The sequence below is a fragment of the Lysinibacillus sp. GW247-5R2A genome (genome assembly GCF_059424475.1).
In genome coordinates, this window is sequence record NZ_JBWKZL010000009.1 from 307 (window position 1) to 223,814 (window position 223,508).

The 223,508-nt window shown below is 36.8% G+C and carries 213 protein-coding genes, 1 tRNA gene, 1 other RNA gene, 3 pseudogenes and 1 riboswitch; of the genes and pseudogenes, 157 read left to right on the forward strand and 61 right to left on the reverse strand.

The annotated features are described in order from the left end of the window. Positions 1–518, reverse strand: a pseudogene (locus AC07YC_RS14355) (collagen-like protein); the annotation flags it as partial. A gap of 164 nt (positions 519–682) precedes the next feature. After that, complete coding sequence (locus tag AC07YC_RS14360; protein ID WP_494919717.1) at positions 683–1,777, reverse strand: glycosyltransferase family 2 protein; 1,095 nt, start codon at positions 1,775–1,777, stop codon at positions 683–685. Positions 1,778–1,941: 164 nt separating this feature from the next. Here AC07YC_RS14360 and AC07YC_RS14365 point away from each other — a divergent pair, with 164 nt between their 5' ends. From AC07YC_RS14365 to AC07YC_RS14390, 6 genes are all read left to right on the forward strand, one after another. Further along, a complete protein-coding gene (locus AC07YC_RS14365; protein WP_225316110.1) occupies positions 1,942–2,913 on the forward strand; it encodes a YncE family protein in 972 nt (323 codons plus the stop codon). Continuing rightward, the gene (locus tag AC07YC_RS14370) at positions 2,910–3,593 is read left to right on the forward strand and encodes a response regulator transcription factor (RefSeq protein WP_036120294.1); all 684 of its coding nucleotides are present in this window, start codon (positions 2,910–2,912) and stop codon (positions 3,591–3,593) included. Before AC07YC_RS14365 ends, AC07YC_RS14370 begins: the two co-directional genes overlap by 4 nt. Beyond that, a complete protein-coding gene (locus AC07YC_RS14375) occupies positions 3,590–4,978 on the forward strand; it encodes a sensor histidine kinase (protein ID WP_494919718.1) in 1,389 nt (462 codons plus the stop codon). The genes AC07YC_RS14370 and AC07YC_RS14375 overlap by 4 nt, the downstream gene beginning before the upstream one ends. Before the next feature lie 3 nt (positions 4,979–4,981). Then, entirely contained in the window at positions 4,982–5,509 is a 528-nt protein-coding gene (locus AC07YC_RS14380) for a FixH family protein (protein WP_494919719.1), read from the forward strand. A gap of 121 nt (positions 5,510–5,630) precedes the next feature. Beyond that, entirely contained in the window at positions 5,631–6,203 is a 573-nt protein-coding gene (locus AC07YC_RS14385; RefSeq protein ID WP_008173298.1) for a TetR/AcrR family transcriptional regulator, read from the forward strand. A 132-nt stretch (positions 6,204–6,335) separates the two neighbouring features. Beyond that, positions 6,336–8,525 carry a YhgE/Pip family protein gene (locus tag AC07YC_RS14390; RefSeq protein WP_494919720.1) on the forward strand — a complete coding sequence of 730 codons (2,190 nt, stop codon included), beginning with the start codon at positions 6,336–6,338 and terminating at the stop codon, positions 8,523–8,525. Positions 8,526–8,723: 198 nt separating this feature from the next. Here the strand turns inward: AC07YC_RS14390 and yhfH are convergent, their stop codons facing one another. Further along, positions 8,724–8,849 (reverse strand): protein YhfH, encoded by a 126-nt coding sequence (gene yhfH / locus AC07YC_RS14395; protein ID WP_008173294.1) that lies wholly within the window; start codon positions 8,847–8,849, stop codon positions 8,724–8,726. A gap of 144 nt (positions 8,850–8,993) precedes the next feature. On the opposite strand from yhfH, the gene lplA reads away from it, so the two are divergent. From lplA to AC07YC_RS14470, 15 genes are all read left to right on the forward strand, one after another. Then, positions 8,994–9,986, forward strand: a complete 993-nt coding sequence (gene lplA, locus AC07YC_RS14400) for a lipoate--protein ligase (protein ID WP_494919721.1) — start codon at positions 8,994–8,996, stop codon at positions 9,984–9,986. A gap of 100 nt (positions 9,987–10,086) precedes the next feature. Next, a complete protein-coding gene (locus tag AC07YC_RS14405) occupies positions 10,087–10,791 on the forward strand; it encodes a response regulator transcription factor (RefSeq protein WP_008173292.1) in 705 nt (234 codons plus the stop codon). After that, positions 10,791–11,774 carry a sensor histidine kinase gene (locus AC07YC_RS14410; RefSeq protein WP_336637134.1) on the forward strand — a complete coding sequence of 328 codons (984 nt, stop codon included), beginning with the start codon at positions 10,791–10,793 and terminating at the stop codon, positions 11,772–11,774. Before AC07YC_RS14405 ends, AC07YC_RS14410 begins: the two co-directional genes overlap by 1 nt. 11 nt (positions 11,775–11,785) lie before the next feature. Then, on the forward strand, positions 11,786–12,211 hold the full coding sequence (locus AC07YC_RS14415; protein WP_494919722.1) for a hypothetical protein: 426 nt from the start codon (positions 11,786–11,788) through the stop codon (positions 12,209–12,211). Positions 12,212–12,223: 12 nt separating this feature from the next. Next, positions 12,224–13,000 carry an ABC transporter ATP-binding protein gene (locus AC07YC_RS14420; protein WP_144788976.1) on the forward strand — a complete coding sequence of 259 codons (777 nt, stop codon included), beginning with the start codon at positions 12,224–12,226 and terminating at the stop codon, positions 12,998–13,000. Further along, positions 12,972–14,906, forward strand: a complete 1,935-nt coding sequence (locus tag AC07YC_RS14425) for an FtsX-like permease family protein (RefSeq protein WP_494919723.1) — start codon at positions 12,972–12,974, stop codon at positions 14,904–14,906. Before AC07YC_RS14420 ends, AC07YC_RS14425 begins: the two co-directional genes overlap by 29 nt. Before the next feature lie 142 nt (positions 14,907–15,048). Beyond that, complete coding sequence (locus tag AC07YC_RS14430; RefSeq protein WP_494919724.1) at positions 15,049–16,596, forward strand: fatty acid--CoA ligase family protein; 1,548 nt, start codon at positions 15,049–15,051, stop codon at positions 16,594–16,596. A 255-nt stretch (positions 16,597–16,851) separates the two neighbouring features. Beyond that, entirely contained in the window at positions 16,852–17,496 is a 645-nt protein-coding gene (locus AC07YC_RS14435) for a VTT domain-containing protein (protein ID WP_225316111.1), read from the forward strand. Positions 17,497–17,666: 170 nt separating this feature from the next. Continuing rightward, complete coding sequence (locus tag AC07YC_RS14440; RefSeq protein ID WP_336637130.1) at positions 17,667–18,896, forward strand: EAL and HDOD domain-containing protein; 1,230 nt, start codon at positions 17,667–17,669, stop codon at positions 18,894–18,896. A 172-nt stretch (positions 18,897–19,068) separates the two neighbouring features. Further along, positions 19,069–19,911: a YitT family protein gene (locus tag AC07YC_RS14445; protein ID WP_036120271.1), complete on the forward strand. Its 843-nt coding sequence runs from the start codon at positions 19,069–19,071 to the stop codon at positions 19,909–19,911. Between the two features lie 51 nt (positions 19,912–19,962). Then, positions 19,963–20,280, forward strand: a complete 318-nt coding sequence (cccB, locus tag AC07YC_RS14450) for a cytochrome c551 (RefSeq protein ID WP_008173280.1) — start codon at positions 19,963–19,965, stop codon at positions 20,278–20,280. A gap of 122 nt (positions 20,281–20,402) precedes the next feature. Continuing rightward, positions 20,403–21,338, forward strand: coding sequence for an HPr(Ser) kinase/phosphatase (hprK, locus tag AC07YC_RS14455; RefSeq protein WP_025116542.1), 936 nt, complete (start codon positions 20,403–20,405; stop codon positions 21,336–21,338). A gap of 45 nt (positions 21,339–21,383) precedes the next feature. Continuing rightward, positions 21,384–22,205 carry a prolipoprotein diacylglyceryl transferase gene (lgt, locus tag AC07YC_RS14460; RefSeq protein WP_336637129.1) on the forward strand — a complete coding sequence of 274 codons (822 nt, stop codon included), beginning with the start codon at positions 21,384–21,386 and terminating at the stop codon, positions 22,203–22,205. Positions 22,206–22,218: 13 nt separating this feature from the next. After that, positions 22,219–22,860, forward strand: coding sequence for a pyrophosphatase PpaX (gene ppaX, locus AC07YC_RS14465; protein ID WP_036221132.1), 642 nt, complete (start codon positions 22,219–22,221; stop codon positions 22,858–22,860). Between the two features lie 5 nt (positions 22,861–22,865). After that, positions 22,866–23,408, forward strand: coding sequence for an acyltransferase (locus AC07YC_RS14470; protein WP_494919725.1), 543 nt, complete (start codon positions 22,866–22,868; stop codon positions 23,406–23,408). Between the two features lie 79 nt (positions 23,409–23,487). On the opposite strand, the gene AC07YC_RS14475 is transcribed toward AC07YC_RS14470, so the two are convergent. After that, positions 23,488–23,691: a hypothetical protein gene (locus AC07YC_RS14475; protein ID WP_494919726.1), complete on the reverse strand. Its 204-nt coding sequence runs from the start codon at positions 23,689–23,691 to the stop codon at positions 23,488–23,490. 526 nt (positions 23,692–24,217) lie between these two features. On the opposite strand from AC07YC_RS14475, the gene AC07YC_RS14480 reads away from it, so the two are divergent. From AC07YC_RS14480 to AC07YC_RS14545, 14 genes are all read left to right on the forward strand, one after another. Then, positions 24,218–25,390 (forward strand): ATP phosphoribosyltransferase regulatory subunit, encoded by a 1,173-nt coding sequence (locus AC07YC_RS14480; protein ID WP_494919727.1) that lies wholly within the window; start codon positions 24,218–24,220, stop codon positions 25,388–25,390. Next, positions 25,383–26,012: an ATP phosphoribosyltransferase gene (gene hisG, locus AC07YC_RS14485; protein WP_036120252.1), complete on the forward strand. Its 630-nt coding sequence runs from the start codon at positions 25,383–25,385 to the stop codon at positions 26,010–26,012. The genes AC07YC_RS14480 and hisG overlap by 8 nt, the downstream gene beginning before the upstream one ends. 47 nt (positions 26,013–26,059) lie before the next feature. Beyond that, positions 26,060–27,334, forward strand: coding sequence for a histidinol dehydrogenase (gene hisD / locus AC07YC_RS14490; protein WP_494919728.1), 1,275 nt, complete (start codon positions 26,060–26,062; stop codon positions 27,332–27,334). Positions 27,335–27,338: 4 nt separating this feature from the next. Then, a complete protein-coding gene (gene hisB, locus AC07YC_RS14495; RefSeq protein WP_426761543.1) occupies positions 27,339–27,938 on the forward strand; it encodes an imidazoleglycerol-phosphate dehydratase HisB in 600 nt (199 codons plus the stop codon). Next, a complete protein-coding gene (gene hisH, locus AC07YC_RS14500) occupies positions 27,935–28,567 on the forward strand; it encodes an imidazole glycerol phosphate synthase subunit HisH (protein WP_494919729.1) in 633 nt (210 codons plus the stop codon). The genes hisB and hisH overlap by 4 nt, the downstream gene beginning before the upstream one ends. After that, a complete protein-coding gene (hisF, locus tag AC07YC_RS14505) occupies positions 28,561–29,322 on the forward strand; it encodes an imidazole glycerol phosphate synthase subunit HisF (protein ID WP_494919730.1) in 762 nt (253 codons plus the stop codon). The genes hisH and hisF overlap by 7 nt, the downstream gene beginning before the upstream one ends. Continuing rightward, positions 29,319–29,936 (forward strand): bifunctional phosphoribosyl-AMP cyclohydrolase/phosphoribosyl-ATP diphosphatase HisIE, encoded by a 618-nt coding sequence (hisIE, locus tag AC07YC_RS14510; protein ID WP_494919731.1) that lies wholly within the window; start codon positions 29,319–29,321, stop codon positions 29,934–29,936. Before hisF ends, hisIE begins: the two co-directional genes overlap by 4 nt. 90 nt (positions 29,937–30,026) lie before the next feature. Then, on the forward strand, positions 30,027–31,550 hold the full coding sequence (locus AC07YC_RS14515) for a tetratricopeptide repeat protein (protein WP_494919732.1): 1,524 nt from the start codon (positions 30,027–30,029) through the stop codon (positions 31,548–31,550). A gap of 231 nt (positions 31,551–31,781) precedes the next feature. Next, positions 31,782–32,726 (forward strand): thioredoxin-disulfide reductase, encoded by a 945-nt coding sequence (gene trxB / locus AC07YC_RS14520; RefSeq protein WP_494919733.1) that lies wholly within the window; start codon positions 31,782–31,784, stop codon positions 32,724–32,726. A 328-nt stretch (positions 32,727–33,054) separates the two neighbouring features. Continuing rightward, on the forward strand, positions 33,055–33,522 hold the full coding sequence (locus tag AC07YC_RS14525; RefSeq protein ID WP_249660920.1) for an NUDIX domain-containing protein: 468 nt from the start codon (positions 33,055–33,057) through the stop codon (positions 33,520–33,522). 9 nt (positions 33,523–33,531) lie between these two features. Then, on the forward strand, positions 33,532–34,425 hold the full coding sequence (gene rapZ / locus AC07YC_RS14530; protein ID WP_494919734.1) for an RNase adapter RapZ: 894 nt from the start codon (positions 33,532–33,534) through the stop codon (positions 34,423–34,425). Positions 34,426–34,429: 4 nt separating this feature from the next. Continuing rightward, positions 34,430–35,398: a gluconeogenesis factor YvcK family protein gene (locus AC07YC_RS14535; RefSeq protein ID WP_494919735.1), complete on the forward strand. Its 969-nt coding sequence runs from the start codon at positions 34,430–34,432 to the stop codon at positions 35,396–35,398. A gap of 88 nt (positions 35,399–35,486) precedes the next feature. Further along, on the forward strand, positions 35,487–36,434 hold the full coding sequence (whiA, locus tag AC07YC_RS14540) for a DNA-binding protein WhiA (RefSeq protein WP_025116558.1): 948 nt from the start codon (positions 35,487–35,489) through the stop codon (positions 36,432–36,434). A 113-nt stretch (positions 36,435–36,547) separates the two neighbouring features. Then, complete coding sequence (locus AC07YC_RS14545; protein WP_004228023.1) at positions 36,548–36,805, forward strand: HPr family phosphocarrier protein; 258 nt, start codon at positions 36,548–36,550, stop codon at positions 36,803–36,805. 51 nt (positions 36,806–36,856) lie between these two features. Here the strand turns inward: AC07YC_RS14545 and clpP are convergent, their stop codons facing one another. Beyond that, positions 36,857–37,450: an ATP-dependent Clp endopeptidase proteolytic subunit ClpP gene (clpP, locus tag AC07YC_RS14550; protein ID WP_008173241.1), complete on the reverse strand. Its 594-nt coding sequence runs from the start codon at positions 37,448–37,450 to the stop codon at positions 36,857–36,859. A gap of 317 nt (positions 37,451–37,767) precedes the next feature. Here clpP and AC07YC_RS14555 point away from each other — a divergent pair. From AC07YC_RS14555 to AC07YC_RS14570, 4 genes are all read left to right on the forward strand, one after another. Continuing rightward, a tRNA-Arg gene (locus AC07YC_RS14555) sits at positions 37,768–37,842 on the forward strand. A 499-nt stretch (positions 37,843–38,341) separates the two neighbouring features. Then, complete coding sequence (locus AC07YC_RS14560; protein WP_336637117.1) at positions 38,342–39,136, forward strand: basic amino acid ABC transporter substrate-binding protein; 795 nt, start codon at positions 38,342–38,344, stop codon at positions 39,134–39,136. 80 nt (positions 39,137–39,216) lie between these two features. Beyond that, positions 39,217–39,921, forward strand: a complete 705-nt coding sequence (locus AC07YC_RS14565) for an amino acid ABC transporter permease (RefSeq protein WP_494919736.1) — start codon at positions 39,217–39,219, stop codon at positions 39,919–39,921. After that, positions 39,918–40,640, forward strand: coding sequence for an amino acid ABC transporter ATP-binding protein (locus tag AC07YC_RS14570; RefSeq protein ID WP_336637116.1), 723 nt, complete (start codon positions 39,918–39,920; stop codon positions 40,638–40,640). The genes AC07YC_RS14565 and AC07YC_RS14570 overlap by 4 nt, the downstream gene beginning before the upstream one ends. A 54-nt stretch (positions 40,641–40,694) precedes the next feature. Here the strand turns inward: AC07YC_RS14570 and AC07YC_RS14575 are convergent, their stop codons facing one another. Next, entirely contained in the window at positions 40,695–41,312 is a 618-nt protein-coding gene (locus AC07YC_RS14575; protein WP_008173231.1) for a spore coat protein, read from the reverse strand. A 132-nt stretch (positions 41,313–41,444) separates the two neighbouring features. On the opposite strand from AC07YC_RS14575, the gene AC07YC_RS14580 reads away from it, so the two are divergent. From AC07YC_RS14580 to AC07YC_RS14635, 12 genes are all read left to right on the forward strand, one after another. Next, the gene (locus AC07YC_RS14580; protein WP_036120214.1) at positions 41,445–42,026 is read left to right on the forward strand and encodes a LemA family protein; all 582 of its coding nucleotides are present in this window, start codon (positions 41,445–41,447) and stop codon (positions 42,024–42,026) included. 53 nt (positions 42,027–42,079) lie between these two features. Further along, positions 42,080–42,775 (forward strand): TPM domain-containing protein, encoded by a 696-nt coding sequence (locus tag AC07YC_RS14585; RefSeq protein WP_494919737.1) that lies wholly within the window; start codon positions 42,080–42,082, stop codon positions 42,773–42,775. A gap of 132 nt (positions 42,776–42,907) precedes the next feature. Then, the gene (locus AC07YC_RS14590) at positions 42,908–45,178 is read left to right on the forward strand and encodes a S9 family peptidase (protein ID WP_494919738.1); all 2,271 of its coding nucleotides are present in this window, start codon (positions 42,908–42,910) and stop codon (positions 45,176–45,178) included. Between the two features lie 161 nt (positions 45,179–45,339). Beyond that, positions 45,340–45,573 (forward strand): glutaredoxin family protein, encoded by a 234-nt coding sequence (locus AC07YC_RS14595; RefSeq protein WP_494919739.1) that lies wholly within the window; start codon positions 45,340–45,342, stop codon positions 45,571–45,573. 256 nt (positions 45,574–45,829) lie between these two features. Next, on the forward strand, positions 45,830–45,952 hold the full coding sequence (locus AC07YC_RS14600; RefSeq protein WP_255250346.1) for a hypothetical protein: 123 nt from the start codon (positions 45,830–45,832) through the stop codon (positions 45,950–45,952). Between the two features lie 174 nt (positions 45,953–46,126). Continuing rightward, positions 46,127–47,173, forward strand: a complete 1,047-nt coding sequence (locus AC07YC_RS14605; protein ID WP_494919740.1) for a sugar-binding transcriptional regulator — start codon at positions 46,127–46,129, stop codon at positions 47,171–47,173. Between the two features lie 128 nt (positions 47,174–47,301). Further along, on the forward strand, positions 47,302–48,318 hold the full coding sequence (gene gap, locus AC07YC_RS14610) for a type I glyceraldehyde-3-phosphate dehydrogenase (protein ID WP_008173218.1): 1,017 nt from the start codon (positions 47,302–47,304) through the stop codon (positions 48,316–48,318). Positions 48,319–48,828: 510 nt separating this feature from the next. Further along, positions 48,829–50,013 (forward strand): phosphoglycerate kinase, encoded by a 1,185-nt coding sequence (locus tag AC07YC_RS14615; protein ID WP_402796567.1) that lies wholly within the window; start codon positions 48,829–48,831, stop codon positions 50,011–50,013. A gap of 27 nt (positions 50,014–50,040) precedes the next feature. Further along, positions 50,041–50,802: a triose-phosphate isomerase gene (tpiA, locus tag AC07YC_RS14620; protein WP_036120195.1), complete on the forward strand. Its 762-nt coding sequence runs from the start codon at positions 50,041–50,043 to the stop codon at positions 50,800–50,802. Further along, positions 50,795–52,336 (forward strand): 2,3-bisphosphoglycerate-independent phosphoglycerate mutase, encoded by a 1,542-nt coding sequence (gene gpmI, locus AC07YC_RS14625; protein ID WP_494919741.1) that lies wholly within the window; start codon positions 50,795–50,797, stop codon positions 52,334–52,336. Before tpiA ends, gpmI begins: the two co-directional genes overlap by 8 nt. A 2-nt stretch (positions 52,337–52,338) precedes the next feature. Then, positions 52,339–53,631, forward strand: coding sequence for a phosphopyruvate hydratase (eno, locus tag AC07YC_RS14630; RefSeq protein ID WP_036120189.1), 1,293 nt, complete (start codon positions 52,339–52,341; stop codon positions 53,629–53,631). Positions 53,632–53,852: 221 nt separating this feature from the next. Beyond that, a complete protein-coding gene (locus AC07YC_RS14635) occupies positions 53,853–54,371 on the forward strand; it encodes a GNAT family N-acetyltransferase (RefSeq protein WP_494919835.1) in 519 nt (172 codons plus the stop codon). A gap of 63 nt (positions 54,372–54,434) precedes the next feature. On the opposite strand, the gene dltD is transcribed toward AC07YC_RS14635, so the two are convergent. The 7 genes from dltD to AC07YC_RS14670 form a co-directional block, all read right to left on the reverse strand. Further along, positions 54,435–55,610: a D-alanyl-lipoteichoic acid biosynthesis protein DltD gene (dltD, locus tag AC07YC_RS14640; RefSeq protein WP_494919742.1), complete on the reverse strand. Its 1,176-nt coding sequence runs from the start codon at positions 55,608–55,610 to the stop codon at positions 54,435–54,437. Further along, entirely contained in the window at positions 55,607–55,840 is a 234-nt protein-coding gene (gene dltC / locus AC07YC_RS14645) for a D-alanine--poly(phosphoribitol) ligase subunit 2 (RefSeq protein ID WP_012292252.1), read from the reverse strand. Before dltC ends, dltD begins: the two co-directional genes overlap by 4 nt. A 48-nt stretch (positions 55,841–55,888) precedes the next feature. After that, a complete protein-coding gene (dltB, locus tag AC07YC_RS14650; protein WP_494919743.1) occupies positions 55,889–57,052 on the reverse strand; it encodes a D-alanyl-lipoteichoic acid biosynthesis protein DltB in 1,164 nt (387 codons plus the stop codon). Continuing rightward, the gene (gene dltA, locus AC07YC_RS14655; RefSeq protein WP_494919744.1) at positions 57,049–58,524 is read right to left on the reverse strand and encodes a D-alanine--poly(phosphoribitol) ligase subunit DltA; all 1,476 of its coding nucleotides are present in this window, start codon (positions 58,522–58,524) and stop codon (positions 57,049–57,051) included. Before dltA ends, dltB begins: the two co-directional genes overlap by 4 nt. Before the next feature lie 17 nt (positions 58,525–58,541). Next, a complete protein-coding gene (locus AC07YC_RS14660) occupies positions 58,542–58,679 on the reverse strand; it encodes a teichoic acid D-Ala incorporation-associated protein DltX (protein WP_494919745.1) in 138 nt (45 codons plus the stop codon). Positions 58,680–58,959: 280 nt separating this feature from the next. Further along, positions 58,960–60,606: an alkaline phosphatase gene (locus tag AC07YC_RS14665; protein ID WP_494919746.1), complete on the reverse strand. Its 1,647-nt coding sequence runs from the start codon at positions 60,604–60,606 to the stop codon at positions 58,960–58,962. 183 nt (positions 60,607–60,789) lie between these two features. Next, the gene (locus AC07YC_RS14670; RefSeq protein ID WP_494919747.1) at positions 60,790–62,049 is read right to left on the reverse strand and encodes a transglutaminase domain-containing protein; all 1,260 of its coding nucleotides are present in this window, start codon (positions 62,047–62,049) and stop codon (positions 60,790–60,792) included. 208 nt (positions 62,050–62,257) lie between these two features. On the opposite strand from AC07YC_RS14670, the gene secG reads away from it, so the two are divergent. From secG to ssrA, 5 genes are all read left to right on the forward strand, one after another. Beyond that, positions 62,258–62,485 carry a preprotein translocase subunit SecG gene (secG, locus tag AC07YC_RS14675; protein WP_008173196.1) on the forward strand — a complete coding sequence of 76 codons (228 nt, stop codon included), beginning with the start codon at positions 62,258–62,260 and terminating at the stop codon, positions 62,483–62,485. A gap of 189 nt (positions 62,486–62,674) precedes the next feature. Further along, complete coding sequence (locus tag AC07YC_RS14680) at positions 62,675–63,421, forward strand: alpha/beta hydrolase (protein WP_494919748.1); 747 nt, start codon at positions 62,675–62,677, stop codon at positions 63,419–63,421. 39 nt (positions 63,422–63,460) lie between these two features. Continuing rightward, the gene (rnr, locus tag AC07YC_RS14685) at positions 63,461–65,929 is read left to right on the forward strand and encodes a ribonuclease R (RefSeq protein ID WP_494919749.1); all 2,469 of its coding nucleotides are present in this window, start codon (positions 63,461–63,463) and stop codon (positions 65,927–65,929) included. Positions 65,930–65,999: 70 nt separating this feature from the next. Then, a complete protein-coding gene (gene smpB / locus AC07YC_RS14690; RefSeq protein WP_025116583.1) occupies positions 66,000–66,467 on the forward strand; it encodes an SsrA-binding protein SmpB in 468 nt (155 codons plus the stop codon). 601 nt (positions 66,468–67,068) lie between these two features. Further along, positions 67,069–67,424: a transfer-messenger RNA gene (ssrA, locus tag AC07YC_RS14695) on the forward strand. A gap of 134 nt (positions 67,425–67,558) precedes the next feature. Here ssrA and AC07YC_RS14700 read toward each other — a convergent pair. The 4 genes from AC07YC_RS14700 to AC07YC_RS14715 form a co-directional block, all read right to left on the reverse strand. Continuing rightward, the gene (locus AC07YC_RS14700) at positions 67,559–68,725 is read right to left on the reverse strand and encodes a site-specific integrase (RefSeq protein ID WP_494919750.1); all 1,167 of its coding nucleotides are present in this window, start codon (positions 68,723–68,725) and stop codon (positions 67,559–67,561) included. 102 nt (positions 68,726–68,827) lie between these two features. After that, a complete protein-coding gene (locus AC07YC_RS14705) occupies positions 68,828–69,049 on the reverse strand; it encodes a helix-turn-helix domain-containing protein (protein WP_494919751.1) in 222 nt (73 codons plus the stop codon). A 4-nt stretch (positions 69,050–69,053) separates the two neighbouring features. After that, complete coding sequence (locus AC07YC_RS14710) at positions 69,054–70,574, reverse strand: DNA primase family protein (protein ID WP_494919752.1); 1,521 nt, start codon at positions 70,572–70,574, stop codon at positions 69,054–69,056. Beyond that, positions 70,564–71,121 (reverse strand): hypothetical protein, encoded by a 558-nt coding sequence (locus AC07YC_RS14715; RefSeq protein WP_494919753.1) that lies wholly within the window; start codon positions 71,119–71,121, stop codon positions 70,564–70,566. Before AC07YC_RS14715 ends, AC07YC_RS14710 begins: the two co-directional genes overlap by 11 nt. 156 nt (positions 71,122–71,277) lie before the next feature. On the opposite strand from AC07YC_RS14715, the gene AC07YC_RS14720 reads away from it, so the two are divergent. Beyond that, on the forward strand, positions 71,278–72,537 hold the full coding sequence (locus AC07YC_RS14720) for a hypothetical protein (RefSeq protein ID WP_494919754.1): 1,260 nt from the start codon (positions 71,278–71,280) through the stop codon (positions 72,535–72,537). On the opposite strand, the gene AC07YC_RS14725 is transcribed toward AC07YC_RS14720, so the two are convergent. From AC07YC_RS14725 to AC07YC_RS14735, 3 genes are all read right to left on the reverse strand, one after another. Beyond that, the gene (locus AC07YC_RS14725) at positions 72,534–72,989 is read right to left on the reverse strand and encodes a JAB domain-containing protein (protein WP_494919755.1); all 456 of its coding nucleotides are present in this window, start codon (positions 72,987–72,989) and stop codon (positions 72,534–72,536) included. The genes AC07YC_RS14720 and AC07YC_RS14725 overlap by 4 nt on opposite strands. A 245-nt stretch (positions 72,990–73,234) precedes the next feature. Then, positions 73,235–73,816 (reverse strand): lecithin retinol acyltransferase family protein, encoded by a 582-nt coding sequence (locus AC07YC_RS14730; RefSeq protein WP_494919756.1) that lies wholly within the window; start codon positions 73,814–73,816, stop codon positions 73,235–73,237. Positions 73,817–73,818: 2 nt separating this feature from the next. Further along, positions 73,819–74,841: a hypothetical protein gene (locus AC07YC_RS14735; protein WP_494919757.1), complete on the reverse strand. Its 1,023-nt coding sequence runs from the start codon at positions 74,839–74,841 to the stop codon at positions 73,819–73,821. A gap of 1,016 nt (positions 74,842–75,857) precedes the next feature. On the opposite strand from AC07YC_RS14735, the gene AC07YC_RS14740 reads away from it, so the two are divergent. Continuing rightward, complete coding sequence (locus tag AC07YC_RS14740; RefSeq protein ID WP_494919758.1) at positions 75,858–76,109, forward strand: hypothetical protein; 252 nt, start codon at positions 75,858–75,860, stop codon at positions 76,107–76,109. Positions 76,110–76,429: 320 nt separating this feature from the next. Continuing rightward, positions 76,430–80,164 (forward strand): PDDEXK-like endonuclease domain-containing protein, encoded by a 3,735-nt coding sequence (locus tag AC07YC_RS14745; protein ID WP_494919759.1) that lies wholly within the window; start codon positions 76,430–76,432, stop codon positions 80,162–80,164. 233 nt (positions 80,165–80,397) lie between these two features. Here AC07YC_RS14745 and AC07YC_RS14750 read toward each other — a convergent pair whose 3' ends face one another. Both AC07YC_RS14750 and AC07YC_RS14755 read right to left on the reverse strand, forming a co-directional pair. After that, on the reverse strand, positions 80,398–81,321 hold the full coding sequence (locus AC07YC_RS14750; protein ID WP_494919760.1) for a DUF5655 domain-containing protein: 924 nt from the start codon (positions 81,319–81,321) through the stop codon (positions 80,398–80,400). Between the two features lie 165 nt (positions 81,322–81,486). After that, positions 81,487–81,828: a helix-turn-helix domain-containing protein gene (locus AC07YC_RS14755; RefSeq protein WP_494919761.1), complete on the reverse strand. Its 342-nt coding sequence runs from the start codon at positions 81,826–81,828 to the stop codon at positions 81,487–81,489. Between the two features lie 202 nt (positions 81,829–82,030). Here AC07YC_RS14755 and AC07YC_RS14760 point away from each other — a divergent pair, with 202 nt between their 5' ends. From AC07YC_RS14760 to AC07YC_RS14810, 11 genes and pseudogenes are all read left to right on the forward strand, one after another. Further along, positions 82,031–82,438, forward strand: a complete 408-nt coding sequence (locus tag AC07YC_RS14760; protein ID WP_494919762.1) for a hypothetical protein — start codon at positions 82,031–82,033, stop codon at positions 82,436–82,438. A gap of 104 nt (positions 82,439–82,542) precedes the next feature. Continuing rightward, positions 82,543–84,237 carry a rhomboid family intramembrane serine protease gene (locus AC07YC_RS14765; protein WP_494919763.1) on the forward strand — a complete coding sequence of 565 codons (1,695 nt, stop codon included), beginning with the start codon at positions 82,543–82,545 and terminating at the stop codon, positions 84,235–84,237. A 223-nt stretch (positions 84,238–84,460) separates the two neighbouring features. After that, positions 84,461–85,849, forward strand: a complete 1,389-nt coding sequence (locus AC07YC_RS14770) for an MrcB family domain-containing protein (protein WP_494919764.1) — start codon at positions 84,461–84,463, stop codon at positions 85,847–85,849. Between the two features lie 56 nt (positions 85,850–85,905). Continuing rightward, positions 85,906–87,822, forward strand: a complete 1,917-nt coding sequence (locus AC07YC_RS14775; protein WP_494919765.1) for a DNA methyltransferase — start codon at positions 85,906–85,908, stop codon at positions 87,820–87,822. Beyond that, positions 87,819–90,383 carry a DEAD/DEAH box helicase family protein gene (locus AC07YC_RS14780; protein WP_494919766.1) on the forward strand — a complete coding sequence of 855 codons (2,565 nt, stop codon included), beginning with the start codon at positions 87,819–87,821 and terminating at the stop codon, positions 90,381–90,383. The genes AC07YC_RS14775 and AC07YC_RS14780 overlap by 4 nt, the downstream gene beginning before the upstream one ends. 69 nt (positions 90,384–90,452) lie before the next feature. Next, entirely contained in the window at positions 90,453–91,679 is a 1,227-nt protein-coding gene (locus AC07YC_RS14785; protein ID WP_494919767.1) for a hypothetical protein, read from the forward strand. A gap of 566 nt (positions 91,680–92,245) precedes the next feature. After that, positions 92,246–92,650 (forward strand): annotated as a pseudogene (locus tag AC07YC_RS14790) (recombinase family protein); the annotation flags it as partial. Between the two features lie 505 nt (positions 92,651–93,155). After that, positions 93,156–94,094, forward strand: a complete 939-nt coding sequence (locus tag AC07YC_RS14795) for a restriction endonuclease (protein WP_494919768.1) — start codon at positions 93,156–93,158, stop codon at positions 94,092–94,094. Positions 94,095–94,264: 170 nt separating this feature from the next. Continuing rightward, positions 94,265–95,440 carry a DUF3800 domain-containing protein gene (locus tag AC07YC_RS14800; RefSeq protein ID WP_494919769.1) on the forward strand — a complete coding sequence of 392 codons (1,176 nt, stop codon included), beginning with the start codon at positions 94,265–94,267 and terminating at the stop codon, positions 95,438–95,440. A 144-nt stretch (positions 95,441–95,584) separates the two neighbouring features. After that, positions 95,585–96,769 (forward strand): hypothetical protein, encoded by a 1,185-nt coding sequence (locus AC07YC_RS14805; protein ID WP_494919770.1) that lies wholly within the window; start codon positions 95,585–95,587, stop codon positions 96,767–96,769. After that, positions 96,769–97,842, forward strand: coding sequence for a hypothetical protein (locus AC07YC_RS14810; RefSeq protein ID WP_494919771.1), 1,074 nt, complete (start codon positions 96,769–96,771; stop codon positions 97,840–97,842). The genes AC07YC_RS14805 and AC07YC_RS14810 overlap by 1 nt, the downstream gene beginning before the upstream one ends. 733 nt (positions 97,843–98,575) lie before the next feature. On the opposite strand, the gene AC07YC_RS14815 is transcribed toward AC07YC_RS14810, so the two are convergent. Both AC07YC_RS14815 and AC07YC_RS14820 read right to left on the reverse strand, forming a co-directional pair. Continuing rightward, on the reverse strand, positions 98,576–99,154 hold the full coding sequence (locus AC07YC_RS14815; protein WP_494919772.1) for a hypothetical protein: 579 nt from the start codon (positions 99,152–99,154) through the stop codon (positions 98,576–98,578). A 606-nt stretch (positions 99,155–99,760) separates the two neighbouring features. Next, a complete protein-coding gene (locus AC07YC_RS14820; RefSeq protein ID WP_494919773.1) occupies positions 99,761–101,506 on the reverse strand; it encodes a methyl-accepting chemotaxis protein in 1,746 nt (581 codons plus the stop codon). A gap of 421 nt (positions 101,507–101,927) precedes the next feature. Between AC07YC_RS14820 and AC07YC_RS14825 the strand changes: the two genes are divergently transcribed. The 5 genes and pseudogenes from AC07YC_RS14825 (at position 101,928) to AC07YC_RS14845 (ending at position 105,311) form a co-directional block, all read left to right on the forward strand. After that, the gene (locus tag AC07YC_RS14825) at positions 101,928–102,077 is read left to right on the forward strand and encodes a hypothetical protein (protein ID WP_025116598.1); all 150 of its coding nucleotides are present in this window, start codon (positions 101,928–101,930) and stop codon (positions 102,075–102,077) included. 247 nt (positions 102,078–102,324) lie between these two features. Continuing rightward, positions 102,325–102,459 (forward strand): hypothetical protein, encoded by a 135-nt coding sequence (locus AC07YC_RS14830; protein WP_494919774.1) that lies wholly within the window; start codon positions 102,325–102,327, stop codon positions 102,457–102,459. A 139-nt stretch (positions 102,460–102,598) separates the two neighbouring features. Continuing rightward, positions 102,599–102,975, forward strand: a pseudogene (locus tag AC07YC_RS14835) (nucleotide pyrophosphohydrolase). Between the two features lie 160 nt (positions 102,976–103,135). Further along, positions 103,136–103,960: an HNH endonuclease gene (locus AC07YC_RS14840; protein WP_208705302.1), complete on the forward strand. Its 825-nt coding sequence runs from the start codon at positions 103,136–103,138 to the stop codon at positions 103,958–103,960. A gap of 409 nt (positions 103,961–104,369) precedes the next feature. After that, positions 104,370–105,311, forward strand: coding sequence for an alpha/beta fold hydrolase (locus AC07YC_RS14845; protein WP_494919775.1), 942 nt, complete (start codon positions 104,370–104,372; stop codon positions 105,309–105,311). A 76-nt stretch (positions 105,312–105,387) separates the two neighbouring features. Here the strand turns inward: AC07YC_RS14845 and deoC are convergent, their stop codons facing one another. Next, entirely contained in the window at positions 105,388–106,032 is a 645-nt protein-coding gene (deoC, locus tag AC07YC_RS14850) for a deoxyribose-phosphate aldolase (protein ID WP_494919776.1), read from the reverse strand. 299 nt (positions 106,033–106,331) lie between these two features. Here deoC and AC07YC_RS14855 point away from each other — a divergent pair, with 299 nt between their 5' ends. The 3 genes from AC07YC_RS14855 (at position 106,332) to AC07YC_RS14865 (ending at position 109,186) form a co-directional block, all read left to right on the forward strand. After that, the gene (locus tag AC07YC_RS14855; protein WP_261613532.1) at positions 106,332–106,565 is read left to right on the forward strand and encodes an amidase family protein; all 234 of its coding nucleotides are present in this window, start codon (positions 106,332–106,334) and stop codon (positions 106,563–106,565) included. Between the two features lie 152 nt (positions 106,566–106,717). Beyond that, a complete protein-coding gene (locus AC07YC_RS14860) occupies positions 106,718–107,974 on the forward strand; it encodes an MFS transporter (RefSeq protein ID WP_494919777.1) in 1,257 nt (418 codons plus the stop codon). A 300-nt stretch (positions 107,975–108,274) separates the two neighbouring features. Beyond that, the gene (locus AC07YC_RS14865) at positions 108,275–109,186 is read left to right on the forward strand and encodes a hypothetical protein (protein ID WP_494919778.1); all 912 of its coding nucleotides are present in this window, start codon (positions 108,275–108,277) and stop codon (positions 109,184–109,186) included. A 182-nt stretch (positions 109,187–109,368) separates the two neighbouring features. On the opposite strand, the gene AC07YC_RS14870 is transcribed toward AC07YC_RS14865, so the two are convergent. Together AC07YC_RS14870 and AC07YC_RS14875 are read right to left on the reverse strand one after the other, a co-directional pair. Continuing rightward, positions 109,369–109,809, reverse strand: a complete 441-nt coding sequence (locus AC07YC_RS14870) for a cell wall hydrolase (protein ID WP_025116607.1) — start codon at positions 109,807–109,809, stop codon at positions 109,369–109,371. 141 nt (positions 109,810–109,950) lie between these two features. Then, a complete protein-coding gene (locus AC07YC_RS14875) occupies positions 109,951–110,502 on the reverse strand; it encodes an ECF transporter S component (RefSeq protein WP_036120073.1) in 552 nt (183 codons plus the stop codon). A gap of 175 nt (positions 110,503–110,677) precedes the next feature. Here AC07YC_RS14875 and AC07YC_RS14880 point away from each other — a divergent pair, with 175 nt between their 5' ends. Both AC07YC_RS14880 and AC07YC_RS14885 read left to right on the forward strand, forming a co-directional pair. After that, positions 110,678–111,526: a pyridoxamine kinase gene (locus AC07YC_RS14880; RefSeq protein ID WP_494919779.1), complete on the forward strand. Its 849-nt coding sequence runs from the start codon at positions 110,678–110,680 to the stop codon at positions 111,524–111,526. 60 nt (positions 111,527–111,586) lie between these two features. After that, the gene (locus tag AC07YC_RS14885; protein WP_324729045.1) at positions 111,587–112,096 is read left to right on the forward strand and encodes a GNAT family N-acetyltransferase; all 510 of its coding nucleotides are present in this window, start codon (positions 111,587–111,589) and stop codon (positions 112,094–112,096) included. Positions 112,097–112,124: 28 nt separating this feature from the next. Here the strand turns inward: AC07YC_RS14885 and AC07YC_RS14890 are convergent, their stop codons facing one another. Continuing rightward, positions 112,125–112,388: a hypothetical protein gene (locus tag AC07YC_RS14890; protein ID WP_235213695.1), complete on the reverse strand. Its 264-nt coding sequence runs from the start codon at positions 112,386–112,388 to the stop codon at positions 112,125–112,127. Positions 112,389–112,495: 107 nt separating this feature from the next. Then, positions 112,496–112,651, reverse strand: a complete 156-nt coding sequence (locus AC07YC_RS14895; RefSeq protein ID WP_081936992.1) for a YvrJ family protein — start codon at positions 112,649–112,651, stop codon at positions 112,496–112,498. Positions 112,652–112,868: 217 nt separating this feature from the next. On the opposite strand from AC07YC_RS14895, the gene AC07YC_RS14900 reads away from it, so the two are divergent. Continuing rightward, positions 112,869–113,375 (forward strand): sigma-70 family RNA polymerase sigma factor, encoded by a 507-nt coding sequence (locus AC07YC_RS14900; protein ID WP_494919780.1) that lies wholly within the window; start codon positions 112,869–112,871, stop codon positions 113,373–113,375. A gap of 3 nt (positions 113,376–113,378) precedes the next feature. Further along, positions 113,379–113,576, forward strand: a complete 198-nt coding sequence (locus AC07YC_RS14905) for a hypothetical protein (protein WP_494919781.1) — start codon at positions 113,379–113,381, stop codon at positions 113,574–113,576. Between the two features lie 49 nt (positions 113,577–113,625). Here AC07YC_RS14905 and AC07YC_RS14910 read toward each other — a convergent pair whose 3' ends face one another. Then, complete coding sequence (locus AC07YC_RS14910; protein WP_494919782.1) at positions 113,626–114,525, reverse strand: 3-hydroxyacyl-CoA dehydrogenase; 900 nt, start codon at positions 114,523–114,525, stop codon at positions 113,626–113,628. 227 nt (positions 114,526–114,752) lie between these two features. Beyond that, on the reverse strand, positions 114,753–115,649 hold the full coding sequence (locus tag AC07YC_RS14915) for a multicopper oxidase domain-containing protein (RefSeq protein WP_494919783.1): 897 nt from the start codon (positions 115,647–115,649) through the stop codon (positions 114,753–114,755). Between the two features lie 334 nt (positions 115,650–115,983). Between AC07YC_RS14915 and AC07YC_RS14920 the strand changes: the two genes are divergently transcribed. Further along, positions 115,984–117,045, forward strand: coding sequence for an S-layer homology domain-containing protein (locus AC07YC_RS14920; protein WP_494919784.1), 1,062 nt, complete (start codon positions 115,984–115,986; stop codon positions 117,043–117,045). Positions 117,046–117,114: 69 nt separating this feature from the next. Here AC07YC_RS14920 and AC07YC_RS14925 read toward each other — a convergent pair whose 3' ends face one another. Continuing rightward, positions 117,115–117,801 carry a ZIP family metal transporter gene (locus AC07YC_RS14925; RefSeq protein WP_249660962.1) on the reverse strand — a complete coding sequence of 229 codons (687 nt, stop codon included), beginning with the start codon at positions 117,799–117,801 and terminating at the stop codon, positions 117,115–117,117. Positions 117,802–118,029: 228 nt separating this feature from the next. On the opposite strand from AC07YC_RS14925, the gene AC07YC_RS14930 reads away from it, so the two are divergent. Continuing rightward, positions 118,030–119,718, forward strand: a complete 1,689-nt coding sequence (locus AC07YC_RS14930) for an FAD-dependent oxidoreductase (RefSeq protein WP_494919785.1) — start codon at positions 118,030–118,032, stop codon at positions 119,716–119,718. Between the two features lie 142 nt (positions 119,719–119,860). Further along, complete coding sequence (locus AC07YC_RS14935; protein WP_494919786.1) at positions 119,861–121,474, forward strand: GNAT family N-acetyltransferase; 1,614 nt, start codon at positions 119,861–119,863, stop codon at positions 121,472–121,474. Between the two features lie 60 nt (positions 121,475–121,534). Here the strand turns inward: AC07YC_RS14935 and AC07YC_RS14940 are convergent, their stop codons facing one another. Further along, positions 121,535–122,215 (reverse strand): 3-ketosteroid-delta-1-dehydrogenase, encoded by a 681-nt coding sequence (locus tag AC07YC_RS14940; RefSeq protein WP_494919787.1) that lies wholly within the window; start codon positions 122,213–122,215, stop codon positions 121,535–121,537. 297 nt (positions 122,216–122,512) lie between these two features. Between AC07YC_RS14940 and AC07YC_RS14945 the strand changes: the two genes are divergently transcribed. The 8 genes from AC07YC_RS14945 to AC07YC_RS14980 all read left to right on the forward strand — a co-directional run bounded on the left by AC07YC_RS14945 (position 122,513) and on the right by AC07YC_RS14980 (position 130,495). Then, complete coding sequence (locus AC07YC_RS14945; RefSeq protein ID WP_494919788.1) at positions 122,513–122,962, forward strand: SACOL1771 family peroxiredoxin; 450 nt, start codon at positions 122,513–122,515, stop codon at positions 122,960–122,962. 141 nt (positions 122,963–123,103) lie between these two features. Beyond that, positions 123,104–123,739, forward strand: coding sequence for a sugar transferase (locus AC07YC_RS14950; RefSeq protein ID WP_494919789.1), 636 nt, complete (start codon positions 123,104–123,106; stop codon positions 123,737–123,739). A gap of 10 nt (positions 123,740–123,749) precedes the next feature. Further along, on the forward strand, positions 123,750–124,880 hold the full coding sequence (locus AC07YC_RS14955) for a glycosyltransferase family 4 protein (RefSeq protein WP_494919790.1): 1,131 nt from the start codon (positions 123,750–123,752) through the stop codon (positions 124,878–124,880). A gap of 1 nt (position 124,881) precedes the next feature. Beyond that, positions 124,882–126,555, forward strand: coding sequence for a GNAT family N-acetyltransferase (locus tag AC07YC_RS14960; RefSeq protein ID WP_494919791.1), 1,674 nt, complete (start codon positions 124,882–124,884; stop codon positions 126,553–126,555). Further along, positions 126,536–127,282 carry a GNAT family N-acetyltransferase gene (locus tag AC07YC_RS14965; RefSeq protein WP_494919792.1) on the forward strand — a complete coding sequence of 249 codons (747 nt, stop codon included), beginning with the start codon at positions 126,536–126,538 and terminating at the stop codon, positions 127,280–127,282. Before AC07YC_RS14960 ends, AC07YC_RS14965 begins: the two co-directional genes overlap by 20 nt. A 4-nt stretch (positions 127,283–127,286) precedes the next feature. Continuing rightward, a complete protein-coding gene (locus AC07YC_RS14970; RefSeq protein ID WP_036145557.1) occupies positions 127,287–128,279 on the forward strand; it encodes a polysaccharide deacetylase family protein in 993 nt (330 codons plus the stop codon). Between the two features lie 224 nt (positions 128,280–128,503). Continuing rightward, entirely contained in the window at positions 128,504–129,496 is a 993-nt protein-coding gene (locus AC07YC_RS14975; protein ID WP_494919793.1) for an agmatinase family protein, read from the forward strand. Between the two features lie 111 nt (positions 129,497–129,607). Further along, positions 129,608–130,495: a 5'-3' exonuclease gene (locus AC07YC_RS14980; protein ID WP_249660844.1), complete on the forward strand. Its 888-nt coding sequence runs from the start codon at positions 129,608–129,610 to the stop codon at positions 130,493–130,495. A 90-nt stretch (positions 130,496–130,585) separates the two neighbouring features. On the opposite strand, the gene AC07YC_RS14985 is transcribed toward AC07YC_RS14980, so the two are convergent. Both AC07YC_RS14985 and AC07YC_RS14990 read right to left on the reverse strand, forming a co-directional pair. Next, complete coding sequence (locus tag AC07YC_RS14985; RefSeq protein WP_494919794.1) at positions 130,586–131,089, reverse strand: C39 family peptidase; 504 nt, start codon at positions 131,087–131,089, stop codon at positions 130,586–130,588. Between the two features lie 59 nt (positions 131,090–131,148). Then, positions 131,149–131,493, reverse strand: a complete 345-nt coding sequence (locus tag AC07YC_RS14990; RefSeq protein ID WP_083244814.1) for a thioredoxin family protein — start codon at positions 131,491–131,493, stop codon at positions 131,149–131,151. 348 nt (positions 131,494–131,841) lie between these two features. Between AC07YC_RS14990 and AC07YC_RS14995 the strand changes: the two genes are divergently transcribed. The 15 genes from AC07YC_RS14995 (at position 131,842) to AC07YC_RS15065 (ending at position 150,228) form a co-directional block, all read left to right on the forward strand. Continuing rightward, positions 131,842–134,226, forward strand: a complete 2,385-nt coding sequence (locus tag AC07YC_RS14995) for a 3-hydroxyacyl-CoA dehydrogenase/enoyl-CoA hydratase family protein (RefSeq protein ID WP_494919795.1) — start codon at positions 131,842–131,844, stop codon at positions 134,224–134,226. A 48-nt stretch (positions 134,227–134,274) separates the two neighbouring features. After that, positions 134,275–135,447 carry an acetyl-CoA C-acetyltransferase gene (locus tag AC07YC_RS15000; protein WP_494919796.1) on the forward strand — a complete coding sequence of 391 codons (1,173 nt, stop codon included), beginning with the start codon at positions 134,275–134,277 and terminating at the stop codon, positions 135,445–135,447. A gap of 241 nt (positions 135,448–135,688) precedes the next feature. After that, positions 135,689–137,473 (forward strand): acyl-CoA dehydrogenase FadE, encoded by a 1,785-nt coding sequence (locus AC07YC_RS15005; protein ID WP_494919797.1) that lies wholly within the window; start codon positions 135,689–135,691, stop codon positions 137,471–137,473. 182 nt (positions 137,474–137,655) lie between these two features. After that, a complete protein-coding gene (locus tag AC07YC_RS15010; protein ID WP_494919798.1) occupies positions 137,656–138,012 on the forward strand; it encodes an arsenate reductase family protein in 357 nt (118 codons plus the stop codon). A gap of 81 nt (positions 138,013–138,093) precedes the next feature. Continuing rightward, positions 138,094–138,474, forward strand: coding sequence for a glycine cleavage system protein GcvH (gene gcvH, locus AC07YC_RS15015; RefSeq protein WP_494919799.1), 381 nt, complete (start codon positions 138,094–138,096; stop codon positions 138,472–138,474). 91 nt (positions 138,475–138,565) lie between these two features. After that, positions 138,566–138,907 carry a toprim domain-containing protein gene (locus AC07YC_RS15020; RefSeq protein ID WP_336636909.1) on the forward strand — a complete coding sequence of 114 codons (342 nt, stop codon included), beginning with the start codon at positions 138,566–138,568 and terminating at the stop codon, positions 138,905–138,907. Positions 138,908–138,922: 15 nt separating this feature from the next. Next, positions 138,923–139,234: a thioredoxin family protein gene (locus AC07YC_RS15025; protein WP_089986190.1), complete on the forward strand. Its 312-nt coding sequence runs from the start codon at positions 138,923–138,925 to the stop codon at positions 139,232–139,234. A gap of 56 nt (positions 139,235–139,290) precedes the next feature. Beyond that, positions 139,291–139,395: riboswitch (SAM riboswitch) on the forward strand. Positions 139,396–139,478: 83 nt separating this feature from the next. Next, on the forward strand, positions 139,479–140,507 hold the full coding sequence (locus tag AC07YC_RS15030; RefSeq protein WP_036120001.1) for a methionine ABC transporter ATP-binding protein: 1,029 nt from the start codon (positions 139,479–139,481) through the stop codon (positions 140,505–140,507). Beyond that, on the forward strand, positions 140,497–141,165 hold the full coding sequence (locus tag AC07YC_RS15035; RefSeq protein WP_494919800.1) for a methionine ABC transporter permease: 669 nt from the start codon (positions 140,497–140,499) through the stop codon (positions 141,163–141,165). The genes AC07YC_RS15030 and AC07YC_RS15035 overlap by 11 nt, the downstream gene beginning before the upstream one ends. Before the next feature lie 66 nt (positions 141,166–141,231). Next, complete coding sequence (locus tag AC07YC_RS15040) at positions 141,232–142,083, forward strand: MetQ/NlpA family ABC transporter substrate-binding protein (RefSeq protein WP_494919801.1); 852 nt, start codon at positions 141,232–141,234, stop codon at positions 142,081–142,083. A 672-nt stretch (positions 142,084–142,755) separates the two neighbouring features. Next, positions 142,756–144,081, forward strand: coding sequence for a nucleotide sugar dehydrogenase (locus AC07YC_RS15045; protein ID WP_494919802.1), 1,326 nt, complete (start codon positions 142,756–142,758; stop codon positions 144,079–144,081). A 16-nt stretch (positions 144,082–144,097) separates the two neighbouring features. Beyond that, positions 144,098–145,528 carry a polysaccharide deacetylase family protein gene (locus AC07YC_RS15050; protein WP_494919803.1) on the forward strand — a complete coding sequence of 477 codons (1,431 nt, stop codon included), beginning with the start codon at positions 144,098–144,100 and terminating at the stop codon, positions 145,526–145,528. Beyond that, positions 145,525–147,396, forward strand: a complete 1,872-nt coding sequence (locus tag AC07YC_RS15055) for a glycosyltransferase family 2 protein (protein WP_494919804.1) — start codon at positions 145,525–145,527, stop codon at positions 147,394–147,396. The genes AC07YC_RS15050 and AC07YC_RS15055 overlap by 4 nt, the downstream gene beginning before the upstream one ends. Beyond that, positions 147,393–149,144 carry a polysaccharide deacetylase family protein gene (locus AC07YC_RS15060; RefSeq protein ID WP_494919805.1) on the forward strand — a complete coding sequence of 584 codons (1,752 nt, stop codon included), beginning with the start codon at positions 147,393–147,395 and terminating at the stop codon, positions 149,142–149,144. Before AC07YC_RS15055 ends, AC07YC_RS15060 begins: the two co-directional genes overlap by 4 nt. Positions 149,145–149,166: 22 nt before the next feature. Then, positions 149,167–150,228 carry a glycosyl hydrolase family 18 protein gene (locus AC07YC_RS15065; protein WP_494919806.1) on the forward strand — a complete coding sequence of 354 codons (1,062 nt, stop codon included), beginning with the start codon at positions 149,167–149,169 and terminating at the stop codon, positions 150,226–150,228. Between the two features lie 102 nt (positions 150,229–150,330). Here the strand turns inward: AC07YC_RS15065 and gltC are convergent, their stop codons facing one another. Next, a complete protein-coding gene (gene gltC, locus AC07YC_RS15070; protein ID WP_336636917.1) occupies positions 150,331–151,233 on the reverse strand; it encodes a glutamate biosynthesis transcriptional regulator GltC in 903 nt (300 codons plus the stop codon). Between the two features lie 522 nt (positions 151,234–151,755). Between gltC and sufC the strand changes: the two genes are divergently transcribed. The 15 genes from sufC (at position 151,756) to AC07YC_RS15145 (ending at position 165,863) form a co-directional block, all read left to right on the forward strand. After that, positions 151,756–152,535: a Fe-S cluster assembly ATPase SufC gene (gene sufC, locus AC07YC_RS15075; RefSeq protein ID WP_402796381.1), complete on the forward strand. Its 780-nt coding sequence runs from the start codon at positions 151,756–151,758 to the stop codon at positions 152,533–152,535. A gap of 18 nt (positions 152,536–152,553) precedes the next feature. Then, entirely contained in the window at positions 152,554–153,861 is a 1,308-nt protein-coding gene (gene sufD, locus AC07YC_RS15080) for a Fe-S cluster assembly protein SufD (RefSeq protein ID WP_494919807.1), read from the forward strand. After that, positions 153,861–155,090, forward strand: a complete 1,230-nt coding sequence (locus tag AC07YC_RS15085) for a cysteine desulfurase (protein ID WP_036119980.1) — start codon at positions 153,861–153,863, stop codon at positions 155,088–155,090. The genes sufD and AC07YC_RS15085 overlap by 1 nt, the downstream gene beginning before the upstream one ends. Next, the gene (gene sufU / locus AC07YC_RS15090; RefSeq protein ID WP_008178033.1) at positions 155,080–155,505 is read left to right on the forward strand and encodes a Fe-S cluster assembly sulfur transfer protein SufU; all 426 of its coding nucleotides are present in this window, start codon (positions 155,080–155,082) and stop codon (positions 155,503–155,505) included. Before AC07YC_RS15085 ends, sufU begins: the two co-directional genes overlap by 11 nt. 99 nt (positions 155,506–155,604) lie before the next feature. Continuing rightward, the gene (gene sufB / locus AC07YC_RS15095) at positions 155,605–157,002 is read left to right on the forward strand and encodes a Fe-S cluster assembly protein SufB (protein ID WP_144788904.1); all 1,398 of its coding nucleotides are present in this window, start codon (positions 155,605–155,607) and stop codon (positions 157,000–157,002) included. Positions 157,003–157,390: 388 nt separating this feature from the next. Beyond that, positions 157,391–158,386 carry an ABC transporter substrate-binding protein gene (locus AC07YC_RS15100; protein WP_336636927.1) on the forward strand — a complete coding sequence of 332 codons (996 nt, stop codon included), beginning with the start codon at positions 157,391–157,393 and terminating at the stop codon, positions 158,384–158,386. 134 nt (positions 158,387–158,520) lie between these two features. Next, positions 158,521–159,378 carry a DUF72 domain-containing protein gene (locus AC07YC_RS15105; RefSeq protein ID WP_336636928.1) on the forward strand — a complete coding sequence of 286 codons (858 nt, stop codon included), beginning with the start codon at positions 158,521–158,523 and terminating at the stop codon, positions 159,376–159,378. Continuing rightward, complete coding sequence (locus AC07YC_RS15110) at positions 159,378–160,202, forward strand: sulfite exporter TauE/SafE family protein (protein ID WP_025116650.1); 825 nt, start codon at positions 159,378–159,380, stop codon at positions 160,200–160,202. Before AC07YC_RS15105 ends, AC07YC_RS15110 begins: the two co-directional genes overlap by 1 nt. 36 nt (positions 160,203–160,238) lie before the next feature. Continuing rightward, positions 160,239–161,603 carry a bifunctional metallophosphatase/5'-nucleotidase gene (locus AC07YC_RS15115; protein ID WP_494919808.1) on the forward strand — a complete coding sequence of 455 codons (1,365 nt, stop codon included), beginning with the start codon at positions 160,239–160,241 and terminating at the stop codon, positions 161,601–161,603. A 36-nt stretch (positions 161,604–161,639) separates the two neighbouring features. Then, on the forward strand, positions 161,640–162,749 hold the full coding sequence (locus AC07YC_RS15120; RefSeq protein ID WP_069482479.1) for an HD-GYP domain-containing protein: 1,110 nt from the start codon (positions 161,640–161,642) through the stop codon (positions 162,747–162,749). Between the two features lie 23 nt (positions 162,750–162,772). Further along, the gene (gene yunB / locus AC07YC_RS15125) at positions 162,773–163,570 is read left to right on the forward strand and encodes a sporulation protein YunB (protein ID WP_008178049.1); all 798 of its coding nucleotides are present in this window, start codon (positions 162,773–162,775) and stop codon (positions 163,568–163,570) included. 106 nt (positions 163,571–163,676) lie between these two features. Next, positions 163,677–164,594, forward strand: coding sequence for a lipoyl synthase (gene lipA / locus AC07YC_RS15130; protein ID WP_336636930.1), 918 nt, complete (start codon positions 163,677–163,679; stop codon positions 164,592–164,594). A 32-nt stretch (positions 164,595–164,626) separates the two neighbouring features. Continuing rightward, the gene (locus AC07YC_RS15135) at positions 164,627–164,977 is read left to right on the forward strand and encodes a YutD family protein (RefSeq protein ID WP_336636931.1); all 351 of its coding nucleotides are present in this window, start codon (positions 164,627–164,629) and stop codon (positions 164,975–164,977) included. A 113-nt stretch (positions 164,978–165,090) separates the two neighbouring features. Further along, complete coding sequence (locus tag AC07YC_RS15140; protein WP_494919809.1) at positions 165,091–165,618, forward strand: D-glycero-alpha-D-manno-heptose-1,7-bisphosphate 7-phosphatase; 528 nt, start codon at positions 165,091–165,093, stop codon at positions 165,616–165,618. Between the two features lie 62 nt (positions 165,619–165,680). Then, on the forward strand, positions 165,681–165,863 hold the full coding sequence (locus tag AC07YC_RS15145) for a hypothetical protein (RefSeq protein ID WP_170844129.1): 183 nt from the start codon (positions 165,681–165,683) through the stop codon (positions 165,861–165,863). A gap of 127 nt (positions 165,864–165,990) precedes the next feature. On the opposite strand, the gene AC07YC_RS15150 is transcribed toward AC07YC_RS15145, so the two are convergent. Further along, complete coding sequence (locus tag AC07YC_RS15150) at positions 165,991–166,257, reverse strand: DUF3055 domain-containing protein (RefSeq protein ID WP_008178058.1); 267 nt, start codon at positions 166,255–166,257, stop codon at positions 165,991–165,993. Positions 166,258–166,345: 88 nt separating this feature from the next. On the opposite strand from AC07YC_RS15150, the gene AC07YC_RS15155 reads away from it, so the two are divergent. Both AC07YC_RS15155 and AC07YC_RS15160 read left to right on the forward strand, forming a co-directional pair. Beyond that, the gene (locus AC07YC_RS15155) at positions 166,346–166,798 is read left to right on the forward strand and encodes a DUF86 domain-containing protein (protein ID WP_336636934.1); all 453 of its coding nucleotides are present in this window, start codon (positions 166,346–166,348) and stop codon (positions 166,796–166,798) included. Continuing rightward, the gene (locus AC07YC_RS15160; protein WP_494919810.1) at positions 166,795–167,547 is read left to right on the forward strand and encodes a TIGR01457 family HAD-type hydrolase; all 753 of its coding nucleotides are present in this window, start codon (positions 166,795–166,797) and stop codon (positions 167,545–167,547) included. Before AC07YC_RS15155 ends, AC07YC_RS15160 begins: the two co-directional genes overlap by 4 nt. Positions 167,548–167,627: 80 nt before the next feature. On the opposite strand, the gene AC07YC_RS15165 is transcribed toward AC07YC_RS15160, so the two are convergent. Continuing rightward, the gene (locus AC07YC_RS15165) at positions 167,628–167,864 is read right to left on the reverse strand and encodes a YuzB family protein (RefSeq protein WP_008178065.1); all 237 of its coding nucleotides are present in this window, start codon (positions 167,862–167,864) and stop codon (positions 167,628–167,630) included. 269 nt (positions 167,865–168,133) lie between these two features. On the opposite strand from AC07YC_RS15165, the gene AC07YC_RS15170 reads away from it, so the two are divergent. Beyond that, the gene (locus AC07YC_RS15170) at positions 168,134–169,198 is read left to right on the forward strand and encodes an NAD(P)/FAD-dependent oxidoreductase (protein WP_494919811.1); all 1,065 of its coding nucleotides are present in this window, start codon (positions 168,134–168,136) and stop codon (positions 169,196–169,198) included. Positions 169,199–169,244: 46 nt separating this feature from the next. On the opposite strand, the gene AC07YC_RS15175 is transcribed toward AC07YC_RS15170, so the two are convergent. After that, on the reverse strand, positions 169,245–169,580 hold the full coding sequence (locus tag AC07YC_RS15175; RefSeq protein WP_036119953.1) for a YuzD family protein: 336 nt from the start codon (positions 169,578–169,580) through the stop codon (positions 169,245–169,247). 84 nt (positions 169,581–169,664) lie between these two features. Between AC07YC_RS15175 and AC07YC_RS15180 the strand changes: the two genes are divergently transcribed. After that, positions 169,665–169,901: a NifU family protein gene (locus AC07YC_RS15180; protein ID WP_004228295.1), complete on the forward strand. Its 237-nt coding sequence runs from the start codon at positions 169,665–169,667 to the stop codon at positions 169,899–169,901. Between the two features lie 47 nt (positions 169,902–169,948). Here AC07YC_RS15180 and AC07YC_RS15185 read toward each other — a convergent pair whose 3' ends face one another. After that, on the reverse strand, positions 169,949–170,641 hold the full coding sequence (locus AC07YC_RS15185; protein ID WP_336636937.1) for a DUF2225 domain-containing protein: 693 nt from the start codon (positions 170,639–170,641) through the stop codon (positions 169,949–169,951). A 186-nt stretch (positions 170,642–170,827) separates the two neighbouring features. Here AC07YC_RS15185 and AC07YC_RS15190 point away from each other — a divergent pair, with 186 nt between their 5' ends. Continuing rightward, on the forward strand, positions 170,828–171,202 hold the full coding sequence (locus AC07YC_RS15190; protein WP_217581591.1) for a HesB/IscA family protein: 375 nt from the start codon (positions 170,828–170,830) through the stop codon (positions 171,200–171,202). A gap of 184 nt (positions 171,203–171,386) precedes the next feature. Here the strand turns inward: AC07YC_RS15190 and AC07YC_RS15195 are convergent, their stop codons facing one another. Further along, a complete protein-coding gene (locus AC07YC_RS15195; protein WP_336636938.1) occupies positions 171,387–171,908 on the reverse strand; it encodes a GNAT family N-acetyltransferase in 522 nt (173 codons plus the stop codon). A 160-nt stretch (positions 171,909–172,068) separates the two neighbouring features. Continuing rightward, positions 172,069–172,620 carry a hypothetical protein gene (locus AC07YC_RS15200; protein ID WP_494919812.1) on the reverse strand — a complete coding sequence of 184 codons (552 nt, stop codon included), beginning with the start codon at positions 172,618–172,620 and terminating at the stop codon, positions 172,069–172,071. 168 nt (positions 172,621–172,788) lie between these two features. Here AC07YC_RS15200 and AC07YC_RS15205 point away from each other — a divergent pair, with 168 nt between their 5' ends. From AC07YC_RS15205 to AC07YC_RS15225, 5 genes are all read left to right on the forward strand, one after another. Beyond that, the gene (locus AC07YC_RS15205) at positions 172,789–173,286 is read left to right on the forward strand and encodes an NUDIX hydrolase (RefSeq protein WP_494919813.1); all 498 of its coding nucleotides are present in this window, start codon (positions 172,789–172,791) and stop codon (positions 173,284–173,286) included. A 24-nt stretch (positions 173,287–173,310) separates the two neighbouring features. After that, positions 173,311–175,062 carry a LytS/YhcK type 5TM receptor domain-containing protein gene (locus AC07YC_RS15210; protein WP_336636968.1) on the forward strand — a complete coding sequence of 584 codons (1,752 nt, stop codon included), beginning with the start codon at positions 173,311–173,313 and terminating at the stop codon, positions 175,060–175,062. Positions 175,063–175,068: 6 nt separating this feature from the next. Next, positions 175,069–175,812: a LytR/AlgR family response regulator transcription factor gene (locus AC07YC_RS15215; protein ID WP_336636941.1), complete on the forward strand. Its 744-nt coding sequence runs from the start codon at positions 175,069–175,071 to the stop codon at positions 175,810–175,812. Positions 175,813–175,930: 118 nt separating this feature from the next. Further along, on the forward strand, positions 175,931–177,724 hold the full coding sequence (locus AC07YC_RS15220) for a carbon starvation CstA family protein (RefSeq protein WP_336636942.1): 1,794 nt from the start codon (positions 175,931–175,933) through the stop codon (positions 177,722–177,724). Positions 177,725–177,924: 200 nt separating this feature from the next. Next, positions 177,925–178,254: a YuiB family protein gene (locus AC07YC_RS15225; RefSeq protein WP_004228336.1), complete on the forward strand. Its 330-nt coding sequence runs from the start codon at positions 177,925–177,927 to the stop codon at positions 178,252–178,254. Positions 178,255–178,353: 99 nt separating this feature from the next. On the opposite strand, the gene AC07YC_RS15230 is transcribed toward AC07YC_RS15225, so the two are convergent. Further along, on the reverse strand, positions 178,354–178,836 hold the full coding sequence (locus AC07YC_RS15230; protein WP_029987084.1) for a divergent PAP2 family protein: 483 nt from the start codon (positions 178,834–178,836) through the stop codon (positions 178,354–178,356). A 123-nt stretch (positions 178,837–178,959) separates the two neighbouring features. On the opposite strand from AC07YC_RS15230, the gene AC07YC_RS15235 reads away from it, so the two are divergent. The 7 genes from AC07YC_RS15235 to cysI all read left to right on the forward strand — a co-directional run bounded on the left by AC07YC_RS15235 (position 178,960) and on the right by cysI (position 186,508). Continuing rightward, positions 178,960–180,468 carry a leucyl aminopeptidase gene (locus AC07YC_RS15235; RefSeq protein WP_494919814.1) on the forward strand — a complete coding sequence of 503 codons (1,509 nt, stop codon included), beginning with the start codon at positions 178,960–178,962 and terminating at the stop codon, positions 180,466–180,468. 134 nt (positions 180,469–180,602) lie between these two features. Then, the gene (locus tag AC07YC_RS15240; RefSeq protein ID WP_494919815.1) at positions 180,603–180,803 is read left to right on the forward strand and encodes a uroporphyrin-III methyltransferase; all 201 of its coding nucleotides are present in this window, start codon (positions 180,603–180,605) and stop codon (positions 180,801–180,803) included. Between the two features lie 394 nt (positions 180,804–181,197). Next, complete coding sequence (cobA, locus tag AC07YC_RS15245; RefSeq protein WP_494919816.1) at positions 181,198–181,971, forward strand: uroporphyrinogen-III C-methyltransferase; 774 nt, start codon at positions 181,198–181,200, stop codon at positions 181,969–181,971. Positions 181,972–181,983: 12 nt separating this feature from the next. Next, entirely contained in the window at positions 181,984–182,724 is a 741-nt protein-coding gene (locus AC07YC_RS15250) for a sirohydrochlorin chelatase (protein ID WP_494919817.1), read from the forward strand. Further along, positions 182,724–182,873: a YezD family protein gene (locus tag AC07YC_RS15255; RefSeq protein WP_008178096.1), complete on the forward strand. Its 150-nt coding sequence runs from the start codon at positions 182,724–182,726 to the stop codon at positions 182,871–182,873. Before AC07YC_RS15250 ends, AC07YC_RS15255 begins: the two co-directional genes overlap by 1 nt. A 46-nt stretch (positions 182,874–182,919) precedes the next feature. Beyond that, on the forward strand, positions 182,920–184,701 hold the full coding sequence (locus tag AC07YC_RS15260) for an assimilatory sulfite reductase (NADPH) flavoprotein subunit (RefSeq protein WP_494919818.1): 1,782 nt from the start codon (positions 182,920–182,922) through the stop codon (positions 184,699–184,701). Between the two features lie 88 nt (positions 184,702–184,789). Next, complete coding sequence (cysI, locus tag AC07YC_RS15265) at positions 184,790–186,508, forward strand: assimilatory sulfite reductase (NADPH) hemoprotein subunit (RefSeq protein WP_494919819.1); 1,719 nt, start codon at positions 184,790–184,792, stop codon at positions 186,506–186,508. Positions 186,509–186,550: 42 nt separating this feature from the next. Here cysI and AC07YC_RS15270 read toward each other — a convergent pair whose 3' ends face one another. From AC07YC_RS15270 to AC07YC_RS15285, 4 genes are read right to left on the reverse strand one after another with little or no spacing between them, the layout of a single operon-like run. Beyond that, positions 186,551–187,621: a sulfate/molybdate ABC transporter ATP-binding protein gene (locus tag AC07YC_RS15270; RefSeq protein ID WP_494919820.1), complete on the reverse strand. Its 1,071-nt coding sequence runs from the start codon at positions 187,619–187,621 to the stop codon at positions 186,551–186,553. A 15-nt stretch (positions 187,622–187,636) separates the two neighbouring features. Beyond that, entirely contained in the window at positions 187,637–188,509 is an 873-nt protein-coding gene (cysW, locus tag AC07YC_RS15275) for a sulfate ABC transporter permease subunit CysW (protein WP_036119907.1), read from the reverse strand. 10 nt (positions 188,510–188,519) lie between these two features. Continuing rightward, positions 188,520–189,353: a sulfate ABC transporter permease subunit CysT gene (gene cysT, locus AC07YC_RS15280; RefSeq protein WP_336636949.1), complete on the reverse strand. Its 834-nt coding sequence runs from the start codon at positions 189,351–189,353 to the stop codon at positions 188,520–188,522. A gap of 11 nt (positions 189,354–189,364) precedes the next feature. Beyond that, positions 189,365–190,408: a sulfate ABC transporter substrate-binding protein gene (locus AC07YC_RS15285; protein ID WP_494919821.1), complete on the reverse strand. Its 1,044-nt coding sequence runs from the start codon at positions 190,406–190,408 to the stop codon at positions 189,365–189,367. Between the two features lie 443 nt (positions 190,409–190,851). On the opposite strand from AC07YC_RS15285, the gene AC07YC_RS15290 reads away from it, so the two are divergent. From AC07YC_RS15290 to cysC, 4 genes are all read left to right on the forward strand, one after another. Beyond that, entirely contained in the window at positions 190,852–191,553 is a 702-nt protein-coding gene (locus AC07YC_RS15290; RefSeq protein ID WP_494919822.1) for a phosphoadenylyl-sulfate reductase, read from the forward strand. A gap of 12 nt (positions 191,554–191,565) precedes the next feature. Next, positions 191,566–192,630, forward strand: coding sequence for a sulfate permease (cysP, locus tag AC07YC_RS15295; RefSeq protein WP_336636952.1), 1,065 nt, complete (start codon positions 191,566–191,568; stop codon positions 192,628–192,630). A 90-nt stretch (positions 192,631–192,720) separates the two neighbouring features. Continuing rightward, entirely contained in the window at positions 192,721–193,860 is a 1,140-nt protein-coding gene (gene sat / locus AC07YC_RS15300; protein ID WP_494919823.1) for a sulfate adenylyltransferase, read from the forward strand. Further along, positions 193,857–194,450, forward strand: a complete 594-nt coding sequence (gene cysC, locus AC07YC_RS15305) for an adenylyl-sulfate kinase (protein WP_494919824.1) — start codon at positions 193,857–193,859, stop codon at positions 194,448–194,450. Before sat ends, cysC begins: the two co-directional genes overlap by 4 nt. A gap of 56 nt (positions 194,451–194,506) precedes the next feature. On the opposite strand, the gene mnhG is transcribed toward cysC, so the two are convergent. Genes mnhG through AC07YC_RS15340 form a run of 7 tightly spaced genes read right to left on the reverse strand, consistent with a single transcriptional unit; the run spans position 194,507 to position 200,262 of the window. After that, entirely contained in the window at positions 194,507–194,875 is a 369-nt protein-coding gene (mnhG, locus tag AC07YC_RS15310) for a monovalent cation/H(+) antiporter subunit G (RefSeq protein WP_258270525.1), read from the reverse strand. Continuing rightward, entirely contained in the window at positions 194,859–195,140 is a 282-nt protein-coding gene (locus AC07YC_RS15315; RefSeq protein ID WP_336636956.1) for a Na(+)/H(+) antiporter subunit F1, read from the reverse strand. The genes mnhG and AC07YC_RS15315 overlap by 17 nt, the downstream gene beginning before the upstream one ends. Continuing rightward, positions 195,137–195,616 carry a Na+/H+ antiporter subunit E gene (locus AC07YC_RS15320; RefSeq protein WP_336636957.1) on the reverse strand — a complete coding sequence of 160 codons (480 nt, stop codon included), beginning with the start codon at positions 195,614–195,616 and terminating at the stop codon, positions 195,137–195,139. Before AC07YC_RS15320 ends, AC07YC_RS15315 begins: the two co-directional genes overlap by 4 nt. A 4-nt stretch (positions 195,617–195,620) precedes the next feature. Further along, complete coding sequence (locus AC07YC_RS15325) at positions 195,621–197,108, reverse strand: Na+/H+ antiporter subunit D (RefSeq protein WP_494919825.1); 1,488 nt, start codon at positions 197,106–197,108, stop codon at positions 195,621–195,623. Then, entirely contained in the window at positions 197,101–197,442 is a 342-nt protein-coding gene (locus AC07YC_RS15330) for a Na(+)/H(+) antiporter subunit C (protein ID WP_008178124.1), read from the reverse strand. The genes AC07YC_RS15325 and AC07YC_RS15330 overlap by 8 nt, the downstream gene beginning before the upstream one ends. Continuing rightward, positions 197,442–197,864 (reverse strand): Na(+)/H(+) antiporter subunit B, encoded by a 423-nt coding sequence (locus AC07YC_RS15335; RefSeq protein WP_008178127.1) that lies wholly within the window; start codon positions 197,862–197,864, stop codon positions 197,442–197,444. Before AC07YC_RS15335 ends, AC07YC_RS15330 begins: the two co-directional genes overlap by 1 nt. Further along, entirely contained in the window at positions 197,851–200,262 is a 2,412-nt protein-coding gene (locus AC07YC_RS15340) for a Na+/H+ antiporter subunit A (protein ID WP_494919826.1), read from the reverse strand. Before AC07YC_RS15340 ends, AC07YC_RS15335 begins: the two co-directional genes overlap by 14 nt. Positions 200,263–200,416: 154 nt before the next feature. Here AC07YC_RS15340 and AC07YC_RS15345 point away from each other — a divergent pair, with 154 nt between their 5' ends. Further along, a complete protein-coding gene (locus tag AC07YC_RS15345) occupies positions 200,417–200,980 on the forward strand; it encodes a DUF5366 family protein (protein ID WP_008178131.1) in 564 nt (187 codons plus the stop codon). Positions 200,981–201,400: 420 nt separating this feature from the next. On the opposite strand, the gene AC07YC_RS15350 is transcribed toward AC07YC_RS15345, so the two are convergent. Then, positions 201,401–203,251 (reverse strand): transglycosylase domain-containing protein, encoded by a 1,851-nt coding sequence (locus AC07YC_RS15350; RefSeq protein ID WP_494919827.1) that lies wholly within the window; start codon positions 203,249–203,251, stop codon positions 201,401–201,403. Positions 203,252–203,488: 237 nt separating this feature from the next. Between AC07YC_RS15350 and AC07YC_RS15355 the strand changes: the two genes are divergently transcribed. Both AC07YC_RS15355 and AC07YC_RS15360 read left to right on the forward strand, forming a co-directional pair. Further along, the gene (locus AC07YC_RS15355; RefSeq protein WP_494919828.1) at positions 203,489–204,076 is read left to right on the forward strand and encodes a peptidylprolyl isomerase; all 588 of its coding nucleotides are present in this window, start codon (positions 203,489–203,491) and stop codon (positions 204,074–204,076) included. A gap of 22 nt (positions 204,077–204,098) precedes the next feature. After that, complete coding sequence (locus AC07YC_RS15360; RefSeq protein ID WP_008178137.1) at positions 204,099–204,311, forward strand: hypothetical protein; 213 nt, start codon at positions 204,099–204,101, stop codon at positions 204,309–204,311. Between the two features lie 40 nt (positions 204,312–204,351). On the opposite strand, the gene AC07YC_RS15365 is transcribed toward AC07YC_RS15360, so the two are convergent. Beyond that, positions 204,352–205,773 (reverse strand): hypothetical protein, encoded by a 1,422-nt coding sequence (locus AC07YC_RS15365; RefSeq protein ID WP_494919829.1) that lies wholly within the window; start codon positions 205,771–205,773, stop codon positions 204,352–204,354. Between the two features lie 110 nt (positions 205,774–205,883). Continuing rightward, complete coding sequence (locus tag AC07YC_RS15370) at positions 205,884–207,059, reverse strand: MalY/PatB family protein (protein WP_494919830.1); 1,176 nt, start codon at positions 207,057–207,059, stop codon at positions 205,884–205,886. Between the two features lie 72 nt (positions 207,060–207,131). On the opposite strand from AC07YC_RS15370, the gene AC07YC_RS15375 reads away from it, so the two are divergent. After that, positions 207,132–207,392, forward strand: a complete 261-nt coding sequence (locus tag AC07YC_RS15375; protein ID WP_008178143.1) for a DUF1871 family protein — start codon at positions 207,132–207,134, stop codon at positions 207,390–207,392. A gap of 83 nt (positions 207,393–207,475) precedes the next feature. Here the strand turns inward: AC07YC_RS15375 and AC07YC_RS15380 are convergent, their stop codons facing one another. Next, the gene (locus AC07YC_RS15380; protein ID WP_494919831.1) at positions 207,476–208,816 is read right to left on the reverse strand and encodes a sodium-dependent transporter; all 1,341 of its coding nucleotides are present in this window, start codon (positions 208,814–208,816) and stop codon (positions 207,476–207,478) included. Positions 208,817–209,038: 222 nt separating this feature from the next. Here AC07YC_RS15380 and AC07YC_RS15385 point away from each other — a divergent pair, with 222 nt between their 5' ends. The 3 genes from AC07YC_RS15385 to yugI all read left to right on the forward strand — a co-directional run bounded on the left by AC07YC_RS15385 (position 209,039) and on the right by yugI (position 211,679). Beyond that, positions 209,039–209,587, forward strand: coding sequence for an RNA polymerase sigma factor (locus AC07YC_RS15385; RefSeq protein WP_069482439.1), 549 nt, complete (start codon positions 209,039–209,041; stop codon positions 209,585–209,587). Then, positions 209,580–211,217, forward strand: coding sequence for a hypothetical protein (locus AC07YC_RS15390; RefSeq protein ID WP_494919832.1), 1,638 nt, complete (start codon positions 209,580–209,582; stop codon positions 211,215–211,217). The genes AC07YC_RS15385 and AC07YC_RS15390 overlap by 8 nt, the downstream gene beginning before the upstream one ends. Positions 211,218–211,301: 84 nt before the next feature. Next, the gene (yugI, locus tag AC07YC_RS15395; protein ID WP_008178152.1) at positions 211,302–211,679 is read left to right on the forward strand and encodes a S1 domain-containing post-transcriptional regulator GSP13; all 378 of its coding nucleotides are present in this window, start codon (positions 211,302–211,304) and stop codon (positions 211,677–211,679) included. A 43-nt stretch (positions 211,680–211,722) separates the two neighbouring features. Here yugI and AC07YC_RS15400 read toward each other — a convergent pair whose 3' ends face one another. After that, on the reverse strand, positions 211,723–213,030 hold the full coding sequence (locus tag AC07YC_RS15400) for a sigma-54-dependent Fis family transcriptional regulator (protein WP_008178156.1): 1,308 nt from the start codon (positions 213,028–213,030) through the stop codon (positions 211,723–211,725). 145 nt (positions 213,031–213,175) lie between these two features. Here AC07YC_RS15400 and pruA point away from each other — a divergent pair, with 145 nt between their 5' ends. From pruA to AC07YC_RS15425, 5 genes are all read left to right on the forward strand, one after another. After that, entirely contained in the window at positions 213,176–214,720 is a 1,545-nt protein-coding gene (pruA, locus tag AC07YC_RS15405; protein WP_036119850.1) for an L-glutamate gamma-semialdehyde dehydrogenase, read from the forward strand. A 243-nt stretch (positions 214,721–214,963) separates the two neighbouring features. Then, entirely contained in the window at positions 214,964–216,157 is a 1,194-nt protein-coding gene (locus AC07YC_RS15410; RefSeq protein ID WP_171366157.1) for an ornithine--oxo-acid transaminase, read from the forward strand. Positions 216,158–216,241: 84 nt separating this feature from the next. Next, on the forward strand, positions 216,242–217,486 hold the full coding sequence (locus tag AC07YC_RS15415; RefSeq protein WP_008178162.1) for a Glu/Leu/Phe/Val family dehydrogenase: 1,245 nt from the start codon (positions 216,242–216,244) through the stop codon (positions 217,484–217,486). A 219-nt stretch (positions 217,487–217,705) separates the two neighbouring features. Then, the gene (locus tag AC07YC_RS15420; RefSeq protein WP_494919833.1) at positions 217,706–218,869 is read left to right on the forward strand and encodes an iron-containing alcohol dehydrogenase; all 1,164 of its coding nucleotides are present in this window, start codon (positions 217,706–217,708) and stop codon (positions 218,867–218,869) included. Between the two features lie 355 nt (positions 218,870–219,224). After that, the gene (locus AC07YC_RS15425) at positions 219,225–219,956 is read left to right on the forward strand and encodes a hypothetical protein (RefSeq protein WP_494919834.1); all 732 of its coding nucleotides are present in this window, start codon (positions 219,225–219,227) and stop codon (positions 219,954–219,956) included. Positions 219,957–220,054: 98 nt separating this feature from the next. On the opposite strand, the gene AC07YC_RS15430 is transcribed toward AC07YC_RS15425, so the two are convergent. After that, positions 220,055–221,038 carry a cation diffusion facilitator family transporter gene (locus tag AC07YC_RS15430; RefSeq protein WP_336637356.1) on the reverse strand — a complete coding sequence of 328 codons (984 nt, stop codon included), beginning with the start codon at positions 221,036–221,038 and terminating at the stop codon, positions 220,055–220,057. A gap of 13 nt (positions 221,039–221,051) precedes the next feature. Beyond that, entirely contained in the window at positions 221,052–221,774 is a 723-nt protein-coding gene (locus tag AC07YC_RS15435) for an MgtC/SapB family protein (RefSeq protein WP_008178169.1), read from the reverse strand. A 659-nt stretch (positions 221,775–222,433) separates the two neighbouring features. On the opposite strand from AC07YC_RS15435, the gene AC07YC_RS15440 reads away from it, so the two are divergent. After that, complete coding sequence (locus AC07YC_RS15440) at positions 222,434–222,532, forward strand: putative holin-like toxin (RefSeq protein WP_220273102.1); 99 nt, start codon at positions 222,434–222,436, stop codon at positions 222,530–222,532. The last annotated feature ends 976 nt before the right edge of the window (positions 222,533–223,508 follow it).

A 223,508-nucleotide genomic window follows, 5' to 3' on the forward strand; every position in this document is an offset into this window, starting at 1 on the left:
GTAACACCAGTAGCGCCAGTAGCACCAGTAGTTCCGGTAACACCAGTAGCTCCGGTAACGCCAGTAGAGCCGGTAGCACCAGTAGAACCTGTAGAACCTGTGGTTCCAGTAACACCAGTAGCTCCGGTAACGCCAGTAGCACCGATAGTCCCAGTAGCCCCTGTAGCACCAGTAGCACCAGTAGTTCCGGTAACACCAGTAGCGCCAGTAGCACCAGTAGTTCCGGTAACACCAGTAGCTCCGGTAACGCCAGTAGAGCCGGTAGCACCGATAGCCCCAGTAGAACCTGTGGTTCCAGTAGCACCAGTAGTTCCGGTAACACCAGTAGCGCCAGTGACACCCGTAGTTCCAGTAGCCCCGGTAACACCAGTAGCGCCAGTAGCCCCTGTAATACCGCCAGTAGTTCCGGTAGGTTTTACAGGCCAAACTGGACAACTTGGAATAGGCCCAGTTCTACAACAACAAGGAAAAGAATTACATTTACTACATACTCGTTTTAGATAATTTCCAAAATGCAAAGTCTCACCTCCTCTCTCAAATATCGTATTCCGAGAGTTGATAGAGGAGGTAGACACATAACTATTTACTAATAGTAAATAGTAGGTTTGTTAATAATGCTTGAAGATTCATAATGTCCTACTAAATACTAATGGGTAATTTTTTGTCCTATTTATTCTAGCGATTAGAATGACTGGGAATCAGTCTGATTAGACCTTAAGGTTTGCTCGAAATACTTTTTATTGTGTAAAACCTTTGCGTCGTTTGGGATAAAGGAGCCGGCTAAATCATTGTGTGCGTTTGCGAGTTCGTATTGTTGAAGACGATCAAATAGAACACAAAGCTGTAGGTGAGGAAGCCAAGTTGTGAAGCTTTTATTTTGAAAAGGAGCGTTAGGATTTTGTTTAATGATAAGTGCTTGTTCGTACCAGAAAATAGCTTCATAATTCTTATATTGCTCCATGAAATGATAACCTAGTCGACAACAGGCCTCAGGGCGGGGTACATCGTATTCAAAGCTTCTTAGTATAGCACTAAAATTGTTTTCTGGATCATTTAAATTTGTATAGCAATCCGCTAATTTAAAGCAAGCACGAATATTATCTTCCACCCAGCCAAGCTTTGACGTTAAAAATAATTCGTAATAGTAAATGGCTTCTTCAAATTGACCATGATCTAGTAACTCATTAGCAAAATAAAATGTATCTCGTGGTGATAATGTTTCACCAGATTCAACTAATGTCTTATAAATCGTAATATTACGTGAATGATCATGAGTTAATGGTAGGTGACTAACCGCTATATCGCTATCGATTAATTCGCCACCTACTTCCAAATATTCGTGGACAGCACCAATCCATTGGAAGCTTTTTTCTTTCTTTACTAGTCGGTTTCTTCTTATTAAAGCATCAACATTTCCTTCACTATCGAAGCTAAGATTGTAATTCATTGAAACGGCATCAATAGTAGGGGAAAGAGAATTCTTTAACGCCTTAAATTTTTCTTGATCTTCTTCTAAAAAAACATCGTCTGCATCTAACCAAAGAATGTAATCCATCGTTGCTTGCTGAAAGGCATAGTTTCTGGCAGCGGCAAAATGATGGATCCATTCAAAATCAAAAATTCTATCTGTAAATTGAGCAACAATTTGTTTTGTACGATCTGTTGAACCAGTATCTACAATATTGATTTCATCTACTAAACCTTTAACAGATTCAAGACATCTTCCGATGACATCTTCTTCATTTTTCACAATCATACATAAGCTGATGGAAACCACATTTTATTCCTCCTTACCATTATCCTTGTAATATATGTATAGAAGGAGGTATTGGCTGGATGAATACAATTGAATTGTGAAATGTATTTTTATGGTTTGTCATAAATTTACCTTTCAAGTTTCACCCGAATTTCACAATTGTGAAGTATAGTAAAGGGGCAGAGGTGATAACGTTGAAAAAATGGGCATTCTTCATTTTTTCTTTACTACAAATAGTTTGGTTAGCGGGTTGTACTGAAAAATCGTATGAATCGATTGAGCGTGATCGAAATTTTATAGCTTCATTAAATATTCAAGAGCCATCATTGGACTTTATTGATGAAAATGGGCATGTATTAGCGAAGTGGTTATTTGATAGAGCTTACTCAGGAGCAACATTGCTAGGGGATGATCAAGTTCTCTTATACGGACACCAATTAAATACCATCGACGTCTATACACTATCTACTGGAGAAAAGCTCTATTCTCAAAAAGTAGAGGTTGGTACAACGAATGTGTATTATGATGACAATATCAAGCAATTTTTTATAACGAATAGTAAAACTAATACAGTGACAAGCTTTGATCATGAAGGAAACGTGCTGGCCTCCAAGCGGGTAGGTAATTATCCTATGTCAATGGCATCGTATAAGGATAAGCTGTATGTGATAAATTTCAAAGATACAAAATTATCTGTTTTAAATATGAAGGATTTACAAATTGAACAGGAGTGGCCGATACAAAAATCTTCACATGGAATAGCCATTGTAGACGAGACTCATGAACTTTGGATAGGTGGCCATGGAGAAGGAAGTAAGCCAAATAGTTCGGTTAAAAAATATGATTTGAGCAGTGGTCAATTGCATGGCGAAATAAACATGCCATTGATGCCAGTAGGGTTAAAAAAGACAAAGGATGCTGTACTTGTTGTCAGTCATGGTCATAATGAGTTATATGTTGCTGACTTTGATGGTCATATAAAATGGCAGCAGGAAGTAGGAGCAAACCCTTTTGTGGTCAATCAATTTAAAGACTATATTGTTGTCGCCGGCTATGACGATCACAAATTGCACTTTATAAAAGATGGCCAAAAGGAAAAAACAGTTGATGTCGGGAAAGGTGCTTTTCAGCTGTTAGTAAGGGAGGAAAAACAATGACAACTGTATTAATAGTTGATGATGAGCAAGATATGCGGAACCTAATAGAAATGATGCTCAATAACTCTGAAATTGAAACATTTACTGCTGCGAGTGGTACTGAGGCATACGATATAATTGTACGTGAGAAAATTGATTTAGTGCTGCTTGATGTAATGATGCCGCATGAGGATGGCTTTGTTGTGTGTCAAAGTATACGGGCTATGTCCAATGTTCCGATTATATTCCTGACAGCACGTGACGCCAATGATGACAAAGTGAAGGGTCTTACACTTGGTGGTGATGATTATATTGTTAAACCATTTACACATGATGAACTAGTCGCTAGAATTTACGCAGTATTAAGAAGAAGTGGTGCAAATATTGCAGAGCTACAGCAAAAATATGTTGTATTTGGTCCCATTAAAATAGATGAAATTGCACGTAAAGTATCGGTCGATGGAAAAAGTATCCCCCTTACTTTAAAAGAATTTGAACTACTCCATTTATTTATGAAAAATCCGGGAAATGCCTATACACGTGAGCAATTATTAGAGCGCATTTGGGATATTGATTATGTAGGTGGGACACGAACTGTCGACACTCATATAAAAACCTTACGCATCAAGCTTGGAAAGGAAGCGGCTGCACATATTCAAACGGTCTGGGGAGTCGGCTACCGCTTTGATCCTGGCGAATGAAAAAGATAGCCACACGTATTTGGTTGTTAATTTTTGCATTTTTAATTATTACTGTTGTTTTTATGTATGTCCTCACGAATTTTTTATACCAACGCTTATATGTACAAGATACCGAAGATACAATGGTTGAGGTTGGCCTAAAGCTACAGACAATGTATAACAATGGAAAGGTAACGGATGAATTTATTGCAGATATTGAACGTTTTAACGATTATTCAAATTTAAATATATTTGCCGTAAGAAATCCACGTGAATTAAGTGCCTGTGTTCCATTTGATATAGATTATGAAACATTAATTGGACCTGAAGAAAGACAGAAATTACTTTCTGGTAGTTATGTGCAAAAAATTGGCTATGAACCTCGTTTCGATCGACAGCTAATTTCTGTCGTCTTGCCCCTTGTCGATCAAAATAGATTAGAAGGAATTATTTACATTTATTTCCCTCTAGCCAAAATTAGTGAATTAGCTAATAGTGGGGTGATTCTGTTATTTATTAGTGCTTTCATTTTTTTAGTGGTTGTAAGCTACTTAATTTATAAAGGTATTCGGCATATTATGCGACCATTAAACGATTTGCAACTTGCGGTGGAACAGATGTCCTACGGGAATTATGAGACACGTGTACCTGTAAATTCACGAGATGAAATCGGCAAATTATCAAGCACCTTTAATAAAATGGCAGAGGCAATCCAGCAAGAGGATGAAGCACAAAAAACATTTTTAGCGACTGTTTCTCATGAGTTACGAACACCAATTAGCTATGTAAAGGGCTATAGTGAAGCAATGCAAAATGGCATTATCACAGAAAATCAAAAAGAAGAAACGATTCAGCTTATTGTTCGTGAGGCTAATCGAATGGAGAGGTTGACGAACGAATTACTTCAACTTGCCAGAACTGAAAATGAACAAACAGACATAGTAGTGTATCCAATTCCTTTGGGAGAGACTTTACGAGAGGTTCAAAAAATCTTAACACATCAAGCAGATAAAAAGAACATAACATTACATTTAGATGTGGATGATGCCTTAATTATTCAAGCGGATGAGGTAAAGCTTAAACAAATTTTCATAAATATTATTGAAAATGCTATTAATTACTCGTATGAAAATTCGAAGGTTGAAGTGGTGGCTCTTGAAAAGAATGGAAGTGCACAAATCACCATCAAAGATTATGGAATCGGCATCCCACAAGAGGATATATCACACGTAACAGAGCGATTCTACCGTGTTAACAAGGCGCGGAGTCGAGCAGATGGCGGTAGTGGACTAGGTTTATCGATTGTAGAGCAATTATTAAAACAGCTACAGGGAAGATTGGAAATAAAAAGTATTATTGAAAAAGGCACAATCGTTAAGATTACATTGCCATTAATGGAGGATTAAAAAATGAAAAAATGGTTATTTGCACTAATTGCGATTCCTGCCTTATTGGTAGGCTGTGGAGAAAAAAAAGAAGAGGCTTTACCGGAGCCAGAAGTTCCACAAATACCAGAAGTTGAAATTTTAACACCAAAAGAAGTACCACTTAATGAAACAATTGAGCTAGCGGCCCATGTTGAGCAGGGTGGTAAAAATGTTGATGACGCTGTAGTAGAGTTTGAGGTGTGGGAATCAGGGAAACGTGATGAAGGACAAATGATTGATGGAAAATTAGACAAAGATGGCGTATATAAAGCGACAACTACATTTGATCATGATGGGGTTTATTATATGTATGCGCATACAACAGCAAATGGTGTTCATAACATGCCTAAGCAAGAAATTCTTGCAGGAAGTCCCGATATGACACAAGTTTTGCCAGAAGATGAAAAGAGCAATAACAGTATGGATAATAACATGATGAACCATGATAATGGCACTTCTGACGATACTGATCAAACTGAAGAAAAAAAAGATGAAGAAAATCATCATTAAACACTTGCAATTTTTTAAAAATAGGAATATGATAATGACCAGATGACCGGAATGGTTTTCTGGTCATTTTTATGAAAGTGTACTTTTGATGTACATAACCTAACAAGAAAGGGTGTTACTAATGGATCGTAGGCAGGAAATTCTTGAAGCAGCTGCAAAATCTTTCACATTGTTTGGCTACAAAGCAACAACAATGGAGCAAGTGGCAAAGATAGCTAATGTTGGTAAAGGTACGATTTATACATTCTTTGCAAATAAAGAGATTTTATTTCAGGAAATCGCTATGTCACTAGTTCGAGAGATGAAGGGTGAAGCGGATGCAGTGTTGGATGCATCAGCAAGCTTTATGGATAATGCACATAATGCTTTAATGAAAATGCTACAGTTCCGTGAAAAACATCTTTTATTTGCGAAGTTAATAGAGGAAGAAAAAGAACTACGTACACCAGCTGTTAAACAGGTGCTTCTACGCATCGAGACAGAAATTTTATCGTATGTTGCAGAGTTAATTCAGCGACGTATTAATAAAGGTGAAATTAGAGATTGTGATGCAGAGCTGGTTAGTTACTTACTATTAAAGGCCTATCTTGCATTTGTTGTCGATTGGCATGAGTTACACGGTGATGTGATCCCTGAAGAGAAGATTCTTAATCTTTTCAAGGAGACAATCTTTCGAGGTTTAATTCTAACTTGATTCGATTTCGATATTCACTAAAGTGTCGAATCAAGTGTTCTTTTTGCAAAGGTTGAAGGGTTTATATTTTTTTTTGAACAAAAATGACTGAATGACGTTTTCGGTCAAATAGTTTAGGAGTGAGGATATTATATGATTAAAGCTGAGTGGCTGAAGATCTTTAAAACAAGAAAAATGCTTGTTTCCATCATTGCTGTATTATTTATTCCAGTAATGTATGCGGGTATGTTTTTATGGGCGTTTTGGGATCCTTATGCAGGGCTTCCTAATCTTCCAGTAGCTGTTGTTAATGAGGATACTGGTGCTGAGATGGATGACGTAAAATTAGACTTAGGGGATACCTTAGTTGATAAGTTGATAGATAGCGAGCAGTTTAACTTTATAGAGGTCTCAAAAGAAGAAGCCGAAAAAGGTTTAAATAGCCGTGATTATTATATGATTCTAGAAATTCCAACAAATTTCTCTGAGCATGCTACAACATTATTAGATGACAAACCATCAAAATTGGTTATGAACTACATTCCAAACGAAGGGCTAAACTTCCTTGGTGCACAAATTGGTGAGACTGCAATGGATCGTGTCCGTGCAGAAGTAAATTCACAAGTTTCAGCAACTTACGCTGAAAAATTATTTGATTCTATCGCAACACTCGGTGATGGCTTTACAGAAGCCGCTGATGGCTCTAATAAGCTTGATGAAGGTGCCCAAAAAGTTGCGAACGGTGCAAAAGATTTAAAAGGTTATCTTGAACAGCTAGCATCAAGTACAGTTGAACTATCAAATGGTACAGATAAATTAACAAAAGGTGCTGGAGATGCTGCAAAAGGTGCGAATGATTTATCTAGTGGTTTAGTTAAACTTCAAGATGGTACAGTACAATTACAACAAGGTGCACAGCAAGCTGCCAATGGTGCAACTAGCCTTGAGCAAGGATTATCACAATATACACAAGGTGTTGCTAAAGTTGGGGCAGGTTTAAACACTTTAAATGATAAACAGCAACAAATTAGTGCAGGTGCAGCTTCTATTGCTGAAAATGCAGGTGCATTAAATGGTGCAGCCAACCAATTAACTGCTGGTTCGGCTAAGGTAGAAGCAGGTATTACAGCGTTATCCAACCAGTTACAAACAATGATGGCTTCAATGTCAGAGGAACAAGCGGCGGCATTAAAGCAAACATTAGCAGAGCTACAAGCCGGTAGTGCTAGTGTACACAACGGTTTAACATCATTATCTACAGGTACAGAAAAATTACAAGCTGGTGCTAATCAAGTAAGCTCAGGTGCAGGTCAAATTGCAGCAGGGCAAGCGGAGGTGCTAGCAGGTGCTAATGCTCTAACAGCAAAAAGTAATGCTTTAGTGGAAGGTGCCAAAGGTCTACAAGCAGGTAATGCAACATTAGCTGCAAAATTAGGGGAACTAAATGCGGGTGTGAATACAGCTGTAACAGGCTCTAAAACATTGGCATCTGGTTTAAATGAATTAGCGAATGGTACAACGACTTTAAATCAAGGAACATCTACCCTTGCTTCAAAATCTGGTGAGCTAGCACAAGGTTCTGCAACACTTGCAGATGGTTCTACAGAACTTGCTGATGGTACGTCTACATTATCAGGCAAATTAGGTGAGGCAAGTGAAAAAGCAAATGAAGTAAAAGCTAATCAAGACACTTACGATATGGTAGGTAGTCCGGTTGAAGTTGAAAAAGAATCAGTCAACCATGTTCCTAACTATGGTACAGGTTTTGCACCATACTTTATTTCTCTAGGTTTATTCGTAGGTGCATTATTAATTTCAATTGTGTTCCCACTTGTTGAACCAGCTATTCGTCCAAAAAATGGTGCATCTTGGTTCACAAGTAAAGTGACTGTTTTAGCAGTCGTAGGTTTAGTGCAAACAGTACTAACAGTAGTTATCGTTAAATGGGGTCTAGGACTTGAAGTCAATAATATGGGCTACTTTATTTTAACAGCATTATTAACAAGCTATGTATTTTTAGCATTAATCCAGATGCTTGTTTCGATCTTTGGTGATCCAGGACGTTTCATGGCAATTGTTGTATTGATTTTACAATTAACAACAAGTGCAGGTACTTTCCCACTTGAATTAATTCCATCACCATTACAAGTATTTAACAAACTATTACCAATGACTTATACGGTTCAAGCATTTAAAACAAGCATTTCTACTGACGATATGTCATTCTTAATGCAAAACTATGGAGTTTTAGCTGGCTTCTTAGTAGCATTCTTAGCCATCACATTCGGTTACTTCATGCTACTGCATAACAAACGTTACTCTAAAATAGCTGAGGAAAACTAAAATAGTTGAAGCACTCACCAACTGAGGTGGGTGCTTCTTTTTGGTTTTAAACGCCAAAAAACAACAGCTGATATGAGCGTATCAGCTGTTGTTTTGTAAGTGTAAGAGATTTAATTAAAGGTTCATCAAAATATGATGAAGTTGTCATTATGACTACGTGTGGGGCACGTAAATGACAATTACAGAATAGGCAAATGCTTATAGGTGGTTACATTTTTCACAAGTGTTGCAGTAGCATTCACTTTGTTCTTCAATTTTTTCACCGCACTCTGTACATTGCTTAGCAGGCAAATTCTTGAAAAATTCAACTACGTTTTCTAACATTGTGGACTCCTCCTTTAAGTTCATCTGTACTATTACTGTTATGATATTTTCTAGTGTATTATAACAGATGCTTTTCGTCAACACAAAATGCCTAATTTGCGTTAAAATAAATATGGATATTGTGTGAAGGAGGAAACGTAAACTATGATTTTCGTTGATAATAAAGGGATCCATGATCCACGTGTTAACCTTGCTATTGAGGAGTATTTACTTAAAACAATGGATGTTGAAAAGGAGCCAGTGCTACTTTTTTATATTAACCAGCCATCCATCATTATCGGTAAAAATCAAAATACCATTGAAGAAATTAATACGGATTATGTAGAGGATAATGACATAATTGTTGTTCGCCGTTTGTCAGGTGGTGGAGCCGTGTACCATGATTTAGGGAATCTTAATTTCAGTTTTATTACAAACGATGATGGCGATAGCTTTATGAATTATAAAAAATTCACACAGCCAGTAGTAGATGCTTTGGCAAAAATGGGTGTGAATGCGGAGCTTTCAGGACGTAATGATATTCTTGCAGAGGGGCGTAAAGTTTCTGGAAATGCTCAGTTTTCTACACGAGGCCGTATGTTCAGTCATGGGACGTTGATGTTTGATACTGAAATAGATGCCGTTGTGTCAGCCTTGAAGGTCAAAAAGGACAAGATTGAGTCTAAAGGAATTAAATCTATTCGTTCCCGAGTAGCAAACATTTCGGAGTTTTTAAAAGAAAAGATGACGATTGAAGAATTCCGCCTTGAAATTTTAAAATCCATTTTCGATGGGGAAGCAAACATTCGTTATTATGAACTGACGGAACAAGATTGGGAAAATATTCATAAGCTTTCAGCAGAACGTTATCAAACATGGGAATGGAATTATGGTAAATCACCGCGCTTTAATATTCAAAAGACGCACCGTTTCCCAACAGGAGGCATTGATATTCGTCTTGAAGTTAATCATGGTATCATCGAAGAGGCGCATATTTTTGGAGATTTCTTTGGTGTAGGGGATATGACTGATATAGAACAACGCCTAGTTGGGACAAACCATGATAGAACGGCTATAGCAGAAGCATTAGCAGATATTGATATTCCTACATATTTTGGTGGAATTTCAACTGAGGACTTTTTACAATTAATTTATTAAGAAAAATTCGATTTCATGTAATGATTTAGCCTAAAGGTTCGCTGACAATTATGTCGTCGAACCTTTTTTTGATACAATATAGTTAGAAAGGAGTGTTGATATGGAAAAGCATCGAATATTCATAGTTGAAGATGATGTGAAGATTGCATCATTACTAGCGGAAACGCTTAGAAAATATCAATACGAAGTTGAAACCATTCAAGAATTTGATCATCTTATAGAAGAATTTACAGCATTTAATCCACATATGGTGCTGCTTGATATAAATTTACCTTCATATGATGGCTACTATTGGTGCCGTCAGCTACGTCAGCATACAACGTGTCCAATTATTTTTATTTCTGCTCGCTCAGGGGAAATGGACCAAATTTTTGCACTTGAAAATGGGGGCGATGATTTTATTACAAAGCCCTTTAATTATGAAATTGTCTTGGCTAAAATTCGTAGTCATTTGCGTCGTACATATGGTGAGTATGCTACAAGGCAAGAGGAGCGGACAATTAAGCAAGGACAGCTTATTCTTCATTTAGAGAGGATGGAGCTGCATAAAAATGAATTAGAAATCCCACTCCAGAAAAAAGAGTGTATTATTTTAGAATTGCTTATGGGGAATGCTCCGAAAGTAGTAACACGGGAGCAACTATTAGAGGAACTTTGGGATGATCAAGCATTTGTCGATGAAAATACGTTGAATGTTAATATGACTCGCGTCCGTAAAAAATTAGCGGATTATCAAATTGCATCAACTATTGAAACTGTGCGTGGCGCAGGCTATCGATTCATATTGAGTGCGGGTGAATTATAGTGGGCTGGAAATTATTTTTACGTGATTATGCATCATTTATTGTATTTCAGCTCCTATTAGTTGGCTTTATCATGGTGTTATATGGACTAGATGGATTCAGAAATATCGATACAGCTATATATTCCTTCTGTATCAGTCTTGTGCTGCTCTGTTCATTTTTACTTGTTCGCTATTTAATGCGGCAACGTTATTTGTTGAAAATATCCCAGCTACCAACAGCAATGGAGGATGTGTTACAAAAAAATGCCAAAACGCCAGAAGCAATGCAAACAGAGAAATATATGCATGAGCTATATCGACTCTATCAACATGAGCTGCATTCATTATACGCTAGTCAAAAACGTCATGATCAATTTATGAATCAGTGGGTGCATCAGATGAAAACACCTATATCTGTCATAGAGTTACTGCTGCAGGATGATCGTCCGCTGGATAAGAAAAATGTGCAGGAGGAAATTGATCGTTTACGTAGAGGCTTAGACATGGTGCTTGTAAATGCACGATTAGAAAACTTCGAAGATGATATGCAAGTAGAACAGGTTGCATTAAAGTCCATAGTGACTGCAACTGTTAATGAGAATAAACGTTTATTTATTACGAAAAGAGTATTCCCTGAAATTCATATTGAAGATGATCTTATTGTGGCGAGTGATTCGAAATGGCTTCGCTTCATTCTCGGTCAGTTTGTAACCAATGCAGTGAAATACACATTTGAAGCCAATAAAAAAATAGTCATTTCTGCTATTAAAAAGGATGATTATGTACAGCTAGCCATTTGCGATGAGGGGATCGGTATTCCAGCTTCTGACCTTTCACGTGTTACGAAGGCCTTTTTTACTGGTGAAAATGGGCGGAAAACAGGGGAGTCTACTGGGATGGGCCTTTATTTAGCCAAGGAAATTTGCGAGAAGCTTGGACATGAATTGGCTATTTCATCAGAGGTAGGAAAAGGGACGATTGTTACATTGACATTTACAAATTAGGGGGAGCTAGGATGACAGAAGTAAGCATTGAAGGCTGGCTATTAAATATCGATAAAGAGAAAACAAAGTCTCTTTTTATGACACATTTGCAAGAGGGCGATCAAGTAACTTATCAAAATTTCGTCATGGCAAATGAAGTGCTAAATGAACAACTACTGCATTTTTCAAATATCCTTGGGTTAAACTTACAACAACCAACATTATTAAATGGGTTTCCTGTTGATGGTCAACAGATTATGTATAGTGGACATTACACTGTATATGGTGAAATTCTCGAGGGAGAAATGGATGCCTGGGATGTCATTATAGGAGAGCATTGTTTTAGTTTAGTAGCGGAAGAGTCCGTTTTAGAATTAACAGAGCCCCATTTTCAAATCGGCTTTGAAGTTGTATTACAGTGGCTTTTACCGCAATCATTAGAATTAATGAAGAAATAAGGTGAATTTAGCATGCCTATATTACAAATTAAAGATGTGACAAAAGTTTATGAAGGCAAGGTCACACATCGTGCCTTAAATCAATTGAGCTTTGACGTGGAAGAAGGCGAGTTTTTAGCAGTTATGGGCCCTTCCGGAAGTGGTAAAACAACATTATTGAATATTATTTCTACTATTGATGAACCAACGAGTGGAGAGATAATTTTAGATGGCATGAATCCTCATAAGCTTAATGCAACGGAGCTAGCCTACTTTAGAAGAAGGCAGCTAGGCTTTGTCTTTCAGGACTTCAATCTTCTGCATATGCTAACAGTTGAGGAGAATATTGTGTTGCCGTTAACATTGGACCAGCAACCATTAGAGGTAATGGAGGAACGGCTGGCTAATATTGTCGATAAGTTAGATTTGACACCCTTCTTGCACAAGCGTCCAAATGAAATTTCGGGTGGACAAGCACAGAGAACAGCCATAGGTCGAGCACTTATTCATAATCCAAGTCTCATTTTAGCAGATGAGCCAACAGGTAATTTAGATTCGAATTCTTCACGGGATGTACTTGAACTTTTAACGAAAGTAAATAAAGATAAACGCACGACGATTGTGATGGTAACGCATGATCCAATTGCAGCAAGTTACTGTGATCGAGTGCTATTCATAAAAGATGGCGAATTTTTCAATGAAATTTATAAAGATGACCGTCGTCAAATGTTTTTCCAACGTATTTTAAATGTTTTGAGCTTACTAGGAGGAGGGCAAGTAGGTGACCTTTCGACAATTCGCTTACCGTAATGTCGTACGGAACAGCCGGATATATGGTGCCTTTTTCATGGCGAGCTTTTTTTCTGTGGCTGTATTTTTTATCTATTCAATGCTGATGTTTCATCCTGATATTGAACGCGGAATATTAGGAGAAGTATCACTTATTGGCATGGTGGGTGCTGAAATTGTACTCGTCCTTTTTACGTTATTCTTTTTATATTATTCTATGAGTGCCTTTTTAGAGGCTAGATCACATGAATTTGCGATGTTATTGCATCTAGGGATGGAAAAGCGTCAGATGAATAAACTTGTCTTTCTAGAGACAATGATTATTGGGGCAGGCTCCATCATTGTAGGAATTGTTTTTGGCTTTTCTTTTTCAAAATTCTTTTTCATGATTGTACGGGAAATTTTACATTTGGATGAGTTACCATTATATGTTTCCTGGCAGCCATTCCTACTGACAATTGGCGTATTCACAAGTGCCTTTGTCGTCATTTCTTTTATTAGTGTATATTTTACACGAGAGAGGAAATTACGGGATCTAATTAAAGGTAGTGATTATTTAAATAGTTTAACAACCTATTCCAAAATTCGGGCTATATACGGTATTACTTTAATTTTAGGGACTTATATTCTCGCGTTTGTTGTCGGACATACGTCTTTAATAGGACTAACGCTATTAATACCATTTTCAGCAACATTTGGTACTTATTATTTTTTCAGCGATTCTGTTCCGTGTTTTTTAGATTTAGCACGTGGTAAACGTAAATTTCATTGGCAACGCTATCGTCTGCTCTCACTAGCTGAGCAAACTCATATTATGATGGATAATGTGAAAATGTTTTTTGTCGTTACTATGGTTTCCACACTCGCATTTTTATCTGTAGGTGTATTAGCGACAATGTCTTCTTACACAACCCAATATGATCGTTTAAATCCATTGGGCTTAGTTTATAAGGGCGATATTGATAATCCTTTTGAGCGAGAGCATATAAATTCTTTGCGTCTGCAATTAGAAGAGAAGGGGTTATCCTATCAGCTGTCCCGCTTTGTTGTTGTTAAGCAAACATCTTCTTTCACGCAAAATGAAGTAGAGGTTTTTCGTGAGTCTGATATGAATGTCTTGCTATCTTCCTATAGTTATCCACTTCTAAATCTTGATTCCGGTGAAGCGGTATTTATTCCCTATTCAGAGGATTCACTAAAAAAATTAAAAAATAGAGTTGTGCATACAGTGCTTGAAGAAAATTCGATACCAATTACGATTGATAGTGTTTATCCTAAAATTGTGTTTCCTGGTTCAATTGTAAGCGTAAACTCGATTGTTATTAGTGATGAGGATTTTGCAAAGCTTATTCTTCCTATTTCTGAGGAAAATATTATTCAACCAAGCTATCATTTATTTACATTTGTTATTCCGCAGTGGATGGAAACGAAGGAAGTCGGTAAGGACATCGATTATTTAGAATCCAATTTATATTTTCTTAAAAAGGATAAATTCAGTCCATTCTACTTTGAAAATGCCGGATTAAATTATTCTTATATATTAGCTACCTACTCATTATTTACATTAGTGGGAGTTCTAGTAGCTACTGTATTCTTACTGGCTGCAGGAAGCTTTATCTATTTTAAATTGCATACATCACTAGAGAGAGAAAAGCGTAAATTTGATGTTTTAATGCGTATGGGCTTAACGGATATAGAGTTAAAGAAGCTTGTTAACCGCCATTTATTTCCTCAATTTTTCTTACCATGGGGCGTTGCTATGATGCACAGTGCCTTTGCGTTTCTAATGGTACAGGGCATTTTGAAGGATATCGCGAATATTTCGATTGTAAAAGAAGTATTCTTTGCTTTTGGCTTTTTTGTATTAATTCAGGTAGTGTATTTTTATTTAATTCGTTGGCGATACATTTCTCATATTCGTTCGTAATGTAATTGTGTAAAAGAGAAAAAAATGAATTATTTAACGTAATTTATGACATGAAATAAAAAGACTGATTGTTTTTTACATATATTTCTTATATAATATTACTGAATAACGATTCATTTTATACGATAAGGGGATGGTGTAATTGAATTTAGTTTCACGTGTTCGTCAACAGGCAACAGAACAGCCGGAAAAAGTTGCGTATCATTTTATGGGGAAAGATACGACATACGGAGAATTCGAGCAAACAGTTGGTCGTTTTGCAAAGGGGTTACAAGATTTAGGTGTTGAAAAAGGGGATCATGTGGCGTTTTTACTCGGCAATACACCACATTATTTAATTGCTTTGTATGCAACAATGCGTTTAGGGGCAACGGCAATCCCTGTTAACCCAATCTACACACCAGATGAAATTTCTTATATTTTGCATAATGGCGATGTAAAAGCAGTTATTGCGCTGGATCTTTTACTACCATTGGTGGAGAAAGGTGTACAAGCATTTCCGCAGGTAAAAGCATTTGTGGTTTGTGAAACAACGGCAGATATAGCAGAAAAAGTAGCAGCTTTATCACCAAGTGCTCAAGAAAAAACTCATTTATTTACACAAATTGTCGCCAATACTTCTCAATCTTTACTACCTGTTGAAGTGGCAGATGATGACAATGCTATTATTTTATATACTTCGGGTACTACTGGCACGCCAAAGGGAGCGATGCTTACGCATGAGAATGTTTATTCAAATGCGCGTGATGTTGCCCATTATTTAGGTATCCAAGAAAAGGATCGTGTTATTGCCACATTACCTGTATTCCATGTCTTTGCTTTAACAGTTGTTGTAAATGCGCCATTATTAAGTGGAGCAACAGTTTTACTAGCACCTAGATTTAGCCCTACAGAAATTTTTGCTTTAGCGCGAGAGCAAAAAGCAACAGTCTTTGCTGGGGTACCAACTATGTATAATTTCTTATATCAATTACCTGAGGGTAATCCTGAAGATTTCTCGACAATTCGTTTAGCTATTTCAGGAGGAGCATCTTTACCAGTTGCACTATTACATAATTTCGAGCAGAAATTTAATGTGCGTGTGTCAGAAGGATATGGCTTATCAGAGGCATCACCCGTGACGTGCTTTAATCCTTTGGATCGTGACCGTAAAGCTGGATCTATTGGTACATCGATTAGCAATGTGGAAAATAGAGTTGTCGATGTAAACGGTCAGGAAGTACCTGTTGGTGAGGTTGGGGAGTTAATAGTACGTGGCCCTAATGTAATGAAGGGGTATTATAAATTGCCAGAGGAAACGGCTATGACAATCCGTGATGGCTGGCTCTATACAGGCGATTTAGCAAGGGTGGATGACGAAGGCTATTTTTATATTGTCGATCGTAAAAAAGATATGATCATTGTAGGAGGCTTTAATGTCTATCCTAGAGAGGTAGAGGAAGTATTGTTTGCCCATAATAACATTGTAGAGGCAGCGGTAGTTGGATTCCCTGATCCTAACCTAGGAGAGGCAGTTCATGCATATGTGGTATTAAAAGAGGTGGCGGCCACTACGACGGAAGATCTTCTATCGTATTGTGGTAAGCATATGGTGAAATATAAGGTGCCTAAGGTCATTGAAATTATGGATGAATTACCTAAAAATACGACTGGGAAAATTCTTCGTCGTTCCTTAAAAGAAAAAGTATAAAACGAAAAAAGCTACTATTGAAAAATGGTAGCTCTTTTTTTGTGTACATTATTCGTATAATAGTAAAATCAGTTGAGGTAAGTTATCTGGAAGTGATAAAATCAAACTTGTGAAATCTTCTACATACTTTTCAACAGCTTGTCATATAGTGAGGAAGTAATGTAAAAAGACGTACAAAACTGGAACCCTTTGATGTAAGGCTACGTCAAAGCTTTTAGGTAAAAATACTATTGAAAGAGAGCATACAAAAACATGATAGAACTCATTCAGGAGTTAATAAGCTTTATTGTGCATATCGATGTGCATTTAGAAGAAATCATTCGTGATTTTGGCAATTGGAGTTATCTTATTTTATTTGCCATTGTTTTTGTAGAAACAGGCGTCGTTATTTTCCCATTCTTACCAGGTGATTCATTACTATTCGCAAGTGGTACATTGGCTGCTGCAATGGGAGCCTTTGATATGTGGATATTAATACCAGTATTTTTAGCAGCGGCCATTTTAGGTGATACAATGAATTATCATATTGGTCATAAAGTTGGAACGTCGATTCCTCCAAAGAGCCTTCTCGGAAGAGTTGTGAAAAAAGAACGTATGGAAGCAGCTGAAAAATTCTTCAATACACATGGTGGAAAAACAATTGTAATAGCTCGTTTTATGCCGTTTATTCGTACATTTATCCCATTCGTAGCGGGAGCAAGTAAAATGAATTATAGCTACTTCTTACTTTATAATATTTTAGGTGCTATTTTATGGGTATTCAGCTGTACATTACTTGGTTATTTCTTTGGTAATATTCCTATTATTAAAGATAACTTCTCAGTTGTGCTTATATTAATTATTTTTATCTCTGTCGTTCCAGCAGTAATTGGTGCGATAAAGGCCAAAGTTAGCAAATAATTTGGACAGTCCTAACGTGATGCCACATCACTGGGACTGTCTTTTTTAGGTAGAAAAAAGCACTAGTAAATCTATAATGGTGATGATAAATTATATTGAAGTATAAGCATCAGGTCGTAAAAAATGCTATACTATTAATTACTAGAATGTGGAGAAATGGGGGCAACGAAATGGAAGTATTTATTGGCAGGCAGCCTATTTTTAATCTTCACGAACAGGTCGTTGCGTATGAATTATTATATCGTGGCAAAAACGTTAATGCCTTTCCAATGGTTGATTCAGATGCAGCAACTATTGATGTACTGGTGAACTCATTTCTTTCAATTGGTTTTGAAGAAGTAACAAAAGGTAAGCCAGGTTTTGTTAATTTTACTGATAACTTATTAATGAGCTCCATTCATGAATTTTTAAACCCTTCACAAGTTGTCATTGAAATTTTAGAGGATGTTCCACTGACATCACAATTAGTGAAACGGGTGGTGGAGCTAAAAAAATATGGGTTTCAAATTGCATTAGATGATTTTATTATGGATGAACATGTTGAAATCTATGATGAATTATTTGAACAAGTTGATTATATAAAAGTAGATTTTCTAGCAACATCGATGGTTAAAAGAATGGAGATTGAACATAAAGTAAAAGGAAATTATCCACATATTCAATTGCTCGCTGAAAAAGTGGAGACTCGTCATCAATTTGAAGTGGCTAAATCTTCTGGATACGTCTTATTTCAAGGCTATTTCTTTGAACAACCTCAAATTATTAAAGCAACAGATATACCTGCAAATACGATTCAGTATATTCATATCATCTCATTGCTAAAAGAAGAAGAACCGAATATTCAATTATTAGCAGAAAATATCGAACGAGATATTTCTTTAACGTATAAATTATTACAAATGATCAATAATTCATCTAAGCGTTCAAAATCTAAAGTACGCTCCATTAAACAAGCAATTGTGTTATTAGGTATATCCAATTTACGAAAATGGATTTATCTATTAGCGATGCGAGAAATTGATATTGATGCTGATTCAGATCTTTTCAAAGAAGTGATGTGTATGTCCTTGTTTCGAGCAAAAGTTTGTGAGAAGTTAGCGAAGCTCTCCTACAAAAAGAATTTTTCGGAATATTTCCTTGTAGGTATGTTTTCTCTCATTGATACATTACTGCAAAGACCTATGAGTAGCATATTGCATCAGCTACCATTTTCAGAAGATATTACAACTACAATTTTAGGCCACGAAACAGAAATGACGCCTTTTCTAGAATTTAGTATCGCTCTAGGCCAATTAAATTGGGAGCGTTTAGAGGAGCTAGGTGCTCAATTAAATATCCCGCTCAATGATATGGATCTTCTATATTATGAGGCAATGGAATGGGCAGAAAAATCATTTTAAGTAAGTGCCAATATTTCATACAAAAAGCTATCTTACATTCGTATAAGATAGCTTATTTTTATCCTCCCCAATCGCTAATCTCTTCATCAAGATGAAGTTCTCAATGTGTAAAGTATTTGCTATAATCATCTCGTCTTAAAAAAATTCTGATAGTTGAAGTGGGCGTGGGGAAATGAAACATGATGTTCGGGAAAACATTGTGGACTATGTGTATGTTATTGTAGGAGCGGCAGTGATTGCTATTGGTTTTAATGTCTTCTTATTACCAAATCAGGTTGCCTCCGGAGGGGTAAGTGGAATTAGTACAATTTTGCATGGGTTATTTGGCTGGAATCCGGGTATTGTACAATATGCCTTTAATATTCCACTATTTATTGCTGGTGTTTTATTACTCGGCAAAAAATTTGGCATAAAATCATTTATTGGTACGATTACATTACCGTTTATTGTCTTGCTAACAAATAGCTGGGAGCCATGGACGGACAATCCTTTGCTTGGAGCTCTTTTTGGAGGAATTGTAGTGGGATTAGGAATAGGACTGGTCTTTAAAGGGAATGCTTCTACTGGTGGCACTGATTTACTAGCGCAAATCATTACGAAGTATACTGGATTAACGCTTGGTACAAGTGTACTGTTAATAGATGGAATCATAGCGATTAGTGCAGCAGTTGTTTTTGATTTAGAGAAAGGTTTGTATGCCCTAATTGGACTTTATGTAACAACCAAAACGATTGATATTATTCAGCTAGGTTTTAGCCAATCTAAAATGGTCTATATTATTACGTTGAAACAAGATGAAGTACGTGAAGCCATTTATGCAGAAGTCAATCGGGGTGTAACTAAGTTACAAGCATTTGGGGGCTATACAGGAGAGGCACGACCAGTTCTTATGGTTGTTGTTTATCAGACAGAATTCACAAAGCTGAAACAACTCATTAAAAGCGTTGACCCATCAGCGTTTGTCATCGTTTCGGATGCCTATGAGGTATTAGGAGAAGGTTTCAAACGTGCATAATTTTGGTATAATGGCGGCGTAAGGTATTATCGATTATGAGGAGGGGTACTAATGAAAAAAGCAATGTTAACATTAGTGTTCGGTTCAGCAATTTTCTTAGCAGCTTGTGGAGGCGGAGATAAAGAGGCAACTAACAATGAAGGTGCCACTGCTCCAGATGGAGAAGCTATCGCAATGAAATCATGTGTGACATGTCATGGTGGCGAGCTACAAGGTGCCAATGGACCAGCATTAAACGATGTAGGTTCTCGTTTATCGGAATCGGAAATTTTAGATATTATTAATAATGGTAAAGGTGGCATGCCTGGAGGAATTGTAAAAGGCGCAGATGCTGAAGCAGTTGCTAAATGGTTAGCTACTAAAAAATAATACTTCAAAAACTAGCGGACTGGAGAGCCGCTAGTTTTTTTTGTGAAGAGTAAATACATTTCTTTTATACATAGACATGCTAAAATAAGGAGAACCTTATCCATTGATTGGAGGCTTTTTCATTGGTCGTAGTATTAACGAGAGATGTTATGGAGAAATTTAAGTTAGAGTTATTAGCAGGTGAGGAAGGAATCGGCAGAACGATCGTGACAAGTGATATTTCAAGACCGGGACTTGAAATGGCAGGGTATTTTACACATTATCCAGCCAATCGAGTACAATTGCTTGGCAAAACAGAGCTGTCGTTTTTTGAAATGTTACCAACAGATATCAAGCTTGAGCGGATGCGCTTACTTTGTTCCCAGGATACACCTGCAATTATAATTTCTCGGGATTTAGAAGTACCTGAGGAGCTGATTCAAGCTTCCAACGAAAAGCATGTTCCAGTTTTTAAAACACATATGACAACAACCAAGTTTTCAAGTAGATTGACGAACTATTTAGAGGGTCGTTTAGCACCAATGACAGCTGCACATGGTGTCCTTGTTGATGTGTATGGCATTGGTATACTGATTATTGGTAAAAGTGGCGTAGGTAAAAGTGAAACAGCTCTTGAGCTTGTCAAAAAAGGTCACCGTTTAGTAGCCGACGATTGTGTCGAGATTCGACAAGAATCAGAAAATTTATTAATTGGTAGTCCACCTCCTCTTTTAGAGCATTTACTGGAAATACGAGGCATCGGCATTATTGATATTATGACCCTATTTGGTGCAAGTGCAGTCCGCCCGTATAAACGTATTACACTTATTATTGAGCTGGAAATTTGGGACCCTCAAAAAGTGTATGATCGATTAGGCTTAGAAGAAGAAAAGATGAAAATCATTGATACGGAATTGACGAAATTAACAATTCCTGTAAGACCAGGACGGAATGTATCTGTAATTATCGAAGTGGCAGCGATGAATTATCGATTGAAGAAAATGGGCGTAAATGCGGCTGAAGAATTTTCAAGACGTTTAGATGAAGTTATTTCGTCAAACGATGTATTAGATGATTAAAAGTTAACCGTGCTTTGGTAACAGATAGTTGGAGAGGAGCAAAAGATGGATTTATTACTTTTACAAATTAACCCGATTGCCTTTCACTTAGGGCCAATTCCAGTCCGTTGGTATGGATTGCTCATCGTATCGGGTATTATTTTAGCGTATGTGGTGGGCCAACGAGAGGCGGTAAAACGAGGATTGCCTGAAGATTTTTTGGCAGACTTATTATTGTGGGCAGTTCCGATTTCCATCATTTGTGCGCGCATTTATTATGTGTCAATGCGCTGGGATTACTATAGTGAAAATCCAGGTAAAATCATTGAGATATGGAATGGCGGTATTGCTATTCACGGTGCGTTAATTGGTGCATTTGTGACGGCTTACATATTTACTCGTATTAAAAATGTAAGCTTTTTACGAGTAGCGGATATTGCAGCGCCTAGTATTTTAATTGGACAAATTATCGGTCGCTGGGGCAACTTTATGAATCAAGAGGCTTATGGTGGTCCTGTATCAAAGGAATTTTTAGAAAATTTAATGTTACCAGATTGGATTATCAATCAAATGTATATTGAAGAATTGGGTACTTATGTACATCCTACGTTCTTGTATGAATCCGTGTGGAATCTAATTGGGCTCATTATCTTACTAGCATTACGTAAGGTAAATTTAAATCGTGGGGAAATTTTCTTCAGTTATTTAATTTGGTATTCTATTGGTCGTTTCTTCATTGAAGGAATGCGTACAGATAGTCTTTACCTAGTTGGCGATTTACGCTCAGCACAAATTGTATCTATTATAAGTATTGTAGTAGGTCTTGGGGCCATTATTTATCGTCGAATAAAGGTTAAACCAGCCATGAAATACTTAGATAATAAATAAGGGGATGTAACATATGGCTGTAAAGGCACTACTATTTGATTTTGATGGAACTTTACTGAATACAAATGAATTAATCATTCAAACATTTATGCATGTTTTAAATGAGAGATTTCCCGGGCAATTTTCGCCAAAAGATTGCTTGAAATTCATTGGTCCATCCCTCAAGCAGACATTTAATGACATTGCACCAGGTGAAGAGGAAGCTTTAATAGCCAAATATCGAGCTTGGAATTTAGAGCATCATGATGAGCTTGTTAGTCAATACCCTGATGTTGTTTCGACATTAGAGCAATTAAAAGCGCAAGGAATATTATTGGCGATTGTTTCGACAAAACGGAATGATACGATTGATCGTGGGCTATCTATCCTTGGAGCAACACACCTATTTGATGTGCGTATTGGAACAGATAATGTGAAAAATGTGAAACCTGATCCTGAACCAGTATTACTTGCATTGGAACGTCTAGGCGTCGACAAAGATGATGCCATTATGATTGGAGATAATTCGCATGATATAGAAGCCGGGCATCGTGCAGGAGTCAGAGCAGCGGGTGTCGCTTGGGCGATTAAAGGTGAGGCGTATTTGCAGCAGTATCAACCGGAATATATTTTGCATCATATGACGGATTTATTGGATATTGTGAAAGAGGGGTAAGGTAGATGGCGCGTAAAACAGAACGTTACCGTGTCGAAGGAGCGAATTCTCTTTGGAAAATCTACGATACGGTGTCCTTTTGGAAGGTGATGAAGTGTTTCATTATCATTCAAATTGGACGCTTCACACCATTTTTACGTGTGAAAAACTGGCTTTATCGAATATTTTTAAAAATGACCATTGGTGAAAAAACATCATTAGCCTTAATGGTTATGCCAGACACTATGTATCCTGAACGTATTTTTATTGGAAATAATACAGTGATTGGCTTTAATACGACCATTTTAGCCCATGAATATTTAATAGAGGAATATCGTTTAGGGGATGTCCATATTGGTCATGAAGTAATGGTTGGTGCGAATTCTACCATTTTACCTGGTGTGACAATTGGAGATGGCGCCATTGTTTCGGCCGCTACTCTTGTACATAAGGATGTGCCGGCTGGTTGCCTAGCAGGAGGAAACCCGATGCAAATTATTTATACAGCAGAGCAAATGGCAGAGCGGAAACGTCATGAAATAGTGCAATGGTGTACACCTAAAAAATAATAAACCTTCAATAAGTTCAAAAAGCTACTCCCAACAATTTTTGGGAGTAGCTTTTGTTTTTTTGTATTATGAAGCCGATTTATGCGTGTACAGCATCATATTCTGATTTGAATTCACAATTACTATGATCGCCTAAGCAAGTTGATTCAACGAAAGCTGATTTAATGGCAGTACCATCAATATCTTCGGTTGTATGCAATGTAATTTTATCACCAGGATAAAAATCTCCCTTACAAATACTAACGATCATTTGCTCACTAAGTTGTACGAATGGACATGCCATCATAAATCCCTCCAATGTGTATTATAACTGTTGTTTTATTTATTAATGCTATTCTATATTAAGAATTTTAAATTGTAAAAGTAAAAGTAGAATGAGAGTAATAATCATCGGAAATACTGATAGAATAGTATTTTTATTGATAATGAGATTGAGAATCATTTTAATTATACATCGCAATAAAATTATGTTGATATAATTTTATGTTGGGTCGTATTGAGAATAGGTGGTGGAATGGTCTATATTTCCGTCCACTCGAGAATCATTATCAATTTTTTACAGACAAGTTAACAGCGTCCATGATTTGTTTGTCACATTTTAGACACATTCTCATTCTCAATCTTTAAGTTTTGTAGATTTTCTTCAACTTGCACTTGCCTCTCTATATTATTCAAATGAAAAGTAAATTAAAGATTTAGATAATTAAGGGAAATTACGTTGACTGTTGAAAAGAATTAAGTTAGAATTCTTTCATAATCTAATTCTCTAATACTCTAGTGAATTAAAGTGAATGTGAGGAAGTGTTCAAATGTCGTCAATAAAAATGTTTGAAAAACCACTTGGAATGCGTGACACATTTCCACAGATCTTTGAAAAAGTTGAAGCAGTAAGACAGTCTGGCAAAGATTTCTTATGTAAAAGAGGATATGAGTTTATCAAAACACCAGCTGTTGAATATTTTGATACAGTCGGAAAAGCCTCCGCGATCGCTGATACTCATTTATTTAAACTTGTGGACAGTCAAGGAAATACATTAGTGCTACGACCGGATATGACGACCCCCATTGCTCGAGTGGCCACTTCAAAATTATTGAAAGAAATGATTCCTCAACGTTTAGCGTACTTCGCAAGTGTTTTTCGTGCACAAGAAGCAGAAGGTGGGAGACCAGCAGAGTTCGATCAAATGGGCATTGAATTAATAGGCGACCAATCCGTATTTGCTGATGCAGAAGTCATAGTGACAGCAATGGAGCTTTTGAAACACTTACAACTAGAAGCGTTTAAAGTGACGATTGGGCATGCAGGAATCCTAAACTGCATTTTACAAGATTACACAGAGAGTATTGAACAGCAAGCTACACTGAGAACTTTACTTGTCCAGCGAAATCATGTTGGATTTGAAGAAGCGGTAGAGTCATTTAATTTACCAAAGGCTAAAGCGGATGCTCTTCTCCAGTTTATTGAAGAAGCAATGGATGTGAAGGACATTCGTGATATTGAACAATATGTTCGCAAAAATGATGCATTAGAATATATGCAACAGCTTGCTCAGCTATTGGAGATGGCTGACCTAGCTGATTATGTTACGTTTGATTTTACACTTTCGAGTCATATGAGTTACTACACAGGTATGCTTTTTGAAATATTTGCCTTAGGCAGTGGTTTTCCATTAGGGAATGGTGGTCGTTACGATGGATTGTTAGAGGTGTTTGGATCAAAAGCTGGTGCGACAGGCTTTAGCATTCGTGTCGATCGTTTATTGGAAACATTAAATGGGCAATCAGAGGGGCAGCAAGAAACAACTGTTGTGCTGTTTGAGGAAGAACAATTTGAGGCAGCTTTATTACAGGTAAACACATTACGAGGAGCGGGGAAATTTGCTACCTTACAGTTGCGTAGTAGCCTAGTCGATGAAGAAGCCTTTTTAGCACACTTTACTGAAGTAGTTGTAGTTGGACAGGAGGAAGTTGGCAGTGAATGAATTAACAATTGCAATGCCAAAGGGGCGAATCTTTGAAGAAGCCTACCAAATGCTATTAGAGGCAGGATTTAATTTACCAGAAGAGGTAGAGATGTCGCGTAAATTAATGATTGAAATACCAGAAGAGAAAATTCGCTTTATTTTATCAAAGCCAATGGATGTGCCTGTTTACGTTGAACATGGTGTAGCGGATATCGGTATTGCAGGGAAGGATGTTTTGTTAGAGCAGCAGAGAGAGGTACATGAATTACTGGATTTAAAAATTAGTAATTGCTATATCGCATCAGCGGGTTTACCCCATACAGAGATGAATGAGATTGCTCCTAGAATTGCAACGAAATATCCGAATATTGCGATGAAATATTATAAAGGCATTGGGGAGCAAGTCGAAATCATTGAGCTGAATGGATCTATTGAATTAGCTCCTATGATTGGCTTAGCTGATCGAATTGTCGATATTGTTTCTACAGGACGCACATTAAAAGAGAACGGCCTAGTGGAATATGAATTTATTTCGGCTGTCTCATCTCGGTTAATTGCCAATCCAGTCAGTTATCGCATGAAGGGTGAACGCATTATTGACCTTGTAAGACGACTAAAGAAGTGTGTGAATGAACAATAAAGTAATCATATCTGGCTACATATGAGTAACTGAAGGGGTTTAATTGTATGAAAATAACAAAACTAGCAAAGGGTATTTCCTTAAAAAGACCACTTGAAGGAGGAAATGAGGAACAGTTAACAGTTGTAAGACAGGTGCTAGCAGATGTCAGGAAACAGGGGGACGTAGCGTTACGTGCCTATACAGAACGGTGGGACGGATATATGCCTGCAAGCTTGTGGGTCACAAAGGAAGAAATACAAGAAGCCGTAAATGACCTTGACCAACAACTCTATCAGGATTTGGCAGAAGCGGCCAAGAATATTCGCTTTTATCATGAACAACAGTCACGACACGGCTATCGCTTAGAGCTTGGAGACGGTTCTTGGCTAGGACAACGTGTAACAGCTCTAGATGCAGTAGGGTTATATGTTCCTGGCGGTACAGCAGCATACCCATCATCCGTGCTAATGAATGTGATTCCAGCACAGGTGGCTGGTGTGAAGCGAATCGTGATTGCTTCACCGGCAGGCCGCGATGGAAGAATACCAGCAGGTGTCCTAGTGGCGGCTCAGCTTTTAGGGATTGATGAAATCTATAAAATTGGTGGGGCACAAGCGATTGCTGCTCTTGCATATGGCACAGAGACCATCGCACCAGTCGATAAAATTACAGGCCCAGGGAATATTTATGTAGCCCTTGCTAAACGGGAGGTATTTGGAGAGGTTGCAATTGATATGATTGCGGGACCAAGCGAAATTGCAATATTAGCTGATGACACTGCATTTCCAGACGAAATTGCTGCAGATCTATTATCACAAGCAGAGCATGACCCTTTAGCTTGTGCTATTCTCGTCACGACCTCAGAGGAATTGGCCAAAAAGGTAGCTGAAGAAGTTGAAAAGCAATTGGAAATTTTACCACGTCAAGAAGTAGCGCGTGCTTCAATCGAAAATTTTGGGGTCATTTATATAGCTGATACGGTATCAGATGCAGTGGAAGCGATTAATTCATTAGCACCGGAGCATTTAGAAATTATGACAAAAAATGCTGAGGCGATCGCTGAACAAATAAGGCATGCAGGTGGTATTTTTATTGGTCGTTATAGTTCAGAGCCTGTTGGTGATTATTTTGCGGGGACCAATCATGTGTTACCAACCAATAGCACAGCTCGTTTTGCTAGTGGCTTAAACGTAGATGATTTTGTGAAAAAATCAAGTATTGTTTATTACAGTGAAAAAACTTGGCAAGCCAATGCACCAAAAATTGCCCGTCTTGCACGTATGGAAGGCTTAGAGGGGCATGCACGTGCGGTGGAATCTCGCGGATGGAAGAAGGAATAAGACAATGACGGAAAAGAAACGATTTGCACAAGTAGAGCGAACAACTAATGAAACGCAAATTTCAATAGCTATCAATTTAGATGGTGAAGGGAAGGCAAATATTAAAACAGGCGTAGGGTTTATGGACCATATGCTGGATTTATTTATCAAGCATGGCCTTTTTGACGGGACCATCCATGCGAATGGGGATACCTATATCGATGATCACCATACTACGGAGGATCTTGGCATTGTGTTAGGGCAAGCAATTCGAGAAGCACTTGGCGATAAGAGGGGCATTAAACGCTATGGAACGGCATTTGTGCCAATGGATGATGCACTTGCACAGGTGGTGGTTGATTGCTCGAATCGCCCACACTTAGAATACCGTGTGCCCGCTTTAAAAGAAAAGGTGGGAACTTTTGATACAGAATTAGTGCATGAGTTCTTATGGAAATTTGCCTTGGAGGCACGAATGAATGTACATGTGATTGTACCCTATGGACATAATACGCACCATATCATTGAGGCGATTTTTAAAGCATTAGCTAGAGCGATTGATGCTGCCGTAGAAATTGATCCACGTGTTAAAGGAGTACCATCGACTAAGGGGCTGTTAACGTGAAAATTGGTGTGATTGATTATGGTATGGGGAATTTATTTAGCGTGGTTCAAGCATTAAATCGACTGGGCTGTGAGGTGGTTGTGACAGCTGATGAACAAACGCTAGATGCTACAGATGCATTACTATTACCAGGAGTCGGGGCATTCCCGGATGCTAGAAAGCGTTTAGCAGAAACTAAATTAGATCGTTATTTACATAAAGCCCAAAGCCAAAACCGCCCTCTTTTAGGCATTTGTTTAGGGATGCAATTATTATTTGAACAAAGTGATGAGGTCACATCAACAAATGGCTTAGGTTTCTTTAAGGGACAAATTAAGCGATTTAGTGGAACAAATGAGGGGCGGGGATATCGAGTGCCCCATATGGGCTGGAACGAATTGGTGATGACGAATCGTCCTGCTTGGTTAGAAAATAGTGCCCCTGCAAAGCATGTCTATTTCGTTCATTCGTTTTATGCCACTCATATTGAGGAGTCTGAGCTTGTTGCTTATGCAGACTATTGTGGCATACGAGTTCCAGGTATTGTAACGAAAGGTTCCGTGACAGGGATGCAATTTCACCCTGAAAAATCAGGTGAGCTGGGCGTATATTTATTGGAGCAATGGCTGAAAGGTGTGAAAGCATGCTAACGAAACGAATTATCCCCTGTCTAGATGTCAAGGAGGGCCGTGTTGTAAAAGGGATACAATTTGTATCCATTCGAGATGCTGGTGACCCAGTGGAACTAGCAAAATTCTATGATGAACAAGGCGCAGATGAGCTCGTATTTTTAGATATATCTGCTTCACATGAAGGTCGCGAAACAATGATAGATGTAGTTCGACAAAGTGCTGCCACATTAGCGATTCCTTTTACAGTTGGTGGAGGTATTCGGACGTTGGATGATATGAAGCATATTTTACGCGCTGGTGCGGATAAAGTTTCTGTTAATACTTCCGCTTTAGAGCGTCCTGCCCTTATTCAAGAAGGCTCCGATTTCTTTGGTGCCCAATGCATCGTCGTGGCCATCGATGCTCGCTATAGTGAAGAGGACGGTACATGGATGGTTTATACCCATGGTGGGCGCAACAAAACTACTTGGACAGCTATTGACTGGGCAAAGGAAGCGGTGCGCTTAGGAGCAGGTGAGATTTTATTAACTAGTATGAATCAAGATGGGGAAAAATCTGGCTTTGATTTGGGATTAACAAAAGCAGTACGAGAGGCTGTGACAGTCCCTGTTATTGCAAGTGGTGGAGCAGGAAATGCCGAACATTTTTACGAAGTATTAGCAGAAGAAGTTGATGCAGATGCAGCACTTGCAGCTTCCATCTTCCATTATAAAGAAACAAGCGTAGCCCAAGTGAAAGAATACTTACGTGAAAAAGGAGTGGCAGTACGATGATAGAACGTATTCGATTTGATGAGAAAGGTCTTGTACCGGCAGTTGTACAGGATGCCAATACGAAGGAAGTACTGACAGTGGCTTATATGAATAAAGAGTCATTAGTTAAAACGATCGAATCAGGTGAAACTTGGTTTTATTCTCGTTCACGTCAAGAGCTTTGGCATAAGGGAGCGACAAGTGGTTATACACAAAAGGTTGTCGCCATTAAAACAGACTGCGATCAAGATGCATTAGTTGTGGAGGTTTTACCAGATGGTCCAGCCTGTCATAATGGTACAACTACTTGCTTTACGGAGGTGGTACAGCAAAATGCTGAAGTCGGCTCTGTAGAAATGATTGCAAAACTTGTAAGTGTTATTGAAAAGAGAGAACAGGAAATGCCTGTAGGAGCTTATACTACATATCTATTTGACAAGGGCATCGATAAAATCTGTAAAAAAGTTGGTGAGGAAGCGACAGAGGTTGTTATTGGGGCCAAAAATCGGGATGCAGAAGAAGTAAAGTGGGAGGCCGCTGATTTAATTTATCACCTACTAGTATTACTGCAAGAACAAAAGGTAAGTATATATGATGTTCTTCATGTGTTGAAAAAACGTCACGAGGAGAAATAACAGCATATTATTAATTGTATGGTATAATAGGGTTTACTGTGTAAAGGAACGTTTAATACGTTCCTTATTTCTTGTTTCGGAGGAAATGTATTGGAAAAGAAACGTCAAAATAAGAACCAATCAAATATAGTGTCGTTCATTCCAACAGGCGACTATTATTATAAAAAATCAATTCAAGCTATGAACAGTGGACAAATGAATAAAGCTTATAAATATTTGCAGCGTGCAGTTGATCTTAGCCCAGATGATCCTATGATAATCTTGCAGCTTGCTATTGTAGAGTTAGAAGGTCAACGTTTTGAAGAAGCGTATGATCTGCTTCGTCGTGCCTATCAAATTGACCCCGATAATCCGGAAATTATTTTTTACATGGCGGAAGTGTCAGGCTGTGTAGGAATCATGCAGGATGCAAAACGCTTTGCTGAAGAGTATTTACAGCTAGAGCCTGAAGGTGCTTATGCAGATGAAGCAGCAGAAATTTTAGAATTTGTCGCATTCGAGCAGGATGAATTTGAGGAGCTTGAAGGATCTGGTGAGGATTTATATCGTCAGGAACAGGCTCGCCGTCATATGGAGAAGGGCGACTTTCCTGAAGCTATTACTATTTTAGAAGATTTAATTGAAGATCGACCAGCCTTTTGGTCGGCCTATAATAATCTTGCACTTGCTTATTTTTATGTTGGAGAAGAGGAACAGGCGAAGGCTCTCTTACATACGGTACTACGTGAAAATAAGGGAAACTTACATGCACTTTGTAACTTAACGGTGATTGCGTATTACGAAAAGAATGAAGAAGATTTGCAAGAGCTATTAAATATCCTTGTTAAAATTCAGCCATATACATGGGAGCATCGTTATAAACTAGGTGCTACCTTAGCTTTAATAGGGCAATATGAATTAGCCTATAAATGGTTGCGCAGTATGCAAAAAAGAGGCTATGTAGGCGACGCAGGCTTTTATTTCTGGTTATCCCATGCTGCTTATTTTTCTGGGCATGAGGAGGTTTCTAAAAGTGCTTGGGGTCAACTGCTAGAGGTAGACCCAGATAAAGAGGGCTTTGAACCTTGGCGCCAACATGAAAATGAATTTGCACTGGATGCGTTGGAACATGATCGGAATTTTATCGTTGAAAAATTAGAAAGTAGCTATCCAAGTGAACGTATCTTTGGATTGTTTTTATTGAAGGATACGGCTCATAAGCAAGAAATAATCGCCCATCCTAAATGGGTCAATATCGAGCAATTCGGTGCGTTTGAGAAATTATTTTTAGCCTATGCACTTGGTCATGAATTTGATAAGAAAAACAAAGTAGAGGCCAGCTTTTTACGTGCTGTAAATGTGCCAGAAATTTTATTAGAGCAGTATGGCAAATTATCATCATTGATTGTACCTATGTTTCAAATGTGGTTTGTCCTGTGTGAACAAGCTTTAATTCAAAATTATCGTTTTACAAATCCTGTAGCGATTGCAGGAGCAAATGATTATTTATTTAGATCTTCTCAAATGCTTAAGGTGACAAAAAAAGAAATAGCTCAACAATATGGAGTATCTGTTGCCACTTTATCGAAGTATATTGAAGAAATTTTAGCTTTTTTACCAGACAGTCATAATTAGTGTGTGAGCAACATAGTTGAATAACTTTATACTTTCACATACGATGAACATACTAACGTTATCAAGAATTTGCCCTGGCAACATTGCGTTTGAGTGTTACTCCTTGCTAGTTGCCAATGGTTTATCTTCATCCCCTCTATTGTAAGGTGGGATCATATGTAGGTGACGTTACACTTTCACTACTATTTGTTGAATGAAGATAAAAAGTATTCTGTTTAGGGGGAAGTATTTATGTCGGAAGAAAAAATTTATGATGTGGTCATTATTGGTGCAGGTCCTGCTGGGATGACTGCTGCTGTTTATACATCACGTGCTAATTTGGCAACGCTTATGATTGAACGAGGAATCCCTGGTGGACAAATGGCCAACACTGAAGAAGTAGAAAACTATCCTGGTTTCGATACAATTTTAGGACCTGAGCTTTCTACAAAAATGTTTGACCATGCTAAAAAATTCGGTGCTGAATATGCCTATGGCGATGTAACAGAAATCATCGACGGGGAAGAATTTAAAACAATTAAATCAGGTACAAAAGAATATAAAACACGTTCCATTATTATTACAACTGGTGCAGAGTATAAAAAAATGGGTGTGCCTGGTGAAAAAGAACTTGGCGGCCGTGGTGTCAGCTACTGTGCAGTTTGTGATGGCGCGTTCTTTAAACAAAAAAATCTTGTAGTTGTTGGCGGAGGAGATTCAGCTGTAGAAGAGGGCGTATATTTAACACGCTTTGCTGATAAAGTAACAATTGTCCACCGTCGTGATAAATTACGTGCACAAAAAATCCTCCAAGATCGTGCCTTTGCCAATGACAAAATTGATTTCATTTGGAATGCTACAGTAAAAGAAATTAATGAAGCTAATGGTAAAGTGGGCAGTGTTACACTACAATCAACTGTGGATGGGACTGAATCTGAGTTTACAACAGATGGTGTGTTTGTGTATATCGGTATGCTACCTTTAACAAAGCCATTTGAATCTTTAGGTATTTTAAATGATGCTGGTTATATTTTGACAAATGATAATATGGAAACAACAATTCCAGGTATCTTTGCAGCTGGAGATGTACGTGAAAAATCACTTCGTCAAATTGTTACAGCGACTGGTGATGGCAGTATTGCGGCTCAAGCTGTACAGCATTATGTAGAAGAGCTATTAGAGAAAATTAATGCATAACTTGGCTATTTTAAGGAGAAAAATACAATTTTAATGTGGTTTTAATATTGTTGTAACTTGAATGACATATAAAAGGTGTATGATTAAAAGTGTAATTAGCAATCCCCCTTTTATTTTGTTTAGTAGGTTGTTTCCGCCTCAATTAGGTGGGAACAACCTACTTTTTTATTTGTATAGATCATGAAAAGGGCATGAGCTTTTTTTCAATAAATTCTTCGATAAAACTAAATTGTTAAATGTCTATGTATGAGAGTTGTAAATGAGGACAAATCTTGCAGTGTCTTGCTATAATGGAGAGTAGAATGCAAAAGTGATTAGAGGTGTGCCTATGCAAAGAATTGCAAATTTAATTGCCGTAAAAGACGGTAAAGTATTATTACTTCAGAAACCAAGACGAGGTTGGTACGTTGCTCCGGGTGGAAAAATGGAAAGCGGTGAGTCCATCTTTGAGGCTGCTATTCGTGAATTTCAGGAAGAGACAAATGTTATACCTTTACATGTACACCTAAAGGGTGTTTATACGATGGTCATTAAAGAAAATGATGAAGTCGTAGATGAATGGATGCTGTATACATTTGTTGCTAAGGATGTAGACGGTGTACCGTTTGTAGAAACTAGAGAAGGTAAACTTGCATGGCACCCAGTAGAGGATTTAGCACATTTGCCAATGGCTGAAGGAGATCGCACTAATTTACGATTTGCTATTTCGCAATCCGGTATTCAGTATGGCACGTTTGACTATACAACGAATTTTGAATTACTTCATCAGAAAATACAAATATCAAAAGAACAATAAAGGAGTTGCATGACAGTGGTGGTTGAAGGCCAACAAAGTACACATGAATTGGTTATTATTACAGGAATGTCTGGAGCTGGGAAGACCGTAGCTATTCAAAGCTTTGAAGATTTAGGGTATTACTGTATTGATAATTTACCACCTGCGTTACTTACAACTTTTTTAACTCTGCTCAGAGATTCTGGAAAGAATAGTACACGTATTGCGGCAGTGATGGATATGCGTGGAGGTAACTTTTTTGATGCGCTTATTGGGGCGTTAGACCATATACTAAAAGAAGGCGACATTGTAGCTCGTATTTTATTTTTAGATGCAGATGATTCCACATTAGTAAGACGTTATAAAGAAACAAGAAGAGCCCATCCATTGGCAGTAAGTGGCTTACCTTTAGATGGTATTAAGCAAGAGCGAGCGCTTTTATCGGAAGTAAAAGGCCGTGCTAATTTTGTTTATAACACATCTAACATGAAACCAAAGCAATTACGTGAAAAGATCGTTAAAGAATTTGCCAGTGAAGCAGATACTATTTTTACCGTAAACATCATGTCTTTTGGCTTCAAGCATGGTATGCCAATTGATGCAGACTTAGTGTTCGATGTTCGTTTCCTTAAAAATCCGTATTATGTAGAAGAGCTACGCCCAAAGACGGGTCTTCAAACAGAAGTATCCTCCTATGTTTTAGCCTTGGAAGATACGCAAATACTTATACAAAAACTAACGGATTTGTTCGACTTTATGATTCCTCTTTATCGACAAGAAGGTAAATCACAACTCGTTATCGCTTTTGGTTGTACCGGTGGTCAGCATCGTTCAGTAACTTTAGCAGAGTTTTTTGGGGCTTATTTAGCCAGCAAAGAGAATACGGTTATTACGCATCGTGATATTAATCGTAGAAAGGAATGAGTGAATGGGGAAAAAGCAAACAAAGATTGTGGTAATTGGTGGTGGAACAGGACTATCTACATTACTTCGTGGGCTCAAGCACCATCCATTTGATATTACTGCTATTGTGACGGTAGCAGACGATGGCGGCTCTTCAGGACGTTTACGAGATGATTATGATATCCCACCACCAGGTGATGTTCGTAATGTCATTGCGGCATTATCAGATATTGAACCGCTAGTGGAGCAAATGTTTCAATACCGTTTTTCAGCGTCAGAGGATTTACGTGGTCATTCCTTAGGGAACCTAATGCTAACAGCACTTACTGATATTACTGGTGATTTTAACCATGCTATAAGTGAGATGGGGAAGGTATTAAAAGTACATGGCCGTGTAATACCCGCAGCCAATAAAAAAATTAACTTACATGCTGTGTTAGAGGATGGTTCAATCATTGAAGGTGAATCAAAAATCCCAACAGCGACAAAACGCATTGATCGCGTTTTTTTAGTACCCGAAAACGTGCAACCGTTACCAGAAGCTATTCGAGCAATTCAGCGTGCAGACTATATATTAATTGGCCCAGGAAGCTTATACACAAGTATTATTCCAAATCTCCTTGTCAAAGAGATTGGGGAAGCAGTTGTGAGAGCTAAAGGAAGAAAAATATATGTTTGTAATTTAATGACACAAAAAGGTGAAACCATTTCTTATACAGCAGGTGATCATGTATCGGCCATACATAAGCATGTTGGCGCTTCCTTTATTGATTCGATTTTAGTGAATGATGAAGAATTACCGAATCCTGTAAAAGAATTGTATAAAGAAGAAAGAGCAGAGCCAGTGACATTTGATGTGGCAAAGCTTGAAAGTATGGGATTAGAGGTTATAAGGCGCGATATTGCTACAATTCGATCAGATGGTACGGTTCGACATAATGCTACGAATGTTGCAGAGTGGCTGGTAGATTATGCCGGTATTTATGATCGGTAAGAGAACTGATAATAGAAACATAAAGTGTTTATTGTATATGGTAAGATGAACATATACATAGAAATTATGATTGAAAGGGGGGCGTGATATGTCTTTTGCTTCTGAAACGAAAAAGGAATTAACCCAAATAGAAGCGGACAATCATTGTATGAAAGCAGAAGTTTCTGCCCTAATTCGTATGAATGGTTCATTATCCTTTGCGAATAAACAACTAAGTTTGGACGTGCAAACTGAAAACGCTGCAATTGCAAGAAGATTATATACGATTATGAAGAAATTGTATCCGTACAATGTGGAATTGCTAGTTCGTAAGAAAATGCGATTGAAAAAAAATAACGTATATATTTGCCGTGTAAGAGAAGGAGCGCGCGAGCTGTTAATTGATTTAGAAATCATCTCAGACGACTTTCAATTTAATCATACGATCTCAAGAAAGCTCATTAAAAAAAATGGTCAAAAAAGAGCCTATTTAAGAGGTGCATTTTTAGCAGGAGGCTCTGTCAATAACCCAGAAACGTCCGCCTATCATTTGGAAATTTATTCCTTATATAAAGAACATGGTGAGGCATTGATGGATTTAATGAATGAATTTGAACTCAATGCCAAAACAATTGAACGTAAAAAAGGCTTTGTTACTTATTTAAAGGAAGCTGAAAAAATTTCTGATTTCCTTAATATTGTAGGCGCCCATCAGGCAATGATGAAATTTGAGGATGTTAGGATATTGCGAGACATGCGCAATAGTGTCAATCGTATTGTGAACTGTGAAACGGCCAATCTAAACAAAACAATTGGAGCAGCATTACGGCAGGTAGAGAATATTCGATTTATTGAAAATTCTATTGGACTTGACCAACTACCAGAAAAGCTTCGTGAAATTGCACGATTACGAGTAGAATATCAAGATGTTACGTTAAAAGAACTTGGTGAAATGGTATCCAGTGGCAACGTCAGCAAATCAGGTGTCAACCATCGTTTAAGAAAAATAGACGAAATAGCAGATGCATTAAGACGCGGTGAAAAAATAGGTGGTTAAGTTTTCATACTTTTCAGGTATGAATGTCATGCGTAATCGCTTATTGTTCTTTTGCTAGTAAGTAAGGTAAGATAAAACTAATAGATGAACGGTAGTGAAGGGGAGTTTTGAGAATGATCGAGAGAAGAGTCCAGGTTAAATTAAAATTAGGACTACAAGCTAGACAAGCGGCACTATTTGTGCAGGAGGCCAATCGTTTCAGTGCGGATATCTTTCTAGAAAAAGATGAAAAAAAAGTGAATGCCAAATCGATAATGGGTGTTATGAGCTTAGCGGTTGCGAAAGGTACCGAAGTAACGTTAAGTAGTGAAGGCAATGATGCTGAGCAAGCGGTTACAGCATTAGCTACAATTATTGAAAATGAAGATTAACAAACAAATAAAAATGCCTCTCAGAGTAATTTTCTGGGAGGCTTTTTAGTATTATTTATTATCCGTACTACGGTGCATAATGTGATCGATTAAACCATATTCTTTTGCACGTTCAGCTGTCATGAAGTTATCACGATCTGTGTCTCTTGCAATGACTTCAAGTGGTTGACCAGTGCGTTCAGATAAAATACCGTTTAATTTTTCACGTAAGAATAAAATACGTTTAGCAGCAATTTCAATTTCTGTCGCTTGACCTTGTGCGCCACCTAGTGGTTGGTGAATCATTACTTCCGCATTTGGTAATGCAAAACGTTTACCAGGTTCACCCGCAGCAAGTAAGAAAGCTCCCATTGATGCAGCCATACCAATACAAATCGTTTGAACTTTTGGCTTAATAATTTGCATTGTGTCATAAATAGCCATACCAGCCGTAATTGATCCACCTGGCGAATTAATGTAAAGAGAAATGTCTTTGTCTGGATCTTCTGCTTGTAGGAAAAGTAGCTGTGCGACAATTGAGTTTGCCACATTGTCATCGATAGCACTTCCTAAAAGGATAATGCGGTCTTTAAGTAGACGTGAATAAATGTCATATGCACGCTCACCACGGCTTGTTTGTTCAATAACTGTAGGAATTAAATTCATGTTAAATCCTCCTTCAAAAAACTAAATTCGATTACCTTTGCTGAAATCTACATTGTTTATTTCAGCTGTAACCTTATCATACACATTATAGTCAGGGAAGGTCAAATATTAACCCTGCTAAAGTGAAATTAATTAAAATAAAAAAATAAATTCTTTTTTGCATTCTATGGTTGAATTATATGTGATACGTTTGTATAATAGGTAAGGTTATAAGTTTGAAAGTACAGGACACTATTTTGCAGGTATGCTTCAAAAGAGGATTATCTACATCATGCTTTTCGCAAGCCTAGGGTGAGTACTTTTTTTTTGTGTTTTTTGCCCTCGTGGTGTAATGGATAACACGTAAGATTCCGGTTCTTGCACTGGGGGTTCGATTCCCTCCGAGGGCGCCATTTTACTGAATATTGATATACTGTAATAGCTCAATCTCCTAATAAGTAGTTTAGCAGCCTGCTTAGTGGGGATAGAGAGGAAAAGTAATGGGAATACTGTCCTAGTTGGCATTATTCCCCTATTTATGCCTTTCAAACCTTCAAGAAAGCAACAACTCCAAATTATTTTTTAGTGAACATACTGTCCGTGAAGGCTAGGAATAGCCGAAAAAAAGAATCCTTTCTGAGGGGATTCTTTTTTTTTGTTTAAATTTATCGAAATTTGACATTGCTCCTATTGTATATATATTAGTTTTAGGTTCGTTTTCTTGTTATTAATGCTTATTTTTTCTATTTAAGTAGCTTTACCATTCATTAATATGAAAAAATATTTAGTTTTATGCGAAAAGTTGTTGTGCAAATACTATAATATTAATATAATTGACCTAATAGTCTAACATTTCCGAATTGCGAAAAATAATACGCAGGATGGAAAATTATCGAAATAGGGGGAAATGCAATGAAAAAAACAGCTTGGATGTTACTTATGATGATAGCAGCGCTAACTTTAGCACTTGCAGGATGTGGCACAAAGGACAATGCTTCTTCTGGTAGCACACCTTCAGAAGGTGCGGATGGCAAGAAAGTATATAAAGTAGGTACAGAAGCAACTTTTGCACCGTTTGAATCTGTTGACGATAAAGGGAAAATTGTAGGGATTGATGTCGATATTTTAAAAGCAATTGCTGATGAAATGGATTTCGAGGTAGAGTGGAATAATATTGGTTGGGAACCTGTTTTCCAAACAATTAAAAACGGTGAAACACATATTGGTGCTTCAGGGATTACAATTACAGATGAGCGCAAAGAATCATTCGATTTTACTGAGCCATACTATGAATCTCAATTATTAATTGTTGTGAAAGAAGATTCAAAGATTAAATCATTAGAAGAATTAAAAGATAAAAAGGTGTCCGTACAAATTAATGCTACTGGCCATATGGCAGCTAAAAAGTTACAAGGTGAAGCAAGTACAAATATTATGGCTTTTGAAAGTCAGCCAATCGCAATTCAAGAAATGCTAAATGGTAATGTTGACGCAGCTATTGGAGACAATGCGGTAGTATACGAATATATTAAAGCGCATCCAGATCAAAAAATTAAAGTCATTCAAGATGACGCATTCGAAAAAGAATATTATGGCTTTATGGTTCAAAAGGGGAATAAAGAGCTATTAGATAAATTAAATGAAGGTCTGAAAAAGATTAAAGAAAACGGTAAATTAAAAGAAATTACAGGTACTGATTTCGAATAATATGGTAATGCCACTCGCCAAGCAGTATGCTAGCGACTCATTTAATGGATGTGACTTTAAAGGGGAAATGGGGTTTTCGGATGGACATCTTTGACCTACGCTGGGACATTGTCTGGAACTACCGAAATATGTTTATACGAGGTATTGGCGTAACACTTATTTTGACACTTAGTGGTTATTTTGGCGGTATTCTTTTAGGGCTGTTTTTAGGACTAGGGAAATTATCAAGTAAAAAATGGATCTATTGGCCATCAAAATTATATGTGGATTTATTCCGCGGAACACCAATGCTTGTTCAAATTTTATTAATACACTTAGCTGTTATTCCAACCATTTTTGGACATTCTTTAGGGTATATGGTTTCAGGGATTACAGCGCTTATTTTAAATTGTGCTGCCTATAACGCAGAAATTTTCCGTGCAGGTATCCAAAGTATTGCAAAGGGGCAAATGGAGGCCGCTCGTTCTCTTGGTCTTACACATAACCAAGCGATGCGTAAGGTTATTTTACCGCAGGCCTTTAGACGCATGATCCCGCCATTAGGGAATGAATTCATAGCATTATTAAAGGATTCATCACTAGTAACAGTCATTGCTGCACCAGATATTTTATATGCTAGTAAAGTTGTTGCAGGTGCAAGCTTCCGTTTCTGGGAACCGTATATTGTTGCTGCATTACTATATTTAATATTAACGTATGGTGTAACGAAGATTGTTGCATTTATTGAGAAACGATTTAGCAATAGTTATGTCCCTCGTAAGGCAGAAGGGCGGGAAACAAGATGATAAGAATTGAGAACCTACACAAATATTTTGGTAAGCTAGAAGTATTAAAAGGGATTGATTATGAAATCCAAGAAAAACAAGTTGTTTGTGTCATTGGGCCTTCTGGTTCAGGAAAAAGTACTTTTTTACGTTGCATTAATATGCTAGAAGAAGTAACGGACGGTGCTATTTATATTGAAAATGTGAAAATCAATGATCCGAAAACGAATATCAATGAAATTCGAGCAGAGGTGGGAATGGTATTTCAACAATTTAACTTATTCCCTCATATGAACGTCATCGATAATGTCACGATGGCACCCATGCAAATTCGTAAAATGAGTCGTCCAGAAGCTGAAGAGCTAGGGCATGAGCTGTTAAAAAAGGTCGGTCTTGACAGTAAAGCCTATAATTATCCTGAACAGCTATCAGGTGGACAACAGCAACGTGTAGCTATTGCACGTGCGTTAGCAATGAAGCCAAAGGCCATTCTATTTGATGAGCCTACTTCAGCTCTTGATCCTGAAATGGTAAAAGAGGTGTTAGATGTTATGAAAAATCTAGCGGCTGAAGGGATGACAATGATTGTAGTCACACATGAAATGGGCTTTGCTCGTGAAGTCGGTGATCGAGTAGTCTTTATGGATGGTGGCTATATTGTGGAAGAAGGGTTGCCAGAGGAATTATTCGGAAACCCACAAAGTGAACGTACAAAAGCATTTTTAGGAAAAGTATTATAATGAAAAAAGGCAGTCCATGATGAGAATTCATCACTATGGACTGCCTTTTGATTTTTAATGAAGGGGATTAGAGGTTGTATCGTATGCATTAAGCATCGTTTGCATATCTTGTTGAGAGTACTGAGGAACTTGATAATAGCCATGTTTATTTTGGTAAATGGATAATTCATAGGCCATTTCAATGCAGTTGGGAATACTATCAGCAACAACACGACGAACAACGGGGTTTGTTGTTTCTGTTGCAGCAGCCGTCATACATTTTGCTGCTCCCTTTTGAGCGCCTAGTAAGAAACCAGAAATGGCTTCATCATTAATTTCATTGGCGTTTTGCATTGGTTTTTTTGGTTGGCCTGGAGTTAAGCCATATTTAAAATCATTACCTGTTTCCATTTGGTAACGTCCCGTGGGAACAGATGGATCATGACCTGTTTTAAAGGACTCAACAATCGTATTATACATACCCAATGTAAAATTATATTGGCGATCCAAAATGCTGAGTAATTCTTGATCCTTTACTTGTGGACGTAAAATGATCGCTTGGTTCATACCAGCGATAATTTCACCAATTGCTTCATGCATGTCCATCATTTCGTGTCCACCATGATTTAGACTATGTTGTTGATTGAAATTTGTTTGATTGGATGATGATTCATTGTAAAACGATTGTGACAAAAAAAACGCCTCCTCATATAATTTTTGATGCAGTATTTAGTATGTCAAGCCAAATGATTTTCATACGGTATAAATGCAAAGGCAAAAATGTAGACTAACAAAAGGAAAAGCAAGTCAAGGAGGTTTTAGAAAATGAAGAAATGGTTTGGACCAATTGGGATAATTGTTATCATTCTTATCGTGTTAGCCTTAGTGTTGATTCCTAAATATAACAGTTTAGTAACAGCTGAGGAAAATGTAGATTCCAAATGGGCACAAGTTGAAAACCAGCTCCAACGCCGCTATGATTTAATTCCCAATTTGGTTGAATCTGTGAAAGGGTATGCCAATCATGAGCAACAGATCATTGCGGATATTACTAACGCACGTGCTCAAATGAGCAATGCTAATACCCCCGCGCAGCAAGCTGTTGCGAACGATGCTTTAACTGGTGCACTTAGTCGTTTACTAGTAGTCGTGGAAAACTACCCGAACCTAAAGGCAGATGCAAATTTTCGTCAGTTAATGGATGAGCTTGCTGGCACAGAAAATCGCTTGGCAGTTGCGCGCGAGGATTATAATAATGAAGTACAACAATTTAATAAACATGTTAAACGCTTTCCTGGCAATTTAATGGCAGGAATGTTTGGATTTGAACAAAAAGAGTACTTTAAAGCCGCAGCGGGTGCCGAACAAGCACCGTCTATTGATTTTAGTCAATCAGGTACACAGTGATGAAGCGTTGTATTATACAGCTGATTATCGTTTGCTCAGTGCTTCTTTTTAGCATGACTATGACGAAAGCAGCAATGCCTTCACCAATGAAAAATACGTATATCCATGATTTTGCGAATGTCTTATCTTTAGATGTAAAACAAGAGCTAAACCATTATTCAGAGCAATTAGATAAAGGGACAGGTGCTGAAATCATGGTCGTAACTGTTGATAGCCTTCATGGGCAGGAGGCGAAAATGTATGCGACAAAGATGATTCGTTCCTGGGGCATTGGGGACAAAGAGAAAAATAATGGTGTCCTTATACTCGCTACATTTGGACAGGGCGATGGCCAAAATGATGTGGTGATAGCTGTCGGTCAAGGCTTAGAGGGACCATTACCAGACGGTAAATTAGGGCGTATATTAGATAATGCATTTTATCCCTTTGCAAGTGAAGGTGATAATGATCAAGCCTTTCTAGCTACATATGCTGAGGTCTTTCGTGCTGTAGCTGAAGAGTATAATTGGAATGGTGAATTACCTGCAGGTGCAAATGAAGAGGAAGGAATGCCCATCTGGCTCATTATTGTCATCGTTATTATAGTCCTCATTTTTTCTTCTTTTTCAAAAGGCGGAAGAGGCGGACCTCGTGGGAGAGGCTACGGCGGTTATCCTGGTGGCTTTGGTGGCGGACGTTCAGGTGGTGGCGGTTTTGGAGGGTTTGGTGGCGGATCTTCAGCAGGTGGAGGGGCAAGCCGGAAATTTTAAATACTAACGACAAGCGAGCTAATTATTTAGTTCGCTTTTGATATGAAAATATTGACAAATATACAAATAATGGTATAATTTGTATATATCGACTATCGATATAACGTAAATTGATATAGGGAGGAATCATTTTTGAAAAAAAGATTTTTAACTGCATCATTAGCAATTATTTTAACAACTGCTACGGTTATTCCTGCAACATTGCAAGAAGTACGTGCTGCTAATGAAACAAATGTTGTATTAGCACAAGAGGAACATCTTTCAGCACAGGAATTTCTAGATTTAGCAGTAACAGCTTTAACATTCCAGCATGGCTCTGATTCAATGCGTCAACAAATTAAGGATCAATGGGTAAAGGCTGGAGAGATTTCTGACTTAAGCGCTACTATTAAACGTGATCAAGCAGCTAGGATTTTAGTTAGAGCTGCCAATAAAGAAGGAAAAGAAAAATCACTAGGAGAGTATTCAAAGAAGGCCAATAAGCTTGGTTTCTTTAAGGGAGTATCTTCAAGTACAGATTTTATTACGAAACAAGATGCTGGCAAACTCCTTAACAATGTTAAACATATAAAAAATGGTTCTAATAATAAAGGAGTAAAAGAAATTTCTGTAGAAGATTTTATGAAAAATCCAGGGAATTTTGGCTACGAACTGTCCCCAGATGGTAATTACATTACATTTGCCTCTGCATGGGAGAACCGCTCGAATATATTTGTGAAAAAAATGAATGATAATAGTGAGCCTGTTCGTGTATCAAGCTCAAAGGATCGAGATATTGCAGGTTTTTTCTGGAAGGATGATGCTTTACTTTATTTGAAAGATAAAGGTGGAGATGAAAACTTCCATATTTATTCTACAACCTTTAACGGTTCTGTGGAAAAAGATTTAACGCCATATCCTAACGTAACGGTAGGGATATTGGATAGCCTACAGGGTGTAAAAGACGAAATTCTTATTATGATGAACAAAGAGGATGCTACCGTTTTTGATGTGTACAAGCTAAATGTAAAGACGGGTAAAACGACTCACGTCGCAAAAAATCCTGGCAATATTACGAACTGGTTAGCAGATCGTAACGGCAATGTACGTGTAGCTGTGGCTACTGATGGGGTGGAAGGTACTGTCCTTTATCGAGATTCAGAAAAGGATGAATTCAGACCATTTATTAAAATCGGTGCTGGAGATGAAGTGATGCCGCTAGCTTTCTCGAAGGACAATAAATTTATTTATGCTACATCCAATAAAGGCCGGGATAAAATAGAAGTGGTGAAGTATGACTTACAAGGTAAAGAAGAAGTAATCATGTCCAATGATGAAGTGGATGTCTCGGGTGTATTGTATAATGCTGAAAAAGATAAATTATTGTATGGTGCGTATGCTACGGATAAAATCCATTATCAATTCTTTGATAAAGACTTTGAAAAGTTATTCCGTAAAATTCAAAACAAGCTTGGTGTTCAAGAAAGCCAATTGGGCATAAACGATTACAATAAAGAGATGACAAAATTTATTGTAAGTGTTTCTAGTGACACCATCTATGGAAAGTATTATTACTATGATTCAACAACAGATGAATTAACAGAATTAGCAACATTGAGCCCATGGTTGAAATCTTCAGAGCTTGCAGAAATGCATCCTATCTCTTATAAGAGTCGTGATGGATTAATTATAAATGGTTATTTAACGTTGCCGAAAAATAAAAATGCTAAAGATCTTCCTCTTATTGTAAACCCACATGGTGGACCGTGGGCTCGTGATATGTGGGGATTCAATCCAGAAGTACAGCTATTAGCAAATCGTGGCTATGCAGTGCTACAAGTAAACTTCCGTTCCTCGACTGGATATGGCAAAGAATTTCTTCAAGCTGGTAATAAGCAATGGGGCTTGAAAATTCAAGATGATATAACGGATGGCGTTCAATGGGCGATTGACCAAGGTATTGCAGATCCTAAACGTATCGGTATTTACGGTGCTTCATTTGGTGGGTATGCTACATTAGCTGGCATTACGTATACACCAGATTTATATGCAGCAGCAGTTGATTATGTTGGTGTATCTAATATTTTCACACTATTAGATACAATTCCACCATACTGGGAAACGATGCGAGACATGTTTTATGAACGAGTAGGTCATCCAGAGAAAGATAAAGAATTATTAACTGCGGTTTCTCCGGTCTTCCATGCAGATAAAATTAAAACACCTTTATTTGTTGCACAAGGCGCAAATGATCCACGTGTCAACAAAGCGGAATCAGACCAAATTGTTGAAGCTTTACGTGCTAGAGGTGTAGATGTAGAGTATATGTTAAAGGATAATGAGGGCCATGGCTTCGCGAATGAAGAAAACAGAATCGAATTCTATAATGCCATGTTGAAATTCCTTGATCATCATTTAAAATAACATAATAGCCAAAAGGCATTGATGTGCTTGTTATTCGCACTCAATGCCTTTCGTTTTTCTAGTAAGCTTTTGAATGAATCCACCACATGGTTTACAATCGTTGTAGCTAACATTGTCATCATTCAACGATGAAGAAATAATAGAAACAGGAGGTGCCATCCATGAATGTTCAATTTTTTAGTCGAGCTAATTGTCCATTATGTGTAGAGGGCTTACATACATTAAAGCTTGTACAGGAAGATGTAGCGTTCGATATTGAAATAGTTAATATTGAAGAGGATGATCTCATACACGAAAAATATATGTTAATGATACCTGTAGTAGAAAAGGATGGGGTCATTATCCAATACGGCAATCTGGATTATGCCACATTGATGGAGTACTTGGGCAGTTAAGTACTATGTCTTTAAAAAGATAATAACGGCGTAAATCGCTCTATTGTTAGTTGGCATTCATACAATTCACAAATTGTTCAATGAAAGCGGTTTGAATTTGAACAGTTTGTGAAGACCTTCACATTAGTCTTTTATTTTATAAAAATCGGAGTAGAATAGGTATCAAGTAAGACGTTGTTATAAAACAGATAATGAAAAGTATCACAAATTCTAGTGGTTGTTATATTACAAAAGCGATGTGAAGGGAGATTTTACAATGTGGGTTATTACAGTATTTGAAAAAAAGGACGTTCGTATTTTTGAATTTACAAATAAAAATGAAGCAACAAAAGCTTTAGAAGGATTTAAGAAAAACGCAATTTTATCTTTCACAAAATAAGCAAACCTAAGTCTCGTAGCTAATGACAAAGCTATGGGGCTTTTTTTAATCCAAAACTATACAATTACTTGCACTTTCCAAATATGCGTATTATAATGAAATTATAAGTGGGACACAAAATAATATAGTGGGACTAAATTAATCCCACCTCTATTAACAAGGGAGTAGATAAATATGTTCACTATTCCAGAGGCACAGCAAAGGCTACTTCCTGAAATGTATCCGCTTCTGCAATCTAGATATCGTATTTTGCAAGCCGTTCAACTCATGCAACCTATCGGGCGTCGAACACTCGCAGATTCATTGAAAATGACAGAGAGAGAAATTCGTAAAGAAACTGACATTTTACGTGAACAAGGGTTATTAGATTCGCAAAAGTCGGGTATGGTATGTACAGATGATGGTGAAGAAGTCATTGAAAAACTGAGAGCCATCGTTTATGAATGGTCTGGTTTAACCCAGCTTGCAAAATTGCTTGAAAATCATTTTGGTATACAGCATGTTGTTGTTGTACCAGGTGACTATATTGAAGACAATACAATCCTAACCTTGCTTGGCAAGGAAGCAGCATTGCAATTTATGTCTACTGCTTTTAATGAACAAGTTGTAGCGGTCACTGGTGGAAAATCAGTTGCCTCTCTCGCTCAATTTTTACATCCATTAGAGGGACAAAAAGATATTACCTTTGTTGCCGCACGCGGAGGAATTGGTCATGAAATGCAAATGCAGGCGAATACGCTTGTTGCAACATTTGCCATGCAGATGGAGGAACAATACCGTACATTATTTTTACCTGAGCATTTAAGTGAGCAAGCTTATCAAGCAATGCTAACAGAGCCGATGGTAACTGAAATGATGGCGTATTATGATCGAGCAGATTGCGTGATCCATGGCATTGGATCGGCAGAGGAAATGGCGATTCGACGTAATTCATCTTCAGAGGATTTGCGAATTCTTGAGGAGAAGGGCGCGGTAAGTGAGGCATTTGGTTATTACTTTAATGCCGATGGTGAAATCGTACATCGTATCCGCACGATTGGTATTCAGCTTGAACAGGTAAAAAATAGCCAGCAAGTTATTGCCGTGGCAGCAGGAAAACAAAAGGTCAATGCGATGCTTTCATATTTTAAAGTAGCGCCAAAGCAAACGATTTTTATTACAGATGAAGCAGCTGCAAAAGCCATTGCTGCTACTTTATCTTCTGACAGCCATTTTGATTGATGGGTGTGAGCATTACCATGTCACTCGATCTCAAAAAGTGTTGAAGCACTTTTTGAATGAGCATAAAAGCAATTTAACGTCTCTATTTCAATAGAGGCAGACATTACACATTATTGGAGGAATTAACAATGGCATTAAAATTAGCAATTAATGGATTTGGACGTATTGGACGTTTAGTATTTCGTGAGGCAATGAAACAAAATGAATTTGAAGTAGTAGCTGTAAACGACTTAACAGACGCAGGTCAGCTTGCACACTTATTGAAATATGATTCAGTCCACGGTATCTATGATGCTGAAGTCAATGCAGATGAAGATTCTTTCGTAGTAAATGGTCAACGTATCAAAGTATATGCTGAAAAAGATCCTTCACAATTACCATGGGGTGAATTAGGAGTAGACGTAGTTCTTGAATGTACTGGTCATTTCCGTTCAGTGGAAGAAGTAGGTAAGCATATTGAAGCAGGCGCTAAAAAAGCAATCCTTTCTGCACCAGCAAAAGGAGCAATGCCTACATTTGTGATGGGTGTTAACCATACAGACTATAACCCAGCAACAGATGATGTTATCTCAAATGCTTCTTGTACAACAAACTGTCTTGCGCCTGTAGCGAAAGTACTTGATGAGAAATTTGGCATTGAACGCGGTATGATGACAACAATCCACTCGTATACAAACGATCAACGAATCTTAGACTTCCCACACTCTGACCCACGTCGTGCACGTGCAGGAGCGGTATCTATGATTCCAACAACAACTGGGGCAGCGGTAGCCGTTTCTAAAGTATTACCACAATTAAAAGGTAAATTAGATGGCTTCTCTATGCGTGTACCAACACCTAACGTATCATGTGTAGACTTAGTTGTAGAATTAAAAGCAGATGTAACGAAAGAAGCCATTAATGCGGTATTAAAAGAAGCATCTGAAAATGAATTAAAAGGCATTTTAGACTACAATGAGCTACCATTAGTTTCTATTGATTATAATGGTAACCACCATTCTTCTACTGTTGATGGTCTTTCAACAATGGTATTAGAAAACAAAATGGTGAAGGTTCTAGCTTGGTACGATAACGAAATTGGTTACTCTACTCGCTTAATGGACTTAGCTTTATACATTGCTGAACAAGGGTTAAACAATAAATAAGTATCATATTTCGACATTTTGAGTAAAAAGTGTGACATAATACTGCTTTTTATGCACAAAAAGTATAGCCTTTATAATATCGAATAGATATAATATACAAGGGTAATGGGAGTAAGGGATAACCCTTACTCCCTTTTTGTCTAAATTCGGTAGGAAATTCCCACCTCTATAGGTAATGAGATGAATACACAAAGGGCTCTCTTTAATGGAGTGGGTGTCCAAACACCGACTACATCAAGATAATAGCCCAGTGGATGTCACAGATTTTGTTGGACTCCAACACTAAGGTGTAATTAATATATGGTGTTTGCAAGACATAAAAGAGTACTTTTGCTACTATAAAAACAAGTATTAGGGTTCATTATCAAAAGTTGGAGAATCATATGCATACTAGATGATGACCCCGATAAAGTACCAAGATGACTTTTCGATTTAGGAAGCATGGTGTGGAGCCAAGATGGGTAAAACACAAGGATGTAAGACTAAAACAACTTTGAAGGGAGTTTCTTCATGTTAAATAAGAAGACAATGAAAGATATTGATGTAAAAGGTAAACGCGTTTTTGTTCGTGTTGATTTTAATGTTCCAATGGCGGATGGGGCCATTACAGATGAAACACGTATTCGAGCAGCTATTCCAACAATTGAATACTTAGTAGAGCAAGGTGCAAAAGTCATTTTAGCTTCTCATTTAGGTCGTCCAAAAGGGGAAGTAAAAGAGGACATGCGTCTAACAGCAGTTGGTATTCGCTTAGCGGAGCTAATGAGCAAGCCAGTTACGAAGCTAGATGAATCTATTGGGCAAGCAGTGGAAGAAGCTGTTGCGAGCATGCAGGATGGAGACCTTTTACTTCTTGAAAACGTTCGTTTCCATGCAGGAGAAGAAAAAAATGATCCAGCTTTAGCACAGCAATTTGCTCAGCTAGCAGATATTTATGTCAATGATGCTTTCGGTGCAGCTCACCGTGCACATGCTTCTACAGAAGGAATCGCTAAGCACATTCCTGCAGTATCAGGTTTCCTTATGCAAACGGAATTAGATGTACTTGGTAAAGCACTATCGAATCCTGAACATCCATTTACAGCGATTATCGGTGGTGCCAAAGTTAAAGATAAAATTGGTGTAATTGAAAGTTTATTAGAAAAAGTAGACCACTTAATTATTGGTGGTGGATTATCATTCACGTTCATTAAGGCACAAGGCTACGATATTGGAAAATCTTTATTAGAAGAAGATAAAATTGAGCTAGCAAAATCATTTATTGAAAAAGCGAAAGCAAAAGGCGTGCAATTACATATGCCAATTGATGCGGTAGTGGCTAATGAATTTTCACAAGATGCGGAAACAAAAGTTGTGGATGTTGATGCTATACCAGCAGATTGGATGGGGCTAGACATTGGGCCAAAAACAGCTGCTCACTATGCAGAGGTCATTAAAAATTCTAAATTGATCATTTGGAACGGACCAATGGGTGTCTTTGAAATGGATAAATTTGCGAATGGTACAAAAACAGTGGCTGACGCAATGGCAACTACATCCGGTTATACAGTAATCGGTGGTGGTGACTCTGCAGCGGCAGTTGAAAAGTTTGAAGTAGCTACTAAAATGGATCACATTTCTACAGGTGGCGGTGCTTCACTTGAGCTAATGGAAGGGAAAGAGCTTCCAGGAATTGTTGCATTAAACGATAAATAAGCCAAATAAAAAATCGGAGGCAAGACGATGCGTAAACCAATTATTGCAGGTAACTGGAAAATGTTTAAGACATTTGAAGAAGCTATACAATTTGTAGATGCCGTACAGGATAAACTTCCTTCTAATGAGAAAGTAGACGCTGTAATTTGCGCACCAGCACTTTACCTACCTACACTTGTGCAAGTTGCTAGTGAATCAGAGCTAGCTATTGGTGCCCAAACGATGCACTATGAAAATGAAGGTGCCTTTACTGGTGAAATTAGTCCTGCACAGCTAGCAAGTGTGGACGTGGACTATGTTATATTAGGACACTCAGAACGTCGCGAGTACTACAATGAAACAGATGAGGCTATTAATAAAAAAGTAGCAGCAGCACTTGCACATAATATTGTACCGATTATTTGCTGTGGTGAAACGCTTGAAGAACGAGAAGCGGGAACGACAGAGCAAAAGGTTGCGGGCCAAATTAAAGCGGCACTTGCTGGATTCGAAGCGCAGCAAGTAGAGCATATGGTCATTGCCTATGAACCAATTTGGGCAATCGGTACAGGTAAAACGGCTACAGCCGATGATGCCAATCAAGTTTGCGGAGCGATTCGTTCGGTCGTTGAGGAATTATTTGATGCTGAAACGGCCAATGCAGTTCGCATCCAATACGGTGGCAGCGTTAAGCCTGACAACGTTCATGAGCTTTTATCAAAAGAGCATATTGATGGAGCATTAGTAGGTGGAGCAAGCTTACAACCAGAATCTTATTTAACATTATTGGAGGCGGCAGCAAATGCCTAAAAAGCCAGTAGCTTTAATTATTTTAGATGGCTTTGCATTTCGTGATGAAACATTCGGAAATGCAGTAGCACAGGCTAAAAAGCCAAATTTTGACCGATATTGGAGCCAATTCCCACACGCTACATTAACAGCATCTGGAGAAGCCGTTGGGCTACCAGAAGGCCAAATGGGTAATTCCGAGGTGGGTCACTTAAACATTGGTGCTGGTCGTATTGTTTATCAAAGCTTAACACGCTTAAATAAATCGATACGTGAAGGAGACTTCTATACAAATCAAGCATTTTTAGATGCGGTGGCACATGTGAAAGCCCATAATTCTAAACTGCATATTATGGGGCTGTTATCAGATGGTGGTGTTCATAGTCATTATGAGCACATGTTTGCTCTATTAAGGCTTGCAAAGCAGCAAGATGTAACTGACGTTTTCGTTCATGGCTTCTTAGATGGTCGAGATGTTGGACCTACAACAGCTTTAAACTATATTGAAGAAACTGAAAAACAAATGACTGAAATGGGAGTAGGTCAATTTGCATCTATCCACGGTCGTTACTATGCAATGGACCGCGATAAACGATGGGATCGTGTCGCGCTTACTTATAATGTACTGGTAGATGGCGTTGGTCAAACAGCGGAAAGTGCAAAAAGTGGTGTAGCAGAATCCTATGAGCGTGAAGTGACAGATGAATTTGTCATCCCATTTAGTATTCAAGAGCACGGAGAGCCAGTGGCAACGATTGGTGATAACGATGCAGTCATTTTCTTTAATTTCCGTCCGGACCGTGCTATACAGTTGTCAAAAGTATTCACAAATGAAGGCTTTGATGGTTTTGCAGTATCTGCCAAGCATCCGAAAAACTTGAAATTTGTATCCTTTACTCATTATAGTGATGAAGTTAATGCACAGGTTGCTTATGAAAATGACAACCTGAAAAATACAATCGGTGAAGTGTTAGCGATGAATGGTAAAACACAGCTACGCATTGCCGAAACCGAAAAATATCCACATGTTACTTTCTTTATGAGCGGTGGACGTGAGGAAAAATTCTTAGGTGAAGAACGTTTATTAATCGCATCCCCAAAGGTTGCCACATACGATTTAAAACCTGAAATGTCTGCTTATGAGGTGACAGAAGCCTTACTTGCAGAAATTGAGGCTGAAAAATTTGATGGTATTCTTCTTAACTTTGCCAACCCTGATATGGTAGGTCATAGTGGAATGCTTGAACCAACCATTAAGGCTATTGAAGTAGTGGATGAATGCTTAGGGAAAGTAGTAGATGCGCTTCTTGCAAAAGGTGGTGCAGCTATTATTACAGCTGACCATGGGAACTCAGATGAAGTGGTAACACTAGCAGGGGAGCCTATGACAGCTCATACAACAAATCCTGTTCCAGTAATTGTGACAAAACCAAATGTTGTTTTACGAAATGGTGGTATTTTAGCCGATTTGGCTCCAACCATGTTAGAATTATTACAGGTGTCACAGCCTACTGAAATGACAGGTCAATCATTAATTGAAAAAGAGGAGAATTAATTATGCCATTTATTACACAAATTTATGCTCGCGAAGTTTTAGATTCACGTGGGAACCCAACAGTAGAGGTTGAAGTATTTACAGAGTCAGGCGCTTTCGGACGCTCAATCGTACCATCAGGTGCATCAACAGGTGAATACGAAGCTGTAGAATTACGCGATGGTGACAACTCTCGTTACCTAGGCAAAGGTGTATTAAAAGCAGTTGAAAATGTTAACACAATTATTGCACAAGAATTAGAAGGTAACTATTCTGTTCTTGACCAAGTTGTCATTGACAAAGCTTTAATAGAGCTTGATGGCACAGAAAATAAAGGCAAGCTAGGTGCTAACGCAATTCTAGGTGTATCCATGGCAGTTGCACATGCTGCGGCAGATTATTTAGATGTACCTCTTTATCAATATCTTGGTGGGTTTAATTCGAAACAATTACCAGTACCAATGATGAACATTTTAAATGGTGGAGCACACGCAGATAACAATGTAGACATTCAAGAGTTTATGGTTATGCCTGTCGGTGCAGAATCTTTCCGTCATGCACTACGTATGGGTGCTGAAATTTTCCATCACTTAAAGGCCGTACTAAAAGCTAAAGGCTATAATACAGCAGTAGGTGACGAGGGTGGTTTCGCACCAAACCTAGGCTCTAACGAAGAAGCCATTACAGTCATTTTAGAAGCGATTGAAAAAGCAGGCTACAAACCAGGTGAAGAAGTGAAGCTTGCAATGGATGTAGCTTCATCAGAGCTTTTCAATAAAGAAGATGGTAAATACCACTTAGATGGTGAAGGTGTTGTTAAAACTTCAGAAGAGATGGTTGATTGGTACGAAGAGTTAACAAACAAATACCCAATCATTTCAATTGAAGACGGCTTAGATGAAAATGACTGGGCTGGACACAAGCTATTAACTGAACGTATTGGTAGTCGTGTTCAATTAGTAGGTGATGATTTATTTGTAACAAATACAAAAAAATTATCTGCAGGTATTGAGCAAGGAGTAGGAAATTCAATCCTTATCAAAGTAAACCAAATCGGTACATTAACAGAAACATTTGAAGCGATTGAAATGGCGAAACGTGCAGGCTACACAGCAGTTATCTCTCACCGCTCTGGTGAATCAGAGGATGCAACAATTGCTGATATCGCCGTAGCAACAAATGCAGGCCAAATTAAAACGGGTGCGCCATCACGTACAGACCGTGTAGCTAAATACAACCAACTTCTTCGCATTGAAGATCAACTTGGTTCAACAGCTGAGTACCTTGGTTTAAAATCATTCTACAACTTAAAATAAGCGACTAATATGTATTATCGTCCCAAAAGTTAAACATACTTTTGGGGCGATTTTTTATAAATGTTGTCATGTAAAATGAACAAAGCATCCATTGCTTAAAATGATTATAATAATAGGTAAGTAAATTGCAATGGATGAATATCCATATTTTATTTTAGCGTCTGAATGGGAGAGCAGTAAATTTGACTGTAAGCTTCAGACGAAAGGAGAGCAGCGTGACAATGAACATTCTTGAAACAGAACGACTAATACTGCGCTTACAAACAACGGATGATGCGCCATTCATTCTTGAGTTAGTGAATGATCCCTCGTGGATACAATTTATCGGTGACCGCGGTGTGAAGACCGTAGAGGAGGCAGCTCTATATATAGAAAATGGTGCAATACGGATGTATGAGCAATTCGGATTCTGCCTATATGTAGTGGAAAAAATGGAAGATCAAACCCCGATTGGAATATGCGGTTTCGTGAAAAGAGATAATTTAAAGGATGTAGATATTGGATTCGCGTTTCTCCCTGATTATTGGGGGAAGGGATACGCCTATGAAGCAGCATCAGCCGTTTTAGTCTATGGTCTAGAGACACTAGGATTTAATCGAATGGTGGCGATTACTACCCAAGATAATCATGCGTCAGCTAAGTTACTCGAAAGAATAGGCTTGCAGTTTGAAAAGGTCATCCAATTTTCCAATGATTCTGAGGAACTTAGACTTTTCTCATTAGATGATGAAAGTTCATAAACATAAAAAAGGTCAGTCTGAAGTGTTAGCTCATTACAGACTGACTCTCTATTTGCTATTATATTACTGCTGTGCCCAGTATTTATCCATATTCTTGTCTAAATAAACCCAGCCCTTCCAGCCAATATGAATCGTATCCATTATAAAATAAGGGTCGTACTCATGGTCTGTAAAATCAACATAGTCGACATTGGCATCCTTTAATAACTGTGCCATCTTCTCATAATATTGTTGACGTCGTTCTTTAGGATAGCCATTATAATCATACCAATAGCCGTTAACGGGAATAGAGACGAATAATGGCTTAGCACCAGCATCCTTTAACACATCCATAACTAACTGAAAATCCTTGTACTCAGGAGATTCCGTATAATCTTCATGCTTTCGCATATTTTTAAACTTTGAAAAATTAGCGTTAACCAGTCGCTTGTAAGCTCTATTTTCAATCATATATTCATTGGAGACACGTTTCTCCCCATAGGCTTCAGCATGCTGGATTTGCTGTTCAAAACTTTGGTCCGCAACGAGCTTATCATTATTTTTTAATGAATGCCCCTTGCGAGGGAATAGCGAATAGTAGAGATCCTTTTTTTCTAGTAATTCCTTGTGAAAGCGGCCCGCTACCATAGCCATACGTCCTGTAACAGGATGTTTTTTGCCATTAGACATTTGATATTGATACATCGTTTTTAAGAGACGATCCCGCTCAACGGTATCAAATTCTAGCAGGCGCTCCATAGCCTGTTTACGGAGATGAGCATCCATGTCACGATTAAACGCTAAGTCATAGGCATGTAACATAGAATAATTTGGTGAAAAATGGAATTCACCCATACCTTTTTCCGTAAACCATTGAGGTGAAATAATAAAAACTAATTTTTTGCCCTCTAAATTTTTTTCTTGTGCAGCAAAATTTAAGAAATGCGTAATGGACTGCATCCCGCCACGACCAATCATAAATGTCGTATACGGGGCATCTGTTGCTCGGGCATAATTATAAGGGTGAAACGGGTCAAAACGATTTAATTCAGAGGAACCATATAAAGGCATGGAAGTAGGCTCCTGTAACATTCGCTCCTGTAAATACGTGCCTTGAAAGACGAGTGGAGACATATTTGTTTTGGCTTGCTCCACATCATCTTCTGATATCCATGCTTTTATCCAAGAATTTGGAAAGAAGACAAAGCCAGAAAACAGGGCTAAGGCAATAAAAAGTGATAGAAAGCCTTTTTTTATCATTGTCTTTCAGCTAATTTCCCTGCAATACGATTCGGCGTGTTCCATTCTTCACGATTAAAATCAGTAATAGGTACAGAAATATTAAAACGGTTCTCGATTTCTACCAATAAATTAATAGTACCAAAGGAATCAAGAAGACCTTCCTCGAATAGATCGATATCTGGGTTTTCTACAATAATTTCATCTTCACATAACTCCACTAGCATTTCTAAAACTTGTTGTTTATCCATTAATAATTCTCCTTTATTGAACAGGCTTTATTTGTAGAAAGCCTTTAGTTAAAATAATTCCCCTGAAAAGATATAGAAGCCAAAACATACGGCATTGAACGTGATAAATACACCAATGGCATGCGTCCATTTATTTTTTGGCCAAAGCTTATGCTTTTTATTCCAGCGCTCGAATTTATCGAAGCTAATAATTAATAAGGCATGATAGAGACCGTAAACGACAAAATGCCATTCGAGGCCATGCCAAATGCCCATTAAAAAGAATAGTAAAAAGAACCCTATATATGAAATGGCGAATTTATTTTTCAGCCATTTTTTCTTCGTCATCCAAAGAACAAAGCGCATATAAACATAATCTCTGAACCAGAAGGAAAGACTCATATGCCAACGATTCCAAAAGTCTTTAATATTGCGACTAGCAAATGGGCGGTTAAAGTTAATAGGTGTTTGAATGCCCATTAGTCGGCTTACACCCACTGCGAATGCACTATAGCCTGCAAAATCAAAGAATAAGTAAAAGCTATACATATACATATACGCCAACTGTCCTTGGAAAGGTGTCAAATAGTTATACGTATGATTTGGTAAATAAATAAGTGTGTAGTTGTAGATTAAATAAGCCAATATAAATTTATATAAAAAGCCCACAAAGATATAGTTAATGCCACTTAGTAACAGCTTTTGATAGTCTTCCGAAGAGGGAACCGAATGAAAATCCTTCGTAAAACGGCGCCAACGATCGATTGGACCCGACGATACTGTAGGAAAGAACAGTAAAAAGTAGGCCAGTTCGACGATAGAGATTTTTTCCTTCATTAAGCCGTCGCGTGTTTCTAAAATCATTTGCACAGCTTTAAATGTAATGTAGGATACACCAAGGAAGCCAAATAAATGATGCAGACCAAGGATAGGCAAAATTTTCACTAGCACTAGCGGCAATATCGACAGGAGCACAGCCATGACAAAAACAGGTCCATTATTTTGCTGTAGTCGATAGCGTTGATAAGCCGTAATAAGCACTATTTGAAAGACCGTAAACAATATTAACGAAATTGATCCATTCAAGGAGTGTCCAAAGATAAGGGCTAAAACAATCAACGAAACCAATAAATTATAATGCTTCGCAGACTTGCCACGTAAACCTAATAAAATGGTAGGCAGCAATAATAGTCCAATAATGAGAAAGAATGCTATATTTCCATAAGGCGTCATACTGTTTCCATAACCGCCAATCCTTTACGATCGACTTTACCATTTGGATTTAGCGGTAAAGCATCCATATATTTAAACGTTCTAGGTATCATATAGGCTGGTAAATACTCCGATAATAGGGTCTTCAGCTGCTTCGTCATTTTAAAAGCAGAGTCCGCTAAAGGCTGACGCAAAACGATATGAGCATTGAGAGAAACAATTTCATTATCTTTATGGACAGGAACAACTACACAGCTTGAAACAGGTGGCAGGTTACTAATTTGTTTCTCAATCTCCTCGATCTCTAAGCGATAACCATGTAATTTTACTTGGAAATCCTTGCGACCTAAAAAGAACAAATACCCATCTTGCTCATAGCCCATATCTCCAGTTTGATAGATGCGATGACCAGCTACAGTTGGAAAGGCTTTAGCTGTTAACTCGGGTGCTCCTAAATAGCCTGCACTGACAGTGGGCCCTGAAATAACAATTTCTCCATCATCTAATAAAGAAACGTTTGGCTCAGAAATAGGAGCAATCGGTAATTGCTCAAATTGTTCTATTAATGCTTCAGTTACCTTTACATAGGATACAGCGACAGTCGTTTCCGTAGGTCCATATAAATTATAAATAGTGGCCTGTGGAAAACGTTGCATGAGCTCTTTAATGACAGGTATTGGTAAAACCTCACCGCAGAATAAAAAAGTATCTAATGCGGGCATGAGCTTTTGCTCCCATTCCTTGTTCATTAAGCACATCTTGGCAAAGGAAGGGGTAGACGTCCAAACACGAGTGTTGGACAACGCTAATGAGTCAAATAAAGCTCGCGGGTTGGCGATTTCTTGTTGTGTAATTGCGTAAAGCGTATGCCCTCCTACAAGAGCTGGATAGAGATCCATGACGGATAAGTCAAAAGAATAGGGAGCTTGATTTAAAAATACGCCTGATTCCTGTATGAGAAAATTCTCCTGCATCCAAGTAACGAAATGAGCTAAATTATTGGCAGTTATTTGGACGCCCTTTGGCTGCCCAGTTGAGCCAGAAGTGTAAATGATATAATGAATGTCCTCCTGCTGCACCCAGCTTGTTGATGCTGGACTGTCTTGGAGGGAGGATGAGTCTAACACTTCACTCACTGCTACTACAGGTATGTTTGTTAGCATCTGTAATGGTTCTGTCGTGAATACTAGACAAGCTTTCGATGCCTCTAAAATTAACTGTAATCTTTCAGACGGTGTTGACGAGTCAACGGGTACATATGGGTGTCCCGCCTTTACTGCACCTAAAAAGGCAGCAATTTGTAAAGGGGACATATGTCCATAAACGACAATGGGCTGCTGTCTCTGCAAATGATGTGCCAGGATATAATCGGCTATACAATCCGAATAATGCCAAAGCTCACCATATGTTAAGGAGGCATTGTGGGTTTGATAAGCAGTTTTTTGTGGCTGTTGGATGGCCACACGTTCAATAGCTGCTAAAATACTTAACATCAGTAAAACTCCTTTATTTAAAATTCCGTATATATAAATGGTCCAGCGTTCATATCATGAAAGCCATGTATAAGAAACAACAGCACCAAAACGATCAAATAAAATAACGTGAATCCGATAAAGCGTAGATTCTCATTATTTTTGATGGATTCCATTTGTCCACCTCCAATGAAAAAAAGTATAGGATTAAACTTTCAAAAAATACTAATTTACTAGTTAAAAATCCTTACCTTATGTTTTTAACACTGATTTGACGGAATGTGGAGAAAAATGTTGCTGGATTAAGGTGAATTCATTAAATCATAAGATTAATTTAAGGTAAATTTAAGGTTCTGGGGGAATGTACAAGAGTTACAAACTGTTGGATGGTTATTTTTATGTAAAAAGGGCACGAACATAAGGGAATAATCTCAACTTATGTTCGTGCCCTTATTTTTATTTCACGGCATCTATAACTTTTTTAGAAACATAAAATTCAGAGCCATTGTAAACATTAATGGTATTGAATGTGTGGGTTTTTGTTGTATTTTTTGAAGCTTGTTCATATATCATTGTGTTTTTATTAACAGGAATTTTCACCGTCACATCCGCCTTTTGAGCAACGAAAGTTGGGTTTTCTTTATCGGATAGATCTATTTTTGTTGTAAAGCCCTTCTCTGTAAATGCTTTTGTCGCTGGTACATACAAATCATCTGTTAAAGACTTTAGGTCGAAGCCCATAAATTGCGCCATTGAATGAGCTAAATCCGTGTTTTCAACGAGTCCAGTTAATTTAGAAGGACCAAATGAATAAAGAAAGACATCTTCACCTGTATGACCACCCGTTGTATAACCAATGTTCGCACGGTTTGCAAGCATTTTTACCATTTCGCTACCGACATCTTTCGCTGATGTTAATGTAGAAAGCTCGTCCTTCGTTAGTGGATCTAATCCATACAGAGCAGCTACCTCCACAATATTGGAACGGTCTTCTTTTAGTTGGCTTAAAGCCCCTTCAACGGTCATGGAAGCTTTTTTTAATGGATTAATATAAGCTGAAACAGGAATACTCGAATAGGTACTAGTAGTATTGGCGTTCCCCATCGTAATTCCGCTATTTCCATGGTCTGTAACTGCGATGACTAATGTATTCCCATCTTCCTTCGCGAAATCAATGGCTTCTTTTACGGCATCATCGAACGACAAAATATCGCTTATTATACCGATGGTGTCATTGGCATGTGCAGCCCAGTCTACCTTACTACCTTCAACAAAAAGGAAAAAGCCATCCTTATCCTTTTTAAGCGTGTTGATTGCTTTATTCGTCATTTCAGCAAGTGTAGGCTCAGATTTCCTAGTTTTAGCACGATCTAAATCATACGCCAAGGCACTTGGTGCAAAGCTTCCCCAAATTTTTGAAGAGGGACTATTGAATAACTCATCACGAGTATGCACTAAATCATATTGATTATCTTCCAATACCTTCATTAAATCCTCGCCGTCCTTGCGGGCATTTTTAGACGTACCTGGTGTCAGCGATTCTAAACCTCCACCTAAGACAACGTCAATATTTTGATAAACCTGTTGTTCCGCAATATCTCCATATTGGCTCCTATTGTTCGCATGAGCTGAGAAACCGGCAGGCGTCGCATGTTGTATTTCTGAGGTAGAAATCAAGCCAGTCGCTTTCCCCTGCTGTTTAGCACCTTCTAATACATTGGCTACGGGTCTAAAGGCATCCTTCTTATCTATTGGCGCTAATCCAGGTGAAGTAATCTCCGATGGGAGCACCCCTATATATTTATCATTCGATTTATGTCCCGTCGCTAATGCAGTAGCGGCAGGGGCAGAGTCAGTAATGGCTGATTCAGCAGAGTAAGTGCGCATCGCACCCGTTAAAATGTCATCCATTGCTAAGCTTTCACCTTTATACCAACGGGAAAGTGTTACAGCATTATTACTGCTTCCATCCATCACCAGCATGATGACATTTGTCGGTTTTTTTACTTTAGCTGCTTGTACATCTTGCTGTGGAATACTAACTGCGGATAAAGTCACTGCACTTGCTAAAAATAATGAAGCCCATTTTTTTGCGTATTTCATGATTTTCCTCCTTTAGATGAATGATCAACTGTAAGTGTAAAGGAAGGGTGTAAAGCTACCGTTAAAAACTTGTTAATAAAATATGGTAATACTGTAAATGTGAAGTGAAAGCGGTGTGGTTGGCCAACTGAAGCAGAGGGAGATAGAATCTGTGTGAAATCCGCACACAGATTCTATGTAGGGTTACAAATTTTGTTGATGCTTGGTGCCGTCAAGCGTTTCATAATATAAAATACCATCTTGGATGTTCAAATTCAGTACCTCGTCTTCGAATAATACCTCCTCGGAACCGTCCTGGACATTTATTTTTGTTAAATAGCCAGCATTATCATAGTCACTACAATAAATAGATTGTTGGTCAGTCACTAAATAATAGCAGGCAGTTGCAGAAATTTGTGTATTTTCATTTGTCGTTAGGTCATAGGAATAAACGGTACTATCGCTCATGCTGTTATAATAGACCACATTATCTACTGTATTGGCATACCACATATCATGCATAAAATCATAAGCATTACTAGTTGCGGCAAAATAGTTTTCATTGGCCCATAAATGATCTTGACTTAGTTTTTCATCATTGACCAAAAAGTATTCGTAGGAAATTGTAAAAGGCTCGGTAGGTGCAACGTCGTTCCAAGTTGTATCAAGATGATACCAATTGCCATTAACCTGGACTAGATTCCAGGCATGTAACTGATCTTCACTATAGCCATAGATGTACTTCGCACCGAGATCAGATGCTACTAATAGACGGTAAGTAAGTAAAGCATAAGCCTGACATACAGCAGTTTCTTCATTAATTAATTCGAAAACGGATTGACCTTCAGTAGAGCCCTGTTCCGTATAAGTGGCTAGCTGTACAACATAATCATTAATGACTTTCGCACGATCAAAGTCTGTCATGTCTTTGGTAATATATTGATTCGCGAATGCCTCCACATATTGGTCTACCTTTTTTTCCTTCTTCGCATCAGTTAAATATTGTATGGACAATTCTACTGAAAAGCCATTATCGGTTTCCCAAGCGCTCCATTCATAATATAAAAAATAACCAGCTGTATAAGGGTCAACGAAGGTAATCAGGTTATTTAAATCATTGAGCTGTACTTCAAAATCCTCAAAATCCAGCTTCCCTGTATAAGAAACCTCAAAATGCTCTTCAAATTGAGCAACCTGCTTCTCCACCTTTTTAGCAAATTGTAGTAAAGCGGGATCATCCTTAAATAAAGTAGTTGAAAATAGATCGGTAGGTGAAAATGAGGCAGATAATGCTTTGCTTTCTGGTTTTTTTATATCAGTATTTGTTTCATTTGGTTCTTCTGTTAAAGTAGTTGTCATTGTGACATCCTCTTCATCTTGTAGTAGGATGTCGATTGCCTTTGAGCATGCTGTAAAAAAGGGAATGGTGCAGCATAATAAAAGCAGTGCTATTTTTTTGTTCAATACATAAATCCTCCAATAAAATATCATTTTTTCCATTATAATCTAAAATTAGAGGAGGTGTTATCCACAAATAGTCGTATAATCCGACAAATAGATGTACGTGAAGAGGAAAAATTCCACCTAAACAGAAAGCTAAGTTTGTCATGGCAACCTTTTTTTGTTATAATGTAGTCTGTTGTGATGTTTCAAAGTTCGGGAGGTGCAGTGAATGCATACAGTAGTATTAGTTTCATTAGTTATCGTATCATTAGCGTTGATCGTGGTGGTATTACTTCAATCTAGTAAAAGTGCAGGCTTATCAGGTGCCATCTCGGGTGGAGCTGAGCAACTATTTGGAAAGCAAAAAGCGCGTGGTATGGATTTAATCCTTCACCGTGCAACAATTGTGTTAGCTATACTATTCTTTATTTTAGCAATTGCTATTACAAAAATCTAATAGTTGAAGATCTATCGCCTAACCACATTGGTTGGGCGTTTTCTTTTATCATAACCATATGGAAAATTTTCTCGATAGAGTAAAAATTGAAATGTAATGTTATAGCCAAATGTTATGCTCGAGGCATCATCGAGAGGGCTATAATGGGTATAGTATATATGAGCGTTTTAGGATGAAGGAGTGCTTACCATGAATAAATCATTATCACAGCCATTTTTCTTTCATGCAGGACCACGTGCCGTTTTATTACTACATGGCTTTACAGGTAGCTCGGCAGACGTCCGCATGCTTGGTAGATTTTTAGAGAAAAAAGGGTATACTACTTTAGCACCTCACTATAAAGGTCACGGTGTGGAACCTGAAGAACTTATCACAACAGGTCCAGCAGACTGGTGGCAAGATGTCGTGGCCGCCTATAAACAGTTACAGGATGCTGGCTATGAAGAAATTGCTGTTGCTGGCCTTTCATTAGGCGGTGTCATGGCATTAAATGTTGCCTTAAACAACCCGGTTAAAGGAATTGTTACGATGTGTGCACCTATGACTATGCGTACGACAGACGTCATGTTTGAGGGTGTTTTGAAATATGCTAAAGACTATAAAAAGTTCCAAGGTAAACAGGAGGAACAAATCGAAACAGAAGTAGCACTCATTGCTGAAAAAGGCATGCCGTCTCTACAAGAGCTACGTGAATTTATTACGCGTACTCGTCAAGAAATCGACATGATTTATGCCCCTATTTTTGTTGTTCAGGCTACAAAGGATGAGGTAATAGAGACAGAATCTGCCAACATTATATATAATCAAACTGAGTCACTTGATAAGCATATGAAGTGGTATGAAAACTCAAAACATGTTATTACGTTAGATCAAGAAAAAGATCAATTACATGAAGACATTTATCGCTTTTTAGAAAGCCTAAATTGGGCACAATAAAATTATAAATAGGATTTTCTCATGAAGGAGGGAATATGTATGAAAGACCAAAAAGATACACTACAAAGTCGGTTACTCGTTTTTTTCGGCCAAGATGATTACAAACCATTAACTGTCGGTGAAATCGAGGAAGAATTCGGCTTTGAGGATGCGGAAGAATTTAAGGAGCTTGTGAAAACATTAGTCCGTATGGAAGGACAGGGCTTAGTTGTTCGTTCTCGCTCCAATCGTTATGGCCTACCAGAACGTATGAATTTACTAAGAGGTAAATTTATCGGCCACGCCAAGGGCTTCGGCTTTGTAGCACCTGATGTTGAGGGCATGGATGATGTGTTCATTCCACCGCATGAAATTAATGGCGCTATAAATGGAGATATCGTTCTTATTCGTGTGTTAAAAGAATCATTTGGTGATCGCCGTGAAGGGACTGTAACTAAGGTCGTTGAACGTGGTCAAACAAGCTTTGTCGGTACATTCCAAGCTAACCGTGGCTTTGGCTTTGTGGTCCTAGACGATAAAAAGCTGCCAATGGATATCTTTATCGCAAAAGGGGATACATTAGGCGCTGTTGATGGACATAAGGTTGTGGTCGAGGTAGCTACATGGCCTGAGGATTTAAAATCTGCTACAGGCTATATTACAAAAATTTTAGGGCATAAAAATGATCCAGGCGTGGATATTTTATCGATTTTATATAAGCATGATATTCCACCTGAATTCCCAGACGAAGTCATCGCTGCTGCACAACGTGTGCCAGATGATATTACAGAGGCTGATTTAGTAGGTCGTCGTGATTTACGTCATGAAACGATTGTAACCATCGATGGGGCTGACGCAAAGGACTTGGATGACGCAGTAACTGTCATAAAAAATGTAGATGGTACTTATAAGCTTGGCGTACATATTGCAGACGTTAGTTATTATGTAACGCAAGGCTCTGTCATTGATCTTGAAGCCTATGACCGTGCAACAAGTGTTTATTTAACAGACCGTGTTATCCCAATGATTCCGCATCGACTTTCAAACGGCATTTGTTCATTAAATCCACAGGTTGACCGTTTAACACTATCCTGTGAAATGATTATTGATGCGAATGGGAATGTTATTGCACATGAAATATTCCAAAGTGTAATTAAAACAACTGAACGTATGACGTATAAGGATGTCTACAAAATTTTAGAGGAGCAAGATGAAGCGTTAATCAAACGCTACGAGCCACTTGTTCCGATGTTTAAAAATATGGCAGAGCTATCTGGCATTTTACGTCGTAAACGTGAATCTCGAGGTGCCATTGACTTTGACTTTAAGGAATCTAAAGTCATCGTGAATGAGGAAGGCTGGCCAGTTGATATTGAGATACGTGAACGTACAGTAGCGGAGAAGCTAATTGAAGATTTCATGCTAGCTGCCAATGAAACAGTAGCGGAGCACTTCCACTGGATGAATGTACCGTTCATATACCGTATTCACGAAGATCCAAAGCCAGAAAAGCTTCAACGCTTCTTTGAATTTGTTACGAACTTCGGTATTTTAATTAAAGGTACAGGCAATACCGTGCATCCTAAAGCATTACAGGATGTTCTAAAAGCCATTGAAGGTATGCCAGAGGAGCCTGTGATTTCAACGATGCTACTACGCTCCATGCAACAGGCAAAATATTACCCAGAAAGCCTAGGTCACTTTGGCCTATCAACTGATTTCTATACACACTTCACATCACCAATTCGCCGTTATCCGGACTTAATCGTACACCGTTTAATTCGTACGTATTTAATTAATAAGGATACTTCTCGGGAAACGGTCGCACAGTGGGGAATGGCAATGGATGAAATTGCTGACCACACATCTGAGCGTGAACGCCGTGCGGTTGATGCAGAACGTGATACAGATGCTTTGAAAAAGGCACAATATATGTCTGATAAAATTGGTGAGGAATTCGAAGGAATCGTATCATCCATTACCAACTTCGGTATTTTCGTGGAGCTGCCAAACACGATTGAAGGACTTGTCCATATTAGCAATATGACAGATGATTACTACCGTTTCGATGATCGTCAAATGATCATGATCGGTGAACGTACAAATCGTCAATTCCGTATTGGTGATGAAGTAACAGTCCGTGTTGCCAATGTCATTATTGAGGAGTCATCCATTGACTTTGAAATCGTTGGAATGGTAACTTCATATGGACGAACACGCAAAGCCGCACCTACTGTTATTCACGCACGTAAAAATTATAACGACAATAAAGGTGAACGCAGTCGCAGAAGCACACGTAGCGATGACGAAAAAGGCGGGCGTGGTGGCAGCCATAGAAGCAGTCGCCAAGAAGAAAGTGGAAGTCGAGATACTAAACGCGGTGAACGCCGTGAAGGTGACCGTGATCCACGTGGACGTCGCAAAGATGACTCTAGCAGCCCAGGTCCTAAAAAACGCGTGAAACAAAAGCAAAAATTCTATGAGGGCATTGCAAAGAAAAACAAAAAGAAAAAATCAAAACGCAAATAAGCATGCGCGAAAGTGTCCTAAGTAAGGGTACTTTCGCTCAAGCTCAACCTTTAAGTAGAGGGTGAATCAGATGGCAAAAGGTTCAGGAAAAGTATTAGCACAAAACAAAAAAGCTGGACATGATTACTTTATTGAAGAGACAATCGAAGCAGGCATGGTCCTAACCGGCACAGAAATCAAATCCATTCGTGCAGGCAAGGCCCAGCTAAAAGACTCCTACGTCCGCATTACCAATGGCGAAGCATGGATTAGCAATATGCATGTCAGCCCGTTCGATCAAGGGAATCGTTTCAACCACGACCCACTACGCGCCCGCAAATTGCTTCTCCATAAAAAGCAAATCGGCGAGCTAGTCGGTGCCGTCAAACGTGACGGCTACACAATCGTCCCATTGAAAATGTACATCAAGGACGGCTATGCCAAGCTCTTAATCGGCGTCGGCAAAGGGAAAAAAGACTACGACAAACGCAACGACATGCGCAAAAAAGAAGCCAAACGCGAAATGGAACGCACCTTCAAATCCAAAAACCAATATTAATAGATTATCAGAAAGCTCACCTAGTGGTTGGTGAGCTTTTTGTTTGGGTTGGGGAGTGGTGGGGCGGGTTAGAGTGAGGTGGATAGGGTAGGGAAAGTGATGGATAGAAGTTAGAATGTGGAGGGTAGAGCAGAAAAAGTGCTGAATAGAAGATAAAGTGCGGGGGTAAGACAGAGTGACGGATAGAACAGGGAAAGTGACGGATAGAATCGAGAAAGTGACGGATAGAAGTTAAAGAGTGGCGGATAGAATCGAGGAAGTGACGGATAGAAGTTAAAAAGTGGTGGATAGAATCGAGGAAGTGACGGATAGAAGTTAAAAAGTGGTGGATAGAATCGAGAAAGTGACGGATAGAAGTTAAAGAGTGGCGGATAGAATCGAGGAAGTGACGGATAAAAGTTAAAATGTCACGGATAGCTTCTAAGTCAAAACCAATCTTTCTTACTAAAGCGGGACACTTGAACTATCGCTCATTATGTTTTATAATATGAATTACTGATTGCCAGATTTCATGGAAGCGTACTTTTAAGCTCCCACCGTACTAGAAGCAATTCTAGCTCTTTGTTTGAACGAGGCCTAACCGCTTCGATTCATATATCAAGGGGACGTTACGGATTCGACAGGGATGGTTCAAGCTTTAGTCGCGCGTCGGAGGGCTCGGCTCCGTCATCAACGACAGTTATATAATAACTGGCAAACAACAAAACTTAGCTTTCGCAGCGTAAGCTCGTAAGCGCTCTGCCTCTCTATCGCCCATGTAGAGAACGTGGGGCCCAACTTTAGTGGGATACGGTCGATGGTGCCACCTGAGTCATCGGCAAGAGATTTCCAGGTTAGCGTGCAGGACGCCTGTTTGTCGGCATAATGTTACGCGAATCGTAAATAGGCAAACTACACGCGTAGAAGCTGAAGTATTGGAGTCTTTGGACGCGGGTTCGACTCCCGCCGTCTCCATTTTGTAGAAATCAAATGATTTCAATGAGTGTCAAAATCCTTGATAATACAGGGTTTTGACACTTTTTTAATTTCATTCAATATCACCTATTTTCATTCAAATCTAGTCAATTTCTAGTCAAAACTAATTCGAAAATTTAACCTTCTAAATAGCTAACAAACTTCTGTATAGCACCTTCTTTCGCTTTTTTCGTGACGTGTGTATAAATGTCTAAAGTAGTTTTTACATCAGAATGCCCAAGTCGATCTTGAACTTCTTTAATGCTCGCACCAGCTTCGAATAAAAGAGAGCAGTGCGTATGACGTAAACCATGTGGTGATACTTTCTTCAAAGTGTATTTGTTTTGGACACTATACATCCACTTCTGAACTTGACCAGGCTGGATAAAATCATTTTTTGTATTACTAAACATCAATTGATTTTTCTTCAACGCATTGAAACCTAACTGAATATATTGCTGCTTTTGAAGCTTATTCCATTCTTTTAAGATCGATAAAGTTGTTTCATCTAATTTAATCGTACGAGGTTTACCAGTCTTAGTAGTCTTTAAATAAAGCTGTGTTTGTTTACCACGTCCGATAGCTTTATTAATAATTATCTCACTTTCCACAAAGTTCACATCATTCCATGTTAAAGCTAAGGCCTCACTTTTACGCATACCTGTATAAGCAATCAAACGGAATAGCGCATATGCTTTATAGTCAAGGTGATCTTTTGCTTTCTCTAAAAATGAAATTAACTCTTCCTTTGTATAAAAGTTTTCATTTGCATCTTCAGCACTCTCCGTAAAAGCTTTCTTAACTTTAGTCTCAACATGAGTGAAGGGATTTGTTTTAATAAAGCCATGCACTATAGCGAAATCTAGTACCTTTTTAGCGTAAGACTTAATCGTACGAGCTTTTTTAACTTTTGAAGCCCATTCATTGTAATGTTTTTGACAAATAGCGATTGTAATTTTCTCGATACGGTAACTGCCCATAGAAGGTAAGATATGATTTTTAAAGTAGCCGACTGTTTTAACAAACGTACTTTCTTCTACAGTTTTTTCATATTGAGTGATCCAAAGATCGTATACTTCCTGATATGTCTCCGTGCTTTTTTGTTTATATGTGCCTTCTGAGACTTGAAGTTTGATACGTGCTAAAGCAAGTTCAGCTTCTTTTTTCGTTTTAAAACCTCTACGAGTAGTACTCCGAGCTTTACCTGTAAGCTCGTCTACACCTAAATAAACTTGGAACTTATATAACGTTTTACCATCTTTGTTTTCATAACTTTTGATGGGGGAAGAATTATTTTTTATCATAGTGATCCTCCTAATATCTTTGCGGGGGCAAGATATAAAGAGAGGATTGATCCTCACAGTTATAATATATAATTTAACTGGGGAAAAATCCTCTCGTAGCATTTAGAAACTATGCCCTTCTAAAAAGCGATCGACTTCTTTTTTTGATACGCGTTTAATACCATCAATTTCACATACTTTTAAACCTAGTGTGCGGAATTTGATGAAAGTGTTGTAAGATACGCCTGCGTAACTGGCTGCTTCTTTCAAAGACATCCAATCTTTGTATGACGATAGGTTATCAAGTATAAATTTTTTCAACTCATGAAAAATTGCTTCATTCATAAAGTTATGTAGCCTCCGTTTCTATCTTTAGTTGAATCCCTACATATCCATTTTTAGGTTGTGTACCAATTCGGATCTTTTTAAATGTTATATAAGGAGAAGCTTTTAGATATTTGTGTAGATCTAGCCTATTTGAAGCCATTACGTCATTTTCCTCACAGAATTGGTAGTAGGCATTCTCAAAATCAGCTTTAAATATTTTACAGTCATGATTCATAATACATTTATTTTTTATAAAGTGTTCGATAGAATTACTTTGTAGTTTATAATTATCCATAATTTTGGAGTCTTGTTTGGTTTCGGTGAAGCTATAATTATTTTTTATTAATCTTAGTAATCCCTTTAATGCCCACTGTGCTATATAGTTAATTTCATTTAAAAGTTTATTCAACAAAGTTGGGTCCTGCTTATCTTTCGGTATTTGATTTAGAAATGGGATGATTAATAATCGTTCTGAAAATGCATTTGATTTATCTAAATTATTGATTTCAGGCAAATGATTTCCTGCAAATACAAGAGCAGCTCTATTAACGAATGATACGGGTTGATCGTATAATGCTTTAGACATGATTTTGTCCCCACCCGAGAGTTTCTTTAAGTTATCTAACCGTTTGATGGAGATTTCGCTAACCTCACCACAAGTATTCAATTTTTTAGATAATAGCCGATTTAAATATTCCCTTTGGTTTAATTCGTCTAGGCTCAAACTTGTACAAAAATCTTCACCTATTAAATAGTCCAACAGTTTTAAAACAATCGATTTCCCAGAGTCTTTTGGTCCAACAAGAAAAATAATAATTTTCAAATCCCGAATTTCTGAGATTACATACCCAAAAAATTCTTGTATACGATTATAAAGTCTCTCGTCATTTTGGCAGATATCAGTCAAGAATTTTTCGAAAAATTCTCCTTGAGTTAATGAAGTGCAAAAGTCAGCATGAATTTTGGAACGAATATTATTATCTGGACTGAGATTAAAAAACTTGCTATTTTCTGTGTTATAAATACCGTCATTAAATATGACAAGGTTCCTGTTCTCTATTAAATCCGTAGCTGTTAAATTAATGCCACATTCTGCCCTTATCCAACTCACGATTTCCTTAATATTTCTTGAGTTAATAAAGAATTTCAAACGCTCTGGCGAATACTTTCTAAAGAATACATCTGCATTCTCGTTAGAAAGGGGAATATAATATCCCCGTTTCTCATCCCAGACATATAGTACGTCTTCAAAAACTTTGAATGTGAACATTTCCTTGAATTTTTGAGACAAGGAGTAAGTTGTCTCCTTTTGGATTTTCTCGTCGTTCCCATTCATATCACTAGAATTTATTTGATCGTGAAATAAACTGTTTATATTTATTTTTTTGCTAGATTTTGTTTGTTTTTCTGAAAAAATATAGTTAATACTGTTTGTGCTTTTAAATCCTTTCGAGGTTTCAGTTTTAGGTTTAGTAACTTTAATTGTTGAATTAAATTGCCCTTTTACATTGTGTTTTTCATAAGTAAATGAATTAGCATTCATCAGAAATGCCTCGATTCTTTTTTTCTAACATGTATTCTAGTACATTCTGAGTAATAATATTTATTTCGTTTAGATGTTCGCCACTTTGATAACAAATGTCTTTAATGTTTGCTGTTTTAGTTTGAGGGTCGCAATTAATAATTAATAAAAAATTTTCAACACCATATTGCCAGTAGAAATATAATTTATCTATTTTACCAAAAGTAGATTTTGATGAAATGCAATTCAACTCCCCATCTTCAATGTAAATCTTAGGATTATTTTCTTTTGTTAAATCGATTATAATTGTTACCATATCGCTTCCATTTTCGCTAAGTGAGTAGTCTGTTCCATTTAAAGAGCCATAAAACTTAATTTTATTGCCAATATCACTTAGAAGTATCCCATTTGTAAGAGGGAGAGGGGTATTCGCTGGGCCATATAAATGAATTCTGTTCCCTTTGATTTGGACAGCAAATAACTTGAGTTCATCTTGTTCACATTGTTCACCTTTTAAGATAGAGTTAATTAAATTGTTATACTTGCTTTCGATTTTTTCTTTGTTCATATAAAACACTCCTAAACTTTATTTAAGCTGTTGCTTATAATTAAATTTTAGGGAAATTTAACAGAAAAACATTGGGTCATAATTATTTATCAAATTCATTATGCCTTAGTATTTTATTATAATTATTTTATATAATTCTTGATTCGGGGTGGAAAAATGGAAAATATTGTAGATAACTATTTAGAAAGAGTAGTTGATGTAGAATTTATAGATGAACCGTTAGTATTTGATTTAAATATTAATCATGAAAAAATGTTAGGGATTTTTCATCATTTATTAAACGGAAAGTTTGAAAATAGTGATTATGAAGGGTATTGTGAGGTTTTTAAAAGGGATTTAATAATGGAAATAATTTTTGATTCTACATCAAAAATTATTAAATATTTTGATAACAGGGCGGCTAAGAATAAGTTTAATGACCTTTATAAGAGGATTTTTTTTGAGGATAATAAAAATTTTTTAAGACAATTACATTATGTCACGATTAATCCCGAAATAGATGAGTGCTTAAATAGTGCATCACTAAGTTATTATAAATTGATCCCTAGAATATTATTCCCTTGGAATATCTATGGACTAAGTAAAGTTATTGAAGGCAGAATAAATAACTCCGAAAATATAAACAGAATCTTCGATTCTAAAAAAATGCCTTTATTTGATATAAAAAATGATGTCGACAGACACACTAAACAAGGAATAGATGATTTTAATACATATATGAAAATGTTAAATGTATCAAACAAGCAATTTAACTCCTCGTTAAACTTGTTGTATTTTAATAAAAATACAAGCTTGTTAGATGTTTTTCATTTGGCGGAAATAGTGAAATTTAATTATATTGCTTTAGAAAAAGTCCACATGGATAATAAAAAAATTTATAGTGATATAAAAAAATCAACTGAGGTCGATCTTCAACCATATGTAGCTCTGACAAATATACATGGTTTACTTACAAAGTTATTTTTCTTTGAGAATATAGAATTTAGCATTCTTAACTTTCCTTATAATGAAATAGTTCGCCGCTATAATGCATTTTTTACATCCCAAAAAAATTATATAAAGGATAAATTAACAGAAGAGCTTTTGATGTCAAATCAAATTGATATTCCCTCTGAATTAGTTGATGAAGTTTTATTATATTTTTTATTAAAGGATAATGAACTATATAGCGATTATTTTTCTAAGTTAAAAAACGTCCAATGTTCCGATAATATTTCTAAAATTGCTTATAGAGTAGCATATGAAACTTTATATAATAGAAAAAAAGAAAGTAAAGGAACAAGTGAACAATGTGAACAAAGTACACATAAGAACTCTAATGTGAATAAAGATGCCCATGAGTATCTAGAACAAATGAGTGCGTATAATAGAAAGAGAAGAGGAGGTCAAAACGAACAACCTCCTAATTCAGATTAAATCACACCCGCCTCTTTTAATGACTTAAATGTATCTGTGCAAATGATGAGATGGTCGAGTAAAACAATCCCGAGAATATTGCAAGCTTCTTTAAGGCGTTCAGTTACTTGAATGTCTTCTGCACTTGGATCACATACATCGCTTGGGTGATTGTGTCCAACGATTATCGATGCGGAATTACTTAATAACGCAGACTTTAGTACTTCACGTGGATGAACGATACTAGCATTTAAACTACCTATGTGCACAGTTTGAATGCATGTAGGTTGGTTTTTGGTATCCAAACAAAGTACTACGAAGTGTTCGCGATCTGCATCACCAATAAACTCTTTCATAAGGGTATAAGCATCATGAGGTGAGCGAATTTTTCTTTCCTTGTACAATAGTGATTTTTCACGGACTAATTTTACTTGAACGATTTGAAAGCGCTTAGCAGCAGTATTATTTTTCATCTAATCCTCTCCTTAATAACCATTAATTGGACATATATAGGTGTATTCAAATCTGTAATATATATTTGAATATTTAATCGTTACGTTTTAAATACAATATTAATTGTCTTTAGGAGGAAAGCTGTTAATATTGATGAAATTCTAGAATTAATAAAATTAGTTGCGTTCTGAACCAGCACCATTTATGTTTTTGAATATGATATAAAGAAAAAGGCTGCCCAAGTGAGGGCAGCCTTTTTATAATATTAATCACCGTTCAAAGACCATCTAACAAAGTGCTCGCAGTTATTGAAAATCAAGCAATATTCTTTCTCACCTAATTTTGAGTGAGCACGGGCGAGTACTTTGTCTTTTTTATAAAGCCTCGGTGTATCAACCACTTGGATTGCAGCCCCTTTTGCGAAGCTTTCAATCGTTTCAATTTTTACTTCCCCGTCTTGATAATGAATCACTTCATATTCATTAATTGATAGAGCATGATGTGAATATCCTATTCGACTTACTTTTAAATGCTGAGCGCTTTTAATGGAATTTTTTGAAGATATATTGCTCGTTTTATTTGCTTCTTTAAGGATTTTTCGTAACTTAATATTGGGGTTAAATGGCCCTGATGAAGTATCAGGTATCTGTTCAATAACATTTTTTAAAGTCGTTATTGTTCTATCCACTTTCTCAATGGTATTACCAACAGCAGGAATTCCCCTTTTCCAGTCAGAAATAATGTCACGCTTTGTTTCAGCTGTAATTTCTTTTATACCCTCGACAAGTTCTTTATTTGCAGCTGAAATACCTTCGAAAGCAATTTTTAGTCCGTCCCAAATTCCCATGATTATTGCTCCTTCAAATAAATTATTTTAGCATTTTCAGGTAATCGTAATGGCTGTTCGAATTGCTTAATGACGATTATAATATCCCCTTCAATTTCATGATGAGGGCTATAAAATTCGATGGGTACATCATTCCAGCTACTTTGTTGATGACTTTCAAATATTCCATAATGAACCATGCTTTCTAGAACAACGGAAATATTTAACTTGCTGAATAATGGCTTATTTACAATATACTGAGCCAATAAAAAGCCAAACTCACGTGCAGTAAATAAATTTTTAGGTACGTAATGAGTGTGTTGATTCTCACTTACTAAAGAATCCATTATTTTATCAAACGTATTAAACAAAGATGTTGTATCGTCCAACTGACTTGAATAGCGTTCTGCATCATGCCAATAAATTTGAGTTTCAATACTTTCTACTAAATATCTGATATTGAGAGCTATAGGAATGTATAGTTCCTTTAAACGACTGATTTTTAAAGTATTGAATGAGTCCTTACTTTCAAGACATTGTATTAGTTGCTTTTTTCCAATTGATGATAAAAAGTAATAAGACAAATATTTTGCGATGATTATGCTGTTAAAATCATTCTTATCTAATCCAATAGCTTCCATTGTTTCTGTAGTTGCCTTTAGTTTTATAAGATTTTGATTTGCTTTAATTGAATCGGTATTATTACAAATAATGCCTACTTTTAAATCATGAATAGTTTTTAATTTGCGAGTTAAAAGTATCGTTGCACAGTCGCCTTTTGCTTCGGCACTTTGTATCCTTATATCTTCAAAAGGCAAATCCTTCATACTTATATTATTTGGATCTTGTACTTTATTAATTTCATAAAAATCGACAAGGTCTTTTAATGCCATAGGTAGGGTGTATTTTAACTCATTGAATTCGTTATCAATAATATTTTGAAATGAAGTACGATTGATTAAAGCATTCTGAAATTTCTTTGAAATAGAATTTAAAACGGCACCATGTGCTGGAGAGACTTCATAGGGGAACATAAATTCTTTCACGTCCTTTAAAGTTTTTTTAAATTTTTTGCTGAATTTAGTTGGTTTGTATGAATTTCGTTTTACACAAAGGTGGTTCATATTTAATTTAAGGATAATTAGGTTTCATCAACGCTTGTGTGACTTTGGCAAACTTTTTAGAATTTGAAAATTAATTAGGGACAAAGCAATCGGAATTAATATTGACGATAATTACAAGTTTCATTTAATTTGCACCTCCTTTGTTCGTTGAGATAGAACCCAATATTTTATGTTTCTTTTACATATATACAAAATGATTTTTTACGAAAATTATTTATTAAAAATATCTATTAATATATCAATGAATTTCAAAATAAAAATTTTTCATTTTGAAGCGTAATGAAAATTCGGCTGAATGTTGTAAATACAGGCATTGTAGCTTTAATAGATACTTCGTAATTTCGTAAAAATTCATTTTTAAATGTAAATAGAGCAGCTAATCCTTATCTAAAAAGGATTAGCTGCTCTATATCAATAATATATAATTGAATGAATAGCGACTTTCATATGTGTTATTAGTGTAATTGGATTTTAATTCCTTGAAATCAATGTCTTTATGAGGTATGTTTCTTGCTAAAGTTTGTTCTGCCACGTTAAAACTTGTATTCCACATCATAACAAGTCCCTTGCTTCATGGGACTAGGATATCTAGAAGAAGGTGTCAGGCTATCAGAAACAGCCTACTAACTATCGATGAGTTTAAAGGAAAAGAGGCACTAGTTATGAGGGAGTGCAAAGTTTAACAAACAGGAAATTCTATTGAAGAATAGATTGTATCTTTATATTAACGAGGTTTATATTAACCCTGGTGAACCGCATCTAGGGTTAATGAGGTATAGTATTAATATATAAATTTATGAAACTTTGAAGAAAAAGTTATATATTTAATTAATGTTTCTAAAATACTTTTGAATCAAAAATCCGGCTTTACATTCCAGGTAAATGGTAATATAGTAATAATATGAATTTAATTAGTAATTTTCAGAAGGTGGTTAAATATGGATAAATTGGTTAGTGTACTTGAAGAAATAAGGGATGGAATTCAGTATATGAATTCTTCCATCGAGAATTTAAATTCTTCAATAGATGAATTAAAAGGAACTGGTTTATATAATTCTTTGACGGATATTAATGAAAAGTTAGATGAATTAAAAGGAACAGGGCTATATAATTCAGTTACTGATGTTTGCGATAAATTAGATGAAGTAACTTCGGCTCTGAAGTCAATTGAAATAAATATGCCTTTGTAATTTGAGAAAAACCATTCATTTTAAGAACCGAGCCAATAGGGTCGGTTTTTTTAAGTATAATTATTGTATAAACGTAAATTAAATCTTATTTACCGAACCTGAGAATAACTATTTTTAATAACATTGTAGATGTAATAAATTCAATATTACTAAAGGCTAATTATTCATAGTTTGAGAAATGGATTATTACATGTAAACTTTACTATCTAAGTCTTATTATCATTTACCCATAATTTAAAGTATAATTTTATTAATACAATTATTTTTTAATTCCGCATTAACTGAAAGAAGTGATAAAATTGAAAGCCCATTTAATGCATATGCGCGATAAGCTAAATAATATAAACAAACGCAATCGCTCTATTCGCTTATTAAAAATTCATCAAAAGTGGAGCTTTGATCTTGCAAGTATAGATTCTATTGAAGGAATAGAAGATGCACAGTCCATTTTAAAGAAAATTGTACAGCAGAAAACGAAAGGTAAGATTACTTTATTGGAACCTTCCTTTGAAGATGAAAAATCGCTGATTTTATCCAAAAAATTAACTGATCTTTATCGTCAAATTAAAGCGATGAAAGATGAAACAGGCGTACATGACTTTTACTTAGGATATCCTTTTTTATCTGGTGTTCTCCTCGATGGTACCTTTATTCAAGCCCCACTTTTCTTGTACCCAATACGGTTGGAAAAAGATAATATTTCGATAAAAAAATGGGTGTTACATATAGAAGAGGGCGGACCACAGTTAAATCGGACGCTCTTTTTGGCATTAAAAAAGTTGAATAAGCTTGGATTCACAGAGGAGATATTCGAAGAGGCCGAAGCAATTGCAAGCTCCATGAACTTTGCAGAAATTGTCTCTTTTTTGGAAAAACACCAATTGAAAGTTCAATTTACTGAAAACGTCCTCAGTCGATTAAAGGAATATAAGGTAGGCGATATTCCAGAAGTTGCTAAAATGACATTGCTGGAAAATGCAGTTATTGGTGATTTTCCACAAGGTGGTTCTTCTATTGTTCGAGATTATGATGAGCTAATAAACCTATCGGAAACAAGTTCGCTTTCATTAGTTGGTGATATGATTAATCCACAACATGATTTAGTTTATGAAGCAGGTGTACTTCCTAGTGGAGTTGAGGAGAATGAGCAAATAAGCGATAAAGAGGATATATTAACCCTATTACATGCAGATGGTTCTCAAGAAGAAATTTTACGAGAAGCTCGTCATCAACATGGATTGGTTGTACATGGACCACCAGGAACAGGGAAGTCTCAAGTTATTGTAAATCTCATAACGGATGCACTCCATCGTAAGAAAAAGGTGCTCATCGTCTGTCAAAAACGTGCTGCACTAGATGTTGTATATCATCGAATGAGTAGTTTGGGCCTAAATGATCATGTTGCTCTTGTGCATGACGAAAAAATTGACCGAAATGCACTTTACCAAAAAATTTCTAGCGTTCTAGAACAAAATGAGGTACGGTTTGCTGAATCCGTTGAAAAGCTAATCAACGTGACTTCACGGTTAGATAATCAAGAGCAGTTACTAAATACGATAGCCAAAGCCCTTTATGAAACACAGCCACATGGATATAGACTATATGAGCTTTACGGTGAATCTAAACCGATAACGGATTCCAATAAGATTATCACTTTAAACAGTGTTATTGATCGATTAACAAGGGAATCTTTGCGAGACATGGCGGAGGCAGTGTATACGTATGGTGAGTGGTACGAGCAGTTTGGACAAGTATCTTATCCACTACGTCACCGGAAGAGCTTTGCTACTTTTGATATGAAAGCAAAGTTAAAAGCGATTGAAACTTTAGAGGCATTAATTCTTAAAGCGAAAAAAGCAATAGAATATATTGAAGCGTTGGATATTGAAAAAATTACCCCTGCTTACACCTGGGAAATACAAAATCGATTAAATAAAATCTATCCAGATTTAGATGATAGTCAAAAACGTACACTGCAAGGTTTACGTATTTTCTGGTGGACAACAGTTACTGGTAAATCTATTATTGAAGAAATTACAAACGGGGAGAAGTTCAAAGGAACCAGCTCAACAGAATGGATAAAGATAAAGCAGTCATTAACGATAATGCACAACTTAGGGAAAGTTACGAAAGCTTTAGCGGATGACATGAAGTCTTTGTCTGTTTTAATGCAAGTAGAACAAGTTAAGAAATTACAGGACCGCGTAGCAGAAGGGGATATTCCAGTAAAAGAATTAGACGTATTATTGGAGTATATCCATAGAGATTTTGAAAACCTAAAATTAATGGATACGTTTTGGAGGCAAGCTAGCGAGGATATAAAGTATGTAATAGCTGCTTTACAAGAAAAAGAGAATAGTACCGAACAATCATTATCAAAGTTTTGGGTAGATATATTAAAGAATTCAGCGTATATCCACTGGATTGATCAGATCGAAGCAAAATACCCTGATGTACAAAAGATTTCAACTAACGAATTTGGGAGAATAAGGGAATCCTTTGCTGGGTTATTAGAAGAAAAGAGAAAGTTAGCTGCAAACTATCTGATCCACGAACTGAAAAACAAAGTAGAATTGGTGCAAAAAGTCCAAGGAAAATCAATAAAAGAGCTAAAACATCAAACAAGTAAAAAAAGAATGATCTGGCCACTACGTAAACTATTAAATAACTTTGCAAATAAAGGCTTAGTGGAAATTTTACCAGTTTGGCTAGCTTCACCTGAAATGGTATCTTCTATTTTCCCATTAACAGAAGGTTTATTTGATATGGTTATCTTTGACGAAGCCTCTCAATTAACAGTTGAAAGCAGTATACCTTCTGTTTATCGGGGTAAACAAATTATTGTAGCGGGTGATGAAAAGCAACTTCCACCGTCCAATTTATTCAGAGCGGGATATGCTGATGAAGAAGATGAGGAAGACACTAATTTTGATACTGATGAATCTGTTAGTTTACTTAACTTAGCAAAAAGGAGATTTCCAGAAAAAATTTTGCAATGGCATTATCGTTCTAAATATGAGGAGCTTATTAATTTCTCTAACCATGCCTTTTATAACGGCTATGTTCAAATTGCTCCAAATGTAACACCATTTAAAGAACCTCCTGCCCTAGTATGGAAACGTATAGAGGGTAGATGGATTAACCAATCAAATGAAGTAGAAGCTTTGGAAGTCGTCACACAGTTAAAGGATACACTCCAAAAACAACCTGGTAAGACAGTTGGAATAATTACTTTTAACGCCAAACAACAGTCAAAGATACAAGATATGATTGAAAATGTAGCTATAGAAGATGAAGAATTTAGAATTCTTTATAATGAACTAATGTCTAGGGATCTTGACGAACGGCTATTTGTCAAAAATATTGAAAACGTACAAGGAGACGAACGTGATATTATCATTTTCTCTATTGGTTATGCAAAAAATGAAGAAGGTAAAGTGTATAATCGTTTTGGATCACTTAACCAAAAAGGCGGAGAAAATCGATTAAATGTAGCAGTTAGTCGTGCAAAAGAGGGAATTATTGTCGTTTCTAGTATTGAACCAGAAGATTTAAATGTAGCTAATACATCCGAACGGGGACCGAAGCTGTTAAAATCCTATTTGAAATATGCAAGATCTGTTTCAGGGGGAAAAATTGAAGACATCGATGCAGTAATTCACGAGATTAACGAATCAGTTAACACTCACGTTGTACAACATTCACTTCACTTTGATTCACCATTTGAAGAGCAAGTATACCAGCAGCTTCGTAGTCTAGGTTATGGAATTACAACTCAGGTAGGAATGTCTGGTTATCGAATTGATATGGCAGTTCTCCATCCGAACGACCATTCCAGATATATACTTGGTATAGAATGTGATGGTGCCATGTATCATAGTTCTCCAAGTGCTAGAGAACGAGATGTATACCGTCAAAGGTACTTAGAATCAAGAGGATGGACAATAGAACGAATTTGGAGTAGAAATTGGTGGAAAGACCCAGTAACAGAAATAGAGCGAATTGATCGGCGAATAAAAGAATTAGCTCGGAAAGAGGAAATAAGAGGTAGATAAAAATTAACTAATAATATTATTAAAAGTGGGTCTTACAATTCGATTATTTAAAAAATAATAATTCAAAATCTATATAAAACAAAAAATCACTGATTAAAAAAAGTTGATGAGTTACCATACTCATCAACTTTTTTATAGCAACTTAATTATTTTTGATTATAGCAAAAGTTGGGTATGGGGAGTTAAGTATTACTGTATTGAAAAATAATAATTGCTCAATAGGAAGTGTTAATTTAGCTTATATCATATGATTTTTCGATAAAATGTTTAGCTTTCTCAAGATCTTCATCATTATTGATTCTTATTTCCAAATCACCAGTACCATAATGTCCGATATTAGTTACATTCCGGGTAAAACCTTGTTCCAAAGCTACTGTTGTAGGGTCCACTTTTAAATATACTAAGATTGAATTTGACTGTGGATGAACTTCAACACAAGCAAAGTTCTTAATACGTTTGAAAGCAATGTAATATTTTAATGTTTTCATTTGTACATCGTCACCTAAAGCAATCATAAAGGCCTTTAAACTTTCGAAACGGTCTGTTAACTGTTCATTTGCTTGATCTAAATAATCTGACACGGTTTTAAATGTTTTGATATTTGATTTTTGCGTTCTATCTATAGAGGTATCTTCAATATAAACAGTTTGGGCTGTTGTTGCATTCACTAAATCCAACATTATAAATCCGTCTGAATAGTGCTTATATTGATAAAGTTCTATGTTGCGATTAATTTGTTGAACGGCATGTTCATCGTATTTTGTGAAGTTACCTGCAATACATAAAAGACGTGGGCTACTCCAATCAATATTGTCTGCATACGATTGACCGAATTTTCTTAATGTCATCAATTCAAATTCTGCTTTATGATCTAGTAGCCAATCTAAATAAAAGAGACCTTGATTGATCACATTTTCATTCATAGATCTTTTATACTCGATAATAACAGGTGAGTGATTTTCATCTAATCCAAGTGTGTCTATTCTGCCCCCATGGCGTTTTCCAGTTGAATATTCCGAAGCTAAAAATTTTATCCCAAGAAATGCATCAAGGTGCTTTTCGATTAAATTTTGTAATGATTTTTCAAGTGAAACTGAATGTCCATGTAATTCTTGCACTTTATCATTGTCAATTTTAAAAAATTTAATATCCCCCATTTGGTTCCTCCTAGCAGTAAATCAATAAAAATAACGTAGTTTCTATTTAGTTATAGCAAGTGACTTGATCAAGATAAAATTCTCGTATGTTAATCAATTAGTTAGGGGAATTTCGTCTTCTGAAATGAAAAATACAAAAATCTCTAATAACATAAATAGATTTTCTTAAGTCTTTTTCCAATCAACAATTTGCTTAAGTATTTCAAATAACTGTCTTTGCTCACTTATATCTACATCTTGTAGTAATTTAATAATCAAGCGATAAGGTAAATTTTCAGTTGAACTATTGTCAGGTTCAATAACTGAAAAGAACTCCGCAAGATTAATTTCTAAAGCATTTGTAATTTGATAAAGGCTAGAGATAGTTAAGTTTTTTTCTCCACGTTCAATTTGACCAATATATGTTGGGTGAACATTAGCTTTAAAAGCAAGCTCTTCTTGACTAAGTTTCTTACTTTTCCTTAACACACGGATGTGTACTCCGACTGATTCCACTAAACTATCCATTCAATCCCTCCTAAGATAACCCTAGTAGGAAGGTTTTACTTATTCTATATACTATTAATACTTATTGATATTTTATATATACTATAAATACTATTTGAGTGTATAATTAAACTATTGATAGGAAAAATTACAAAAAATTAAGCTGGATTGAAAGTAACATAGTTTTTTTATTATTAGATTTGATGTGGGGGTTAGTTGCTATATGGATATATTTACAGTTTTCGCCTTAATTAAAGGAACAATAGGGATAATACTTGGTTTACTTGCAGCATTTAGCTTAAAGAACAGTGAGGCAGGATTTAAATTATTAACCTTTTTAATAGTGTTTTCACTTGGAACAGTACTTTCAATTGTAGGTATAATTATTCTCCTTTTAGTTATTCGTAATAAAGGTATGAAATTAAGAAAATCTTATATTGTACTAATTTTAGCTTTAATACTGTGTATGGATTTAACTTTTATTGGGATAACCATAATTAAAAAGGAAGTGGAAAAGTATAATTATTCTTACATAGAATTTTTAAATTATAAGTTACCATCTATAATGGAGTCAGATTTCATACAAGAAAATAAAAAAATCCAAAATTGGCTTGAGTCATTAGAAGAATGATTAATTATTAAAAGCGCTTAAAATAAATTGCATGAATCGTAGAATGAGTAATGTAATTATTGGGGTTAATTTGAAAATAAGTTGTACAACTTGAGGTGTTATAAATGGGATTTTTTGATATAGAGCTGTTGAAGGATGTAATTAAAAGATCACCAGCTACAACTTTTTTTGTTTTTTTGCTATTAATATCTTTTATAGGCAGTTATATTTGGGGAAATGGGCCAACAAATTCCGAAACAGCTAGACTGTTTGGTTCGATCATACCGTCAGATGCGACGACTGATGGAATAATTCGTACTATTACTTATACATTTCATCAAATAGGTGGCCCAGTACACTTATTAATGAACTTAGGGGCAATTTTAGTGACAGGTCCCTTTTTAGAAAGAGTGTATGGACCAATTAAGTACACAGGTTTCTTTTTGGTAACAGGGATGTTTGGTGGTTTATTTGTCCTGATGTTCACGGATGTAAATACACTTGTAGGTGGGGCATCTGGTTCAGCGTATGGATTAATGGGACTATATGTAGGTTTAATCTTGAAAAAAGATCCATGGATCGATCACAAGACACGTAATTGGGTATGGAATATGCTGTGGGCAAATATGGTATGGACTTTCTTTATTCCAGGAATATCTATCGCTGGTCATTTGGGAGGCCTGATAAGCGGAATAATTATTGCTGCAATATTTAAAACTCACCAAGAAGTAGATGAGAATTGGGTTACGAGTTTTATTAAATCAATAATTACATTTATTGGAATATTTTTTGTGACTTATATACCTAAAATACTTTATCCAAATACTGCCTTACCATTTGTTCAAGATATTCGATATAAAACTGGAAATGAAGTTATGTATCTGTCTTCAAATTACTATAGTGATAAGTTAATTTATAATCTTGATAGATTTTTAGTTGGGCAAAATCAGAAACAACTTTTGAGCTTTGGAAATGGAAGTATAGTAGAAACAATAATATCTATTTTATTAATTTGGATTATCTGTTGGATTATAAAGACATTTCTTACAAGTTGGAAGCTGCGAGGTTTAATAAAGAACAGTTATTACTTTAAACAAGCTAAAAAAACTAAATATAATCAAACGATAATTCAACTTGGAGAAGATGTATTAAGAGAATATAAACAAAAAAAAAATAAAATAAATCATAATACTTTAATGAAAAAAGTTGAATTTGAATTACAATTAATATTTGGAACTGCTTTTCAGAAAACAAAAAATAGTGTTATTCGTATTGTACAGTTTATGGTATTGATTGTTTCAAGTTTACTGTTATTCATTTTTCTTGGTCTAATAAATGACATTAAAAATGAACAGGCCATGTTATATGAAGGAAAAGAACAATCTATCTCTGATAAAATAAGCCATGCTACAGAAAAGAAAGTCTATATTACTAAAGTACAAACTGATCAAAAGAAGATAACGACTTTATATTATAATGATGAACCAGAGCTATCAGGATTAAAAAGTGATTATTTCATTCCAAATGATATGGGAGATTTTATGTTAGTTGAATATCCTAATACCTCTGTTTATGCTATTTTTAATGACAATTCTTTTACTGATTTAAACATTGAGATTAGGGCTAGATCAATATTTATTTCTGGGTACTACAACGGAGAAATTATACCTGAACGTTGTTCTTATCTTGAATTTATTTTGATTCCTGAATTTGATGATTATTTTTCTATACACCAAATTCTTTATGATGGGGAGTTACTTGGTAATCAAAAAGATATATACTCAATTATTGATTGTATAACAAGGACTTTAAGATATTAAAATAACCCTAAGAATGAGAGCTGTCTTTTCCATTCTTAGGTTTTTTTTATATTAAATAGGAAGTTTGGATCTGTTTTTATCCTCTTTAATTATATTAAAATTAACCTTTTTTAAAGATACACAAAAACCTTACTTGCAATATTATTTGTCTTATGTAAATAATATTATAAAATCGAAACAAGCATAATAAAAAAATCGAAACATTCTGTGGGGGTTGTTCTATGTGGAAACCTTAATGATTCAAATTGGAGAAAAATTAAGAAATTTGCGTGAAAGTAAAAAAGTTAATTTAAGAGACTTAGCAAGGGTTTTAGAAGTAAATCATACTGCACTAAACAAAATTGAAAACGGGACTCAGCGCCTAGATATGGAGACTTTAAAAAAAGTAGTAGACTATTTTGGTATCCAAGCCGATTACTTTATTAATCCTTCCTTAAAATTAGAGGATGTAAAGTTACTGAATTATGTGCAAGGTGATTTCTCTAGTGCTTTTAAACGTGTTCTTGATGAATATTTAGTTGAAAAAGAAAAATCGTTTAAAGGCAATAATCTAGGGCATTTTGTTAGAAATGATTTTGTAGAAATCCTCAATCAAACAATGTTACTAGATGAAAGTAGATATTATGTTGGAGGGTCAGTTGGACAAGGTGTATGGGCAACAATCCCTTGGATAAGTTGCTTTGATAGATCCATATCTGTATCTGCAACAAATGGCTATTATCTTGTTTATTTATTTAAAGAAGACATGTCAGGATTCTATTTAAGTTTGAACCAAGGTTACACTTATTTTCGTGAAAAATATGGTACAAGAGAAGGGCGAATTAAAATTGAAACTATAGCCAAATTGATTCGTTCAAAAGTGGTTGTCCCAGCAGAATACAATCTAACATATATCGATTTAGGTTCAAGTCGTGATTTAGCAATTGGCTACGAAAAAGGGCATATTTATGGCAAGTACTATGATGCAAGAAATATACCTCCAGAAAATGAATTAATTGCTGATTTTAAAGGACTTTTAGAGTCATATCAAAAAATAGTTACATTTATGAATGGTCGTTCTGTAAAAGAATTTAATGATTATCTATTATTACAAGAGGATCTTGAATTTTTGGAAACAGATGAAGAAAACTACCAAAAAAAAGTGAATGAAGTTGCAAACAGTCAATTTAACCTTCTTAAACAAGAGGATGAGCCACGTCCTCCTAAAACTCCAATTGTTGATGAAGGTGGTAAAGAACGCTACCCAAGAAGTGCAAAAGAAGCTGCAACTGCATTAATACGTGCTAACTATACTTGTGAAGTTGACCCTAGCCATGAAACATTTATTGCTAAAGCAACAAAGCAACAATATGCTGAAGCACATCATTTCATCGGAATATCACACTATAAAAAATTTCCAGAGGTAGATCTAGATCGTACAGCTAATATTGTTTGTCTATGTCCTACATGTCACCGCAAAATTCATCACGGTACAGATGAAGTTCGTTTGCAAATGATTGTAACTCTATATAAAAATATTAAAGAGCGTCTAGAAAAAGTCGGTATAGAAATAACGATGACACAATTAAAAGAATTTTATGGTATAAAATCAAGTTTTAAATATCTAGTATAATATAAATAATGTTTTAACTTTAATTTATCTAAAAAAGATAATATAGGAGGAAGGAAATGGAAACAACCATACTTAAAGAGATCCAATTTACATTGTCAAAATTAGAGAAATACTGGATTGATGGTAAATTACAAAAGAATAAACTGATTGAAGATTTACGAAATTATAATGATGATTTGATATCTACCTTGCTTGAAAATAAGAAAATAAATGAAATTTATTCAATAGATATCAAAGGTATAAAGATATTTAAAATAGATGAATTTATAGAGTTTTTAAAATATAAGAATTATCTTGACGATAGTTTTACAAAATATGAAAATTACATTGGACTGGGATCTTCAGGGGATTACCTTAAATATAATTCGGATATAGTAATTGATTTTCCTCACAAAGATTGTGTATTAGAAGGTGGAATGACAAAAGATGATATTCAAAAAGAAGAAATATTCTATCACAAGGTGATAGCTAAAGAAGAAATAGACACTCTTCTTGAGTACAAAGCTTTTAGTAACATAGTGAAATATTCTAAAAACGGCATAGAAAATGTATGTTCCATCAATGAAAATGATAATTTAATTTTAAAAGGAAATAATTTAATTGCTTTATATTCAATTGAAGCGCGATATGCAAATAAAGTAAAAATGATTTATATTGATCCACCGTATAATACTAGAAATGATGATTTTAGATATAATGATCGTTTTACTCATTCTACTTGGTTAACCTTTATGAAAAATCGTTTAGAAATAGCACATAAACTTCTAAAGGAAGATGGAAGTATATGGGTGAATATTGATGATAATGAAGTACATTATTTGAAGGTTTTAATGGATGAAATTTTTGGGAGATCAAATTTTATTGCTAATATAGTTTGGCAAAAAAAGCAATCTCCACAAAATGATGCCACTTACTTTTCAGATATGCACGATCATATATTGGTTTATGCAAAAAATAAATCTATTTGGAAGCCAAATTTATTACCAAGAAGTGAAAAAATGAATAGCAGGTATAAGAATCCAGATGATGATCCAAGAGGGCCATGGGCATCAGGAGATATGTCCGTTAAAACTTATAACCCAGACACAGATTATCAAATAGTTACACCTTCAGGTAGGGTAGTCAATCCTCCTGCGAAAAGTTGCTGGCGCATTAATAAAGAAACTTTTGAACAAATGGTAAGTGAAAATCGTATTTGGTTTGGAAAAGATGGGAATGCAGTTCCACGAATAAAACGCTTTTTATCAGAAGTTCAAGATGGTTCAGTCCCTGTTACGGTTCTGTGGGAAGAGCAACTTCTTGACCCTCTACCAAGTATGATTTCGTACGAGGATGGAATGAATAATCAAACAGCTAAAAGAGAATATAACAAATTGGTTAATGAAGTATTTTCTACACCTAAACCAGAAAAATTATTGTATCTGCTCCTAAGTATTGGTTCTAATGAGAATGATATTATTTTAGATTTCTTTATGGGGTCGGCGACTACTCAAGCTGTAGCATTAAAAATGAACCGTACGTTTATAGGAATTGAACAAATGGAATATATAAAGGAAGTATCTGTTGAAAGGTTACTAAAAGTAATTGAGGGAGAACAAGGGGGAATTTCTAAAACTGTAAACTGGGATGGTGGAGGAGAGTTTATATATGCTGAGTTAGCAGAATTAAATTTAAAATATATTGAACAAATAAATTGTGCAAGTGATGATGGAGATTTAAAAAATATTTATGAACAAATTATGGAAGAAGCTAGCTTTAATTATAAAGTTAACTTAGAAAAAATAAATTTCCAAAATCAGGAATTTCTAAACCTAACCTTAGAAGAAAAGAAGATTATTCTTATTAATTCTCTTGAGTTAAATCAAATATATGTAAGTGCATATGAATTAGAAGATAAAAAATATCAACTAAAGAAGAATGAGATAAGTTTTAATAAATCATTTTATAATTTTTCGAGTGAGGATAATTTATGAGTAATGAGTTACTACATTCTAGAATAGTGAAAAGATTTAATGATGTATTTGAAACTCCGCCGGATGTACCTAAATATATTTATGATAATTTGAATCATAATTTACGTCCTTATCAAGAAGAGGCTATTAGACATTATATTTATACTCAAAGATCGGGTATTAATGAAGATTTTTTTAATCACTTATTATTTCATATGGCAACAGGTTCCGGAAAAACTAATATACTTGCTGCTGTTATACTATATTTATATAAAGAGAAACATATGCAAGATTTTATTTTCTTTGTAAACAGTGATGCTGTAATTAGAAAAACACTAGAAAATTTAACTAATAAAAATTCATCAAAATATTTGTTTAATAAATCAGGAATATTAATTGAAGGGAATCTAATCTCAATTCAAATTGTTGATAATTTTCCGGTAAATAAAGATCCACTTACGATTTATTTAAAATTGACAACTATCCAAAAATTACACATGGATTTAACATTCCCGAGAGAAAATAGCATTTGTTATAAAGATTTCGTTGAGAACCCAATATGTTTATTAGCTGATGAGGCACATCATATAAATGCATATACTAGAAGTGAAAAAAAGGGATTATCTAAGGCAGAACTAGAAGAAAAAACTTGGGAAACAACAGTTCAGCAGATTTTAAAATCAAATATAAAAAGTAAATTAGTCGAATTTACAGCTACAGTTAATTTAACAAATGAATCTTTATTTAACAAATATAGGGATAAAATAGTTTTTCAATATGATTTGAGAAAATTTATGGAAGATGGTTATTCAAAAAATGTTGTTTTGTTAAAGGCAAATCAAGATGATGAAATAAAAGTAATTAGTGCTGTTTTATTAAGTCAATATAGAAAATATATCGCAAGAGATCATAGTATCGATATTAAACCTATAATTTTATTTAAATCAAATAAAATAGATCAGTCTTTGAAGGCGAATCATGATTTTAACGCCTTAATCGATCAAATGAATCTTGAATCTTTAAAAGAAATTATTTCTAACGGTTATAAAACTTATTTAGGTACAGATACAATCCTCGAGAAGATGTTTAAATATTACTCGACAATGGATCTTAATAGGGTTTTAAAGGATTTAAAATGGGATTTTGAGGTTGGGAATATAATCAATGCTAATGATAAAAGTTTTATTTCTGAAAAAAATGCGGTATTACTAAATTCATTAGAAGAACTAGATAATCCTATTAGAGCAATATTTGCTGTTGCTAAATTAAATGAGGGATGGGATGTTTTAAATTTATTTGATATTGTTCGTTTAAGCGAAGGTGTGCCCATTTCAAAAAGTATTACGGATAGTGAAGCACAGTTAATTGGACGGGGGGCTAGATTCAATCCGTATAATTTTAATAAAAAGTTGGTAGGTACAAGACAATTTGATTTGTCATCTTCAAATTTGAAAATTTTAGAGACAATGCATTATCATACAATCAATGATAATGCTTATATAAAAAATTTGGAGAAATCACTTGAGGCTGCCAATATAGAATTTTATTCTGATTCATACCATAGATTAAAAGCAACTTTAAAGGCATCCTTTAAAAAGACTAATTTTTATAGAAATGGTTATATTTATATCAATAAGGTACAGACAACTTTGGCAGAAGATTATCAATGTTTAAATGATTATGGGATCCCAGATAAATATTTTTATAAGTGGGAAAGGTCCAGTGAACAACTACTAGGGCAAAAAGATAATGACCTTATAAAGTTTTCTGATTATAAATTACCTTATAATGAAATTTTAATTAGAAAAGCTATTCGTTTGAATCCATTCTTTAGATATGATCGCTTAAAGAAGTATGTAGCTAGTATAAGTACGATAGAAGAATTCATTCAATCCCCAAAATATCTAAGGGGACAAGAAGTTTATGTTTCTTTACCCGAAAATTTATCAATTGAGTCTTTAAGTAATTTGGATAAAATAAAAATATTAAATGAATTCCTTGATAGCATAGAGCGAAATATAAAAAATAATTATAAAAAAGAAAAAGGAACTATAAGATTTGAGCCGATTAAGGTTTCTACAGTAATAGATGATTATGTAATCGAGCTAAGTGCTGGTGATAAGAAAATATCAAGTTTAATTAAATCTAGAAATATGGCTAAAGAAGATTGGTTTGTGTATGATGTTGCGTTAGTAAACTCATTAGAAGAACAATTATTAGAGTTTATATATAATCGTGTAGATGAACTTAAACAGCGATATAACGAAGTATATCTTATAAGAAATGAGAGAAAAATTAAGCTAACAGAGTTCGACTCGTATAAGGGATTTATGCCTGACTTTATCTTATTCTTAAAGGACGCTAAATTTAATTATTTTATTTTCATAGAACCAAAAGGATCACATTTAATAGAGAAAGATCAATGGAAACAAGAGATGCTCAAACAAATTAATGATAGAACAGATATAGAAATTTTAGGACAAAATAAAAATGTTATTATTAAAGGACTTAAGTTTTATAATTCAGATGAATTAATTTATAGGGAATTTTTAGATGATTTTAATTCCAAAATATTCATGTGATATAGTAATATAGTAAGAGAGTACTTATTTTAAGTACTCTCTTATTTACATATATTCGGAGGTATAAATATGAGAAAGAGAGATACGGAGAATGTCCATTTCTTAGCAGATAATTTATTTGCAAATTGGAATATTTATGATTTACAAGGATTACTTCTTAACCAGGAATATGAATTTACTGCCGCTATTGAAGGTGTATATTTAGAAAAAGAAGAGAGATGGCAAGATCTTTCACTATTTTTTAGTAATAAAGAAATTAATGCAAAATTGTTAGTGGCCGAAAGACTAGGTGTTCCATTTTATGTGATTTGCCATTACTTTGATTTGTGTAATCAACATAGATTCCAAATAATAGAGTACAAGAGACATAATAATTCTTTACATTTCAATATTAACTGGGATTTTAATTCCACAGAATTTATTACTTGGTGGAGTAGTTTGAAAGGTACTATTCAAACTAAAGAATTCAGAGAACAAGGAAAAGAAAGAACAGGTAGTAGTTATATAGATATAGTATTAGCTCAAAGTAATTTGATGTGGGGTGGCAATGTAGACGGCATTATGGTTTGTCCACAAACTAATACAGTCAAGGCAATAATTGAGAAGCGAATCCGTAAAGCTGATGCAAAAATTGAAAACTATGATCCTGCACGATACTTCTATGATAAAAAAGATCCGTTGAAAAATGATTATTTCACTTGGAAACCCTTAGTGAAACTTGCAATAGCTTTGGATTGTCCGCTATATTTATTAACTTTTAGAAATAATGATAATGAAAACTATGGAATGAGTAGTATAAAGAATATAATTAATGGTTTAAATTATTATGGTAAAACGCCTAATGAAAATTTGCATAATAAAATAGAAGACTATATCAGTTTTTATAATTCTAATCCTTCCCCCCCTATAACAACCGGAAAATGCCAAAAATGCTTTTCAATGGTAACAGAAGAAGATGCTGATGAATGTACTAAAGATAAGGGTTTATATGAAGGGAAAGTTTACTGTAATAAATGTAGATCCAAAAGTAATGAATTTTTGGAGCAAAGAGTTCAATGCCAATTTGAAGGGTGCGGTAAGGAATTATCTGATAAAGAAAAATCATTTTGTGAATCAAAAAAATTAAAATTTAATAATACATATTATTGTTATCCCCATCAACAATCAGTAGATCCAAGGAATATATGTGCAGATTGCGGTAAATTTATTTCTGAAAAAGTTATTAACTTTTGTTTAGAAAACGCTTCTAGATTCAATGGACAGATTTATTGTTTTGACCACCAGAAGAACTATTAAAATTGATTTTGTATAAAAAATCAAGGGGAAACATTTGCTGATAAGTCTTTACATGAATAGGCTTAAATATGATACTAAGAATACTTATATTGACTCTCAAAGTTATATTCCATATCAAAACGGTCCAAGTGTTTTAGCAAGTAGCGGATAGGTCATCAGGGGATGACCTATCCGCTACTTTTATTGCACTTAGGAAATGTGTAATATTATGGATATAGTACCTATATTAGTATAAAATTAATATTAATAGCTAAATCATTAGAAGTGATTTCTCTCTAAATTTATTAAAATTCCAAGGTGATTGGATGTTTTGTAAAGACCAATCTTTTATCGAAGTTAAATCAATTGCTAGTGAAGATATAATTGGTATTGAAATTTGATATAATTTCGATTTTGAAAATGATGTTGTTATGTTTTGAAGCCATGAATAATCACCTATTGGTTTTAAATAGAATGAAATTAAACCAAAGATAATTGATATATGTTCTTTAATTGAATAACTATATTTATCTTCAAAATCTTTATTAATGTCTATATAGTAAGAAGCATAAGGAATGCTACAAGCTAATGACAAGCTAGTTGTCACTAAACTAGACCGATTAGCCCGAAATACTAAAGAAGGTATAAAGATTCGAGAGACTGTTTAATTAAGGGGTTAAGGATCATGTATTGAATGTTAGGTTATTAGAGAACACAAAAATGGTATCTTCTTCTTAAAGACATTATTTGCAGTGGCTGAAATGGAAAGAAACTTGATCGTAGAACGTACTCAAGAGGGTATAGCTACTGCAAGGTATAACCCTGACTTTAGAGAAGGGGGAAAGAAAATCTATACATCTATACAATTTGACCATGCTATAGGATTACTCGATACAAATTCATATACAGGTATCTCTAAGAGTACATTAATTCGCGAAGTAGAAATTTTAGTCCCTAATTGTAGTTTAGCTGAGCAAGAAAACAGTAGCTAATTTAAATAGTTTGTTGCAAGTGGAAGGCTCGATTTAACATTTCATAGAGCAAAGTAAAAAAGATTAAGCGGAGTTAAAACAGTCCATCCTTTCAAAAGCCTTCAAATGTGAATTAGGTATAAATGATCCAACTGATGAACCAGCAATTTAATTGTTAAAATCAATTCTTCAAGAAAAGTTATAATTGTTGTTTCTATTAATATAGTCAGACAACAAAATTGTTCACTCGGTAAATTATGGGGTGGATTTTTTGATTTAGAAGAAGTGAGTAATAAAAGCTAATTTTTAAAATTTGAATTACAATTTAGTTATAAATGTTATAATTTTGAATATAGTATTATTTCTAATAATAGGTGTTATGGGCAGTGTCTATTTAATGGTGTCTTTGAAAAGTTTAAATTACGAGTGGTATTTACATAAGACATTTAAATATTTATTTTTAATATGTTTCTTAATTAAGTGTTCCGAAGCAAAACTTTATGAGTCTATTAAGAGAGGGATTTCTATGAAAACAGTTTTTCCAAAAGATATAGCAGATTCTATGAGAACTTGTATTTTATCTATTTTTTGGCCTAAAAAAGATATTATTTCATTCTTTGAAAATAACGGATGTACAAAAAATGATTTAAAGAACGTAATTGATTTTGAAGAATTAAATATTAATAGATCTCGAATTATAGATATTGTTTTTAACGACCTTTTTAAGCGAAACGATGGAGGAATTGGTCAATTTAGAGCTATGTTACAAGCATTGATAGAATGGAACCATTTCGATCCATATTTTTTTGGGAATCTGAAAAAGTTAGATGAGAGTGAAGCCATTCGAAATATAAATCATTTAAAACAATTACAGGAAATTAGAGACTCAAAAATAAAGCAAAAAAAAGAAGAACGTGATAGAAAAGTAAATGAAATTTTTACAAGAAAAGCAACGCTAGAGGGCTTAAAAAAACAATACATCAATTTGTATCATGGCAAGGACGAATTAGGCAAAAGTATTTCGTTACAGCAGCGGGGTTATTTATTGGAAAAGTTTTTAAGAGATTTATTGATTACTGAATCTCTTAATATATCTGACCCGATTAAATTAATAGGAGAGCAGATAGATGGAACTGTAAAATATGATGGTGAAAATTATATTTTAGAAGCAAAATGGCATGATTCCTTGACTGCATCTAATGCTTTGTATCAGTTTGCTTATAAAGTTGATGGGAAACTTTATGGTAGAGGTATATTTATTTCAATTAATGGATTTTCGAAGGATTCAGTGAATGCTTTAGTAAAAGGCAAGTCGCTCAATACTATTTTAATAGATGGAGCAGACTTAATGATTGTAGTTGAAGGATTATATAGTCTTAAAGAAATGCTGAATCATAAAATTAAAGCAGCTCAAACAATGGGGAAAATATATATAGATATAGGTACTATGAAAGATAAAATTTAATGTTAAAACAATATCATTATAGTAAAGTAATCTATTTCTATGAGAACAATTAATTCTTCCTTAGTTTAAGCTTTATAAGTTTAGGGATAGTAATTATTGAAAAACTATGATTATTATAAATTAGTAATGAATACTAAAAAATAGAAATGTCATACACTAGGAGAATAAATATGGATGAAATTTTTATTTATGTAGATGAAGCTGGTAATCCTAATATTAAAGATTTCAAAGGTGATGATAATAATAGATATTTTCAAGTAGGAGCAGCGGTATTTTCTCATGAAGTAACACAAGAGGTAATTGAGCGAGCAATATCTGAGCTAAAGAAAGTCGATACAGCAATATTAACATCTTCAGATATAAAAACTCTGGAACGAGGTTATTTTCATGCTTCATTTGATGGGCCTTATGCTAAATCTAAGTTAATGGATGAAGCAAATAAATTTGATATAGAGTTTTATCATAATAAATATGACAAACAAAAGCATTCTAAATTAGGGTTGCAGCCACTTATAGAACAAGAGCTACATTTTAAACTAATTCACCTTTGCTCTGTTATAGGCTTAAACTATGGAGTAAAAAAGATAAATTTATATGTTGCCCAAAGAGATAAAAGTTTTCCTTTAGGATCAGAACAGAAGTGGATAGAGTCATTTTATCAAGAGTTACGATATAGTTTAGTTGGGAACCCCGCCATAAAAACACCTTTTCCAGAGTTAAATGTTTCGATTGTTAATGGACAACATCCAGGAATTCAAATTTCTGATTTGCTACTTTGGGCTACTACGAGGAAAAATAGAACCACATCTCCTCAAGGTGATTGGTATGATCGTATAAAAATAGGAACTTCTGCGAATGCTACTATTCCGAATGATCCACTTTCTATGAGTGATTTTTATGTAAATAAGCATATTTCAAAACGAATTGGTAATATAATTTACGACATCACACCATCTGATTTAGATAACTTTGAGAAGACTTTAAGTACTGATAAATTCCACTCTCTTGTAATGTGGATTGAAGATATTGTTCTCAAAAATTATAAAAATAAAGATTTGAATTACTTAAATAGTTATTTTAAAAAAGCAGTTTTCATAATTAAAAACCCAGTTAATCCCTCCATCGAAGACATAAAAACTATTTGTGAGGCTTTTCTCATGATATTTGATACCGTCAAAATTGCTGAAAATCTCGAAAGTGATGATTTAAATTTGGCACTTATAGCAAAAAGGTTTGCTGTTATTATTCTTGCAGGCAAAGAAATAAGATGGTTTACAATGGCTAATGAATGGAGAAGGGTACATCCTTTTTTCTATAAAACTAGATCTGAGAGGACGTTAATCTAATAAATAAGAGGATGAACTGTTTCATGATTATTGATAGTTTATTTGTATAAGAAAGCAGTCTAACTAATTTATGTTGGACTGTTTTTTTGTAATAAAAATGGTATGATTATACAAAATAGATTGTTTAAAAAGGGAGATTGTATAGTGGAAATTAAATCAAGAATAACAGATTCCCGTATTCAAGCTGAAAACATTTTTATTGAAATGACTTATGGGGAATATTCGGAAATTGCTAAGAAAATTATAGAAAACAATCCTTTACAAAGACGTCGGGTAAAATCGTCTAATACAGTATATTCTTTATTAAAACATGATTTGAAAACTGGGTGTCTAATGCCACCTATGGTTCTGGCACTTACTAATGGAAATGATAATATGTATTCAGCTATGAGTGATAATGAGTTAATAGAATATATAGTTGAAAATAAAGAGAGACTAATAATTTTAGATGGATTACAGCGAACGCATACATTAAAAGACGTTGAAATGGAACTTGAAAATCTGAATGAAAAGGAAGCTATAAGTGCATTTTATTCAAATAAATTAAGAATAGAATTATACCTGGGGATTAATAAATTTGGAATTTTATATAGAATGTTAACACTAAATACAGGTCAAACACCTATGTCTGTACGTCATCAAATAGAAATGTTGTATCAAGATTATCTACAAGGTGAAATAGAGGGTATTACTATTCTTAGAGAGGTAGATGAAAACAATAATAATGAGTTAGGAACATATAACTTTAAAAGTGTGATTGAAGGATTTAATTCATACCTTGAAAGGGATCCATTACCTATGGATAGATTTGATGTATTGAATAATATAAAGAGTTTAGAAAAATTATCTATTGAAGATCAAAAATATGATTTATTTACAAACTATTTAAAGACATTTGATTCATTTATAAGGAAGACTGTAGACTATACCTCTGATTGGCAATTGGATTCAGAATATGAAGAGGAGATGAAATTAAGTTCAAAAGCCTTTGCTGTTTCAGCATTAAAATTATTTAATAAGTCTCAAGGATTTACTGGATTTGGTGCAGCCATAGGTAAATTAAGAGATCTAGATTTAATTCATGGGTTTGAAGATATTAATTTGATAATACCTAATCTAATATCCGATGGAAACGAAGAGGATTGGATAGTTGATTTTATTACTAATTTGGACGAAATTAAAAGAAAATCGAAAAAAATAGGTAATTCACAACGTGAATATTTTTACTGGTTCTTTAGAGCTTTATTTAATAAAGATTCAGATTCATATTTAAATCTAAGTCAGGCAGTAGAAGATGGTTTTAAAAAATATCGCAGGGAATCAGAATAATGAGCATAATTATTAAAAATGAAAGTTTAGAATATACTTTAGATGTATATGAATTTAATAATGTAAATAAGCAATTTGTATTTAAGGATAATGGTGATCAACTAAAAGCTCAATTCGATTATGATTTAGATATTAATGAAATGAATGATATAAGTAATTATGATATTCATTTATTGTACAACAAGAATTTTGCTGAAAATAATATATTTCAAATTTTTGATGGTGATACAAGATTAGGTTGGCTATTTCCTATGCAGGCAATAATTTCGAGAAAGCATGATTTTGCTGAAAACAAACATTTTTTAAATTATGCGTATGTAGCTTTTTTAAAATTGTTGATTGAATCTGAAAACTTAAAGATAAACAATTTAAGTTATAGAGAAGATTGTAATTATAAATTAGAAGATTTATTTGATATTGAGAGTACGCATGTTCTTATTACTAGTAATGCTAATACTGAGCAAATAAACGACTACGATTATCAAAATTATATTCCGTCTTTATATGAGAAAGGGTATTTATCCAGATATGGTGGAAATTATAAAGAAATAGATTGTTATGGGAAAATTAAATTGAATAAGGTATCTTCTGATTTAAATCAAGAAGTGTTTGTTAAATACTTATTCAATGAAATTTTAGTGGAGTCGTCTCATCCATTAGTAAAATTTTATATGTTATATCAAGTTATAGAGTTATTAATTGAAAAAATTTTTAATTATGAACTTACGATATTATTAGATGGCTTATCGAAAGATGAGAAAAACCTTTTCCAAGTAAAAGAAGATTTAGGTAGCTTGGCGAATGAAAGTGAAAGAATAAAAAAGTTATTTAATCAATACAGTAAACATAATGCCTCTAGAAATGAGTTAATGAATTTATGTAACGTATTATTAGAGGGTATCGGTAGAGATAAAAAAAATAGCCCAGAGAAAGCATTATATAGTGTTAGGAATCTTTATGTACATGATTACAGAAGTATTCCTATCGAATACAAATCTCAGATAGAACAAATTAATAATGTATTTGAAAAAGTTGTAATTGAAACTATTCATACGTTCAATTTAAATAACTAAAATGCACTTAATTTTTTACTGTATCAGAGGTATATAAATATTTCGTAAACCGCAGTTCTTTAAACGTAGTCAAAAACGTAATCAAAAAGATCAATTGCCCCCGCAAACCTTGGTTTAATAGCATTTAGAGACGGTTGGTTCGACTCCCGCCGTCTCCATCTAGTTGCTCAAAATACAGGTGTATCAAGGCTTTTAAAAAGAGTGATAATAATTGCGGTAACCATTCACTTTTCTTTAGTATCAAATTCAATAAATTGAGCAGGCTTGAAGTCGTTTTCCATGTCGAGAACGGCTTCTTTTTCTGTTGTAAGTTATTAATGATTTTAATATGTTTAAAGTGGGTTGTAACATCACCATGTCTAAGACATGTCAGCTAAAGGTGCATATGTGAAAAAGCTTCATCCACTGGACAATGACCATCCGATAGTGAATGAAGCTATTGTTAATTGTTTTCTTAAAGGAATCGATCAGAAGAAACTATGATTAATTGTGCTGAGTTAATTAAATTTCAAAAGTATGTAATGGTCATTAACAAATATGATTATGCACGTAATGGTTGATACGGCTGTAAGAATATGTATCTCTTGAGTTTGCCAGTGCGGATCTAAGATGTTAGCATACTACTTTCCTCCAATACAGCTACTGCGTTACCATACTTCTTCACCGTAAGCAGGGGATAATTATCCACCCCATCCCGTGTCTAATGAAGTTACTCTCTTCATGTCCTACAGAATCATTGACAATTCTCCCACTTCTGTTTATTTCCGTAGAAGTTATCCAGATCATCAAACGAAGCTTTGAAGATATTTAAATTATAGTCATTCACCTCCACCGTACCCTGAATGAATCCTAGCATGTCATCTGAGACGTTAGAAGCATCCTCAGCCCATTCGTTTACCACTTTGTATACCTCTTTGTCATAAGACGTTGTATGGGCCATAAGGACCGATGTAGCTAAGTTCTGTGTGATGCCGTTGTAAGCCCCAATTGCGTTATCGAAATTTAGTAATCCATCTTCATTAAGCGCTACCCGTTTAAAAGCTAGGTAATTCGAATACATTTCGTCTAAAGCTATTGCGTTTTCAGGTGACAGACAGGATTTATCAGTAGCAGGCTTGTGGATCACCTCAACTGCTTCTACCTCTTCGGTTTCTACAACCTCTGCATTTTCACCTTCAGCGCTCAAACTTTTTTGTTTGGTCTTTGAAAGATAACTATCGTTTGATACGAGATAACTTATAGCTATAATACCCATTACTATAATAGATGTTAAAATTGCAATTATTACTTTGTAAATGTTATTCTTTTCCATTGTCAATAACCTCCGAATTATGCGTTAAAATAAAACCAAGATTTGTTTCTCCTCCAGCACACATCGTAAAGTGCAATCGAAAATTCTATAATGCATTGCTTATAGAAGCATAGTGTAAGAGAAATACCTTCCATTCCTATCATATTATGTAAATTGTTTGAAGGCAAATTAGATTTTGTTGATAAGTAAATAGATTTAAACTACAACCATTTGGAATGTTATACATGATAAAGATTAAGTCCTAATCAACTTAATGGAATCTACTTTTGTATATTCGAGAGATGGTATATTTGAAGTAATTAATAAAGGGAGAGGGTACTTTGAAAGGCTATTGATGGAAATTGCAAATACATAATTAGCGAACCTGATTAAGTATGATACAAGATGATGCTGAAATATTAGAGGGAGGATAAAAGAGTATGAAAATGCGTTAGTGTAAATTGCTAACAGTGTAAAATTCACTTTCAGAATGCCGCTTTCTATCGTGAAATACATATATGGTACAATCCTCATGCCCTAGAGGGAAAGACGTTAAGTTGTCTTTCTCTCTTTTTTAGAAAATTAATGCTAATCATCAAGGGCAATAGCGCAAATGCTTGCTAGCTTTTATATAGTATATCGTTCCATTAAAGTATTTAATTCACGATTTAATTCCGTTAGTTTTTCGGCAGCATGAGCTACATCAGTAATTGCTTTAATGTGCTCATCGATGGAAGAAGCAATTTCCTGTACGGAAGCGGCTGTCTGTTCTGATACGCTGGACGCACTTTCGATTCCTTCACTCATCAACTTATTATAGGAGGTCATCACGTCCATTTCTTTATTAACGGCTAATATGGATTCTACAATTTGTTTTACAGAATCAGACATCTGATTGAATTTACTTTGTGTTAGGACTACATCATCATTTAACTTTTTAGCAGTTTCCATTGTTCCTTCTACAGTTTCAACTGTTTTAGTCGTTTCTGAAACAATGGATGAAACCACTCCTTGTACTTGGTGGGTGGCCATTTTCGATTGTTCTGCTAGTTTTCTTATTTCATCGGCAACCACTGAGAATCCTCTACCATACTCACCTGCTCTTGCAGCTTCAATACTCGCATTTAAAGCTAGTAAATTGGTTTGCTCTGCGATTGTTTCAATGGTTTCCATTACCTGTGTGATTTGATTTATTTGATCATTTAATTTTTTAATTTCATCACTGACTTCTTGTGAGGCTGCTAGTGAAATAGTGTTGGACTGTTGTAATTGTTGTACTATTTCAATTCCCTCGGATGATATTTTTTCTGCATGTTTTGTAATGTCGTACATAACTTTACTTTGTTTTTCCGTGGTTTCTATAGAATTTGATAATAACTCTACTGTTTGGTTTATGTTGTCCAAATCATTGGCTTGTTCCTGTGTACCCGTAGCAATTTCAGTAATGGCTCTACCAACTTCGTCACTACTAGCAGATGTTTCTTCAGAAACGGCTGATAAGTTAGTCGCTGAATCCAATAAATGTTCACTTGTATTTTTAGTCTTTTCGACGAGCGTGCGTAATTGCTGTGACATTTTATTAAAAGCGGTCGCAAGTTGTCCAATTTCGTCATTTGATTCAGGTAGATGGGTAACCATTATATGGCCATTAGAAATTTTTGTTGCGGCTTCAGCTACTTCTTGTAAAGTATTTAATTTCTTCCGAATTCCTAAATAAAACACCAGTGAGCTTAAAATAATAAGTACGACTGTTGCACCAAAAATAATATATTGTAAAATGTTTAACCCTTCATAAAATTCATCTTGAAAGACAGCAATTCCAATAGTCCAACCCCAAGGCTCAAAATATTCAGTATAGGCTGTTTTATCTTTAAAAGAACCATCTGGCTGTTTATCAGAATAAACGACATAGCGATCTGATTCATTTTTGGACTTGCCGCCTGCAATGATCATTTCGCGATTACTTCTGTTCAGGTCATCGGCAGGAGCTCCACCGATTTTAGAAGGATGGAGTTGTAACACTAAATCCTCGTCAAAAGCTAATATATATCCATTTTCTTTGTAAGTAAAATTGGATTTTTGATAATCGTACTCTCCAATTTCATTTACGGGTCCATTTAGAAGAATTCTCGCTTGTTCTTTTCCTTCTTCTAGCGTTATTTTGCCACTTTCCACTTCTTCATTAATCAATTCTATTGAAGTATAGGCCCCTTTGACAATGCTTTGGAGTTCTCGTTGACCTGATTCTAAGAGCTGATCTTTAGCAACAAAATAGCTTGTTGAGCCGATAATCACAACTGTTACAAGTATAATAATTGTGATTAGTAGCATTAACTTCCCTGAGATGCTTCGTAACCGTAAATTTTTCTTCATCATTTGCTTCCTCCCACAACTATATATAGGTATATTTCGACAGTAATCTTCATAATTCAATGGTATCGAAATTATTTTTTATATGAGGCTAATTGCCCTGCAAATGTCTATTCATTCATCAATCTTTTATAGATTGATATTTTTAGTGTGAAAATGATGTGATTACATATTAATATACTGTTGAAATGCCGTTTTCTAATTCATACTAGAGTATTGTTAAGCGTTCGATACTATCACTGGTTAGTTTTATCTTTAAGGAAAATAGGATGTAGCGGGTATACGTTTGCTATTGCGAATGAAGGTTATATATGTAAGGTTAGGCGGCTCACCAATAAAGTAAAAATGTATACATCAGCAAAATAAGGTATATTATATTTGTTGAATAGATTTTCTTTAAGACAGGAAAAGTAGGTGAACCAAAGTGGGGAAATATCAATTGGATACTAAAGGTAAGGCGGCTGTAGCAAAGTACCATGAGAAACACAAGCCTGCCCAATTTGATAAAAAGCAGCAACTTGAGAAAATACGTGCAGAGTATTTGAAAAAGAAGCAAGAACAAGCAGATCAATAATTTGAATGAAAACATAGGGATGTTAAAATCTCCTTATGTTTTTTTCAATTGATCGTAGAGTTATTATTCTCCTAAATTTCAGAATTGGTGACAGAAACACGTCATCAGATATACATTTCTCGTTGATTTAAGTGATAGATTGATTCGAATAATATTAGCTTCCATTTGGTTAGCAGTCTTCACAAATAAAAAGGGGTAATTATGATAAAATAGTAATGTGAAATTTAGTTAGAAAGTTCTATAAGTAATGATTTTTAACCAGAGTATTGTGACAAGGAGAAAAGAAATGACAGCTATCGAAATACTATCATGGCCTTTTATTCAAGAAAGTATTAATCAAATCAACAACAAAGAGCAATATTTAAATTATCCAGTTATTTAAGTTTTAAATGGCAATAAAGAAGCTTATATTGGTGAAACTGTTTATTTTAAAAATCGGATGAAAGCTCATTTAAAGGGACGTAAAAATATTAAGCAAGTAAATTTAAGTAGGCAAGCTGCATGTAATTGAAAACAAAGATATTTTTAATCTATCTCCATTCAAAGAATTATCTTTAGAACAACTTGATTTAAAAGAAAAAGTACTAGTTTTTTGTGAGAAACGAGTTACTCGTAACTGGCGGCAATTCCATAATCTTAAGGATTTAGCTCTCTCTTTGTCACTTGAAGCGAGTGAATTATTAGAGCTATTTCAATGGAAAACGAGTGAAGAAGCAGTTGAAAAAAATTAGAAAAAATGAAAGATGAGCTAGCGGATGTTTTAATTTATGCTATTTTATTTGCCAATGAAATGGACATGGACATAATACATATAATAAATAATAAACTTCAAAAAAATAATGAAAAATATCCTATTGAAAAGTTTGCTGGAAAAAATACTAAATACAATGAGATATAAATATTAGAACAAACACTAATAAATTGCTATAAAAATTTGATCTCCAACGTACAAGGGAGATTTTTTGTCACGTGTTTTTTTAGTGGGTAAATAAAAAATTTTATTAGTGATAAGTAATCATCGGAAGACATTACAACTGGAAATTGGAAGTGGACGGTATATGGAATTTGAACCAGTATTAAGAATTGGACAAGTAGTTACTAATGATGAAATAAAAGATATATTTAAATGTGGAAATATGGGAGGAATGAGAAAGTCAAATAAAACAAACACGCTCGTAGTAGTGACTGATCATACAAAAGGGTTATATGATGATCGCTGGGAGGGAGATGTTCTTCATTATACAGGAATGGGCAAAAATGGAGATCAGAGTATTAATTTTGCACAAAATCGTACATTAAATGAATCAAGTACAAATGGAGTAGATGTTTTCCTTTTTGAAGTTATTAAGAAAAGTGAATATACATATCTTGGCCCTATTGTTCTTTGTGATGTGCCTTATCAAGAAGAACAGCTAGGTGAGGATGGATGTCAAAGAAAAGTTTGGGTTTTCCCTGTTAAATTGAAATATAGTGAAGAGGCTTCATTAATATCAAAAGATTTAATGGAACAGAATTTATTTGAAAAACAGAAGAAAATGAAACGATTATCAACTACTGAAGTAAAGGCGAGAGCAAAACAATTTGGTGCAAAAAATGTGGGATCTAGAAATACGGTTGTTAAAATTTATGAAAGGAATCCATATGTAGCGGAATATGCGAAAAGAAGAGCTAAAGGAATATGTGAACTATGTGAACAGGAAGTTCCTTTTTTGAATAAAAAGGGCGAACCTTATTTAGAAACACATCATATAGAATGGCTTTCAAATGGTGGTGAGGACACAGTTGAAAATACTGTGGCTTTATGTCCGAATTGTCATCGAAAGATGCATGTTGTTGAATCGGCAGAAGATATTAAAAGGCTTAAACAAATAGTAAAGGATTGAGGTCATGGAAAATTCAATCCTATAACTGGAGTAAAATTTTTTGTGATCATTATAAAGGGGTTCCTTATGAACTGAAATTCTATATGTATTTTTTGAGATTGAAACATATATAAATTATAAGTAGTAAAACAGGTTGATAGCAAAATTCCATAATGAGGGGCTTAAAGGAGCTCTATTCTCTATGCTGGGGCGTTCACGGACAAAAACTTTATCACATCTGTCGCTCCAGCATTTTTAATTTGTTCATACTCCGTTCATATGGTTGTCATAGAGAGGACATCTTCATTGTGTAAGCTTTCCTAAACGGTTCGCGGAAGTGGCCGGATAAGAAGTTAATGATGAAATGGAGGAGTGGCACGAGCTATTAAAGCGGTCTGCACTGGCAGTTTTATAATCTCGTGCAAATAGAATGAAAAAAACGATAACTATTATAGGTAAAATCATAGCGGGTTTAGTGATAGCGCTAGTACTCTTTTTATTGATTGTGTTTGTAGTTAATATTGTCTGCAACAAAATGGAGCAAGGAAAAATAGAATCATATGGTCAGTCTGTAACAGTAGATGGGAAAAATATGAATGTTTTCATTCAGGGCGAGGGCGAGGAAACGGTCGTGCTTTTACCTGGTTATGGAACGGCGGCGCCAGGACTTGATTTTCAACCTTTAGTAGATGAACTATCTCCATTTTACAAAGTTGTTGTTGTGGAACCCTTTGGTTATGGATTAAGTGATTCAACTGAGAAGGAACGGAGTACCGAAAATATAGTTAGTGAAGTGCATGAAGCATTACAGCAGCTTCAAATTGAGCGGTATATTTTAATGGGCCACTCTATTTCGGGTCTATATGGACTGGATTATGTGAATACATATCCAAATGAAGTGAGTGCATTTGTTGGGCTCGATAGCAGTGTTCCGTCAATCAGTGAGAAAAAGATTGGTTCCTCCATCATTAGAACTATAAAATTTCTTAAACAATCGGGTTTAGCTCGATTGCAGGTGAAGCTAGGTGATGACCCGTACGCCGAACTATCGTATGATGAAAAAACAAAGGAACAATTGAGAATGCTTAAGCATAAGAACATGTATAATTCCACTCAGTTAAATGAGGCTGAAATGATGTATGAAAATTTTAAAGCAGCTGAAAGTTTGTCATTCCCCAAAAATCTACCTGTTATTTTCTTTATCCAAGCGGAGCATCCAGTCACTGACAGGTGGGTACCCGAGCATCATAAGCAAATAAAAGATTCTGTCTATGGGCAAGTGGTGACATTTGACGGGGATCATTATTTATATCGTACTAAAGCAAAAGAAATCGTTGAAGGCTTAAGAGAATTTATGAAAGAGGTCAGATAAATTTCGAGCTCATCTGAAAATGAGACGAGTCAGCTAAGTGATGAAAAACCGCCCATTTGGACGGTTTTTTCACATTTTAACTAAAAATTTTTACAGCCGAGCTTGTGCCTATTCTTGAGGCACCTGCATCTATCATTAATTGAATATCTTCCACGTTACTTACACCGCCTGATGCTTTTACGCCAACATTTGGTCCGACTGCTTGTCTCATGATCGCAACGTCTTTAGCAGTTGCGCCGTGCAGTGAAAAGCCTGTGGAGGTTTTAAGGTAGTCGGCGCCAGCTTTTACGGATAATTCGCATGCACGAATTTTTTCTTCATCCGTTAATAGACAGGCTTCTATAATCACTTTGACTAGCGCTTTTCCTTTTGCAGCGTTTACCACCATTGCAATCTCTTTTTCCACAAGCATATTGTTTTTGTTATTTTTCAATTCTGCAATATTTAATACTACATCGATTTCTGTAGCCCCGTTACCAATGGCATTTAAAGTCTCAAAAACCTTTGCTTCCGTCGTGTTTGCACCTAATGGAAATCCTATTACTGTGCATATATTCACATCCGAATCACGTAATAGTTCCGCAGATAAGCTTACCCATGTAGGATTCACGCATACAGATGCGAAGCCATATTGTCTTGCTTCTTGGCATAATTGAATGATTTCTTTTTCTGTCGTATTAGGTGAAAGTAAGGTGTGGTCTATTAATTTTGCATAGTCCATAAATATATCATCTCCGGCATCAAAATATGTTTCCCTACTAAAAAGCTCTGTGGGGATGTTCAGCTACCCACATGACTTATATTAAAGGGTTTCATATTTTTTAGACCATCCAGTTTAGTAGATTTTTCGCCATCCATTATAATTCAACATATGGTTTAGGTCTTTTGGTGTTTTCGAGTTCAAATTCTCGACATTAAACATGGTCCATATAGTTCAAACATTTAGCTAGTAGCTGGGTGCGATTCGTTACTTGAAATTTTCGATAGAGGTCCATTTCAGCAGTTGAATGGACGGAGCAAATTTTTACCTATGCGCCATTTACCAATTTATTTAATGCTACTGGGCAGCCTTCAGTATCATTGCCTTTGGCAGAAAGTCAATCAGGTTTACCAATTGGTCTACAAATGACAGGTAAATTTGCAGATGAATTAACATTATTACAGCTCGGTAGACAATTAGAAGAAGCCATGCCTTGGAAAGATCGTAAACCTGCTGTACATGTAAGTACAACACAGCCTCAGCCAGCAGTATAGATGAGCATGAACGCACCCAGTCATGACAAAGTGTAGACGGGTGCGTTTTCTGTATTCTTTAAATCATACGTATACACTACGACAAGAAACAGGTCTTTCCCTCATCGACCAATTCATATACATAAAGTAAAAACTAATAGGAGTAGTGATTATTGGACATACAACATCACAGGTATAGATGGGTTGTGTTTGTTGCTGTATTGTTTACGTATTTGTTAATGGCCAGTCAACGAACTGCTCCGGGGTTAATTACTGACCAATTGATGAGGGATTTTGGGGTGACGGCATCGACGATTGGGCTATTGACGAGTATCCAGTTTTTTGTGTATACGAGTTTGCAAATTCCGATGGGGGTTTTAGCTGATCGATTTGGGCCAAACTTTTTTCTTATTATGGGTGCTACCCTAACAGGACTAGGTACGATTCTTTATAGTTTAGGGACACATGAATTCGTCCTATTTTTTTCTAGAATACTTACTGGTGTAGGGGATGCAACCATTTGGGTGAATATGGTGCTTATTTTGGCACAATGGTTTCAGAAGAAGGAATTTGTGCGTTTAATTGGCTTTGCAGGGATGACTGGGAGTCTAGGTTTCTTATTGGCGACGGTTCCCTTTGCTACTTTGATTTTTTTATTTGGTTGGAGAATTTCATTTTTTTCAACGGGACTCTTATTATGTGTATGTGGTGTTCTTCTTTATTTTGTACTTGTTAAAAATACGAAACGTATCTTTTCGGCAAATGCGATAGTTGAGGCTGAGGTAGTGCAACGCGAAAAAACATCTGTTTTATTACGGAGAATATTTTCAAATCGACAAGCTTGGGCTTTATTTTTTTGCCATTTCGGGGTTGTTGGAGGGTATGTTGGTTTTATCAGTTCGTGGGCTGTCCCCTATGGAATCAATATGTATGAGATGACCCGTTCAGAGGCGAGTCAGCTAATTATGATTGGTCTCATTGGAGCACTTATCGGGGCTCCCTTAACGAGTTGGCTAGCTGGCCGGTTAGAAACGATTAAGAAGCCTTATATTGGTGTTCAAATGGCTGTTTTATTGAGCTGGCTATCCTTTCTCTTATGCAAGGGGCATCCGTCCCTAATTCTTCTTATTATACTATTCTTCATTATCGGCTTTGGATATGGAGCAAGTGCCTTAACGTTCGCGGCTGTTCGTCAAACTTTTCCTATCACTGAATCTGGTATCGTTTCTGGTTTTGCGAATACAGGAGGCTTTTTAAGCGCTGCATTACTACCGATTATTTTTGGCTATGTGTTGGATTATTTTCAATCGACTTCAGGTTATTTAGGAGATGGGTACTATTATGGATTTATCACCCCAGTTGTATTTTCCTCCATTGGCTTGATGGGAGTACTGTTATTGAAAGAAAAGTTTGTGAGAACAGGTAATTAAAACAATATGATTACTGAACTAGGGCATACGAATTTGAGGGAAGACCTGTAATCTAGGTCATTCCCTTTTTTTTATACTTTGTAAATCGTGCTTGGGCTATTTTAATAGTACTGGTATAATTTAACTAAATTATTGATTCGACATATATGGGGATTTGTAACGTATTTAAAATTTAGGATTTTGAAATAATTAGACATTGTACTTACTTAGTAGTAGGGATATTTTTTATTCATTTTATACAAATGAGTTTTAAGTAAATGAATTATACATATTGAGTACAGCGAAAAGGAGTTATTAACAGTGATAAAAGTTAAACATTTTACTATCGGAATTGGATTGCTATTAATTTTATCAGCATGTAGTGGTGAAAAAACTGTAAAAGAAGATAATGAAAGCAAAATGGAGGCAGAAATTTTAACATTAGAAACACTTCTGAAAGAAAAAAAGTATGAGGACCTTTTAATTAAAATGGAAACAATCGATTTATCAGAATCAGAAACTGATAAGGTAAGAGCAGTGGGCACTAAATTTGTAGACCAATTAATCCAAGAAAAAAATTTCGAATTCTTGGATTCGAAATATAACAGAATGAGAATCAACTTAAATCGTGATGATTGGACTAAAGTTGTAAAGTTTGTAGAACAAGAAAAAGAGATACGAATAGATGAAATGGAACAAGCAGTTAGAAATAATGACTTTCAAAAAGTACAAGAATTATATGATCGTACAAAAGGGCTAGAAGATAATGCCGATTTTTCAGCGATGTATAATTATGCCCAATATTTACAAACTGATCAGAATTCCTATGAGGCATCGGGGGCTTTAGCACTAGCTGTTGACCCTGAATATCATGGGAGAATGAGAGAGGAAATAGTAGCAGGAATTACAAATACCTCATATGCCAGCCCATTAACCTTTGGACCAATATCTCTAGATGATTGGAATTGGATAGAAAGAGAATACCGAAATAATTTATTTAATATGGAAAGAATATCTAATGCAGAAAAAGAAAGAAAAGAAAAGATTGAAAGCGCTAGAGGGAGTAATCCTTCGCTTGGAATGACCTACGAGGAAGTATTAGCATCACTTTGGGGCGAGCCCTATGATGTGAATAGAACTGTAACAGAATATGGAACTTATGAACAATGGGTGTATGGAAATGGACAATACCTTTATTTTGAAGATGGAATATTAACAAGCTTCCAAGATTAACTAATTTTTTTTTTAGTGTCACTACTCTATATTATCTGTAAATGTATGAGGGAACATCTGGACCTTAGATGTTCCCTTTTATTTCTTTTCCTGCAGTATCATGCAGTGACATAATCTTGCTAGTAGTTAGTCGAGTGGTTATTAAATTAAAAAACGCTATGCCAACTAATTGAATTTACAAGCTACCCCATATAAACACTTTCACAAGTATCTGGTGCAGGTTCATAGAAGCAATGGTTTTTAAATTGACCTGTGAATGGTTGACCGTACCATGTTGGGGGACATGGGGCATATGGGTTGAAGTACCAAAGGGCGTATTTGGCTGGGTGCTGACGCCAGAAGTCTAAGTTCTGTTTGGCTAATCTTTTTTCTGTTTCTCTTGCACGTTGGTAAAACATATTGCCCTTTTGGACGGCTTCGAACGAATAGTTTCCTCCTTGTACTTGATAAATGACTTGCTCGATAGTTCTCACGTCGTTGAAGTCCAAGCAAGATGCGACAGCTCGATTGACAATCACATTGCCCACGTATAACATCCCTTGCTGTCCTTCACCTTCAGCCTCAGCTCGCATCATCCTTGCCATTAAAGCAACGTCTGCATCGCGGTATTTTACTCTTGGCATTTTACCACCTCCACCATATAGTATGAAAATGATCGAGGCGAATGTCACTTTATCCTGAAAATCACCTGTTTTTTCTATGTAGAAGCAAAGAAAACACGCCATTCGTGCTGCAAAATGAAGGAGCAGGATGGCGTGTTTTTATTAAAAATTCCTTTTGAAATAGGGTGTTTTTTTCAGTACGACACATACGGGAATAGCGATAATTAGCCCAACTACGTTTTGAATAATATCACCAGGAATGGATGCTAATGGTGCAATCCAGCTATTGAACATAATTGCTTGCCCGATATAATAAACGGCAATCATTACGGGCATGGATACTACAGCCCCTAAAATGTTTAAACCAATATGGTCGCCTTTATATCCCTTTGACCAGGCAATTTTACCAACGATAAAGCCTTGTAGTGCGCGTGAAATAATAGTAGTGGGTGCCCAAATTAACCAGCCGCCTACGATATCGAATAAGCCCATTCCGATGGCTCCCGCAAGTGCTCCCTTTTTAGGTCCAAATAAAATGGCTGAGATGAATAGCATGGACGTCCCTAAGTGAATCAGTCCACCTTGACCAAATGGTAGTTTAAGATTAATAAACATGGTAGCAACGAAAACAAGTGCCGCTAAAATGGCTGTAATGACTAAATCAAATGTTTTCGTGCGTGGTCTTATATAGGATGATCTTTGTATATTTTGCATCTTTATCTTCCTCACTATGATGAATATTTTGATGATTTTTACTTTAGCAAAGGACTGACTATTATGAAAGTGTCAATTTTATAAAATAGTTAGAGGTCAGTTGGAGGATATTTTCGCATCTTTCTAATTGTGATACGATGAGGTGAGTATAAACAGGATGAGTTAGGTGGAATGTATGATGAAAAAAGTGGCTGTAATTCAGGATATGTCATCCTTTGGGAAGTGCTCGCTAACGGCTGCCATCCCTGTATTATCTGTGATGGGCGTGCAGGCTGTGCCATTGCCAACTGCCATTTTAACGGCACAAACAGGGTATTCGAGCTTTTATTGTGAGGATTTAACCTCAAAAATGGACTACTTTGTGGATGAATGGAGCAAACTTGGGGCTAGCTTTGACGGTATTCACACGGGCTTTGTCACAGGTAAAGAGCAAATCGATAATATTTTCCGATTTTTAGGCGTGTTTCACTCAACGGATACGACCTTGCTAGTTGATCCTGTCATGGGTGATCATGGTGAGGTATATAAAATGTTTACAGGTGACTTACTGGAACGGATGAAGGAGCTAGTAAAGTGTGCAGATATTATTACGCCTAATGTGACGGAATGTTGTTTGCTCACTGGCATGTCGTTTGAGAGGTTGCAAAGCTATCAGCATGAAAGGGATTATATTCAGACACTAGAGGAGGCGGGGCAGCAGCTCCAGCAGGCCACGGGGGCACATGTCATTATTACTGGCTTAAATCCACCTGTAGTGGAGAGCAAGCGTTATGTCGGGAATATGTTTATCGATGCGAACCGTTCTTTCCATAGCATTCGTGACTATAATGGTGAAAGCTACTCGGGCACGGGTGATTTATTTGCATCTGTTATTATGGGCGGTATGATGCGTGGGCAGGATTTAGTGGAGTCCATGAAGCTAGCAGAGTCGTTTTTAGCGGCTGCTATTGAGGCGACATCCAAGGAGCAAGTGCCTCGTGAGGCAGGCGTTCATTTTGAACAGTTTTTACGGCTGTTAGTTTAGAAAGTTTTTACCGTTTTCAAACATTGTTCGTTAATTAGTAAAAAGGGGAGGAGAAGATATATGGAAATTAGGTTAGTAACAGCACAAGATGCTGAGGCATATCGTCAGTTAAGATTAGAGGGATTACAAACAAATCCTGAGGCATTTGGTTCAAGTTTTGAAGAGGAAAGAGATATGGCGCTTGAGTTGTTTGCAAGTAGACTGGAAGCACAAGGTTCTTTTACTTTCGGAGCATTTGATCAGGATGAATTGTTTGGGGTTGCTACATTGGTGCAGGAAAGCAAAATGAAGCTAAAGCATAAGGCGAGTATTTTTGCCGTGTATGTGTCTCCAAAAAAGCGAGGGCTTAGCTTAGGTAAACGTTTAATGCAAGCAATAATCCAGCAAGGGAAACAATTAGCAGATGTAGAGCAAATTAATTTAACCGTAGTATCTTCTAATGAATCGGCAAAAGGACTGTACACATCATTAGGTTTTCAAATATTTGGGACAGAGAAAAGAGCTTTAAAAATAGACCAGCAATGCTTTGATGAAGATTATATGGTTCTATATGTAAAGCCTTTGAAGTAATCAAACTTCAAAGGCTTTTAAGCGAATTTCAATATAACAATAAAATAAATATAGTAATGACCGCTAAAGAAAATGCCAATAAAGAGCTAACCATGGTTACTTTCTTTGTCAGTAACCAAATGCTTAGCGCAACAATAATAATTGATAATGGGAGTATCAGCCAAAATACAAGATTGCCCAAGTATTCAATTTGAATGGGGAATGAATCATAAAAGTAATTATAAGTAATGCCTAGCATGAAAAAAATGGTCATGGCTATATCGGCTGATACCATTGTATTGTGAGTAATCATAATCCCCTCCCATCTCAGAAATATTTACTTTTACATATATTGTATGCACGAGCAGTGCGAAATCACACGGCAGCATTCATTAAAAGAATGCTGCCGTGTTTTTTTTACTATTCCTCGTTTTTATTTAACCTTCTTATGATGACAGCTTCTAAATTTTCCATTTTCTTTTCAAATCGCACAAAGAGATAGATGGTGATGGCAATTGGGAATCCTGAATTACCAATTAGGTTTATCCACATTTGAATATTTTCGGGTGTTAGCATGACATCTTCCTCCTTCACCAATATTGTGTCTTACGTATGTAAAAGTGATTGTAAGTGACATAAAATCAATATGATTTTGATTTTTAGGAACATTTGTTCTTATTTTGGTTTATAATAGATAGATGATAGTCACTTTATTTAGCAAGAAGGCGGATAGATAGGAGTGATGATAATGAAAAACGATAACTACAAGGTCGAAGATTTTTTTTGCAGAAATATGGAACAGATAAAAAATCCGATTATCAAAAGTTTTTTGGCTAATGCTACAAATCTTTATTTAGTTGAAAAAGCGATTTTATATCCAACCGATTGTAATATGAAAAGAGTTGATGAGACGTTTCAATTACATTATATAAATGTTCAAAAAATAAAATATGTCAGTAATTTAATTTATTTCTATAGCTTGGATTTTGATAAAAAAAGGAGAAGATTGCACGACCGTTTTTTATTAATTGTAGACGATGGACTATTTGAGACTGGGATGATGAGAAAGGATGAAATCATTCAAGAAGGGTTACTGGACGCTGTTGAAAATGAAGAGCTTTTTCAATCCTTGAAAGGCTTAACGGATAAACAGCTTCAAATTTTAGAAATGATTTATGTGAAAGATTATTCGGTAAAGGCGATAGCTGAAACATTGCAAACAACACCCCAAAATATATCAAATCTTCATCGTAAGGCATTACAAAAACTACAACAAAAGCTTCGTAAAGAGGAGGGATAACGGATGGACAGGGAAAATAACTATAATGAGGAGTCACTTCTATTCATCGAGAATTTTTCACCTAAAATTAAACAATGTCTCCATCAGACAAGCTATCAGGAAAGAGAAGACTTGGAACAGGAGATTAAATTAAAGATTATTGAAAAAATTGCGACAAAGGAATTTATCAATACTCCTAGCTTTTGGGATTTCTTCACATAAGCCAAAAAAGAGCAATTATCCTTGTTCTCGGACAATTGCTCTTTCTTCATTAACCTTTTAAGAAATCCGGTTTAGCAAAGCTTGGGTTTGGATATGTGTAGAAGCCTTCACCCGTTGCACGACCGAGCTTACCTTTTTCGATATACTCTGTTTTCAGTAGGTTGGCTAGCTTTTTCATGTTTTCATCACCCGTAGCCGTTGCTTTTGCTTCAACAATATTATAAGCAGTGTTGATACCTACAATGTCTAAGATGGCAAATGGACCAAGAGGTGCGCCTGTGCCAATCATCCATGTTTTATCGATTGTTTCTGGATCTGCCACTTCTTTTACTAATAATGATTCAGCGGCATCTAAAAATGGTACGAGCAATGAGTTTAAAATATAGCCAGGCTGCTCTTTATATAATGGTAGTGGAACCATGCCGATTGCACGTGCAAATGCAACAACCTCATCGAATACTTGCATATCTGTGCCTGGGTGTTTCATAATTTCAGCTGTGTTGTTTTTCCAAATAGTATTGGCAAAATGTAGCGCTAAAAACTTCTCAGGACGGCCCGTTGCTTCTGCAAATTGGCTAGGTAATAAAGTAGATGAGTTCGTAGCAAAAATTGTTTTTGCAGGTGCTACTTTGCCAAGGTTCGTATAAAATTCTGTTTTAATTTGGACAACTTCAGGGATTGCTTCAATTACAAGATCAGCATTGGCAACAGCTTGTGCTAAGTCGCTTTTAAATGTTAGTCGAGCATAGGCAGCATCTACTTCTTCTTGTGTAGCTCCTAAGTCTTGTTGATAAAGTGGTTTCAATTTTGTAATACGATCCTGTGCATTTTTCAGCGCCTCGTCGTTAATATCGTAAATGGTTACTTGAAAACCTTTAAAAGCAGATTGATAAGCAATTTGACTTCCTAACACACCGCTACCTGCGACCGTAATGTTTTGATAATTCATCGAAATTCCTCCTTTGAAATTGTTACATTAATATAATAGTGTAGATATGTAAAAAATCCTTCGTTACAACTACATACTACTTCTTTAGACAATGAAAAATCAAATGATAGCCTCTATTATTATAATGATATAAAGTTTGTGGGATAGCTCCTTTTCAAGTATGTACCCAAAATCGACTAAACATAACTGTAGAAATAAAAAAGAACAGCAACTAAGCTGTCCATGTCTTAACCATAATTCACTGTTGTAAACATCCCCCCAACACCAGGAGCTCCATTATTGGTAACGTGATGGGGCATATGACAATGGAGAGGCCAAATACCAGGATTATTGGCGAGAAATTCTATATCCCACGTTTCGCCAGATGCCACAAGTATAGTGTTTTTGGCAATTTGTGTATGACGAGCAATCGGAAAGCCATCTGCGCCAACAACATGAAATTGATGACCGTGTAAATGGATGGGATGGTGATGCATTTGAATATTGCCAAAACGAATTTTAACGGTATCACCGAAATTTACGGGGAAGGATTTGGTGGATGGATAGCATTTCCCATTCATTGTAAAAAAATTAAATTCTGGTTTCTTAAAATTTAAAGGATATGTGCCCTTTGTAAGAGTTCCCCAAGGCAATTGATCAACTGCCCATTCCTGTAATAAACATAAATAATCTTTTTGCTGTGAGAGGTTCTGTTTGCTCGTATCTTCAACAATAAATCCTCCCAATAGCCCAGCATTATCTTGCACAGCTACATTGACATGAGAATGATACATATACGTCCCAGGTGGATTTTTTATCGTAAAGTGATAATCAAAATAATGCCCTGGTTCAATAAAAGGTGATGGTTCAATAGGTGGTACACCATCCATAGCATTCGGCACGATTAAGCCATGCCAATGTACACTTGTTTTTTCAGGTAACCGATTTATAACCCGAATACAAATACGATCCCCAGGAAAAACGCGAATGGTCGGACCAGGCGTAGAACCATTGTAGCCCCATGCCTGAATAAGTATCCCATCTACGAGCTCCCACGTAATTTCCTCAGCAATCAAGGTGAAAAACTTTGTTCCATCCACTTGAACCCTATAAGGCAAATCTGAAATACCAGGGGTAATAACCATTTAGCAACCTCCTGAAAGCTTGATTGCTACTATTGTATGTGGATGGTGATGACTTCTAGGACCAGTTACTTTATACCCAATTATTCATATTTATTACATTAGTAGCATATATAGGGGAGTCATGTTTTGTATATGACCCATCATATACTTAAATTCATAAAAATTTATCTTGATTTCTCTTTGCTCCTTGCTGTAAGTGAAAAAAAGAGTAGTTCTAATATAATAGGACAAAAATAGGTCTTTTATATAATTATTGTAGAATTTACATTTTTTTATAGAAATGCTAACTATTGATTTAGTACACTGAACTTATACATTGAAGGAGGAAATAGTAATGAAAAAAATTATGTTAGCGGGAGCACTAAGTATTGTATGTTTTACAGGAGGACTAGGCGGACAGGCATATGCACAGGAAGCAGTAGGTGTTGCAAATAGTATTCAACAAAAGCAAACTGTTGCAGCTACTGATCAATTACAGGCGATGTCCTATCAGGATATCTATAAAATATTATTGCTATCTAAAGTAGGCTTCGAAAATAATGAGGTCACAATCGTTACAACGAAAACAAATATAACCGTGAAAATTTCACTAGATGCGATTCTTCAATCTTATAAAGATGGTACAAACCTTTATCCAGAAGGAGAAAAAGAGTTTAAGGAAAACTTTGAAGAAATTAAGAAGGCATTCGGTAATGCAATTCAAATTAAAATTACGCAAACTGGAAATGGCTTTAAGAGTGAAATCTATACAGCAAATAAATGGGAAGTAATTAGTGCGGCAGATTTAAATGAAATGTTGCTAGTATTTGCTCGTGCAGATGTGGAGTTAAAACCAGGTGGGTACTTCAAGGATGCAATTGGACATTGGGCGGAGAGTTATATTCAATTACTCTATCAAGCAGATATTATTAATGGCTCATCTGCCACAACATTTAATCCAAATGGGCAAGTGACTCGTGGAGAATTGGCAGCAATTATTTTCAGAGCATCAGGCTTAAATGTAAATGAAGATTATGAAGGACCAGCTACATATACGGACCTTAATGGTTTTTGGGGTGCGAAGGAAGTAGCCATTTTAGAAGAATATGGCTTAATTGATATTTACGATGGTAGTCAATTCGAGCCAAAAAAACCTGTTACACGTGAGGAAATGGCATATGTGACAGCAAGATATTTACAAGCGATGGAAGTGGATCTTTCTCAAGTGAGCAGCAACAATACATTTACAGATAAAAATCAAATGCGCAAGGAAACAGTAGAGGCTATTGGCTTATTGCAGCAATTGGGCATTTTAAATGGTACGAATGGTAAGTTTAATCCGAAAGGAAATCTTACTCGTGCAGAGGTTTCAAAAATTCTTACACTTACTTTAATGAAATTAAGTGACGAGGAATAAAAAGAACAAGCAATCCACTTTATGCTGGTGGATTGCTTGTTCTTTGTCTTTTTTCTTACAACTTGTAGCCTATTCAACCAGTGTATGGAAAATATAGCTTAGCATATAGCCTAAAATGAGATACATAAAAAAAGCTTTGAACGAGACATACTTAAGTTGATGTAAAATGAATTCAGAAATGCTGGCTGTGGCAATCAAACCTATAGAAATGCCCATTAAGACACCCTGTGCCTTTTCGGGTAAGGCCCAATATTGCCCAAACCAAATAAAAATACTGAAGAAAATAGAAAAGATAAAGAAATAAATAAAAAGTCTCCATAGTCTTTCACCTTGAGCAATGAGTGCGGTTGATAGTGCAAAACCTTCAGGAACATGGTGAAGAATAATGGAGGCTGTGAGAGAAATACTTAGTGCTGCATTGCCAAGTAAATTGCCGACAGTAAGACTAATCGGTATGGTATGAATAATCATGGCAAGGGTTAGTAGAGAGACAGAGGGATTTTGCGCATGAGAAGCATGAAATAAAGTATCTAATAGTTGGAAAATGAAATAGCCAATAAAAATCCCAAGTATAATTCCGAATGATTGATAGATTTGAAATGAAGAAGGAATAATATCTAGAACGAGTAAGCCTACTAGAAAACCTCCGCATAATAATGACAGCCCTTGTGTTGTATGTTGAAATAGCTTAGAGAAAATCCAGGCAATTGCGCCACCTATGCTCACACTGAAAAATAGAAATCCACCAAGTATCATTGCACTCACCTGTAAAATCCCCCGCCTCATCATAAACTTAAAGTCGTTTTTCCAAATATATGCTATGTAAAGTTGAATATGCTTGTAGCAAACTTTCTTGACATGGAATGCCAGCTTTATGTAGGAAAATGGCGAACATATTCAATTGACTGAAAATTAGTTTAATTCTATACTTTTTAATAGGAAGATTATATTCATCGATTTAGCTCATAGGGGAGGAATGGTTGAATGAAGTGGGATGCAAGTTTTGATGTAGTTGTAGTAGGCTCTGGAGCAGCGGGATTGACAGCAGGTTTAACAGCAAAATTACAAGGATTGAAATCAGTAGTGATTGAAAAAACAGATCGTTACGGTGGTGCTTCTGCAATTTCTGGTGGCGCCTTATGGATTCCCAATAATCATGTTATTAAAGGTGAAGGTGTCCCAGATTCACATGAACTTGCACGCCAATATTTAGATTCCACAATAGGTGATCGTGTGCCTGAAGCATTAAAGGAAGCTTATATTACACGAGGGCCAGAGATGCTGCGATTTTTATACAATAAAACGAATCATATGCGCTTTCGATATGCCAAAGGCTATTCCGATTATTATCCTGAAAAATTGGGCGGTTTGTCGCAGGGACGCTCCATTGAACCTCTTATTTTCGATTTAACAAAAATGGGCTCACTGGCCGATCAAATGCGTCGAGCAACTTTATCCACTAAAGGCTTTACGATGAATAGTTACGAGTTTCATAAGGTCAATATGATGACGCGAACATTCAAAGGGAAAACGACTGCGTTGAAATTAGGAGTGCGTTTAGTGAAATCCAAGGTGACAAAGAGCGAGCCTGTAGCGCTAGGTGAAGCATTAGTAGCACGTCTTCGATTATCACTTGCTGAAGCAAATGGAGAGCTTTGGTTATCAACGGCCTTTAAAGATTTCATCATGACTAATGGAAGAGTTGTTGGGGTGATAGTTGAACGAAATGGACAAGAGCAGCGGATAGAGGCAAAGCGAGGCGTTGTCTTGTCATCAGGTGGCTTTTCACATAATCAGGCACTGCGTGAAAAATATTTGCCTGCTCCTACTAATGCTGCGTGGACTTCTTCGCCTATGGGGCAAACAGGGGATATCATTGAGCCTAGTGTGAACATTGGAGCTACTCTCGATTTAATGGATAAGGTATGGGGAGCACCTTCTGTTATTGATCCACAAGGACAACCATTCTTCCTTGTGGCTGATCGGGGCGTTCCAAATATGATGGTTGTAGATAGTGCAGGGCAACGTTTTGTCAATGAAGCAGCACCCTATCATGAGTTTGTAGATACAATGTACAAGCATCAGGAGCAGACGAAACAGGCTGTACCTTCCTGGATTCTTATTGATGCTGCTGCTAAAAGTCGTTATATTTTTACGGGACTGTTTCCAGGTCAAGCATTCCCAAAAAGCTGGTATGACCATGGGATCGTGAAAAGTGCCGAAACGATTGACGATCTTGCGAGGCAAATGGATGTGCCAGTAGAAAGCTTAGTAAAAACGGTAGATCGTTTTAACACCTTTGCACAGAATGGTCATGATGATGACTTTTATCGGGGCGATAGTGCTTACGATAATTACTACGGAGACCCGACATTACCGAACCCTAATTTAGCAGAGTTCAAGAAAGCTCCATTTTATGCCTTGCGTCTGTATCCGGGAGATATTGGTACAAAGGGTGGATTAGTAGTGGATGAATTTGCTCGTGTTGTGAAAAAGGATGGCCAACCAATAGAAGGTTTGTATGCCTCAGGTAATTGCTCGGCGTCTATTATGGGAGAAACCTATCCCGGACCAGGCGCAACGATTGGACCTGGCATGACACTTAGCTATATAGCGACGACACATATGGCCCATGCCGTAAACAAAATAGAGGAACCACTTTTAAAGGTTTAGTGTGGACGAAACCAAAACCCTTCCTGTTCAATTGAATGGGGAGGGTTTCATGTTGATGGACTGTTCTAATACTTTCTTGCTAGGAATATAGTGGCTACTAAATAAGGGATGATGATAACGGAAAAGGGAGCGATTCAGTGCGTTGCTAGATTATAAAATAATCACTTCAATGGAAACGTTAGAGCCCTATCGAAGGACTTGGTCAGGTATACTGGAACGAGAAAAAAATAATAATCCTTTTATTGAATACGAATGGGTAACAACATGGTGGGCAACGCTTGGTATACATGACCATGTAGAAATAGTTATAGTCGAACATCAAGGTGTGGCCGTGGCATTTTTTCCGTTAGTTCATTCTGTGGGATTTGGTAAAATTCATCACTTTGGTTTTTTAGGACAAGGGTATGCGACTTATATGGAAGTGATAGCAGAGAAGCAATGGCTGGAGCGGGCTATTCATTATATATTAAAGGTGTTTACGCAAAAATATAAGCGTTATTTGCTCGTGTTGCATGGTCTACTTGAAAGTAAAGATACTTCCCAAGAGCTTGAGAAATACGCGATAGAATACCAGATGCCTTATTCTATATTTCGAACCGTCACGTCATTTATAGATTTTCAATCGATGACACTGGATGATTTTTTGAAAAAGCATCGAAAGACGTTTAAAAGTATTAAGCGTTATGAAAAGAAATTAAAACTACTTGGGCACGTGGACTTTCAGGATGTTGGCGTCAGCCATTTTCATGAAATGTTTACGCTATTTACGCGAAGATGGCGTAAGAAATTGGACAAAAGCAGATTTACCGAAGCACAGACTCGATTGTTTTATGAACGTTTGGCCGATGTCTCTAATGAAGCATTTAGAGTCGAGGTTGATAGCTTGCAATTTGAAGGGCATTGGATTGGCTTTACAATTGATTTATGCTGTAGAGATCGTAATTTTTGTCAGGCGATGGGCCATGAGCCAGATTTCAATAGATTTGGCCCTGGCAGTTTAATAGAAAAGGAAAATATGCTTAAGGCACGAGATTTAGGCTTCCGTTACTATGATTTTGGTAGTGGCTATGAGCCCTACAAGTTTCAATGGTATACTGATATTGATTTTACACGAAAATTTATTATGAGTACGAAAGGCAAAACGGAGCGCTTTATTCGGTCATCGATAGTATTACGAGATCGGGTGAAAGGGAAGTTAACAGGCAATCACCAGCTTGTGAAATGGAAGAGGGACAGGTTAGGGGAATTATTGTATTTTCTAAAGCATGCTCGAATAAGACAATGGTTCCGAGTGATAAAAGGAGCCTTTCAGCGATTCGTTGCTATTCATCTAGTAGACATCTATATCGCGGAGCAAAAACACGATCAAGGATATAGGCCCTTTCAAGAGCTACAAATGAAGGATATTATGATGATAAATGAGCGGTCAGCTTATATAGCGCATTTTTATAAGGGAAATCAATTTTTTGGTGATGGAGATCAAATCGTCTATAGAAGGCACGATCAAATAGCACGTGAAGAAGAGAGTGGCTATACGTATGAGCTATCTGCCAATATGTCTTTCATTCGAGAATATGACAACGAGCTATTAGAGGCAATAGTTGTGGAAGTGCAGCGTGAAGGGCGATCCGTCTGTACGTTAGTTCCATGGTATGAGCGGCGCAGACGACGACAGTTAAAGCATGCAGGATTTCATAAAGTGGCTCAAATTAACATCGTGAAGTTGTTCAATTGGCGAAAAGAATTTCATTTATAAATAGTAAACCCTCAGTGTTTTCAACTGAGGGTTGTTGTTTAGACATTTTAGTGAATGGGATTAAAAATGGATACCAGGTTTATCGATTAGCTTACAACCTGTCCCGTATTTTGCTTTTAAGGCACCTTTGAATTGAGTTTGCTCTAACTCAGGGAATGTTTCTTTCCACAGCTCAAAGACATTATGACTGGAAGCTTTTCCGTTCTTTGTAAGTCGTGCAATATGGAAGCCGTATTCATCATTACAACGAGCTAAAGGACGATTTTCACGTACCGTAATAATGCGACCACTTACGGTCATTTTATATAGATCTTCATAGCCTGCAATTGCACGGCTCTCTTCTGTTTCATCAACGGCCACGACTACTTCTTCTGTTTCATCAATGACTACTGCTGTTTTTTCTGTCTCGTCAACGACTACTTCTTTTACCTCTGATGCTACAGCTTTCTCTTCGACTGACACTTCGTTTTCAGATGCTTGCGTTTCGGTAACATTGTTTTGAGTTGGAAGCTGTTCTACAATGACAAAATCCTTATTCGAAGCTTTATCACTCATAGTTGCCATAACGTTCATAATAGAACCAACATAACGTAATGGTTTCTCTTTTCCTTCTTCAAAAACAAAAATATTATAATCGGTTTTATTCATCTTTTTCATAATAATATTACCTGTTGTAATAGTAAAACCGATAAACTTGTTCTTTTTAAGTGCCTGTATTGCTTCTTGCTTTGTTAAAATCATTTTAAAATCTCCTAAAGAATTATTTATTCTATTCTACCATAAAATTTGTCACATTGTTTTTTGTGAAATAATAGTTAGTTTTTATTTGATCAAGTAAAATATTCCTATTTTAAAACGATACGCTTATTTCGAGCATAGCGTTTAGAATGTGGTAGAGTTAGAGACAGTCATATCGAAAGTGGATACGCTATTAACGTTTAAGCAACTTGCTTATTTTTATTGACGGATAACGGCTCGTCTTCTTTGAAGAATGGGCATTTTTCTTCATGGTCATATGTACGTAAAGGAGGATATAAAATGGTTCAGCATAAATTTACAATGGACTTAACTTGGTCGGATGGAAGAAATGGTACGGGAACGATCAATGCTAGCAATCTGAAAACGCAAATTTCTATTCCTCAGGAGATGGATGGACCAGGCATTGGTACCAATCCAGATGAAATGCTATTAGGGGCTTCAGCGACTTGTTATTTAATTACATTAGCTGCTCTTCTCGAAAGATCAGAAGTGGCCGTACACGATTTATCCCTACAGTCTGAAGGATATGTCAGTGTAGTAAATGGTGTGTTCACGTATGAAAAAATTGTTCATAAGCCTACAATAGTAACGGCCAATTTAACAGAACAACTTGAAACCAAAATTGCTCGCTTTGCACAAAAAGCGGAACAAACATGTATGATTAGCAAGGCATTAAAAGGCAATGTAATAATCGAATGTGATGCCCAAATTTTAGGAGCATGCATATAATAAGAAAAAAGGAGTTATTCAGCAAGTGCCGCTGTTATAACTCCTTTTTTTCATCTAGAAGCACTTTTCTTAAAATAGTTCTAGAAATGTTCAAAATGAATATATAGTGTTAAGTAGTAAAAAAATGCAAAGGATGGTGAAGTGCACGTTCCGACAACTAAGAATCTCACATTCTATGGTCAGTATGGCAAAAGAATATTTGATATTATCGGGGCATTATTATTACTTTTTATGACAATTCCTCTAATGCTAGCTGTATTCCTCATTTTACTCATCTCAACGGGTCGCCCCATTTTTTTTAAACAAATACGAACTGGCCTCGATCATCACCGCTTTGTTATTTGGAAGCTACGCACAATGTGTATACAGGCAGTTCCAGTCAATATGCCAGCTATATGTACCAATGGTATTCCAGACGACTATTTTTTTAAAGTAGAACAGGATATACGGATTACCAAAGTAGGTGCTGTCCTTCGAAAGCTAAGTATTGATGAAATTCCTCAGTTGTTAAATGTATTAAAAGGAGAAATGAGCATTGTGGGGCCTCGTCCGGAGGTTCCAATCATAACAAATGCCTATAACAATTTACAGGCCAGGAGACTAGAGGTAAAACCAGGTTTAACAGGTCTTGCCCAGATTAACGGCCGTTCTAATATTTCCCATGGACAAAAAATTTCATATGACATTGAATATGTGGATCATTACTCCTTTTGGATGGATGTCCAAATTGTTTTGAAAACTCTTTATGTAGTAGTAGCAAGAACGGGTGCCTATTAAATGATGGGGAGTGGCCGTACTGAAAATTGTTCAGCTTATTACACGAATGGATAAAATCGGTGGAGCGCAAAAGCATGTGGAGGCATTAGCAATCCAGCTCAAGCAAGATGGCCATGAAGTGACTGTCGTGACAGGCTCCTATCAGCCATCCCTTTGGCGCTTACAAGAGGAAAAAATTACGGTTATTCCTATTCCAGCTATGCAACGTGCTATTCATCTAACAAAGGATTTTCAAGCATTTTTAAAATTAAGAGCCGTCTTCAAAAGCATACAACCTGATGTGGTTGCCACACATTCGTCCAAGGCAGGTGTGATAGGTCGTATAGTGGGAAGTTTACTGCGTATCCCAACTGTTTTTACCGCACATAGTTGGAGCTTTACAGAAGGTGTTCCTCAAAAGAAACAGGTGCTTTATTATCGAATGGAAAAATCAGTTCAACGATTCACCTCAAAAATTATAACGGTATCTGATTATGATCGGGAGCTAGCCCTCATGAAAAAGGTTGCTCCAGCTCATAAACTGCTAACTATTCATAATGGTATTGCCCCAATAGACAGTCATTCATCAACAGAAAAGACCTATACGGAGCAGCCAGTCATAGTGATGGTTGCTCGTTTTGAAGTGCCAAAAAGACAGGACCTATTGCTGGAGGCGTTAGCAGAACTGACAGATGTTCCATGGCAGCTTCAATTGATAGGAGATGGCTCTCTACGGCCAGCTTTAGAAGAATTTGTTGCACAGCATAATTTAACAGATCGCATAAAATTTTTGGGTGATCAATTAGACGTACACAGCTATTTGGAGAAAAGTGATGTGTTTGTTTTGTTGTCAGATTGGGAGGGTTTGCCCATCTCTATTATTGAAGCAATGCGTATAGGTCTCCCTATAGTTGCAACAAATGTGGGTGGTGTTAAAGAGTTAGTGGTGGATCATGACAATGGTTTTTTAGTGGAGCGTGAGGATAAAGAATTATTGAAGCAGAGGCTCCACCATTTATTAATGAATGCTACCTTAAGTGAAAAAATGGGTAATGCGAGCGAACGACGTTATTTACAGTATTTTACGTTTACTCCGATGTATCAAAAAACATTAATGGTCTATCAGCAAGCTGTTTCTAAACTCGTAAAGAAAGGGGATTGAATTGCAATTAATACGTATTAGAACAGATGATGAGCTCATGTGGTACAAGGAAATTTGGGATGGCATTTTAGAGGAAGAGGACAATGATAATCCATTTATTGAATTTGCTTGGTTTTATAATTGGTGGCAAATAGTAGGGCGTAAAGAACGAGTAGAGCTCTTCGCTGTGGAACATGAAGGAATCATTTTGGCTTTTTTTCCCTTTACGGTGACTAATCGATGGGGGATTAGGGTGTATACCTTCGCGGGTGAAGGTATTGCCAATTATACAGGGGTTGTTGCCAAAAAAGAATGGTTAATGGACACAACGACCTTTGTGTTCGATGAGCTTCTAAAAAAACATCGGCACGTCATTTTTTCACTGCATGGCTTATTGGAAAGTAAAGAGTCTACTAAAGTCATCGAACAATATTTCGTGGAAAGGCAGTTACGAACAAGTATGTTCCGTGTGGTCACTCCATATCTCGCTTTTTCTGAGGTAGAATTTCCTCAGCATTTCCAGCAACGTCGAAAAATGCATGGTGTCGATCGGCGGGAAAGAAAGCTACGGAAGCTAGGCACATTAACAAGGAGAGTTCCTACACAGGACGAGCTATGGCAAATGTTTCGATTATTTGATCGACGATGGGCAAAGAAACTGGATACGAGTGACTTTACAAAAGGGAAGAAAAGAGACTTTTTTGAGCGCTTAACAATGCTTCATGGGGAGGCGCTACAAGTGGAGGTCGATGCACTTGTCTTTGAAAATCAGTGGATTGCCTTCACATATGGAATTTATTGTCGTGGACGCTATGTAACCTATGCGCTTGCTCACGAACCGACATTTAATGTATTTGGTCCGGGACGTATCGTCAATCAGGAATCTATTCAGCGAACATTCGCGGCTAATTATCGCCTATTTGATATGAGTATTGGCTATGAGCCTTACAAATTTGATTGGCGTACGAATATCGATTTTACTAGACGAATGCTTGCCAGTAGCGGTACGAGACGTGCGAGGCTAGTGACAGGTTCATGGCTACTAAAGGAGCGGCTTAAGGAATATGTGAAAAATAATCAGCGATTTGTAGATTGGAAACGAAACAAACTTGGACGATTCCGCTATTTAGTAAAGTATGGAAAGCTTAAAGATTGGCTAGAATATGGACAACAATTCGTAGATAGGTTTATTCGTTTGAAGCAAGTGGAGCTCTATGAATTATCTCCAGCAGAGGATGTGTCACCACAGCAACCTGTGGGCAACTTATTTGAGGAAATGACTATTCAGGAAGCGATGCAGCTTGATCAGGAAGAAGTCATTGCTCTCTATTATAAAGGATACACCGTTTATAAGGATTCCTTTGCGGAAACAAATAAACCAGCATTCGCGTTACACGCTACAAATTGGCGTGTCGATTCACTGCAAATAGTAGAAGCATTACCGAAGCAAACTTATTTTTTAGACTATGATATGTTCAAGCAAATCGATATTATCACGGCCTATTTCAGAAAAATCAAACCTGGACAAACACTGTGGGTAACGGCAAGCTTTTGGCAATGGCGAAAACGGAAGCGCTTAGCACAGCTAGGCTATAAACCTATTACTCGAATGAAACATTATAAAGTAGCTCGTTTTGAGCGACAACATGTACAAAAAAATACGGAGAGTGGGGGCGATGTTCATTCTGTCCATTAAAAGTAAGCGGTGGAATATTGCGATGCAGCATTTTTATTTTCTAGAAAAGCCAGCCAATGTTCGAAAATCCATGAAAGTAATAGGCTATACAAATTCTCTTGTCCCAAGTCGAAAGCTTGTTAAAAGTGAAACGATTCATATCGATCTTCAAGGGCATGAGCTGTCATTGTACTTAGCACTTTCTGAAGGAAACCGTAAAATATTACGACGCGCACATAAAGAATATTATCAAGTTATTTTATATAAAGAACCGTCCGTCGAAAACTTACGAGCTTTTCAGCAATTTTATAATCATTTTGCTAAAAGAAAAAAGCTTGAGGGTATGGGTAAATCTCAAATGGATACGATCATGCTTCTCAACAAACAGGGAGCATTATTATTATCTGAAATTCAAAGTATTTGTGGACAAACATTATGCTATCGACTGGATATTGTACATGAGAATAAAGCAATGTCTTATTATGAAGCAACTTGTGCGGCATCAGCTATATCTCCACATTTAAAGAGACCACACCGCTATGCCAATCGTTTTTTAATCTGGCATAATCTTCTTCATTTTAAGGAGCAAGGTTTTGTTTTATATGATATGGGTGAATTAACCGATAATCGGAATGTACGTGCCTTCAAACTAAGCTTTGGTGGACAGGTTGTCAATGTTTACTCAGGCTACATTACCCAATCAAAAATACGCGCACTGCTACTAGGCGTGCAAAAATGGAGGAAGTAGCAACATGAATGGTGGGGGTCTCGTTATTTCATTAGATTTTGAGCTGAAGTGGGGCGTCCATGATGTATTTCGATATGGACAATATAATAAAAACCTATATGGTGTACGGAAAGCCTTGCCCAGCATACTTGCGTTATTTGAGCAATATGACATTCATGCAACATGGGCGACAGTCGGACTCCTGTTTGCAGAATCAAAAGCTGAAATGGCTCATTATTTACGAGGTATCCCTGTTAAGTATGACAATATGCGCTATGCAGCACATAGCCAGCTAGCTAAAGTAGGCGAAAACGAACAAGAGGACCTCTTACATTTTGGTAAATCTTTAATAGAGGAGATTAAACGTACACCACATCAGGAAATAGGCAGCCATACCTTTTCTCATTATTATTGCTTGGAAAAAGGTCAAACAGAAGCTGCCTTTTATGCAGATTTAGACGCGACAAAGACCATAAGCGAGGGCTATATTTCGCCAATGAAGTCCATGGTTTTTCCAAGAAATCAAGTGAATAAGGACTATTTTAAAGCATGTGTAGAAGCGGGCTATGTTTGTTACAGAGGAACTGAAAATCATCCATTGTATGATGCTCAAAAGTTTACGAAAAAAGGTAGACTTTTGGGAGCTAAAAAATGGCTTGATAGCTATATCAATCTTACTGGCCATCATATGGCAACCTTGGAGGAAATGCGGGGCGAGCAACTGATTAATATTCGTTCAAGTGCTTTTTTAAGACCCTATTTTCGTCCATTTCACGTATTCGAGGGCTCAAAGGTAAAACGCATAAAGGAAAGTATGCTCGAGGCTGCAAAGGCCCAAGCTTTTTATCATTTATGGTGGCATCCTCATAATTTTGGGAAGAATACAGCTAAAAATTTAGCCATGCTAGAGGAGCTATTACTTTATTTTCAAGAATTACGTAGTCAATACAATTTTCAAAGCTATTCCATGTACGAGGTAGCCGAACTTTGTGAAAATCACTTCAAACAACAAAAGTAGCATCTCCAACTCATAGTGAAATTTGAAGCAAACTGATTTCTAGTTTGCTTTTTTGTGTTTCCCATAGAAAAGTTAAAAGAAAAGAGGAAAAGTGAAAAACAATGACGAAGATGAATGTACGAATGGTACTATTAGATAGAGAGAAGATTGGGTAGGACATTTGAGGGACATGTGAAAAAATATAGGTTAATTTAACTTCAATAGAAAAGATATAAAGGTGGTAGATGTATATGTTTATAGAACCGGAATGCCAATGGAAGCAAGAGAATGGATCGGCCATGCATCAATGGATTAAGCAGCAAACAAATCCAAACCCAAATGATGTGGATATAGTTGTGTATGGAGCTCTGTTATCGTATGCAGGAGAAGCATCTGCAAAAGCGCAATATCCAACTGCGTTTCGTAAAGTATGGCCTAGCTTCCAATCATATAATTTAGATGAGCAAATAAATTTACGTGCACTATCAGTTGTTGATATTGGCGATGTGGCGATTCATGAACAAGATAGAATGCTTTCTGAATCTGCCATCGAGGCTGCAGCAGAAAATTTAAGTATAGCTTTTCAAAAAAGCTTTACTTGCTTGATTGGAGGAGACCATGCCATTACCGCATGTTCATTAAAAGGAATAAAAAATGCCTTTCCGCAGGACCGTATTGGCATCATTCAAATTGACACACACTTAGATGCAAGAAACCAAGAGGAAATTGGGCTGGCTCAAGATTCTCCAATCCATCAATTGATTGCCTCAGGGGTTGTGGAAGGGAGACATATTTATAATGTCGGATTGCATGGTTTTTTCAATTCCCCGGAAATGATTCATTATGCAAGAGAACAGGGCATTCATATGATTACATTAAAGCAAATGCGACGTGATGGTATTCAGCTCACAATACGTGAAATGTTACGTCAGCTAATGTATGAGGTTGATCGAATTTATGTTTCAGTGGATTTAGATGCACTTGATATTATGTTTGCACGAGATGTCCCCGCTGCCACGCCAGGTGGTCTAACAGCCTATGAATTATTTGATATCCTCAAACTTATAGGTGAAAATGAAGGGGTTCGCCATATTGATTTTGTCTATGCAGATCCTAAGGAAGGAACGCTGCGTCCAGAAACCGTTAAAATTGGTGTAACGGCATTTTTACAATGGCTAACAGGTATTCAGTTGGATCATCGCAATCGCATCTCAAAAAAAGGAAAAGTGACGTTGTAAGTAAGCATATTGCCGTGTATTGACAATGCTCATTGTTGAAAGTTTGCTATACTATTCAATAGGTATCAAAAATTTATACAAACTTGTACGGTTATAGAGAGGAAATTTATAATGACAACAAAACCAAAACTACTGATTGTTGACGGTATGGCATTGTTATTCCGTTCATTTTTCGCTTCGGCTGCCATGGGTCACTTTATTCGCTTGGCGGATGGGACACCAACGAATGGAGCACAAGGCTTTGTACGACATGTACTAACTGCGCAATCTTTAATGAAGCCAACACATATGGCAGTTTGCTGGGATATGGGGGCGCATACATTCCGCAATGATTTATTTGATGGCTATAAAGCAAATCGCCCAGCGCCACCGGAGGAAATGTTGCCTCAATTTGATATGGCAAAAAGTTTATCCCTACAAATGGGCTGGCAGAATTTTGGTGTGAAGGGCATGGAGGCTGATGATTTAATTGGCTCTATGATTACCAAATGGCAGGACGAGGCTGAAATTACTGTGATTAGTGGAGATAAAGATTTACTTCAACTTTTGAGACCCTCTACAGAGATTGCTTTTATGAAAAAGGGCTACACAGAATATGATATTTATACACATGGACGTTTTAAAGAGGAGTATAGTATTGAGCCCGCGCAGTTTGCACAAGTGAAAGCTTTTATGGGAGATACAAGTGATGGTTATCCAGGCGTTAAAGGTATTGGTCCTAAGCAAGCACTTACGTTAATTCAAACATATGGCTCAATTGATAGTGTACTAGCGTCACTCGGTGAATTAAAGCCAGGTCAACGAACTAAAATCCAAGACAATATAGATATGCTGAAATTATCGCATGAACTCGCAACGATTCAAACCGATGTGCCTATTGAAGCAGACCTTCCAAGCCTTGTATTACCAAACTATGAGTCGCACATATTTAAAGAAATCGAAGAGAGTGGCTACACGCTTATTGCCAAGCATGCCCGTTCTTTGTATTCGCTTATTTAACCAATCATCGCAGAGTATAGTCATATGCTCTGCTTTTTTTATGGTAAGGAGAAGAATAGAGAGCAAATAGTAGGCGATTCGATATTTGCTCTAGCGAGGGGCCATTTTTACAAAGGACAATACTTTTTCGTTGTGTTGATAGAGTGCCTGACGAATGATGCTATCACGATTTGCTGTACCGTTATCATGAAAAATTAACCATAGCTGATCATCTCTAATGTCATAGCCAATTAGCGGTACCCAATGATAGGCGAAAGTAGAGGCTTGATCTCGCCAACGAAAACTAAAATAACGATCAAAGCGCATAGCGACAGGACGCCCTGCATCAATTTCCTGTAAAGCTTCTTTTAATGAACAAGTACGAACATCCCATGATGGATATAATCGGCGTAAATTGCGAATCAAACGCCATTTGAACAAACCAATTTTGGTACTACCAAGCAGTTTATAAAGCTCATTAATCGAAGGACCAGTTCCATTCAAATAATTTAACATAACGTGTATGGTAGTAGGACCACAAGCAGAATTACGATAGTTAGCTGCAATCGAAGCATCATATTGTGATTTTCCGAGTAGCCCCAATTGTTGACGCATAATGGTATCTCCTTTCAAAAAGAGCTGCATTTCATGAAGAAATGCAGCTCTCATTATTATTATTGTTGAGCAGATAAAAATTCAGTTACCTGTTGAGGTGTTTTTGCATTGGCACTGTGTAAGTGAGCAAGCTTTTCACCGTTTTGGAAAATTAATAAACTTGGGATGCCCATTACATCATATTTGTCTGCAATTTCTGGAAGCTCATCGCGGTTTAGCTCATACCAATCAAATTGGTTATACTCTTCAATGATTGGATCGATGAACATGTTCATACGTGTACAATCTGGGCACCAGCCAGCGTAAAATTTCACTAGTACTTTTTGGTTGCCATTGATTAATTCATTAAATTGTTCTGCAGTAGTAATTGTTTTCATTAAGTATTCACTCTCCTTGCTTACCATTCTACACATTTTTTGCGTATCCTGAAAGTTTTCTGTTTGGCTATAGTCATCGCTACTTATTGTCTTCATTTAGCTCGTAAACGACAAAAAAAGATGTATATTGCAAAAATAATTCTTGAAAAAAGATTGCTAAATTAGACAAAATAATCTACACTAAAAACAGAAAAGTAGTTTTATCTTCATTCATTAGCAATGTTTTGAAATGGAGATAAACCTTAGTTGTGCTTGTTGAATTTAGTAAATATTCATTCAGCAGAGGGACAAAAATCCACTAAGGTACACTTGATATTTTTTTGACTAAAAAATGAATGGCTATTCATTCAATGGAAGAATAAGGGGGAATTGCTTGTGACTTATAACATTAAAAAAGCTGCTGTTCTAGGTTCTGGGGTGATGGGCTCTGGAATTGCAGCGCATTTAGCTAATATCGGTATACCAACATTACTATTAGATATTGCACCGAAGGAACTAACGCATGAGGAAGAGGCAAAAGGTCTTTCCTTAGAGCACCCAGCTGTAAGAAATCGTCTTGTAAACGGAGCTTTGCAAAAGTTATTAAAGCAAAAGCCAGCACCACTTACTTCTAAGAAAAATTTATCACTACTAACGGTCGGCAATTTTGAAGATGATTTAGGGAAACTAAAAGATGTAGATTGGATTATTGAAGTTGTTGTAGAAAACTTACCTATAAAACAAAGTCTGTATGAAAAAATCGATGCTGTTCGTACACCTGGAACAATTATTAGCTCAAACACCTCTGGGATTAGTATTAATGCGATGGCAGAAGGTCGTTCAGATGATTTTAAAAAGCATTTTCTTGGCACACACTTTTTCAACCCGCCTCGCTATTTAAAACTATTAGAGGTGATTCCAGCTGATACAACTGCACCAGAAGTAGTAAGCTTCATGAAAACATTTGGTGAAGATGTGCTTGGTAAGGGCGTTGTGCTTGCAAAGGATACACCTAACTTTATTGCTAACCGCATCGGCACTTATGGGTTACTCATCACGTTACAGGAAATGCTAAAAGGTGGCTACTCAGTTGGGGAAGTAGATTCCGTGACAGGTCCGCTTATTGGCCGTCCTAAATCGGCAACGTTCCGTACGCTCGATGTTGTTGGATTAGATACATTTATTCATGTAGCTAAAAATGTCTACGATCAAACAACAGGTGAGGAGCAACAGGTATTTGCTGTCCCAGAATTTTTGCAAAAAATGGTTACGAACGGTTGGCTCGGTGCCAAATCAGGCCAAGGCTTCTTCATAAAGCAAGGAAAAGAGATTCATGAAATTGACCCAACGACTTTAGCCTATAGTCCAGCGAAAAAATTAAAGACACCTTCCATTGAAATGGCGAAACAAACTCGTGGATTGGCTAATAAAGTGAAGGCTTTAACATATGCAAAAGATCGTACAGGTGAATTATTATGGGGAATTTTTGCTCCTACATTAATTTATTCTGCTCAGCTATACGGTGAAATTGCAGATGATATTGTCGCTATTGATAATGCGATGAAATGGGGCTTCGGCTGGCAACAAGGACCATTTGAAATTTGGGATGCTATTGGCGTGAAAGAAGCTGTAGCAAAAATGGAGGCAGAAGGTCGAGAAGTACCTGCCTTTGTAAAAGAGATGTTAGCAAATGGATTTGAAACTTTCTATTCAGATATAGATGGTGACTTGGCTTACTATAATGGTTCGGAGTATGTCAAAGTGCCTGTTAATGAAAAGGAAATTGATTTAAAACGCTATAAGAAAAAACATGGTGTAATTAAATCTAATACAGGTGCTAGTTTAATAGACTTGGGTGATGGAGTTGCATTATTAGAATTCCATTCGCAGTCGAATGCTATTGGTTTAGATATTATTCAAATGATAAATTTTGCAATCGACGAGGTAGAAGCTAATTATAAGGGCTTAGTTATTGGAAACCAGGGGAAAAACTTCTGTGTTGGAGCAAATCTAGGAATGATTTTAGTAGAAGCACAGGATGATAATATCTTTGAACTAGATTTTGTCATTAAGGCATTCCAAGATGCGATGCAAAAAATTAAATATTCACGGAAGCCAGTTGTGGCGGCACCGTTTGCGATGACATTAGGTGGCGGCGCAGAGGTTTGCTTACCTGCTGCACATATCCAGGCAACGATGGAAACATATATGGGCTTAGTGGAAGTAGGCGTTGGGTTAATTCCGGGCGGCGGAGGTAATAAAGCGCTTTATCAAAAATTCCTAAAGGGTCTACCAAATGGTGTTGAGATAGACTATCAACATATTGCAAATAAAGTATTTGAAACAGTTGCGATGGCGAAGGTTTCAACATCTGGTGAGGAAGCACGTGAAAATAACTTCTTAAACTTCGTAGATGGGATTTCAGTTAACCAAGATCATCAATTATATGATGCGAAGCAAGCAGCTATAGCGCTTTACGAAGCAGGCTATCAACCACCTGTACCAACAAAAGTTCCTGTGGTGGGTGCATCAGGCTACGGTACATTACTCATTGGTGCGCAAGGTATGTATGAGTCAGGCTTTATCAGTAAGCATGATTTGAAAATTGCTAAAAAGCTAGCATATGTTATTGCGGGTGGTAAGGTTCCATATGGCACATTAGTCGATGAACAGTATCTATTAAACTTAGAGCGTGAGGCATTCCTTAGCCTTGTTGCAGATCCACTTTCACAGCAAAGAATGCAACATATGTTGCTAAAAGGGAAACCACTTCGTAACTAATGGACGAAATAGACAAAACTTGCACATGAAACAAAGGGGGATTATACGATGCGTGAAGCCGTTATTGTAGCAGGAGCACGAACTCCAATTGGAAAAGCAAAAAAAGGTTCTTTAGCAACAGTAAGACCAGATGACTTTGGTGCTGCCGTTGTCAAAGAAACATTAAAAAGAGCAGGCTATGAGGGACCGATAGATGATTTAATTTTAGGCTGTGCTATGCCAGAAGCAGAACAAGGAATGAATGTAGCTCGTAGTATCGGTGCACTTGCCGGATTACCAGATACAACTCCGGCTCTAACCATTAATAGATTTTGTTCTTCAGGTCTACAGGCGATTGCCTATGCAGCAGAACGAATTATGCTAGGACATTCAAAGGCTATTCTTGCCGGTGGTGTCGAGTCAATGAGTATGGTGCCAATGGTGGGGAACACACCCCGCTTAAATCCAACTTTAGCAGAAACAGCTCCACAATATTATATGGGGATGGGGCACACAGCTGAGGAGGTAGCTCGACAGTACAATGTAAGTCGAGAAGATCAAGATGCTTTTGCAGTTCGTTCACATGAACTTGCTGAAAAGGCGATCAAAGAAGGTAAATTTAATGATGAGATTGTACCTATAGAAGTGGAACAACATTATGTTGACGAAAACAATAAGCCACAGGTGAAAAAATTCACTTTCAATATGGATGAAGGTGTACGTCCTGGTACATCGGTTGAAGGCTTAGCGAAGCTTCGTCCAGCCTTCCATGTGAAAGGGAGTGTGACGGCAGGGAACGCTTCTCAAACTTCCGATGGTGCAGCAGCAGTATTGGTAATGGATCGCGAAGAGGCTGTCAAGCAAGGTTTAACACCAATGGCAAAATTCCTAGGCTTTGCAGTAGGTGGTGTACCACCTGAAGTAATGGGAATTGGCCCCATTGTGGCGGTACCGAAAGCGTTAGAAATTGCAGGTTTATCAGTAGATGCTATTGATTTATGGGAAATCAATGAGGCATTTGCATCCCAATCCTTACAGGTTGTTCGTCATTTAGGCATTGACCAAGAAAAGGTCAATGTGAATGGTGGAGCTATCGCATTAGGACATCCACTTGGTGCAACAGGTGCTATTTTAACGCTAAAACTTATTCATGAATTAAAGCGTCAAGGCAAGAAATATGGGGTAGTAACTATGTGCATTGGTGGCGGCATGGGGGCTGCTGGAGTATTTGAAATTCTATAATTTTCATTAGATCAGCTTGAGGTGTACGGTTTCCGGTTGCCTCCGAGCATGTACATGTCAAGCTTTTCTATATATGTTTGTCTTCACTCAGCAAAAGGTTTGTAGCATCAGAAACCTTCTTTAATATGACTAGAGAAGATGCTGAAAAAAGATTAAGCCTCTAGCAAATATCACAGATTTGAAGAGGCGTCATTCAATAGAGGATTAGACTATCAAAATAGATATATTGGGAGGAATTTATATGACTGAAAAAACAACGGATTTCATTAAAGGCGGCGGATTTTTAATAGAAGATGTGGAATTAGATCGTGTGTTTACACCAGAAGATTTCACTGATGAGCATAAAATGATTGCCAAAACAACAGAAGAATATGTAGCAAATGAAGTTCTACCTGTAGTTGAAAATTTAGAGCACCACGAATTTGAGCATTCAGTACGTCTCCTTAAAAGTGCTGGTGAATTAGGCTTGCTAGGTGCAGATGTTCCAGAAGAATACGAAGGACTAGGCTTAGATAAAGTTTCATCAGCATTAATTGCAGAAAAAATGTCTGTAGCAGGTGGTTTCTCCATCACTCATGGTGCACATGTTGGAATTGGCTCATTACCAATCGTGCTATTCGGTGACGAAGATCAAAAGAAAAAATATTTACCGAAGCTTGCTTCAGGTGAATTAATTGCTGCTTATGCATTAACAGAGCCGGGATCAGGCTCAGATGCTTTAGGGGCAAAGACAACTGCGAAACTAAACGATGCAGGCACACATTATATTTTAAATGGTGAAAAGCAATGGATTACAAATGCGGGCTTTGCAGATGTGTTTGTTGTTTACGCTAAAATTGATGGCGACAAGTTCACTGCCTTTATCGTGGAACGTGCATTCAAAGGTGTTTCTGTGGGTCCTGAAGAGAAGAAAATGGGGATTAAATCTTCATCTACTCGTACACTAGTGTTAGAAGATGCAGAAGTGCCAGTAGAAAATTTATTAGGTGAAATTGGTCGTGGGCATGTCATTGCCTTCAATATTTTAAATATCGGTCGCTATAAACTTGGGGTTGGAACAATTGGTGGATCGAAACGTGCATTTGAGTTAGCAGTACAATATACCAACCAACGTCAGCAATTTAAAACAAAGCTTTCTGACTTCAACCTTACAAAAGAAAAATTATCAACGATGGCTTCTCAATTGTATGCATCAGAGTCCTTAAACTATCGTACTGTTGGTCTATTTGAAGATCGTTTAAGCCAGCTAAGTCCAGAGGAGCAGAAGGAAGGAAAAGTGATTGCAGGTGCTATCGCTGAGTATGCGATTGAATGCTCAATTGCTAAAGTATTTGGATCGGAAACATTAGATTATATTGCAGATGAAGCGGTACAGTTACATGGCGGCTATGGCTTCATGGCTGAATATGAGGTAGAGCGTATTTATCGTGATTCTCGTATTAATCGAATTTTTGAAGGGACAAATGAAATTAATCGCATGATTGTACCAGGTACATTTATGAAAAAGGCACTAAAAGGTGAGCTGCCATTATTACAAGTTGCGCAAAATCTACAGCAAGAGCTTCTGATGCTAATGCCGGAGGATATCGGTACAGAGCCACTAGCTCAGGAAAAATACTTAGTAAAAAATGCCAAGAAGATTGCTGTATTAGCGGCAGGCTTAGCAGCACAACGCTTTGGTGCGAAGTTGGATCAAGAGCAAGAAGTTTTAGTGAATATTGCCAATATCGCTAATCAATTATTTGCAATGGAATCAGCTGTATTACGTACAGAAAAAGCGATTGCTCGTGATGGCGTTGAAAAAGCACATCAAAAATTGCTATATACTCAAATTTTCTGCCAAGAAGCATTTGCTGAAATCGAAAAAGAAGCAAAAGATACAATTCTTGCTACCGCAGATGGGGATGCAGCTCGTATGACTTTATCTGCATTACGTAAATTAACACGTAATAATCCATACAACCTAATTACAAAGAAACGTGAAGCATCTGTGAAATTAATAGAAGCAGAAAAATATATCGTTTAATCGTATAAAAAACGCTAGCTATCCGTAAATGGGTAGCTAGTTTTTTTATTCCAGATAAATTTATGAAAGGAACGGATAAAAATACAAAACCGATGGATAGACTTACGAAAATGAGCGAAGTTCCACCATTCTAAATGATTAAGATGGTATACTACAGAAAAAGACAGCAGAGGAGCATTTTTATGACGATTCAATTTTTCCATTATCCAAAATGTACAGCATGTAAAAAAGCACAAAAGTGGTTAAATGATCATGACGTTTCCTATGAAGAGGTACATATCGTAGAGCAGCCACCAACAAAGGATGAAATAACAGCTTTATGGCAAGCAAGTGGACTACCTTTGAAGAAGTTTTTTAATACTTCTGGCATGAAGTATCGTGACCTTGGTTTGAAGGACAAGCTAGCTGATATGACTGAGGAAGAACAGCTTGAGCTACTTGCTACGGATGGAATGTTAATAAAACGTCCCATCGTAACAGATGGCAAAAAAGTAACTTTAGGGTTTAAAGAATCCGATTTTGAGCAAGCTTGGTTATAACCGTTTTTATCCTTGTTTTTATAGGAGAAGTATGGCACACTGAAAGTGAATATATTACATAATTATGGAGGGGTTTTTTGCATGAGCACACCGAAAGACTTACGTTACTCTGAAGAGCATGAATGGGTAAAAGTAGAAGATGGAAAAGTACGTATTGGTATTACGCACTTCGCACAATCTGAATTAGGAGATATCGTTTTCGTTGAACTTCCACAAGTTGGCGATGAAATCAAAACAGATGATCCATTCGGTAGCGTAGAATCAGTAAAAACTGTTTCTGAATTATATGCACCAATCTCAGGTACTGTAGTGGAAGTAAATGCAGATTTAGAAGATAGCCCAGAATTCGTTAATGAATCACCATATGAAAAAGCATGGATGATCGTCGTGAAGCCTGCTGATGCGTCAGAAATTGATAAACTTATGACAGCAGAACAATACGAAGAGATGACTGCAGAATAAGACAAGCCATAATCAAAAAACGTCGGAAACTACCGGCGTTTTTTATTATATAATAATGTATAAGTGGGTATGTCTAAATGGAGGTGGCGTAATGTTCGTTGGGAAATGCTTGATAGTAGAAGGACGCTCAGATAAGCTACAAATTGAGCCAATTTTGAACGAGAATGTTACAATACTATGTACGAATGGAACAATTGGAGTGCATCAATTAGAGGAGCTAATAGACCCCTATGAGGGCTGCGAGCTATTTACTTTTTTTGATGCTGATACTTCAGGCGATAAGCTACGCACTTTAATGGACAGACATTATCCGGAAGCGGAGCATTTACGTACAATGCCGACATATAAGGAAGTAGAAACGACACCAAGAAAAGTGTTAGCAATGATTTTACTGCGTGCGCATTTCTCAATCCATCATGAATATATTTTATAAGGTTGCGTGAACTAAATGGAAGAATGGTCAAAAGAGCAGTGGGAATCGGCTTTACAGTCGGGAGAAAAAGCTGCGTTTTATTTATATACACCGATGTGTGGTACATGTGCAGTGGCATCGAAAATGATGTCAATTGTAGAACAACTATTACCTCACCTAAAACTAGGGAAAGCAAATATTAATTTTTTGGAGCAAATTGCTATTGAACATCAAATTGAAAGCGTCCCATGTTTACTTGTCTGTGATGGCGGCAAAGTGACAGAAAAGATTTATGCTTTTCAATCCGTACCATTTTTGTACGAATTGTTAAAAAAATCAATTGACTGAACTTTATTAGCGTGGTAAAGTAACAAATATATTACTAAAACATTAAATATATCGAACTCTTATAAAGAGCGGCGGAGGGAAGTGCCCAATGAAGCCCGGCAACCATCACATAGTGAAAAGGTGCCAAATCACTCAAAGATTTTTTCTTTGAAAGATGAGAGAACGGTTCAACGTATAATACGTGACCCCTTCTACTTGTCTATAAGTGGAGGGGTTTTTTTATATAAGAAAAGGAGTATTCGCTATGATACAGCTTCAAAATATAACGAAGAAATACAAAACAGCAAATGGCGAATTAACGGCAGTCAAAGATGTTAACCTTACTATTAATAAGGGTGAAATTTTTGGCATTATCGGCTATAGTGGCGCTGGTAAAAGTACGATGATTCGTTTACTTAATGGTTTAGAGAAACCAACAGCAGGAACAGTAACGGTGAACAATCAAGAATTTTCTTCGATTAAGGGTCAGAAGCTTAGAGCAGCTAGACAAAAGGTTAGTATGATTTTTCAACATTTTAACCTACTTTGGTCACGAACAGTTGCAGAAAACATTGCCTTCCCATTAGAAATTGCAGGTGTATCAAAAGCTCAACGTGAGGCACGGGTGAAGGAATTGATAGCACTTGTTGGCTTAGAAGGTCGCGATCAAGCATATCCATCGCAGTTGTCTGGTGGACAAAAGCAACGTGTAGGGATTGCACGTGCCTTAGCAAATAATCCAGAGGTTTTACTATGTGATGAGGCAACATCTGCACTAGACCCAGAGACAACAGATGCGATTCTTGATTTACTGGTAGATATTAATGAACGTTTAGGGTTAACGATTGTCCTCATAACACATGAAATGCATGTCATTCGCAAGATTTGTCATCGTGTAGCCGTGATGGAGGCAGGCGAAATTGTAGAGCGTGGGGAAGTATTGCAAGTTTTCCAGGCACCTCAGGCAGCCATTACTAAGAAATTTGTAGCCCAAATTACAAATACAAAGGAAACACAGGATACAGTAGAACAAATCAAAGCAAATTATCCAACTGGACAACTTGTCAAATTGATTTTTGTTGGTGAAAAAACAGAACAGCCAGTTATCTCACATTTAGTGAAGCAATTCGATGTGGAAGTAAGCATCGTACACGGGAATATTTCTCAAACGAAAAATGGTGCATATGGTACCCTCATAGTCCAAATTGATGGGTCGAAAGCAAATGTGACTGAAGCTTTAAGCTATTTAAATACAGTGGAAGTACAAACGGAGGTGATTGCAGATGCTAACTAATCTCTTTCCGAATGTAGACTGGGATAGCATGTGGCAGGCTACGTATGAAACATTATATATGACGGCCATTTCTACAGTTATTACATTTATTCTTGGGTTAGCCATTGGGATCGTCCTATTTTTAACAAGTCCCAATCAGTTATGGGCTAATAAAATTGTTAGCTTTTTAACAGGGTCACTCGTTAACATTTTCCGCTCTATCCCATTTATCGTGTTAATTATTTTATTAATTCCATTTACTAAGTTTTTATTAGGTACAATCCGTGGAGCTAATGCTGCTTTACCTGCTTTAATTATCGGTGCGGCTCCGTTCTATGCGCGTATGGTATTAATTGCGTTGCGAGAAATTGATAAGGGTGTTATTGAAGCAGCGCGTTCAATGGGGGCTAAAACAGCCACAATTATTTGGAAAGTTCTGATCCCTGAATCATTACCAGCACTAATTTCGGGGATTACAGTTACGGCTGTAGCACTTGTTGGTTATACAGCAATGGCAGGGATAATTGGTGCAGGAGGTCTTGGGAACTTAGCCTTCCTAGACGGGTTCCAAAGAAATCGCCAAGATGTGACATTAATGGCAACTATTTTGATCTTAGTAGTAGTCTTTATTATCCAATGGATTGGTGATTTCATGACAGAAAAAATTGATAAACGTTAATAAAACTGAGGTTATTCCGGTTCTTGCCGCTAACATATTTTCATCAAAATAAAGGGAGTGTCATAAATGAAAAAGGTATTAACAGGATTATTTTTATCAATACTTGTACTAGCTTTAGCAGCTTGCGGTACTGATAAAAAAGAGGATGCAAATTCAGCATCTGGTGATAAAACAGATAGTAAAGAAAACGTTACTTTAACAGTGGGAGCTTCTAATACACCACATGCTGTAATTTTGGATAAAGCAAAACCTATTTTAGCTGAGAAAGGTATTGACCTTAAAGTAGAAACATATACAGACTATGTGCTACCAAACCAAGATTTAGAATCAAAAGAATTGGATGCAAATTACTTCCAACATATTCCGTATTTGGAGTTACAAATTAAAGACAATGGCTATGACTTCGTCAATGCTGGTGGTGTTCATATTGAGCCAATCGGTATTTACTCTAAAAAATATAAATCTTTAGAGGAACTTCCTGAAGGTGCAACAATCTTACTTTCTAATTCGGTATCAGATCACGGTCGTATGCTGTCATTACTAGAAGCTAAGGGCTTAATTAAATTAAAAGATGGTATTGATAAAACAGCAGCAGAAATTAAAGATATAGATGAAAATCCTAAAAACTTTAAATTCGATGCGAATACAGCACCAGAAATGCTTGTACAAATGTACGAAAACGACGAAGGGGACGCAGTACTGATCAACTCTAACTTTGCAATTGATAATGGCTTAAACCCAATCGAAGATGCGATTTCTCTTGAAGATAAAGAGTCGCCATACGTAAACATCATCGCAGTACGTGCGGGTGATGAATCAAGACCAGAAATTAAAACATTATTAGAAGTATTAACGTCAAAAGAAATCCAAGACTTTATTTTAGAAGAATGGAAAGGTGCAGTAGTACCTGTTCAATAATTTTAAAAAAGGGTACGTAAGTAGTGAAATACTGACGTATTCTTTTTTTTTAGTGAATTTTGACAGCATTCGGATAGTGACTATTTACAAGTTGTCGATTTCCGAGGAAATAAAAATGGCTATATAAAATAGTTACAATAGCTCATGGAATGTCTATTCGACGTGTTTCAAAGTATTGTTCTACCTAATCCCTTCAGTATCGGTGAAAACCAATACTGGAGGGATTTTTTTAGAGATTTCAAAAAAGGAAAAAATGTTAATTTTCTATTTATTAACATTCTTCAGTGTCGCTTCCCAACTTTTTCATCTACACTAATAAAGCGACTCTAAATATATTTACTAAATATCTGAATAAATAATGAACTTTTTTGTTCTAAATACTAATAAAGTAGGCTTTTTATCGTGAATGAAGGAATTATTTAGAAATTGTTTAGTTGTAAGTAGTACTATATAATTGTTAGAAAAGTTTTTTTGTGAAATGTAGATTTTATTCATCTATTTTGACTAAAAAAATCATACTTAAGTATGTGGAGATGAAAGGGGTTTGGTGAAAATGGCAATGAGAAATGGCCTATTACGTTGCAGAATATTATGCATATATAAGTAGATGAATAGATAACGAAAAAACGGCGATAAAAATTACATGAAAGTTAAGCCAAAGGAGTTATTGTTATGACGATAAACACGAAATCAATGAGCTCAGCTTTATTAAATAAAATTCAAACAAAAAAAGCGACAATTGGGGTAATTGGCCTTGGCTATGTAGGTCTACCATTTGCCATTGAAATTGTTCAAAAAGGTTTTCATGTTTTAGGCTTTGATAAAAATCAAGAAAAAATCGCCCTGTTGCAAAACGGTGAAAGCTATATAGCTGATATCCCGAAAGAAAATATACAGTTACTATTAAAGGAACATCAATTTGAAGCAACCTATGATTTTTCCAAACTTTCTTCTGTTGATGTTGTCATCATTTGTGTGCCAACCCCTACAACGGAGGATGGTACTCCTGATATTTCCTATATAGAAGAAGCAGCTCGCGATATAGGGTGCCATATTAATGCAAATGCACTAGTCATTCTTGAAAGTACGACCTATCCTGGGACGACAGAGGAAATTGTTCAGCCTATTTTGCAAAAACATGGCTTTGCGGTTGGTCAAGATTTATTTTTAGCCTATTCACCAGAACGAGTGGATCCTGGTAATAGTAATTTTTCAGTTGCTAATACACCCAAAGTTGTTGGTGGTGTTACTTCCACATGCTTGGAAGTTTCAAAGGTTTTTTATGAAACAGTCATTCATACTAGTGTATATACGGTAACAAGTCCGAAAGTTGCCGAAATGGAGAAATTGCTGGAAAATACGTTTCGCCAAATCAATATCGCTCTTGTCAATGAGCTAAGTCAAATTTGCTATAAAATGAATATTGATATTTGGGAAGTTATCGATGCCGCCTCTACAAAGCCTTATGGATTCATGCCATTTAAACCTGGCCCAGGAGTCGGTGGACATTGTATCCCTGTGGACCCTAAATATTTATTGTGGGCGGGTCAGCAGCATGGTGTCTCAGCAACATTAATAGAAGCAGCAGATAAAATTAATGATTCGATGCCTAGCTTTGTTGTAGAGAGACTCGAGCAGTACTTACGTCTGCAAAATACAGAGCTACGCCAAGCAAAAATTGTTATTATCGGTGTCACGTATAAGCCAGAAATAAATGATTCACGCGAATCACCTGCACTACATGTCATTCAACAATTACTAGATAATCAGTGCTCAATACAAGTTATCGACCCTTTTATTCAAACATTCCCTGTAGAACAATCCCTATTCAATACAGTTCCTTTAACAGAGCAAATTATTAAAGATGCAGATGCGGTATTGATTTTAACCAACCATTCCAACATTGATTATTCATTAATTGATCAACAAGCGTCATTAATTTTTGATACACGTAATACCCATTTTTTATTTAACAATAAAAATTATTACAAGTTATAAGGAGAGTTCATGGGACATGAAACAGCTAAAAATATGTGGGCTTCTACTCCTGATGTTCTTAGCAGGATGTCAATCCACTCCTCAACAAACGATTCAACCAATTGATTCTACTATAGAGATTAAGGAATCGGATGGTACGATGAGTGATTCAATCAGCCATGCCGATATTATTAAGCCAAAAGTGGCTCTAACGTTTAATGGCTTTGCGGATAATCAAACAATGGAGCTACTACTGAAGAAATTAGATGAATCTAATATGAAAGCTACCTTCTTTTTAGAGGGGCTACGTGTGGCCCAGGAGCCAGAGCTTGTTCGAGACATTTTAAAAAGAGGTCATGAAGTGCAAAACGGTACATTGTCATTTCCAGATGTCACAGCTTTAGACTATGATCAAACGTATGAGGAGATTTATTTAACGAATCAAATATTTGAAGAGCATTTAGGATATAAGCCGAAATATGTTCGAAGCCGTTCTGGTGATATTACAGATAATATGCGCTTAGCGGCTGCTGCTTTGGACATGAATGCAGTGATAGGATTATCTATTAATCCACTTGATCGAAAAATGCAGGGTCCTCAAGAATTGGTCGATTATATTGGGAAATATATTGATAGAGGCTCTATTATCCACCTCAATACGTATATTAATCCTGCCATTATAGATTCCATCCCTTTACTAGCACAATTAGCAGAAGAGCATGATTATACAATTACTACTTTAAGTGATATGTTAGATGACCGTTATTTAACTAAGTCGTTAGAAGAAATAGCAGGTTATGATGCCATCAAACCTAATTTAAATTATGAAAATATCGAACCGCATTTATATTATCGAAAAGAGACATCTAAAAAAGAAATTGCCATTACCTTTGATGACTGGGCACATGAACAGCAAGTGAAGGATGTTTTAGAAGTTTTAAAAAAATATAACATTAAAAGTACATTTTTCTTAATCGGTAGTGGAGTGGAGAAAAATCCTCAATTGGCAAAGTTAATACTAGAGGAAGGTCATGAAGTAGCAAGTCACTCTTATTACCATTTAGATGTAACTAAAATGACGCCAGAGGAAATACAGGATGATTTAGTGAAGGCCCATAAAGCTCTCACTTATGCGCTACAGGAACCCCCAATACTTTATTTTAGACCAGCACAGGGAATTATGGATGAACGTACTGCCAAAGTGATTACCGCTGCTGGAATTAAAACCATTGCCATGTATGATATTGCATCCTTTGACTGGAATTTAGATTACAGTGCTCAGGATATTTACGATCGGGTTATATCTAGAGCAGCACCAGGTAAGGTCATTGTCATGCACATCCTAGATGGTACGAAAACAGTTGAAGCACTTCCATTAATTATTGAAAAGTTGCAGCAGGATGGTTATAGCTTTAGTAAAATGTCAACTTGGATTGAAGAAGATGCAAATGGGGATGTGAATAAATGATAAAAACGAAAAAAGAGGTTTTAACAGTACCGCGCTCGGATCGTCGGATTCTATCAAATATTCCTGATCCCGAAAATGTCCGGAACCTTGTCAATCGTCGAGGTGCATCTTATCAGAAAGAAGAAATTGATGCGACAGATGTCAATGAAATATATCGTCTCCAACAGCTTAGCTTACGCTATGAAACTCATTTTGAAGTAATGGTGAGAAGAGCAAGACGTAAAACCAGTTCAGACAAATACTATGCGGAAGATATTTCAGTTACGGGAATCCTTGTATATTCTCAACAGCCTCAGCAATTATTAATAGATGAAATTTTAGAAATGAATTTTACGATTCCAGGGGGCGCAATGCCCGAGGGATTTGAGGCTAAAGTAAAGTTAAAGGCAAAGGTGGTCCGACATTTTACCAAAGAGGTGGATGGTCAAACGCTGTATTACTTTGCTTGTGAATTTCTCCAACCTTTAAATGAATATATGGTAAAAAAGCGGTGGGGCATTTCTGTTTTTATGGCCAGTTTATTTTTATTGGTCGTCACTCTTATTGTCATGCTGATGAGAGCAGAAAGTGTTATTTATTTTAGGTTTAATAAATTTTTATACCTTTATAGTATTATAGCGGCAACGTTTCTATTAAGTAGATACCTATTTGGTATTTTCTATAAAAATGTACCGATCAATCCGCACTATGAGCCCGGTGTATCCATAATTATCCCTGTGTTTAACGAGGAAGAATGGATACATCGCACGATTTCAAGCTGTATTAATCAGTACTATCCTGTAGATAAGCTAGAAGTGATTGTCGTGGATGATTGCTCGACGGATGGGACGGAGGAAAAAGCTAAGGAAATGATTGATCTTATTCATTTTGAGGGTGGGCGTTTTAAAACGACTGATCGCTTAAAGTTTTCTAAGCTCCCTCAAAATGGTGGAAAACGTGAAGCACTGGTAGCCGGTGTTCATCAAGCAAAACATGACTTAGTGGTTTTTGTGGACTCAGATAGTTTTTTGGAGCCACATGCAATCCGCAATTTAGTACAGCCTTTCCAAGATCCTAAGATGGGTGGAGTAGCTGGTCGGACAGAGGTAGAAAATAAATTTACAAATGCTCTGACAAAACTACAAACAGTGCGTTATTATATTGCCTTTCGTATTATGAAAGCAGCTGAATCTTGGTTTGATACGGTGACATGCTTATCGGGACCTTTAGCTTGTTATCGAAAAGAACTAATTTTAAAAAATGAAACAGCCTGGCTCAATCAAAAATTTCTTGGGCAGCCTGCTACATTTGGGGATGACCGTAGTATGACAAACTATATTTTGAAAACTCATCGAACAGGTTATCAGGATAATGCCATTTGTTCGACGATCGTCCCCTCTGACACAAAGGTTTTTTTATCTCAGCAAATGAGATGGAAACGGTCTTGGTTAAGAGAATCTTTACGAGCATTTTTATTTATGTGGAAAAAAGAACCCTTCATGTTCCTTTTCTTCATTATAGGTTTAATTGTGCCAATTGCAGCACCCATTGTCGTCGTTTACAACTTAATCTATGTGCCGATTATGTATGGCGTGTTTCCAACTACCTTTTTATTAGGTTTACTTTTAATGGCCATGCTAATGAGTTTGGCTCATCTATTTTTTAGAAAAAGTAAATTATGGTTATTCGGGTTTATCTTCGTTCTTTATTATGAATTTATTTTACTCTGGCAAATGCCAGTTGCATGGGTAACATTTTGGAAATCAACATGGGGAACAAGGGAAACACCACAAGACGTTTTGGCAAAAGAAAAGAAAATAGAAAAGCAAAAATTACGAAAATCCCGATTTTCAATGTTGAAAATTAGAAAAATGGGTGAGAAGAAATGAAAGAGAAACATGTAATTTTACAGCCAGCTAAAAAAAATCGAAGGAAAATTATACGCTCGATCCTACAATTAATCGTTGTTGCCTTTTTAGCAGTCGTGTTAATGAAAGCCGTTTTTCTGACAGACAAGAGATTTGCTGAGGCGGTACCATTAAACAATAAAGAAGGATTTATTGCACTTTCCTATTTTGGGGTGAGTAGAAATGACTCCCCTAAATATGTGTCAAAGAAGAACTTAGAAGAACAATTAACCTTGCTTGAAAAACAAGGCTATCAAACGATTACACAACAGGATATATTGGATTTTTATCAAAAGAACAAACCATTACCTGAAAAAGCATTGTTTTTATCATTTGAGGATGGACGTACGGATTCTAGTATTTTTGCACAAAATAGTATGGAGAAATTAAATTACAAGGCTACGATGTTTACGTATGCCAATAAAATGGATACCCGTGATCATAAATTTTTAAAGCCAAAAGATTTGAAGTTGATGGAGAAAAGCGGCTATTGGGAATTAGGCTCTAATGGGTACCGACTAACCTATATTAATATTTTTAATGATAAAGGGCAGTCTTTAGGGATGATTGACGAAAATAATATACCAAATAAAACAACAATCGAATATTATAACCATTATTTAATGGATTTTATTCGTAATCAATATATGATTCCAAGTGAAACTCGACAAGAGATGGAAATCCGAATTAAGAAAGACTACAAGCTTATGCAGGATATCTATCAGCAAGAGTTTGGGAAAGTTCCAAAAGCCTATGCCATTATGCATGCTAATTCATTGTATAACAATATGGACCCACTGGTGCAGAGTGCCAATGACAAGGAAATTAAAGACAAGTTTCTTATGCACTTTAATCGAGAATTGAGTGCCTATAATGATAAAGATAGCGATCTATATAACTTGAATCGATTACAAGTTTCCCCCTATTGGTCAACCAATCATGTAATGATGAAGATCAGACAGGCTAGCAATCAAAATGTAGAGTTTAAAATAGGAGATCCGGCATTAGCCCAAAAATGGCATACCGTTAATGGGGCGGCAGAATTTGATCAGAATAAAGTCATATTAACATCAGCTCCTTCTAGTGAAGGTAGGATTCTTTTAAAGGAAACAATGCCACAACAATACAATGCTAATTTTACATTTAAAGGAAATGTTGTTGGTGAACAAGCGTTCTACGTCAATTATGATGATAAAACAAATAGCTATTTACGCATTGCCTTAATCGATAATGAGCTTGTAGTAAGTGAAAAATTACCAGCTTCAGACATTGTGGAAAAGGCTCGTTTTCCATTGAATGAGATTAAATGGAATGAAGAGGAGTATGCCTTTAATAAGGCGACCGTCTATACGTTTCAGGATACCCAAAAGGGATCGCGCATTGTTGAAGAAGAATACCCAAGAAACCTAACAAAAAATAGAGTATTTAACATTGCAGTAAATAAGGATAAAATAAACATAGATGTAGATCATGTATTATCTGAAACTATTCAAATAAATCCTAGCCTTCATGGATCACAAATAGGATTTGGGGCATTGTTTAGTCATAAAGATACGTCCCATGAACAGTATGCAGATGATATATACGATACATTAATTGAAGATATTTTAATTACAGATAGAAAAGATCAAACCATTTTTACAAACCAATATACGAATTTCGAGAAGGTGAAGTATAAAAGTACAACATTGTTTAATCATGTTGTGGATTTCTTTATTGAAACCTTCTAAGTTGGGGTGAAATTTAAAACAAGTGAAAAATTTTATAATATTTATCTGTATAGCCCTGATTTTTATCACTGCTTGTAGTAATAGTAAAGAACCACCGGCTATAGCAAAGGAAGAATTAAAAGATAAAGCAAAGCTCCGTTTATCTATGTGGTTACCTGAATGGCAAAATCAACTAGCCTTAGAAGATGTTCAAAATTCTCAACAAGGATTACAGGATATACGCGTTTTCGGTGCGTATTTTAATGATCAAGATGAATTGTTGCTAACGGATAATGCAGTCGACATGTTGCAACAGACACAGCAGCAATACAATGAATCACATCGTGTAATCCTAACGCTTATTAATGATTATGTGACAGATAATGCTTCATCTGTTCAAAAGGATAGTACACTTTTGCATAGGCTATTACAGGATTCTTCAGCAAGGAAAAAGCATATCCATAATATTTTGCAGGTAGTTGAACAATACCAACCGGATGGCATCGAAATTGATTATGAAAAGATAGCTAAAGAGGACCTTTCAAAATATGTTCAATTTTTAAAGGAGCTTTACCGAGAGCTTGCCAAAAGGAATGTTACACTGCATGTCGTGTTAGAGCCTAGCTTCCCATTTGATATGAAGCTACCAAATGGGCCTAGCTATACGGTAATGGCCTATAATGTACATGGTTATCATAGTGGTCCAGGCGCGAAGGCTACTTTTACCTTCCTCAATGATTTAATAAAAAAAATCAAGAAATCCAATCAAAACTTAGCCATCGCCTTTGCTACGGGTGGTTTCGATTGGGTAGCTCAAGGGGATACGGTTGCATTAACGGAGCTTGAGGCTGAAAAAGTGTTAGCTAAAACAAACGCAAACAAAAAACGCGATAAAGCAAGTGGAGCGGTTTATTTTACGTATACAGATTCTAGTAATCGTAGTCATGAGGTTTGGTATGCTGATCAGGAAACACTTGAAAAATGGGTCAAATATGTCCAAAGGAAAAGCTATCATGATGTAGTGTTGTGGCGCGCAGGCGGATTAGGTGTCAAAACATTACAGTGGATTAATGAGCAGGAAACTGGAGAGCGCTCGTCTTCCTAAAAAGTCACCAATAATGAGAATTTTAACAAAAGTCATCGAGAGTATATCAAACATCTCGATGGCTTTTGTCTACATTTTGAATCGCCCATCAAGGCGATTTTTTTATTGAAATTGGGACAGACGTGAAAAGAAATCTTTGACGAAATTTAAAAAAATGGTTTCTGATGGGGCGATTTCTCGATTGACTGGAGAAATAATGCCAACTGTCCTTGGGATGGCGGGTGATTCGATGGGCACCTTTACAGTAAAGCGAGCAGCAGAATCGTAAAGAGAGCTTTCTGGTAACAGACTAATACCTATTCCAGCTGCTACCAACCCTTTTAGTGCATCCAAATCTTCACCCTCTGAAATAATATTAGGCAAAAAGCCTGCAGCACGACAGGCATCCATTGCCACTTTATGTAATATATAGCCATCTGGAAATAACACAAATAGATCATTTCTCAATTCTGCAAGCTGGATACTCTCTCTTTTCGCTAATGGATGATTGGCAGGGAGAAGAGCTGCAATATTTTCTGTAAACAATATAGTCGACTCAATAGACTCATCTTTAGGAGGAAGCGGACCTAAAAAGGCAAGGTTTAACTCTCGATTTTTGACAGCATCAATTAAAAATCGGTAAGAACCTTGTCGGAGCTGAAATTGTAAATTCGGATGCTCACGTTTAAAGGCTGAGATAACGGTTGGAAGTACATAGCTAGCCAAGCTTGTTGGAAAGCCAATCTTAATAGAGCCTTTAGCAGGATCAAGATATTCTTCTACTTGTTTGGCAGCAAAATCAATGGCCTTCAATGCTGTAATGGTATGCTCAAGAAATGTCTTCCCAATAGGGGTTAATTTAACATTACGACCTACTCGTTCAAATAACGGAGTACCTAATTCATCTTCAAGATTTGCGATTTGCCGACTAATGGCTGATTGGGCTACGTGAAGATGCTCAGCGGCTTCTGAAATATGCTCGCGTTCAGCAACCTCCACAAAATAGCGTAATTGACGTAACTCCACTAACATTTCACCTCTATTAATCTAAAAATAAGATTGATTATAGCTCAATTATATAGTATTGAAGATAAAAAGTGACTGTCAATACGGAAAAAAGTTTAAGTATTCAGTAATCTCGTACGATAAAATTTTTTTGAGTGTAAAAGAGATTACCTTGAAAATATCTTCATTTTAATTGATTCCATTTTAATGAAATAGGTTATAGTATAGTTATGGTTGTTTATGCAAATTTGTCACAAAACCTCTACAATTAGCCCTTTTCACGAGGTTTCCACTATGTAGCTAGATGAAATCAATTCTCAATTAGGGATAATTCATTGAAAATGAAGAAAGTCCATTCTCAATATCTATTCCAAATAGTAATAATCTGAAAATGCTTACAAAGCCTTTATTTTTCAAGATCTTATTTGAGGAGAAGGAAAGTAATTGAAATGGTTTGCATAGAGAACGATTTTCAGTTAAGATTAGAATGATGATAATTAAGGAATGGTCGACCCATTCACTGAACACTATGGAGGTATTTTCATGTCAACTTTAGTTATTAAAGATCTTCACGTTGCTATCGACGGGAAAGAGATTTTAAAAGGCGTAAATCTTACAATTAATACAAACGAAATTCACGCAATCATGGGACCAAACGGAACTGGTAAATCAACACTAGCTTCTGCTATTATGGGTCACCCTAAATATGAAGTTACTTCAGGTACTGTTGAGCTTGATGGCGAAGATGTACTTGAGATGGAAGTAGACGAACGTGCACAAGCTGGTTTATTCCTAGCTATGCAATATCCTTCTGAAATTGCTGGTGTTACAAATGCTGATTTCTTACGCTCAGCTATCAATGCTCGCCGTGAAGAGGGCGATGAAATTTCATTAATGAAATTTATCCGTGAATTAGATAAAAACATGGAATTCCTAGAAATGAACGAAGATATGGCACAACGTTATTTAAATGAAGGTTTCTCTGGCGGTGAGAAAAAACGTAATGAAATTCTTCAATTAATGATGATTAAACCAACGATCGCTATTTTAGACGAAATTGACTCTGGTCTTGATATTGATGCTCTTAAAGTAGTATCTAAAGGAATCAACGCAATGCGCGGTGAAGGCTTTGGCTGCTTAATGATTACGCACTATCAACGTCTTCTTAACTACATTACACCAGACCATGTACACGTAATGATGCAAGGACGTGTTGTGAAATCAGGTGGTGCGGAGCTTGCACAACGCTTAGAAGCAGAAGGTTATGACTGGATCAAAAAAGAATTAGGTATTGAAGAAGAAGCAGAGGAACAAGAAGCATAAGAGGGAGGACGAACTAGCATGACAGTGGAACTTAACTTGCCTGTAACAGTACAGGACGTGCGCTCGTTCTCAGAAGCAAATGGTGAACCTACTTGGTTTACTGAGCTTCGCGCGGCAGCACTAGACAAAGTAACTGGTTTAGATTTGCCAAAACCAGATAGAACTAATATTACAAAATGGGATTTCATGAACTTCCCAGCACTTACAGTTCATAGTGAGGCTTATCCATCATTGGATGCTTTACCTGAAGAAGCAAAAGGATTAATTGACCTTGAAGCGCAAGAAAACCTTTATATTCAACGCAATAATACACCAGCTTACATTAAAACATCACAAGAGCTTGCTAATAAAGGTGTCATTTTTACAGATATTTTAACAGCAGTTCGTGAACATGGTGAGCTTGTTCAAAAATACTTTATGACTGAAGCTGTTAAAGTGGATGAGCATAAGTTAACAGCGCTTCATACAGCACTTGTTAACGGTGGCGTATTTGTTTACGTACCAAAAAATGTAGTCATTGAGCAACCACTTCAAGTTGTTTTCTTGAACGATAATGCTGAAGCATCATTATATAACCATGTATTAGTAGTGGCAGAAGCAAATTCTGCTGTAACATACGTGGAAACATATATTTCAACGGTTGAAGAAGCAAAAGGCCAAGCAAATATTATTGCGGAAGTAGTTGTCCAAGATAATGCGCAAGTAACATATGGAGCAGTGGATGTGCTTGCAAAAGGCTTTACGACATATGTAAACCGTCGTGCACGTTTAGCACGTGACGCAAAAGTAGATTGGGCTCTTGGTTTAATGAATGACTCAGATACAATCTCAGAAAATATTACTCATCTAATTGGTGACGGTTCTCATGCAGATACAAAAACAGTAGTTGTTGGTCGTGGAGAACAAAAACTTAACTTCACTACAGAGGTTCGTCACTGGGGTAAAAACTCAAACGGGCATATCTTAAAACATGGTGTCATGAAAGATGCAGCTCAATCTATCTTTAATGGTATTGGCTATATCGAACATGGTGCAACGAAAGCAGATGCACAACAAGAATCACGTGTATTAATGCTTTCTGAAAAAGCTCGTGGGGATGCAAACCCAATTTTATTAATTGATGAAGATGATGTAACAGCAGGACACGCAGCATCTGTTGGTCGAGTAGATCCATTACAGCTTTACTATTTAATGAGCCGTGGTATCTCGAAAGCAGAAGCAGAGCGCCTTGTTATCCATGGATTCCTTGCGCCAGTTGTTACGCAATTACCAATTGAGGGCGTTCAAAAGCAACTGACGGAGGTTATTGAAAGGAAAGTTCGCTAATGATGAATAAAGACATTAAAAGCTATTTCCCAATTTTAAATCAGGATGTAAATGGTCATAGACTTGCGTATCTTGATAGTGCAGCGACGTCTCAAAAACCTGTTCAAGTAATTGAAGCAATTAAAGCTTATTATGAATTCGATAATTCCAATGTTCACCGTGGTGTGCATACATTAGGAAACCGTGCTACAGATAAATATGAAGGTGCGCGTGAAAAGGTTCGTAAGTTTATTAATGCTCAATCAACACAAGAAATTATATTTACTCGTGGAACAACGACCGCATTAAATACAGTAGCAGCCAGCTATGGACGTGCAAATGTTGCTGAGGGTGATGAAATTGTCATTACTCAAATGGAGCATCATTCCAATATTATTCCTTGGCAGCAGTTAGCCAAAGAAAAAAAGGCGACATTGAAATACATTGAGCTAGAAGCTGATGGTACGATTAGTTTAGAAAAAGTACGTGCGACGATTACACCGCAAACAAAAATCGTGTCGGTGTCAATGGCATCAAACGTACTTGGAACTATTAATCCAATTAAAGAAATTGCGCAAATTGCACATGCTAATGGTGCTGTTATGGTGGCTGATGGAGCTCAAGCTGCTCCGCATATGAAAATTGATGTCCAAGATTTGGATGTAGATTTCTTAGGGTTCTCAGGGCATAAAATGTGCGGTCCTACTGGAATAGGTGTACTATATGGTAAAAAGGAACACCTTGAAAAGATGGAGCCAATTGAATTTGGTGGCGAAATGATCGATTTTGTTGGGTTATATGATTCAACGTGGAAGGAATTACCGTGGAAATTTGAAGGTGGAACGCCTATTATTGCAGGTGCAATAGGATTAGGTGCCGCTATTGATTTCTTAACTGAGATTGGGCTAGACAATATTGCAGAGCATGAGCATAAGCTTGTTGGCTACGCAATGGATCAGCTTGAAACAATTGACGGTTTAAAAATTTTCGGCCCACGTGACCCAATGAAACGTTGTGGACTTGTGACATTTAACTTAGATGATGTCCATCCACATGATGTGGCAACAGTGCTTGATATGAATGGTATTGCTATTCGTGCTGGTCATCACTGTGCACAACCACTAATGAAATGTCTTCAGCAAGTAGCGACAGCGCGTGCAAGCTTCTATCTGTACAATACAGAGGAGGATATTGACCGTCTTGTTGCAGGGTTACGTTCTGCGAAGGAGTATTTTGGCGATGTCTTTTAATAATTTAGATCAACTATATCGTTCAGTCATTATGGATCACTATAAAAATCCTCGTAATAAGGGTGCTTTAGAAGGTGAAGCTGTAACGATTGATATGAACAATCCGACATGTGGAGACCGTATTCACTTAACATTAAAAGTGACTGACGGTATTGTAGAGGATGCCAAATTTGATGGTGAAGGCTGTTCAATTTCTATGTCCTCTGCTTCCATGATGACGCAACTGATTAAAGGGAAAAAGGTAGATGAAGCTTTAGAGCTTGCTGATATTTTTTCTAAAATGATGATGGGTGAAGAGTATAGCGATAAATATGACCTAGAGGATGTTGAAGCACTGCAAGGTGTCTCACAATTCCCTGCTCGTATTAAGTGTGCAACATTAGCTTGGAAAGCAATGGAAAAAGGTGTGAAATAAATCATACTGCCTTGTCGGCTGGGTGAAAGTGACATACTTTCACTCAAGGCAAGGGCCGAATACCCTGAAAAATACATCTCAATGAACGGAGGAGAAACGATGGCTAAAAAAATGCCTGATATCGGCGATTACAAATACGGTTTCCATGACAAGGACGTATCAATTTTCCGTTCAAAACGTGGTTTAACTGAAGAAATCGTCCGTGAAATTTCAAATATGAAACAAGAGCCAGAGTGGATGCTAGAGTACCGCTTAAAAGCACTTGAAACATTTTATACTAAACCAATGCCACAATGGGGTGGCGATCTTGGTGATTTAGACTTTGATGAAATTACGTACTATGTAAAACCATCAGAAGCTACACAAAAATCATGGGATGAAGTACCTGATGAAATCAAAGCTACTTTTGATAAATTAGGGATTCCAGAAGCAGAACAAAAATATCTTGCGGGTGTATCTGCACAATATGAGTCAGAGGTAGTTTACCACAACATGAAGCAAGAACTTGAAGATCTTGGTATTGTGTTTAAAGATACAGACTCAGCATTACGCGAAAACGAAGATATTTTCAAACAATATTGGGGTAAAGTAATCCCATACACAGATAATAAATTTGCGGCATTGAATTCTGCTGTATGGTCAGGTGGATCATTTATCTATGTACCACCAGGTGTTAAAGTTGAAACACCTTTACAAGCTTACTTCCGCATTAACTCTGAGAATATGGGTCAATTCGAACGTACGCTAATTATTGTGGATGAAGGCGCGCATGTACACTATGTTGAAGGTTGTACAGCCCCTGTTTACACAACAAACTCTTTACACTCAGCTGTTGTAGAAATTGTTGTTCGTAAAGATGCCTACTGCCGTTATACAACGATTCAAAACTGGGCAAACAACGTATACAATCTTGTAACGAAACGTACAGTTGTTGAAGAAAACGGTACAATGGAATGGATTGATGGTAACATTGGTTCTAAATTAACAATGAAATACCCAGCATGTATCCTAAAAGGTGAAGGTGCTCGTGGTATGACATTATCAATTGCATTAGCAGGTAAAGGTCAACATCAACATGCTGGAGCAAAAATGATTCATATGGCACCAAACACATCTTCTACAATCGTTTCTAAATCGATTGCTAAACAAGGTGGTAAGGTTACGTATATGGGACAAGTTCGTTTCGGTCCTAAAGCTAGCGGTGCTCGTGCCAACATTGAATGTGATACGCTGATTATGGATAACCAATCTACTTCTGATACAATTCCATACAACGAAATCTTAAATGATAACGTTTCTTTAGAGCATGAAGCTAAAGTTTCAAAAGTATCTGAAGAACAATTATTCTATTTAATGTCTCGTGGTATCTCTGAAGAAGAAGCGACAGAAATGATCGTAATGGGCTTCATCGAGCCATTCACAAAAGAATTACCAATGGAATACGCAGTAGAAATGAACCGTCTTATCAAGTTTGAGATGGAAGGGTCTATCGGGTAAAGTTAAAATTCAAGGGGCAGATTCTAATATCTGCTCCTTTTTTACGTTTACTATTTTATAGCCTTCGATAAAATTCAAGGGGCACTTGAGAGTAATTGCTGAGAAAATGGAGAGAAGCAGCGAAGCCCTCACTTATCCCTTTAGGAAGGGCAATCGTTCAAAGCTTTGTCAATCATCGGGTTAGGGACTTATTAAGCTCTGTATGATAACTGGATTTACCGCATAAAGTATCAATTAACCCTTGTCGCAACTATGTTTGTGGCAAGGGTTTTTGTTTTGTATGAAAAATAATTTTCTTAATATATTGAAATAATAGTGGATTTTTATAAGGAGACATACTACAATGATAATGAGAATCAATATCAATTAAGGAAGGGAGTTTGAGTGCATGAGAAACAAGTTTCTATTTATTAGTATGATAGCGGTATTTATGCTGATCCTCGCTGCATGCGGAGAGAAGAAAACAACAGAGGAGGATACGTCCACAGATTCGACGAAAGAGGAAGTGGCACAAACACAAGATGGTTCTAGCAATGAAAATGGGACAAGAACCATTGATTATCTTGGGGAAAGCTATGAAGTGCCAGATAAGGTCGAAAGAATTGTTGTTACGGGTGCGATGGAGGCCATGGAGGATATGGTTGTACTTGATGTTCATCCAGTAGGAGCGATTGCGATCGGTGGTAAATTCCCTGAGTTGTACGCTGCTGTTACAGATAAGGCAGAGTCGATTGGGGAGAAGATTAAGCCAAACTTTGAAAAAATATTAGAATTAGATCCAGATGTGATTTTAGGCTCAACGAAATTTCCAGAGGAAGTACAAAGTAAATTAGAGAAAATTGCTCCAACCATTTTAGTTTCGCATATCTCTACGAATTGGGAATCTAATTTAAACTTATTAGCTGAATTAACGGGCAAGCAAGCAGAGGCAGAAAAAATATTATCTACATATAAGGCAGATATTGAAGCGGCAAAATCTAGCTTAACAGAAAAGCTAGAAGGCAAAAAAGTTGCAGCCATTCGAATTCGTGGGGGACAAGCTTATGTCTATCCAAAAGAGGTGTTTTTAAACCCCGTTTTATATGGTGAGCTTGGTTTAGAAGTTCCTGCTGAAATCGCTAAGGCGAAATCACAAGAAGCGATTTCTGTTGAGCAACTAGCGGATATGAATCCAGATTATTTGTTTGTGCAGTTTTCAACGGATGAAAATGCGGATGCTCCTAATGCGTTAGAAGATTTTAAAAAGAATCCCATTATCCAAAATATTAATGCCTTTAAAAATGAGCAAGTATTTGTGAATGTTGTGGACCCACTAATGGAAGGTGGCCCAGCGTTTAGTCGTATTACTTTTTTAGAGGCAATCCAACAAAATCTTGATAAATAACTTGTTTGGCATGAGTTCAATTTGTATAAGGACTCATGCTTTTTCTTTGTGAAAAGCTAGATTTTTTACATGATGTTTAATTGTATGAGAAGACTGTATGCTATGATTATGTAGTAGATAGAGGAGGATGTCACATGATTGTAGTTGGATTAACTGGATGGGGCGATCACCCTTCACTTTATAGTGGAGTGACTACTTCAAAGGATAAATTATTTGATTATACAGGTCATTTTTTAGCGGTGGAAGTAGATACTTCCTTTTATGCCATACCATCCAAAGAGAATGTTCGTAAATGGTGTGAGAATACACCGGAGAATTTTCGTTTTATAGTGAAGGCCTATCAAGGCATGACGGGACATTTGCGGGGAGATATTCCTTTTGAAACCAAAAATGATATGTTCAATGCTTTTATTGAATGTGCCCATGAATTTAAACGCTTGGGAAAACTAGGAATGGTTTTAGCTCAGTTTCCACCGTGGTTTGATTGTCAGTCGAAAAATGTTCAGTACTTATTGTATATTCGTCAACAACTAAAGGACTTCGAAGTGGCTATCGAATTTCGCAATCAAACATGGTATGCAGATAATGTAGTACAACAAACAATGGACTTTTTACGAGAGCATCAATTGATTCATACGATTTGTGATGAGCCACAGGCTGGTGTAGGATCGGTTCCCTTCCATCCTGTAGTGACTGCTGATAAGGCACTGGTGCGTATCCATGGGCGAAATATACATGGCTGGCGCAACACGGGGAATGCTGAAAATTGGCGCAAAGTTCGCTTTTTATATGACTATAATAAAGAAGAATTGCAGCAGCTTGGACAGCAAATCACGAAGCTTGAGACAGAGGTGCAGGAACTATTTATATTATTTAATAACAATTCGGGTAATCATGCAGCGAAAAACGCGAAGGAATTACAGGGTATTTTAAATATTAAAGATGTTGGGTTAGCGCCTAAACAATTAAACATGTTTGAAGGGGAATTATAATGGCGTTTATTTTATTAATAATTATTGCATTATTTTCAGGTCTCCTTGGCTCATTAGTTGGGCTAGGCGGTGGCGTGGTATTAGTGCCAGCAACTTTATATATCGGTTTAAACCTTGGAATGATTCCAGATATAACACCCCAAAAAGTAGTTGGTTTATCTGTTGTAATGATGATTTTTACAGGACTAGCCTCCACATTAAGTTATATGAAATCAAAAACGGTGGATTATAAAACTGGCTATATATTTTTTATCGGCAGTATTCCAGGCTCTATTTTGGGCGCTTGGGTTAATAAAGGATTAGATTTACCATCCTTCAATTTATACTTTGGTATTTTGCTTATTATTTTATCGATTATTTTACTTGTACGCGACAAATTGAAGCCTGTAAAATGGTTTGTGAAAAATGGTCTGCAACAAGAATTTACGGATGCCGAAGGGAAAACCTTTGTCTACGGATATCCGATTTGGTTTGCGATTTTATTTACATTCGGAGTAGGCTTTGCCTCAGGACTATTTGGTATAGGTGGAGGCTCAATGATTGTACCGGCTATGATTATATTGTTCTTATTTCCCCCACATGTAGCAGTAGCAACTTCGATGTTTTTAGTGTTTTTAACGTCACTTGTTAATACGGCCAGCCATGTATATTTGGGACATGTTCCATGGCTTTATACAATTCCTGTCATACCAGGAGCCTTTATTGGGGCGAAGCTTGGTGCAGCGTTAAATAAAAAAATTAAATCAGATACGCTTGTACTGGTTCTTCGAATTATTTTATTATTATTAGGAATTCGTTCCATCGTTGAAGGGATATTGGCTTAATCGGCTAGACTAGCTAATGAAAATGAGGTGGCTTTAATGCTTGAAAAAATCCATATTTTTCACACAAATGATTTGCATAGTCATTTTAAGTATTGGCCACGAATGCAAAGCTATGTGAAAGAGGAGCGCAACAATCTAGCGAGTATAGGGGAAACAAGTTATTTGTTTGATGTGGGAGATCATTTAGATCGCTCTAATATTTATACTGAAGCGACAATTGGTAAGGGGAATGTACAATTACTGAACGAGGCAGAATATGATGTAGTGACAATTGGGAACAATGAGGGCATTACATTGTCTCATGATGAGCTTTTTCATTTATATGATGGTGCAAATTTTGATGTCGTCGTAGGTAATATTGATGCGGTTAATGGGAGAAATCCAGCCTGGCTGAAGCCCTATGTGGTGCTTACAACAGATAAGGGAACGAAGCTAGGGATAATTGCAGCCACGGCTATGTTTGACGTGTATTATGAGGCGTTAAATTGGCAGTTGGTTGAAGCGCGTAGCACACTTCTTCGTTTAGCCCATCAACTCCGTAAAGAGGTTGATATTGTTTTATGCCTTTCACATTTAGGGATAACCGAAGACGAGCTATTAGCAGAGGAATGTCCAGAAATTGATGTCATATTCGGTTCTCATACTCATCATGTCTTGCCAGAAGGGAAATTTGTCAATGGTGTTTTATTGACAGGTGGCGGGAAATTTGGACAATATACAGGACATCTTGTTATCGAATATGATAAAAAAATGAGGAAAATTGTTGAAAAAAAGGATACTTTAATTCATAATAAGGACTTGCCAAATATCCAAAACGAACAGCAAATTGTCCAATCCCTAGAGGATGAAGGAATTAGAATACTGGATACACCTGTATTTACGACCGAAAAATCTTATAATAAGGAATGGTTCCACTACTCACAGCTATCTGATTTATTTGCACATGCTATTTTAGACAAAAGTGGTGCTGACTGTGCCTTGTTTAATGCAGGGATTTTTTTAGATGGCCTGCCAAAAGGAAATGTGACTGCATTAGATGTGCATCGGATTTTTCCACATCCTATTAATTTATGTACAATTGAATTATCCGTTACGGAAATAAAGGAAATCTATATGCAATCCAAAAATGAAGAATGGCCCTATATTGAATTAAAAGGATTAGGGTTTAGAGGGGTCATTTTTGGAAAAATGTTGACATATGGTTTTTCCATGAACGACAATCGCCAGTTATTAATGAATGGAAAGCTGGCAGATAATAATCACATCTATAAACTTGTAACTTTAGATTTGTTTACTTTTGGATATTTTTATCCAAGTTTCAAATATGCAAAGAAGCAATATATATTACCAGAATTTTTACGAAACATTATGATAGATTATGGTCAAAGTTTCTTTAAGTAATAGTGTTAGCTTAAAGAATAGATTGGGGAAGAAATCATGCGATTAATTTCAATCGATGTATTAAAAGAAGGAATGGTATTAGGCAGAACCATTTGGAATGAGGCGGGGCATCCGCTTTTAAAAAAGGATGTCATCATTAATGACCGCATTATTCAGCGACTTCAGCAGTTAAATACACATTACCTATACATTGACGATGATATTTCGGAGGGCATTGAAGTAGAAGAAACGGTGCCACCTGCGATGCGAAATAAAGTCATTACAACAATTAAAGATTCATTTCAATCAATCGATGGTTTAAATTCAGTAAATGCCTCTTATATATTAGATCAACAATCAAAGACAATTGTCTCGATTGTCGATGAACTACTTTCAGCTGTTACTGGAAATGATGAAATATTAACGATATTAACAGATGCTTATTTATTTGATGAGTATTTATATCAACACTCCTTCCAAGTGACACTTTACTCGATAGCCATCGCCAAAGAGCTCGGCTACTCTGCTGAGGATTTACGGTTAGTAGGAATTGGTGCATTACTACATGATGTAGGTAAACTAATGGTACCAAAAGATATCCTAACAAAACCAGGTCGTCTAACTAATGAAGAGTTTGAAGCGATGAAAATGCACGCTCGCTATGGCTTTGATTTATTACGCAATTTACACTCTATTTCATTGCTAGTGGCCCATTGCGCTTTTCAACATCATGAGCGCATTGATGGCAGTGGCTACCCACGAGGATTAGTTGATTTTGAAATTCACCCTTTTGCCAAAATTATTGGCGTAGCCGATGTCTTTGACGCGGTTACAACGAATCGAGTATATCGTGAAAAAATGCTTCCTTCACAAGGACTAGCTATTGTAGAGGCAGGCTCCGGTACGCTATATGATGCTCGCATCGTAAAAGCACTTAAAAGAGCTGTCGTTCATTATCCAAATGGCGTAATTTTAAAATTATCAGATGGTCGACGTGGCATTGTATCTAGACAAAACCCATTGGATGCAGCCTTACCATGGATTCGTATTTTTGAGGAGCAAAATCAACTGCTCGCAGCTACATATGAGGTTAATTTAGTGGACTATCCAAATGTTTTAATTGAAAATGTTGAGACGGATTATATGGTTCCTGCAAAGGTAGAATAAAATACTCCTCCTGTTCATACGTTATGGAACAGGAGGAGATTTTTTTGTTTTTCCCTCGAAAAAGGATGAAATTGCGCTCTTATAATAAACGGGGAATACGTCTTAATCGATTAACCATTTTAATTGTTAGTATGGTTGTTTGTCTTATATTATTTATTTATTATTTAAATGAACGGCTCATGCCTACCTATTTGCAATATGCAGAAGTACAAACTACAAAAATTGCTTCATATGTTGTAAGTAAAGCCATTAACTCACGAACCTCCAATGTATTAGATGTAAATGATATCATTGAAGATATTCCTCCAGGTAGTTCTGATATGATGACGACAAAGTTTAATACGGAAATTATTAATCGTGTTCGGGCGGAGACATTAGAGCTTGTAAAAATGTATTTAGAGCAGGCAGAACAGGGAGAGCTATCACATTTGCCTGAATTAGATAATGTTGAATATGATATTAACCGAATTCAGGATGGCGATGGCATTGTCTTTTTTGTGCCACTCGGGCAAGCTGCCAATATACCTTTGCTCGGCAACTTAGGACCAAAAATCCCTATACGATTCCACGTGATCGGAAATGTCCATAGTAATGTGACCTCATCTATTCAAGAATTTGGGATTAATAGTGCGTATGTAGAAGTGGGCATTCATTTAGAGGTAAATGTCCAAATTATTGTTCCGTTTGCGAGTAAATCCTCAACCGTCGCACAGGATATTCCTGTAGCTATGGGGTTAACTAGAGGTCCAGTACCGAACATCTATACCAATAGTAGTGATGCGCCTCAACCATCCATTGAAATACCTGTACCATTTAAATAGAAATGTTTACTGTGATAGTTGTTGGAGTTCATTTATTATGTTACATTGACAACAGTGAAGATAGTTAATATAAAAAATGCATATTTTTGATAGGGGCGATATCCGTATGACATCTTGTAAACCTACAAGTAAAGAAGAACATTTAAGAAAACCAGACTGGCTAAAAATAAAACTAAACACTAATGATGAATATAAAGGTCTTAAGAAGCTAATGCGTGAGAAAAATCTTCATACGGTTTGTGAAGAAGCTCGCTGTCCAAATATTCATGAATGCTGGGGAGAAAGACGTACAGCTACAATGATGATTCTTGGTTCGGTTTGTACACGTGCTTGTCGATTTTGTGCAGTAAAAACGGGCTTGCCGAATGAATTAGACTTGGCAGAGCCAGAACGTGTTGCAGATTCAGTAGCAATTATGAACCTAAAGCACGTTGTCATTACTATGGTAGCGCGTGACGATTTAAAAGATGGCGGAGCGGAAGTATTGGCAGAAACAGTCCGTGCTATTCGCCGTAAAAGTCCTTTTACATCTGTTGAAGTATTACCATCTGATTTAGGTGGTATGAGGGAAAATCTTCAACTGTTAATGGATGCGAAGCCAGATATTTTAAATCATAATATTGAAACCGTGCGTCGTTTAACACCGAGAGTACGTGCTCGTGCAAAATACGAGCGTTCTTTGGAGTTCCTTCGTCTAGCTAAAGAAATGCAACCAGATATTCCGACGAAATCATCTTTAATGATTGGTTTAGGAGAAACTCATGAAGAAATTTTAGAGGTAATGGATGATTTACGAGCAAATAATGTGGATATCATGACGATTGGTCAATATTTACAGCCTACGAAAAAGCATTTAGCAGTTAAAAAATATTATTCACCAATAGAGTTTGGAAAACTGCGAAAAATTGCTATGGAAAAAGGCTTTAAACATTGTGAAGCTGGCCCACTTGTACGTAGTAGTTACCATGCTGACGAACAAGTAAATGCTGCAACAAAAGAACGTCAGTTACAAGCAGAGCTCTAAGCGTCAAGGATGAACAAGAGGGTGGTGTCACTTTGATCATAGTTGAAGGATTGGAATATGAACTATTAAAAGATTTTCGTGAAGCCTTTCAGGAAGAAGTTTTTCAGGAAAGGTATTCCGATATATTGGCTAGATATGATTATATAGTAGGTGATTGGGGCTATAACCAATTACGTTTAAAGGGCTTTTTTGATGATAAAAATCAAAAGTCGACTTTTGATACGAAAATAAGTACGCTTCAAGACTATTTATACGAGTATTGCAATTTTGGCTGCGCCTATTTTGTCTTACGTAAAACAGGGAAAGTAATGAAACAGCCAGAGGTGTTGGATGCGAATGACATAACAGCGCAACCAACTGACCAAGAACCATTAGCAGAATAACAAGAAGAAACTTGATGTGATGTGCATCAAGTTTTTTTCTTTGTTTTTTTATTAGCTTTTGTATGATTGGGGAATAATAAAGCTCAAAACAGCTAATTAAAGGTGAGATACGAATGAAAAGAGCCGTCTTTTTAGACCGTGATGGTGTAATTAATGAAGTATTAACAAAACGCGTGAAGTTTGTTAATAAGCCTAGAGATTTATACTTTTTACCACAAGTTCCAGAAGCCATTCGCAAACTAAATAAACACTTTGACTATATTTTTGTTGTGACAAATCAAGGGGGTGTTGGTTTAGGCTTTATGAGCGAAAGTGGCTTGCAAAAAATACATGAGCATATGGTCAAGGAGCTAAAGAAAAATGGTGCCATTATTCATGAAGTAGTTTATTGTCCACATAAGCCCAAGTCAGGCTGTGCCTGTAGAAAACCTAATAGTAAACTAATTATTGATTTAGGAAAGAAATATAATATTGATTTATCGAAATCCTATATGGTGGGTGATACGGATACAGATATTATAGCGGGAAAACAAGCAGGTACAAAGGCTGTGTTTTTAGGCAAGGATGACCCATTAGCAGATGCAATTTTTCCTGATTTGATAAGTGCTGCTCGGTGGATAATAAAGGATGCAACAGCTTGAGAAAAGAAGCTACAAGAAGTATAAAACGCTGAAAAAAGGATAATTTATGAGTGGAGGTGATGATGTTGACGAAGGATAAACGCAATAAAAAGCCCCTAGATCGTGAAGAATATGGATATGGTTTTGATATTAGTGTAGATGATTTAGGCGTGATTGGTCAAAATAACGAAGCGAAAAAGCAAAACGATAATGAAAATAAAGACAAGCCGCATAATAAAGATAATCCATCCACACTCAATAAATAATCGACCTTTAAAGATTTCGCAAAAACCAACTGGTGAGCGGAATTTTTTTATCTTGATTGATTCACTCACAAAAAAAGCTCGTGCAATATAATGATGTCCTATAAAAAAACACCCTGTAAAAAGGGTGTTAGTTCAATAGCTCACGTAAATATTCTCGAAGTTCCTCGGTTTCATCCTCTGTACGATTGTATACATGTTCTAAGTAGCCAGGCTCCTCTACATCATCAGGACCAATAATCGCAAAGCGACCAAATTGTATATCCATGACAAGTACTTTCCCAAAGAAGCGGCCAGATTGTAATATCGCTAAATCATAGCGCAGTTTTTTTCCTGCAAAGCTAACAAAGCGAGTTTTTGTATCTTCTACATCATCATATAAAAAAAAACGTTCCATCTTTTAATCTCCTTCCAGTCCTATAGTTATGGTACTATAGAAGAGAAAAGACTATCAACTTTTAAAGATTTGAATGGGGGCTTTCCTTGTGTATTTTGTAGATCGTAATAAAATCACAAAAAATTTACAGTACTTAGATGGGCTATTAGCCATTTTGGAGACAGAGAATAACTGGTCTCAAAATGATATAAAGAAATTAGCTATCGAGCGAATTGGTCACAACATTATGGAGTCAATGATGGATGTAGGAAATTTAATGATTGACGGTTTCATAATGCGCGACCCAGGAAGCTACGAGGATATTATTGATATATTAGTCGATGAAAAAGTCGTAGTTGCTGAAATGGAGGCACCATATAAAGCTGTAGTTGGCTTGCGTAAAATGCTAGTACGCGAGTTTATAGAGGTAGATATCGATGAAGTTGTCCACGTACTTACAGCCAATTTATCGGCATTAAAGCAATTTTCGCCTGCAGTCCATCGTTATTTAACAAATGAGCTAGGTCCAGTTTCTGCCTTTTTGCCAGAGGATCATCAATGAGAGGTTATAAGGCCTATTGCTTTGATTTAGACGGCACTGTTTACCGTGGAAAGGAAGGGATTTCTTCTGCTGTTGCTTTTATTCATCGCTTACAGCAAGCAGGAATCGAGCCATATTATGTCACAAATAACTCTTCTAAAACACGTGAACAACTGCAAGATGCTTTAATGTCTATAGGGATTAGTGCACCATTAGAACATATTTATTCAAGTGCGTCCGTCACAGCGAAGTATGTGGCACTCCATTATGCAGGTAAAAAAGTAGCTATGATGGGGTCTGATGGTATTCGTCAGGCATTACTTGATGAAAATATTGTGCCTGTTGAAGATGAAGCGGATGTATTTGTCATGGGAATTGATCGAACACTTGATTATATGGCACTTGCTAGAGCGACAATATTTGTTCAAAAAGGAGCAGTTTTTATTGCCACAAATCAGGACATTAAGTTCCCGACAGAATATGGTTTCTTACCAGGGAATGGTTCTTTTGCTCGTTTAGTAGGAGAGGTTGCGGGCGTTGATCCTATTTATATAGGGAAGCCATCACCTGCTATCCTAGAAGTAATTGCGACAGAACATCATTTTTCTAAAGAAGACATGGTTATGATTGGTGATAATTATGATACGGACATAATGTGCGGAATTAATTTTGGCTGTGATACAATCCATGTGAATACGGGCGTTACACCCACAAAGGTTGTACAAGAGAAAGAACTTCAACCTACATATATAGTGGATGCGTTACAATAAATAAAAGGATGTTATGCAGATTTTTTAGCATAACATCCATTTTTTTTGTTCAAATTTATTCATATAGGCGTTTTAGCAAACTACCATAAAGGGTTTTCTTCAATAAACTGATAAATGGCTTTCGTTAACGCTTCTGGAGAATCAGCTTCTACTAATTCACCATTGACAATAGCATAAAAAGATTCTGAGCACTTTGTACAATAACTGAGGCAGCCATATTCCAAAACGTCGATATTCGGATCGCGTTCGAGTACTTCATAAGTTGCTTGAGAGCCATTTGCTAAATTACTAATACAAAATTCAACCATTGGATTCATCCATGTCACCTCACCAAAGTAATGCTACTCGGTTTTACGAATTTCGTCAATTATTTAAATTGAAGGTAAAGAAGTGTTTTTATATAAAACTTTAAGGGAAAACCGTTATTAATTGCTTAAAAAACTATCGAAATGAACATCTTTTCATTTATTTTGTGAAATCCTTCACAAATTTTCATTCTGATATTGTGAAACTTCTCACAATCGGTTATACTCGTTTGTGGATACTTTGTGAACAATTATTAAAAGAGATATTAAAGGAGAATATTATGGGTAAATTAGTACTTTTAGGTGGCGGCTATGGCAATATGCGTGTCATGCTTCGTCTATTAAATAGTCTGCCATTAGACAGAGAGGTAGTCATAATAGATAGAGCCCCTTTCCATAGTTTAAAAACTGAGTTTTATGCGTTAGCCGCTGGAACTGCTACAGATAAAGAAATTCGTGTAAGCTTCCCTGAGCACGAACGTTTAACGCCTGTATATGGAGAAATCACTGAAATTAATCGTGCGGAAAAAGTTGTCATTTTAGAAGACGGACAACGTATTGAATATGATGATTTAGTCGTTGGTCTTGGTTGCGAAGATAAATATCATGGTGTACCAGGTGCAGAGGAGTACACTTATAGCATTCAAACGATGGGACAATCACGTGCTACACTTCAAGCGTTATGTGGTTTACCGGCTGGGTCTACAGTCGGAATTGTAGGGGCTGGCTTAAGTGGTATCGAACTTGCAAGTGAGCTACGTGAAAGTCGATCTGATTTAAAAATAAAGCTATTTGACCGAGGTCCACGTATTCTAAAGGATTTCCCAGAGAAACTAAGTAAATATGTAAAGGATTGGTTTGTGAAGCATAGCGTTGATGTTATTGCCAATTCTAATATTACTAAAGTGGAGCCAGGTAAAATTTTTAATCATGAAGATGAAATTTTACTCGACAAGGTCGTATGGACAGCTGGTGTACAGCCTGTCAAAATTGTACGTGATATGGATGTGGAGAAGGATAAACAGGGTCGTCCACTAGTAACAGAGTACTTTAATGTACTTGACGATGAACATGTATATATTGTTGGTGATTGTGCTTCCTCAGATTTACCTCCAACGGCACAGTTAGCAGAGGAACAAGCAGAGCTAATTGTTAAAGTCCTTCGTATGCGCTGGAAGGGCGAACATTTACCTGAAAAGATGCCAGATATTAAATTAAAAGGTTTCATGGGTGCCCTTGGTAAAAAACAAGGCTTTGTCTATTTGGCAGATACAACAGTTACAGGTCGTATCGCTCGTTTAATGAAATCCGGATTATTATGGTATTACAAACGTCAAAATGATTAGTTAGTAAAAGGGATTGTTTCTAGTTGAAACAATCCCTTGGCTTTGCTTAAACTGTTGTATCTGGAACAAACCCTAAACCTTCAAGTGCAGTGAAAACCGGTTTCAACTGTACATAGCCTTCACCAACGACTTCATTATTAATGAGGACAAGAGGGTAGAAAAATTCATCTTCCTGAATACGTGTCGCATAGTCTTGATCACGTTCATTCTCAATTGGACCTTCGATATCGATATAACGAATATCATATGGTTGATCTGGATATTTTCGATCGATAGCTGCTTGTAGCCACTCATATGTATCTTTAGAAGATGGAGCATTGACACAGCTAGCGCAAATTACAGCTGTTCCATAAATTTCAATCATAGGTTTAGTTGGTTGCATCGTATTTTCTCTCCTTGTGATTCAATATTGGATTTTTTCTGTTGCTAACATTATAATCATTATAAGGAAAGGAGTCGAGATAAAATGGCTGAAGCAACAATTAACGACCAAGTTCAAGAGGTATTAGATAAATTACGTCCGTTCTTACTACGTGACGGTGGGGACTGTGAATTAGTAGATGTTGAGGATGGCGTTGTAAAATTACGTTTATTAGGGGCTTGTGGTAGTTGCCCAAGTTCTACTATTACATTGAAAGCTGGTATTGAACGCGCATTATTAGAAGAAGTACCAGGTATTGTGGAAGTAGAGCAAGTATTCTAAGACATTAAAAAAGTTCTAGCTGAATCTCAGGCTAGAACTTTTTTTATTTATAGGTGGCGCGCATGCTCTTTTTCTTCGCGGATGACAGCCCATTGCTCTTTTGCCATATCCACAATTTTTGCCTCGCCACCACTGCTTTGTTTTTCAATTACTCTAGAGAAGAAGCGTGTCGCATTTTCAATGTCTCCGATTCTTCTTGATAATTCGGCAATCATATACATAATACGTACAGCAGACATTTGTGTAGAACTGTAATCTTCTGTTGAATACGATTCCATATAATGATCACGAGCTAGTTTCATAAAGCGCTCCTCTTGCCCACTATTTTTAAGAGAACGGTAGAGCCAAGCAAGACGCAAAGCTAAACCAGCAATAGCGACATGTTTTTCTTTTTTTATCGTGCCGCAGAGGAAAGCCAATTTATACGCTTGTATCGCCTGAAAAACAGTACGTTCTCCCTTAAAATCATGATGCACCCACTTTTTTGTTATTTGTGTGTGAATATCATCTTGAATACCTGGTGCAAAATATTTTGTAAAGTCCTCTGTAAATGAAAACCCACAATGCTCACAAACGAAGACATTGTAATAAAGCGCATTCACATCATCCGTATAAATAGGGTGGAAATCGGTTTCGGTATGCTCTACTTTAATAAATTTGGAACGAACTTTTAACGTCGGAAAATCCTTTTTACAATTCAAACATTGAATTTGTTTTTCATAATACGGTGAAATATCCATATATATTACCCCCTACATAGAAGTCGTTGTAACTATTATACCAATGGTGCTAGTAGAAGCATGAATAAAAATTCCTAAACATGTGAAAAATATGAGAATTCTCACTAAAATTTACCTTGAAGCTGAATGTTTGTCATACAATGGTCAAAATTGATATGATATTAGGTAAGAAGGAAGGTGATGGGGATGACAAGTACAAAGCAAGTTATTGAAATTACACAGGCTGCCGGCTTTCATATTAATGAAATGATGGAGCACAATGAAGAGCAAGGTTCTTTTTTACGTGTAGTAGTAAACGGTGGCGGCTGTAGTGGGCTATCCTATGGTATGCATTTTGATCAAGAGAAAAAAGAGGAAGACTTTGTAGATGTACAACATGGTTTAACAATTCTTGTTTCCCGTGAAGATGCGCCGATTTTGATGGGAACAAAAATTGACTATAAACAATCGCTAATGGGCGGTGGCTTCACAATCGATAATCCAAATGCCATTGCATCATGTGGCTGCGGTACATCTTTCAAAACAGCAAAGCGTGAAGGTACACCTGAGATTTGTGACTAATTAAACGTGATATAAATGTAGAAGACAATCCTTATAAATTGTAAACATAATCTGAATTAGGTTGTGAATACAAGCCTTTTCGATTTGTATGTTTTGAAAACAACAAATGGAAGAGGCTTTTACTTTGTTTTGAAGTTTAAAAGAAAAGCCTTGCTTAGAGCAATAAACAAGGCACTCTAATAATTTAAAATTTATAATACCAAAAAATTGCTAATTCATTTGCTGTTGGCAAATTTGAATATAGCATTGTATCCACTGCACCTATTACAAATTGATTTTTAGCATAAAAATGACAAGCTGAAACATTGATATCTTGTGTTTCAAGCATGAGACCACAGCAGTTCTTTTCTTTGGCCCACTCAATGGCTTTATTTAGTAAGGCAGTGCCAACGCCATTTTTTCTATAATCTTTTGCGACAGCGATGTCTTCAATAAGTGCATATCCGTTCCAATTAGAGCACATCTTAATCTGCCCTACACAGCTGTTGTCAATATAATAAAAAAATACAGCTTTCTCGATATCTTCTATGTAGCTAAGATCAATTTCATCCTCTTCATATTTTTTGAAGTAAGGCTCAGAATATATTTCCTCTGTAAATGTCCAAACCTTATCTTTGAATGTCGGTATAATTTTCCCCGAGACTATAAAACCGTCGTTTGATTTATTAAAATCCTTCATAGTAGACGGAGTCATTTTAATGATCATTTTACTCTCCCTTTCTGTATTCAACTTTGTGGTTAGGGGATGGTCTTTATTTTATGAAAAAATCGATATTCTTCTCTGATGATTGCTGGATTATTGAAACAAAGTGAAAATAAGAAAAGTGCTTCTTTCGCTGTGATGAAAGAAGCATTTTAGCATGGAGTTAATCAGACTTCTCACGCTCCATAAACCGTACTCCGTTTAAAACTGCTAGCTTATAGATAGCCCTCTTTTCATCAAGACCAAATTGTCCATTTTCCTCAATGATAAATTGTTCATTGCTTTTAGTTTGAAAGTAATAGGTTCCAAACGTACCTACTTCATATTCATAGATAACCTCATTTAAATCTTGCCATTTATAAATAGTTTGATGGTGATACTGTTGAAAAACGATTTGATCCTTTTGTATGGCGCTATAGCTTAATAAAGAATAATAACCTAATACGATACTACTTATGATGGTGTCGCATGCAAGGGTGTAGATGTTTGGATTCCTTTTTAATCCGAGTACAATGAAAACTACGAAGATCAAGCCTAAAGCTATTAATAGCATAATAAAGTTGCTAGGTGGTGTCATCAGGACGACATCCTCTCTATGAGCATAGAATGTCTGCGATATGGTTAGAGGCGTAAAAAAGGCTAAAAAGGGTGTGAGTATCGCTACGATAAGGGCTGCTATAAAGTACTTTGTTCGTACTGATAGTGCATGTAACATAAAATCTCCTTTCTTATAAAAGTGATTGGTACACTAAGTGTAACATATTTACAAATAAGGATTGTCTATGCATTTTGTTGAATTATTAAAATTGGTCTTAAAATTCTGAATAAAAGCTTCATTCCACTGAAAGCAAGCAGGTATAATAGAAATATAGAGGTGAAGGTTATGAGAAAAGATCGAGGGAAAATATGGCTGGGCGTATCGGGTGTTACAGTGAATGAGCTTGGACAATGGTTAGTTGTGAAAAAAGCGTATAGCGGATTGAAAGGACGTTGGTCATTGCCGGCGGGATTTGTTAACGCAGGTGAAACCGTGGATGAAGCGGTCATCCGTGAAATAAAAGAAGAAACAGGAATAGATTGTAGTGTATCAGGCTTAATTGGATTTCGTACAGGCATTATCCGTGACGATATCAGTGATAATATGGCGATTTTTTATTGTCGTATGCAAGATGAACAGCAGCAGGTATGCATTCAGGAAAAAGAAATACTGGAGGCCAAATGGTTGTATCCTCAGGAGCTCACACAAGATGAAACAACCTCCGTTATGTTAAAAGAGATGGCATCCAATCAATTCGAAAAACATCAGCTAGATGCGATAGAGGGGATTAATCCTGGCGATATTTTTGGGTATACCTCATATCGACTATTCTTTAAAAAATGATATGACTTTGGGAGGGGACCTATGATGGAGCTATTTTTATTTATGTTAGAGCGCGTTGGGCTGATCATTGTGTTTGCCTTTTTAATGTCAAGATGGAGACTGTTTCGAGAAAAGCTGTTTCAGGAGCAAGGAACGAAGGAGAAAATATGGCTCATCATTATTTTTAGTAGCTTATGTATTATTAGTAGCTATACAGGGATTAAAATTGAAAGCGGTACGATACACCCGTTAAATCAGATGATACATAGTACGATTAATGCTGAGGAGGCTATTGCCAATACGAGATTAATTGGTGTAGCGATTGCAGGCATTTTCGGTGGACCCCTTGTTGGTGTATGTGTTGGGATTATAGCAGGGATTCACCGTATGACACTAGGGGGTTTTACAGCGATCGCCTGTGGCATTTCGACGATTTTAGCAGGTTTTATGACCGGTGGATTAAGTAACCGTTTCAAAATACGTCAAACTTTTTCCTATAAGAAAGCTGTTATTATTGGAATTTGTGCAGAGACGATACAGATGTTGGTGATTTTAGTAGTTGCGAAGCCATTCGAGCAGGCTTTGCAGCTAGTAACATTAATTGCTATGCCAATGATCTTGATGAATGCCTTTGGAATCTTCTTATTTTTTATGATTATAAAAACATTTATTGATGAAGAAGAACGAACAAAGGCATTGCAAACACATCAAGCATTTTCAATTGCTCAACAAACGATTGAGCATTTCCGAAAAGGCTTAAATGAGGAATCCTGTCAGACGGTGGCTGAAATTATTAAAAGAGAAATTAGTGTAGAGGCGGTCGCCATTACGGACAAAAACGGTGTATTAGCCCATGTTGGTGTTGGGGAAGACCATCATTTAATTCATCGGGAAATTATGACGGCTTTGACGAAGCGAGTACTAGAGGAAGGGAAAATTTTAATGGCTACTTCGGCGAAGGAGATTCAATGTCCACATGATGATTGTCCTTTAAGCGCTGCCATTGTTTTGCCTTTAATGGTACAGCATCGCACGGTTGGGAGCCTAAAGCTGTATTTCACGAAGGCAGATTCATTAACGGGGGTGAAGAAGGAGCTTGCGGAGGGCTTAAGTAGACTATTCTCTTCACAGCTGGAATATGCTGAAATTGAACAACAGAGAAAGTTATTAAAGGATGCTGAAATTAAAGCGTTACAGGCACAGGTTCATCCTCATTTCTTCTTCAACAGCCTTAATACGATATCAAGCTTGATCCGTACAGATGCAGATGAGGCAAGAGCATTATTGATCAAGCTTAGTACATTTTTTAGAAGCAATTTACAAGGTGCGCGGCAAATGCTTATTCCATTGAAAAATGAAATTGATCATGTTGAGGCTTATTTATCCATTGAGCAGACAAGGTTTCCTAATCGTTACGAAGTAGAGTTTATCATGGATGAATCACTTTTCGATGTGCAGATTCCACCATTTACTTTACAGCCTCTTGTTGAAAATGCTATTTATCATGCGTTTAAAAATCGTAAGGAAGGCAAGATTTTTGTCAAAGTACAACGAGTGAACGATAAGCTAGTTTTGCTAACCGAAGATAACGGTTGTGGCATGAAAAAAGAGCAGGTAAAGCAGCTCGGTAAACGGATTATGCAATCGGAGCAAGGGACTGGAACGGCGTTGTGGAATATTTATCAGCGTATTCATGAAATTTATGGCTCAGACGCTGATTTTCATATAGCAAGTACATTGGATGTAGGAACAAAAATAATGATTCAACTGCCGTTAAAGGCGACTAGATGGGAGTAGAAGAGATTGAATGTATATATTGTGGATGATGAACCGTTGGCACGCGCTGAATTGCGCTATTTATTAGAGCAAACAGCGTTAGTAAATGTTTGTGGTGAGTCTGAAAGTCTTGAGGATTTTTACAACACGACACAGTATGAACAGGTTGATTGTGTATTTTTAGATATTGAGTTAGGCATAAATAATGGACTTGATTTAGCTAAACAATTACTGTTGCATACACAAAGACCCGAAATTATCTTTGCTACTGCCTTTGATGAATACGCATTAAAGGCATTCGAGGTGAATGCCTTTGATTATATTCTGAAACCTTTTGAAGCACAACGAGTACAAGCTGCTGTAGAAAAGTTAGTAGCTAAAAAAAGAGCCGCACAGGCGAAAACGATGGAAGAAATAAAGATTTCACAGCTGGACAAGCTTGATAAATTAACGGTTTATGTCAACGATCGAATTTTATTAATGAAAATACAGGATATTTTATATTGTACATCGGAGGACAGTAAAACGGTGGTTGTCACAGAGCAAGGAAGGTTTTTTGCTTCGGAGTCACTGGCAGCATTAGAAAAAAGGCTGACATTAAAGGGATTTGTGCGTGTCCATCGTGCGTTTATCGTAAATTTAGAGCATATTGTGGAGCTAGAGCCCTGGAGTAGTTCTAAATATAATTTAATTTTGCATAACAGACATTCCATTCCTGTCAGTAGGCTCTATATGAAGGATGTGCGGAAAATATTTGACCTTTCGAGGTAGTTGCATTTCAGCGGTAGAAACCTACGTTTCAACTTTTAATTCTGACATTTCAGTTAATTTTATGAATATCGTGGACATTCCTTTGCTATGATGTGGAAAAAGTAAAAGGGGTGTTTACATGAATGCGATTACAATTGTGATAGGCTCTATTTGTATTTTAGTGATTAGCTATCGTTTGTATGGCATATTTTTTACAAAAAAGGTACTGAAAATAAAGGATGATACGCCCACGCCCGCCCACGCTTTGGAAGATGGTAAAGACTATGTTCCGACGAATAAATGGGTAACCTTTGGGCATCACTTTGCAGCCATCGCTGCTGCGGGGCCATTAGTAGGGCCGATTTTAGCTGCACAGTTCGGTTATTTACCTGGACTTCTATGGTTATTAATAGGAGCTGTCATTGGGGGAGCTGTCCATGATGCAGTCGTGTTATTTGCTTCTATGCGACATGGTGGTAAGTCTTTATCCGAAGTGATGAAGGAAGAGCTTGGTCCGATTGCTGGCTTCTGTACAGGCCTTGCCATGCTGTTTATTATTACAATTACAATGGCAGGTCTTTCTATGGTAGTTTTAGGAGCTTTAGAACGCAATCCGTGGGGAACGTTTGCAGTAGGGATCACCATTCCAATTGCTATGCTTGTGGGTATTGCTTATCGTAAAACAGGCAATTTACTTGTTACGTCTGCAGTTGGGTTTGTTTTATTAATGATAGGCGTATTTATTGGGCCGCTTATTCAAGGAACTGCATTTGGTGATTTTTTAACATTTGATCGTGATACATTAGCAATTATTTTACCTATCTATGCATTTTTTGCAGCGGCATTACCTGTGTGGCTATTATTAGCTCCACGTGATTATTTAAGTAGTTTCATGAAAATTGGGGTGTTCATCGCTTTAATTATCGGTGTCTTTTTCGTTAACCCAGCTATTCAGTTCCCGCCATTTACAGAGTTTATTCATGGTGGAGGTCCAGTAATTGCAGGTCCTGTGTGGCCATTTGTATCTATTACAATTGCCTGTGGTGCTATTTCCGGCTTCCATGCCTTTGTAGGCTCAGGAACGACACCTAAAATGATTGACCGTTGGGAAGATATTCGAATTGTTGGCTTTGGAGCAATGTTAGTGGAGTCGTTAGTAGGTGTGATGGCGTTAATTGCAGCTACAGCCCTGCATCCAGCAGACTATTTTGCCATTAACTCAGCGCCAGCAGTTTTTGCTACATTAGGAATGGAGCCTGTTCATTTACAAGCATTATCTCAAAGTATTGGAATGGACTTAGAGGGACGAACAGGAGGAGCCGTGACATTAGCCGTCGGAATGACGGATATTTTTACAGGTATTCCTTGGTTTGCGGAGTTATCCTCCTATTTCTATCAATTTGTCATTATGTTTGAGGCCGTCTTTATTTTAACAGCGATAGACGCTGGAACACGAGTGGCACGTTATTTAATTCAAGACTTTGGGGGCAATGTTTATAAGCCTTTAAAGCGTACTAATTGGATACCAGGAACCATTTTTGCTAGTGCACTTGCTTGCTTTATGTGGGGGTATTTATTGTATTCAGGGGATATTAGCTCCATTTGGGTATTATTCGGTGTATCCAATCAGCTAATGGCGGCAATTGGTTTAGTATGTGGAGTGACGATGGTACTGAAGGTGGCAGATAAACGAATCTATGCACTAACCTGTTTTATCCCATTAACTTATTTATACATCACCGTGAATGTGGCTGGCTATTGGATGATTAAAAATGTTTATTGGAATCCAGCAGCTGCCGGCTTTAATATGTTAAACGGCATCTTATCCGTTATCATGCTGATGCTAGGACTACTTATCGTTATTTCAGCGTTTAAGAAATGGGCACAGCTATGGAAATCTCCAAAGTTTGTATTAACGCAATCAACTTCATAATGTAATAGAAGAAACTATTGGAGATAAGAAATGGTCTTCAATAGTTTTTTTGTTTTGCTAGGATGAAATATCCATGATTAATCACAATCATTGTAAAAGATTTCATAAATATGTCGAACAAGCGAAAACAAGGATATGTTCATTGAAAGCGTTGTCGTTATCATGTAAACTAATGAGAGGAAAACGGAGGTTATACATACATGGATGGTCCAGTTTCATTAGTACAGTTAATCATTTCTATTTTGTTATTTTTCGTCATGTTCTTTGGTATCGGATTCTTATTAAACATGCTGTTGCGTATGACGTGGTTAATGGCGATTGTATATCCAATTGTTGTGATCTTTATCGTGGATGAAGTAAGCTTCTTAGATTATATTTTCAAGCCAGGTTCTGCATTTCCAGCGTTAATCGATAAATTACAAGCCCTTCAGTTTGTAGATATTGCTATTTTATCAGGCGGCTTTGCAGGCTCCATCGTGGCAGGCATTGTGATGATTTATTTACGAAAAAGTGGATATCGCATGTTCTAATTTACTTAGTATTCTTCTTTCTATTGCATGAAAGGAGAGTACTTTTTTTATTCGATAAAAAAAACACATCCTCCATCATGAAAGGATGTGTCTTAGCTATCATATGAAAAATTCGTAGGTTATGATGGCGATAAAAATACCTGTGAGCGCCCCGAAAAATACTTCACTTCGTTTGTGACCTAATAACGTTTTTAATTCCTCCATTTTCTCTTGCCCATCCATCTGAGGCCATTTTTTTAAATCATGAAGCAGTGTTTGGAAATCCTTACGCAATTGATTTAAAATCGCAGCATGTTGCCCAGCTTGGTAACGTACACCGCTTGCGTCGTACATAACAATAATGGAAAACATTGCAGCTACGGCAAAAATAGGGGATGCTAAACCCGTCTCATAAGCAATAGAGGTTGCCAGTCCAGTAACAGAAGCGGAGTGAGAGCTAGGCATTCCGCCTGTAGAAGTAAAGAGGCTCCATTTCACCTGTCTGGTCATTAAAAAATGGATGGGAATCTTGACAAACTGAGCAAAGATAACCGAAAAGAGGGCAATCAGTAATGGGGTATTTTGAAGTAAACTCAAATTCATCACAACCTTCGCAAATAATTGCTTTTATTATAACATTCATTATTTTCTAAAAGAAGATATAGGCAAATATTACGCGCTTTTCAGAAACTTCGTTATAATAGTAGATGGAATGGAGGAATTTACATGAATATTGTAAAAGAAGCAAAGACATTTGAAACAATTTCTACTGAATTATTAGTGGTGGGTGTCACTAAACACCGTGAGCAAATGCAGGATTGGGCAAGCTTTTCATCTTTTTATGGTGAATCAATTGATATGTGGGTTAGCGCGGGAGACGTTTCAACTGAGCTTAAGAAGCTAACGAAGCTGCCATTTGTGAAGGATCATGCCAATTTAAAACGCATTTTATTTGTAGGGCTAGATGAACGTAAAAACCTAACAGAAGGGGATATTCGAGCAGCCTTTGGTTTAGTTGGGAAAGAGCTAAGAGCCTTAAAAGTAAAAGAGTATTCCATCTGGCTTGAATCATTTACAACAGAAACAATCTCAGTGACTGACGTAGCCTTCTTAGCGGGTGAAGGAACTGGTCTAGGCTATTATTCTATTCCTCATTACAAAACAACTTCAAACGAAGTGGATAAACGTATTGATGCTGTTCATCTAGTGACGACAGCAGGGGATTTAGACGAAGTTGTAGCTGGCTTTGAGGTCGGCGTCATTTATGCGGATGCAGTGAATGAGGCACGTAGCCTAATTAATTTACCACCGAATTTACTAACGGCAACTGATTTAGCAAACTATGCGGAATCCTTGGCAAGTGAATATGACTTTGAAGTAGAGATTCTAGGTAAAGCGCAATTAGAAGAATTGGGAATGGGCGGCATTTTAAGTGTCAACCAAGGCTCTTACGAAGAACCTCGATTAATCACATTAAAATATAAAGCGTCTGATGATTTTGAAAATCCAATTGGTCTTGTTGGTAAAGGCGTAACATATGATACAGGTGGCTATTCCTTAAAGCCAAAAGACTCGATGGTTGGGATGAAAGGCGATATGGGCGGTGCAGCAGCAGTGCTTGGTGCCATGAAAATTATTGGTGAATTACGCCCAAATAAAAATGTAGTGGCGGTTATCGGATCTACTGATAACATGGTATCTGACACAGCATTTAAACCAGATGATGTCATTACAACGTATAGTGGCAAAACAGTGGAAGTATTAAATACGGATGCAGAAGGACGTTTAGTTCTGGCAGATGCAACTACATATGCGAAGCAGCAGGGGGCTGCATCGCTAATTGATGTCGCTACTTTAACAGGAGGCGTCATTACTGCGCTAGGTATGGATAAAACAGGTGCTCTTTCTAATGATGATGAATTTTTTGCAGCATTTATGGAAGCAGCAGAGGAAACGGATGAATTTGTTTGGCGTATGCCTTTGACAGAGAATGATAAAAAGAGAATTCGTAAATCTGATGTGGCAGATTTAAACAACTCACCTGGTCGTGATGGACATATGATTTTTGGTGGGGGCTTTGTCGGAGAATTTGTTGGTGAAACACCTTGGATTCACCTTGATATTGCCGGAACATCCGATGCAGTAGCTGTCCATGATCTAGGTCCTAAAGGTGGTACAGGTGTGATGGTACGTACACTTGCTAATTTTGTCCAACGTTTAGGAGAAGAAAAATAATAGAGCATTTTGATCAGCGGGATTGTCTTTCCGCTGATTTTTTGTATTTTCAGCACTTATCCCGATAGATTAGGCAATGTACATATGATAGATGCATCTTCCTTCATACGATAGAATAAAAAGGGAGGTAGCATATGCGTAATTTCGGAGGTTACCCAGGAGGAGGATTTGGAGGTATTTGGCCATTCGGTGCACCGTTTTTCGGTGGCTTTTTAGGAAGTTTCCTAGGGTCTCAATTTAATCAATATCCTTACAATCCATATTATCCAAACTATCGGCCATATCCGCCTGGTCCATTTTTCCGACCAGGACCACGGTATCGTAGACGCTGGTAAGAACATAAAATAAATAATCCAGTTGCCTAGTCAAAAACGGCAACTGGTTTTTTGTTGTGTTGAGGAAGTATCAAATTTTGTGTTGACAGAATATACTAAATTATTTATTATTCTTATTATATTACTAAGAATTAAATAAGTAGCTGACTAGCAAACTAGAGGCTTTTATTGTTCATAGGCATTTTTGTGCCTAGGGATAATATTAGCCTTTTTTCTTTACCTTGATGACAGCAATCTTTTTCCTCTTTAGGGAAAATCAAAAATTTGTTCAAACGCCACCATTTGGAGACACAACCGCTTGCGGATGCCAAAGGGCGTGACGGTTGCTACTCCGTCAACAATAAAACTGGACACCATGACGCGAAGGCGCAACAGATAGAAGGAGTGAAATGGAATGGGGAAAGTATATATCGTTGGTGCTGGTCCTGGGGATGTTGATCTTATTACGGTCAAGGGTTTACGTTGTATTGAATGTGCAGATGTCATTTTATATGACAGACTCATAAATAAAGAGCTATTAAACTATGCTCGACAAGACGCTCAATTAATATTTTGCGGAAAACTGCCACAACAACATGCCATGATTCAGGAGCATATTAACCAAACGCTTGTCAGTTATGCACAGCAAGGGTTAATCGTTACAAGATTAAAGGGAGGTGACCCATTTGTCTTCGGAAGAGGGGCAGAGGAGGCTGAAGTGCTAGCCAAACATCATATTCCATTTGAAATTGTACCAGGGATTACTTCAGGTATAGCAGCCCCGGCTTATGCAGGAATTCCTGTGACACATCGGAATCTCAGCTCAAGCTTTGCCATGGTTACGGGACATATGCAGGAAGGAAAAGATGATGCAATCCGTTGGGAAAGTCTTGCAAAAGGAATCGATACGATTGCTATTTATATGGGGGTAGGTAATCTGCCGTACATCCGACAGCAACTTCTCAAATATGGACGTGAGGAAGTAACGCCTGTAGCCGTTATTCATTGGGGAACTTTTGCTGCTAAGCAAAAAACGGTTACGGGCACTTTAGCAACAATTGAAGAAATCGTTCAAACAGAAAATATTCAGAACCCGAGTATCATTTTAGTTGGGGAGGTTGTGGCATTAAGAGAAACAATACAATGGTTTGAGCATAACAGTCCACAACCAGTCCAAGTTACGGGGTAAGGATGTGACGTTATGCAGGCTATTTTATATATCGCTCATGGTAGTCGTGTTAAGGCAGGAACAGATCAAGCCGTAGCTTTTCTACAAGGCGTTCAACAAGAGGTTCGTGTATCTATTCAGGAAATATGCTTTTTGGAGCTTGCAACACCTACCATTGCAGAGGGGATTGCCAACTGTGTTAGACAAGGGGCAACTATGATTGCTGTAATGCCCATTCTATTGCTAGCTGCACAGCATGCGAAGCAAGATATTCCAAGAGAAATTGCCGAAGCTCAAAAGCTCTATCCGCATATCCAATTTTCCTATGGTGAACCATTAGGCATTCATGAACGTATCATTGACTCGTTGCAGGCTAGGATTTTAGAAAAGCAGCATCCTAACTGTGAAGCAAGTGTTTTACTAATAGGACGTGGCAGTAGTGATCCGACCGTAAAGAGAGATTTAGCTGAAATTGCAACAAGATTGCGAATGAAATACAACTATCAAACAGTAGATACTTGCTTCTTATATGGGGTGGGTCCGAGTTTTGATGACTGGCTCCAGCAAGAAAAAGAGAGGCAGCATCAAGTTTTTATTGTGCCGTATCTCTTATTTACAGGTATTTTACGGCAAAGCATTACAAAGCGATTACAAGGACTATCTAACAACAACATGATGTTATGTGAAAGCTTGGGTTATGACGTCAATGTAAAAAAAGTGTTAGTGGAACGTATTGATGAATTACTACATTTCAAAGAGGAAGGTGTTTCATAATGGCAGATAAAAGGCTTGAAAATGTAAATCTAGCATTAGATAATGTCCGCCAAATGCTAAATACTGTGAACCATGGTTCGATTACATTGATTGTTCAAAACTCTTATGTGGTCCAAATCGAAAAGAAAGAAAAAATAAGACTTCGATAATTCTTTTTAGAGGATGAAATGATGACGATTCGCGAGGTGGCAAAGATTGAAACTACAAGTTATAAACAGTCCATTTAATGAAGAGCAGGTAAAATTATTAAACGAACTTTTACCTCAATTAACACTGGAGCAAAAAATTTGGTTAAACGGTTATTTAAGTGCACCACAAGCTACTCAGGAGGCCGTAGTTGAGACGATTCCAGCAGCAGCCCCTATTACGAAAACCATGACGATTTTATATGGTTCCCAAACAGGTAATAGTCAAGGGCTAGCAGAAAAATATGCCACTCTATTAAAGGCTCAAAACGTAGACGTTACTGTCTCATCATTAGGGAAATTTAAAGCAAGTAACTTAAAGAAAATCACCAATCTATTACTTATTGTGAGTACACATGGTGAGGGTGATCCACCTGATCAGGCAATCCAGTTCTATGAATTTTTGCATAGTAAACGAGCACCAAAACTAGAGCAGCTTCAATATTCGGTACTTGCATTAGGGGATAGCTCCTATGAATTTTTCTGTAAAACAGGTAAAGACTTTGATAAGCAATTTGCCAAACTAGGTGCAACAAGAATTGTTCCTCGTACTGATTGTGATGTGGATTATGATGACGCTGCTGCTCAATGGTTCTCAGCTCTTCAACAAGAATTTCTCAAACAGGCTACTACAATATCGGCTACTTCAACACAGAGCGATGAAATACAAGGAGCTACTACATATTCAAGAAAAAATCCATTTTACGCTGAAGTGTTAGAAAATATTAATCTAAATGGTCGCGGCTCCAACAAAGAGACACGTCATCTAGAGTTATCCATTGAAGGTGCTAATTTTCAATTTGAGCCAGGAGACAGTATTGGGATTCAACCGGAAAATAGTGAGCCATTAGTCGATGCATTACTGGGAAGACTACAATTTGAGCCAGCTACTGAGGTGACTGTGTTTGATGAAACAGTGTCCTTAAAGAATGCCTTACAAAAAAAATTGGAAATTACAGTGTTATCTAAGCCAGTTCTTGAAAAAATTAAAGCTTACACAGAACATAATGAGTTTTCATCGTTATTAGAAGAACCTAATGCATGGAAGGATTATGCCAAGGGAAGGGATTTACTTGATGTAGTAGAGGATTTTGCTCCTTTCACATGGAGTGCGCAACAATTCGTGGACATTTTGCGAAAAATTCCATCACGACTGTATTCCATTGCAAGTAGCCAATTGGCGAATCATGATGAGGTGCATTTAACGATTAGCAAGGTAAGCTATGAGACGAACGGTCGACAACGTCTGGGAGTATGTTCAGGTAGTGTGGCAGAACTTCAAATTGGCGCTACATTACCCATCTATGTTCATAAAAATCCCAATTTTAGATTACCTGAGCAGAAGGAAACACCCATAATAATGATTGGCGCGGGCACAGGTATAGCACCGTATCGAGCTTTTTTAGAGGAAAGAGAGGAACTAGGGGTTGAGGGGAAAGCTTGGCTTATTTTTGGTGATCAGCATTTTGTCACAGACTTCCTCTATCAAACAGATTGGCAACGCTGGCTAGCTTCTGGCACATTAAGCCAAATGCATATAGCCTTTTCACGTGATACCGATAAAAAAATCTATGTTCAACACAAATTGGAAGAGAATGCAGCTAATTTTTATGAATGGCTTGAGCAAGGTGCTGTCATTTATGTATGTGGTGATGAGAAATCAATGGCAGCTGATGTGGATGCAACCATTCACCGTATTATAGAGCAGCAGGGGCAGAAAACGTCTGAGCAAGCAAAAGCCATTGTGCAAGAACTAAAGCAAGAAAAACGATACCAGCGGGATGTTTATTAAGAAAAAAACTCTTCCTCGTAGGAAGATGACTATTTGCTAGTAAGCAAAGCCTCTGGAGAGGTGTAATGGATTAAAGGAGCGATAAAGAATGACAGAGAAAATTGTTTTGCCTCCACAGTCTGGGAAACCAAGTGATGTAGAGCGTATTAAGACGGAAAGTAATTATCTTCGTGGGACACTCGAACGGACTATGAATGACCCATTAAGTTCTGGTATTCCTGAGGATGACAATCGTTTAATGAAATTCCATGGTAGTTACCTACAGGATGACCGAGACCTTCGCAATGAAAGACAACGACAAAAACTAGAGCCTGCCTATCAATTCATGGTACGCGTACGAACACCTGGAGGAGCGGCTACCCCAGCGCAATGGCTTGTAATGGATGAAATGGCTAGAAAGTATGGCAATGGCTCCTTAAAACTAACTACACGTCAAGCGTTTCAAGTGCACGGTATTTTAAAATGGAATGTCAAAAAATATATGCAAGAAATTAATGACGTGTTATTGGATTCTCTTGCCGCCTGTGGGGATGTAAACCGTAATGTTATGTGTAATGTAAACCCAAATCAATCAGCATTACATGAAGAAGTTTATAATTGGTCTGCTAAACTAAGTGAGCATTTACTACCTCGTACACGTGCATACCATGAATTATGGTTAGATGGAGAAAAGGTAGTAGACAGTCAGGCTGAAGAAATTGAACCGATTTATGGAGAACAATATTTGCCGCGTAAATTTAAAATTGGCATTGCGATTCCGCCAAGTAATGACGTCGATGTGTTTTCACAAGATATCGGACTAATCGCCATCGTAGAAGATGAAAAGCTGATTGGCTTTAATGTAGCTGTTGGAGGAGGCATGGGGATGACGCATGGTGATCATGCTACCTATCCACAGCTTGCGCGTGAAATTGGCTTTATTACACCGGATAAACTACTGGAAACAGCAGAAAAGATTATAACAATTCAGCGGGATTATGGGAATCGCTCAGTGCGTAAAAATGCACGTTTCAAATATACGATTGATGCAAGAGGACTAGAATGGTTTAACGAAGAATTAACGCGACGATTGGGTTGGAGTATTCCAGAAGCACGTCCTTATACGTTTGAACGTACAGGAGATGAGTTCGGTTGGATTAAAGGGGCAGAGGGTAATTGGCATTATACGCTATTTATTCAAAACGGCCGCATCAAAGATTTTCAAGATTATGAGCTGTTAACAGGGTTACGTGAAATAGCTAAGGTGCATACAGGTGATTTCCGTTTAACTCCTAACCAGAATTTAATGATTAGTAATGTAACACCACAGAAAAAGAAAAAGATTGATGCTATTATAGAGCAATATAAGCTGACGGATGGTGCGCATTATTCCGCATTGCGCCGTAATTCCATTGCCTGTGTCTCCTTACCAACCTGTGGTTTAGCCATGGCGGAGGCGGAACGTTATTTGCCATCTCTTATTACAAAAATGGAAACAATCATTGAAGAAACAGGGTTAAATGATACAGAAATTGTTATTCGGATGTCAGGCTGTCCAAATGGTTGCTCCCGTGCAGCGATGGCTGAAATAGGCTTTATCGGTAAAGGTCCTGGGAAATACAATTTATATCTTGGGGCAAGTTTTACTGGTAATAGATTGAATAAAATCTATCGTGAAAATATAGGTGAGGAAGAGATACTAGCGGAGCTACGACCAATTCTTGTACATTATGCGAAGGAACGTTTAGACGGTGAGCATTTTGGTGATTTTGTCATTCGTGCTGGATATGTGTCGGCTGTATATGATGGTAAAGAATTTCACATATAATAAATAGAAAACCATGTAGCAAATTGCTTTGCTACATGGTTTTTAAATGGAGTAATCTTCGGGGATAAAAACCTTTAATTGCTTCGGCCTAACAAATACATGATCGCCTACTTCAAGCTGAAGGTGAAGGAACTGTTCTTTTGATAATTCTGCCTCTAAAAATTCATCTAAATCTTCACGGCGTAGCTCAATTTGGACAATAGGCCCCAACAGATGGATATGATTGATGTTGACGGGGACCGTACCTGGAATACTTACCTTTTCTATTTGTATATCATGGGGGCGAACATAACCAATCACATTTTCTTTTGTATGTGATTGTACATCAGGCACATCCAGTGCAACTTCTCCATGCATCAGCTTACCGTTATGTAAGCGTCCTTTAAAAAGATTAACGTTCCCTAAAAAATCATAGACAAATGGACTTTTGGGATGTGTATACACTTCATCTGGACTCCCAATTTGCTCGATTTTGCCATTGTTCATGACAACAATACGATCTGCCACATCCAATGCCTCCTCTTGATCATGCGTAACAAAAATACTTGTAATATGAAATTCATCATGTAACTTTCGTAGCCAGCGACGCAACTCCTTGCGCACTTTTGCATCAAGTGCCCCAAATGGCTCATCTAGCAGAAGAACTTTCGGCTCTACTGCAAGTGCTCTTGCAAGTGCCACACGCTGTCTTTGACCACCTGAAAGCTGTGTAGGATAGCGGTCAGAGAAATTTTCGAGTTTAACTAATTGTAGCAATTCCATCACTTTGTCTCGTATTTCTTGCTTAGTAGGTCTAGTTTTCCGAGGGCGAACCTTTAGGCCATAGGCGACATTTTCAAAGACTGTCATATGACGAAATAGGGCATAATGCTGAAACACAAAGCCTACATTACGTTCCTTTGGATGCCGATCCGTCATGGAATGTCCATCAAAAAAAATATCACCCGTATCGGCGGTTTCCAGCCCTGCAATGACACGTAATAGAGAGGTTTTTCCTGATCCAGAGGGGCCAAGCAATGCAACAAGCTCCCCTGACTGAATATGAAGAGAAATATCCTCTAGTGCTTGAAAAGATCCGTATATTTTCGAGACATTTTGAATTTGAATACTCATGCTGATCATCTCCTATTAACTAGATTTGGACTTCCATGCAATGATGTCTTTTAAAATTAATGTAAAGATAGCTATAACACTCATTAAGGATGCAACAGCAAAGGCGGCTGAAAATTGATATTCATTATAAAGAATTTCAATATGAAGGGGCATTGTATTCGTCATGCCTCGTATATGGCCAGATACAACTGAAACTGCACCGAATTCTCCTATTGCTCGTGCATTACACAAGATTAGACCATAAAATAAACCCCATTTAATATTGGGTAAGGTGACATACCAAAATGTCTTAAAGCCACTTGCACCAAGCGAAATCGACGCCTCTTCCTCAGACGTACCCTGTGCTTGCATTAGAGGTATTAGCTCACGAGCAACAAAGGGCAGTGTGACAAATATAGTCGCAAGGACAATGCCAGGTAGGGCAAAAACAATTTTAATATCATTGGTGAATAACCAATCACCAAATAATCCCTGCGATCCAAATAGTAAAATAAATACCAAACCTGCGATAACAGGGGAGACCGCAAAAGGTAAATCAACAATGGTTAGTAAAAGATTTTTCCCCTTAAAATTAAATTTTGTAAGGGTCCATGCAGCCATTACGCCAAAGATTGCATTTAGAGGTACAGCAATCGCTACAACTGTTAAAGTGAGTTTAATAGCAGCTAATGCATCTGGATGTGTGATAGCTGCCAAGTAAACATCCACACCTTTTTGAAAGGCTGTAATAAAAATTGAAGCTAATGGCAGGACGATAAAAAAAGCTAAAAAGGCTAATGCAATAAATGTAAGCGTATAGCGAATAACACGAGGCTCCTGTAAGGCGGCAGACTTAGACACCTTATTTTTTTCGGTACTAGCCTGTTGAATAAATGTTGATTGTTCCATATAGTTCCTCCTAATGTACAAACCGACGATTGGCTAGCCATTGTATGACGTTAATGGTTAATAATAAAATAAATGAAGTAACAAGCATTACTACTGCAATTGCAGTGGCACCAGCATAATCGTATTGCTCAAGTTTAGTCATAATAATTAAAGGGGTAATTTCGGTTTTCATCGGCATATTTCCAGCGATGAAAACAACCGAGCCATACTCTCCTAGAGCACGGGCAAAGGCTAATGAAAAGCCTGTTAAAATGGCTGGTAGCAACTCTGGTAAAATCACTTTACGAAAGGTTTGTAAACGATTGGCTCCAAGGCTAGCTGATGCCTCCTCGACTTCAGCACTAATATTTTGCAATACTGGCTGTACTGTTCGTACAACGAAAGGGAGACCAATAAAAGTTAAGGCAATTATAATACCAAGGGGCGTAAAGGCAATTTTAAAATCAAAAAATTGGCCAATCCAACCATTGGGGGCATAGAGTGATGTTAAAGCAATCCCCGCTACAGCAGTAGGTAAAGCAAAGGGTAAATCTACTAACCCATCAATTATTCTTTTAAAAGGAAACTGGTAGCGAACCAGAACCCAAGCGATAATTGTACCGAAAAGTACATTTAATAGACCTGCAATGAGGGCTGTGCTGAAGCTCACTTTATAGGAAGCAACAGCACGAGGATCAGTGATAATATCGAAAAACGCAGTCCAGCTTAAGGACATCGTATGGAAAAAGATCATAGAAAGTGGTAATAACACTAGTAAACTAACATATAACATCGTATATCCAAGAGATAGGTAAAAGCCTGGAATAATACGACGTGATTTTTTCGTCAGGGTTAAACTACTCATCAGAACACTCCTTATTGTGGCAAGTAGATTTCATCAAAGGTACCACCGTCTTTAAAGTGAGTTGCTTGTGCTTTTGTCCAGCCACCAAAATCATCGATAGAAACAAGTTCAAGCTGAGGGAATTGGTCTTTATATTTAGCTAGAACAGCTTCATTACGAGGTCGGTAATAGTTTTTGGCAGCAATTTCTTGACCTGTTTCGCTATATAAATGCTGTAAGTATGCCTCGGCCACTTTGCGTGTTCCTTTTTTATCGACGATTTTGTCAACAACCGCCACTGGTGGCTCCGCTAGAATACTTAATGATGGGGTAATAATCTCGAATTCATCCTTCCCTAATTCATGAAGTGATAAGTAAGCTTCATTTTCCCATGCAATTAAGACATCCCCAATTTTTCGTTCCACAAAAGTTGTAGTAGCACCTCGGGCACCAGAATCTAGTACTTCAACGTTGCTGTATAGTGATTTCATAAATTCTTTTATTTTTGTTTCATCGTTGTTATATAACTTTCCAGCATATCCCCAAGCAGCTAAGTAGTTCCACCGTGCACCACCAGATGTTTTAGGGTTAGGGGTAATGACGGATACGTCTTTTTTGATGAGATCATTCCAATCTTGTATATTTTTCGGGTTGCCCTTGCGTACTAAAAAAACAATAGTGGATGTATAGGGAGTAGAGTTATGGTCAAATTCTGTTTGCCAATCTTTATTTAGCAGTTCACGAGTTTGGGCAATTTCATCAATATCATAGGCGAGAGCCAGCGTGACAACGTCTGCTTCGAGGCCATCAATCACTGCTCTACCTTGTTTTCCTGAGCCTCCATGAGATTGTTTAATCGTGACATCCTGTCCTGTTTCATCCTTCCATTTTTTTATAAAATTTTGATTGAACTCATCGTAAAGCTCGCGTGTTGGGTCATAGGATACATTTAATAGCTCTACGGATTCTTGGCCACCTGTATCTTCATTTGAGTTAGCACTACTACATCCTGTTACAGATAAAGTTAATACAGCAAGCAGTGCCAAAGATTGAAAGACATTGTTCCTTTTCTTCATTCCATTTCGCTCCCTTTCTGGCTAAAGAATGCAAAAAGCCATCCCCATAACGATAATTCGTCATTGGTAGATGGCCTTCAGATCCTCTGATCAGCATTTTAGTATTTGTAGATAATACATTAAACATATATTTCCTATTAGTCAACAAGGAATTATGGAATATTGAAAATAAAGGTGATTTACCTAGCTATCATTTATCTTATGCAACTAAGAGTGTCAAAAATGGGTTTATTGCATAAGATATTTCAAAAACCTAGTTGACTGCTTGGTGTACTTTAGTATATATTTGGTAATAAGAAAAAACGATTATAGAACGAGGTAGCAATTACTAGTGAAAAATCGTTGAATAATGAGCTGGCTAGTCAAACTAGAGGCGTTTTAACAAAGACATGTTTTTGGGTGTCTGTTGTTAGAACGCCTTTTTTCGCTATGAGGGGGATTCAATGTTAACACATGCTAATTGGCAAGAACCAAACATTAATTTTCAGGTTGATGAAACGTATAAGGGAGCATTAGAGGTTTTACAGTGGAGCTACCAAGAGTATGGGAATGAAATTGTCTATGCCTGTAGCTTTGGGATAGAGGGCATAGTTTTAATTGATCTCATTTCAAAGGTAAAGCCAGATGCAACGATTGTCTTTTTAGATACAGATGTCCATTTTAAAGAGACCTATGAAACGATCCAGCGAGTAAGGGAAAAATATCCACCATTAAACATTGTGATGAAAAAGCCTGCACTTACACTTGAACAACAAGCGGCCCAATATGGTGATGAACTATGGAAGTCAGATCCAAATCAATGCTGTGCTATACGCAAGATTAAGCCTTTACATGAAGCCCTTTCAGGTACAAAGGCTTGGATATCTGGCTTACGTCGTGAACAATCGCCATCACGTCAACAAACAAATTTTCTTAATCGTGATGATAAATTTAAGTCGATTAAAGTTTGCCCACTTATCCATTGGACATGGAAGGACGTTTGGCGATATGTCTCAAAACATAATTTGCCATACAATCCTTTGCACGATCAAGGCTATCCAAGTATCGGCTGTGAGCATTGTACGAAGCCGGCGTTTACGATGGATGATTTACGTTCTGGTAGATGGCAAGGCTCTGGAAAAACGGAATGTGGGTTACATGAATAAAGGAGTAATGCCATGCTAGAATATTTCGCCATAGCTATTAGTTTATTTTTTGCAATGAATATAGGTGCAAGTGGAGCAGCGGCTTCAATGGGAGTTGCCTATGGGGCCGGTGCTATTAAAAAGGCTTGGCAAGCATTATTATTATGTGCCATAGGCGTTTATAGTGGAGCGGTTTTAGGCGGAGGAGAAGTAGTCAAAACGATTAGCTCAGGCATTATGCCTCAGGAATATATTACGGTGAAAATTGTCATCATTATTTTAATTTCTGCAACGAGCAGTTTATTTTTTGCCAACCTTCTAGGCATCCCCTTATCTACGAGTGAGGTAACCGTCGGTGCAGTCGTTGGTGTGGGAATGGCTTATAAAGTGCTATTCGTTCAATCTTTACTTGTCATCATGTCCTTTTGGGTTATTGTCCCACTTATAGCTTTCGTTATAGCCCTTATATGTGGAAAGCTGTTATATAAAGTACAGCATAGAGGGCTACTAAAAGATCATCCAATTTTAACTGTCCTACTCGTATTAGCAGGATTTTTTGAAGCCTTTTCGGCAGGTATGAATAATGTTGCGAATGCAGTTGGACCGCTAGTAGGTGCTGGCATGATGGATGTTACTATCGGCATTATGCTTGGGGGTGCATTTGTTGCTATAGGAGCCATCCTACTTGGAAAACGAGTTCTTGAAACAAACGGAAAAAAAATTATGCGGTTTCAAAAGGCAGAGGGTATTTTAATTTCAAGTACGGGTGCGCTCCTTGTTGGTATAAGCTCCATTTTTGGACTTCCAGTGCCCCTAACGCAAGTAACATCTTCCTCTATTATTGGAATGGGCATGGCGAAGAACGGAAAACAAATTTTCCATAAGCATATTGTGAAAAAGATTATTCGTATTTGGGTTGTATCCCCAATTTTTTCATTAGCCATTTCTTATTTTTTAGTGCAGTTGTTTTTAGAAAAAGATCTTTATGCGATTATTTTGAATGGCAGCATTATTGTTGGAACGCTTGGAGTTATTAGTTTAATGCGTACAATGCGAGAAGAAGAGCAATCCATATATGATGCAGGAGAGGGTATTTAATTTCACTAGTGTTACAACATCATTGATGCTGATCTTTCATACATTTCAACTATTAAACTTAGTATTTAACTAGAATTAGGAGGAGATTATATGAGTTTACAACCACATGGAGGGTTTCTTGTGCAAGCTTTTCATCCCGAAAAGGAAATCACATCTATTCATAAGGAGATTGAGCTGGATGCCGTTTCTTTGAGTGATTTAGAGTTAATTGCTATAGGTGGCTACAGCCCTATCGAAGGCTTTTTAACACAAGTAGATTATGAATCAGTAGTGGAAAAAAGTCGATTAGCAACAGGTATAGTATGGAGTATTCCAATTACCCTCCCTGTGACGAAAGAGAAGGCAGCAACATTACAACCTGGCGAAGAGGTAAAATTAGTCTACCAAGGTGAAACTTATGGCGTTATTCAGGTAGCTGATATTTTTGAGCCGAATAAGCGAACAGAGGCATTACTTGTATATGGTACTGAGGATCTCGCACATCCTGGTGTTCATAAGCTACATGAACGTCCTGCCATATATGTCGGAGGGAAAATTACCCTAATCAAACGTCTGGCACAAAAGTTTTCTACGTATTCATTTGATCCGGTGGAAACCCGTCAACTATTTGCTTCAAAGGGTTGGCAAACCATTGTTGGCTTTCAAACGCGTAACCCGGTGCATCGAGCGCATGAATATATCCAAAAGGCAGCACTTGAAACAATTGATGGTTTATTTTTAAACCCACTTGTTGGTGAAACAAAGTCGGATGATGTGTCTGCGGCTATCCGCATGGAGAGCTATGAGATTCTATTAAAAAATTACTATCCTGAAAATCGTGTGCAATTAGGAGTGTTTCCGGCTGCTATGCGTTACGCAGGACCAAGAGAGGCCATTTTCCATGCACTTGTAAGGAAAAATTATGGCTGTACACATTTTATCGTCGGTCGAGATCATGCAGGTGTAGGGGATTACTATGGCACGTACGATGCACAAAAAATCTTTGAACAGTTTACGGAAGATGAATTAGGGATTGTTCCATTAAAGTTCGAGCATAGTTTTTATTGTCAGCAATGTGAAGGAATGGCTACAACAAAAACTTGTCCACACGATAGCTCTGCCCATATTATTTTATCAGGAACAAAAGTACGAGAGATGCTACGTAATGGGGAAGTACCACCAAGTACATTTAGCCGTAAAGAAGTAGTAGATGTATTAATAAAAGGCATGCAAAAGGAGGTAGTCAAATGAGTTCGAATATTGTTTGGCATGAAGCCTCCGTTACAAAAGAGGAGCGTCGATCCCAAAATAAACATCAAAGCTTTATTTTATGGTTTACGGGCTTGTCTGCTTCAGGAAAATCATCTATAGCCAATGCATTTGCCCGCCAATTATATAAAAGGGGCAACCAAGCCTTTGTGTTGGATGGCGATAATGTCCGTCATGGCCTAAACAAGGATTTAGGTTTTGAGGAGGCAGGACGAAAAGAAAATATTCGTCGTATAGGGGAAGTTGCGAAGCTTTTTATAGAAAGTGGTCAAATTGTATTAACGGCATTTATTTCTCCTTATCGAGAAGATCGCCAGGTGGTCCGTGCGCTTGTTGAAGATGGTGAATTTATCGAGGTCTTTGTAAAGTGTTCAGTAGAAACCTGTGAAAAACGGGATCCCAAGGGTCTGTATAAAAAAGCGAGAAAAGCAGAAATTGCTAATTTCACTGGTGTTAGCGCCCCTTATGAGGAACCAGAAAACCCTGAAATTATTTTAGATACTGAACATCATACGATAGAAGAATGTGTGCAACAGTTGACTAGTATTTTAACTTCCAAAGGGTATATATAATAAACCAATAAAAAAATCTGCTCGATCAGAACGATTGAGCAGATTTTTTATATGTCTTATTGTGTGTCTTGTTCTTTTTTCATTCTGTCAATTTCAGGACCTAATTCATCACGTACTGTCCCTTTCCAAGGCTTGACACCTGCAATATAAGAGGAGCGGGTCATAATATGGCCTCCAACAGGGCCAGTAATGAAGAGGAATAATATTCCTAGTAATATACGTGGATTAAAATGATCTTCGATTAGCCAAAAGTGAAAGAATACACCAATTAGTACACACATGACACCAAGTGTAGCACTTTTTGAGGCAGCATGTGCTCGTGTATATAAATCAGGTAGGCGGATAAGCCCAATAGCTGTGACGACAATAAAAAGTACTCCAACAGAAATGAAAAAGATAACTAAACTATTAGCGAGAATTGTCACGTTTAATGATATCTCCTTTCTCTATGAATTTAGAGAAAGCAACTGTACCGATAAATGATAAAATCGCTAGCAATAAAATAATCTCAAGGAAGAAGCTTGTTTCCACTAAAATCGAAAATAGTCCAATTAAGGAAATAAGAGTGACACCCAGTGAGTCTAAAGCGACTACACGGTCAGATGCAGAAGGTCCTTTGATCATTCGATAAATGACCGCAATCATCGATAAGCAAATCACTACAATGACCGTTATAATAAATGTTGTCATGATTTACTCACCTCCAAAATCGCTTTCTCAAATGAATCTCGAATGGAAGCAACAGCCTCATCCACATCACTAATATCAATAGCATGTACATATAGTGTTTTAGCATCATCCGATACATGTACGACTACAGTTCCTGGCGTTAAAGTGATAAGACTGGATAATAATGTGATTTCCCAGTCTTCCGTTAAAACAGTAGGATAAGCAAAAAAGGCAGGCTGCATGTCCAATTTAGGCTTTAATACTACCTTCAGGACTTGCACATTCGCTAATACTAATTCTTTAAAGAACAGCAAAGTTAATTTTAAAAGGGCCCATAGGCGATAGACATAAAGACGAGATTTAAAAAATCTTCGCATTATTACGAGTAAAATGATGCCCATTAAGAACCCAATAATAAAGCCGGTTGCTGTGTAATTAGAGGATAGGAACATCCATACAAAGGCAAGTACAAAGTTTAAAATCATTTGAAATGCCACAGCGTTAATCCCCCTTCATCACAGCATCTATATAGATAGATGGATCATTTAAAAGTTTTGCTGCATCGTCCATAAATGGCGTCATCCATTCGGAACCAACACCATATGCGACAGAAATAAGTACTAAAAGGGCTGAGGGCATAAACAGCATTTTGTAGATAGATTTGTCAACGATGCCCTTCGTTTCTTTTTCCTCGCCCCAAAAGGCATAGATGAAGATACGAATTACGGATAGTAAAACGAGCAGTGAGGACGCTAATATGAAAATACTACTCCACATATTACCCGCTTCAAAGCCACCTTGTACAATCAATAGTTTGCCAACAAATCCGCTAAGTGGTGGAATTCCGGCTAAGCCAAATGATGCAATTAAATAACACCAACCAAGTGCCGGGTATTTTTTCATCAGACCACCCATCTTACGCAAATCAGATGTACCTGTAATATAGATGATTATACCGATTAACATAAAGAGTGCTGCCTTTATGAGCATATCGTGTACTAAATAAAACATTGCTCCCTTTAAGGAAGCTTCATTCATTTGTGAGACACCAAATAAAATAACCCCTACGGCAATGACAATATTGTAGATAATAATAAGCTTGACATCAAAGTAAGCGAGTGCCCCGATGCATCCAGCCACAATTGTCGCAATGGCAAGTACCATCAATAGATCATGAGTATAGGATAAATCGTGTACAAAGAATAATGTATAGGTACGTGTAATCGCATAGACACCTACCTTTGTGAGCAGTGCACCGAATAATGTTAGTACAGGTATAGGCGCCGCTGCATACGAAGTAGGAAGCCAAAAATACAATGGGAAAATGGCTGCTTTTAATCCAAATACCATTAAAAAGAGTACAGCTATAACGGTAATGATACCTGGTTGATTGATTTCAGCTATTTTAACGGCAATATCAGCCATATTCAATGTTCCTACAACCGAGTATAAAAAGGCTACTGTAATGACAAATAGGGCAGACGAAATAACATTAATTAAAATATATTTAATCGATCCTTTCAGTTGCCCTTTCTCGCCACCGAGGACGATCAATAAATAAGAAGCCATTAATAATACTTCGAAGAAAACGAATAAGTTGAAAATATCACCTGTAGTAAAAGCCCCATTAACCCCAGTTAAAATAAACATGATGCCAGGGTAATAAAAGAATCGTTCACGTTCCTTCGTAATTGAACCAAAGCCATACCAAACAACAAAAAAGGCAATTAACAATGTCGTTGTCACGAGCAATGCGGATACCATATCAGAAACCATTGTAATGCCGTAAGGAACTGGCCAATCTCCAAAAGTGACCTTTTGGATACCATCATGTTTCACTTTCATTAGAAGTGAAATGGCAGTGATCAACGAAATCCCGATTCCAAGTAATGAAAATGTTCGTTGATACATTAAATTTTTTTGCCCAAACATTAAAATTATACCGAAGAAAAACGGAATGATGATAGGCAGCAGTAGGAAGTTATTCATCCTCATCACTTCCTCTCATTAAGCTAATATCATCAGTTTGCAGCTCCTGATAGGAACGATATGCCAGCACTAGGAAAAACGCTGTGACGCCAAAGCTAATGACAATAGCAGTTAAGATAAGTGCCTGAGGTAATGGATCTGCAAAAGTTTTGGCCCCTTCGTTTAACACGGGTGGAGCCTCACCACCAAGACCACCCATCGTTAGTATAAGTAGATGAGCACCGTGACTTAAAAGTCCTGTACCAATAATAATTCGTAATAAACTTTTTGATAAAATTAAATAGACAGCTGCCATAAAAAGGAAGCCGATGACAAAGGCCATAATTATTTCCATTATTCATCCTCTCCAATCGTTTGAATAATGGTCATCGTAACACCGACAACAACCAGATAGACACCGCTATCAAAAAGCATAGCCGTGTGTAAAGACTGTTTGCCTAGAAGCGGTAAATCGAAATAATCAAAGAAATGAGTAAAAAAAGGTTCACCCACAAACATAGGGAATGCCGCAGTAGCAAGGGCTAATAATAAACCAATAGCCGTTAAATACGTATAATTAATAGGTAGAATATGGCGTACAGTACGGATGTCAAACGCTAACACTAATAGCACGATGGCACTGGAGGTTAAAAGCCCTCCAACAAAGCCACCACCCGGCGTGTAATGACCTGCTAAAAAAATATGAATGGAGAAGAAGAAAATAATGAAGAATACAATTTTTGCCGTAAATTGTATTATCACATCATTTGTTTTCATGTGTTTTCTCCTTTCTATTCATACGCAATTTAATCATTGCAAAGATAGCCATTCCAGCAATCGCGAGTACTGTAATTTCAAACAATGTATCAAAGCCACGATAGTCTACTAAAATTACGTTGACAATATTTCCTCCGCCCGCCAAAGAGTAAACGGTTTCCTCATAGTACTTAGAAATAGTAGGAATGAGTTTTTGCGAATGAGCAGATAGTGCGACAAGTGTTACCATGACACCTACTGCAATGGATATAACAGCTCGATTTAATTGAAACCTCATACGCTCTTCTCGTTTACCAAGCTTTGGCAAATGGTAGAATGCCAATAAAAAGAGGGCAACAGATATAGTCTCAATAACAAGCTGTGTTAAGGCTAAATCTGGTGCATTAAAAATAACAAAGAATAATGCAACCGTATATCCAACAGAGCCAAGACCTATAATGGCCGTTAACCGCGATTTAGCTAGTATGGTGATAGCTGTTCCAATTAATAAAACCACGACTAAAATAATTTCATAGGGTCTTATCGGAGCGGTCCCTTGGAATGAAAGACTAAAGGCATTTTTCACAAAAAGCGAACCAATGACGATAACAGCAATACCACTAAACATATAGAGTAAATAATGACGCATTGAACCCGTCATATAGAGTCGAGAGAGGCGATTTAAGCCAACATCTAACCCCTGCATAATTTTGTCATAAGCATTATTCAAAGTGAAAGCCTTTGGGAATCGCTGATACATTCCTTGCCATTTCGGTAGTGATACAAATAGCAGTACTCCAATAATGATAATTCCTATCGTCATCAGAAGTTCTGGGTTGACCCCATGCCAAGCTGCTACATGTATGTCAATATCCTGTGGTGTTTCGTATAAAAATGGCTGAATCGCTAGAACAGCCGGTTTGACAAATGTATCGCCAATAAAATTCGGGATAAAGAAAATGAACACAACTAATCCCGCTAAAAGCATTGGAGAAACTAGCATTCCAATAGGTGCCTCATGTGGTTTATGAGGTAATTGCTCTGGTTTGTAGTTGCCATTAAATGTTCGGAAAACAAAATAAAAGCTATAAATAAATGTGAAAATACTAGCAATCCAAGCGATGATTGGGAAGAGCGCTCCCCATGTATCAAAGCCAAAGAGCTCAAACTTTTGAAGGGAGAGCATGGCTGTTAAAAACATTTCTTTACTTAAGAAGCCATTAAACGGTGGAAGACCAGCCATCGATAAGCTTCCTATCGCCGCAACTGTGAAACTGATAGGCATAATACTCATTAACCCACCAAGTTTTCGAATATCACGCGTTCCTGCTTCATGATCGATAATCCCAGCAATCATGAATAGGCTACCTTTAAATGTTGCGTGATTAATGAGATGGAAGATAGCAGCAAATGCCGCGAATTTAATAGTATCTACTGATTCATTCGCATGAAATGCCACTGCGCTTGCCCCAAGTAGTGACATAATAAGTCCAAGTTGACTAACTGTCGAGAAGGCCAGAATTCCTTTTAAGTCCGTTTGCTTGACTGCAAAGAAGGAACCCCATAATAAAGTTAAAATCCCTATACCTGTTACAAGCCATACCCAGAGCTCAGAGGCCGCAAATATTGGGGTAAAGCGTGCTACTAAATAAATACCTGCTTTGACCATCGTGGCAGAATGTAGGTATGCACTGACTGGTGTAGGTGCTTCCATTGCATCTGGTAGCCAAATGTAGAATGGAAATTGTGCAGATTTTGTAAATGCTCCTAGAAGTAATAACACAAGCGACCATGTAAATAAAGGTTGATCAACTAGATTCGGTGCCATCATAATTAGCTCCCGAATGGAATAAGTTCCACCCATTAAGTAGAGAAGCACAAATCCACCTAGCATCATTAAGCCGCCGCCGACTGTTATCATCATTGATTTCAGTGCGCCAAGGCGTGATGCATCACGGTTATACCAATAACCAATGAGCAGGAATGAGGAAATGGACGTTAATTCCCAAAAGAAATACAGTGTAATTAAATGATCTGACTGTACTACTCCAAGCATGGCAGACATAAATAACAGTAAGTAAACATAAAAATTATGTAATTTTTCTTTATGTTTATCTAAATAAAAAATGGAGTAGAGCACAACTAAAGATCCGATTCCAGTTATTAATAGCGAGAATAATAAGCTAAGGCCATCCAAATAGGAGACGAAGGAAATATCAAGCGATGGAATCCAAGGAAGTTTAGCGGTAAATACTCCACCTTTAGCTACTTGTGCAATATAGGATGCATAAATAACTACGAGCGTAGCTGGAACAGCGAGAACAAACCAGCCAGTATGAATATTTTTTATGCTTTTATATAAAAATGGTACGAAGATTGCAGCAAGCATTGGAATGAAAATATAAAGTACTTGTAACAAAAAAACCCTCCTTTATGCAGGTAAGTAAATCAATTATAACGTACTTTAATTGGGAATGCATACGTACTATTGGGATTTAGCTTGCGGTAGTGGAAGAATTTTCGTTATATTATAAATAGGAAGTTATCAAGAAAAATAGAGGAAAAAATTTTTTATGAAGAATCCATATATCTACGGTTATTTACCATTAATTACAATTTTATTGTTTAGTTTGACATTTGGTATGTACGCAGTTGGAGAATCTTTACAGATTTTTCGAGCGATCGGTGTATATTCAGGAATGCGAGAGTTTTTATCTGATGTTGAATTACGTGTATTCTTGCTCATAGTGTTTGCTGTTGTATTTTTTATGCTATTTTCAGCACTCAAACTAGTAGGAGAAACCATTCATGAGTTAGGAATGCTCTTTTTTTCAAAGGACAACGATGGTGCAACTGTTAGCCAAGCGCGAGGCGGCTATATCATTTTGTTTATTGGTGCTATGTGTTCAGCATTTGCGATCCAATTTATTTATGTGTTAATAGGCATTTTTGTCCTCACTGTTTTTACATATTTCATTTATCTTATTTACAAAATGAGTCATTTTATGTCAATGGGCGGCACAATCGGTCTATTAATCTTTGAACTTTTTATGTGGACGATTCTATTAACATTCATCGTGTATGTTGTATTAAAACTATATAATGGAATTTTAGCAAGTCTACCATTTGCCCAATAAATGCATACTGTAGCAAAAACTATCGAGAGGCTCTATCTCGATGGTTTTTCTTATGTTCAAGTGACTATTTGTGAATGACCACATGTTGTTCGAGCATAGGCAACTTCTTATTTTGCCTGGCACGTCCATGCTTTACATTAATGGGTATGTTGATTGGAATGAAGGGCCGTGACTTCTGCGGGGAATGGGGAAAGTCGAGATTCTGGACTGTGCAGATGTTTTCTGTGCGAAAGCGTAGGAAGCAGCCAGCCCGACCCCACCATAGTGGAAATCAAAGGCTTTCTTTTATTCGAATGTAAAAGAAAAAAGAAAAAAAGATTGTAGGCAAACTCTCCAATTCTTGAGTTTGTCTACAGTCTGAAGGGAGCAGAAAATCTCTTTCTGCTCCCTTTTGTGATTATTACATTCCAACCACTTATTTTACTCAAGTAATACATTAAATAATTGATGATGAATTTTGTATTCTTCTAATTTTTGCATGGATTGAGGCTTATCATATCCAATCCATACGGCAGCTGTATAGGTATCATTAAGCCCGGCAAGCCAATAGTCTCGATAGTCATTCGTTGTCCCTGTTTTGGCACCAACATAGCTGCTATTACTGTAGACTCCCTGTCCCGTACCGTTCATCACAACATCGGCAAGTAGCTCACGCATGTATTTTACTGTTTTAGGAGACCAAACTTGATCACGCTGTGTATCCCAACTATAGAGCTCTGTTCCATCTAAAGCTGTAACTTTACGAATACTATGCGCTAGAACATAAGATCCATCAATAAAGCTTGTATAGGCATCTGCTAGTTCTAATGCCGTTACACCGTAAGTAAGCCCGCCCAAGGAAGCGGCATAATTATGGTCCTTTTCTACAATGGAACGGAAATGGAAGCGATCTAAATATTGAAATGCTGTATCAACGCCAACTGTTTGGAAGAGTCGCAGTGCCGATGTATTATAGCTATGTCGAAACGCAGTGCGTAGCGACACATCTCCATACTTGTAACCCCCATAGTTTTGAGGGCAGAAGGAACCGACACAATAACTACCACCATTTACAATCGAATCAGGTGTATGTGCGGTTGTTTCAAAGAAAGGAGCATAAACGGCCAGTGGCTTAAAGGCGGAGCCTGGCTGACGTGTTCCTTGAAATGCGCGATGATAATCAAACTTCTCATAGTTTTTTCCTGCATATAAGCTAACGATTTCTCTGGATTGGTTGTGAATAACAGCACCTGCTGCTTGCAATGAACCGGCACCCAAGGTAGCGGTCATTCGTTGCTCATCATGCTGCTGTTTTTGTGGATCCAATGCAGTGTTAATTATGAGTCCATTTTGAAATAATGTATCAAGTCGATTGTCTAATTGTGACTTAATATTTTTCTTTTCTTCCTCATTGTCTGTATTGTTAAGTCGATCCGCATAGCCTTCTTTTTCTGCAACTAACCATTTTAATTCTTGAAGAACGTAAGTGCCATACATAGGATAGCTTTGTATTTTATCCTTAATATGCAATGTAATAGGCTCTGCCTTATAAGTCGTTGCATCTTCCTTAGTAATGCTACCTTTCACGGCAAGTGTATCTAATAAGCGTTCTTGACGTGCTTTAGTTTGATCAAAGTTTTTTAAAGGGTTATAAAGTGACGGGTTGTTAGGAATTGCTGCAATAAAAGCAATTTCAGCTATTGATAATTGCTGGAGTGGCTTTTGAAAATAATAAGTGGCTGCTCCACCAATTCCGTAAACTTGATTGCTAAAATAGGACTCGTTAAGATACATCGTTAAAATTGTTTCTTTATCGAACTCTTTTTCTAATTCATAAGCATAGAAAAGTTCGGTTAATTTTCGTTCATATGTTTTTTCATCAGATAAATAACGCATTCGAACAAGCTGCTGTGTAATCGTACTGCCACCCTGTGAGCTAGTACTCGTATTTGAATTGGCGACAACTGCACGCATAATAGCACTTAAATCAAAGCCGATGTGTTCGTAAAAGTCGGCATCCTCACTTGCAATGAATATTTCCTGGGCAATTTGTGGAATTTCTTGTAATGTTAGTGGCTGCCGCCATTCGACATATTCCTCACTAAATGTTTGCCCATTTTGGTCCTTAAGTGTTACAGGGAGCTGAGGCTGTACTTCAGGTAAATGAATAGCCTGTGTAATTTGTTCCTCATGTGCTTGTGCGGTATTGATTTCTGTTCGTATGTTTGTGCTAATCCACCATAGAACAGGTAAGGAAAGAAGTATAATAAAAAAACCAAAAGCCTTTTTCATGTGTGCCTCCACTCTTTCTATGAATCCTTCAACAGAATAACATATTTTGGATTGATTCCAAATACTCGGTCAGACCTATTTCCTTTGTTTGGAGAGAGGAAGTTAAAAGTGCATAAATCGTCAATACTTTGATGAAGAAAACCAATCGGAAGTATGTTAGACTAAAATGAGGTCAAGAAGGATGAATTGTCATCTTTTTCATTGAAACTGAAAATTATCATTAAAGGAGAGACTTCCATGTTTCCACAATTAACAACAGACGTACAAGCAGGCGAAGTGCTTGTAGAAATGAACACAACATTAGGGGCAGTTAAAATTAAATTGTTCCCAGAGTTTGCACCAAAAACTGTTGAAAACTTTTTGGGTCATGCTAAATCAGGTTATTATAACGGCATCATTTTCCACCGAGTTATTCAAGACTTTATGGTTCAAGGTGGGGACCCAACTGGAACAGGTATGGGCGGTGAATCGATTTGGGGAGATTCTTTTGAAGATGAATTCTCAGATAAATTGTTTAACCTACGCGGTGCGCTATCAATGGCTAATGCTGGTCCAAACACAAATGGTTCTCAATTCTTTATCGTTCAAATGAAACATCTTCCAAGCGATATGCTTCGTCAATTGCAAGGAGCAGGCTTCCCAGAGGAAATTATTGAAGCTTATGCAAAAAATGGCGGTACACCTTGGTTAGACCATAAACATACTGTATTCGGTCATGTTATAGAAGGAATGGATATTGTGGATAAAATTGCGGATGTAGAAAAAGATCCCCGTGATAAGCCATTAGAAGATGTGAAAATTGAGTCAATTACAGTCTTTGAATAATAATTATAAGGACGTGTAGAGCATGGAAAACTTAATGTATCAATTTTTATATTTCCCTGAAGATAAATCAGGATATATTCCAGCAGCATTTGAATTTTTAATCATGCTTATTTTGTGTGTAGTCGTGTTTACGCTTTTCCGTAAAATTTCTAAGAAACAGGAAATTAAATCAAAAGAAATTGAAGCACGTATACTAGCAGAAAAGAAAAGTACAAACAACCAACAAAATGTCTAATTAAAAAGAATCTGCCTCCAATGGAGACAGATTCTTTTATTTACATTTTTCTTTTAGAACGACGAACGATGTTTTGTAGTGTTTTGAAGGCATTGAAGCAAACGAGTACAATGGATAGGCCAATCCCGCTCATGGCGGTAATAAAGGCAACCCATTCGAACAGCGTATAGCTCCAAACACTATCTAAATCACTACTGTCCTTCCATTCTTCAATGACTAAATTCATGCCGTATATACCAGATATAACCGTAAATACAGTTAAAATAAATAGTAAATTATTACTTCGATTATCAGACTGATCTTCTAGTGTTCGATATAAACTGTTCAATGTCGCTTTTGTTTCTACATAATGTTCATTAATACGGAAATGCTTTCGTAGTATTTGAGAAATTTCCCGACCTTCAGTCCGAACAACGACTTCTTCGAAATAATAACGTGCAGAGAACTTTGTGATTAGTTCGATTAATTCATTGACAATTTGTTGATCTTTTCCCCACTTTATTTCACTGTATTCGTAGGATAGCTTTAAGAGCATCATTTTATAAAAATAATGAATGAACAAATTATAATAGTGAGTACCCATAAACTCCTGAATGCTATGTGAACAATGTTTAAATGGCTTATTTGTAAGTGTCATTTGTGCCTGCGCTGAAGAGATAATATAACTATTGGGTGCCCAGCGTGTATGGGCGTGTTCCTCTACATAGTTTGAAATATATGGAGAATTTGTGCTTGAAATAAAGGGTTTGCCATCAGGTGTTCTTCCATCTACTTGCCCTAATCGAAAAAGATGCTCAGGTAAAAGTTCTGCTTGTTCATCACATATTAAATAGGCTGAGGAAAACATTCGTTCATCTTCAAAAAAGGGCAATCCTTCATAGCTATGATCTTGACGGTGCTGTAAAAAAGGCTTTAGGAAGGGGATAAAATAGTTAAATAATAGCTCACTCGTAGAATCACAATGACCGAACGAGAAATGGTGACTTGCGCCCTTTTCCTCTCGCAATTTTGCCTCCAGCACTCTAAAGTAATGAATGAAATTTAAAATATCACTAATGTCATAAGGATTGTCTATGCTTGTTCGTACAGTGACGATGCCATTGCCGAAAGGGCATAGCGTTACATCGATGCTCATAAGCTCATAGTTTATACAATTTTCTTGATGGTGTAAGGCCCCTTGTGTATAAAATGCTTTTGAGAAACGAAGAAAGTCTGGGCTATCCATTTTGTTTGGGAATAATTTGTCTTCAAGAAAGGGATAAAAAAACTGGGCAAGCTCTTCATGTATGATTGTTATGTCTCCATAAAAGGCATTTTCAAGAGTAATATTGTTCAATTCAAAAAAAGAAAACCCTTCTTCTAAAAGGATATTACCAATCTTTTGCCGATCTTTTGTTTGGTAGGCGAAGGGAAACAAGAATGTCATATAGGCACGCTGAATTATTAAAGGAACTAAGTCCATTGAAAACACCCCTTTTTCCATCCGATTGTTAAGAAACTTTTCCACATATTAAGGAATTTAAACATCTAAAAAGAAGGAATCCTAAATAATCGGGATTCCTTCTCTTACTTTTATTGTTCAAACGCTTTTTTAAAGCGCTCTACGCCGTCTCGTACTGTTTCAAATGAACAAGCTACATTCATACGTAAGAAGCCTTGACCCTCTTCACCGTATTTTGTCCCTGGCTCTAACGCCAGTTTACCAATGTCTAATAGTCGGTTCATAATATCTTTTTCTTCAAGGTTAAGCTCTCTATAATCAATCCATATTAAATAAGTGGATTGTGGTTTAATGATGCGAATGCCTGGAATCTGCTCTAACTCTTCTTTGACATAATCCATATTTGCTGAAACATACGGCAGCAATTCATCTAGCCAAGAGGAGCCTTCCGTATACGCAGCCTGTAATGCTACAGAGGCGAAAGTATTTAATGAGCCTTGTCCACTTGCCATATTCACAGCTTCAAGCTGTAGACGTTTGTTCTTATCTGGCACAATCATATAGGAAACCTGAATACCTGCTAAATTAAATGTTTTAGTAGGAGCCATACACGTTACAATACGATTGATTTCATCGCCTGCTACTTTGGCAATAGGAATATGTTTTTCTCCATTTATCATTAAATCAGCATGAATTTCATCTGAAATAATAAGGACGTCGTATTGAGCACAGAGTCGTACAATTTCCTTTAAAGTAGCTTCATCCCATACATAACCGCCAGGATTGTGAGGATTGCATAATATGTAGGCTTTCACATTTTGAGCTAGTGCCTGTTCAAAAGCTTCAAAATCAACGATAAATTTGCCATCATTTTTTTCAACTAGTTGGCAGCTTACCACTTCGCGCCCATTGCTTTTTGGGATGTTAAAAAATGGTGGATAAACAGGTGTGGAAATAAGGACTTTATCTCCCGGATTAGTAAAGGCAACAATGCTATTTGCTAAGGCAGCTACAACACCATTACAGAATACGATGGAATCCTTATCAATTTGCCAATCATGACGAGTATTTTGCCAGTCCACGATTGACTGTATCGCTTCCTCACTAATAAAACTATAACCAAAAATAGTGCGTTCAGCATGTTCCTGCAATGCTTTTGAAACGGCTGTTGGTGCAGCAAAATCCATATCAGCTACCCACATTGGCAAGATATCGGACGCATCGTTTAGTCCATAAACCATTTTCATTGCGTCCCATTTTACGGAGTTTGTACAACGACGTTTGATAGTTTGATCAAAAATAGACAAGCAAATCACTCTTTTCTTTTTTATTTACTATGGTATCATACGATTATGATCAAAGGATAATAGGTGAGTATTTTGGAAAATGTAAAAATGAATCAAGCAGCTGTCCATCTGCTAGAGGAGTGGGATCCATTCCACTTAGGTCCAGACCATTATGATACGGAAACAGCAGATGTTGTAGCGGCATTGCAAGGAATCGATGATCCATCTACGCTTGCAAAAGTAATTCAAGAAACATATGAGCATTCGTTTGAGCAATGGATTCCTTTTGAGGATTGTGTAGCCATCTCTTACAAACTGATTGCTATTAAATTTGAAGCAAAATGTATTATTTAAAATATTTTGCATATTTCCTATAAAAAAAGGGGTTGTCCTACGACAACCTCTTTTTGCATTGACATGATAGAGGCTCTATATCCTTATTTAAATATTGGTAAAATACCTTGAATGAAAATAATTAATATAGCAATTGGGGACACATAGCGAATTAACATGTACCAAATTGTAAACATCCAATTAGATGCGGCTAGCTCTTTACGAGAAATATCTTTTGTATAATAATAACCTGCAAAAATTGATATGAGCAGAGCGCCAATAGGCATTCCGATATTGTTGGTCATAAAATCAACAAACTCAAAAATAGAACGGTCTAACATCTTCACATCTGATAGTATACCAAATGACAGCGCACTAGGAATACCAACAATAAAGATAATGATGCCACCAATCCAGGCAATTTTTTTTCTTTTTTCTGGTTTATCTCCAATTGCAATTGCCACGACAATTTCTAACATGGAAATGGAAGATGTAACTGTGGCAAATAGTAATAATATAAAGAAGAGGGTTAAGAATAGACCACCGAGAGGTAGCTGCTCGAAGACAGCTGGCAAAATAATAAATACGAGGCCAGGTCCTTGATCAGGTGTATAGCCAAGTGCGAATACTGCTGGGAAAATAACAAGACCAGCAAGTAAAGAGATGATGATGTTCATGGACGCAACATTGATTGCTGAGTTACCAATTTTCTCGGTTTTTGATAGATATGAAGCATAGGTAATCATCACAGCAATACCGACACTTAATGAGAAAAATGCTTGTCCTAATGCCATTAAAAATGTTTCGGCATTCAAGTACGACCAATCAGGCACAAACATAAATTTAATGCCTTCCAATGCACCATCTAATGTTAAAGAGCGTATGACTAATATAATGAAGAAAATAAATAAGAGCGGCATCATCCATGTGCTGGCTTTCTCAATGCCACCTTTAATGCCGGCTGATACAATGACTACTGTCAATAACATAAATAGCCCTTGCACAAGCACTGCTTCAAATGGGCTCGATATTATATGGCCAAATAAATCTGCGTAGTTAATGTTAGAACCTGCATTTGTTAGCTTAAACGTAAAGGCACGGCCCAAATAGCTTAAAATCCACCCACCTACAACACTATAGAAAGATAAGATAAGGCCCGCAACGACCATACCACCCCAACCAATTAAATACCATGGCTTTCCTGGCGCTTGTTCTTTAAAGGATGTGACAGCATCCTTTTGTCCACGACGGCCAATCATAAACTCTGCAATGAGTACTGGTAAGCCGATAAAGAATGTACATAAAATGAATAATAAAATAAAGACACTACCACCATTAGTACCAGCAATATAAGGGAATTTCCAAATGGCTCCTAGCCCTATAGCACTTCCGGCAGCAGCTAAAATAAACCCAATTTTAGTTGTAAATTGATCTCTCGATGACACAAAAATAAAGCCTCCTTGTACTAAAGTTTTATTTTACCGCAATATTCTCATAACACAAGCAAATATCTGAATATTGATTGGAGGGATATCTCCATTAAGAGCCGATTTATAGAGCGTGTGATGGCGTTTTAGTAAGGCTCCTTCTTTTAGAGTAAATAACATCCTTAATATGTAACAATTAGGGAGGTACTGTCGTTCCATAAACAAAAGGAGGGGATTGTCTTGGAGGAGGCTGAATTAATAGCGAGGGCACAGCAAGGAGACAAAGAAGCCTATATCGATCTTATACGCATTCATCAACAAACAGTTGAAAAGTTTGCCTTTCAGTGCGGCGTACATAGCAATGATTTAGCAGATGTTTCACAGGAGGTATTTGTTAAACTGTATCGCTTTTTACATCAATTTAAACAGGATCGATTTACGACGTGGCTTTATAAAATTACATTGAATGCTACACGTGATTATTATCGTAAGGAACAGAGAGAGCTGGCAAAAGAGGACAAGCTTAATGCACAAAGGCAAACCATTTTCCTCTCTGCTGAAGACGATGTTCTATTATTTGAAGAAGATAAACTCTTACACAATGCTATTCAAGCCTTAGATGAAAAATATCGGTACCCTATCGTACTGTATTATTTCCACGAGCTAAAATATGAAGAAATCGCAGAGGTTTTAAATATTTCTTTATCAACGGTTAAGGTACGGTTATTACGTGCGAAAGAAAAGTTGAAGGCAGCATTAATGCAAGAGGGGAGTGTTGAAAATGGATGATCAACAATTTAATCAACGTATGGCACTACTGAAAAAATCCTATGAGCGAATGGAATCAAAGCTAGAGCCACAGCATGTTCTTCAGCAAATTGCAAATGAGGATGCCAAAAGGGAATTTCAAGAAATTAACAAAACAGTTCCAAAGCCTTCAACAAAATGGCAAAAGCCTGCTGTTTGGATTGCGAGCATCGCCAGTGTGTTATTAGTTGGAATTTTAATGTCGTCATATATGTTCCATCCATCCACATCCGTGCATTCAAATGAAGAAAAGATAGAGAGTAGCTATGAAGAATGGTTCTCAAGCTTACAAAAAAGGTATCAGGAAAAACGTGAAAAAACACGCCAGGAGCTCGATATACCCGAACAAGACTTTAGGAAACTATCGTTTATTGCAATCGCTGATAATAAATACAATGATAAGGCTAGAAATAAAAAAATAGTTGTTAATAGAATGATGGATAATCCAAAATATTTAGCGGAGTTGGAGCAAGAAATACTAGATAATTTGCAAACACCTCGGGAGTTAATAGAGCAAATCAACACATTTGAAAGCTCTATGTCATATGAAGAATCTCGATATTTTTTTAGCAATTATTTTTATTCAACGAAAGATGTTTTGCAATATTATACTAATCAACTTTCTCCTTATAGTAGCGCACTATCACAAAAAGAGAGAAATTATCCCAAAGAACTAAAACAATTAATCGCTACAGCTAAAAAACAGTATTTTGAGTTGTCTCATGATGGGAATACCTTTAGCTTTAGAGCAGATCCCATTTTTCAGAAAAATGCACCAGCATATGCGGATCGTCTTCACTCTGACATATTAGGTCTGTTTAAATATTGGGCTACTGGCTCATTATTGGAAGGTGAAAATTTACGGTTTTCTACAGAAGAAACTGCTCGAATTTTAAAATTATATGAAAGAACATTAATATCGGATCTATCAATAGGAGGACTTGATTTCCTATTACGGGATTTAAAGAAAGAGTTCGAAAATACGTGGCTTTTACTTCTAAAAGGTATGGATGGCATGAGTAGATATTCGCCCGAACATATGGAGTTTTTAAATGCCGCTGCAAATGGAAAGTATGGAGAATCGATGCGCGTAACTGCACAATTTATCCATGAAGAATTTAAAGAAAAAGGAACATCCAAAACAATTGATAATCTTACAAAACATGATATTGGAATGGAGCTTTCATATTTGAGTAATGAAGTCTATATCGAATCAACAGATGGTTCGACGAGCTTACAAATTGATTACCGTTGGATTATCCAAACTGAAGGTTTATACAATGCTTATATATCAAGCAAAGATGATACCATCCTAGATTCATTAAATCCAATGAATGTCGTTAGCTTATTCTTATATGCACAAGGAAAAGGCGATCAAGAAACCATTAAACAGTTAGTTTCTCAAGATGTAGATGTGAATAAAGTGGTTCAATATGATGGTATGGAACATTTTACAGTTCTTTATGCAACTGATACATCCCAAACAACGATAAAAGTAGACGTGAAATCAGAATCAATTCATATGGTTGGCCAACGTTTAACCTTCCAATTAGGTACAGCGACAATAGGAAAAGGTGAAAAACGTTGCATCATTACAGCCATTTCTGAGTAAGGAGATTTTTTGCCCCGATTTTACACGTATGTTATAATTTAACCGATATATACGTAGCAAACCAAAAGAAAGTGGGCAAAGGTTATGGTAAAAAAATATGAATTAGGAGACGTGTTGACCGGAAAAGTTACAGGTATTCAACCATACGGTGCATTTGTTGCATTAGATGACAATACGCAAGGCCTTGTGCATATTTCGGAAATCACATACGGCTTTGTGAAGGATGTTAGTGAATTTTTAGCTGTTGGGCAAGAAGTAGAGGTCAAGATACTTGAAATCGATGAAGAGGCCGAAAAAATTAGTTTATCGATGAGAGCGCTACAGGAACGCCCGGCAACAGTTAGAAAAAAAGAAGCACCACCACGCAAATCATTGCAGGACCGTGTAGATGAATCGGATGCGAATGGTTTTAATTCCTTAAAAGATAAATTACAGGACTGGATTGAACAATCTGGACAATAAAAAACGAGGATACTTTCAACGTGAAGGTATCCTTGTTTTTATGTTATTGCTTTTTTATTTTTCGGATTCGGTATTGAAGGTTTTGTCTACTCATTCCAAGTGCATTCGCGGCTTTTGTAATATTGCCCTCATATAAATTTAAGACATTTTGCACATAATATGATTCGGCTTCGCGCAAATAAGCATCTAATGGCATGACATCATGATTTTGATGGAACATAAAGAATTCAGGTTCACGATTGTTGGTATCTTGCTGCTGTACCTTGAAGCGGAAATGCAGCGGCAATAAATCTGAGGTTACCGTAGACTCTATCGTCATAAATGAAACAATTTCATCCAATAGTAACTCGAGTTCCTTTAAATTGCCAGGCCAATCATATTGTAAGAATAATTCCTGTACATCTGGTGCTAGCTCTGTAACCTGTGAAGCAAATCGTTCTCGGTGTCGGCTAAAATAATCATCCACAAATGGGAGAATATCTTCTTTTCGATCAGTTAAATGGGGAATAGTAATAGCCATCGTTGCAAAGAAATAATAAAGTGATTTGGACAGCTTTTTTTCAGCAATTAATGTAATCGGGTCGCTACCTACACTGCCAATTAACATGTACTTGGACTGCGGTAGGGACTGGAGTATATCTAATAATTGCTCTTGAATGTCTAAGCTCAAAAAATCAATGCGCTCAAAGAAAAAGGTATAGTCTTTATCTTCTTCTAAAAGCTGATTTAATTTATCAAGCACTGATTGAGCGGAACGACGACTAACGAGTGTCATAAAGGCTTCAGGATCTGGTGAAGCAGCGTGGTGAATACCTTCAGCCACTAAATCCTTGCCTGTCCCAGATTCCCCAATTAATAATACTGGTAATTTTACAGCCGCTGCTTTTTTAGCATTTTCGATGACTTGCTTCATTGCTTCAGATTCAGCTTTTATCATGTCGAACGTCAAAGGCTCATCATAACGACGAAGGGGTTGATAAACAAGCTTTTCTAATGATGTAATATCACGCGCAAATTCTATTGCCCCAATCAGTTTTCCATCTACAATAAGTGGAAAAGTATCATTAATGGTTGTAATTTCATGGCCATTTTTATTCCAATAGGATTGTTTGACATTAATTTCTTTCTTTCCAGTTTGTAATACACGCATTAAGGTACTTTCGTGCTGACGGAAGGAAAACATTTCAATAATCGAACGATCCGCTAGCTCATCAAAATGGAATCCTTCAATTTCTTTCATTTTTGTATTATAAATAATCGTCTTGCCAGATAGGTCTACTGCATGAATACCAACGGATACATTTGTTGCAATAAACTCATAAAAAGGTAGTAAAGGTTCAGAATTTTTCATAAAAATGTGCACCTCAAAAATTTTTTACTTGAAATATGCAACGAAATTTTGCATTATAATAAGTGTAAGAATATTTTATACGCAAAGATATTTTGCGTCAATGTTTTTTGCATACCCATATATATATCACAAGGGAGGATTAAGTATGATTCCATACAAACACGAACCATTCACAGATTTTTCACAAGAGGCAAACTACAATGCTTATGTAGAGGCTTTAAATAAAGTTGAAGGTTACTTAGGGCAAGACTACCCACTTATTATCGGTGGTGAGCGTATTACAACTGAAGATAAAATCGTTTCGTACAATCCTGCAAAGAAAACAGAAGTTATTGGCCGTGTTTCAAAAGCGAGCAAAGATTTAGCTGAAAAAGCTATGCAAGCAGCAGATGAAACATTCAAAACTTGGAAAAAAGTTGATCCAGCTATTCGTGCTGATGTTCTTTTCAAAGCAGCCGCTATTATTCGTCGTCGTAAACACGAATTCTCAGCATTATTAACAAAAGAAGCAGGGAAGCCATGGGCAGAGGCTGATGCAGATACAGCAGAAGCAATCGACTTCTTAGAATACTATGGTCGCCAAATGCTACGTATTAAAAACGGCCAACCAGTAGAAAGCCGTCCAGGTGAATACAACCGTTATGACTATATTCCACTAGGAATTGGTATCGTCATCTCACCTTGGAACTTCCCATTTGCGATCATGGCTGGTACAACAGTAGCTGCTTTAGTAACAGGTAATACAGTATTACTAAAACCAGCTTCTACAACACCAGTAGTGGCGTATAAATTTATCGAAGTATTAGAAGAAGCAGGTCTTCCAGCAGGAGCTGTTAACTTTGTACCAGGTTCTGGTGCTGAAGTGGGCGACTATTTAGTTGATCACCCAAAAACTCGTTTCATCAGCTTCACAGGTTCACGTGATGTTGGCTTACGTATTAACCAACGTGCCTCTGTCCTAAATGATGGTCAAATTTGGATCAAACGCGTAATCGCTGAAATGGGCGGTAAAGATACAATCGTTGTCGATAAAGAAGCAGATCTTGAATTAGCTGCACAATCGATTGTGAAATCAGCATTTGGTTTCTCTGGTCAAAAATGTTCAGCATGTTCTCGTGCTGTCATCGTAGAAGATGTGTATGACCAAGTGGTGAACCGTGTAGAAGAGTTAACAAACGCTTTAACAGTTGGAGATCCAACAGATTTCAGCAACTTCATGGCAACGGTTATTGACCAAGCAGCATTCAATAAAATTACGGAATACATCGAAATCGGTAAAGGCGAAGGTCGTTTAGTAGCTGGTGGTACAGCGGACGATTCAGTAGGTTACTTCGTACAACCAACCGTATTCGCTGACGTAGAGCCTTCTGCACGTATTATGAAAGAAGAAATCTTCGGACCAGTAGTAGCGATCGCAAAAGCAAAAGATTTCGATCAAGCGATTGAAATTGCTAACGATACAGAATACGGTTTAACAGGTGCTGTCATTACGACAAACCGCGTGAACCTAGAAAAAGCACGTGAAGAATTCCATGTTGGAAACCTTTACTTCAACCGTGGCTGTACAGGTGCGATTGTTGGCTACCAACCATTCGGTGGTTTCAACATGTCAGGTACAGACTCAAAAGCTGGTGGCCCAGACTACCTACAACTTCACATGCAAGCAAAAACAACTTCAGAAATGCTTTAATTTTACATTGACGTTAGGGCTATTTTAATAAGTAGTAATTGAAGCATTGTGACAGAATTTGTGGAACTTCTCCAAGTAATACGACCGTTGACTAATACCGTAGCCAATTATGTAGTTTACTTGGGGAGAGTTTGCAAATTGATCGATTGTTGTTGCTAAATTCTTAATTATTCTACTTACAGAAATACATAGTCCTTTCTTGCATCGATTTTTTATCATCATTTAGTAAGGAGAGAATAGAATATGACAAAAACTCAACAAGTTATTGAACAAACACAAAATTATGGTGCAGCAAACTATCATCCACTGCCAATCGTAATTTCAGAGGCTGAGGGTGCTTGGGTTAAAGATCCAGAGGGTAACAAATATTTAGATATGTTATCAGCTTATTCAGCTGTAAACCAAGGACACCGTCACCCAAAAATTATCGCTGCTTTAAAAGAGCAAGCTGATAAAGTAACATTGACTTCACGTGCATTTTACAGTGAAAACCTTGGTGAATGGTATGAGCTAGTAGGAAAGTTAACAAATAAAGAAATGGTATTACCAATGAATACTGGTGCTGAAGCAGTAGAGACTGCATTTAAAGCAGCTCGTCGTTGGGCATATGATGTAAAAGGCGTAGAACAAGGCAAGGCAGAAGTGATTGCATGTAATGGTAACTTCCATGGTCGTACAATGCTTGCTGTATCTCTTTCTTCTGATGAGGAATACCGTCGTGGATTCGGTCCAATGTTACCAAACGTTAAATTAGTAGACTACGGTAATCTTGAAGCATTAAAAGCAGCTATTACACCAAACACAGCAGCATTCTTAATTGAACCAATTCAAGGTGAAGCTGGTATTGTTATCCCAACAGAGGGCTTCTTAAAAGCAGCTCGCGAACTTTGCCGTGAAAACAACGTATTATTCATTGCTGACGAAATCCAAGCAGGTTTAGCACGTACTGGTAAAATGTTTGCTTGTGATTGGGAAGAAGTAGAACCAGATATGTACATCTTAGGTAAAGCATTAGGTGGCGGTGTATTCCCAATTTCTTGTGTAGCTGCAAACCGTAATATTCTAGGTGTATTCAACCCAGGCTCACACGGATCAACTTTCGGAGGAAATCCTTTAGCTTGTGCAGTTTCAATTGCATCTATTAAAGTATTATTAGATGAAAAATTAGCTGAACGTTCACATGAACTTGGTGAATACTTCAAAGGTAAGTTAAGAGAAATTAATAACCCAGTTATTAAAGAGGTACGTGGTCGTGGTTTATTTATTGGTATGGAATTAACAGAAGCAGCTCGTCCATACTGTGAAAAACTAAAAGAATTAGGTTTATTATGTAAAGAAACACATGATACAGTTATTCGTTTTGCTCCACCACTTGTTATTTCACAAGAGGATTTAGATTGGTCAATCGAACAAATTGAAAAAGTATTTAATCTTTAACAAAATGTTCACATTTTAATTCGGAAGTATGTTACAATGATGCCGATATACTATCATTAAATAAAACAAAGAGGCGATTTAATAATGTCTGAAAACTTAAATCTTTTCACATCAACACAAGATGTCATTCAAGATGCTCTAAACAAACTTGGCTATGATGAAGCAATGTATGAATTACTAAAGGAACCGCTTCGCATGCTACAAGTACGTATCCCAGTGAAAATGGATGATGGTACAACAAAAGTATTTACTGGTTACCGTGCACAACATAACGATGCTGTAGGACCAACTAAAGGTGGGGTTCGTTTCCACCCACAAGTGTCTGAGGAGGAAGTTAAAGCGCTTTCAATGTGGATGACATTGAAATGTGGTATTGTCGATCTACCATATGGTGGTGGTAAAGGCGGTGTCATCTGTGATCCTCGTCAAATGTCTATGGGCGAAATCGAGCGCTTAAGCCGTGGTTATGTACGTGCTGTAAGTCAAATCGTAGGGCCAACAAAAGATATTCCTGCGCCAGACGTATTTACAAATGCACAAATTATGGCATGGATGATGGATGAATATAGCCGTATGGATGAATTCAACTCTCCAGGCTTTATCACAGGTAAGCCACTAGTTCTTGGTGGTTCACAAGGTCGCGACCGTGCGACTGCACAAGGTGTTACAATTGTAATCGAAGAAGCAGCGAAAAAACGCGGTATTGATATTAAAGGCGCGCGCATTGTTATTCAAGGATTTGGTAACGCAGGTAGCTTCCTTGCGAAATTTATGCATGATTTAGGTGCAAAGGTAATCGGTATTTCGGATGCTTATGGTGCACTTCATGATCCAGAAGGTTTAGATATCGACTACTTATTAGATCGTCGTGATAGCTTTGGTACTGTAACAACATTATTTGAAAACACGATTTCAAATAAAGAATTATTAGAACTTGATTGTGATATTTTAGTACCCGCTGCGATTGAGAACCAAATTACTGCTGACAATGCACACAATATTAAAGCTAATATCGTAGTAGAAGCAGCAAATGGTCCAACAACTGCTGAAGCAACTAAAATTTTGACAGAACGTGGCATTTTACTTGTACCAGACGTATTAGCATCTGCTGGTGGAGTTACAGTTTCTTACTTTGAATGGGTACAAAATAACCAAGGTTATTATTGGACAGAAGAAGAAGTTGAAGAACGTCTATACAAAAAAATGGTTGAAGCATTTGATAATGTTTATACAACAGCTACAACACGTAACATTAACATGCGCTTAGCAGCTTATATGGTTGGTGTTCGCCGCACTGCAGAAGCTTCACGCTTCCGCGGATGGGTTTAAGAATAAGTTCAATTTACAACGAGTTTCTCCTATTTTAATGGGAGGACTCGTTTTTTTTCGTCTCTTTACAAATTTGAAGAAATGTTTGAATGCATTCCCCTTATAAAACCCCTTAATTAATCGTCCAAACGGAATCTAATTAAACAGTTATGCCGAACGTTTATCTTTGCTTTCTTGAACAGAAATATGAGAAAATCCAACTAGAAAGGGGCGAATTAAATGGATTCATTTACATTTTTTAACCCAGTGAAACTTCATTTTGGTGAAGATGCACTGGAAAAGTTACCGAAGGAATTAGAGCAGTATGGAAAAAAAGTATTGGTTGTATATGGTGGCGGTAGCATTAAGACGAATGGTGTCTACGACGCTGTTATTGACAAATTACAGCAAGCAGATAAAACAATTTTTGAATTAAGCGGTGTAGAACCTAATCCGCGTGTGGAAACAGCTAGACGTGGTATTGAAATTTGTAAAACAGAGGGAATTGACTTAGTTCTTGCAGTTGGTGGCGGTTCTGTTATTGATTGCTCCAAACTAATTGTTGCTGGTGCAAAATATGATGGGGATGCTTGGGAGATCGTTAAACGCAAGGTATTTGTAGAACAAGCTTTACCATTAGGAACTGTCTTAACCTTGGCCGCTACAGGCTCTGAAATGAACTCTGGGTCAGTTATTACTAATGCTGCTACAGAAGAAAAATTAGGCTGGGGTAGCCCTGCTGCATTCCCGAAATTCTCAATCTTAAATCCTGCGTATACGGTGTCTGTACCTAAAAATCATACGGTTTATGGAATCGTTGATATGATGTCACATGTATTCGAACAGTATTTCCATAATACAACGAATACACCAATCACTGATGAAATGTGTGAAGGTGTATTACGTACGGTTATTACGACAGCACCTCAATTATTAGAGGATCTAGAGAATACAAAGTTACGTGAAACAATTCTATTAGCAGGGACAATTGGATTAAATGGATTCTTATCAATCGGATCTCGTGGGGATTGGGCATCTCATAATATTGAGCATGCTGTATCGGCAGTATATGATATTCCACATGCAGGTGGTTTAGCTATTCTTCAGCCTCATTGGATGCGTTTAAGTGTATCAGTGAATCCTGAGCGCTTTGCGGGTATAGCAACACGAGTATTCGGGGTGGATGTAACAGACAAAACGGTAGAAGAGGTTGCTTATGAAGGGATCGATCGCTTATCAGCATTTTGGTCATCATTAGGGGCACCAAATCGTTTAGCCGATTATAATATTGATGATTCGAAATTCCAGCAGATTGTAGAGCATGCAATGCAAAATGGTCCATTTGGAAACTTCCATCAGTTACAAGAAAAAGATGTACGTACTATCTTACAAAATTCCCTTTAAAATAATGATTGCGTGTGAGGCTATGTAGTTAGCCTCACACTTTTTTATTGAAGGTTAAGAAAAATTAACGAATCTTGTTGAATTTTGTCGTAGAAGTTTCTTAAGACCTACAATATAATGAAATAGTTAGATAATCAAAGGGGTGTAATGGTTAATTTTATTAAAAGAAGTGAAAAAAGTCATGGTTTTAATCGAAATATTTAACTTAAATTGGATATTTTAATAGATATTAGACTTTGTGATTGTTAGACAATGATGGTATTTATCGCAATAGCTCCATTCATGTAGAGTTGTTCAGAAACTGTTTAGCCACCTTTATTAAAATAATGACTTAAACAAAGAGGAGAGGGATCGAATGTTGAAGCAATTGCTTAAGGATCGTGTGGTTACATTAAGTTGTAAAGAGATACCATTTCAGCAGCATGTTTATAAAATACAAAATTGTGTAGAAGTTTTGGGGCTTGAAACAAAATCGATACAAATTGAAAATGATAACATTGTTACGGGTTACATGGTTGATCAAAGTATTTTCTTTAAGAGTTTACGTTTTGGGCAAACGAACATTACTTTTTCGAATGGTGTAAATAAGGCAAGTGGACATTTATTTGTCCGTCCTTCTGGGGAAATTGTGATAGAGGTAAAACCATATTTAGGAGATGCTGAAATTGTTCCGGTTTATTTTCTAACAATATTAGCAGATACAGTTATCGCAATTGATTTAAAAGGTGCTTTAAAGCATTATTTGGTAGCCCATCAATTCATGAATCGTGAAGATTCAATTTCTGAAGTACATTACCGATCCATGCATCCTAACGTATTAAAAGATTCTTTTGCTGGTCATTTTGTTTTAGGCTGTCATGTGGATGGTAGAGATATTCTAAATGCCCAAGAGTATGCTTTAGCCAATCGACAAGCTACTTTAACGTTTTCAGAAATAGTCATTCAACAAAATGGTACTAAAAAGACAGTTGTTAGTAATCAATTCCTAACATTTATGATAACCAATCAAGTCTTTGTAAGCTACGAGTCCATCCCTGATAATCTAAGGGAAACAAATTTTGATCGAGAACAATTAATATCAGTTTAACAAAAGCCAACTGCCTGAAACTGAACTGACCCAAAAAGTTAGACAACAATCTAACTTTTACTGGGCAGTTCAAAACAAGGCAGTTGGCTTATTAGCTTCTATAATTCGTGATTAGGTTTGTCGCCAAGATGTATCCAGGTAGCTTTTCCGTCATCTTCATCAAATAAAATGGCGACCTTCGATACACCTTTCTGACTTAAAATAACTTCTGTCAAATGATCCCGAACATCATCTAAAAAAGCTAAGGATAGTTTAGGGTCAGCTTCTGCCACTAACTCAACATGTAAAAATTCCCCTTCTTTAATGACTTCAAGACGTACAATATCTTTAATATTTGGATCATCCATCACAAGATGGGCGATATGATTTAACATTTCTTCATCCGTCTCACCGATTACACCCCGAGCATTGTCTAAGAATACTTTACCAACAACATAAAACATCATGGCCCCAATAATCATGGAAACAAGACCTTCTATTCTAGTCCAACCTGTAAAATGAGCGATAACAATAGCAATAAAGGCTAAAATATTTCCGCTTGTAGCGACTAAATCTTCCATAAATACTAATTTAGTCGCAGGCTTGGCACGGTTTAAATAATTGAAGGCTTTTGGGATGGATGTCATACCTGCTTTTTCCTGCCCAGCTTCATGTAATACTTCTACTGCTGCTTTAGCAAGTACTGTACCCTCTAAAACAATACCTATAAATAAAACTCCAAGTGCGATGAGTACCCCACTTGATTCACCAGTAGGGTGGATAAAATGATGCCATCCTTCTTTGATTGTTTCATAGGAAAGAATTGCTACAATAATAACTGCAAATAAGCATACCAAATTGACAATACGACCGAAGCCACTAGGGAATTTCTTTGTAGGTGCTTTTTTCGATAGAGCGGAGCCTATATACACGAACAATTGGTTAGCTGCATCTCCAAGTGAATGCATCATTTCTGCGAACATAGCCACATTACCTGTTAAGAAAAAGGCAATGCCTTTAATAATACCTAAAAAGGTATTGACACAAGCTGCCATCAGGGAAGGTTTATTACCATCCTTTAGTAGTTTAAATAATTCTGCCATAAAAATCCTCCAACTAGTTTAAAATTTCCATTTCGATTTTTTCAATATATGATAATGTTCTTAATGAACGGTAAAACGACAGTAAATTATCAGAAACAATTAAGGACAAACGTAAATCCAACTCATGTAAAACATTATCATTTTTTAAAGGTACATCTTTAATACGGATGTTTTCGATGATGATATTGTTGTTCTTAAGGAATAATAGAAAGGATTCCGTATGCTTGTCATCATCAATTTGAACCTTTAGTAAAATCTCTCTCATGCGAATACGTTTTGGTCCAATTTTCATTAGGAAAGGTGAGAGAATTTCAATTCCGAAAACGATGATAATGACAGCTAACGTTGCATCCATATAAAAACCAGCGCCTACAGCGATTCCGATGCCGGCAGCTCCCCATATCATGGCTGCAGTCGTTAAACCAGAGATGCTATCATTGCCACGTCTTAAAATGACACCTGCTCCTAAAAATCCAATCCCACTGACAATTTGGGCTGCTAAGCGAAGGGGATCCATTGTAATATTTATATCTTCTCTAGAAGGGGTGGAGTAAGCTGTTTCAATGGAAATAATGGTTAGCAAACAGCTGAATGTTGCTATGACCAAACTTGTCTTTAATCCAACTGGTTTCTTCTTTAATTCCCTTTCAATTCCGATGACTAAACTTAATGTGGCTGCTAAAACTAATTTTATGCCAACTTCATATGTAATCATATTTTCCAATAATGTTCCCATACACGACCCTCCATAGATATTTCGCATTGCTAAGAGATATGCAACCAGTCATTATTATATGTGTATTACTTTTTTGTATTGTACAACATGGAAGTAAGGAAATATATGTGTTTTATTTTATAGGGATCTAAAATTCATCTATACATCCCTTTCATAATTAATATCACTTTGGCTCTAGGTCGGTTATTTATGTAAAACAAGCATCTATGTAAGCGAATAGCATAGTATTTACCCGTATGCTCTTTTCTAATTTGATGATGGCGACGCTGTTTTTAGTGGAATGGACAAAGTGTTATTGATAGTAGGGAATGAGACTAGAGCTCTTCTCTACTAATAGGGAGAAATAAAAGATTAATGATAAGGAAAGTTTTTATTCGCATTTTCAATAAAGAATGCTGAGCGGATTCGGAACCCTAATTGAGGCTCCAGGCCTAGATCATGCTAAAAATGTAAAGGGGAGATGAAGCAAACGGCGAGCTTGTAACAAGAATTGACGAGAGGTTATGACCAGATTTATATCCTAATTAAATTTCCAAAAACTATATTTCATTCACATAAAATGGTATAATAAAGGGGTAACTAGATAGAGGTTTCATGGGCGGTAAGCATACATTCTTCACCCGTTCTTCAGGTTTCTGGAGGGGAAGGAGGTGTTGCTAATGACAACTTACGAGGCAATGTCCTTAATGATCAGTTTTAGTGGATTGATTGTTTCGGTAATTGTTCTGTCATTTACTTTTTCTCAGAAAAAAAAGTAAACCGCCCCTGCCCTCCAAGCATGTGAGTGGTTTACTCCTTCATTATGCAAATCGCCTTTGAAGCGATTCGTCTGTTACATGACCATTTGGTGGTGACACACCAAGTGGTCCTTTTTTTATATCCATCTTCATGAAAAATTATAACATGCATTGTTAAATTACTCAAATTAATTGGAAAGAGTACAACTCTAAATTTATATAGGATACAGGGCATGCGAGAAGCACTTAGGATAACATTGGACGTATGCTTTCTATATATAGATATTCCAAAATCCAGATTGAAGATAACGATAGAAGATTCGTTCAATCAACATGTTCATTTGAAGTTTCGTCAGAATGAGTGTTGAGAAAAATGGGATGCACTCACTTGCTCCATCTTATTATATAATAGGACGGAGTATACGTATGCGATGAGCGTTGGATAATGACTGATGATGTTGATAGTACCATCATTTATTTGATCTATAATGTAAAGAAGATCAAGTGGACCTTATAAGGGATGGGGTTGGTTTTTCTTAATAGTGTTAGTATCTAATTTATTTGGCCATACTTTGTTTACTTGTTTTTTTGACAATGGCTGAACCATATTAGTACTGCTATTTGTTGTTTTAGAAGGGAGCGCTCTATTGTTTGTTATTAATATAAAAAAAGATTTTTAACTTTTTTTTAAAAAATGCTTGATTTTTAAAATGCTATATTATATGTTATTACTTGTCCTTAACAAGACGAAACACTTTGAAAATAAAAAATAAAAAAGTTGTTGACTTCTTGTTATAAACGAGTTATCATAATGAAGTCGCTGAAAACGACTGAGATAATAATGAACCTTGAAAACTGAACAAGCAAAACGTAATCAATAAAGTTTTAAGTAACTAGCCTAGCTAGTGAATGAAACTAAATTTGGACATCAAAATTGATGCCAGCAAAACAATTTGAGCTAATCAAATTTCTTTTATGGAGAGTTTGATCCTGGCTC

Coding starts and splice junctions, on each gene's coding strand:
- AC07YC_RS14370 (WP_036120294.1), top strand. CDS start 2,910: ATGACAACTGTATTAATAGTTGATGATGAGCAAGATATGCGGAACCTA.
- AC07YC_RS14375 (WP_494919718.1), top strand. CDS start 3,590: ATGAAAAAGATAGCCACACGTATTTGGTTGTTAATTTTTGCATTTTTA.
- AC07YC_RS14380 (WP_494919719.1), top strand. CDS start 4,982: ATGAAAAAATGGTTATTTGCACTAATTGCGATTCCTGCCTTATTGGTA.
- AC07YC_RS14385 (WP_008173298.1), top strand. CDS start 5,631: ATGGATCGTAGGCAGGAAATTCTTGAAGCAGCTGCAAAATCTTTCACA.
- AC07YC_RS14390 (WP_494919720.1), top strand. CDS start 6,336: ATGATTAAAGCTGAGTGGCTGAAGATCTTTAAAACAAGAAAAATGCTT.
- yhfH (WP_008173294.1), bottom strand. CDS start 8,849: ATGTTAGAAAACGTAGTTGAATTTTTCAAGAATTTGCCTGCTAAGCAA.
- lplA (WP_494919721.1), top strand. CDS start 8,994: ATGATTTTCGTTGATAATAAAGGGATCCATGATCCACGTGTTAACCTT.
- AC07YC_RS14405 (WP_008173292.1), top strand. CDS start 10,087: ATGGAAAAGCATCGAATATTCATAGTTGAAGATGATGTGAAGATTGCA.
- AC07YC_RS14415 (WP_494919722.1), top strand. CDS start 11,786: ATGACAGAAGTAAGCATTGAAGGCTGGCTATTAAATATCGATAAAGAG.
- AC07YC_RS14420 (WP_144788976.1), top strand. CDS start 12,224: ATGCCTATATTACAAATTAAAGATGTGACAAAAGTTTATGAAGGCAAG.
- AC07YC_RS14440 (WP_336637130.1), top strand. CDS start 17,667: ATGGAAGTATTTATTGGCAGGCAGCCTATTTTTAATCTTCACGAACAG.
- AC07YC_RS14445 (WP_036120271.1), top strand. CDS start 19,069: ATGAAACATGATGTTCGGGAAAACATTGTGGACTATGTGTATGTTATT.
- cccB (WP_008173280.1), top strand. CDS start 19,963: ATGAAAAAAGCAATGTTAACATTAGTGTTCGGTTCAGCAATTTTCTTA.
- lgt (WP_336637129.1), top strand. CDS start 21,384: ATGGATTTATTACTTTTACAAATTAACCCGATTGCCTTTCACTTAGGG.
- ppaX (WP_036221132.1), top strand. CDS start 22,219: ATGGCTGTAAAGGCACTACTATTTGATTTTGATGGAACTTTACTGAAT.
- AC07YC_RS14470 (WP_494919725.1), top strand. CDS start 22,866: ATGGCGCGTAAAACAGAACGTTACCGTGTCGAAGGAGCGAATTCTCTT.
- AC07YC_RS14475 (WP_494919726.1), bottom strand. CDS start 23,691: ATGGCATGTCCATTCGTACAACTTAGTGAGCAAATGATCGTTAGTATT.
- AC07YC_RS14480 (WP_494919727.1), top strand. CDS start 24,218: ATGTCGTCAATAAAAATGTTTGAAAAACCACTTGGAATGCGTGACACA.
- hisD (WP_494919728.1), top strand. CDS start 26,060: ATGAAAATAACAAAACTAGCAAAGGGTATTTCCTTAAAAAGACCACTT.
- hisB (WP_426761543.1), top strand. CDS start 27,339: ATGACGGAAAAGAAACGATTTGCACAAGTAGAGCGAACAACTAATGAA.
- hisF (WP_494919730.1), top strand. CDS start 28,561: ATGCTAACGAAACGAATTATCCCCTGTCTAGATGTCAAGGAGGGCCGT.
- hisIE (WP_494919731.1), top strand. CDS start 29,319: ATGATAGAACGTATTCGATTTGATGAGAAAGGTCTTGTACCGGCAGTT.
- trxB (WP_494919733.1), top strand. CDS start 31,782: ATGTCGGAAGAAAAAATTTATGATGTGGTCATTATTGGTGCAGGTCCT.
- AC07YC_RS14525 (WP_249660920.1), top strand. CDS start 33,055: ATGCAAAGAATTGCAAATTTAATTGCCGTAAAAGACGGTAAAGTATTA.
- rapZ (WP_494919734.1), top strand. CDS start 33,532: ATGACAGTGGTGGTTGAAGGCCAACAAAGTACACATGAATTGGTTATT.
- AC07YC_RS14535 (WP_494919735.1), top strand. CDS start 34,430: ATGGGGAAAAAGCAAACAAAGATTGTGGTAATTGGTGGTGGAACAGGA.
- whiA (WP_025116558.1), top strand. CDS start 35,487: ATGTCTTTTGCTTCTGAAACGAAAAAGGAATTAACCCAAATAGAAGCG.
- AC07YC_RS14545 (WP_004228023.1), top strand. CDS start 36,548: ATGATCGAGAGAAGAGTCCAGGTTAAATTAAAATTAGGACTACAAGCT.
- clpP (WP_008173241.1), bottom strand. CDS start 37,450: ATGAATTTAATTCCTACAGTTATTGAACAAACAAGCCGTGGTGAGCGT.
- AC07YC_RS14560 (WP_336637117.1), top strand. CDS start 38,342: ATGAAAAAAACAGCTTGGATGTTACTTATGATGATAGCAGCGCTAACT.
- AC07YC_RS14565 (WP_494919736.1), top strand. CDS start 39,217: ATGGACATCTTTGACCTACGCTGGGACATTGTCTGGAACTACCGAAAT.
- AC07YC_RS14570 (WP_336637116.1), top strand. CDS start 39,918: ATGATAAGAATTGAGAACCTACACAAATATTTTGGTAAGCTAGAAGTA.
- AC07YC_RS14580 (WP_036120214.1), top strand. CDS start 41,445: ATGAAGAAATGGTTTGGACCAATTGGGATAATTGTTATCATTCTTATC.
- AC07YC_RS14585 (WP_494919737.1), top strand. CDS start 42,080: ATGACTATGACGAAAGCAGCAATGCCTTCACCAATGAAAAATACGTAT.
- AC07YC_RS14595 (WP_494919739.1), top strand. CDS start 45,340: ATGAATGTTCAATTTTTTAGTCGAGCTAATTGTCCATTATGTGTAGAG.
- AC07YC_RS14600 (WP_255250346.1), top strand. CDS start 45,830: ATGTGGGTTATTACAGTATTTGAAAAAAAGGACGTTCGTATTTTTGAA.
- AC07YC_RS14605 (WP_494919740.1), top strand. CDS start 46,127: ATGTTCACTATTCCAGAGGCACAGCAAAGGCTACTTCCTGAAATGTAT.
- gap (WP_008173218.1), top strand. CDS start 47,302: ATGGCATTAAAATTAGCAATTAATGGATTTGGACGTATTGGACGTTTA.
- AC07YC_RS14615 (WP_402796567.1), top strand. CDS start 48,829: ATGTTAAATAAGAAGACAATGAAAGATATTGATGTAAAAGGTAAACGC.
- tpiA (WP_036120195.1), top strand. CDS start 50,041: ATGCGTAAACCAATTATTGCAGGTAACTGGAAAATGTTTAAGACATTT.
- gpmI (WP_494919741.1), top strand. CDS start 50,795: ATGCCTAAAAAGCCAGTAGCTTTAATTATTTTAGATGGCTTTGCATTT.
- eno (WP_036120189.1), top strand. CDS start 52,339: ATGCCATTTATTACACAAATTTATGCTCGCGAAGTTTTAGATTCACGT.
- AC07YC_RS14635 (WP_494919835.1), top strand. CDS start 53,853: ATGAACATTCTTGAAACAGAACGACTAATACTGCGCTTACAAACAACG.
- dltD (WP_494919742.1), bottom strand. CDS start 55,610: ATGATAAAAAAAGGCTTTCTATCACTTTTTATTGCCTTAGCCCTGTTT.
- dltC (WP_012292252.1), bottom strand. CDS start 55,840: ATGGATAAACAACAAGTTTTAGAAATGCTAGTGGAGTTATGTGAAGAT.
- dltB (WP_494919743.1), bottom strand. CDS start 57,052: ATGACGCCTTATGGAAATATAGCATTCTTTCTCATTATTGGACTATTA.
- dltA (WP_494919744.1), bottom strand. CDS start 58,524: ATGTTAAGTATTTTAGCAGCTATTGAACGTGTGGCCATCCAACAGCCA.
- AC07YC_RS14660 (WP_494919745.1), bottom strand. CDS start 58,679: ATGGAATCCATCAAAAATAATGAGAATCTACGCTTTATCGGATTCACG.
- AC07YC_RS14665 (WP_494919746.1), bottom strand. CDS start 60,606: ATGAAATACGCAAAAAAATGGGCTTCATTATTTTTAGCAAGTGCAGTG.
- secG (WP_008173196.1), top strand. CDS start 62,258: ATGCATACAGTAGTATTAGTTTCATTAGTTATCGTATCATTAGCGTTG.
- AC07YC_RS14680 (WP_494919748.1), top strand. CDS start 62,675: ATGAATAAATCATTATCACAGCCATTTTTCTTTCATGCAGGACCACGT.
- rnr (WP_494919749.1), top strand. CDS start 63,461: ATGAAAGACCAAAAAGATACACTACAAAGTCGGTTACTCGTTTTTTTC.
- smpB (WP_025116583.1), top strand. CDS start 66,000: ATGGCAAAAGGTTCAGGAAAAGTATTAGCACAAAACAAAAAAGCTGGA.
- AC07YC_RS14700 (WP_494919750.1), bottom strand. CDS start 68,725: ATGATAAAAAATAATTCTTCCCCCATCAAAAGTTATGAAAACAAAGAT.
- AC07YC_RS14705 (WP_494919751.1), bottom strand. CDS start 69,049: ATGAATGAAGCAATTTTTCATGAGTTGAAAAAATTTATACTTGATAAC.
- AC07YC_RS14710 (WP_494919752.1), bottom strand. CDS start 70,574: ATGAATGCTAATTCATTTACTTATGAAAAACACAATGTAAAAGGGCAA.
- AC07YC_RS14715 (WP_494919753.1), bottom strand. CDS start 71,121: ATGAACAAAGAAAAAATCGAAAGCAAGTATAACAATTTAATTAACTCT.
- AC07YC_RS14720 (WP_494919754.1), top strand. CDS start 71,278: ATGGAAAATATTGTAGATAACTATTTAGAAAGAGTAGTTGATGTAGAA.
- AC07YC_RS14725 (WP_494919755.1), bottom strand. CDS start 72,989: ATGAAAAATAATACTGCTGCTAAGCGCTTTCAAATCGTTCAAGTAAAA.
- AC07YC_RS14730 (WP_494919756.1), bottom strand. CDS start 73,816: ATGGGAATTTGGGACGGACTAAAAATTGCTTTCGAAGGTATTTCAGCT.
- AC07YC_RS14740 (WP_494919758.1), top strand. CDS start 75,858: ATGGATAAATTGGTTAGTGTACTTGAAGAAATAAGGGATGGAATTCAG.
- AC07YC_RS14745 (WP_494919759.1), top strand. CDS start 76,430: ATGCGCGATAAGCTAAATAATATAAACAAACGCAATCGCTCTATTCGC.
- AC07YC_RS14750 (WP_494919760.1), bottom strand. CDS start 81,321: ATGGGGGATATTAAATTTTTTAAAATTGACAATGATAAAGTGCAAGAA.
- AC07YC_RS14755 (WP_494919761.1), bottom strand. CDS start 81,828: ATGGATAGTTTAGTGGAATCAGTCGGAGTACACATCCGTGTGTTAAGG.
- AC07YC_RS14760 (WP_494919762.1), top strand. CDS start 82,031: ATGGATATATTTACAGTTTTCGCCTTAATTAAAGGAACAATAGGGATA.
- AC07YC_RS14765 (WP_494919763.1), top strand. CDS start 82,543: ATGGGATTTTTTGATATAGAGCTGTTGAAGGATGTAATTAAAAGATCA.
- AC07YC_RS14775 (WP_494919765.1), top strand. CDS start 85,906: ATGGAAACAACCATACTTAAAGAGATCCAATTTACATTGTCAAAATTA.
- AC07YC_RS14780 (WP_494919766.1), top strand. CDS start 87,819: ATGAGTAATGAGTTACTACATTCTAGAATAGTGAAAAGATTTAATGAT.
- AC07YC_RS14785 (WP_494919767.1), top strand. CDS start 90,453: ATGAGAAAGAGAGATACGGAGAATGTCCATTTCTTAGCAGATAATTTA.
- AC07YC_RS14795 (WP_494919768.1), top strand. CDS start 93,156: ATGAAAACAGTTTTTCCAAAAGATATAGCAGATTCTATGAGAACTTGT.
- AC07YC_RS14800 (WP_494919769.1), top strand. CDS start 94,265: ATGGATGAAATTTTTATTTATGTAGATGAAGCTGGTAATCCTAATATT.
- AC07YC_RS14810 (WP_494919771.1), top strand. CDS start 96,769: ATGAGCATAATTATTAAAAATGAAAGTTTAGAATATACTTTAGATGTA.
- AC07YC_RS14815 (WP_494919772.1), bottom strand. CDS start 99,154: ATGGAAAAGAATAACATTTACAAAGTAATAATTGCAATTTTAACATCT.
- AC07YC_RS14820 (WP_494919773.1), bottom strand. CDS start 101,506: ATGAAGAAAAATTTACGGTTACGAAGCATCTCAGGGAAGTTAATGCTA.
- AC07YC_RS14830 (WP_494919774.1), top strand. CDS start 102,325: ATGATTTTTAACCAGAGTATTGTGACAAGGAGAAAAGAAATGACAGCT.
- AC07YC_RS14840 (WP_208705302.1), top strand. CDS start 103,136: ATGGAATTTGAACCAGTATTAAGAATTGGACAAGTAGTTACTAATGAT.
- AC07YC_RS14845 (WP_494919775.1), top strand. CDS start 104,370: ATGAAAAAAACGATAACTATTATAGGTAAAATCATAGCGGGTTTAGTG.
- deoC (WP_494919776.1), bottom strand. CDS start 106,032: ATGGACTATGCAAAATTAATAGACCACACCTTACTTTCACCTAATACG.
- AC07YC_RS14870 (WP_025116607.1), bottom strand. CDS start 109,809: ATGCCAAGAGTAAAATACCGCGATGCAGACGTTGCTTTAATGGCAAGG.
- AC07YC_RS14875 (WP_036120073.1), bottom strand. CDS start 110,502: ATGCAAAATATACAAAGATCATCCTATATAAGACCACGCACGAAAACA.
- AC07YC_RS14880 (WP_494919779.1), top strand. CDS start 110,678: ATGATGAAAAAAGTGGCTGTAATTCAGGATATGTCATCCTTTGGGAAG.
- AC07YC_RS14885 (WP_324729045.1), top strand. CDS start 111,587: ATGGAAATTAGGTTAGTAACAGCACAAGATGCTGAGGCATATCGTCAG.
- AC07YC_RS14890 (WP_235213695.1), bottom strand. CDS start 112,388: ATGATTACTCACAATACAATGGTATCAGCCGATATAGCCATGACCATT.
- AC07YC_RS14895 (WP_081936992.1), bottom strand. CDS start 112,651: ATGCTAACACCCGAAAATATTCAAATGTGGATAAACCTAATTGGTAAT.
- AC07YC_RS14900 (WP_494919780.1), top strand. CDS start 112,869: ATGGAACAGATAAAAAATCCGATTATCAAAAGTTTTTTGGCTAATGCT.
- AC07YC_RS14905 (WP_494919781.1), top strand. CDS start 113,379: ATGGACAGGGAAAATAACTATAATGAGGAGTCACTTCTATTCATCGAG.
- AC07YC_RS14910 (WP_494919782.1), bottom strand. CDS start 114,525: ATGAATTATCAAAACATTACGGTCGCAGGTAGCGGTGTGTTAGGAAGT.
- AC07YC_RS14915 (WP_494919783.1), bottom strand. CDS start 115,649: ATGGTTATTACCCCTGGTATTTCAGATTTGCCTTATAGGGTTCAAGTG.
- AC07YC_RS14920 (WP_494919784.1), top strand. CDS start 115,984: ATGAAAAAAATTATGTTAGCGGGAGCACTAAGTATTGTATGTTTTACA.
- AC07YC_RS14925 (WP_249660962.1), bottom strand. CDS start 117,801: ATGATACTTGGTGGATTTCTATTTTTCAGTGTGAGCATAGGTGGCGCA.
- AC07YC_RS14930 (WP_494919785.1), top strand. CDS start 118,030: ATGAAGTGGGATGCAAGTTTTGATGTAGTTGTAGTAGGCTCTGGAGCA.
- AC07YC_RS14940 (WP_494919787.1), bottom strand. CDS start 122,215: ATGATTTTAACAAAGCAAGAAGCAATACAGGCACTTAAAAAGAACAAG.
- AC07YC_RS14945 (WP_494919788.1), top strand. CDS start 122,513: ATGGTTCAGCATAAATTTACAATGGACTTAACTTGGTCGGATGGAAGA.
- AC07YC_RS14965 (WP_494919792.1), top strand. CDS start 126,536: ATGTTCATTCTGTCCATTAAAAGTAAGCGGTGGAATATTGCGATGCAG.
- AC07YC_RS14970 (WP_036145557.1), top strand. CDS start 127,287: ATGAATGGTGGGGGTCTCGTTATTTCATTAGATTTTGAGCTGAAGTGG.
- AC07YC_RS14975 (WP_494919793.1), top strand. CDS start 128,504: ATGTATATGTTTATAGAACCGGAATGCCAATGGAAGCAAGAGAATGGA.
- AC07YC_RS14980 (WP_249660844.1), top strand. CDS start 129,608: ATGACAACAAAACCAAAACTACTGATTGTTGACGGTATGGCATTGTTA.
- AC07YC_RS14985 (WP_494919794.1), bottom strand. CDS start 131,089: ATGCGTCAACAATTGGGGCTACTCGGAAAATCACAATATGATGCTTCG.
- AC07YC_RS14990 (WP_083244814.1), bottom strand. CDS start 131,493: ATGGTAAGCAAGGAGAGTGAATACTTAATGAAAACAATTACTACTGCA.
- AC07YC_RS15000 (WP_494919796.1), top strand. CDS start 134,275: ATGCGTGAAGCCGTTATTGTAGCAGGAGCACGAACTCCAATTGGAAAA.
- AC07YC_RS15005 (WP_494919797.1), top strand. CDS start 135,689: ATGACTGAAAAAACAACGGATTTCATTAAAGGCGGCGGATTTTTAATA.
- AC07YC_RS15010 (WP_494919798.1), top strand. CDS start 137,656: ATGACGATTCAATTTTTCCATTATCCAAAATGTACAGCATGTAAAAAA.
- gcvH (WP_494919799.1), top strand. CDS start 138,094: ATGAGCACACCGAAAGACTTACGTTACTCTGAAGAGCATGAATGGGTA.
- AC07YC_RS15020 (WP_336636909.1), top strand. CDS start 138,566: ATGTTCGTTGGGAAATGCTTGATAGTAGAAGGACGCTCAGATAAGCTA.
- AC07YC_RS15025 (WP_089986190.1), top strand. CDS start 138,923: ATGGAAGAATGGTCAAAAGAGCAGTGGGAATCGGCTTTACAGTCGGGA.
- AC07YC_RS15030 (WP_036120001.1), top strand. CDS start 139,479: ATGATACAGCTTCAAAATATAACGAAGAAATACAAAACAGCAAATGGC.
- AC07YC_RS15035 (WP_494919800.1), top strand. CDS start 140,497: ATGCTAACTAATCTCTTTCCGAATGTAGACTGGGATAGCATGTGGCAG.
- AC07YC_RS15040 (WP_494919801.1), top strand. CDS start 141,232: ATGAAAAAGGTATTAACAGGATTATTTTTATCAATACTTGTACTAGCT.
- AC07YC_RS15045 (WP_494919802.1), top strand. CDS start 142,756: ATGACGATAAACACGAAATCAATGAGCTCAGCTTTATTAAATAAAATT.
- AC07YC_RS15050 (WP_494919803.1), top strand. CDS start 144,098: ATGAAACAGCTAAAAATATGTGGGCTTCTACTCCTGATGTTCTTAGCA.
- AC07YC_RS15055 (WP_494919804.1), top strand. CDS start 145,525: ATGATAAAAACGAAAAAAGAGGTTTTAACAGTACCGCGCTCGGATCGT.
- AC07YC_RS15060 (WP_494919805.1), top strand. CDS start 147,393: ATGAAAGAGAAACATGTAATTTTACAGCCAGCTAAAAAAAATCGAAGG.
- sufC (WP_402796381.1), top strand. CDS start 151,756: ATGTCAACTTTAGTTATTAAAGATCTTCACGTTGCTATCGACGGGAAA.
- sufD (WP_494919807.1), top strand. CDS start 152,554: ATGACAGTGGAACTTAACTTGCCTGTAACAGTACAGGACGTGCGCTCG.
- AC07YC_RS15085 (WP_036119980.1), top strand. CDS start 153,861: ATGATGAATAAAGACATTAAAAGCTATTTCCCAATTTTAAATCAGGAT.
- sufU (WP_008178033.1), top strand. CDS start 155,080: ATGTCTTTTAATAATTTAGATCAACTATATCGTTCAGTCATTATGGAT.
- sufB (WP_144788904.1), top strand. CDS start 155,605: ATGGCTAAAAAAATGCCTGATATCGGCGATTACAAATACGGTTTCCAT.
- AC07YC_RS15100 (WP_336636927.1), top strand. CDS start 157,391: ATGAGAAACAAGTTTCTATTTATTAGTATGATAGCGGTATTTATGCTG.
- AC07YC_RS15105 (WP_336636928.1), top strand. CDS start 158,521: ATGATTGTAGTTGGATTAACTGGATGGGGCGATCACCCTTCACTTTAT.
- AC07YC_RS15110 (WP_025116650.1), top strand. CDS start 159,378: ATGGCGTTTATTTTATTAATAATTATTGCATTATTTTCAGGTCTCCTT.
- AC07YC_RS15115 (WP_494919808.1), top strand. CDS start 160,239: ATGCTTGAAAAAATCCATATTTTTCACACAAATGATTTGCATAGTCAT.
- AC07YC_RS15120 (WP_069482479.1), top strand. CDS start 161,640: ATGCGATTAATTTCAATCGATGTATTAAAAGAAGGAATGGTATTAGGC.
- yunB (WP_008178049.1), top strand. CDS start 162,773: ATGGAACAGGAGGAGATTTTTTTGTTTTTCCCTCGAAAAAGGATGAAA.
- lipA (WP_336636930.1), top strand. CDS start 163,677: ATGACATCTTGTAAACCTACAAGTAAAGAAGAACATTTAAGAAAACCA.
- AC07YC_RS15140 (WP_494919809.1), top strand. CDS start 165,091: ATGAAAAGAGCCGTCTTTTTAGACCGTGATGGTGTAATTAATGAAGTA.
- AC07YC_RS15145 (WP_170844129.1), top strand. CDS start 165,681: ATGTTGACGAAGGATAAACGCAATAAAAAGCCCCTAGATCGTGAAGAA.
- AC07YC_RS15150 (WP_008178058.1), bottom strand. CDS start 166,257: ATGGAACGTTTTTTTTTATATGATGATGTAGAAGATACAAAAACTCGC.
- AC07YC_RS15160 (WP_494919810.1), top strand. CDS start 166,795: ATGAGAGGTTATAAGGCCTATTGCTTTGATTTAGACGGCACTGTTTAC.
- AC07YC_RS15165 (WP_008178065.1), bottom strand. CDS start 167,864: ATGAATCCAATGGTTGAATTTTGTATTAGTAATTTAGCAAATGGCTCT.
- AC07YC_RS15170 (WP_494919811.1), top strand. CDS start 168,134: ATGGGTAAATTAGTACTTTTAGGTGGCGGCTATGGCAATATGCGTGTC.
- AC07YC_RS15175 (WP_036119953.1), bottom strand. CDS start 169,580: ATGCAACCAACTAAACCTATGATTGAAATTTATGGAACAGCTGTAATT.
- AC07YC_RS15180 (WP_004228295.1), top strand. CDS start 169,665: ATGGCTGAAGCAACAATTAACGACCAAGTTCAAGAGGTATTAGATAAA.
- AC07YC_RS15185 (WP_336636937.1), bottom strand. CDS start 170,641: ATGGATATTTCACCGTATTATGAAAAACAAATTCAATGTTTGAATTGT.
- AC07YC_RS15190 (WP_217581591.1), top strand. CDS start 170,828: ATGACAAGTACAAAGCAAGTTATTGAAATTACACAGGCTGCCGGCTTT.
- AC07YC_RS15195 (WP_336636938.1), bottom strand. CDS start 171,908: ATGATCATTAAAATGACTCCGTCTACTATGAAGGATTTTAATAAATCA.
- AC07YC_RS15200 (WP_494919812.1), bottom strand. CDS start 172,620: ATGTTACATGCACTATCAGTACGAACAAAGTACTTTATAGCAGCCCTT.
- AC07YC_RS15205 (WP_494919813.1), top strand. CDS start 172,789: ATGAGAAAAGATCGAGGGAAAATATGGCTGGGCGTATCGGGTGTTACA.
- AC07YC_RS15210 (WP_336636968.1), top strand. CDS start 173,311: ATGGAGCTATTTTTATTTATGTTAGAGCGCGTTGGGCTGATCATTGTG.
- AC07YC_RS15220 (WP_336636942.1), top strand. CDS start 175,931: ATGAATGCGATTACAATTGTGATAGGCTCTATTTGTATTTTAGTGATT.
- AC07YC_RS15225 (WP_004228336.1), top strand. CDS start 177,925: ATGGATGGTCCAGTTTCATTAGTACAGTTAATCATTTCTATTTTGTTA.
- AC07YC_RS15230 (WP_029987084.1), bottom strand. CDS start 178,836: ATGAATTTGAGTTTACTTCAAAATACCCCATTACTGATTGCCCTCTTT.
- AC07YC_RS15235 (WP_494919814.1), top strand. CDS start 178,960: ATGAATATTGTAAAAGAAGCAAAGACATTTGAAACAATTTCTACTGAA.
- AC07YC_RS15240 (WP_494919815.1), top strand. CDS start 180,603: ATGCGTAATTTCGGAGGTTACCCAGGAGGAGGATTTGGAGGTATTTGG.
- cobA (WP_494919816.1), top strand. CDS start 181,198: ATGGGGAAAGTATATATCGTTGGTGCTGGTCCTGGGGATGTTGATCTT.
- AC07YC_RS15250 (WP_494919817.1), top strand. CDS start 181,984: ATGCAGGCTATTTTATATATCGCTCATGGTAGTCGTGTTAAGGCAGGA.
- AC07YC_RS15255 (WP_008178096.1), top strand. CDS start 182,724: ATGGCAGATAAAAGGCTTGAAAATGTAAATCTAGCATTAGATAATGTC.
- cysI (WP_494919819.1), top strand. CDS start 184,790: ATGACAGAGAAAATTGTTTTGCCTCCACAGTCTGGGAAACCAAGTGAT.
- AC07YC_RS15270 (WP_494919820.1), bottom strand. CDS start 187,621: ATGAGTATTCAAATTCAAAATGTCTCGAAAATATACGGATCTTTTCAA.
- cysW (WP_036119907.1), bottom strand. CDS start 188,509: ATGGAACAATCAACATTTATTCAACAGGCTAGTACCGAAAAAAATAAG.
- cysT (WP_336636949.1), bottom strand. CDS start 189,353: ATGAGTAGTTTAACCCTGACGAAAAAATCACGTCGTATTATTCCAGGC.
- AC07YC_RS15285 (WP_494919821.1), bottom strand. CDS start 190,408: ATGAAGAAAAGGAACAATGTCTTTCAATCTTTGGCACTGCTTGCTGTA.
- AC07YC_RS15290 (WP_494919822.1), top strand. CDS start 190,852: ATGTTAACACATGCTAATTGGCAAGAACCAAACATTAATTTTCAGGTT.
- cysP (WP_336636952.1), top strand. CDS start 191,566: ATGCTAGAATATTTCGCCATAGCTATTAGTTTATTTTTTGCAATGAAT.
- sat (WP_494919823.1), top strand. CDS start 192,721: ATGAGTTTACAACCACATGGAGGGTTTCTTGTGCAAGCTTTTCATCCC.
- cysC (WP_494919824.1), top strand. CDS start 193,857: ATGAGTTCGAATATTGTTTGGCATGAAGCCTCCGTTACAAAAGAGGAG.
- AC07YC_RS15315 (WP_336636956.1), bottom strand. CDS start 195,140: ATGACAACATTTATTATAACGGTCATTGTAGTGATTTGCTTATCGATG.
- AC07YC_RS15325 (WP_494919825.1), bottom strand. CDS start 197,108: ATGAATAACTTCCTACTGCTGCCTATCATCATTCCGTTTTTCTTCGGT.
- AC07YC_RS15330 (WP_008178124.1), bottom strand. CDS start 197,442: ATGGAAATAATTATGGCCTTTGTCATCGGCTTCCTTTTTATGGCAGCT.
- AC07YC_RS15335 (WP_008178127.1), bottom strand. CDS start 197,864: ATGAAAACAAATGATGTGATAATACAATTTACGGCAAAAATTGTATTC.
- AC07YC_RS15345 (WP_008178131.1), top strand. CDS start 200,417: ATGAAGAATCCATATATCTACGGTTATTTACCATTAATTACAATTTTA.
- AC07YC_RS15350 (WP_494919827.1), bottom strand. CDS start 203,251: ATGAAAAAGGCTTTTGGTTTTTTTATTATACTTCTTTCCTTACCTGTT.
- AC07YC_RS15355 (WP_494919828.1), top strand. CDS start 203,489: ATGTTTCCACAATTAACAACAGACGTACAAGCAGGCGAAGTGCTTGTA.
- AC07YC_RS15360 (WP_008178137.1), top strand. CDS start 204,099: ATGGAAAACTTAATGTATCAATTTTTATATTTCCCTGAAGATAAATCA.
- AC07YC_RS15365 (WP_494919829.1), bottom strand. CDS start 205,773: ATGGACTTAGTTCCTTTAATAATTCAGCGTGCCTATATGACATTCTTG.
- AC07YC_RS15390 (WP_494919832.1), top strand. CDS start 209,580: ATGGATGATCAACAATTTAATCAACGTATGGCACTACTGAAAAAATCC.
- yugI (WP_008178152.1), top strand. CDS start 211,302: ATGGTAAAAAAATATGAATTAGGAGACGTGTTGACCGGAAAAGTTACA.
- AC07YC_RS15400 (WP_008178156.1), bottom strand. CDS start 213,030: ATGAAAAATTCTGAACCTTTACTACCTTTTTATGAGTTTATTGCAACA.
- pruA (WP_036119850.1), top strand. CDS start 213,176: ATGATTCCATACAAACACGAACCATTCACAGATTTTTCACAAGAGGCA.
- AC07YC_RS15410 (WP_171366157.1), top strand. CDS start 214,964: ATGACAAAAACTCAACAAGTTATTGAACAAACACAAAATTATGGTGCA.
- AC07YC_RS15415 (WP_008178162.1), top strand. CDS start 216,242: ATGTCTGAAAACTTAAATCTTTTCACATCAACACAAGATGTCATTCAA.
- AC07YC_RS15420 (WP_494919833.1), top strand. CDS start 217,706: ATGGATTCATTTACATTTTTTAACCCAGTGAAACTTCATTTTGGTGAA.
- AC07YC_RS15425 (WP_494919834.1), top strand. CDS start 219,225: ATGTTGAAGCAATTGCTTAAGGATCGTGTGGTTACATTAAGTTGTAAA.
- AC07YC_RS15430 (WP_336637356.1), bottom strand. CDS start 221,038: ATGGCAGAATTATTTAAACTACTAAAGGATGGTAATAAACCTTCCCTG.
- AC07YC_RS15435 (WP_008178169.1), bottom strand. CDS start 221,774: ATGGGAACATTATTGGAAAATATGATTACATATGAAGTTGGCATAAAA.
- AC07YC_RS15440 (WP_220273102.1), top strand. CDS start 222,434: ATGACAACTTACGAGGCAATGTCCTTAATGATCAGTTTTAGTGGATTG.